Source organism: Klebsiella sp. GL120222-02 (assembly GCF_003097195.1).
In the GTDB taxonomy this organism is placed as follows: Bacteria; Pseudomonadota; Gammaproteobacteria; order Enterobacterales; family Enterobacteriaceae; genus Klebsiella; species Klebsiella variicola.
In genome coordinates this window covers 169483-398071 of sequence record NZ_QEQO01000001.1, presented here as the reverse complement: position 1 = coordinate 398071, position 228589 = coordinate 169483, and the positions used below count along the sequence as shown (strand labels likewise).

Genomic DNA, 228589 nt, shown 5'->3' with positions numbered 1-228589 from the left:
ACTCACATTGGCTTAGCTCTTGAAGGGGCATCAGAATAATCTCATATCCCCCTCGCAGAGTTTTGACAATTTTTGCCATTGTGACTATTAGCGAACTAACACAACCGTCGCGCAATCATCGCCAGCCACTAAAGGGTCAATGCTTTAGCCATGCTTAACCATGACATGGCGGACCACCGTGTAATCCTCAAGGCCATACATCGACATGTCCTTTCCGTAGCCCGACAGTTTCTGGCCGCCGTGCGGCATTTCGCTCACCAGCATAAAGTGGGTGTTGACCCAGGTGCAGCCATACTGCAGCCTGGCACTAAGCCGGTGGGCACGGCCTACATCTTTCGTCCATACTGAGGACGCCAGACCATACTGGGAATCATTCGCCCAGCTCAGGGCCTGCGCTTCATCGCTGAAAGGCGTCACACTGACCACCGGGCCAAACACTTCGCGCTGCACAATGGCGTCTTCCTGCCGGGCGCCGGCAAGCAGCGTCGGCTGGAAGTAATAGCCCGCGCCGTCAGCCCGGCGACCGCCGGTGACCACCTTAATATGCGGTAGTGCCTTTGCGGCTTCCACTGCGGCACTAACCCTTTCAAGATGCGCCAGCGAGCTCAGCGGTCCCAGCTCGGTAGAGGCATCCTCTGGCGCACCCATTTTCAGGCTGGCCACCGCCGCCCCAAGTTTCTCCACCAGTTGGTCGTAAATACCCTGCTGAGCGTAGATCCGGCAGGCAGCCGTGCAGTCCTGGCCGGCGTTATAAAAGCCGAAGGTTCGTACCCCGTCGACTACCGCATCGATATCCGCGTCGTCAAAAACAATGACCGGCGCCTTGCCGCCCAGCTCCATGTGGGTGCGTTTGATCGACGAGGCGGTATGGCTGATGATATGGGCGCCGGTGGCAATCGACCCGGTCAGCGACACCATTCGCACTTTGGCATGCGAGGTCAGCGGGTCGCCTACCGTTTTGCCGCGGCCAAACAGCACGTTGATCACCCCTTCGGGGAAGATATCTTTTGCCAGCTCCGCCAGCTTCAGCGCCGTCAGGGGGGTGATCTCCGAGGGTTTTATCACCACGCAATTGCCTGCCGCCAGCGCCGGGGCCAGCTTCCAGGCCGCCATCATCAGGGGATAATTCCAGGGGGCGATAGAGGCCACCACGCCCACCGGGTCGCGGCGGATCATTGAGGTATGCCCTTCGAGATACTCTCCGGCGGCCATTCCCGGCAGGCAGCGGGCGGCGCCGGCGAAGAAGCGGAAGACGTCCGCAATGGCCGGCATCTCATCGTTAATCACGCAGTGCAACGGCTTGCCACAGTTCAGCGACTCCAGCTGCGCCAGGGTCTCCGCCTGCGCCGCGATAGCGTCCGCCAGCTTCAGCAAGCATTCCGAGCGCGTTTTCGGCGTTGTCTGGCTCCAGGCATCGAACGCCCGATCCGCCGCCTCAACGGCGGCATCGACCTGGGCCGCTGTCGCTTCGGCAATCTCCAGGATCACATCGCCGGTCGCAGGGTTGTATACCGGCACCTTTTCGCCTTCACCTGCCACTAACTTACCGTTTATCAAAAGGTTGTGTTGCATAGCATTATCCTGTTTCATGGTTTTATTTCCCGTTTCCGGCGTCGTTATCGCCGTCGCGGGTGAGCCACCAGGCCCCTAAGATTGGTATCGTCGTTACCAGCATCACCAACAGCGCGACAACGTTGGTGACGGGCACATCGCGCGGCCGCCCCAGCTGATTCAGTAACCACAGCGGCAATGTTCGCTCATGCCCCGCGGTAAAAGTGGTGACGATAATTTCATCAAACGACAGGGCGAAGGCCAGCATTCCCCCCGCCAGCAGCGCCGATCCCAGATTGGGCAACACCACGTAGCGAAAGGTCTGCCAGCCGGTCGCGCCCAGGTCCATCGAGGCTTCCACCAGGCTCCACGAGGTCCGACGAAAGCGGGCAATGACGTTGTTAAAGACCACCACCACACAAAAGGTCGCGTGCCCCACCACAATGGTCAGTAGCCCCGGCTCGAGACCGACGGCTTTAAACGCCGTCAGCAGCGCCAGGCCGGTAATGATCCCCGGCAGGGCGATCGGTAACAGCAGCAGTAGCGATACCGCATTCTTACCAAAAAAAGTGCTGCGCCACAGGGCACCTGCAGCCAGCGTGCCAAGTACTAAGGCAATGGCCGTCGACAGGGCGGCAATTTTAAGTGACAACGTCACGGATTCGAGAATATCGTTACGCCCTGCTGCCTCGCTAAACCAGCGTAGCGTCAGCCCCTGCGGCGGAAAGCTGAAGGCCGCATCCTCCGTATTAAAAGCATAGATGGCAATGATCAGCAGCGGGAAGTGGAGGAACACCACGCCGCCCCAGGTCGCCAGTTGCAGATACCAGGGTGCGCGTTCAGAGTGCATCGAAGGCTCCCAGACGTTTCACGAACGCCAGATAAAGGGCAATCAGCACGATCGGCACGAGGGTGAACGCCGCCGCCATCGGCATATTGCCTATCGCCCCCTGCTGCGAGTAGACCATGTTGCCGATAAAGTACCCCGGCGGCCCGACCAGCTGCGGCACGATAAAGTCGCCCAGCGTCAGCGAGAAGGTGAAAATCGATCCGGCGGCAATACCAGGGATAGCCAGCGGCAGAACCACATAGCGGAAGGTCTGTCGTGGCCCGGCGCCAAGATCGGCCGACGCCTGCAGCAAGGAGCCCGGAATGCGCTCCAGCGCCGCCTGCACCGGCAGGATCATAAACGGCAGCCAGATGTAGACGAACACCAGAAAGCGTCCCAGCCCGGAGGTGGACAAGGTGTTGCCGCCGATCGCCGGGACGGTCAGAAGCGCATTCAGCGCCCCTTCCAGTCCAAGATGGCCCAGAAACCACTGCGCCACACCATCTTTGGCCAGCAGCAGTACCCACGCGTAGGCTTTGACGATATAGCTGGCCCACATCGGCAGCATCACCGCGATATAAAAGAAAGCCTTCATTTTGCCGCTGGTATAGCGAGCCATGTACCAGGCCATCGGCAGCGCCAGCATGGCGCTGGCGAGCGTCACACTCAGGGCCATTACCAGGGTACGGACAATAATGTCGTAATTGGCGGGATTGAACAGCGCCCGCAGGTTGGCCAGCGTAAAGTCGCTGGTCACCGACATGGTGAAGTCGTCAAAGGTATAAATACTCTGCCACAGCAGGGTCAGGAGCGATCCCAGATAGACGATACCAAACCACATCAGCGGCCCGAGCAGCAGTAAAAACAGGCCCAATGCTGGCCGACGCCAGAAGATCCCGGATACGCGCCCGGCCTGCGCAGGAATCATCGCCATGGTCATCTCAGCCTCCGCTTTCCAGCGGGGTCATCGCCGACCGCGACCATGACGCCAGCACCGTTTGCCCCATTCGCGGGGCGCTGGCTGCCGCCGCGCCATCGATATTCGCCTGGCTGACCAGCAGCTTGTCCCCCTCCGCCAGCCTGAGCTCAATCCGCGTCGCCGCCCCCTGATACTGTACCGCCTGCACTACGCCCTGAACCTGAACCTCGCCGCCGCCCTGCAGGCGAACATGCTCCGGACGCAGCGACCAGCTACCCGGCATGCCGCACAATCGCCGGGCCGCCTCGGCTTCAAAAACGTTGGCGGTGCCGACAAAGCCAGCGACAAACGCGGTCTTCGGATGCAGATAGAGATCCTGCGGCGCATCCACCTGTTCGATGCGCCCATTGTTAAACACCGCCACGCGGTCTGACATCGACAACGCTTCGCTCTGGTCGTGGGTCACGAAGATAAAAGTTATCCCCAGCGACTGCTGCAGCTTTTTCAGCTCCACCTGCATCTGCTCGCGCAGCTTCAAATCCAGCGCACCCAGCGGCTCATCGAGCAGCAGCACCCGCGGCTGGTTCACCAGCGCCCGGGCAATAGCGACCCGCTGCCGCTGGCCGCCGGAGAGCTGAGAAGGCTTACGATGATGAGCAAAGCCAAGGGCCACCTTTTCCAGCGCTTCCTGGGCGCGGGCATGGCGCGCTTTCTTCGCCATGCCTTTGACCATCAGGCCGTAGGCGACGTTGTCGAGGATCGACATATGGGGAAACAGCGCATAGTCCTGGAACACCGTATTCACATCCCGCTGCCAGGGCGGCAGTTCGCTGGCCGGCTGACCGAAAATACGGATGGTGCCGCCGGAGAGCTGCTCGAAACCGGCAATCAGCCGCAGGCAGGTGGTTTTACCCGAACCGGAGGGCCCCAGCATCGAGAAAAATTCCCCATCGCGAATGCCTATGCTAACCCCATCTACGGCCCGCACATCGCCGTACAGGCGCGATACATTCTGAAACTCGACCGCGTACGTCATTGTCTGCCTCCCGTCCTTAGCGGCCGCCCATTATCGCAATATAGTCCTGAGTCCATCTGCTGTAGGGTACGTATTTCCCGCCTTCGGCAACCGGCGTTTTCCAGAAATGGATCCGGGTAAACTGGTCATAGCCGTTGGTTTCACAGCCTTTGTCACCGAGCAGCGCGCTGGCTTTACACCCCTCTGGCACCACCGGGAGCGAGCCGAACCACGCCGCCACATCGCCCTGCACCTTCGGCGTGAGCGACCAGTTCATCCATTTGTAGGCGCAGACCGGATGCTTCGCTTCGCTGTGCAACATGGTGGTATCCGCCCAGCCGGTCACCCCCTCCTTCGGAAACACGGTGGCGATGGGCTGGCCTTCAGCCTTCAGGCCGTTGGCCTGATAGGGCCACGAGCTGGAGGCGGCCACCCCTTCGTTTTTGAAGTCGTTCATCTGTACGGTGGCGTCATGCCAGTAGCGATGGATCAGCGGCTGCTGGTCGCGCAGTACTTTCAGCACCGCGTTATACTGGGTTTCGGTCAGTTGATAGGGATCTTCGATCCCCAGCTGCGGCTGGGTGGCTTTGACAAACAGCGCGGCGTCAGCGATATAGATCGGGCCATCATAGGCCTGCACGCGTCCCTGATTGGTTTTGCCGTCCGGCAGGTTCTGTTTAACGAAGACCACGCTCCAGCTGTCCGGCGGCGTCGGGAATACACGGGTGTTGTACATCAGCAGGTTCGGCCCCCACTGATACGGCGTGCCGTAGGCTTTACCGCCGACGTTAAACCATGCCCCTTGCGCAATGCGTGGATCGAGGGTGCGCCAGCCGGCAATCAGCGCGGTATTAATCGGCTGAACGCGTTTGCCCATGATCAGACGCAGCGAGGCATCGCCCGACGCGGTCACCAGATCGTAGCCCCCCTTGGCCATCAGGCTGACCATCTCGTCAGAGGTAGCGGCGGTTTTGACATTAACCTGACACCCGGTCTCTTTTTCAAACTGAGTGACCCAGTCGTACTGCTTGTCTGTCTGGCCGCGTTCGATATACCCCGGCCAGGCAATAATATCGAGCCGCCCTTCCGGTTTATCCAGCGAGGTGAGTGGCTCTGCCGCCTGCACGGTCAAACAGGCCATGCTCAGCACATAAAGGCTGCAACGGGCAAATTTTTTGCTCATCAGGTGTTACTCCTGTCACAAGGTAATTAGCGGCAGCCGTGCCGTAAAAATATCTCCTGAAATAAGGGTAGTCAGCGGATTAACGCCCCCTGGGGAATTTATTCAGGTTGTGACCCGGGACGCATTACGCAAAAATCGCCAACACAAGCAGGACTTTATGGATTATAGACAACGAGTTAGAGAAAAAGGAGGGGTATGCGTATTTCCTATGATGAGCGCCGGTAAAATAATGACCGGCCTCAATAAAAACTCACCCTCGTTTATTTTTCCCGAGAGTTGATGGCGACGGAAAATAGCCTGAGTCGTCAGGTAAGCTGCTCACGAATAAGTTCACCCAACCGCCTCACCCCCTGCTCTTCGCGTTCCCCCCAGCCCCAGGCGGTATTAAAACGGAAAAATGAGGTCCAGCTGGCGGAGGTGGAGAACATTTTTCCTGGGGCAATGCTGATGTGCGAGGCCAGCGCCCGGGCGCTTAGCTCACTGGCGTCGGCCCCTTCCGGCAGCTCAATCCACAGAAAGTAGCCGCTGTCGCTGTGGTGGACGATAACCTCTGGCGGCAGATGGCGCAGCAGCGCCTGCCAGGCCAGCTGTTTACGCTCCGCCAGCTGGCGGCGCAAACGGCGCAGGTGGGCGTCATAGCGCTTGGTGGACAGATAATCCACCAGGGCTAGCTGCATCGGCGAGCTGGTGGAGAGCGTACTCATCAGCTGCAGTTGCTGGATCCGCCGCGCCTGTTTGCCGGCCGCCACCCAGCCGATACGAAACCCGGGCACCAGACATTTTGAAAATGAGCTGCAGTGCAGCGTCATATCCTGATGGTCCCAGTATTTCGCTGGTAACGGTTTCTCGCGACCAAAGTAAAGCTCGCTGTAGACATCATCTTCTATCAGCATCACGTTATAGCGCGCCAGCAGCGCCACCAGCGCCGCTTTTTTTTCGGCGCTAAGCGTAAAGCCGAGCGGGTTCTGCCCGTTGGTCATTAACCAGCAGGCCTTGACCGGGTAATTTTGCAGGGCCGCTTCCAGCGCCGTCAGGTCAATGCCCTCTTTGACGTCGGTCGCCACCGACAGCGCCTTCAGGCGCAGCCTCTCCAGCGCCTGCAGGGCGCCGTAGAAACAGGGGTTTTCCACCACCACCCAGTCGCCCGGCTCGGTCACTGCCTGCAGACTGAGGTTAAGCGCCTCCAGCGCCCCGGCGGTAATCACGATCTCGTCCGGCGAGATGTTCATCCCCTGCAGGGCATAGCGTCGGGCAATGGCGTGCCGCAACTCCGCATTGCCCGGCGGCAGGTTCTCAATGACGCTCATGGCGGTGGCGGTTTTGCTCACCTGCGCCAGCGAGCGGTTAAGCTGCTGCAGCGGGAAGAGACGCGGGTCCGGAAAGGCCGAGGCAAAGGGCAGCATCGACGCCTGGCGGCTGGCCTGTAGCACCTCAAAGATATAGGTATTGATATCGACAGCTTCATCGCGGGTCACCTGGGCAGGCGGCGCCGGCTGTCTAAGCTTCACCGGCTGAGGGGCGACATAATAACCCGACTGCGGACGGGCGACGATGCGCCCCTGGCTTTCCAGCAGCTGATAGGCATGGCTGACGGTCATAAAGCTCATGCCGCTGCTGATCACCTGCTCGCGCAGCGACGGCAGCCGATCGCCAGGCAACCAGACGCCAAGCGCGATCTGTTCGGTCAGCTGTTGCGCCAGCTGTTGATACTTTTTCATTGCGGCCGTCCCCGTACGATAACCTCCCATTATCATATATCAGTTATAAAAAAATCATAGTTTGCTGTAACTGTTATATCTGCAGCGGCAGTCGCGTCCCGTCATAGCACGGGATAGGTTTAAAATATCACCACCCAGAATAGTGAGATTAACGCAAACCAGAAGATAATCATCACGCCGAGCGTAATGCACAAACTCTGTAATCCTTTTTCAGACATGGGCATTCCTTTTTATTTATTCCCGAGCGCATACAGTACAAATTACCCACGGAGTCGACAATTTATTATTATTTAATTTACGATTAACCCGCTCAGCGTTTTTACTTATTCTCATACTAATGCGTGAGAATAAATGACGCTAAAACTCGTTGTGCATTATCGCAAGAATTAATACAGCACCGTGTGATATTCGGGATATATTATTCCGGCCAGAAACAGTGCCGTGCCGGCGGCCGAGTCCGCCGATCAACCGCTCCCGGGATAACGGCCAAATCTCCGCTGGTCTGTTGGTTAAGCGACCCACCCCATCGGTATTTATTCGTGCCGGCCGATGATCTGGACGCGAGGTGAAAAATCATAACAGCGGCCAACTGTTATGATAAAAAATGGCGCGACTGCCTCTGCCCCCCAGCCACCACCCTGCCTAAAATTGCGCTGAATCAATTTTGTAGTGGAGTCCTGCATGTTCGGTCTTGATGCATTCCATCTTGCGCGAATTCAATTCGCCTTTACGGTCTCATTTCATATTATCTTTCCCGCCATTACTATTGGGCTGGCCAGCTACCTGGCGGTACTCGAAGGTCTGTGGCTAAAAAGCAAAAATCCCACCTGGCGTTCGCTGTACCACTTCTGGTCGAAAATCTTCGCCGTCAACTTCGGCATGGGGGTGGTTTCCGGGCTGGTGATGGCCTATCAGTTCGGCACCAACTGGAGCGGTTTCTCTCAGTTCGCGGGGAGCATTACCGGCCCCCTGCTGACCTATGAAGTCCTGACAGCGTTCTTTCTGGAAGCGGGCTTTCTCGGGGTGATGCTCTTCGGCTGGAACCGCGTAGGGCCGGGGCTGCATTTTTTCGCCACCTGCATGGTGGCGCTGGGCACCATCATCTCGACCTTCTGGATCCTCGCCTCCAACAGCTGGATGCAGACCCCGCAGGGGTTTGAGATCGTTGACGGCCAGGTGGTGCCCGTCGACTGGCTGGCAGTGATCTTTAACCCGTCGTTCCCCTACCGCTTACTGCATATGACAGTGGCGGCGTTTCTCAGTAGCGCGCTGTTTGTCGGCGCCTCGGCGGCCTGGCATCTGCTGCGCGGCAATCAGTCGCCGGCGATCCGTAAGATGTTCTCGATGGCGCTCTGGATGACGCTGCTGGTCGCCCCCGTCCAGGCGCTGATCGGCGATATGCATGGTCTGAATACCCTGAAACACCAGCCGGCGAAAATAGCCGCCATTGAGGGCCACTGGGAAAACCCGCCGGGCGAGGCAACGCCGTTGCTGCTGTTTGGCTGGCCTGATATGGCGCAGGAGCGCACCCGCTACGGGCTTGAGATCCCGGCCCTGGGCAGCCTGATCCTCACCCACAGCCTTGATAAACAGGTGCCGGCGTTGAAGGAGTTCGCTCCTGAGGATCGCCCGAACGCTACCGTGGTGTTCTGGTCGTTTCGCCTGATGGCCGGTCTTGGCATGCTAATGCTCCTGCTCGGCGTACTGGCCCTGTGGCTGCGTCGCGGCGGCCGACTGTACCATTCCCGGCCATTTCTGCGCTTTGCGCTATGGATGGGCCCTTCAGGACTGATTGCTATTCTCGCTGGCTGGGTAACCACCGAAGTGGGCCGTCAGCCATGGGTGGTGTATGGCGTTCAGCGCACTGCAGACGCCGTTTCCGCCCACGGCGATCTGCATATGTCGGTCAGTTTATTGACCTTTATCGTGGTCTACAGCGCCGTCTTCGGCGTCGGCTACAGCTATATGCTGCGCCTGATCCGCAAGGGGCCGCAGGAGGTGCAGCCCGCGACAACCGGTACGCCAGCCCGCCCGCTGTCCGCCGCCACTGAAGGTTATCTGCAGAAGGAGTCCCGCTAATGGGTATCGAATTATCGGTGATCTGGTTCGTGATTATCGTCTTTGCCACGCTGATGTACATTGTCATGGATGGCTTTGATCTGGGCATCGGGATGTTGTTCGGCACAGTACGGGGCAGCACCGAGCGCGACGTAATGGTCAACAGCGTCGCCCCGGTGTGGGATGGCAATGAGACCTGGCTGGTACTGGGCGGCGCTGGTCTGTTTGGCGCTTTTCCCCTCGCCTACGCGGTGATAATCGACGCCCTGTCGATCCCCCTGACCCTGATGCTGATCGGCCTGATTTTTCGCGGCGTCGCCTTTGAGTTTCGCTTCCAGGCCACCCCGTCGCACCGGCCCTTCTGGGACCGTGCCTTTTTTGGCGGTTCCTTGCTGGCGACCTTCAGCCAGGGCGTGGTGGTCGGGGCGGTGATCAACGGTTTCACCGTCAGCGGTCGCGCCTTCAGCGGCGGCATGTTTGACTGGCTGACCCCGTTCAGCCTGTTTTGCGGACTCGGGCTGTGCGTGGCCTATGCGCTGCTCGGCGCCACCTGGCTGGTGATGAAAAGCGAAGGCGCGCTGCAGCAGCGGATGCGAAGCGCATCGCGGCAGCTGCTGGTTGCCCTGCTGGCGGTGTTTGCCGTCATCAGCCTGTGGACTCCGCTGGCGCACCCGGCAATTGCCGCCCGCTGGTTCAGCCTGCCGAATCTCTATTTCCTGCTGCCGGTGCCGCTGCTGGTGATCCTCATCAGCGGCTGGCTGTGGCGTACGCTGCATCAGCGCGACCGCCATGTTTCGCCCTTCACGCTGACGCTGGGCCTGGTCTTTCTCGGCTTTAGCGGACTGGGGATCAGCATCTGGCCGCATATTATCCCGCCGGCCATCACGCTGTGGCAGGCTGCCGCTCCCCCGCAAAGCCAGGGCTTTATGCTGGTGGGCGCACTGCTGATTATTCCGGTCATTCTTGGCTACACCTGCTGGAGCTATTACGTGTTCCGCGGCAAAGTTCAGCCCGGGGAGGGATATCACTGATGCATACTGCCTGGCCTAAACGTCTGCTGTGGCTGATCGCGCTCTGGGGAGGCAGCGTACTGACGCTGGCCGCCATCAGCCTGCTGTTTCGCCTGCTGATGACCGCCGCAGGGCTAAAAGTCTGAGTGGGATGCAGAGAAGTCCGAAAAGGGATTTCTCCATCTTATCTTCACTTTTGCCTGATGAAATACGGCGATACATCAGAAGAAAGGATATTGCTATGAAGAAGTTAGCTTTACTGTCCGCCGTGATGACGCTGGGAATATCGTCATGGGCGTTCGCTGCCGACAACCCACCACCGCCGCCAGAAAAAGGCGCGCAGCATCAGGGTAAACCGCTGGCGAAAAACGGCCAACACGATGGTAAGCAAGCGCAACACAACGGCAAGCAGCCACAACGAGATGGCAAACAGCCGCAGCGTGACGGCAAGCAGCCACAGCGTGACGGCAAGCAGCCGCAGCGTGACGGCAAGCAGCCGCAGCGTGACGGCAAGCAGCCGCAGCGTGACGGCAAGCAGCCGCCAAAAGGCGGCGAGCACAGCGGGAAACCGCTGCCGCCAAAAGCATAACCCCTCAGGCCTGGCCTTCTGCGCCAGGCTTTTTTTCACCTTCTTTCAGCTGACATTGACAAACTCTTGCCCTTCTTTGAGAAGCCGAGAAAAAAACCTGCACAACGCCTGGCATAGTAAGCCCACCCCATTGATTCGCAGAGAAAAGGTATGTTGAGGAGAAGCATGAGCGCGCTGCTGTTGCTGTGCGCGCTGTTTTCAGGACATCTGCTGGCCCACCGCCAGGGGCACGATTACTTTCCGGTGCAGAGCCTCGAACAGCAACTGCTGCACGAGGCGGACAGCGACGAGCTTCGCAGCCAGTGCGAGGAGGCCGCCGCCGATCTGAACGAGCATCACCGCTGGCAGGATGCCCGCAAACCGCGGGCGCCGCATTGCCCGTAGCGTCGCGCTGGATCAGGCTCCTTTGCGCTTCGGCAGGGTCTTCATCAGCTCATCCGGGCTGACGGAAGCGACGATGCTCCCGGGAAGCGGCATTTTGAGGATGTGGTTTTTAATCTTCCCGACGACATGCATTTCGCACGGGCGACAGTCAAACTTCAGGGTCAGCACTTCATCGCCGTGGATCAGCTGCATCGGCGTGGCTTTCCAGCTCTTGATGGAGCCTTTCGCCTGTTTCGGACAAAGATTAAACGCAAACCGCAGGCAGTGTTTGGTGATCATCACCGGCACATCGCCCTTCTCTTCGTGCGCTTCATAGGCGGCGTCAATCAGCTGCACGCCATAGCGCTGGTAAAAGGCCCGCGCCTTATGGTTATAGACGTTGGCGAGGAAGGAGAGATGGGTCTCCGGATAGACCGGCGGCGGTACGGAGACCGGCTTGCGGGTGCCGCGTTGCCAGGCGTTGAGGCGCGCTTCGTCCAGCATTTCAGCCGTTTCACGACGCAGCTGGTTGAGCAGACTGTTGGGGACAAACAGTGGCGGCAGGTTGACCTGCACGTCGCGTGGGTAGTAAATGGTCTGCCCCAGTTTTGTGACGCCGTCACGCAAATTGGCCAGCGCTTTTTCTGCCTGATTGGCTTCGGCGAACGCTCCGTCGAGAGTATGGGTCACGCTGACGCCATCTTCACAGGTCATGGTCAGAACCAGCTGTTCCTGCCAGCCGCTCAGCGTAACGTCCACGGCGATGCGGCGTTCGCTGGAGGTCTTCAGCAGCGCCTGCTGCCAGTTGTGATCGAGGTTACGGTTGAGCGCCTGGTGCGGACGCGCTTTGTGCAGATCCGCCGGCATCTCGTTCGGCCACACCCGATAGCGATTTTCGCCGGTTTTCTCCACCGTATTGGCACGGAAGCCCACCACTTCACGCTTGATCATCACGTTAAGGCCATCGCCGTTGGTTAACGGTTCGCTCACATCGACATCAAGATGGTCTTTCCCCACCTTCAAGACTTCGCCCACCGGCAGCCCGATAAATTTCGGCGAATCAAACGCGCCGATATCGCCTTTGCGGGCATTGACGAAGTAGTCGGTACTGCCGCGATGGAAGGTTTTATCGGTAGAGGGAATGAAGAAGTGCTCGGTGCGCCCTGCCGAGGCGCGCGCCAGATCGCCGCGGTCTTCGATAATGGCATCCAGCATTTGACGGTAGTGCGCAGTGATGTTTTTCACATAACTCATGTCTTTGTAACGGCCTTCAATTTTGAAGGAACGTACCCCGGCGTCGATCAGCGCCGCCAGGTTGGCGGTCTGATCGTTGTCCTTCATCGACAGGAGATGTTTTTCATAGGCCACCACCCGTCCCTGATCGTCTTTCAGGGTATACGGCAGGCGGCAAGCCTGCGAGCAGTCGCCCCGGTTGGCGCTACGTCCGGTCTGGGCGTGCGAAATGTTGCACTGCCCGGAATAGGCCACGCACAGCGCGCCATGAATAAAGAATTCAATGGTAGCGTCGGTATGGTCATAAATAGCTTTGATCTGACTGAGATTCAGTTCACGCGCCAGCACGATCTGGCTGAAGCCGGCGTCGGAGAGAAATTTCGCTTTTTCCACGCTGCGGATATCACACTGGGTGCTGGCGTGCAGCTCAATCGGCGGCAGATCCAGCTCCATGATCCCCATATCCTGCACAATCAGCGCGTCAACGCCCGCCTCATAAAGATCGGTAATCAGCCGCTGCGCCGGCTCCAGCTCATCATCATGCAGAATGGTGTTCAGCGTGACAAAGATTTTGGCGCCATAGCGATGGGCAAAAGGCACCAGACCGGCGATGTCGCTCAGGCTGTTGCTGGCATTGTGACGAGCGCCAAAGTCAGGCCCACCGATATAAACGGCGTCGGCGCCGTGGAGGATCGCTTCGCGAGCGATACCGGCGTCGCGGGCAGGACTAAGAAGTTCAAGACGATGATTGTGCAGGCGCATACGCGTGTTGTTATCCAGTATAAGGGGGTCGAAATGGCGGCTATTGTAGTCAGAACCGGGTACAGACGAAAACCTTTTCCACCGTCGCGCGACGACGAATTTTCATTTTTCAGCAAAGTATTGACGGAAAAGATAGTTCCTTCACATCCTCGCGCAGCGTACTGTCATCTCGTATTCCGGATTTTCCTCGTCACGTTGTGAGTGGTTATCATCAGTCATCTTGTCTGGCCGCGGGTTCGCCCGCGGTTTTTTCTTTTGGATAATGGATAAGAGAATGGAAATGGGCCGCCTGAACGCCGCGGTTACGATACGCATGCGCCTCATCGCCGGCGAAGCGCCGTCCCTCCCCTGGCTGCAGTAAATGCCACTCCCCCTGTAAACAGAGATCCAGGGCGCCGCTAATCACCACCACATGTTCAATCACCCCTTTCTCATGCGGCGTCGATTCGCTCAACGCGCCGGGGGCAAGGGTTATCGAAAAATGGTCAAAGCGCAGCTCCGGGTCCCACGGGAAGACCGGGGTCACCACCATCGCCTGCTGCTGCGGATCAAAAGCGGAAGGCGCTGCGCTGGCGTCCGGAACGATAAACGCCGAAAACGGCACGTTCAGCCCGGTGGCAATCTTCCACAGCGTCGCCACCGTCGGGCTCGATTCATTACGCTCAATCTGCCCCAGCATGGCTTTCGACACCCCCGTCTCTTCTGCCAGACGCGAGAGACTCCAGCCACGCTGCTGGCGCAGGGTTTTGAGCGTTGCCGCCAGATGTTGCGCAATATTCATCCTACCTCCTGACTTGTACAGGCAAGAGTATATCCCCATTTGCCTGATTCTACAGGGCGTTTCTCGGCATATCACCGTGAGAACAGGTGTCTTACGCTCTCCACATCCGCACCTTGTGCGCTATAACGCACAGTGATAGAGTATTTGTATGTTATAACGCACAAGAGAATCCTATGCGCTCGTTTACCCTTCCTCTTCCCACTCTGTTGGCGGGTTTCGTCGCTGTACTGGTGGGCTACGCCAGTTCAGCCGCCATTATCTGGCAGGCTGCTGCGTCTGCTGGCGCTACCCCCGGGCAGATCGCCGGCTGGATGACGGCCCTTGGCCTCGCCATGGGTATCAGCACCCTTGCGCTGAGCGGCTGGCGTAAAGTTCCTGTGCTCACCGCCTGGTCAACGCCGGGCGCCGCGCTGCTGGTCAGCGGTCTACAGGGAGTCACCCTCGCCGAGGCCGTGGGGGTGTTTATCTTTGCCAACGCGCTGATCGTCCTTTGCGGCGTGACGGGCCTGTTTGCCCGGCTGATGAAGATCATTCCCCATTCACTGGCCGCCGCGATGCTGGCCGGGATCCTGCTGCGTTTCGGTTTGCAGGCCTTCGCCGGCTTACAGGACCATCTGCTGCTGTGCGGCGGCATGCTCGCCGCCTGGCTTCTCTGTAAAGCGCTGTGGCCCCGCTTCGCGGTAGTCGCCGCGCTGGTGGTGGGGGCGCTGATCGCGGCGGCCTCCGGGGACGTCGCCAGGACGGCCGTACCGCTGGCCTTCGCGGCACCAGAGTGGATCGCGCCGCAGTTTACCCCGGCGCTGCTGCTCAGTGTCGGCCTGCCGTTTTTCCTCGTCACCATGGCCTCGCAGAACGCCCCCGGGTTCGCCACGCTGCAGGCATCCGGCTACACCGTACCGGTATCGGCGCTGCTCGTCGCCTGTGGAGGTCTGGCGTTGGTGCTGGCGCCGTTTGGGGTCTACTCCATCTGCATCGCGGCGATCACCGCTGCGATTTGCCAGAGTCCGGAGGCGCACCCGGATCCGCAACAGCGCTGGCTGGCGGCCATGGCCGCAGGCGGTTTTTATCTGCTGGCAGGTCTGTTCGGCGGATCGATCACCGCCCTGATGTCGGCTTTACCCGCGGCGTGGATCCAGATGCTGGCCGGCCTGGCGCTGCTCGGCACCATCGGCGGCAGCCTGTTTCAGGCGGTACATCAGGCCAGTGAGCGCGATGCGGCGGTGCTGACCTTCCTGGTCACCGCCAGCGGCGTGACGCTGGCGGGAATTGGTTCGGCCTTCTGGGGCGTGGTGCTTGGTGGGGTAAGCTATGGCGTGTTATCCGCGCTGCGCCGCCCTTAGCTGGGACGGCGTCAGGCCGGTGGCCGCTTTCACCCGATGGCTGAAATGGCTGGCGGAGCTGAAGCCGCAGGCCAGCGCAATCTCCGTTAACGGCAGCGCGCTGTGGCAGAGCAGATTTTGCGCCCTGGCCATTCGCTGCTGCATCACATATTGATGCGGGGCCATATTCAACGACTGGCGGAACATGCGGGCAAAATGGAACTCACTGAGTCCCGCCTGCTGCGCCAGGTCGGCCAGGGTCAGCGGCTGATCGAGGTGGGCATCGATCCAGGCCAGCACGTGACGCTTCACGCCCGGCGCCAGCCCTCCGGTGACCGTCGGCAAACGCCACTGCACGGTGGAGTAGTGCTGGATCAGATGGGTGAGCAGTAAGCTGCTGGCGGCGCTGAGGGTCAACTGGTTCGCCGGCTGTCGCCAGTCATTGGCCAGTAAAAACTGGCGGTACACCGCGGTGATTTTGTCATCGCTGGCGAAGGTTTTTTCCTGCAGGGTGAAGTTTGCCGGGCTACGATCCCACACCTCTTCGCCGACGCGGCGCAGGTGCTCATCGGTACAGTAGAGATGCACAAAAGACAGATCGCCGCGGATATCCCAGACGCTCTCATCGCCTTTCGGCATCAGACAAAAGCGATCCGGGCCGCCGCCATTTTTCCAGCCGTGCGGCGTCTTTTGATAGCTTTCATAGCCATCGGCGACGTACAGGCTCAACGTATGGTGATCGCTGCGCACCGTCACGGTATCGCAATTGTTGTACCAGGCGGCCAGTTGAATTCCGGAATTCAGCTCCACCGTGCCCCGCAGCACCGCGTTCTGTCGCCGTAATGTTTCAAACGTCCCGTAACCCATTGCCTTCACGCATCTGCCCGTAAAAGCTCTAGTCTAGGGAGACTCCGGCGCGGTTTCCAGTCCTCACCGCAGGCGAATGACAAATAAGCGCAAGAATTTGCAAGCCGACAACAAGCGGGTGAAAGCTGCCGGTTGCGACAGGCGGCATACTCCTCCCTTCAACAAGCAGAGGAGAGTCAGGGTGAACGCATTACTTTATGCACTCGTTGTCGTGATCTGGGGGACAACGTGGATTGCGATTTTTTTACAACAAGGGCCGGTGGCGGCGCCGGTATCCATTTTTTGGCGCTTTGCCGTGGCCAGCATCACGATGCTGACGATTCTGCTTGTCACGCGACGGCTACGGCCGCTGGGCGCGAAAGATCACTTTTGCTGCCTGCTGCAGGGCTGCTGCGTCTTCTGCTTTAATTTCTGGTGTTTTTATACCGCCGCGGCCTGGATCAACACCGGTCTGGAATCGGTGATCTTTTCCATGGCCGTACTGTTTAACGCCATTAACAGCTTTCTTTTTTTTCGCCAGCAGCCGCCGGGCCGCTTCTGGGCCGCCGCCGCGCTGGGCCTCGCCGGTATCGTCACCCTGTTCTGGGATGACCTGCTGGCCAATGGGCTTAACGCCTCGCTGCTGTGGGGGATCGGTCTGAGCGCCCTGGGCACCTACGGCTTTTCACTGGGCAATATGTTCAGCATTCGCCACCAGCGGCGAGGGCTGGAAACCCTCACCACCAACAGTTGGGCGATGCTCTACGGGACGCTGGTGATGGGCGCGATCGCCCTGCTACGTGGCGATAATTTTATGCCGGAGTGGACCGTCAGCTACCTCGGCGCCCTGCTTTACCTGGCGCTGTTCGGTTCGGTCATTGCCTTTGGGGCCTATTTCACTCTGGTGGGGCGCATTGGCGCCAGCAAAGCCGCCTACAGTACGCTGCTGTTTCCGCTGGTCGCATTATCCATTTCCACCGTCTATGAAGGGTATGTCTGGCACAGCAACGCCGTGATCGGGCTGGCGCTGATCCTGTTGGGTAACCTGGTAATGTTTGCCAAACCGGAACAGCTGCTGCTGCGCCGAAGGCTGGCCTGAGGAGACAGAAGAGAAACAGCGCCGTCGCCAGACGGCGCTGGCACGATTAACGCTGAGAGGGATCGAATTTGACGGCGTCGACCGCCATATCATCGATCACCTGCTTCAGGGTATCGACGGTCAGCGGCGTATTCTCATTCGCCAGGGTTTTGCCTTCCCCTTTACGAACAACCTTGATCACCGGCTTATTGGTGCTGGCGTCAATGACCTCCGCCTCAAAGTACAGATCGGTGTCCATGGTACGATGGCCGGTGGCGGCCTGGGTGCCGGCGACAATCATAGCGACCGGGATCACTTCATAGAACTGCAGCCCCTCTTTGCTGGAGTCCACCCCGGTGATCGCCCCGCGGAAGATGAGGCTGCGCTTGCCGGCGGTAGTGGCCAGCGGTTTACGCTCGGAAATAGCCTGTTTCAGCTCTTTGTTGGTGTAGTTAAGAATATCCTGCAGCGCCTTATCCCCTACCTGGGTGGTCGGCTTCGGTACCGGATAGTAGGTCACCGGGTGATAAACGATATTGTCATAGTTGGCTGGATTGAAGTTCGGATCGATCCAGCGCAGCTCCGGCTTGCCGGAGGCAGAGGTCGTTTCTTTCAAACTGGAATAATCTTTTAAGAAGCCCGAATACTGATTCGGTTGCGCCACTTTCGCCGCACAGCCGGTCAACGCCAATATTCCCGCCAGAGCGGCGACTTTCAGTAAAACGCGAGTACGCATAGAGAGATCCCTGTAAATGCAGTTTTTTTTCGGCAGACGTTATAGCAAATAGGACCCACTAGTTTTGTGACAAAAAAAGGGCTTCGTCAAGGAAGATTTATAAATATTGATAGGATGAACATTACGTTATTAAATAATCACTTAAAACAGGCAGAAGGCTGCTTTTTATCCCTCTTTTATACGGTGACTTCCTCACTTATTTTCCCTGCTCTTCACCTTACTACGCGGCGCGGGCAACGTCCTGATTCCCCACGCCGCCGCGTATCAGGCAGGCTTGCGCGCCAACAGGGTGGCGAAGCGCAGTTTGATGCGATTGCCGTTGGCGTCGGTGCGATGCAGCTCGCCGACGTCCTCATTGTATTTCAGCAGCTCCCAGCCCTGGTAATAATCACGAAGCTCATCGGGTTTAAAGGCAAACGGGAAGCCGACGGCGCAGGGATAATCTTCGGTATCCATTGCCGCCACAATCAGGTTATAGCCGCCGGCGGCGGTGCAGCGCTGCATATTGGCGATCAGGCCCGGGATGGTGTCAGGCTCCAGGAACATCATCACCACGGTGGAGAGGATCAGGTCATATTCCCCATCAAAGGTCAGGCTATTGAGGTCGGTTACCGCGGTGCGGAGATTTTCCAGCGCCTCGGCAGCGCGAATACTTTCCAGATTATTGATGCTCATCGGATTTTTATCCCACGCCGTCACCGTGAATCCGTTCGCCGCCAGATAAAGGCTGTTACGCCCGTTGCCACAGCCCAGATCCAGCGCCCGCCCCGGAGGCACCACTGTCGCAGCATGCAGCACCTCGGAATGGGTGCGTGTCAGGCCATATTTATCACTAAAATAATCCGCGTCACGCGTTGTCATGATCCTTCCTTCTTATTCAGGAGTGTTTCCCGGTCGACCTGTACCAGCAGTTTCCCGCTCACCAACAGCAAAATTGTGCGCAGTAACAGCAGGCCGACAACCAGATTGCTAAAAATAAACAGCGGCATTGCCAGATGGTGAAAAAAGCCGTCCGCCCTGGCCTGGCCGAGATGCAGGCCGGTAGTGGCCAGCGCGGAAATACCGAACGAGAAGCTCCAGAAGGAAGCATTGAACGGCTGGCGAAGATACCAGGGCATCAGGCGCAGCATGAACAGTAGCTGCAGCAGGCCGTAACCAAACAGCAGCTTCGCGAAGGTATCCGCTTCCCCACCGTTGACGCTGAGCCAGGCGCTGCAGGCCACCAGCGCAGGCGCCAGTTGGATCCCCAGCGAGGTGCGCAGCGGCGTCGGCAGCTCGCCCGCGCTGCGCAGACGCTGGAGGATCGCCGGCTCGAGGCTCAACCAGGAAAAGACCCCGGCGCCGAGGAACACCAGCCCGGCGTCGGTAAATCCCAGCGCGCCGCAGGCCATCGCGCTAATGAAATTATTGGCCACCGTGGGCAGATAGAGCCCCGGCGTGGTGGCCTCGTGAGGATGCGTCCCCCGCCACAAGCCGCCACTTTGCCAGGCGGCATAGGCAAGCTGCAGCGCCACCCCCGGCACAAACAATCCCAGCGCCAGCGGTCGCCACCAGGGCACCAGCCCGATCGCCACCAGCAGCGTGGTGGCCGGAAACAGGCTGACAAAGCTGCTGCTGACCGGATGACGCATCTCCCGTAGCACGCTCGCCGGAAAGCGAATTGCCCGGCTGATAAACGCCATGCTGAGCAGAGTCCACATCGCGATCGCCAGCATCACCAGACCATCGCCGATGCTGCGGCTAACCGGCCAGAGCGTGCTGGCGTAGCGCCAGGCGAAGCCCATTCCGATGGTGCCGAGCACCATACCAAAATAGCCTGCCGGCAGGTTCAGCGCCTGCCGCGGCGTTTGCTTGCTCTTCATTTTGTTGATGATATCAATTTAATTTGAAGTTGCATTTTAAAGGAACCTTATCCCGCGCGCTACGGCGATCTTTGCTATGTTTATGTTAACCATAAGTAATGAGGATCGGGAATGCGTAAATACCGTCTCAGCGAACAGACCAGGCAGTATTGTTACCAGGAAGAGGCTGGCAAACAGAGCGTCACCCTGCGCCAGATAGTGGCGCTTATCGATTTCGCTGACGTCAAAACAGGCAGCGAAGGCGGTTGGGTGGACGCGGAAAGCGCTCTCAGCCAACAGGGAGAGTGCTGGATCTATGATGCCAACAGCGTGGTTTTCGCCGGGGCAAGTATCCGCGACGACGCTCGCTTAACCGGGCCCTGCGTGGTCAGCCACGAGGCCGCCATCGGCGGACGGGCATGCATTCATGCCTCGCACATTAGCCATCACGCGCAGATAAGTGACAACGTCACGGTTAATCATAGTCTGGTGCGCGGTTACTGTCGCCTCGCCGACGAGGCGCGTCTCCTGCCCCACTGCCAGGTGATTGCCGCCCGCGGACTGACCGCCGATCGCGACAAAGTCCTGCAGATTTATCAGCGAGCCACCGTTAGCGCCTCGCGTATTCTTCATCAGGCGCAAATCTACGGCGATGCCTTTGTCGAGCACGCTTTTGTCGAACATCGGGCAGAAGTGTTCGACCAGGCAAGACTGGAGGGGAACGAAGAAAACGACGTCTGGGTGTGCGATAACGCCCGGGTTTATGGTCATGCGCGACTGATCGCCGGTCGCGGAGAGGATGCTATTCCCACCGTGCGCTACAGTTCGCAGGTGGCGGAGAATGCGGTAATTGAAGGCAACTGCCTGTTAAAGCACCGGGCGATGGTCGGGGGCGAGGCGCAGCTGCGCGGTGGTCCGATTCTGCTCGACGACGATGTGCTGATCCAGGGGCGGACAGTCATCATCGGCGATGTGATCGTTGAGCACCAGGTCTCCATCAATGACGAGGTGCAGATTGCCGCACAGGAGGGAGAGGCCATTCATCTGCGCGGCCCGAAAACGCTTGACGGCCAGCAGCACATCACCCGCACGCCGCTGTTAGGCGCCCTCTAGCGCCTCGTCGCGGTCAATAATGCGCGCGTAAATATTCTGATCGTCATAGCTGCCGTTCAGATACTCAGCCTGCCTGAGGCAACCTTCAAGAACGAACCCATTGCGCAACGCCACCTGGTTACTGCGGGTATTGGCCACCCGGCATTTGATCACAAACCGGCGCACCAGCCCGCTGCGGGCATAATGGTGGATAAAGGCCTGCAGGGAGCGGGAAAGCAGCCCCTGCCCCTGGTGATCTTCATCGATCCAGTAGCCGATATAGGCCGTTTTGTTCTGCGGCTCGATCTGGTTGAACGACAGGACGCCCACGAGTCGATGGTCGAGAAACAGCAAAAACATTTTGGCGTAATCCCGCTGATGCAGAATCACGTTACCCTGCACATGGCGGCGGGTCTCCTCTTCGCTGTTCACTTCGGCGGGCCAGTTGAGCGATTGCTGCAGCCAGTGGCGGTTTTTCACCACCAGCTGGTGCAGATCGCTGACGTAGCGCTCATCAATCGCGATAAGCGTCAGCGCGTCGGTCACCGGGATCGTCTCAGGTACTGCGGGAATGTCTGTAGTCATGGGGCTCTCTACTGGCCCGCAGGGGTTGCCTGCGGGCCGCGGCTGTCACGGGATTATTTCATGATCCGGTCGTCAACGTAGTTACGTTTATCCGGCGCCGGCGGGAAGTACTGATAGAGCCAGGTTTCGCTGATGGCTTCGCCCTGACAGCGCAGGAACAGGCGCATCTCCACCGGGTCGGTCGAGTCGGAGGTCGGATACCAGTCGAAGAGGATCCGGTAGCCATCGAACGGCTCGACGTAGAGGATCTCAATCTGCTTCGCTTCCCCGCTGGAGAGGGTGATCACCGGTTCAATACCGCGCGGCGCGGCGGCCTTCAGATCGCCGCCGACAAAATCGATGGCAAAACGACGCGCCCACTTATCCGGATAGTGCTCGCCCGGCGCCCAGCCTTCCGGGAAGCCCCCCATCCCGGTGCGGGTGGCGAGCACACGCGCCAGCGGGGTGCTCACCGGCGGCTGCGCGCTCCAGTAGAGACGGTAGCGGAAGTCCAGTTCGTCGCCCGCCTTCACCGCTTTTTCCGGCTGCCAGAAGCAGACGATATTATCCAGCGTTTCGCCGGTGGTTGGGATCTCCATCAGGCTGACCGCCCCTTTCCCCCACTGGTTACGCGGCTCAACCCACAGGCTGGGGCGCTTGTTATACCAGCCCATCACGTCCTGGTAATGGGAGAAATCGCGGTCCAGCTGCAGCAGACCGAAGCCGCGCGGGTTCTTGTCCTGGAAGGCGTTGAACTGCAGCTTCTGCGGGTTATTCAGCGGCCGGCAGACCCATTCGCCGTTCCCCAGCCACATCGACAGCCGATCGGAGTCGTGGATCTGCGGGTGGATGGTATCGCACATCCGGCGCTCGTTGTTGCCGCAGCTGAACATACTGGTCATCGGCGCGATACCCAGCTGTTTGATGTCCTTGCGGGCATAAAGGTGGTTTTCCACGTCCATGATGACCTGGGTATCCTGGCAATGGATGGTGAACTTGTAGGCCCCGGTGATGCTCGGGCTATCCAGCAGCGCATAAACGGTAAAGACCGTGGCGTCCCCTTTAACCGTTTCGAACCAGAAGGAGGTGAAATCAGGGAACTCTTCCGGGGTATCGGTAAAGGTGTCTACCGCCAGCCCACGAGCCGACAAGCCGTACTGGTAGGTGCTGTCTACCGCGCGGAAATAACTGGCGCCAAGGAACGCCACGATATCGCGGCGCGCCAGCTCCGGCGCTTTAAACACCCGGAATCCGGCGAAGCCGAGGTCGGACTGCCCTTCCAGCTGGCGGGTGTCGACCCCGGCGTCATTGTACTTAAACAGCTCAGGGCGGAAATGGATCTCGCGCGCCTGCTGAGTGGCGGCGTCAAGAGAGAACATCCGCACGCGGCGACGGAACCCCATCCCGACGTGGAAAAACTGGATGTCCAGTTTGCGTTCTTCGATGTTGTTCCACAGCGAGTGGTTGGCGTCATACTGGATGCTGTTATAAGCCTGCGGAGTCAGATTGGCCAGCGTCGGCGGCAGATCGCGCGGGGCGCCGCCCCATGGCTGGCGCGCCAGATCGTGGGCCATCGCCTGCAGCACGGTGTAATCGAAACGACGCGTTTGCCCGTCGGCAATACCCGCGTCTTCGGCAAAAGCGGCCTGACTGAATAAGGAAGCGACTCCTGACGTCCCGCATACGGCGGCAACAGCCATGGAAGATTTAAGAAAACGTCTGCGGTTCATGCCTGAGAAAGCGTCCTTCTGCACGGGTGAATTGATTCGCAACGCGTCATCACGCTGCGTGATAAATTCCGCCCACTCTAGACAAAAACGATTAATAATCCAATTGTTGCCCGCAGAAAAAAGGTAAAAAAGCCCTGTCTACCGGAACAACCCGTTTTTTTACTTTTCCTTCGACGTGCGGCCGGGGAAAGAACAGACTGCCGGCCGCTTTTTCGCCTGACCATTGAGCGGATAGCTCTTCCTCGCTTCGGTATATTCATCACACCTATGCCCCGCCGCCCTGCGTTTTTTTTAGGCACGATTGGCGCAAATTTCCGCCACATCCGGTGCTAACTTTTCACCGGTAACCGCTATATTTCTTCATGTTAGCGGCCAACACGGGAGAGCCGTTCGGGCTGTCCCGCCACGCTCTCCAGGGAATTCATTCAGGAGTCATGCCATGCAAGTGAAAGCAGCCGTCACGCTGGGCTACCAGCAACCTTTCGTCATCAAGGATGTCGACGTCTCCCCTCCGGGGAAGGATGAGATATTAGTGAAAATTGTCGCCACCGGGGTCTGTCATACCGACGCGGTGATGCGCGATAACCCGGGAGTGGTGCCTATGCCTGCCATCCTCGGCCATGAAGGCGCCGGGATCGTCGCCAGCGTCGGGGAGGCGGTCAGCGGTATCAGAGTCGGAGACCACGTGGTGCTCAGCTATGCCGCCTGCCACCATTGCGAAAATTGTTTAAGCAACCACCCTTCAGCTTGCGAAGATTTTAATACGCTTAATTTTGGCGGCCGACGCGAGGATGGCACCACCCCCTATCGGCTGGGCGATCAGGATCTGTCCCTGTTCTTTGGCCAGTCGTCCTTCAGCCAGTATGTGGTCACCCGCGCCAGCAACGCCGTGGTGGTCGACCCGGAGGTCGATCTCACCCTGCTCGGCCCGCTGGGCTGTGGCATCCAGACCGGCAGCGGGACGGTGCTCAACCGCCTGAAACCGGTGATTGGGGAATCCATTGTGGTGTTTGGCTGCGGCGCCGTGGGGCTCAGCGCCATCATGGCGGCGAAATTAACCGGCTGTTCGCAGATCATCGCTGTCGATATTCATGCCAGTCGCCTCGCCCTCGCGGGCGAACTGGGCGCCACCCATCAGATCAATGGCAAGGAACAGGATGCCGTCGCCCTGATCAAACAGATCACCGGCAAAGGCGCTCACTACGCGGTAGAAACCACTGGCGTATCGGCCATCGTGCTGCAGGCCGTGCACGCGGTGAAACCATTAGGTACGGTGGCCATCGTCGGCTTTACCGGGGATATCACTTTTAACGTGCAGAACGATCTGATGGCGGAGGGCAAGTCGCTGGTCGGGGTGATTGAGGGTGATGCCGTCCCGGCGCTGTTTATTCCACTGCTGGTGCAGCAGTATAAGCAGGGGAAATTCCCTATCGATAAGCTTATCGTTCGCTACCCGCTGGCCGATATCAACCAGGCTTTCGCCGATTCGGCGTCTGGCAAGGTGATAAAGCCCGTGGTTGTGATGTGAGTGAATGCCGCCACCAACCGGTGGCGGCAGTTGCTCAGCCGCACCTCAGCGTATTTACTCCAGCGTCACGTGATGCTTCATCACCCGGCGAAACAGCGCCAGCCGGGCGCGCATAAAGCGATTTTCCACTTTAAAGCCGGCACGCTTATGCAGGCCAATGCGCAACAGACGATCCCGTCCGCGCAGGCACGCTGGCCAGCGTACCGCGCCGGCAAGCGCCTGGTCGCCGCTGGCGACGCGGGCAAACTGGGCCCAATAGTCAGCCACCTGAGCGGCGAAGGCCAGATCCGCTTCGCTGGCATACTGACACACCGGGTCGGTCAACCGCAGGTTATCAAACACGTAGGGCACCTCGTTGCCATGCCAGGCGCCGTGCGGATAGGTGTCATGCTCCGCCTCCGCAACATAATCAAACCAGTAGCGCCAGCACGGCTGCCCCACGCGCTGCTGCGCCTGCATCACCACATAGCCGAGGGTGGTGAAGGCCATGTCGCGGCACACTTCCCGCCCCAGCGCCTCATCGCCCTTCACGCCGGGATAAAGGAGTTTGATCAGCCCCAGTCCCAGGCGGCGCTCACGGCGCAGCTTCTGGATCTGCCCGGCGATATCGACGCCAAACACGGCCATCACGCTGGCTTCATCGCTGTTGGAGCCGATCATCACCGGCATTGGATGCTGGCGCCCGGCAAAAAAGGTCTCCAGCATCGGCTGCGGCAGCACCGCGTCGCCGACGATGGGGGCCGGCCCTGTGTTCAGCGGCGCGGTGAGCGACCAGAAGGCCTCCGCCGGGATCGCCCGCAATTCCTCAGCGCTGGCTTGCGGTAAGGCAAAGTGTTCCGCCAGCAGGCGGCCTTTCTCCAGCGCCTTCTCTCGCGGCAGGTCGGGTAACGTATACCCGCTCTGAATAATCGCTTTATGGAACAACCCTTTCGCTTTCGGCGAGGCCATCAGCGACAGCACGCTGCGCGCCCCGGCGGATTCGCCAAACAGCGTGACGTTGGCGGCATCCCCGCCGAAGGCGTGGATATTCTCCTGAACCCACTGCAGGGCGGCAATCTGATCGAGCAGCGCGAAATTATAGAGACGTTCGCCCGCCTCTTCTTCCAGCGCCGGATGGGCGAAAAAGCCGAGATGGCCCAGCCGGTAGTTGACCGTCACCACCACCACATCGCGGCTGGCTAACGCTTTGCCATCGTAAGGCGGCAGGCTGCCGGCGCCGATGGTAAACCCGCCGCCGTGCAGCCAGACCATCACCGGCAGCGGCTGCGCCGCAGCAGCAGGTGCCCAGATATTGAGATATAAGCAGTCTTCGCTGAAAGCGCCGGGATCGCCGCCGCCGAGCTCACGGCAGTAGTCAATGTCCTGCCAGCTGGCGGCGGAAAAGGCGTCGGCCTGGCGGACGCCCTGCCAGCGGGCAGGAGGCTGCGGCGCGCGCCAGCGCAGCGGGCCCACAGGCGGCGCGGCATACGGAATGCCGCGCCAGATATGGATCCCCTGCTCTGCGCTCCCGGATACGGTTCCCTGGCGGGTTTTCGCCAACGGTTTCGACGGATGTTGCATAACCTGCTCCCTGTAAGGCTGATGCCAGCAGGGTACTGATTTTACAGCAGACCGCAACGTCGTTTGCTGCGCTCCTCCGCCTGTCGGTACAGGGCAAACTCATCCTCCACCGGGCAGCCCAGCGCCGTCTCAAAGGCTTCGCGGCTGGCATTCCCGTGGCTGCGCGCCTGCGTTTCGTTGCCCAGATTAGACTGAAAAATGCCCGCCGCGCTGACCGGTAAAAAATCTTCATAAATAATCGGCTGGGCGACCACCCACCCGCGCTCAATCAGCGGCTGCGGATCGTCCCCCGGGCGAAACGCCTGGCGATGCGCCTCGCCGGCGGGCGTCAGGCGGTAGCGAAACCAGGCCAACCCCTGCTGACGGAGCAGAAATTCGCTGTCGGGGAATTCGCGGAATACCTCCTGCAGATGCAGCTGATGGCTGAGATTGTCCTTTCCTGTCCCTGCCGCCTGCAGCAGTCGGTCGTACAGTGCGCGTCCTTTTGGCGTTAGCGCAATGCCGCGTTGCTCAATTTCGCCAAAGCGGGCGCTGTGGGTGCCTTTATGCTCACCGGCGAACATCACCGGCTCCTCAAGCGCCTTAAAGCTGGTCTGCCGCAGGAGGATCGGGACCTCCCGGCGCGGTGGCCCTTCAATCAGCGCTTTGGGTTCAATACCACACTCGGGCATCAGGGCCTGGGCGCGGTCAATATCCAGCGTCCGCGGCGTGAGGTGATTGATATGGCATCCCGGAAAGCAGACCACATCGGCAATCAGGCGGTGCTCGCGATGCAGAGCATGGTAGGTCTCCTCATCGACGGTGGCATGCCGGTGCCAGCGGAAGGTCTCCAGCGCCTCCTGCACAAACTCGCGCGCGTCGGCAGAGGTGAATTCGCCCTCAGCTTCATACTGCGCAATCAGCGCCAGACAGCGGGGGGTAAAGATTTTGCGCCGGGCAAGGATGGCCTCGGCCCGCTCGCGCAGGGCGCGATTTTCAATCAGCTCCAGGCGCAGCAGCGAGGTGAAAACCCGAAACGGATTGCGCGCCAGCGCGGCATCGTCGATGGGACGAAAGGCCGTGGAATGGACCGGCACGCCGGCCTGCGAGAGATCGTAATAGCTGACGGGATACATCCCCATGATGGCAAACATGCGACGCAGCGTCGCCAGTTCCTCCGCTGTGCCCACGCGGATTGCGCCGTGGCGCTCCACGTTTAAGCGCGCCAGCTCGTCGGCATTGGCCAGTTGTTCATGCAGCTGCGGATTATTTTCCAGTACCGCCAGATTGACGTCAGCCACCAGCTCCAGCAGCGTCCCGTATTGCGGAACTTCCTGCTGGTACATAGCCGACATGGCCTGCGAAAACTGCTCCCGAATCTCATCAGCCGTGATGGTGTTCGCCATGATGTGTTACCTCCAGTGAATACTTCCTGGAGTGTAGGAAAGCTGCCTCCTGGCGGGGGGAAGAATTTACAAACTGTGATGGCGATAACCTGCTTCCGCTAGCAATCATTGCACAAAACATAACCCACGGTTATGAAAAACACCCGGTAATTTCACTTTAAATTAACAATACATTTACACACACTGTTTCTGGCGACATTACAACAACATGCCCCTCTACCGTCTACACGGAGTACCCGATGAACGACAAATGGTCCCCGCGCGAGGTTATCCATCGCGATTACAGTAGCCACCCGCCCGCTTACGCGCCGGGCTATAAAACCAGCGTCCTGCGCTCACCGAAGAACGCCCTGATCTCCCTGCAGAACTCATTGTCAGAGATCACCGGGCCGGTCTTTAGCCGTGACGATCTGGGCCCTCTGGATAACGATCTTATCCTTAATTACGCCAAAGAAGGCCTGCCGATTGGCGAGCGGATCATTGTGCACGGTTACGTGCGCGATGGTTTTGGCCGACCGATGAAAAACACCCTGGTGGAAGTCTGGCAGGCCAATGCCGGCGGCCGCTACCGACATAAAAAAGATCAGTATCTGGCCCCGATTGACCCGAACTTCGGCGGCTGCGGCCGGGTGCTGACCGATGAAAACGGCTATTACTGTTTTCGCACTATCAAGCCCGGCCCCTACCCGTGGCGTAACCAGGCCAGCGACTGGCGTCCGGCGCATATTCATTTCTCGCTCTCGGGTGAAGCCTGGGCGCAGCGCCTGATCACTCAGATGTATTTCGAAGGCGATCCGCTGATCAAACAGTGTCCGATCGTCCGAACCATTAATAATGACGACGCCGTGCGCACGCTGATCGCCGAGCTGGACATGCACGCCGCCGTACCGCTGGATTGTCTGGCCTACCGCTTTGACCTTGTTCTGCGCGGCCATCGCGCCACGCTGTTTGAAAATCGCACTCAGGGGGCCGCCCGATGAAAGAGTATCTGCCTGAAACCGCCTCGCAGACGGCGGGACCCTATGTTCATATCGGTCTGGCGCCTGACGCCGCGGGCTTTCATATTTTTGAGAAAAACTTTGGCCCGGTCCTCACCACCGCGGATACCACCGGGGAGCGGATCACCATTGAAGGCCGGGTTATCGACGGCTCCGGAACACCGGTCCGTGATGTGCTGCTGGAGATCTGGCAGGCCAACGCCGCAGGACGCTATAACCATCCTGATGACCGTCAGCAACAGAAAGCCGTCGACCCGGCCTTCCGCGGCTGGGGGCGTACCTGCTCAGATTTCACCTCCGGCGTCTGGCGCTTTGACACCATTAAGCCGGGCCCGGTTGTCGGCCGCGATGGCCGCCTGATGGCGCCGCACGTCAACCTGTGGGTGGTCGCCCGGGGGATCAACATTGGCCTGAACACGCGGATGTATTTCGCCGATGAACATGAGGCCAACGCCAGCGACCCGGTGCTGAATCTGATCGAGTGGGAAGTGAGACGCAAAACCTTAATCGCCGAACGCGAGGTTCGTGGTTCGGAAGTGATCTATCGCTTCGATATTTATCTGCAGGGCGAAAACGAAACCGTCTTTTTCGATATCTAGCGGCCACGCCGATAAACGCCTTCCCCCCGTCCAGCGGGGTAAGGCGTTTTAAACCGTGGGGAAAGATCTTGTAATGTAATCAGGTCAAATGTTAATAATATTTTGCTATCTGGTTATCAAATTTAAACAAGGCCGCTTGTCTCTTTCACCGCTGTGTTTTTAACATCATCTACTATGGAAAAAAATGGTCTCTTCAGTCAGCGCATTCGCTTGCGCCATCTACACACCTTCGTGGCCGTCGCTCAACAGGGAACGCTGGGGCGCGCGGCTGAAACTTTAAATCTGAGCCAGCCTGCACTCTCGAAAACGCTTAACGAGCTTGAACAGCTAACCGGTACCCGGCTGTTCGAGCGGGGCCGCCTGGGGGCGCAACTCACCCTGGTCGGCGAACAGTTTCTGACTCATGCCGTTAAGGTCCTTGATGCCCTTAACTCAGCGGGTCAGGCGCTGAACCGTAAAGAGGGGCTGAATAACGACATTGTGCGTATCGGCGCGCTGCCTACCGCCGCGCTGGGGATCCTGCCAACGGTGATCGGCCAGTTCCATAAGCAGCAAAAAGACATCACGCTGCAGGTCGCCACCATGAACAACACCATGCTGCTGGCGGGGTTAAAATCCGGGGAGATCGATATCGGTATCGGACGCATGTCCGACCCGGATCTGATGAGTGGACTCAACTATGAACTGCTGTTCCTCGAATCCCTGAAACTGGTGGTTCGCCCGGGACACCCCCTGCTTCAGGAGACCGTGACCCTGAGCCGGGTAATGGAGTGGCCCGTCGTCGTTTCGCCGAAGGGCACCGTACCGCGGCAAAACGCCGAAACGTTGCTCCAGAGCCAGGGCTGTAAAATGCCCGCGGGCTGTATCGAGACCCTCTCGGCTTCGCTGTCACGCCAGCTGACGGTCGATTTTGACTATGTGTGGTTCGTACCTTCCGGGGCGGTGAAAGACGATCTTCGCCGGGGTGTGCTGAGCGCCCTGCCGATTGCCACCCAGGGCGCCGGAGAGCCCATCGGCATTCTGACCCGCGTCGATGCGACGCTCACGCCAGGTACGCAAACCTTGCTCAGCGCCATCCGCAAGTCAATGCCTGCCTGACCCCGCTTTCTCCCCGGTAGCCCTGCCGGGGAGCCTACGTACGTCGATGTGGTGCGACGGACGGCGCAACACATTTAGCAAAATAATCATTTAGTGCGAAATCATTCATTAACAATTGCGTAAATTTCTTTAACAGATCTATCATATCGCGATTTCACCAAATGGTTCATTTGAAATCACATCAAGCAATAAACCTGCGTTTATGAAGGTACAAACCTCTTCATTCAAAAATAAAACAGAAAACACCTGTTTCATTTGGTTCATGATGAAGTGGCGGGAGTGGTTAAGGAGATTACATGGCAACTGGCAACGCGCCGCGCGGATTCCCCCGGATCCTGCAGTGGCTTCTCGCCGGACTGATGCTCATCATCGGTCTGGCTGTGGGTATTCTTGGGGCAAAACTGGCCCTCGTCGGCGGTACACTGTACTTCGCGCTGATGGGCGTGGTCATGGTCATCGCGGCGGTGTTGATTTTCCGCAACCGCCGCGGCGGTATTCTGTTATACGCCGTGGCGTTTATCGCCTCGGTGATCTGGGCGATTAGTGACGCTGGCTGGAGCTACTGGCCGCTCTTCTCGCGCCTGTTTGCGCTCGGCGTCCTGGCCTTCCTTGCCGCCCTGGTCTGGCCTTTCCTCGCCAGCCCACCGGCAAAAAAAGGCCCGGCATATGGCGTCGCCGCCGTTCTCGCCGTGGCGCTGGCGGTGAGCTTTGGCTGGATGTTCAAATCCGAACCACTGGTTAGCGCCACTGAAGCGGTGCCAGTGAAGCCCGTCGCGCCGGGCGAACAGCAGAAAAACTGGGCGCACTGGGGTAATACCACCCACGGCGACCGTTTCGCCGCGCTGGACCAAATCAACAAACAGAACGTCAACCAGCTGCAGGTGGCCTGGGTGGCGCATACTGGCGATATCCCGCAGAGCAATGGCTCCGGGGCGGAAGATCAAAACACCCCGCTGCAGATTGGCGATACTCTCTACGTCTGCACCCCTTACAGCAAAGTGCTGGCGCTGGATGTGGACAGCGGAAAAGAGAAATGGCGCTATGACTCCAAATCCTCTTCGCCCAACTGGCAGCGCTGCCGCGGCTTAGGCTATTACGAAGATAGCCAGGCGCAAACCGCGCCAGCGTCAGGCACGCAGCCTGCCGCCTGTTCCCGTCGTCTGTTCCTGCCGACGATCGACGCCCGCCTGATCGCCATTGATGCCGATACCGGCAAACTGTGCGAAAGCTTCGGCGATGGCGGTATTGTCGACCTCAGCGTCGGCATGGGTGAAGTGAAAGCGGGCTACTATCAGCAGACCTCCACCCCGCTGGTAGCGGGCAATGTGGTAGTGGTGGGCGGCCGCGTCGCGGATAACTACTCCACCGGCGAACCGCCGGGCGTGGTCCGCGCGTTTGACGTCCACACCGGCAAACTGGCGTGGGCGTGGGATCCCGGCAATCCAGCGCTGACCGGTGTTCCGCCGGAAGGTCAGACCTATACGCGCGGTACGCCAAACGTCTGGTCGGCGATGTCCTACGACGCGAAGCTGAATCTGATCTATCTGCCAACCGGCAACGCCACGCCAGATTTCTTTGGCGGCGAACGTACCGCGCTGGACGATAAATACAGCTCCTCTATCGTGGCTGTGGATGCCACCACCGGCCAGGTGCGCTGGCACTTCCAGACCACGCACCACGATCTGTGGGACTTTGACCTGCCGTCTCAGCCGCTGCTGTACGATCTGCCTGACGGCAAGGGTGGTACCACCCCGGTGCTGGTGCAAACCAGCAAGCAGGGCATGATCTTCATGCTCAACCGCGAGACCGGCGAGCCGGTGGCCAAAGTGGAAGAGCGTCCGGTACCGGCGGGCAACGTCAAAGGGGAACGCTACTCTCCGACGCAACCTTACTCGGTAGGGATGCCGATGATCGGCAACCAGACGTTGACCGAATCCGATATGTGGGGGGCGACACCGATCGACCTGCTGCTGTGCCGTATTCAGTTCAAAGAGATGCGCCATCAGGGCGTCTTTACCCCGCCAGGTGAAGACCGTTCCCTGCAGTTCCCGGGCTCGCTCGGCGGCATGAACTGGGGCAGCGTTTCGGTGGATCCGAACAACAGCCTGATGTTCGTCAACGATATGCGTCTGGGTCTCGCAAACTATATGGTGCCGCGCGCGAAGGTGGCGAAAGACGCCAGCGGGATCGAGATGGGCATCGTGCCGATGGAAGGTACGCCGTTTGGCGCCATGCGCGAACGTTTCCTGTCGCCGCTGGGCATTCCGTGCCAGAAACCGCCGTTCGGCACCATGTCCGCGGTGGATCTGAAAACCGGGAAACTGGTGTGGCAGGTACCGGTTGGCACCGTAGAAGATACCGGGCCGCTGGGGATCCGGATGCACATGCCCATTCCGATCGGCATGCCGACCCTTGGCGCGTCGCTGTCGACGCAGTCCGGACTGCTGTTCTTCGCCGGTACCCAGGATTTCTACCTGCGCGCCTTTGATACCGCGAACGGGAAAGAGATCTGGAAATCGCGTCTGCCGGTCGGTAGCCAGTCCGGCCCGATGACCTACGTCTCACCGAAAACCGGTAAGCAGTACATTATTATCAATGCTGGCGGCGCCCGTCAGTCACCGGATCGCGGCGATTACATCATCGCCTACGCGCTCCCGGATCATCACTGATCGACCTAAGCAAAAGGGCCCATCCGGGCCCTTTTCTTATCGGTGACGATACGCCATCAGCGTTAGCGATTACTGGTCGCCAAAGTGGATCACGGTGCGAATCGATTTGCCTTCATGCATCAGATCAAAGGCCTCGTTAATCTGCTCCAGCGGCAGGCGATGGGTAATAAACGGGTCGAGGCGAATTTTACCAGCCATGGCGTCCTCTACCATTCCCGGCAGCTGACTGCGCCCTTTCACGCCGCCGAAGGCGGAACCGCGCCACACGCGGCCGGTCACCAGCTGGAACGGACGGGTCTTGATCTCCTGGCCCGCACCGGCTACACCGATGATCACGCTCTCACCCCAGCCTTTATGGCAGCACTCCAGCGCGGCGCGCATCACGTTGACATTGCCGATGCACTCGAAGCTGAAATCCACCCCGCCGTCGGTCAACTCGACAATCACATCCTGAATCGGCTTATCGTAGTCGTTCGGGTTGATAAAGTCGGTTGCGCCCATCTCTTTGGCGAGGGTGAACTTATCCGGATTGGTATCGACCGCCAGAATGCGTCCGGCCTGCGCCTGCACCGCGCCCTGGATCACCGCGAGACCAATGCCGCCTAAACCAAAGACCGCGACGCTATCCCCGGGCTTGACCTTCGCCGTGTTGTGCACCGCGCCGATACCGGTGGTGACACCGCAGCCCAGCAGGCACACTTTATCCAGCGGCGCCTGCGGATTGACTTTCGCCAGCGAGATCTCGGCGCAAACCGTATATTCGCTGAAGGTGCTGGTGCCCATATAGTGATAAATCGGTTCGCCGTTATAGGAGAAACGGGTGGTGCCGTCCGGCATCAACCCTTTGCCCTGGGTGGCGCGCACCGCCTGACAGAGATTGGTTTTACCCGACTTACAGAACTTGCACTCGCCGCATTCGGCGGTATACAGCGGGATCACGTGGTCGCCCGGCTTAAGGCTGGTAACGCCCTCGCCCACTTCCACGACAATCCCGCCGCCTTCATGGCCCAGTACCGCCGGGAAAACACCCTCTGGATCGTCGCCGGAGAGGGTAAAGGCATCGGTGTGACACACGCCGGTGTGGGTGATTTTCACCAGAACTTCGCCTTTCTTCGGCGGCGCGACGTCAATCTCAACGATTTTTAACGGCTGGCCAGGACCAAAGGCAACTGCTGCGCGTGATTTCATAACTGTCTCTTCCTCGTCGTGATGTTATTTTAAATAGGATCGTAGCAAATGACCGACCTCTGCCATTCTCGCGGCCCGCTGGTCCGGGGTGGTCTCGCCGCTAACCAGCTCGTCCTGCAGGTGGATCTCCACCATTTCGCCCATCAGGCCATTTGCCGCACCGCGAATCGAGGCAATCTGCTGCAGGATTGTCATGCAGGGTTCGCCGGACTCCAGCGCGCGCTCGAGGGCCTCGACCTGGCCGCGGATGCGGCGTACGCGACTGAGCGCCCGTTTTTTATCTTCAGGTGTATGTGGCACGATTACGCCTCCGTATCATATAGGGGGGTATACTATATTTTATTACCCATAAAGGCAAAAAAAACCCCGTCGCGGGACGGGGTCAGGCAAAAAGGGTAACGATCATTTAGCGCTTACGAGGCATCATCCGCAGCAGGGTATTATCTTTCCACCAGTAATGATGGACCAGCGCGGCAAGGGCATGCAGGCCAATGACGAAGTACCCGGCGTTGGCTAACCATTCATGGATCGCCTTCAGGGTATCCACCCGCTCAAAATCGCTCTGTGGGGCATACGGCATGGTCAGGCCAAAGGCGTACCAGGGATTTCCGCGCCAGTACATCATCACCATCCCGATCAGCGGCAAGGCAATAAATAGCAGATAGATAACCAGATGGCCGAGATGAGCAAAACCGGTCATCATCGGCGACGGTTTCGGCACGATCGGCGGCGCTGGCGACTTCAGCCGCACCAGCAAACGCGCCACCATCAGCGCGCAGATGGTGATCCCGCAGGAGACATGAATCATATTAATCAGCGGCCGGTCACTACGGGGAAAAAATCCACGTAGCTCCATTGCCGCATAAGCCACCACCACCAGCAAAAAGACCAACCAGTGAATACCGATCTGCAGGCCCGAATATTTATCGCGCATGGAATTTCCTTAATGGAAAGAGTGATATCGCCAACATAGCGGCCTTCTCTTAAATTTTCATTAACCTTTACGTTGAATTAACAATTGATTACCGCATTGCGCCGATCCGCTCCCGACCCGGGAAGGCGCAGCATGCCTCGACGTGCTGAAGCGAACAGGCAACCGGCAGTCGGTACGCTATTACAAAATTAAACAGTTTTGTCACCTTCCCCTGTCCTGTCCTTCTCTATAGTAGAGAGCATCTGTCGAGCCACGTTGCGCATGGAGATGAGAATGAAGAAAATCGGCTTACCGCTATTGTTGCTGGCGTCGCTGGCTGTCCCGGCTTTCGCTGCGGACTGCCAGCCTAACGGCATTGGCGGATCATTTTGCATAAACGATGATGGCACCACCACCGACACGGTACCGAATGAAGTGAATGGTATGGATACTTACTCAAACAATGGCGGGTATACCAGCTCCCTGCCCGATCAGTCGGGGGCCGATGAAGCGCTGGAAGGCTCGACGATGTCGACGCAACAGGATATGGTCGCCAGCAGCGGCCAGGGCGATAGCGCGCTGGCTGGCCGCGACTGGCATGCACCGTCCAATCTCAATGATGGCGCCGCCACCTCCAGCATGAGTCTGCTGGATAAACCCTGAGATCGGATGCTAAGCGAGGCTCCAGCCTGCGGCGCCGATAGCGACGGCGAACAGCAGGCAGGCCAGCGCCGTTTTGCGTAACAGCATGGTATAGAATGAAATCGCAACGCCAATAAAGACCACAATCAGAATCGGCCACATGCTTAATAGCAGCAGCAGAAAACCCTCAATATTGTTATGGATTACGCTCTCCACATCCGCATCCTTGCCTCATCGTCGATAAAGTAAGCAGAATTTAATATGTAACATGAATACATTCAAATAAAATATAAATGCAAATGATTATGCACAGCATTCTGCGGCGGACGGTGGCTCGCCTGTCGCGGCGTCCTGGGGGGGCCATCAGGAGCCGCCACGAAAAGAGACGTCAGGATGGTTCCAGGACCACTTAGTGGTACGCTCGTACTCTTGCAGGGATCGCGCTCCCCTTCAGACCTTCATTCGCCGCTGATATCCGACACTACGCGCCGGCGATGGCAGTCGCCTGGTTGCAGTTTATCCCCCTGAGCGGAACGCACATCCAGATACTGAAGCGGCTGACCGTGTTCGTTATCCAGCAGGACAGAATAGGTTTCCCCCTGATCAAACATATAACGCTCTCCCCATTGCCGCATCGCCACAACAATGGGAAACACAGAGCGCCCCTTTTCAGTCAGGACGTATTCCTTGTAGGCGCTGCCATCCGATGCCGGTAAAATCGCGAAAATACCGATATCGACCAGGTGCTTCAGCCGCGAGGCAAGGATATTTTTGGCCAGCCCTAGATTCTTTTGAAACTCGCTGAAGCGCCGCACATCGTCAAAGGCCTCGCGAATAATCATCAGGCACCAGCGTTCTCCAATTGATTCCAGCGTTCTTGCCACCGGACATTCACTGGTTCTGAGTGATTCCTGTTTCGCCATCTGCGTGATCTCCGTCTATCAGTCTGCTGTTGCCAGCTTAATCTCCCCTCGTAGCAGTTGCAAAAGAAAACCACTATGGCTAGTTTTATAGGCACACTAGTTTTAAAAAGCAACCAGAGTGCAGGCCTCTTATGAAATGCAAGGCAAGTTTGTGTACCGAGCACGAGATCCCGACCGCGTCCGCCCCTGTCACGATGCTGACCGCGGGGATAACGGCGCTGTTTTCATTGACCTGCGCGCTGGCGGTAGCCAACGTTTATTCAGCTCAGCCTTTACTCGACTCGATGGCGGTCAGCCTGAAGGTGTCGCCCGGTATGATTGGCAGCGTCGTCACGGCAACGCAGGCGGGCTATGCCATTGGTTTGCTGTTCCTGGTTCCGCTCGGGGACGGGTTGAACCGTAAATACGTGGTGTTGACTCAGCTGTTGCTGTCAGTGGCGGCGTTAGTCGTGGCAGGGTTATCCCCTAATATCGCGATCCTGCTGGGTGCCATGCTGATCGTCGGGCTGATGGCCGTGGTGGTGCAGTTGATGGTGGCGTGGGTGGCGATACTGGCGACGCCGCAGAAACGAGGCCAGGCGGTAGGTACCCTGACCAGCGGCATTGTTTCAGGCATTCTGTTATCTCGTTTTATATCAGGGGCGATCGCTGATATCGCCGGCTGGCGAGCCGTTTATCTCACGGCTGCCTGTCTGATGTTGTTGATTGCCGGCGTCGTCTGGAAAGTCATGCCTTCGCCCCCGCCGCAGCCGCAAAAGCCCACTTATCTATCCTTACTGAAGTCAGTTTTTCAGCTGTATCTCACTGAACCGCAACTGAGAAAGCGCGGGATCCTGGCGCTGCTGATCTTCGCCGCTTTCAGCATGCTGTGGACGACCATGGTCATGCCGCTCACCGCTCTTTCCCTGTCGCACACCCAGACAGGGATGTTTGGCTTAGCCGGCATCGCTGGCGTGCTGGCCGCCTCAAGGGCGGGCAGATGGGCTGACCAGGGATGGGCGCAGCGCACGACCGGCCTGGCGCTGGCGCTGCTGGCGCTCTCCTGGCTGCCTATCGCCTGTGCCGAAACCTCTCTGCTCTGGCTGATAGCGGGCGTTATCGCACTGGACTTTGCGGTGCAGGCCGTTCATGTCACCAACCAGAGTCTGATTATTGCCGCCAGGCCTGCAGCGGCAAGCCGCCTGGTTGGGGCTTACATGTGTTTTTATTCGCTGGGCAGCGCGGCAGGCGCTATCGTCGCCACCCAGCTCTATTCTCACTGGGGATGGCAGGCGGTTTGCCTTGCCGGCGCCGCGGTCAGCGCCTGTGCTTTTCTGGTCTGGTCAGGATCGCGTCAATCATGAACGTCGTGCTCGCTGTAAAATGGCGCAGCGAAAAAGAGCGGAAAAGTGACCAGAGAAGCCCCAGCTGTTTGTATCGAATGGATTTTTTCAATGCTTTTAAACAGTTATGTACATGTTGTATAATGACGTGCACTTTAACTAAAAAAAGAGTGCGACCATGATTGATTCTTCATTGCCATTAACCGACATTCACCGCCACCTTGACGGTAACATCCGGGCCCAAACCATCCTCGATCTTGGCCGCGAGTTTAATATCGCCCTTCCCGCTTCCACCCTCGACACGCTGCGTCCCCACGTCCAGGTCACCAGCCTTGAGCCCGATCTGGTCAGTTTTCTTGCCAAGCTCGACTGGGGGGTAAAAGTCCTTGCCTCACTGGAAGCCTGCCGTCGCGTGGCATACGAGAACGTCGAAGACGCCGCGCGCAATGGCCTGCACTACGTTGAGCTGCGCTTCTCTCCCCGCTATATGGCGATGACCCACCAGCTTCCTGTCGACGGCGTAGTAGAGGCAGTGATCGCGGGCGTACGTGAAGGCAGCCGCGATTTTCAGGTCGACGCCCGCCTGATCGGCATTCTGAGCCGCACCTTCGGTGAAGCGGCCTGTCAGGAAGAGCTGGCGGCGCTGCTCGCTCACCGCGAGGGCATCACCGCGCTGGATCTGGCCGGTGATGAGCTGGGCTTCCCGGGCACGCTGTTCCTCAACCATTTTAATCAGGCCCGCGACGCTGGCTGGCATATTACCGTCCACGCTGGCGAAGCGGCCGGACCGGAAAGTATCTGGCAGGCCATCCGCGAGCTGGGCGCGGAGCGCATCGGTCATGGGGTCAAAGCGGTAGAGGATCCGGCCCTGATGGACTACCTGGCCGAACATCAGATCGGCATTGAATCGTGCCTGACCTCGAATGTGCAAACCAGCACCGTGGCTTCGCTGGCCCAGCATCCACTGAAGCAGTTCCTTGAGCACGGCGTGCTGGCGAGCCTCAACACTGACGATCCAGCGGTGCAGGGCGTCGATATCATTCATGAGTACACCGTGGCGGCGCCGGCGGCGGGCCTGAGCCGGGAGCAGATCCGTCAGGCGCAGATCAACGGTCTGACCCAGGCGTTTCTGAGCGAACAGGAAAAAGCCGCTCTCATTCAGCGGGTGGCGAAAGGTTGATCACCGGCCCGGCGGCAGCGCTGCCGGGCTCCCCCTCACACCAGGCTGAGCGTGGCGCGATGTCTGGCCGACTCGATACCCAGCTCAATCAACGTCATGATCTGAATCGCCTCGCTGGCCGGGACCGGGTTTTCTCCCTCCCCGTTAAGCGCATCGCGAATGGCGGCATAGTAGGCGGGATAGTTGCCCGGCAGCGTCAGCCATGTCTCCTCGCTTCGTTCGTCGCCTTCGGCGCGGGTCAGAGTACCGTCGCGCATATCATACCCCCAGTCCTCCTGCGGCAGTCGTTCACCGTTTTTTAGCCGTTCCTCCTGAGGATCAAGGCCGAACTTAATATAGCTGGCCCGCGAGCCGTGGACGATAAAGCGCGCGCTCTCCGCCGCAGCGAGCAATGTGCCATGCAGCACCACCCGCCGCTGGGGATAGGCCAGCACGGCGTGAAAATAGTCGGTGGATTGCGCGCCGGGGCGAAGTTGAGCGAGATCGACTGTGATACTCACCGGCAGGCCAAAGAGCACCACCGCTTGATCGAGCAGATGTGGCCCCAGATCGTACCAAATGCCACTTCCGGGACCACCCTGCTCACGCCAGCGCTGACGCACCTGGGGGCGGAAGCGATCGAAATGCGACTCAAAGTAACACACTTCCCCCAGCTGACCTTCGTTAATTAACGCCCTGACGGTTAAGAAGTCACTGTCCCAGCGGCGGTTATGAAACACCGACAGCACCCGGCCGCAATGCTTCGCCAGACTCTCCAGCTCGCGTGCTTGTGACAGTGTCACGGTAAAGGGTTTATCCACCACCACATGTTTGCCCGCTTCCAGCGCCGCTTTCGCCAGCGGAAAGTGGGTATCGTTCGGGGTGGCGATGACCACCAGCTCAATATCAGGATCGTTGAGCAAGTCCTTTGCCGCACTCACCACCCTGACCCCCGGCCAGTCGGCATGGACTTTGCCGGCCTCGCTGCTGGAGACCCTCGTCAGCGCCATGCCCGGCGTGCCGCCGATCAGCGGCGCGTGAAACGTTTTGCTGGCGTAACCGTAGCCTATCAGCCCTACCCGGATCGCGTCACTCATGTTACCGCCTCACTTATTCAGCTAATGTCAATATCGCATAGATGAGAATAATCTTACAAACAATGAGCAAAATTTATCATTTGATTCACAGCTGTTTTCCCGCATGCGTGCAAAATCAGACAGATACCCCTTGTGATCTGCTGACCATGGAGTAACATTTCCCACTGTGTTCAAAGGATACTGAAGTGTTATGACGACTGTTTTTACCCGTATTGTAGAACTTATTGGCTGGATTGTTTTTGGGATTTCCGCACTGCTTTTGGTTATCGCCCACCATATTGATAACTACCAGTCGCCACCGCCAGCGGATGTGGTGCAGACAAAGTAGCGCCGCCGTGAAACAGTGACCCGCCTCGCAACTGTGCAACCGGTTTCAGAAACCGGTTGCACAGCTATCCTTGCTTTGATTACACTCCCTCTATCATCAGACTGGGAGCTTTTTCATGGCCGCTTTTCCGCACAATTTTTTATGGGGTGCCGCTACCGCAGCGTATCAGGTTGAAGGTGGGCACGACGCAGACGGTAAAGGACCGTCAATCTGGGACATCTACTCTCACCTGCCAGGTACCACCTTTGAAGGCACCACCGGCGATGTCGCGGTCGACCACTATCACCGTTTTCGCGAAGACGTTGCGTTAATGGCCGAAATGGGCCTGCAAAGTTATCGATTCTCCATCTCCTGGCCCCGGCTGCTGCCCGCCGGGCGCGGCGAAGTGAATGAAGCCGGCGTACAGTTTTACAGCGATCTGATCGACGAACTGCTGGCGCACAATATTGAGCCGATGATCACCCTCTATCACTGGGACCTGCCGCAGGCCCTGCAGGATGAGGGTGGCTGGGAAGCACGCAGTACCGCCGAGGCCTTCGCCGAGTACGCCCGCCTGTGCTATGCGCGCTTTGGTTCACGGGTGAAGCTGTGGGCGACCTTTAACGAAACCATCGTGTTCATTGGCCACGGCTACATTAATGGTCTGCATCCCCCGGCGGTGCGCGATCCGGCGCGTGCCATTCAGGCGTGTCATCACGTGTTTATCGCCCATGCGCTGGCGGTCAAGGCATTCCGCGAGATGAACGTGGCGGGCGAGATTGGCTTCGTCAATGTGCTACAGCCGCATACTCCGCTCACCGACAGTGAGGCGGACAAAAAAGCCACCGAACTGGCTGACGCCATCCACACCCACTGGCTTTACGACCCGGTACTGAAAGGCACCTATCCTGCCGCCCTGCTGGCGCAGACCCAGGCTCTGTGGGGGGTACCACGCTTTGCCCCGGACGATGACACACTACTGCGCGAGAATCGCTGTGACTTTATCGGGCTGAATTACTATCGCCGGGAAACGGTGTCCGCCCAGCCGCCCAACATCCCCACCGGTGGCGAACCTGGCGTGGAGGGGTTGTTCTATTTCGTGCGTAATCCGCAGAGCACCTATACCGAATGGGGATGGGAAATCTGGCCGCAGGGGCTGACGGACGGCATTATGATGATCAAGGAACGCTATGGCGATATCCCGATCTATATCACCGAAAATGGCCTGGGAGCGAAAGACCCGATAATTGCCGGAGAAGTGGTCGACGATCCGCGAATCGACTACCTGAGCAGCCATATTGGCGCCCTGGAAAAGGCACTGGCGCTGGGGGCGGATGTGCGCGGCTATTATCCCTGGTCGTTTATCGATCTGCTGAGCTGGCTCAACGGATATCAAAAGCAGTACGGCTTTGTCTATGTCGATCACCAGCAAAATCTGGCACGCAAACGAAAGAAGAGTTTTTATTGGTACAAATCTGTTATTGCCAGTCACGGCGAACAGCGTTAATCTTCTCTTGCGGGCGCCATTCGGCGCCCGGTCTGGTTTTAGAATATTCTTAAACTTCTCCCTGCTCTTCAAGGTCGGCTCTCGCCCCTTGTCATGGGTTTATATAACCTGAATCATTCCACCCGGCCCCATTCAGAAGGCGCCGTTGGTTGAGAGTAGGTTTAGTGAATGCTGATAATATTCAACATAATTATTCCGATTATAAAATGGATACGAAAATGACCGTTCTGGACTATTTATTAAAATTCCGCAAAATCAGTTCGCTCGAAAGTCTTGAAAAACTATTTGATCACCTTAACTACTCCCTGACCGACACCGAAGAGATCGTGAATATGTATCGTGCGGCCGACCACCGCCGGGCAGAGCTGGTCTCCGGTGGTAAATTGTTCGATGTGGGCCAGGTGCCTAAATCCGTTTGGCGATTCGTGCAGTAAGGCTGTCATCCTTCACGCCAGTTGCTTATACTTCCCGGCCTGATTTTCATTACTGGCGTTGAATAGGGGAGTAACATGACGTCTCAATCTGCAGAACGCATTGGCGGATGGCTGCTGGCACCGCTGGCCTGGTTGCTGGTGGCGCTGCTGAGCGCCTCCTTATCGCTGCTGTTTTTTGCTAATGCTCTCATGTCGACGCAGACGTATGCCCTGCTCCGCGCCATGAGCACCGGACATCTGGCGCTGTGGCTCGCTTCGCTGCTGTTTGCCGTCGCCATGTGGTATTACACGCTCTGGCTGACCATCGCGTTCTTTAAGCGGCGCTCGCTGGTCCCTAAGCACTATATTATCTGGCTGCTCATCACCCTGCTGCTGGCGATAAAGGCATTTGCCTTCTCTCCCGTCTCGGATGTCCTTGCTTTGCGCCAGCTGCTGTTTCCACTCTTGGCTGCCGCGCTCCTGGCGCCCTATTTTCGCCGTTCCCAGCGGGTAAAACGGACCTTTGTTCATCCGTAATAACCCCACACTTAACCTGTTGTCGCCGGTATCGTTTTATTCGATAATAAGCGGCTTTTTTTCGTTTCAGGTCGCATGATGGCTGATTATTTACTGCTCTTTATTGGTACAGTCCTGGTCAATAACTTCGTTCTGGTGAAGTTTCTTGGTCTGTGCCCGTTTATGGGGGTTTCCAAAAAGCTGGAAACCGCAATGGGGATGGGGCTTGCCACCACCTTCGTGATGACGCTGGCCTCTATTTGCGCCTGGCTGATTGATACCTGGATCCTTATCCCCTTAAATCTGGTCTATTTACGCACGCTGGCCTTTATTCTGGTCATCGCCGTGGTGGTTCAGTTCACTGAAATGGTCGTGCGTAAAACCAGCCCGGCGCTCTATCGCCTGCTGGGTATCTTTCTGCCGCTGATCACCACCAACTGTGCCGTACTCGGGGTGGCGCTGCTGAATATTAATCTGGGGCACAATTTCCTGCAGTCCGCGCTGTACGGCTTTGCCGCCGCCGTCGGTTTCTCGCTGGTGATGGTGCTGTTCGCGGCGATCCGCGAACGCCTGGTGGTGGCCGATGTGCCCGCGCCGTTTCGCGGTAATGCCATCGCATTGATTACCGCCGGTTTAATGTCTCTGGCTTTTATGGGCTTTAGTGGTTTGGTGAAGTTGTAATGAGCGCAGTCTGGATAGCCGTGATCGCCATCAGCCTGTTAGGGCTGATTTTCGGCTTAATACTGGGGTATGCCTCCCGCCGTTTCGCGGTGCAGGACGACCCGGTGGTGGAAAAAATTGATGAACTGTTGCCGCAGAGCCAGTGCGGGCAGTGCGGCTACCCCGGCTGTCGTCCCTATGCGGAAGCTGTTGGTGCCCAGGGTGAAAAAATTAACCGCTGTGCGCCGGGTGGCGAAGCCGTAATGTTAAAAATCGCCGCCTTACTGAACGTCGACCCGCAGCCGGTCGATGGCGATGAACAGGAGGCGGAGCCAGTTCGTATGCTCGCGGTAATCGACGAGCCGAACTGCATTGGCTGCACCAAATGCATCCAGGCGTGTCCGGTGGATGCGATTGTCGGGGCAACCCGCGCCATGCATACCGTGATGAACGACCTGTGCACCGGTTGTAATCTGTGCGTTGCCCCCTGCCCGACCCAGTGCATTTCGCTCGTTCCGGTGGCGACCACCCCGGAAACCTGGAAATGGGATCTCCATGCGATCCCGGTGCGCAATATTCCTGTGGAACAACATGTTTAAGTTATTTTCCGCTTTCCGAAAAGATAAAGTCTGGGATTTTAACGGCGGTATTCATCCGCCCGAAATGAAAACCCAGTCTAACGGTACCCCACTGCGCCAGGTGTCCCTGCCGCAGCGCCTTATCATTCCGCTCAAGCAGCATATTGGCGCCGAAGGCGAACTGTGCGTCAAGGTGGGCGATCGGGTGCTGCGCGGCCAGCCGTTGACCCGCGGATGGGGAAGAATGCTGCCCGTACACGCCCCGACCTCCGGTACCGTTACCGCCATCGCCCCGCACACCACCGCTCATCCTTCGGGGCTGGCGGAGATGAGCGTGATCATTGACGCCGACGGCGAAGACCGCTGGATTGAGCGCGATGGCTGGAGTGATTATCAGGTCCGCACGCGCGAAGCACTTATCGAACGCATTCATCAGTTTGGCGTCGCGGGCCTCGGCGGCGCCGGTTTCCCCACCGGCAGCAAACTGCGCGGCGGTAGCGATAAAATTAAGACGCTGATTATTAACGCCGCCGAATGCGAACCCTATATCACGGCGGACGACCGCCTGATGCAGGACTGCGCCGCGCAGATTGTCGACGGGATCCGCATCCTCGCGCATATTCTGCAGCCTGACGAAGTGCTGATCGGCATTGAAGACAATAAACCGCAGGCCATTTCGATGCTGCGGGCGGTGCTCTGCGACGCCCATGGCATCTCACTGCGCGTGATCCCCACTAAATACCCCTCCGGTGGGGCCAAGCAGCTTACCCAAATTCTCACCGGCAAGCAGGTACCGCACGGCGGTCGTTCGTCGGATATTGGCGTGCTGATGCAGAACGTGGGGACGGCCTATGCGATAAAACGCGCGGTGATTGACGGCGAGCCGTTAACGGAGCGCGTGGTCACCCTGACCGGCGAGGCGGTCTCGCGGCCGGGCAACGTCTGGGCGCGCCTTGGTACACCGGTTCGCCATCTGCTTAACGACGCCGGCTTCTGCGCCAGCGCCGAGCCAATGGTGATCATGGGCGGCCCGCTGATGGGCTTTACCCTGCCGGGGCTGGATGTCCCGGTGGTGAAGATCACCAACTGCCTGCTGGCGCCTTCCGCCAGCGAGATGGGCGAGCCGCAGGAAGAGAAAGGCTGCATTCGCTGCAGCGCCTGCGCCGACGCCTGTCCGGCCGATCTGCTGCCGCAGCAGCTGTACTGGTTCAGCAAAGGCCAGCAGCACGATAAAGCTACCGCGCACAATCTGGCGGACTGCATAGAATGCGGCGCCTGCGCGTGGGTTTGCCCTAGCAATATTCCGCTGGTGCAGTACTTCCGTCAGGAGAAAGCGGAGATCAGCGCGATTCGCCAGGAAGAGCAGCGCGCCGCAGAAGCTAAAGCGCGATTCGAAGCCCGACAGGCGCGCCTGGAGCGTGAAAAAGCCGCCCGCGCCGAACGGCATAAAAAAGCTGCCGTTCAGCCTGCCGCCAAAGATCAGGATGCGATTAACGCCGCCCTCGCCCGGGTACGCGACAAACAGCGTGATGCCGCGCAACCGATCGTGATTCAGTCTGGCGCCAAACCGGATAACAGCGAGGCGATCGCCGCCCGAGAAGCGCGGAAGGCCGAAGCCCGGGCACGCAAGGCACAGCAGCAGGCCGCGTCGGTGGAAACCCTGTCGACCGACGCAGCAGATCCACGCAAGGCGGCGGTGGAAGCCGCTATCGCCCGCGCCAAAGCGCGTAAAGCCGAACAGCAGGTCGCGCCGGTGGAAGCCCCGGTAGCCGAGCCGGTCGACCCGCGTAAAGCCGCGGTGGAAGCCGCCATCGCCCGTGCCAAAGCGCGTAAAGCCGAACAGCAGGCTGCGCCGGTGGAAGCCCCGGTAGCCGAGCCGGTCGACCCGCGTAAAGCCGCGGTGGAAGCCGCCATCGCCCGCGCCAAAGCGCGCAAAGCCGAACAACAGGCCGCACAACCGGATCTCGCGTCAGCCGCAGCCAATGACGACCCACGCAAAGCGGCCGTCGCCGCGGCGATCGCCCGCGTTCAGGCGCGTAAAGCAACACAGCAGGCAGTTAACGAGGAATAAATGGTTTTCAGAATCGCAAGCTCCCCCTATACCCATAACCAGCGGCAGACCTCGCGTATTATGCTGCTGGTGCTGCTCGCCGCCGTGCCTGGCATTGTGGTCCAGACCTGGTTTTTCGGCTGGGGTACCGTACTGCAGATTGTCCTCGCCGCATTGACGGCCTGGGCAACGGAAGCCGCTATTCTCAAACTGCGCAAACAGCATATTGTGGCGACCCTGAAGGACAACTCCGCCCTGCTCACTGGCCTGTTGCTGGCGGTGAGTATTCCGCCGCTGGCCCCCTGGTGGATGGTGGTGCTCGGCACTGCCTTTGCCGTGGTGATCGCCAAGCAGCTGTACGGTGGATTAGGCCATAACCCCTTCAACCCGGCGATGATCGGCTACGTCGTGCTGTTGATTTCATTCCCGGTACAGATGACCTCCTGGCTGCCTTCATATGAAATTGCCGCCCAGGTTCCGACGTTCAGCGATGTGCTGCAGATGATCTTTACCGGGCATACCGCCGCCGGGGGCGACATGGCCAGCCTGCGACTGGGTATCGACGGCGTCAGCCAGGCCACCCCGCTGGATACCTTTAAAACCTCTCTGCATGCCGGGCATAGCGTCCAGCAGGTGCTGCAATTGCCGGTTTACGGTGGCGTACTGGCGGGCCTCGGCTGGCAGTGGGTAAATATCGCCTGGCTGGCGGGCGGTCTGTTCCTGCTGTGGCAGAAAGCGATCCGCTGGCATATTCCGCTCAGCTTTCTCGTTAGCCTTGGTCTGTGTGCCACCCTCGGCTGGTTATTCTCGCCGCAAAGCCTGGCGTCGCCGCAGATGCATTTGTTCTCTGGCGCCACCATGCTCGGTGCTTTCTTTATTCTGACCGACCCGGTGACGGCTTCAACAACCAACCGCGGCCGCCTGATCTTCGGCGCCCTCGCCGGCCTGCTGGTGTGGCTTATTCGCAGCTTCGGCGGTTACCCGGATGGCGTGGCATTTGCCGTTCTGCTGGCGAATATTACCGTGCCGCTGATCGATTATTACACGCGCCCGCGCGTGTACGGCCACCGTTGAGAGAGCGATGATGTTAAAAACGATGCGAAAACACGGCGTCACGCTGGCGCTGTTTGCCGCCGGATCCACCGGGCTGACGGCGGCGATCAATGAACTGACGAAAAGCACTATCGATCAGCAGGCGGCCCTGCAGCAGAAAGCGTTATTTGATCAGGTCTTACCCGCCGACCGCTATAATAACGATCTGCTCAAGAGCTGCTATCTGGTCAGCGCCCCGGCGCTGGGCAAAGGCCAGCATAAAGTGTGGATAGCCAAAAATAACGACCAGCCGATCGGCGCGGTGATGGAAGCCACCGCGCCGGATGGCTATTCCGGGGCAATACAGCTGTTGGTTGCTGCCGATTTTAGCGGCACGGTCCTCGGCACCCGCGTGACCGAGCATCATGAAACGCCGGGCCTGGGCGATAAAATCGAGCTTCGCCTGTCGGACTGGATCACCCATTTTGCCGGGAAAGTCATCCACGGTCAGGGCGACAGCCATTGGGCGGTCAAAAAAGATGGCGGCGATTTTGACCAGTTCACCGGCGCCACCATCACCCCCCGGGCGGTGGTCAATGCCGTTAAGCGCGCAGGCCTGTATGCACAAACGCTGCCTGCGCAACTTCCTGAATTCAGCGCCTGTGGAGAATGACCATGAGCGAAGTTAAAGACGTCATCGTCCAGGGCCTGTGGAAAAATAACTCCGCCCTGGTTCAGCTGTTAGGGATGTGCCCTCTGCTGGCGGTCACCTCGACCGCCACCAACGCCCTCGGGCTGGGTCTGGCGACCACCCTGGTGCTAACCTTAACCAACCTGACCATCTCCAGCCTGCGCCGCTGGACGCCGGCGGAGATCCGGATCCCCATCTACGTGATGATCATCGCCTCGGTGGTGAGCGTCGTGCAGATGCTGATCAACGCCTATGCCTTCGGCCTCTATCAGTCGCTGGGGATTTTCATCCCGCTTATTGTGACCAACTGCATCGTGGTCGGCCGCGCCGAAGCCTTTGCCGCCAAAAAAGGGCCGGCGCTGTCGGCACTGGATGGCTTTTCTATCGGCATGGGCGCCACCTGCGCGATGTTTGTGTTGGGCTCCCTGCGCGAGATCCTTGGCAATGGCACCCTGTTTGACGGCGCCGACAGCCTGCTTGGTAGTTGGGCAAAGGTGCTGCGCATCGAGGTTTTCCATACGGATACCCCCTTCCTGCTGGCTATGCTGCCGCCAGGCGCCTTTATTGGCCTCGGCATGATGCTGGCGGTAAAATACCTCATCGATGAACGTAGCAAGCAGCGGAAGGCGCAAGCGGCCCGGGCCGTTTCTGTCGCCCCGTCTGACGTGACAGGGAAAGCGTAACATGAACAAAGCCAAACGCCTGGCGATCCTCACCAGGCTACGGGAAAACGATCCCCATCCCACTACCGAACTGCATTTCAGTTCGCCGTTCGAGTTGCTGATTGCCGTTCTGCTTTCTGCGCAGGCCACCGATGTCAGCGTCAACAAAGCGACAGCCAAACTCTATCCGGTGGCCAATACGCCCGCAGCGATGCTGGCGCTGGGGGTGGATGGGGTGAAATCGTATATCAAGACTATCGGCCTGTTTAACAGCAAAGCGGAAAACGTCATCAAAACCTGCCGCATCCTGCTGGAGCAGCACAACGGCGAGGTGCCGGAAGACAGAGCGGCGCTGGAGGCGCTGCCCGGCGTGGGCCGTAAAACCGCCAACGTGGTACTAAACACCGCCTTTGGCTGGCCGACCATCGCCGTGGACACGCACATCTTCCGTGTCTGCAATCGGACGCAATTCGCCCCTGGCAAGAATGTTGAGCAGGTGGAAGAGAAGCTTCTGAAGGTGGTCCCCGCCGAGTTTAAGGTCGACTGTCATCACTGGTTGATCCTGCATGGACGTTATACCTGCATTGCCCGCAAGCCGCGCTGCGGCTCCTGCCTGATTGAAGACCTCTGCGAATTTAAAGAGAAAGTCTACGCCTGATCCCTTCTTCTGAGCCATAACTTAACCCTGAGTTATGGCTCGAATTTGTGTATTTAACCCGCCGTTACCACCAGAAAATGTCTCTTATGATGGGTAATAATCCGGCTATATAACGAACAATCAGTGCTTTCATTTTTTCTCGATGCAAAATTTCTATACATTTGTGATCGAGATCATGCTCGCAACTTTATGTTGATTATATGTTGTGAAAATGAAAACAAATGTCAGGCAATACAACGATTGAGCAAAGATTACCAGGATAATAGACCATTAATTTTTAGGATAATGGACCATATCACTACCAATGAGGTCAATCAGTAGAATATATCGCCTTTTTAACGAAATCAGACTGATGAAAAAGATAAAAGTAGCAATCATAACGAAACGGTGAAATTTAACTCTGGATAACATTCAGATGTCCGGAGCATTATGCCATCCACATTATGTGTAACAGTTTATTACAAAGGCCTTGCCTGATGCGCCAGGATAGTGAACATTACCTGCCGTTTTCCCTCCCAAAATAACTATAAAGGCGGCGGTCCAACGAGATTGCGCCCCGAACACCCCCCAGTAAATATGGGATGTAAAAAAAGAGGTATATGTGTCTACTGCAAACAATAAACCAGCAGAAAGCGTGAGTCTGAACGCTTTCAAACAACCACGCGCGTTCTATCTCATTTTCTCGATCGAGTTATGGGAGCGTTTTGGTTATTACGGCCTGCAAGGGATCATGGCCGTTTACCTGGTAAAACAGCTGGGTATGTCGGAAGCGGATTCCATTACTCTGTTCTCCTCCTTTAGCGCGCTGGTCTATGGTCTGGTTGCTATTGGCGGCTGGCTGGGCGATAAAGTGCTGGGCACCAAACGTGTCATCATGCTGGGCGCTATCGTGCTGGCCATCGGCTATGCGCTGGTGGCCTGGTCCGGCCATGATGCTGCCATCGTCTATATGGGTATGGCGACCATCGCCGTCGGTAACGGCCTGTTCAAAGCCAACCCGTCCTCCCTGCTTTCTACCTGCTACGACAAAAACGATCCCCGTCTGGACGGTGCATTCACCATGTACTACATGTCCATCAACATCGGTTCGTTCTTCTCGATGCTGGCAACCCCGTGGCTGGCTGCTCGCTTCGGCTGGAGCGTGGCGTTTGCCCTCAGCGTGGTGGGGATGGTGATCACGATTATTAACTTTGCCTTCTGCCAGAAATGGGTAAAACAGTACGGTTCGAAACCGGACTTTGCCCCAGTGCACATGGGCAAACTGCTGGCGACCATCGCTGGCGTGGTGGTGCTGGTCGCCATCGCCACCTGGCTGCTGCACAACCAGGGCATCGCACGTATGGTGCTGGGCGTCGTCGCACTGGGTATCGTCGTGATTTTCGCCAAAGAAACCATCGGTCTGAAAGGTGCCGCGCGTCGTAAAATGATCGTCGCCTTCCTGCTGATGGTAGAAGCGATTGTCTTCTTCGTGCTGTACAGCCAGATGCCAACCTCTCTGAACTTCTTCGCGATTCGTAACGTTGAGCACTCGATCCTCGGTCTCGCCTTCGAGCCGGAACAGTATCAGGCGCTGAACCCGTTCTGGATCATGATTGGTAGCCCTATTCTGGCAGCCATTTATAACAAGATGGGCGACCGCCTGCCGATGCCGCACAAGTTCGCTATCGGCATGGTACTGTGCTCCGGCGCGTTCCTCGTCCTGCCTTTAGGGGCGAAGTTCGCCAGCGACGCCGGCATCGTCTCGGTTAACTGGCTCATTCTGAGCTACGCGCTGCAGTCTATTGGTGAGCTGATGATTTCCGGCCTCGGCCTGGCGATGGTCGCTCAGCTGGTTCCGCAGCGTCTGATGGGCTTCATTATGGGCAGCTGGTTCCTCACTACCGCCGGCGCGGCGATCATCGCCGGGAAAATCGCCAACCTGATGGCGGTGCCGGAAAACGTCACCGATCCGCTGGTGTCGCTGGAAGTGTACGGCCACGTGTTCCTGCAGATTGGTATCGTCACCGCGGTTATCGCCGCCCTGATGCTGCTCACGGCGCCGAAGCTGAACCGTATGACTCAGGACGACAGCGCGGACCTGAAAGCACGCGAAACCGCGGCAGCCTGACGCCGCAGGGAAAACCAATTATTTTTAAGCCGCTAACGTTAGGTTAGCGGCTTTTTTTTTACCCCTGGCGGGACTAACATACAGAAAACTGCAGCCACGAGGAGTTACGCATGAAACTGTTCTACAAACCCGGCGCCTGTTCCCTGGCCTCGCATATCGCCCTGCGCGAAAGCGGCCTGGATTTCACGTTGCAGAGCGTGGACCTGGCCAAAAAACGGCTGGAAAACGGGGATGATTATCTGCTGATCAACCCGAAAGGTCAGGTGCCGGCGTTGCTGCTGGATGATGACATCCTGCTCACTGAGGGCGTGGCTATTATGCAGTACATCGCCGATCAGGTGCCGGACCGCCATCTGCTGGCGCCAGTGGGCTCCATTGCCCGCTACCAGACCCTGGAGTGGCTGAATTACGTGGCCACCGAGCTGCATAAAGGCTTTACCCCGCTGTTCCGCCCGGATACCCCGGAAGACTATAAGCCTGTCGCGCGGGCGTTGCTCGAGAAGAAACTGCAGTATGTTGATACGTCGCTGGAAGATAAACAGTGGCTGACCGGCCATCGCTTTACTATCGCCGATGGCTATCTGTTCACCGTGCTGCGCTGGGGCTATGGCATAAAACTGGATATGGCTGCCTATGGTCATATCGACAGCTGGATGGCGCAGGTGGCAGCGCGTCCGGCGGTGGCGGCCGCACTGGCGGCTGAAGGCTTAAAATAAGGCCTGAACCTGCCCGGCGGACCGTCGGGCAGGCCCGGGGAGTTACAGCCGGGTGGCGCTGAAGCAGTGCTCCGGTACGGCAATGCGATCCTGCGCCGCCACCACCTGCAGTTCATACTCTTGCATGTTTTTGGTGGTGAGCATGATCTCGTACACCGCGGCGGTAACGTGCTCAAGCGCATCGCGCAGGCTGGCACCCTGCAGCAGTTTCACCAGCAGCAGTCCACTGGTCACATCGCCGACGCCAACCGGCTGACGCAGGCCAAAATCCACCAGCGGCCGACTGATATGCCAGGCTTCTTCGGCCGTCACCAGCAGCATCTCAAAACGATCCATGCTCAGACCGGCGCGGGAAAGATGTTTAACCAACACCACCTCCGGCCCCTGGGCAATCAGCTCCCGCGCAGCAGCTACCGCTTCGCTGACGCTGGCGACCGGATGACCGCACAGGATCTCCAGTTCAACCAGATTCGGCGCAATAATATCGCTGGCCGGCAGCGCATAGCGCACGTGGAATTCCGCCACGCCGGGCGCGACGATACACCCTTTCTCCGGATGGCCCATCACCGGGTCACAAAAGTACTTCGCCGCCGGATTGGCCGCTTTCACCTGACGCACGATACCGAGGATATGCTCGCCCTGTTCAGCGGAACCGAGGTAGCCGCTCAGAACCGCATCGCAGGTCTGCAGCTTGTCGATGTCGGCAATGCCCTGGACGATCTCCGTCAGGTGTGAAGGCGGCATCACGCAACCGGTCCATTTACCGTATTGCGTATGGTTGGAGAACTGAACGGTATTCAGGGGCCAGACATTGGCGCCCAGACGGCGCATCGGAAACTCGGCGGCACTGTTGCCGGCGTGGCCAAACACAACGTGAGACTGAATGGCGAGGATGTTCTTCATTTTCTTACCACAACCCTAAAAAGAAAAAGGGCGTGGTTTCCCACGCCCTGGTTTTATTTTTTATTTCCAGCAGACCAGGCAGTAATTCTTTTTACCGCGACGCAGTAAGGTGTAGCGGCCGAACAGACGGTCGCTGTCGCTGAATACATATTCCGGGTCGGCCTGTTTTTCACCGTTGATGGTCACCGCGTTCGAGGCAACGGTTTTACGCGCCTGACCGCGGGACGGCTGCAGCTCGGAATCCACCAACGCCTGCAGGAGATCGGCGCCTTTTTCCATTTCGATCATCGGCACGCCATCCTGCGCCAGCTGTTCGAAATCTGCTTCGCTCAGGTCGCTCAGGTTACCGTTGAACAGGCTTTCGGTAATGCGCTTCGCCGCTTCCAGGCCTTCTTCGCCGTGGACCAGGCGCGTCACCTGCTCTGCCAGCACGTACTGGGCGCGCGGCGCTTTACCGCTGTTTTTGTCTTCTTCTTCCAGAGCATTGATCTCCGCCATGTCCATAAAGGTGAAGAACTTGAGGAAGCGATAGACATCAGCATCCGCGGTGTTGATCCAGAACTGGTAGAATTTGTACGGACTGGTTTTCTTCGGATCCAGCCACACGGCGCCGCCTTCGGTTTTACCGAATTTGGTGCCGTCTGCTTTGGTGATCAGCGGAACCGTCAGGCCAAACACTTGGTTCTGGTGCAGGCGACGGGTCAGATCGATACCGGAGGTGATGTTGCCCCACTGGTCGGAGCCGCCGATCTGCAGCGCTACGCCGTGCAGCTTGTTCAGGCAGGCAAAGTCGTACCCTTGCAGCAGGTTGTAGGAGAACTCGGTAAAGGAGATACCCTGATCGTCACGATTCAGACGCTGCTTCACCGCTTCTTTGTTGATCATCTGGTTAACAGAGAAGTGTTTGCCGATATCGCGCAGGAAGGTCAGCACGTTCATGCTGCCAAACCAGTCATAGTTGTTCGCCGCGATCGCCGAGTTGTCGCCACAGTCAAAATCAAGGAACGGGGCCACCTGTTTGCGGATTTTATCCACCCACTCCTGCACGGTATCCTCGGTATTTAGCTTACGCTCAGCGGCTTTAAAGCTTGGGTCGCCAATCAGACCGGTTGCGCCACCCACCAGCGCTACAGGTTTATGACCTGCCTGCTGGAAGCGTTTCAGGCATAACAATGGAACAAGATGCCCCAAATGCAAGCTGTCAGCGGTAGGATCGAAGCCGCAATAGAGCGCGATCGGGCCTTGCGCCAGTCGCTCTGCTAACGCTTCCTCGTCCGTCACCTGGGCTACCAGCCCCCGCTCTTGCAATTGTTTAATCAAGTTACTGCTTGCCATCAAATTCTCCATGTATAAACGACTGCACCTCTGCCGGTACACGACTTTTCGCCAGATGCGAAAAGTACATAGAATAAAGCGCCGGCCCTTTCAGCGCCAGCGCTTCGATAACTAATTTCGGCGTTTACGGTGCCAGGCGGTCTATTTTCCAGGCGCCATTATCACGCTGGTATAAAAAGCGGTCATGCAGCCGATGTTCGCCCCCCTGCCAGAACTCCATCTGCTCGACGCTGACGCGGAATCCGCCCCAGAAACTCGGCAGCGGCACTTCCCCCTGCTGGAATTTCTGCTTCAGCTCGAGGAATTTGCTCTCCAGGATCCCGCGGGCGGAAATGCGACTGGACTGCTGGGAGACCCAGGCGCCGATTTGGCTATCGCGCGGACGGCTGTGGAAATATTTGACCACCTCCAGCGTCGACAAGCGCTCCGCTTTGCCGATCACCATCACCTGGCGCTCCAGCATATGCCACGGAAACAGCAGGCTCACCTGGGGATTTTTTTCAATCTGATGGGCTTTGCGGCTGCCAAGGTTGGTATAAAACACCAGCCCTTTTTCATCGTAATGCTTCAGCAGCACAATACGCTGGTAAGGTTGGCCGCGCTCATCAACGGTAGCAACCACCATCGCGGTCGGGTCTGCGAGTTTCGCGTCACAGGCCTGACGCAGCCAGCGTTCAAACAGCGGCAGGGGTTCAGCAGGAAGATCGTGGCGACGCAAACCGCCACGGGTATATTCACGGCGCAAGTGCGCGATTTGCTGGAGTTCGTCGTTATCAGACATGGCCATTGAGGATGTAGTCATAAGGTGGCGTTATTGTGCGCCCCCCCGACAGAAATCTCAACGTTTGGCCGTCTGCAGCTGACAGTTATCGAGGATGATGCGATCGCGTTTATAGACGGTAGCGGTATCGCCCTTCGACCAGAAGACGTAGACGCCGTCGGTGTAGCGCGCCCCCGAAGCCGACAGCCCCTCAGCCAGGTTCAGTTGCTGATTATCATAGATAAAACTCACCTGTTGGCGGGTGTTATTGCGATGGACCGTTAACGGTTTCTGGTCGCATTGATACTCCAGCGTGTCCGTCTGCATCCGCTCGACAAACTGGTTGTAGTAGCTACAGCCCGCCAGCATAAAAGGTACAACTGCGATAAGAATTTTTTTCATTCGTTTGCCTTCGACTTTCCCGGTCACGGAGGGCACTCCGCCCTCCGCTTAACTTGTCCAGTTTACCGGTCGCGCCGTGTTTAAGATTTCAGTTAACTCCGATTCTGCGGCGGGTTAGCCGGGAAAATGGCGCCCAGCACCGTGGCTTCGCTGGCGCCGGTCACTGAGGGAAGATTACCCGGCAGCCCAGCCAGCGTGCGCCAGGCCAGCCAGGCAAAGGCCAGCGCCTCCATATCATCGCCGCTGATCCCCGCCTCATCGGTGGTGGAGACTTCGGTTCCCGGCAGCAGTGCCGCCAGGCGCGCCATTAACAAGGGGTTACGCGCGCCGCCGCCGCACACTAACAAACGCTCGCAGCCGCCGCTTAACAATACCTGCTCACTGATGGTCACAGCGGTTAATTCCGCCAGCGTGGCCTGCACATCCTGCCCACGCAGTCCCGAATAACGGGCCAGATGTTTTTCCAGCCAACCGTAATTGAAATATTCACGACCGGTGCTTTTCGGCGCCGGTAAAGCAAACCACGGATCGCTCAGCATGTCCTGCAGCAGCGGCAGCAGCACTTTACCTTCGCTGGCCCACTGGGCATCCTTATCATACGGTTTACCCTGCTGACGCCAGATCCAGGCGTCCAGCAACATATTTCCCGGCCCGGTATCATAGCCGCGCACCGGCTGCCCCGGCACCAGCAGCGACACGTTGGCGATGCCACCGATATTCAGCACCATCCGCCGTTCAATGGGATGCGCCAGCAGCGCATGATGAAATGCCGGGACCAACGGCGCCCCCTGCCCGCCAAGCGCCATATCACGCCGGCGAAAATCCCCCACCACCGTGACTCCGGTATGCGCGGCGATCTGGTTGTTGTCGCCGATTTGCAGCGTGTGCGGCGCGTCGCCTTGCGGTTCATGCCATACGGTCTGTCCATGGCAGCCGATAGCGATAACGTCGGTGGGCTTGAGATTTTCCTGGCGCATCAGCGCCAGTACGGCATCGGCAAACAGCCGCCCCAGACGAGTGTCCAGACGCCCCAGTTGTGAGAGGGTCAACGACTGGCCCTGGCAAATCGCGAGGATCTCTTCTTTTATTGGGTGTGGTATGGGCCAGGTGAGACTGGCCTGCTGCGCTACGATGTTTTCGTTGATGGCGGCCAATACGACATCGATACCATCAAGGCTGGTACCGGACATAACGCCAATAAAGCGACCCGATCTCATACGTTTTTCCTTCATTCCATGACCCTCGTATACGCCTCACTCCACCATAAAGCGCCCGCTAATGCTATGTTGTTATAATACTTTTTAACAATAGAGCGACATTTCAGAGAACACCGTAAAGAACCGGCGTTTAGTTTAGGTTGAAGCATCATTAATTATTATTTTTTGTATAGTCAGGGCGGAAGCTATGCCCGCCGGCGACTAAATGCCATATAATTAACCGTATGGACGTTCAATTGAACACCTTCGGTGAACAGGAGATTCATAAATGATTTTACGTGTTTTGGCTGTATCGATGATTGGTTTTACGCTCGCAGGCTGCGTGAGCAGCAGCGGCCTGTCCGGCGACGTTTATTCCGCATCTGAAGCCAAACAGGTGCAGAGCGTAACTTACGGTACGATTGTGCATACGCGCGCCGTGCAGATCCAGAGCGGCGACGACAGCAATGCCATCGGCGCCATTGGCGGTGCAGTGCTCGGCGGGTTCCTCGGCAACACCATCGGCGGCGGTACCGGACGCTCTCTTGCCACCGCGGCTGGCGCGGTCGCGGGCGGCGTCGCAGGCCAGGGCGTTCAGGGTGCAATGAACAAAACCCAGGGCGTAGAACTGGAAATCCGTAAGGATGATGGCAACACCATTCTGGTGGTGCAGAAACAGGGCAGCACGCCGTTCTCTGTGGGTCAGCGCGTCGCCATTGCCGGCAGCGGCAGCCAGGTCACCGTTTCTCCTCGATAACACCCCTTGCGATGCGGCCCGTTGCGCCGCATCGTATTTTTCAGCCGCGGTTATTCCACCGTAATAGATTCGTATTAGCAATCAGATATATTATATTCAAGTAGTTCATCAATCATTGCGCCTGCGCAATATCTTATCTCACCGCCCCCACTACTCTCAGATTGTCATAATACTTTGTCGACTGAACGTCGCTGTTGCTTTTCTCTCTGGGATCTTGCCTATGCTCAAACATGTCAATCATGTTGCTAAACGTTTTATTATATATGTTTTTATTTGCTTACTGGCCGGGTTCGGCATTGCCGGAGTGACCGCTTTTTTTCATACCAGTTTCAGCACTACCTCATCAATATTATTTCCTCTACTGACCAGCTTTCTGATGGTCTTTCATATTACTATTGCCTGTTTTATGGGCATGAAATACTGGAGCAACAAGCGCCGCCTGTACCTTACACCTGTTGCTTTCGGCTTTGCCTGTTCAGCGCTGCTGATGCTGGGAACCCTCAGCAGCTATCCGGACTGGCTTACCTGCAGCACGACCCCGGTCATTAATCAAAATGACGCCGTTATCTATTATTTCTTCCGCAATATAATGATGGCTGTATTATTCATGTCATCTATTGTTTTGTATTACTTCCGCCAGCGCATCATGCACTCGCTGAAAGCACACATAATTACATTCGCGGCATGTATTGTTTTTACATTAACAATTATTTTTTTATCGTGGATGTACTCCAGCCACTCGCCGTGGCTGAGCCTCAATTTTATCGACGATCTTAGTCATACCTTCACGCCGCTGTGGCAAAGTATTATCGGCTGGCTGCTGATGGCTATCTGGTTTATCACGCTTATTTTATTAATTAGCCTGAGTAAATTACGCAATATTTTCTGGTTTAGCGGCGCTTTTTTTTGCAGCGCTTATCTTTACACCCTCTTCCAGCTAGTCTCCACCGCCGGGGACCTCGATCAGACCTGGTACCAGGCGCGTTTTTTCGAAACGCTTTGTACCCTGTTCCTGATTCTGGTGCTGCTGGTCGACGTCTTTATGCTCTACCGTGAGTCTAACCATAAGTATGTCAACTCGTACCAGAACTCGATTCGCGACCCGTTGACCCGGCTTTATAACCGCAGCTTCTTCTACGACACCCTGAACCAGCAGCTGGCGAAGGTAAACCCCCAGCATCCGCTGTCAGTGATTATCAGTGACCTCGATCATTTCAAACGCATCAATGATAACTATGGCCACGTCGCCGGCGACAAGGTGATCCAGTTTGCCGCCTCGGTACTGGAGAACCATTCGCGCGCGGATGACGCTGCTGCCCGCATTGGCGGTGAGGAGTTTGCCCTGCTGCTGGTCAACACCGCCGAGAAAGACGCCCTGGCGATCGCCGAGCGTATCCGCCTGGCCGTCAACGCTGAGCAACACCCTCTGCCGGAGCGAATGACCATCAGTATGGGGTTGTATACGACGCGCGATAGAAGCGTGAGCGCAGAAACGTGCGTCGAGCGCGCAGATGCGGCCATGTATGAAGCGAAAAACAGCGGGCGTAATCGGGTGGTGGTCTGGCGTCACCCTGGCGACTAAAAAAACGGCCCGGGGCAACCCGGGCCGCTAAAAAATTAATCTTTTGCCTGGAGATCGAGGATATTTTGTTCAAGTTTACGAATTAAGTGGAGCAACGTTTCCACTTCCTGCTTTGAGACCCCCGACAGGATTTCATCGCGGGTCTTGCCTATCACCTCTTCCATCTCATTGATCAACGGTTCAGCTTTTTCAGTGAGCTTGATGCGTTTGGCCCGCCGGTCGCTTGAACAGGTCTGGCGAGAAATAAGCCCTTTCTCCTCCAGCTGATCGAGCGTGCGCACCAGCGACGGCTGTTCAATGCCGATGGCTTTCGCCAGCTGGATCTGCGACTGCTCAGGCGGCAGCTGGTGGATGTTATGCAGCGTGACCCAGTGAGTCTGCGTTAACTCCAGAGGTTTCAGGCGATGGTCGATTAGCGCGCGCCAAACGCGGACTAAACGTGCCAGATCAGAACCAAGTGGCGATTCCAATTTCATCTCCTTATAATTAGCTTGCTAAGTTATTATACTGATTTTAGAATAGTGTGCAGCATTTGAATTATCAAAACAAATGAATTACTTGATTCAACAAAAACCAAAACAATGATTTACACTGTTATAGCGTAGCACGCTCTGAGGTTACCCCTGTAATGGCAAAGGATTTTTGCTTGTGAAACTGAGTCTTAACACATCCGGATTGCCGCTGCAGGACCTGGTGTTCGGCGCGTCCGTCTATTTCCCTCCGCTGTTCAAAGCCGTCTTATTAGGTTTTTTTATCTGGTTGTTTTTACATCGTCAGCTGCGTGACTGGATGTATGCCGGCGACATCTGGCATCCCCTGCTGATGGATCTCTCGCTGTTCGCGCTCTCGGTCTGTCTGGCCCTGGTGTTACTGATTGCCTGGTGATGTCCTTGCTATGAAAAAACTAAAATATCTGTCAACGCTGTTGGTTGCGGCCATCGCCCTGATCGCCGCATGGCTGTTATGGAATTTCTACACCCAGTCCCCCTGGACCCGCGACGGCAAAGTGCGTGCAGAGCAGGTCGGGATCACCCCTCAGGTCTCCGGTAGCATTCTGCAGTTGAACGTGACGGACAACCAACGGGTCAACGCCGGGGATGTTCTGTTCACTATCGACGACACCCCCTACCGTATCGCCGTGCTGAACGCCCAGGCGCAGCAGGCGAAAGCGCAAGCCGAGGTGGCGAAAGCGCAGGCTGAGCAAACGAAGGCCGCCAGCGAGGCACGTCGTCGTCGCAACCTGTCGCAGAATGCGATCTCGGCTGAAGATCTTGAGAACGTCAACACCGCGCTGAATACGGCCACCACCAACCTGGCGGCCGCCAGAGCGGGACTGGGCGTCAGCGAAGCGATGCTGAAACATGCGCAATGGCAGCTAAGCCAAACAACGGTCAAAGCGCCAGTGGACGGCTGGGTGACCAACCTCTCCACCCGCGTCGGCGATTACGCCACTACCGGCCACCCGGTCTTTGCTCTGGTAGACAGCCACTCGTTTTACGTGCTGGGCTACTTTGAAGAGACTAAACTGCGTCATATCCGCATCGGCGATCCGGCGCAGATTATTCTCTACAGTAATCAGCAGACGCTGCACGGGCATGTCGCCAGCATCGGCCGGGCGATTGTCGATCAAAGCGTGGAACAGGGAACCGGGCTGGTGGCCAACATCAAACCGAATATCCCCTGGGTACGCCTCGCGCAGCGCGTTCCGGTGCGGATTGCCTTTAATGAGCTACCGGCGGACGTCACTCTGGTCTCCGGCACCACCTGCACTGTCTCGATCGGCGGGCAGTAATGAATCTGCAGGCCCTGTCGTGGCGCACACTGCCCTGGGTTAAAGCCACCCGTCCACAGTGGCGATACGCGTTGCGTAATGGCATCGCTATGTGTCTCGCGTTAAGCATCGCCTACGCGCTGGATCTCGATGAGCCGTACTGGGCGATGACCTCCGCGGCAGTGGTCAGCTTTCCCACCGTCGGCGGCGTGATCAGTAAAAGCTTTGGCCGCATCGCCGGCAGCCTGCTCGGCGCCTGCGCCGCCCTGCTGCTGGCGGGCCATACGCTGAACGATCCCTGGCTGTTTCTGTTCAGTATTTCCGGCTGGCTGGCGCTGTGCACCTGGGCCTGCGCGCTGTTCACCAACAACGTGGCCTACGCCTTTCAGCTTGCCGGCTATACCTGCGCCATCATCGCGTTTCCGGTGATTAACATCAGCGACAGCTACGAACTTTGGGTGATCGCTCAGTCGCGCGTCTGCGAAGTCATCGTTGGGATCCTCTGCGGCGGACTCATGATGATGATCCTGCCCAGCACCTCCGACGGCAGCAACCTGCTGACGGCCCTGAAAACCATGCACGCCCGGCTGCTGGAGCACGCCAGCCTGCTGTGGGTGCCGGAGACGACGGATGCCATCCGCACCGCTCACGAAAGCGTGATTGGTCAGATCCTCACCATGAACCTGCTGCGCATCCAGGCCTTCTGGAGTCACTACCGCTTCCGTCGGCAGAATCCCCTGCTGAACTACCTGCTGCATCAGCAGCTCCGAATGACCAGCGTCATTTCCAGTCTGCGACGTATGTTGCTGAACTGGCCGGACGCGCCGGCGAACACTCGTCAGGTGCTGGAGTCGCTGCTTGCTGAACTCGCTGCTCCCCATGCTGACAGCTATCATGTCGCCCGCATTCTGGCGCCTCTGGCGCCGCCGCCGGATGCCGATTACCGTCATATCGCCTTTTGGGCGCGACTGCGCTATTTCTGTCGCATTTATCTGGAAAGCAGTCGCTGGATCCGCCGGGTAGAGAATGCGTCGGCGATCGCCGAGTTCAACGTACCTTCGGCGCCAGCCCTGGCCCGCCACACCGACCAGGCAGAGGCCTTGCTCAATGGCATCCGTACTTTTTGCGCGCTGGTGGCGATTGGCGCATGGGGGATCAGCACCCAGTGGACCAGCTGCGCGGCTGCCCTGACCCTGGCCTCCATCTGCTGCGTGCTCTATTCGGTCTCGGCTTCGCCGTTTCGATCGCTGACGCTGCTAATGCAGACCCTGGTGCTGCTGTCGCTGTTCAGTTTTGTGGTGAAGTTCGGCCTGATGGTGCAGATAACCGACCTGTGGCAGTTTCTGCTATTTCTGTTCCCGCTGCTGACCACCATGCAGTTGCTCAAGCTACAGTGGCCCAAATATGCCGGCCTGTGGGGACAGCTTATCGTGTTTATGGGCTCGTTTATCTCCGTCACCAATCCGCCGGTGTACGACTATGCGGCTTTTTTCAATGATAACTTAAGCAAGATTGTCGGCGTGGGCTTTGCCTGGCTGGCTTTTGCGGTGCTCAGTCCGGGATCGGATGCCCGCAAAGGGCGACGCCATATCAGAGCGTTACGGCGTCACTTTGTCGATCAGCTCAGCCGACATCCCCAGCACAGCGAACATGAATTTGAATCGCTGGTGTACCACCATGTCAGCCAGCTCAGTCAGAGTAAAGATGCCCTGGCACGGCGCTGGCTACTACGTTGGGGGGTGGTGCTGCTCAACTGCTCGCACGTCGTCTGGCAGCTTCGGGAATGGGAAACCCGCTCCGATCCCCTCGCCCAGGTGCGCGACCTGTGCATCAATTTGCTGCGCGATGTGATGAGCGAGCGCGGCGTGCAGCAGCGCCCGCTGGCCTCCACCCTGCAGGAGCTGCTGCGGATCTGCGACGTCCTGAACCACCATCATCAGCCAGCGGCCCGGGAGCTGGCCGCCGCAATCTGGCGACTGTATTGCGCCCTGTCACAGCTGGAACAGGCCCCGATCGCCGGCACGATTGGCGAAAAGACTACTTAATCACCCCGCAGGCAAACCGCTCGCCGCCGCCGCCCAGCGGCTGCGGGTTGTCGGCCATATTATCCCCGCCCACGTGGACCATCAGCGCTTTCCCCTTCACCTCATCCAGCGTTTTCAGACGTGGGGCAATAATTGGCTGGTCGGCCACGCCCGCGTCGTTGACCACCAGCAGAGGCAAATCGCCAAGATGCCCGGTGCCCAGCGGCCCTTCGTGTTTCCCGGTATGTTGCGGGTCATAATGTCCGCCCGCCGCCCCGGCGGCCACCGCTTTGCCCTCTTTCATCGCCGGCTGGCAGCTGCCTTCGGCATGAATATGAAAGCCGTGCTTGCCCGGCGGCAATGCCCGCAGTTCGGGGGCGAACTCGAGGCCGCGGTCGGTTTCGGTGATTTTTACACTGCCGATGGACTGCCCGACGCCCTGGGGGGTCACGAGATTAAGTTGAACATCTTCACTGACGGCCTGTGCGCCAGCGCAAAATGCGAGGGATAAGATCGCGAGAATACATCGTTGCATAACACCTCCGGATGGCTGTCTCCCTGTTAAGTGTAAACCAGGAACGCCTTTCCGGAGGCGAAATGCCCGTTACGGTACGTCGTAACCGAGCGCGGCTTTGCGGATACGGAACCACTGCTGACGGGTCATGCTAAGTTTTTCGGCCACGATCGCGGAACGCACGCGTTCGATTTTGCCCGAGCCGATAATCGGCAGCGGCTGCGAGGGCAGACGCAATATCCAGGCGTAGACCACCTGCTCGATGCTGTCGGCATTGAGCTCATGCGCTACCTGCGCCAGCTCATCGCGCAGCGGCTGGAAGCCCTCTTCATTGAACAGGCGTCCGCCGCCAAGGCAGGACCACGCCATCGGACGAATACGCAGCTGCTGCAGCTGATCGAGCGTGCCGTCGAGCAGCAGCGGCTGATGCACCGGCGAGATTTCGACCTGATTGGTGGCCAGGGTAAACGGCAGGCGCGACTGTAGAAGAGTGAACTGGGCTGGGGTAAAGTTAGATACGCCAAAGTGGCGCACTTTTCCGCTGTGATGCAGCGCGAGGAACGCCTCAGCCACTTCATCGGCATTCATTAGCGGATCCGGCCGATGGATCAGCAGCAGATCGAGATGGTCCGTCGCCAAATTACGCAGCGATTGCTCAGCGCTCAGCACGATGTGGTCGCGGTCGGTGATATAGTGGCCGATGGTGTTTTCAGCCCGCGCCCGGGTGGCGATGCCGCATTTGCTGACAATTTCCATGCGATTACGCAGATGCGGCGCCAGCTTCAGCGCTTCGCCAAAGGCAGCCTCACACTGATAATCGCCATAGATATCGGCGTGATCGACAGTGGTTACGCCTAAATCGAGATGCTGTTCAATAAAGCTGACCAGCTCGCCTGGCGACATTTTCCAGTCCATCAGACGCCAGTAGCCCATCACAAAACGCGAAAATTCCGGCCCCTGGGGAGCCATAGCAATACGCTGAACCATAACCGCTTCCTCAATAAAAAAGTGTACTGAGTATACGTACTTTTTGGTTTAAAACAGTGAGGGTTGCTGCGGTTCTTCCGCCGGTTCCGGCTTGTTCGCGCGTATTTTGCGCAGCAGCCGTTGGCGGCAGAGACGCAACACCTCCTGTTTCTGCGCATCGCTCATCGTTTGCCAGTTAAAACGTTCCTCACGGCTGCGGAAACAGCCGCGACAGTAGCCGCGCTCGTCGGTCTGACATATTCCCCGGCACGGGCTCTGCACCGGGAAAAACTCTAACTGCTCTGCCACCACACGCCTCCTGTCCCCTCGTCTCCTTTCATTGAAGACGTTTCCCCGCGCCGACGCAAATTTTGTTCACTACGTGCTGCGCCAGCTAACATTTTTCCGCCGACGCTTGCATTAGACCAATCGGTCTACTACAGTGTGCTCCATGAACAGACACAGCGAATGCGATACCCGAGAACATATCCTGGTCACCGGCGAGCAGCTCTGCATGCATCGCGGTTTTACCGGAATGGGCTTGAGCGAACTTCTGAAGACGGCGGAAGTGCCTAAGGGCTCTTTCTACCATTACTTCCGCTCTAAAGAAGCCTTCGGCGTCGCGCTGCTTGAACATCACTACACCGGATATCTGCAGCGCCTGGTCGACCACTTCGATCATGGCGACGGCAACTATCGTGACCGCCTGCTGGCTTATTATCAGCACACGCTGAATCAGTTCTGCCAGCAGGGGATTATTAGCGGCTGTCTTACCGTCAAGTTGTCGGCAGAGGTTTGCGACCTGTCGGAAGATATGCGTACCGCCATGGACCATGGTGCCAGTCAGATTATCGCTCTGCTGGGCGACGCGCTGGAGAAAGGACGTCAGGAAGGCAGTCTGGCGTTTGACGGCGAGGCCATGACCCTGTCGCAGGTGCTGTATTCCCTGTGGCTCGGGGCCAACCTGCAGGCCAAAATTACGCGTAGCGCAAGGCCGCTGGAAAGCGCCCTTGCCCACGCCAAACAGATTATTGCGGCGCCTGCGGTATAACAGGCGTTTTTATTTCATCAGTTACTAGACGACCGGTCTACTCAGGAGTCACTATGTCGGAAGCAAAATTATTCAGCCCGTTGAAAGTCGGTGCGGTCACCGTCCCTAATCGCGTATTTATGGCGCCGTTGACGCGTCTGCGTAGCATCGAGCCGGGCGATATCCCTACCCCGCTGATGGGCGAATACTACCGCCAGCGCGCCAGCTCCGGCCTGATCATCACCGAAGCGACGCAGATTTCTGCCCAGGCCAAAGGCTATGCCGGCGCGCCGGGCCTGCACAGCCCGGAGCAGATTGCCGCCTGGCAGAAAATCACCGCCGGTGTTCATGCGGAAAATGGCCGTATCGCCGTCCAGCTGTGGCACACCGGGCGTATTTCCCATAGCAGCCTGCAACCTGGCGGCGGCGCGCCGGTAGCGCCTTCCGCGCTGAGCGCCGGTACTCGCACCTCCCTGCGCGATGAAAACGGCCATGCTATTCGCGCCGACACCTCGATGCCGCGTGCCCTGGAAACCGAAGAGATCCCGGGGATCGTCGACGATTTCCGTCAGGCGGTCGGCAATGCCCGTGACGCTGGCTTCGATCTGGTTGAGTTGCACTCGGCCCACGGCTATCTGCTCCACCAGTTCCTCTCGCCGTCGGCGAACCAGCGTACCGATCAGTACGGCGGCAGCGTGGAGAACCGTGCCCGTCTGGTACTGGAAGTGGTCGACGCCGTGAGCAAAGAGTGGAGCGCTGACCGGATCGGCATCCGCGTGTCGCCGATTGGCAGCTTCCAGAATGTGGATAATGGCCCGAACGAAGAAGAAGACGCGCTGTATCTGATTAGCGAACTGGCGAAACGCGGTATCGCCTATCTGCACATGTCCGAGCCGGACTGGGCGGGCGGCAAGCCGTACAGCGAAGCCTTCCGTCAGAAAGTTCGCGACCGCTTCCCGGGCGTGATCATTGGCGCTGGCGCCTACACGGTAGAAAAAGCTAACGATCTTATCAATAAAGGGCTCATTGATGCTGTGGCCTTTGGCCGCGATTACATCGCCAACCCGGATCTGGTGGCCCGTCTGCAGAAAAAAGCGGCGCTCAACCCCCAGCGCCCGGAAACTTTCTATGGCGGCGGCGCGGAAGGCTACACCGACTACCCTACGCTGTAATCCCTCCATTGATAGCGGCGACGTATCGCCGCTATACTCAAGGTTCTGATCTATCAAATAAACTGCATAGGGGACATTATGCGCTTACTCCACACCATGCTGCGCGTTGGCGACCTGCAACGTTCTATCGACTTCTATACCAACGTGTTGGGCATGAAGCTGCTGCGCACCAGCGAAAACCCGGAGTACAAGTACTCCCTCGCCTTTGTCGGCTACGGCGAAGAGAGCGAAACCGCGGTGATCGAACTGACCTACAACTGGGGCGTGGACAGCTATGAGCTGGGCACCGCCTACGGCCATATCGCGCTGAGCGTCGACAACGCCGCCGAAGCCTGCGAACGGATCCGCCAGAACGGGGGCAACGTCACCCGTGAAGCCGGCCCGGTAAAAGGCGGCACCACCGTCATCGCCTTCGTGGAAGATCCGGACGGTTACAAAATCGAGCTCATTGAAGAGAAAGATGCCGGCAAAGGTCTGGGCAACTAACGCTTCCCGAGCCAGGCCTCTTTAATGCCATGGCTCGCCCGGGCGCTGCGGCGCCCGTTGTTTTCACCCCTGCCTGCTGCAAGCCGCGGCAAAATTTGCCATAATGCGCGCTACTTTTTTCCAGCTAAGAGAATCTGATGTCCGAGAATGCTCAACTGAATGGTCTGTGCGACCGTTTCCGCGGTTTTTATCCGGTGGTGATTGATGTTGAAACCGCAGGATTTAATGCCAAAACCGACGCCCTGCTGGAGATCGCCGCCATTACGTTGAAGATGGATGAGCAAGGCTGGCTGATGCCCGATGAAACGCTGCATTTCCATGTTGAACCTTTCGAGGGCGCCAATCTGCAGCCCGAAGCGCTGGCCTTTAACGGAATCAACCCGCACGACCCGGAGCGCGGCGCCGTCAGCGAATACGATGCCCTGCATGCCATCTTCAAAATGGTACGCAAAGGGATGAAAGAGAGCGACTGCAGCCGGGCGATCATGGTGGCGCACAATGCGACCTTTGACCACAGCTTCACCATGACCGCCGCCGAACGCGCGGGGCTTAAACGCAATCCGTTCCATCCGTTTGTTACCTTCGACACCGCCGCGCTGAGCGGGCTGGCGCTGGGCCAGACGGTGCTGTCGAAAGCCTGTATCGCCGCGGGTATGGCGTTCGATGGCGCGCAGGCCCACTCCGCCCTGTACGATACCGAGCAGACGGCGCAGCTGTTTTGTGAGATTGTGAACCGCTGGAAGCGTCTGGGTGGCTGGCCGCTGCCCGTGGCCACCCCGGAGTGATAAAAAAAGCGACTTCCAGGAAGTCGCTTTTTTACGGATGGCGGGAATTACTCCGCTTTCGGCTCGTCGGTGTGGTACTTCGCCGCCGTCTCTTTGATCAGCTGCTGCAGTTCACCGCGCTGGTACATTTCGATGACGATATCGCAGCCGCCCACCAGTTCACCGTCTACCCACAGCTGCGGGAAAGTCGGCCAGTTGGCGTATTTAGGCAGCTCGGCGCGGATATCCGGGTTCTGCAGAATATCAACGTAAGCAAAACGTTCGCCACAGGCGGACAGCGCCTGAACGGCCTGGGCAGAGAAACCGCAGCTTGGCAGCTTCGGCGACCCTTTCATGTACAACAGGATCGGGTTTTCAGCGATTTGGCGTTGGATCTTTTCTAAAGTCGAGCTCATTGTCGTGCTTCCTTAAACTTCTTTCTACGGCAGTAACTTGTCATTGTAGCGTCCTGTAGGCAGGACGGATAATAACATTTTTTTCACTATTCATATTTTATCTTCTGTTGCGCGAAGTTGCCTTAAAAATATCATTTTGCCGTCGCAGGCGGGCGCTCATTGCGCATTTTCTGTGCGAGGCGGTCAATGTCTGACGCGTTTTCTTGCAATCGTTAACCAATCGACATTTTTGATACAAAAGAATATTAACTTTCCGGGTTTTTATGCTTTAGAATCATTCCGGTTTGTCATTCATCGTCAGGCATTTGTACATGTCTGTAATTAATCAGGGGATTGCTCAGTGGCGCGGCTAAACAAAATCGCGATATCGCTCTGTGCATTACTGTTCACATCTATCTCATTCACGCCACTGGCTCAGGCGTCAGGGCATACGCACGCCTCCGCTTCGCCAAAGGCGTTGCCCGCGAAAAGTGGCTCAGAGCGCAAGAAAAAAGCTACCAGTCAAAAAAGTAAAACCACCGCTAAAACCACCAGTAAAAAGTCCTCGAGCACCCGGCTCCCTTCCCGCACTACCGCAGCAAGCCAAACCGCACTTCATCGTCAGGCCGCCGGCGCGACGAAAAAATGCGTGCTGCGTAAAGGTTATAAAAAGCAGTGCGCGAAAACGGTCGCCGCCAGCGCCGAGCCGACCCTGGCGCTGAACAGCGTCAAAAGCAAATGCGTGGTGCGTAAGGGCTATAAAAAACGCTGTAAACCTGAGGCCAGCGATGCGAATTTAACGATCGCTGACGCCCATAAAGTCCGGGTGCAGAAAGCGCAAAGTACCGCCATGAACAAATTGATGGGCCAGTTGGGTAAACCCTATCGCTGGGGCGGCACCTCGCCACGTACCGGCTTTGACTGCAGCGGACTGGTTTATTACGCCTATAAGGACCTGGTCAAAATTCACATCCCGCGTACGGCTAATGAAATGTACCACCTGCGCGATGCGCGTCCGGTGGATCGTGATGAACTGCAGAGCGGCGATTTGGTCTTCTTCCGCACCCGCGGACGCGGTACTGCCGATCACGTTGGCGTCTACGTCGGCAACGGGAAATTTATTCAGTCACCACGCACAGGTCGTGATATACAAATCACCTCCCTGAGCGAGGATTACTGGGTTCGCCATTATGTTGGCGCTCGTCGCGTCATGACGCCGAAAACCATTCGCTGATCCTGGTCTGCCGCTACGGCGGCAGACCGCCTCACCTGCGCGTCTTTCCCTTCTACCGTCAAAGGATACTGCATATTCATCTCCTTGCCCGGCGCTTCCCGACGATAGCGGGTGGGCGACATACCAAAGTGACGGTGAAAGGTCCGGCAGAAAGCGGCCTGTCCGTCGTATCCCAGGCACTGAGAAATACTCTGTATCGACGCTTGCGTCTGCGTTAAATAGATTGTCGCAATGGTCATTTTTCGCCGACTGACGTAGTTCGCCAGCGTGCAGCCGGTCACCATGGCGAACTGCCGCTGGAAATACCAGTGCGAATAACCGGACTTTTTCGCAATCGTGCTGACCGGCAGGGTGTCTAAAATATGGGCTTCGATCCAGTCAACGATCCCCTGTACAACCGGGATCATCTTCGGGCTCACCACCTCACCTGTTTTTGCCATCGTAGCCATCCTGTGGGAAATTCATGTCGGCGGTCATATTTGTCATACAAATAGCAAAATAGACAATGAATTATTGGCATAGCGGCGATTGCCTGGGCGCATATTTTAATTAAACCATTAATTTTAAAGACATATCACCCTCAACCATGATGCGCGGCTGCGATCGTCAGAGAAAAACAGAAGACGTTAAACCTTCCCTGCGAGAGTCGGAAAAGCGCAGACGGCGTCTCCTTATACATTTTTGCAACATCTGCGAGCGGTTTGACGCCTCGCCCCGTAGAAAACGGTTAAGCCTTCATCAGTTGCGCCTGCGGCAATAGCCTTTATCGTTGTAAGGCTTTTCACTGCTTGCGGCAAATGTTAACATTCTCAATACAATAACAGCCCGTGACGCGACAGCGTCGGGTGGCCAGAACACGATTCAGGCGAAAGCCTCATCTTGTCAATGTGAGCTAAAACAAAAAGTTATAAGGAGAGTAGCAATGTCGTTTGAATTACCTGCATTACCATATGCAAAAGACGCCCTGGCGCCGCACATTTCCGCAGAAACCCTGGAATATCACTACGGTAAACACCACCAGGCGTATGTCACTAACCTCAACAACCTGATCAAAGGCACTGCGTTCGAAGGCAAATCTCTTGAAGAGATCGTCCGCACTTCTGAAGGCGGCGTATTCAACAACGCAGCCCAGGTCTGGAACCACACCTTCTACTGGAACTGCCTGGCGCCGAATGCCGGCGGCGAACCGGAAGGCGAGTTAGCGGCCGCGATTGCCAAATCCTTCGGCAGCTTTGCGGATTTTAAAGCCAAATTTACCGATGCCGCAGCGAAAAACTTCGGCGCGGGCTGGACCTGGCTGGTCAAAAATGCCGACGGCAGCCTGGCTATCGTCTCCACCAGCAACGCCGGTACCCCGCTGACCACCGACGCGAAGCCGCTGCTGACCGTTGACGTCTGGGAACACGCCTACTACATCGACTACCGCAATGCCCGTCCAAGCTACCTGGACCATTTCTGGGCGCTGGTTAACTGGAAGTTTGTTGCGGCCAACCTGGCGGCATAAACGACAAACCGCAGCAGGGTCTCCCCGGCTGCGGTTTTTTTTAGCCCTTCCCTACACTCGCGTTACTGGCTGGCAAAGGCCTCTTCCGGCTGCGCTCGTCCGCTGAACCAGACCAGCAGCAGCGCCAGACCGGCGATAATCGCCCCCATCACCGGCACAAACGCATAGCCCAGTCCGCCAGAGATCACCGCCCCACCGGCGGCGGCGCCCAGCGCGTTGCCGAGGTTGAACGCGCCGATATTCACCGAAGAAGAGAGCCCCGGCGCTTCATGCGCCACGCGCATGACCCGCATCTGCAGCGGCGGAACCACCGCAAAGGTGGCTGCGCCCCAGACAATCATGCTGATGGCCGCTCCAGCCTGGGATTGCGCCAGCAGCGGGATCGCCAGCATGATCGCCATCAGCAGCAGCAGAAAGCCTTTCAGCGTGCCAGAGACCGACCGGTCGGCGAATTTGCCGCCCAGATAGTTGCCCAGCGAAAAACCAACGCCAATCAGCACCAGCATCGCGGTAATAAACAGCGATGAAGCGTGGGTCAGCGTATTGAGCACTGGCGAGATATAGGTATACAGCGTAAACATTGCCCCGGCACCGAGCACGGTAGTCAGCAAGGCGGAGAGTACCTGCGGGCGTAGCAGGACTGAAAGCTCTTTTTTGACATCCGGGCGCTCACCGGCGCTGCCCTTCGGCAGAGAGAACCACAGACTGACCATCGCCAGCAGGCCTAACCCTGCGGTGGCCAGGAAAGACATCCGCCAGCCGATGGTTTCGCCAAGCCAGGTGGCCGCCGGTACACCGCCGATGTTGGCGATGGTGAGCCCCATAAACATCGTGGCTACCGCGCTGGCCTGCTTATGCTTTGGCACGACGCTGGCTGCGACCACTGACCCCAGGCCAAAGAAAGCACCGTGGTTGAGGCTGGTAATAATGCGCGACAGCAGCAAGGTGGTGTAATCCGGCGCAATGGATGACAACAGGTTGCCGACGGTGAAGATCCCCATCAGAAAAATCAGCGCATTGCGCCGCGCGCGATGTGACAACAGCAGGGTCATCAACGGCGCGCCGACCATGACGCCGATGGCATACGCACTGATCAGCATTCCCGCCACTGGGATTGAGACGTCCACACCTTTCGCAATCACCGGCAGCAATCCCATTGGGGAGAACTCCGTGGTACCGATGCCAAAGGCGCCGATCGCCAGCGCAAGTAAAGGAAAGTTGATTTTCATTCAATGACTCCATCAGACCGTCAGAGACGACGGCGTAACATCAGAAGTCAAAAGCATGACATCAATCACAAAAAAACAAAAGTGAACGAAATGACAAAAGATTTTTGCAGAATTGATAATAATGGCGGGATACGGGGAGGAGGCCGCGCTCCTCCCTCACTGGAACATTAGTGCAGTATGGCGGTCAGGCTGAAAGCGACGATCACGCCGAGGGCAATAACCGTGGTGATCAGCGAAAACTTTAAATTGGTATCCATCATTTTTCCCTCTTGTTATCCCCACACCAAAAGTGAGCTTGCTCATTTTTGCACAAAAAATCGCAAAAATCTTCCGGGATTTAGGGCGATGCACATTTTTGCTCTTCCACTTTGCCCCAAGATCGGACAAAATCCCACGCTAATTTAAAAGCGTATCGGCCATTGACCCCTTCCTGTCGTTCTGTGTCGTTTTCCCGACGTGATGCAATGTTGAAAATTGTATTCAGGGTGTGTGTAGGCAAACGTTTACGTATCGATGATCAGGCGATCAGGTCAAGGCATGGAGTGAGATGTAATGGCAACTATTAAAGATGTAGCGAAGCGCGCAAACGTTTCCACTACAACTGTATCACATGTAATTAACAAAACCCGTTTCGTTGCCGAAGAGACGCGCAATGCGGTGTGGGCGGCGATTAAAGAGCTGCACTACTCGCCGAGCGCCGTGGCCCGCAGCCTGAAAGTCAATCATACAAAATCGATTGGTCTGCTGGCGACCAGTAGCGAAGCCGCCTATTTTGCTGAAATTATTGAGTCTGTTGAAAAGAGCTGCTTCCAGAAGGGCTACACCCTGATCCTCGGCAACGCATGGAACGATCCGGAAAAACAGCGCGCCTATTTGTCGATGATGGCACAGAAGCGTGTCGACGGCCTGCTGGTGATGTGTTCCGAATATCCGGATTCGGTATTGAGCATGCTAGAAGAGTATCGCCATATCCCGATGGTGGTGATGGACTGGGGCGAAGCAAAAGCCGACTTCACCGATGCGGTGATCGATAACGCCTTCCAGGGCGGCTATATCGCCGGACGCTACCTGATTGAACGTGGCCATCGTGAAATCGGCGTGATCCCGGGTCCGCTGGAGCGCAACACCGGCGCAGGCCGCCTGGCCGGCTTTATGCAGGCGATGAAAGAGGCGCATATCAGCGTGCCGGAAAACTGGATTGTGCAGGGCGACTTCGAGCCGGAGTCCGGCTACCGTGCTATGCAGCAGATCTTAAGCCAGCAGCACCGTCCGACGGCGGTGTTCTGCGGCGGCGATATCATGGCGATGGGCGCTATCTGCGCGGCGGATGAAATGGGGCTGCGGGTGCCGCAGGACATTTCGCTGATCGGTTATGATAATGTGCGTAACGCCCGCTATTTCAGCCCGGCTTTAACCACTATTCATCAGCCGAAAGATTCCCTGGGCGAAGCCGCATTTAACATGCTGTTGGATCGTATCGTTAATAAGCGTGAAGAGTCGCAGTCTATCGAAGTTCATCCTCGTCTGGTCGAACGCCGCTCCGTGGCGGATGGCCCGTTTGTCGATTATCGTCGGTAAGGCATCTGGCGGGCGCGGATCACTCCGGCGCCCGCAGCCATTCCCGATTCAGCGTGTCGCTGTCCCCCAGATAGTCGAGCATCCAGTTCAGCGCCGGTGAGGCATCACTCTGCTGCCAGGTCAGACAGCAGGCGGCATCCGGGAACGGATTCTCCAGCGCCAGCGCGGTCCACACGCCGCGATCTACCCATGGTCGGGCGAAATGGCTCGGCACCATGCCGACGCAGAGGCCCGCCGACAGACAGGTGGCCGACGATTCCCAGTCGGGGACCACCACCCTCTTCTGGTTATCCAGCAGCCAGGTTGTTCGTTTGGGCAGTGAACGTGACGTATCCTCCCGCACCAGCGACGGCCAGTTACGCAGGACATCATCGCTCAGGGGTCCCTCCATCTTCGCCAGCGGGTGATCGCTCGCCACCACGCAGTCCCAGCTCAGCATCCCCATATCGCGAAACGCATAGCGGCCCCCGACCGGAATAGATCGCGTTGCGCCAATCGCCAGTTCTACACGGCCGTCGGCCAGCGCATCCCATACGCCGTTGAACACTTCCTGAAAGACGATCAGCTCGACGTCGGGAAAATGGCGATAGAAATCGACGATCATCTGGCGCATCCGCGCCGGTTTCACAATATCATCCACCGCGATCGACAGCTGCCCGCGCCAGCCGTTGGCGATTTGCTGGCACTGCTGGCGGGTGATCTGCATTTTTTTGATAACAGAGCGCCCTTCCTGTAAGAACCAGATCCCTGCGGGCGTCAGCTCCACATCACGATGGCGGCGCTCAAACAAGGGAACCGCCAGCCACTCTTCAAGCTGACGCACGGTATAGCTGATGGCGGAGGGCACCCGGTGCAGCTCCTGCGCGGCTGCGCTGAAGCTGCCGTTGCGGGCCACGGCATCAACCACTTCCAGAGAGTATTCAGACCACATTTTCTGCCTGCAAAATTTTTGAATGCATGTGACAAATATTAGCGTTTCACAAGCCACAATGCACTCCCTACACTCTGCGGCATCGTACCTGTACTCCAAAAATGAGAACGTTATGTCACAACCTGGGAAAGGATTTTTAGTCTGGCTGGCCGGCCTGAGCGTGCTGGGCTTTCTGGCCACCGATATGTACCTGCCGGCGTTTGCCGCCATGCAGCAGGATCTCAATACCTCCGCTGCCTCCATCAGCGCCAGCCTGAGCCTGTTCCTCGCCGGCTTCGCGCTGGGGCAGCTGTTCTGGGGGCCGCTGTCGGACCGCTATGGGCGCAAACCGGTGCTGTTGAGCGGCCTGGCAATTTTCGCGGCCGGCTGTCTGGGGATGCTGTGGGTGCACAACGCTACCCTGATGCTGGCGCTGCGCTTTTTGCAGGCGATTGGCGTCTGTGCCGCGGCCGTTACCTGGCAGGCGATGGTCACCGATTACTATCCTGCCCAGCGCACGAACCGCATCTTCGCCACCATTATGCCGCTGGTAGGACTGTCGCCAGCGCTGGCCCCGCTGCTGGGTAGCTGGCTACTGGTGCACTTCGAGTGGCAAGCCATCTTCGCCACCCTGTTTGCCATTACTCTGCTGCTGATGCTGCCTGCCCTGCGCCTGAAGGCAGCCGCAAAGTCGGTAGCAGTGACACAGCAGAAGATCACCTTTCTCGCGCTGCTGCGCTCCCGGGAATACAGCGGCAACGTCCTGATCTACGCCGCCTGCTCCGCCAGCTTCTTCGCCTGGCTTACCGGTTCACCTTTTATCCTGCACGAAATGGGCTATGGCCCAACCGCTATCGGCCTGAGCTATATCCCACAGACCATCGCCTTTCTGGTGGGCGGCTATGGTTGTCGCGCACTGCTACAAAAATGGTCAGGACAACAGATGCTGCCGTGGCTGCTGGTGGTCTTCGCCGTCAGCGTTGCCGCCACCTGGCTGGTCGGCCTGCAAACGCATGCCTCGCTGGTGGCGTTAATGATCCCGTTCTGCATGATGGCGGTGGTCAACGGCGGGATCTATCCCATTGTGGTCGCCCAGGCGCTGAAGCCCTTCCCTCAGGCAACGGGCCGCGCGGCGGCGCTGCAGAATACGCTGCAGCTGGGATTGTGCTTCCTGACCAGTTTGCTGGTATCGGCGCTGATCGCCACGCCGCTGCTGACCACCACCAGTGTGATGCTGGTCTCGATTGGCTTAGCCGGAATCGGCTATCGCCTGCAGCAAACGCCGGAGCTGACCCCCCACTCTTCCCACGCGTAACGCCCATCGCCGTTGCCCGGACCAGTCGTTAGCATGCTAAGAAAATTTTATTGAAAGCCAGTACTTAGCGTCCTATACTGGATCCGGGTTCACATAAATAGAAAATAGTTAAATATTAACGGATGCAGGATGCCTCCGTTTCACCATGGAAGGCCTTTCGGCAAGGGTTATCTCCCTTCCTCTGTTCTACGTCGGATAGCGACTTCACGGATTATCCGTGAGATTTCTCACAAAGCCAAAAAAGCGTCTACGCTGTTTTAAGGTTCTGATCACTTGGGCGTGATGGAGAAGCTATGAGTTCATCGTGTATAGAAGAAGTAAGTGTACCAAATGATGACTGGTACCGGATTGCAGCTGAATTATTGGGCCGTGCGGGAATAGAAATCAATGGCTCCGCGCCGTCAGACCTGCGAATTAAAAACCCTCTTTTCTTTAAACGTGTCCTGCAGGAGGGGTCGCTGGGGTTAGGCGAAAGCTATATGGACGGCTGGTGGGACTGCGAGCGTCTGGATATATTCTTCCACAAAGTGCTTCGCGCCGGACTGGAAAAACAGCTCCCTCACCATTTCAAAGATACACTCCGCATCGCAGGCGCTCGCCTGTTCAATCTGCAAAGTAAAAAACGCGCCTGGATTGTTGGCAAAGAGCATTACGATCTCGGCAACGATCTCTTCAGCCGAATGCTTGACCCCTACATGCAGTATTCCTGCGGATACTGGAAAGAGGCGCAAACCCTCGAAGCGGCGCAGCAGGCTAAACTGGACCTCATCTGTCGTAAGCTGGAGCTTGAGCCGGGGATGCGGGTACTGGATATCGGCTGTGGATGGGGCGGGCTCGCCGAGTATATGGCGCGAAATTACCAGGTCAGCGTTGTCGGCGTGACCATCTCCGCCGAGCAGCAAAAGATGGCCCAGGCGCGCTGCGCTGATCTTGACGTGGAGATTCGGCTCCAGGACTATCGCGATCTGCACGACAGCTTTGACCGTATCGTCTCCGTCGGTATGTTCGAGCACGTGGGACCGAAAAATTACGCCACCTACTTTGAGGTCGCGGATCGTAATTTGAAACCCAACGGCCGTTTCTTACTGCACACCATCGGTTCCAAAGTCACCGACCATAACGTCGACCCGTGGATCGATAAATATATCTTCCCCAACGGCTGTCTGCCGTCGGTTCGGCAGATCGCCGATGCCAGCGAGAAGCACTTTGTGATGGAAGACTGGCATAACTTCGGCGCCGATTATGACACCACCCTGATGGCCTGGTATGAGCGTTTTCTCGCCAGCTGGCCGGAAATTGCCGATAACTATTCTGAACGTTTCAAACGGATGTTCAGCTATTATCTGAACGCCTGCGCCGGCGCCTTCCGCGCCCGTGACATTCAGCTCTGGCAGGTAGTGTTCTCGCGCGGCATTGAACATGGGCTACGCATCGCCCGCTAACAAAATCTCCCCCGCTCACCGGCGGGGGATTTTTTTCAGGCTTCATTCACCTTAGACGCAACGTCTTTCGCGGCCAGCACGCGTTCAACCGTATCGACAACCGCCTGAGTTTGCGGGTCAATCTCAATATTGACGCGGTCACCCAGCTTTTTCGCGCCCAGCGTGGTCCGCTGCAGCGTTTCCGGGATAAGATGCACGCAGAAGCGGGTTGCCGTCACCTCGCCCACCGTCAGGCTAATGCCATCAATACCGATGAAACCTTTATAAAGGATATATTTCATCAGCGTCGGATCCTGCACTTTAAACCAGATCTGACGGTTATTTTCGGAAGTGAGGATCTTCACGATTTCCGCGGTGGTCATAATATGGCCGGACATCAGATGCCCGCCGATTTCATCACTGAATTTCGCCGCCCGCTCGACGTTCACTTCATCCCCGATCTGAATATCGCCGAGGTTGGTAATCCGCAGCGTCTCTTTCATCAGATCGAAGCTGATGTGCGCGCCGTTTATTTCGGTCACCGTCAGGCAACAGCCGTTATTGGCTACCGAGGCGCCGGTTTCCAGCCCCTCCAGCATATGCGCCGGTAGCTCCACCACATGGGTGCGAAAATTGGGTTTATCATCAATGGAGACCACTTTCGCGGTTCCCTGAACAATACCAGTAAACATGTTAGGCTCCTGTTGAAAATCATGACGGTATCATTACCGTTTTCGCTATCGGGAACAATAACAGGAGGGCAAAGCGGTTGCCAGCGCGCTTCGTGCCTCGACTCTTTTTTCACTGGCTTAATGGCTAATCCTCGCTACAATAGACTGGAAATTCCTCATTTTTATCCCCTTGCTGCCAGTTACGGCGGCTTTTTTAGTCTCAAAATAACAACAAAATAAAGGTGTTCACGTGCAGAAGTATTTCGTTGAAGCGCGTCAGTTATTAGCTCTGGCTATACCCGTCATCCTTGCGCAGGTGGCGCAGACAGCAATGGGTTTTGTCGATACCGTGATGGCGGGTGGCTACAGCGCCACGGATATGGCCGCCGTGGCCATCGGGACCTCCATCTGGCTGCCGGCGATCCTCTTTGGCCACGGGCTGCTGCTGGCGCTGACCCCGGTGGTGGCGCAGCTTAACGGCTCCGGACGGCGGGATCGCATCGCACAGCAGGTGCGTCAGGGCTTCTGGCTGGCCGGCTTTGTCTCGGTGCTGATTATGGTCGTGCTGTGGAACGCCGGCTATATCATCAGCTCCATGCATAATATCGACCCGCTGTTGGCTGAGAAGGCGGTTGGCTATCTGCGCGCCCTGCTGTGGGGCGCGCCGGGCTATCTGTTCTTCCAGGTTGCCCGTAATCAGTGTGAAGGGCTGGCGAAAACCAAACCCGGGATGGTCATGGGCTTTATCGGCTTACTGGTCAACATTCCGGTGAACTATATCTTTATCTATGGTCATTTCGGCATGCCCGAGCTGGGCGGTGTCGGCTGTGGCGTAGCGACTGCTTCGGTTTACTGGGTGATGTTCGCCAGCATGCTGTGGTGGGTGCGTCGGGCGCGTTCGATGCGGGATATCCGCTGCGCCGAGCGCTTCAGCCGCCCCGATGTCGCCGTCCTGTTACGGCTGGTGCAGCTGGGGCTGCCCATTGCTCTGGCGCTGTTCTTTGAAGTCACGCTGTTTGCCGTCGTCGCGCTGCTGGTCTCCCCGCTGGGGATCATTGACGTCGCCGGTCACCAGATCGCGCTTAACTTCAGCTCATTGATGTTCGTTCTGCCGCTATCGCTGGCGGCGGCGGTCACCATTCGCGTCGGCTTCCGTCTCGGACAAGGTTCAACGATCGATGCCCAGGTTTCGGCCCGCACCGGCGTGGGCGTGGGCGTCTGTCTGGCGGTATTTACCGCTATCTTTACCGTGCTGATGCGTGAACAGATTGCCCTGCTGTATAACGATAATCCCGAGGTGGTGCTGCTGGCCTCACACCTGATGCTGCTGGCGGCTATCTATCAGATCTCCGACTCCATCCAGGTGATCGGCAGCGGCATTCTGCGCGGCTATAAAGATACCCGGTCTATCTTTTTTATTACCTTTACCGCGTACTGGGTGCTGGGTTTGCCGAGCGGCTATCTGCTGGCGTTGACCGATATGGTTGTGCCACGCATGGGGCCCGCCGGTTTCTGGTGTGGATTTATCATCGGCCTGACCTCCGCCGCCATCATGATGATGCTGCGGATGCGTTTTCTACAGCGCCAACCCTCCAGCATCATCTTACAGCGCGCCGCGCGCTAGTCCCTGCAAAGCCCGCCCCTCCGGCGGGCTTTTTCGTTCTCCGGCATTGCGACCACGTTGTACATTCCGTTACTCCCCGACACCAAAGACTCACTGATGGCACTCCCCGAGACGCATATAGTGTGGTCAACAGCCCCGCAGTGGGGTTACTCAAGAAACCAATTCGAGGATTTCAGAATGAAAAAAGTATTAGCTCTGGTCGTTGCCGCTGCTATGGGTCTGTCATCAGTTGCTTTCGCTGCCGATGCCGCAAGCGCCACCCCGGCCGCAGCTGCCAGCCATACCACCGTTCACCATAAGAAACATCACAAAGCGGCCGCGAAACCGGCAGCCGAGCAGAAAGCCCAGGCGGCGAAGAAACACCACAAAGCCGCTGCAAAACCGGCTGCTGAGCAAAAAGCCCAGGCGGCGAAGAAACACCATAAAGCCACTGCGAAACCGGCAGTCGCGCAGAAAGCCCAGGCGGCGAAGAAACACCATAAAGCCGCTGCGAAACCGGCAGTAGCGCAGAAAGCCCAGGCGGCGAAGAAACACCACAAAGCTGCTGCGAAACCGGCAGTCGCGCAGAAAGCGCAGGCTGCAAAGAAACATCATAAAGCGGCACACCACGCAGCTAAACCGGCGGTTAAACCTGCGGCATAATGGTCAGGGCGTTAAGGTGATAAACCGGCGCAGAACAGCGCCGGTTTTTTTTCAGGAGGACATCATGCTGCAACGCTATCGCTTCGAATTGCTGCTGTTACTGCTCATCGTCTGCGCGCTGTTTACCCTGCGCTTGATGTTTAAATAGCGGGCTGCTGAACCCATTTACGGGCCGGCGGCGTATAGTCGCGAAAACCGGCGATAATCTCGTCTGCCGAGGTAGCAAACGGCAGCATCTCCGCGTAGCGCGGGTGCATAAATCCTTCCCGTACCATGTTGTCGACCATCGCCTGAAGCGGATCGTAATAACCCTTGATATTCAGGAACGCGCACGGTTTCTCATGGATCCCCAGTTGCGCCCAGGTCCATTGTTCGAAAATCTCTTCGAGCGTCCCCGCCCCGCCCGGCAGGGCAATAAAGCCATCCGCCAGCGCCGCCATTTTGGTTTTCCGCTCGTGCATATCCTCGACCACATGCAGCTCCGTCAAGCCGCGGTGGGCAATTTCCCGCTCCACCAGGCCGCGCGGCATCACGCCGATCACCACGCCACCGGCCTCCAGCGCCGCATCGGCGACCGCCCCCATCAGACCGACTTTGCCGCCGCCATAGACAAGCGCCAGCCCCTGCTGCGCCAGCGTACGTCCGACCAGACGGGCGGTGTCGAGATACAGCGGATGTTCGCCAGCTGAAGAACCGCAAAAAATACCAATCGATTTCATCTTCGTTATGACTCCTTCTCTTCTGGTGGCCGATAATTTAACACAACGGCAACCCTACCGCGCAGAGTTAGACGGGCAGAAAAAAGCGAGTCATGACGCTCGCTGGCGAAGAAATATCCTTGTGGTTCAGTAAAATATATCCGGAATGGGTAAAAGTTCCGCAATCGCATGCAATGTGCAAGAAAAGTGACGTTTACCTCTTGCCACATCCTCTCCCTGCCGCTAATATGCGTCCCCGTTGTCACCACAACATTGCGTTCGTAGCTCAGTTGGTTAGAGCACCACCTTGACATGGTGGGGGTCGTTGGTTCGAGTCCAATCGAACGCACCATAATGCGTTTATAGCTCAGTTGGTTAGAGCACCACCTTGACATGGTGGGGGTCGTTGGTTCGAGTCCAATTAAACGCACCATAATGCGTCTGTAGCTCAGTTGGTTAGAGCACCACCTTGACATGGTGGGGGTCGATGGTTCGAGTCCATTCAGACGCACCAATCAGTTATCCTTCTGTAATTTCTGTGTTTTATCACCTGCCCCCGATGGTATTGCTGGCTTAAAATGTTGTGTATTGGCAAAGATTTTTCCTTGCATATTCCACACTCGTGCAGGGGAAGCCAACCCTTTTAAGTACATTTTTGAGCACATCGAAATGGCGCTTTAGTCCACGAACGACGGGAAAAGTATCATTGCAGCAAGGCATTTTTTCCCGGCGGAAAACATTTCAGGCTTTAAAACTCCGGGCACTGACGTTACAGAATACTGCAGACAAAACTAAGGTGACGACTATGCCATTAACCGACACGGCCATTCGTAATGGCGGCTACTCCCCCAAATGACTCGCTGACCGATATGGATGGCCACTCCCTGTCTGTCAGCAAATCAGGAAGCAAAAATGGCACTTTCACTACTATCATAACGGAAAACAATGCAGCATGAGTTTCGGCCTCTAACCTGACATTTCACTCAGTGTGGCCCGAATTTTACGTCATGCAGCCCGTTCACAAATTGCACAGGGTTTCGTTCCTCAGATTCAGACAAAATTAACGCTGGCAAAACGACACTTCAAGTATTTGAAAGGGCACCCATCACACTCATATTTTTACTCCACAGTCATGAGCATCAAAAATCGATCAACAGACCACGCCGTTTAATTTTTAATGATAATCATTCCATTCATCATAAATATATGCATATGCAAATCGATATATCAGATACCCCACCAGGAATTCCACAACTGAAAGTAAACCCCAGAGAAATTTATATTCATTCACTGAGAAAAAAAAGAACCAGCCAGCCAGCGCGATACCCGAAGTACCTAATCCCATACCTGCTCCCCTGATAACACGGGAAAGTATGATGAGTAATGTTCGTTTTATATTCATAATCCACCAAAGAAATATTCCATACTGAAAACTATTCCCTGGCGTAAACAAGCGAGCGCGGTACAGCATAGATGAAACCCTGCCACAGTAGAATAAAGAAAGTCCAGCCCCGACCGGGCCAGACTAACTTTTTAAGATTAACGCCCGAATTACATTGAGAATTTACATATAAAAGACCTGAGCCATTGATGATGTCATAATATGGCGGGCGGTTCGCACATATCCAGAATAAGCGGCGAAAACGCACCATGAAATACATTGCTTTTCTGATTTACATCAGTTAGCGCCGCCTGACCGTTATTTCGTATAACCCGCTAATATTATCCAGTCGATACTGACAGGGATAATATTCCCCTGGCCATAAAGCGCAGCGGCAGCTTGCGCACCTACCGTCTGACAGACAAAACCCGCATATTGTCTTCAGACACGGCGAAGACTGGCCTGCGCCATCGCCAGGGCATCTTCCCCTGCCGGCAGCCGCGAAGGGGCCTGAGGATCGTTCACCATCCGCCAGACGGCCTGAGCCACATCGACAGCCTGCGTCACGCTGGCGTTATCCTGCATGCTGTCGAGGATCTGCTGGCCGAGCGCCGCATAGCTCTCCGGGAGCTGGCCCATCGTTCGACGAGCGTTTTCCCCGAAGCGGGTCTGCGGGGCGCGTCCCGGCAGGATTAGCCCGACGCGAATATTAAAAGCACGGAGCTCCAGCGCCAGCGACTCCGTGAAGACATTCACCGCCGCCTTACTCGCGGTGTATACCGCCAGCAGGGGCATCGGTTGCAGGGTGACCGCCGAGGTAATGTTAACGATGGTCCCGCTTCGGCGCGCTCTGAACCGGGGGATCACCGCCTGGGTCATGGCAATCGTTCCCAGGGTATTGGTGGCAAACAGGTCTGCTATCGCCTCGCGCGACGCGCCCTCCAGGGCATTAAGCATCCCCACCCCGGCGTTGTTAACCAGCACATCAATCTCTCCGGCTTCGGCAATGGCCTCGGCGATACTCTGCGCCGAAGTGACGTCAAGACGCACCAGCCGCAGACGGTCGCTGGCGGGCAACACACCTTCCTGCGGAGCGCGCATCGTGGCAATAACCTTCCAGCCTTGCTCGAGAAAATAACGCGCCGTCTCCAGGCCAAAACCCGATGAACAGCCGGTGATCATTATCGTTTGCATATCTCTGTCTCCGAATGGCTTCTTCCTTTTGATCATAGACAGGCCGTGTCGGACGATATAGGGTCAATAATCCATCATTCTTTAGCAGGAGTCCGGAAATGAGCGATCCGTTGGCGGAGGTTATTGCCATGCTAAATCTCAGAGCGGTGCTGACCAAAACCGTTGAGGGGGCGGGAGACTGGCGAGTGATACGCTCGGACCAGGGGTTGTCATTTTATGGCGTCGTGCTGGAAGGCGGCTGTCGGCTGGAAATTGACCAGCATGAGCCGCAGATCCTGCGCGCCGGGGACTTTATTCTGATCCCGGCGGCGTACCGTTTCGCGCTAACCAGCCTGCCCCCGCCCCCTTCACCGGCGCTGGAGACCATCCCGGTGCAACTGGCGGAGGGACACTTTCGGCTGGGAGCCCTCGACAAGCCTGCGCAGATGCAGGCGCTGATTGGCCACTGCGCTTCCGGTTCAACGAACGCCAGCCTGCTGGCCTCGCTGTTGCCAGCCTTTGTGGTGGTCCGCAATCACCCGCGGCTGGCCACCTTTGTCGGGCTGCTGAAAGAGGAAGCGCAGGCGGATCGCGCGGGCAAATCTTTCGTTCTGGCGCGGATGGTTGAGCTACTTTTTATCGAGGCCATCCGTTCCTCCGGCACGCTCGCCACCCCCGGTCTGATGCGCGGGCTGAGCGACCCGCGGGTCGCCCAGGCAATCCGCCTGCTGCATCAGGCCCCCGCCAGACGCTGGACGGTCAACGCCCTGGCCGCCGACTGTGCGCTGTCTCGCTCGACGTTATTTGAACGCTTTACCGACCTGACCGGGATGACCCCGATGGGCTATCTGTTAGGCTGGCGAATGACCCTGGCCATGCAGTGGCTGAGCGAGACGGGCATCAGCATTGCGGATATCGCCGAGCGCATCGGCTATGGCTCGGCTAGCGCGTTCAGCGTAGCTTTTACCCGTTATACCGGGATATCGCCGGGGAAATATGCCCGCCAGCGGGCGACGCAGCCTCCCCCCGGGCCAGCCCTGACTTAACCGGCTGCAATCTCCGTCTGCAGCCAGCGCTCAAACACTTGCAGCGCCAGCTCCCCCTCCCCGCCACCGGGTTTGATCAGGCAGAAGCGCTTAGCCAGCGTCGGGGAGCCCGGCCACGGGGCAACCAGCGTCCCGGCGCGCAGCTCGCTTTCCACATACATCTTCGGCACCAGCGCCACCCCCTGCTGGCTCAGTACCGCGGCGATGGCCATCTCATGCAGATCGTAGCGCGGCCCCTGCGCCGGATTATCCAGCGCCAACCCGCATTCCCGGGCATAGAGCAGCCAGGCGTCAGGGTTCTGCCGCCGGTGAATGCGCGGCAATCGGTTCAGTTGCCCGGGGAGATCGTCATTCGTCAGCAACGCCGCATGACAGACCGGCAGCAGATACTCCTCGAACAAAAAGGTCACATCCATGCCAGTCCACGCCGGGTGATCAAAATGGATGGCGGCATCAAAACCGCTGCCCGGGAGGATGAAGGGATCGCTGCGGGCGGCAATATTGACCACGATATGCGGATGCTGCGCTGCAAAGCGTCCAAGCCGGGGAATTAACCAGCGGCTGGCAAAGGTAGGAAGCACGGCGATCTCCAGGCTATGTCCATCGGAGGGCATCCCGCTGACATCGTGGGTATCCCGCTCCAGACGGGCGAGGATCTCGCGGACCTGGCGGGCATAGCGGGCGCCAGCCGGATTGAGCCGCACCCGGCTCCCCGTCCTGTCGAAGAGTTTACTGTCGAGGAGCGCTTCCAGACGGGCAATCTGCCGGCTGATGGCCCCTTCCGTTAACGCGAGTTCCGCCGCCGCGCGGGCAAAGTTGCCGTGACGGGCAGCGGCCTCAAAAGCCAGTAGCGCAGCGCTGCTGGGGATTTTACGACGCATAGCCAATGCTCCTTGTGCAGGCTCACCGAAAGTCAGTGACAGAATATCACTGACCATTGAATTAACATCGTTTTTCAGCGCCATTTTTAGCCGATAGGATGATGAAAAGTCACTAAAGCGCTTTGCGCGCTCAATCATCTGTCCATCGAGGTCACTATGCTCTATGTCGTCGAATGCGCCTACACCGATCCCCAAAGCGAAACAGCGTGGAATACCTTTTACAATCAGGAAAAACTGCCGGCGCTGGTCTCTGTGCCCGGTTTTTACGCCTCTCAGCGCTTCCGCGCCCTCAGCGAGGAGTGCCCCCGCTACCTGGCGCTGCACGATATCCACGATGCTACCGTCATCGACAGCGACGCCTACCGCCGCAACGGTGGCGGCCATTTTGCCCGCTGGCAATCGGCGATCACCGACTGGCACCGCCACCTCTATGTTGCAGATAGCGGCGTGCGGGAGGTCCGGTCTGATGAGGTGCTCCTGCTGAGCGATTCGCCTCAGACGCTACCCATCTCCCCGGCAATCGTCCTGCTGCCTGGCGGCCTGGCGACACAACAAACCCGGTATGCCGCCATCGTCCCGCGTGACGACCTGCATCACCTGGCCACGGCTGCCGCCGTCTTTATCTATCAGCCCATCACCGCCCGGTTACGTAACCCGGCGCAACGCGCGTGAGGTCACCATGACACCAGTCCCCTTTTATAAGTTGACCGCAGGCGACCTGACGGTGACCGCCGTCAGTGATGGTCAGATGTCGGCGCCACTGTCCTTACTCTCGGGTATCACGCCTGAGGAGGCGGAGCGCCTGCAGCGGAACGCCGGGTTAGCCTCACCGGAGGCCATTGCGATCGGCGCCTATCTTATCCGCGGACGCGGGCACACCGTACTGGTGGATACCGGCACCGGGGGAGTCAATGGCGTCGGCGGTGCACTTATCGCCAATCTGGCGCTGCTCGGCGTACGCCCTGAGGAGATTGACACCATCCTCCTCACCCACGCGCACCCGGATCACATCGGCGGGTTGCTGACGGCAACCGGCGCCCCGGCGTATCCCAACGCCACGGTGTTCCTGCCTTCGCGGGAACGCGCTTACTGGCTGGCAGCATCCACACTGGACAACGCCAGCGATCGCGGCCGGCGCAACGTGCTGCTCGTCCACCGCGTACTGGCAATCTGCGCGGCGCAAATTCGCGAAGTTGATGGTGAGGAGACGGTCGCCGGGATCCACCCGTGCCCTCTGCCCGGCCATACGCCCGGCCATACCGGGTATCGTCTCGAGGCGGGCGATACCTCGCTGCTCATCTGGGGGGATATTGTCCATTTCCCGACCATTCAGACCACCCGGCCGTCGGTGTCGGTCGCCTTCGACGTCGATCCTGAACAGGCCCGACAAACCCGGGAATGTCTGCTGCGCCAGGCCGCCAGCGAACAATGGCTGATCGCCGGCATGCATCTTGGTCTGCCCGGCTTTGCCAGGGTGGTGGAGACGCCTTCTGGTTATCTGTTGCAGTCGGTGTAAAGGTCGCAGAGGTAAGCCCTGCTTGTCCGCAGGAACAAGCAGGGCTTTATGTCAGGGGGTTGGGCAGGCCGCTAACTGCGGCTTTTCCAGGCTTTTTTGCTTTTGCAGCTGGCTTTGGTGGCGACCCACGGGTGGCGTAGCTGAGTCAACTGAAGATCCTGGGAGGCCGGGCTGGCCGACCAGCGTTTGTTACACAGAGGCTTACGAGTTGCAATGACCATAAAAACGCTCCTGAAAAGTAATGAACAATTCCCTGGGTAGTTCCATAAGTTCAGAATCAGCTTATCATCGCGTAACGGAAGTTATTTCAATCTTTGTTTTACTATGTAAATGGTGAAAGCCTCCTGAAATGAGCAAAATTGATCTAGATCAATATAAGTGCATTTAGTTTTTCCTGACACCTATATATTCAACCGCTTACCAGCGGCTGACGTTTGTTTAAGACTTTTCCTATACCATACAATCCTGCAGAGCAATAATCATTTATCAGATTTTTATTCTACTTATGTATACAAACATGGTTATTTGTTTTGATTATTCTAACAAATAAAATTCACTTGGTCAGTCAGCAGCAGGCAGGTACTCTGCACCGGCAATAACTGGATTTGTCAGGGAGTGGTGGATGACTAAGGGCTATAAACTGCTTGGCTATAAGTTAGCAGATAATATTTTCTACTGCCTGCATCATCGGGAAATTATCGCGCTGCGAGGGACGCGAACGCAAGTTCAGCTACGCAGTACCATGGCCTGTTTACTGGAATATCTGTTGGCGCATGGCAGAGAACGGGTGGTCAGCGATGAAGAGTTGATGATTAACGTCTGGGAAAAAAATAACCTTCGCCCGTCTGCGCAGCGATTATGGCAGGTTATTCAGACGTTAAAATCCCGTCTTAGCCAGGCAGGCGTTGAAAGCGCATTAATTATTCGGGTCAAGTGCGCAGGGTATTATATTAACAATGCTGTCGTAGCCGAAATTTACTCATTCAAACCACCGGGCATGATGAATTATATTAATGCCTCGCCTGCTGATATGAATAAACTTCTGGTACGCAGCTAATCCCCTCTCCGCGCCGTTTACATCGCTTGTAACAGGGTTTATCCGTTGAATATTTTAATTCACAGCAATAATCTTTTTTTTAATATCGGCCTCGCCCAGTGTTTCAGAGATATTCAGGAGACCCTGCCCGGGCTGAACATTATTCATTCGCTGCCACTCAGCCATTTTCCCGATCCGGCTGGGCTGGATGTGATTATTTTATCGCTGGAAAACTTTCACGATTATCAGGCCGCCGCTGAATTAGCCCTGCGTTATCAGAGTCTGGTGATCGGCTTTACCTCGGCCGGCAACGTGAGGCGCGGACGCGCCTTTTTCGCGGACACCCTCCTGTGGGTTAGCCAGCGGGAAAGCGTTCCGGAGGTTGGCCGCCTTTTGCGCAGGCTGGCCGATCGTCGCTGGCCTCTGGTGCCGCGTCATCAGCGTCAGAGTACCTCTTCCCGTCAACGAGCGCCCCTCAACCTTCTGGAAAGGCGGATAATCGCCGCCACCATGAAGGGGCAGTCGGTGAATCAACTGGCGGCCACGTTGGGGATCAATCGCAAGCGAGTCTATAACGGACTGGAACGGATTAAGGTTAATTTTCACCTGGTCAGCCATGCTCATTTTCATCATTTTATGACCTCCGGGCCAACGTTTAACCCGCTCTCACCCGACCTTGCCAGTTATACGCCAGGGGCAAAGCCTGCCCGACAGCGGCAGGCTGCGTTGCACGCGGCTAAAAATCATTCATATTATTTGAACAAGATTCGCAAATTGTTTTAATTTTAGCCTGCAACATTCAAGCGTATTCTTTACCACATCAGGGCGAAAAGCCCTTTATCAGACACCAGATTAAGGAATACGACCATGAAATCCATCAAAACTTTCGTTGCAGTTTCGGCACTGTCTCTGTTCTCTTCTGTCAGCTTCGCCCAGAGCGTCAGCGCTACCGCCTCGACCCTGGACCGGGCTGAAGCAAAAATCGCCGCCCAGGCCGCGGAACAGGGTGCATCCTATAAAATCACCAGCGCCCAGTTTAATAACCGCGTCCATATGACGGCTGAACTGAGCAAATAATCCCTTTAGCCGTTAGCAATAAAAAAGCGCCGTTAAAAACGGCGCTTTTTTTTACCCCTTCCCCTTTCTTTGTTTTGCCGACAGGCATGCTGTGGCGCTCGCTCCATTCCCGACCAATACTGACTGTATCCTCCAGAAAAGAGAGCCTGATGATGAAAGCCTGGACAGTCAAAAAAACCGGTTCGCTTGAGAACCTGCAGCTTGTCGATCTTGCTGACCCCGGGGCGCCCGCCGCAGGAGAGATCCGGGTGGCGCTGCACGCCACCTCGCTGAACTACCATGATTTGCTGGTCGCAACGGGGGTAATTCCCACCGCCGATCGGCGGATCCTGATGGCGGATGGCGCCGGCGTGGTGGAAGCGGTTGGCGCCGGAGTGAACGAATTTCAGCCGGGTGACCGGGTGGTCGCTGGCTTTTTCCCGCAGTGGCTGGATGGCCGCCCCGGTCCGCTGGTGAGCGACTTCAGTCAGACCCCGGGCGATGGCGCGGAGGGGTTCGCCTGCCAGTATGTCGTCAGGCCGGCCAGCCATTTTACCCATGCGCCTGAGGGGTGGAGTTTCAGGGAGGCGGCAACCATCACCACTTCCGGTCTTACCGCCTGGCGCGCGCTGGTCGTCGAAGGACGGTTAAAAGCGGGCGATACGGTGCTGACGCTTGGCACCGGCGGCGTGTCGATAACCGCCCTGCAGCTGGCGAAAAGTATGGGCGCACAGGTGATCGTCACCTCATCGTCAGATGAAAAACTCGCCCGCGCTCGCGCCCTGGGGGCCGATCATCTCATCAATTACCGCACCACCCCGGAATGGGGCGCCGCGGTGCAGGATATCACCGGCCATCGCGGGGCCGATCTCATTCTGGAGCTGGGCGGTCCGGGCACCCTGGGGCAGTCGTTCGAGGCGGTCAGTGTTGGCGGACACATCGCCCTGATCGGCGTCCTGACCGGCTTCGAGGGCCATGTCCCCACCCATCTGCTGATGAGTAAACAGGCCCGACTGCAGGGGCTGGTGGTGGGTAATAGACGGCAACAACAGGACTACGTCAACGCCCTGAACCTGCAGACGTCGCGGCCGGTTATCGATAAAGTGTTTGATTTTACAGCCTTACCGGATGCCTTTCGCTATCTGCAAAGCGGCGCCCATTTTGGCAAAATTTGCGTGGAGTGGTGAGGGGATGAACAGGGCCTCCGTGCCCTGAGAACGGCTTTATTCGAAGAAGACGTCCGGATTTTCCGACAGCGAAACAAAGGATTTCGTGTTTTTATCCAGCGCCTGAATGTCGCCGCTTTCAATGTCGTAGAACCAGCCGTGCAGCCGCAGGGTATGGTCGCGCAGACCGACCGCCACCGACGGATGGGTTTTGATGTTGTTCAACTGAGCGATGACGTTTTCCTGCACCATGCCGTTGACCTTATCGGTTTCGCTGGCCCAGGTTTTCTTTTCCACCACTGCTTTCGCGGCATCAGCATAGCGCAGCCAGTGGGACACCGCCGGCATCGGCTCAAGGCACTGGCAGGTGGCGATCGCTTTCATCGCGCCGCAGTTGGAGTGGCCGCAGATCACGATATCCGTCACGCCCAGCGCAACGACGGCATATTCGATGGTAGCAGAAACGCCACCTGGCTCCGGCCCGAAAGACGGCACGATATTCCCGGCGTTACGAATGACAAAGAGCTGTCCCGGCTCCTGCTGGGTTACCAGTTCAGGCACCAGACGGCTGTCTGAACAGGAGATGAAAAGCGCTTTGGGATTCTGGCTGGAGGCCAGGCTACGGAAGAGCTCTTTACGCTGGGGGAAGATCTCTTTCTGGAAGTTGAGGAAGCCCTCAATGATATGTTGCATAGCAGTGTCTCTTCTCTGTAGTTATTACGGTATGACAAAGATCACAGTTATTCAGTTTACCATTGATGACAAGAATGGGAATCGTTATTCAAACAGTTGCGCAGAAAACGCGCGCCGCCACCGCCCGCGCCGCCCTGCCTTATCCACACCTTTTTGACGTGATTTCCTGAACCAGTTTGCTACTCTGTCTACCCCAACCGTTCACAGGTTACCGACCGCCTGCCGGCGGCGGACATCACAGGAGTCGCTATGTTCTTATCCAGCCTGATGGCCATTGCCGCGGTGCTGATCATGGGCGTGATCAGTCCCGGCCCAAGCTTTATCTTTGTCGCGCGCAATGCCGTCGCTCGCTCACGCGTGCACGGTCTGGTGACCGCCCTCGGTACCGGCGCCGGTGCCGCCATTTTTTCCATTATGGCGATGCTGGGCCTGCAGAAGGTGCTCACCGCGGTGCCGGAGCTGTTCATTGGCCTGAAAGTAGCGGGCGGGCTCTACCTGTTATGGCTGGGTTATAAGATTTTCCGCGGGTCGGCGCAGCCGATGGACTTTTCCGCCAGCGGCATGGCTGGCAACCATTCGCTGCTGAAGACCTTCCGCGATGGGTTGTATACCCAGCTGAGCAATCCCAAAACCGCGCTGGTGTTCGCCTCAATTTTTACCGCTCTGCTGCCAGCGCAGATCCCCACCGCGTTTTACTACATCGTGCCGCTGATGAGCTTTCTGATTGACGTCAGCTGGTATTCGCTGGTGGCGCTGGTGCTGTCTGCCGATCGACCGCGGCGCGTCTACCTGCGGCTGAAGCGGCGGATCGACATCGCCACCGCGACGGTGCTGGGGGCGCTGGGCCTGCGGCTTATCGCCACCTCCCTCAACCGCTAACGGGTTACACGGTATGGATGCGAATATCGTGCTGCTGAAAGGCAACGCGATATTCGCGACTGATGTTCTCTTCCACCACCAGCACATCGATATCGCTGCTCGCGGCCACCACAAACCGTGCCACTGCCGGAATTTTATCCGAGGTCAGGCCGACGATAATTTCGCTGCACTGCTTAATCACCGCTTTCTTGAACTCGCAGTCGGCGTAGTCAAAACCGGTCAGGCCCGACTCTGGCGCCATGGCGCAGCCGCCGATAAAACCCTGATCGAATAACATGCCCTGCACCTGAGCCACCGCCGCGGCGCCGACGCACCCGCCGCTCGCCCGCTGCACCTGGCCGCCGAGGATCACCACGTCATACAACGGTTTTTTCACCAGTACCGCGGCGATCTCCGGGGAGTTCGTTACCACCGTCAGCGCCAGCTCAGCGGGTAGCGCCTCGGCCATCGCCAGATTGGTGGTCCCGGTATCGACGAAAATCGTGCCGCCGGGCTTCACCAGCCTGGCACACTGTTGCGCGATCCTGAGTTTTGTTGCTCGATTTTTATCTTTCCGTTCACTGTAGTCCCCGGCTTCCGGCAGGCTCAGCACCGCCCCGCCATACACCTTTTTACAGAACCCTTCGCGACTGAGTTCATGCAGATCGCGGCGGATGGTGTGCTCCGACACCTGAAGCCGCGCCGCCAGCTCCGCGCACACCACTCTGCCATTTTCCTGCAGGATCTGGCAAATCAACGCTTGTCGCTGTTGGGGGAAAGCAGCATAATCGAGCACGAAAACTCCTTAAATTATCAAAAACGAGCAACAGCAAGCATGATCGTCTGCGCTGCTTTGATTGTCAATGTTCCTGCCCGGAGGTTTACCATGAAAATTGCCCATTTCGCCCTGTGGACCCAACAGCTCGACGTCCAGGCCCGCTTCTGGGTGGAGTTCTTTGCCGCCAGCATCAATGAAAAATACCTCAGCCAGACCAACCCCGGCTTTGCCTCCTATTTTGTCACTATCGACGACGAGGTGGTGATCGAGCTGATGACCAAGCCTGGCCTGCAGCCGGCCAGCGCGGATAATAACCATACCGGCTGGGCGCATCTGGCCCTCTCGGTAGGCGGGGCGGAACAGGTCGATGCCCTCGCCCAACGCGCCGAGGATGCGGGGATACTGGTTTCGCCGCCGCGTACCACCGGCGACGGCTATTATGAGGCGGTGATCGCCGATCCCGATGGCAACCTGATTGAAATCGTCGCATAGTCAGCAGACCGCCAGTATTCAGGAGGTATTCATGGCACGTTACCGAATTATCGACACCGCGACCTGGCCCCGCCGGGACCATTTCACCTTTTACCGACAATTTGCCAACCCCAGCTTTAACCTCTGTGTCCCGATAGCGGCACAGCGCCTGTACGAATGTGCGAAGGACCGTCGGGTCTCGTTTTTTCAGCTCGCGCTCTATGCGCTGCTGCGCGCGGCCAACGGAGTACCGCAGCTACGGCAGCGCGTGCGCAATGATGAGGTGATTGAATATGACAGCCTGGCGGTAATGACGCCGGTGATGACCGTCGAGGAAGGATTCCGCCAGGTATGGTGCGACAACGCCCCCGAGTTCACCGCCTTCAGCGATGCGGCAACGCCGAAGATCGTCGCGGCAAGAGAGACAACGCCGGCGCCGCTCATCGTCGATGGCGAGCATTTTATCTGCGCCAGTTGTCTGCCGTGGCTCCACTTCACCTCGATGACCCATGCGGAATATGCCGTAGGCGCGGCGGTGCCCGCGCTTACCTGGGGGAAACTACAGAACGGCGTGATCCCGGTGGCCGGGCGGTTTAACCATGCCTTCGTCGACGGTCTCCACGCCAGCCGCTTTTTTGCTCTCGTGGAAGAGGGATTTAGCGACCCCGAGCGGCTCTGGCAACCGTTAACCGAGACCGCACCCTCACTGCTCGCCCCTGCGGCAAAGAAACGCTGAGGCCCTCGCCACGCTCACCGCCTGACTTCCTTCCTTCGGTCCGGCGGTCGCTTTCCTCTCCTGTTGCCTTTGCAACAGCCGGCGCAAAACGGCGCTGCATTTGCAGCAGTCCGCTCCATCAGCTGACATAGCCAACCCGCTTCCTATCACGACTGCGCCTTCCTCTCTCACTGGCACGTGTTTTGCTTACCCACACATATAACCCACAGGCATTATGAATTATTTATTTATCTAATTTGTGCATAAGCTATTCACTGAATAAGAGAGAAGATGATGTCAGCCAGTTCACCCGCACAGCCTTACACCCAGTCCACGCCGCAGGCGCATATTATTGCCAGCGATGCGGAAGCCCTCGCCATCGCCCATGAGATCGCCGCCGTGCTCAAACCCGGCGCCGCCGAGCGCGACCGCACGGGCATTGTCCCGGCGGAGATCGTCAACACCTATTCCAACAGCGGACTGTGGGGCATCACGGTGCCGCGCCGCTTTGGCGGCGCCGAGGTCTCGGCCGCGACCCTCGCGCAGGTTATCGCCATTCTCTCTGCGGCGGATCCGTCGTTAGGCCAGATCCCCCAGAACCACTACTGCCTGCTGGAGGATATTCGTCTGCAGGGCAGCGACGACCAGCAGGCGTTCTTTTTCGCCCAGGTATTACAGGGCTATCGCTTCGCCAATGCCCTGTCGGAAACCGGGGGGAAAACGGTCCTTGATATTCGTACCCGTATCGAGGAAGGCGCAGACGGTCTGCGGATCAAAGGTCGTAAAGGCTACTGCACCGGCTCGCTGTACGCCCACTGGATTGGCATTCTGGCGCTGGACGCCGACGATCGCGCCCAGCTCGCTTTCGTCCCCCAGAACAGCCCGGGGCTGACGGTGGTCAATGACTGGGCGTGCCTCGGTCAGCGCACCACCGCCAGCGGCACCGTGCTGGCCGATAATCTTCCGGTCAATCCTTTCCACCTTTTTCCAACCTGGAAGTCCTACGCCAGCCCGACCCTTGCCGGCCCCTTCGCCCAGTTGACCACCGCGGCGATAGACGCCGGGATCGCCCGCGCAGCGCTGGACGATACCGTGGCGTTCGTGCGCCACAGCGCCCGGCCGTGGATCGACGCCGGTGTGGCGCGGGCGAGCGACGATCCGCTGACTATCTACCATATCGGTCAACTGGACAGCCGCCTTGCGGCAGCCGACGCGCTGCTGGAGCGGGCGGGACGGGTGCTCGACCGCTATAAAAATGACCTCAGCGAGGAGCATGTCGCCGAGGCGTCGCTGGCCGTCGCCCGCGCCAAAATCTGGACCACCGAAGTGGCGCTGGAGGCCGCCAGCCGCCTGTTCGAGCTGGGGGGCACTCGCGCCACCGGTGAGTCGCTCAACCTCGACCGCCACTGGCGCAATGCCCGGGTGCACACCCTGCACGACCCGGTTCGCTGGAAGTATCAGCTGCTTGGCAACTGGGTGCTGAACGGCATTCGCCCGCAACGACATGACTGGAACTGATATGACGAGTCTGCTGGCGTTTTTCGCGGAAATCGACTGGAACGATGTGGCCCAGGCCGCCCTCGATACCCTTACCATGCTGGCCTGGTCGCTGGGATGGACCGTACTGCTGGGGCTTCCGCTGGGGATTGTGCTCTATCTCACCGGCGAGCCGCGTTTGCTGTACGCCCCGCGCCTTTACCGCCTGCTGTCATTGTGCGTCAACGTACTGCGATCCCTGCCGTTCATCATTTTGCTCATCGTGATGATCCCGGTGACCACGTTGCTGACCGGCACCTCGCTGGGGGTGGAAGGAACCATTCCGCCGCTGGTCGCCGGCTGCGCCCCGTTCTTCGCCCGGCTGGTGGAAACCGCCCTGCGCGAAGTGGAGCACGGCCTGGTGGAGGCCAGCTGGTCGATGGGCGGCAGCACCTGGCAGCTTATCTGGCACACGCTGCTGCCGGAGTCGCGGGCCGGGCTGATCGCCGCCGTGACCGTGACGGCTATTTTGCTGGTCGACTACACCTCGATGGCGGGGGTGATCGGCGGCGGCGGGCTGGGCGATCTGGCCATTCGTTTTGGTTATCAGCGCTTTCAGACTGACGTGATGGTGGTCACCGTCCTGATGCTGATTGCGCTGGTACAGCTTCTGCAAATGAGCGGCGACCGCCTGGTGCGCTACGTCAGCCGCAAATAACTTACCCTTCTCTGCTCAGGAAACCCTTATCATGAAAAAATCCATTATTGCCGCCGGACTGCTGGCCCTCTTCTCCACCGCAGCGCTGGCTAACGAGACGCTGATCGTCGGCGCCACGCCGGTGCCGCATGCGGAAATCCTTGAATTTGTGAAGCCGGTGCTGGCAAAGGAAGGCGTCGATTTACAGGTCAAGGTGTTTAACGATTTTATTCAGCCTAACCAGCAACTGGCGGAGAAACACCTCGACGCCAACTACTACCAGTACCGGCCATTCCTCGATAACTACAACCAGACCCGCCACACCAACCTTGTACCGGTGGTGGGAGTGCATATCGAGCCCTTCGGCGCCTACTCCAGCAAATACACGACCCTCGCCGCGGTGCCTGACGGCGCCACGATCGCCATCCCTAACGATCCGGTGAACACCGGCCGCGCGCTGGTGATGTTAAGCAACGCCGGGCTGATTACCCTCAAGGATCCGCACAACCCGCAATCGGCAACCAAGGACATTACCAGCAACCCGCATCACTTTAAGATCCGCGAACTGGAGGGCGCCATGCTGGCGCGCGCGGTGAAGCAGGTCGACCTGGCCTTTATCTTTGCCAACTATGCGCTGGAGGCCGGTATCGACACCGATAAAGCGTTGCTGGTGGAAAAAGGCAGCGATCTGTACGTCGAATATCTGGTGGCGCGCCCGGACAATATTCAGGACCCGGGCATTCAGAAGCTGGCGCAAGCGCTGCATTCGGACGCAGTTCGTCAGTTCATTCTGACGCGTTATCAGGGCAAAATTTTACCTGGATTCTAATCACCGCGGGCAGCGGCGTCAGCCGCTGCCCGGGCTAACGGAGCGCATCATCGTGACGCATATCCCCGCCCCACCGACCCACATTGAGTTTGCTGGTATCAGCAAAGCCTATCCTAACGGCGTGCAGGCGCTACAGGACATTGACCTGACCATCCGTCAGGGCGAAATTTTCGGCATCATCGGCCGCAGCGGCGCCGGAAAATCCACCCTGCTGCGCCTGTTTAATCGTCTGGAAAATGCCGACAGCGGCGAGATGTTCATCCACGGCGAGTCAACCGTGCGCTACTCCACGCGCCAGCTGCGCGATCTGCGTCGGCGGGTGGCGATGATTTTTCAGCACTTTAACCTGATGGCCACCAAAACCGTGGCGCAGAACGTCGCCTTGCCGCTGAAGATGGCTGGCGTCCCGGCCGGCGAACGCCAGCGTCGGGTCAGCGAGATGCTTGAGCTGGTGGGCCTCAGCGCGCTGCGCGACAGCTACCCGGCCCGCCTCTCCGGTGGCCAGAAACAGCGGACCGGCATCGCCCGGGCGCTGGTCACTCAGCCGGAAATTCTGCTGTGCGATGAGGCAACCTCGGCGCTGGATCCGGAAAACACCCTGTCGGTGCTAACCCTGCTCAAGGAGATTAACCAGCGCCTGGGCCTGACAATCGTGCTGATCACCCACGAAATGGAGGTCATTCGCACCCTCTGCGATCGGGTCAGCGTGCTTGAGGGCGGGCGCATTGTCGAACAGGGCGATGTCTGGCGCGTGTTTGGCAACCCGCAGCACCCGGTGACGCGCGCCATGCTCGGCCTGCAGCACCCCGATCGCCCGGAGGCCGGGCCACCGCTGCGCGACGGCGAGCAGATCGTGACCTTACGTTTTGACGGCAGCAGCGGTCGCGAACCCAATCTGCAGCATATCGCCAGCCTGCTGGGAGGCGACGCCCGACTGCTGTACAGCAACTGCGAGCGCATTCAGGGCCGGGTGATCGGCCAGCTGCAGGTCCGGCTGAGCGGGCCGCTGGCCGCCAGCGCGCTGGCGCAGGATGGCTGGGTCGCAGACAGCATTCTGACCCACCATCATCAGACAGCGGAAACCACTGCTTCTTAGCCATCGAATGGGATTATATTCCCGATCCTTTGCTAAGGATAATTAGTTATAAATCATAGCGTTTCAGTGTTAGACAGGGCGAAGTGCGCCTCTTATCTTTCGTCATGAATTGTAAATAACCACGCAATTATTTGATGAGGTAGCACTTTTGTCCAGATTACAACAAGGATTAAAAACCCGAAAAACCCGCTTCGCCCTGGCGCTAAAAGTGGCCCTGCTCGGCGGCGTGGTAGCATTTTCTTCTGTTGCCCATGCGGAAGGGATCCTGAAAGAAGGCATCACCCCGGCCACCGACGCCAGCCAGATCCCGGCCAGCGCCAAACTGCGGAAAGACACGGTGGTGGCCGGGATCTCCGAGCCGCAGGGGATCTTTAACCCCTACTTTTTCGTCAACGGCTGGGATGAGAACGTGACTAACGTCATTTTTTCACGCCTGATTGACTGGGACAGTCAGGGTAAGCTGGTCCCGGGACTGGCGGAGAGCTGGACGGTCAGCCCGGACAGTAAAGTCTATACCATCAAATTGCGCCCTGGCCTGACCTTCAGCGACGGTTCACCGCTGACGGCGGAAGATGTCGCCTTTACCCTGACGGTCCTGCTCGACCCCAAATATGATGGCGATACCGACATCACCCTGGCCAATATCGCCGGCGGCGCGGACTACAAAGCCGGCAAGGCTGACAGCGTCAGCGGCCTGAAGGTCATCGACCCGCTCACCCTGCAGGTGACCACCACGCAGCCAGGCGCCACCACGCTGGCCAAAATTGGCGGGCCGGTGCTGTCGAAAGCCTGGTACGGCAAAGGATATCAGCGGGGAAATCTCGACTATCTGCGTTCACTGCACGGCAAGCCGCTGGGCAACGGCCCTTACGTGTACGACAAATACATTCCCGGTCAGGAAATACGCTTCCATGCCAATAGCCATTTTTACCGAGGAACGCCGGCAACACCGCGCTTTATCTACCGCGTGACCAATCCGTCGACCAACTTCCAGCTGTTCCAGACCGGAGAGACCGACTATGACGCCTTTACCTCACGCCCCGACGATATTGAGCAGCTGAAAATGCTCGGCTTCGCCAACATTAATCTTTACGGCTCCAGCGACTACAGCCAGGTGGAGTTCAACGTGCATCGCCCGGCGCTGCAGGATAAGCGCGTGCGCCAGGCGCTGATTTACGGCCTGGATCGGCAGAAGCTGATCGACGTGGTCTATCAGGGGTACGGCAAAGTCGCCATCGAGCCGATCGCCCCGATCTCCTGGGCCTTTAACGCTGAAGGCGTCAACCCTTACCCTTACGATCCGGCACAGGCCAAAAAGCTGCTGGATGAAGCCGGCTGGAAACCTGGCGCCGACGGTATCCGCGCCAAAGACGGCCAGCGCCTGGAGCTGACCCTACTGGTGAGCAAGAAGGTGCTCAACGACGCTCTGATCCCCATCGCCAAGGAGAACTGGCGGCAGATTGGCGTACTGCTGAAGCCGCAGGTGGTGGATTTCAATGCCCTGATGGCGCAGCGTAAAGCCGGAAATTACGATCTGGCCTCCTTTAGCACCAGCACCCTCAACGACCCGCACGACGGGGTATGGGATTTCTACAGCAGCGAAGCTAAAGAGTCCGGCTACCATAACGCGGAAGTCGATAAGCTGATTAACGCCGGCAACGCGGTGCTCGACATTGAACAGCGCAAGCCGATCTACCACCAGCTGTATAAAGTGCTGGCCGACGATCCGCCGGTGATCCTGCTTGGCTATCGCAACATTCTTTCCGCCAGCAGCGCCCGCGTCAGCGGCTTTAAGCCGGATATCTACAACGGCCTGACCGGCAGCCTGCCGGATGTAAAAATCGTCAAGTAAATCCCCCTGGCCGCCGGGTTAACCGGCGGCTGATGTGAGACCATCATGAAAAATTTCATCCTGAGGCGCTTGCTGCAAACGCTGCCGATGCTGCTGCTGGCCTCCTTCATTATTTTTATGCTGTTTGCCAAAACCCCCGGCGACTTTATCGATGGCAATATCACCCTGACCGCCGCCCGCGCCGCAGAGCTGAAGGCGATTTACGGCCTCGACCAGCCGCTGTTCACCCGCTACCTCCACTGGCTGGGACAGCTGCTGCGCGGTGATTTAGGCTTTTCACTGCAGTATCAGATCCCGGTCAGCCAGTTGCTCAACCAGTACATCTGGAACTCTTTTCTGCTGGCCAGCGTCGCGCTGGTCTTTTACTGGGGCATTGGCCTGGCGGTCGGCGTGGTTTCTGCCCTGCGACCCGGCTCCTGGTTTGATCATCTGGTGAGCGTCGCGGTGTTTGCCGCCATGTCGTTCCCCACCTTTTTCCTCTGCCTGCTGCTGATTAAATGGTTCGCCGTCGATCTCCACTGGCTACCGGTAGGCGGGATGACCAATACCGGCAGCGACGAGAGCGGCTGGCAGTATGTGCTGCAAGTGGCCGCCCACCTGGCTCTGCCGGTGCTGGCGCTGGTGATGCTGCAGGCGGGCAGCCTGACGCGCTATGTGCGCGCCAGTATGCTCGACGTGGTGAAAATGGATTTTATCCGTACCGCCCGCGCCAAGGGATTGCAGGAGCGCACGGTGATCCTTAAACATGCCCTGCGCAACGCCCTGCTGCCGATTATCACCCTGCTGGGCTTCGAGCTGCCGGGGCTGTTCTCCGGGGCGATCATTACCGAGAAGGTGTTCAACTGGCCGGGAGCGGGCCACATCCATATCGACTCGCTGGCCGCCCGCGACTATCCGGTGCTGATGGGGTTTACCCTGTTTCTGGCGGTGCTGACGATCGTCGGGAATTTGCTCGCCGACGTGCTGTACGCCTGGGCCGATCCGCGTATTCGGGTGAGGTCATGATGATCCTGTCTTACTTTGCTTCCCGTCGCCGCCAGCGGCAGGCGGCTATCCCGGCGCTGGCGCATATTCCCCCCTCTCCCTGGCGACAGGGGTGGCGACAGCTGCGCCGTAACCGGCTGGCCATGTTCTGCCTGATCCTGCTGGCGGTGATGGCGGTATGGTGCGTGCTGGGGCCCGTCTGGTCGCCATGGAGAGATGATGCCACCGATGCCCTGAGCATCAACCAGCCGCCCGGGGCGGAACACTGGCTCGGGACCGATTTTCTTGGTCGCGATGTCTACACCCGCCTGCTGCTGGCCGGGCGCATCTCGCTGATTATCGGCCTGCTGACCATGGTGATGTCGGTGTGCCTCGGCTACCTGCTCGGCGCCCTCTCGGGTTATGTCGGCGGGTTAACCGACAAACTGATCATGCGGGTGGCCGACCTGGTGATGACTATCCCCGGGTTACCGCTGTTGATCGTCGCCGGGGCGATGCTTTCTGAGCTCGATTTTTCCCCGGACTCGCGCATTTATATGGTGGTGGTGATGCTCAGCCTGCTGGAGTGGCCCCGACTGGCGCGGCTGGTGCGCGGACAAAGTCTCTCCCTGCGCGAACGCGATTTTATGCTGGCCACCCAGGTGCTGGGCCTGTCGGCGCGTCGCCGGCTGTTTGGCCACCTGCTGCCGAATACCATTCCGATTCTGGTGGTGATGGCGACCATGGCCGTCGCCAACGCCATTCTCAGTGAATCCGCGCTGAGCTATCTCGGCCTCGGCGTGGTACCGCCGACGCCGTCATGGGGCAATATGATGGATGCTGCCAATAGCCTGATCGATTTCCAGCGCCGCCCCTGGCTGTGGATGCCGCCGGGCATCGCCATCTTTATCACCGTGATCGCCATCAACGTGCTGGGCGACGGCCTGCGCGACGCCATGGATCCCAATATGAAACCGAGGCTGAAATGACCACGCCGTTAGTCTCCTTTAATCATCTCTCCGTCTCTTTCGCCGGCGAACGCACCCGCGTGCGCGCGGTGCAGGAGGTCTCTTTCACCATTCAGGCCGGACAAACCGTTGGCGTGGTGGGCGAATCCGGCTGCGGCAAAAGCGTCACCGCCATGGCGCTGATGGGTCTCCTGCCACCGCAGGCGGCGCGCATCGACGGCGGCGAGATCCGCTTCGCGGACCGCGATCTGCTGCGGCTGAAAGCCAGACAGATGGCCGACCTGCGCGGCCACCAACTGGCCATGATCTTTCAGGAACCGATGTCGGCCCTGAACCCGGTGTTGACCATCGGGGAGCAGCTGTGCGAACCGCTGATCCGCCACCTCGGCGCCACGCCGAAAGCCGCCTGGCAGCAGGCCATCCAGCTGTTAAGCGAGGTCGGCCTGGCGCGCGGCGACAGCCTGATGACCCGCTATCCTCACCAGCTTTCCGGCGGCATGCTGCAGCGGGTAATGATCGCCATGGCGCTAAGCTGTCAGCCCAAACTGCTGATTGCCGACGAACCGACCACCGCGCTGGACGTCACCGTGCAGGCGCAAATCCTGCGCCTGCTGCGCGACCGGGCGCGGGCCAGCCAGATGGCGATGATGCTGATTACCCACGATCTTGGAGTGATCGCGCAGATGGCCGAGCAGGTAGTGGTGATGTATGCCGGACGGATCGTGGAACAGGGCGCCACCGCAGAGGTGCTACGGCATCCGCAACATCCTTACACGCGTGGGCTGATCGCCTCCCGCCCGGTGCCGGGTGAGCGGCGTCGGCGGCTGTACTCTATTCCCGGCCAGGTGCCGGATCTGGCCGCTCTGCCGGCGGGCTGCGCCTTTGCCGGGCGCTGCGAGCGGGCGACGGCGCGCTGTCGGGAGGCGATTCCGCCGCTGCTCGGTGAGCGCCAGCGGACCGCCTGCTTTTACAGCGAATTTGCGGAGGCGACAGCATGAGCGAACGCTATGTTATTGAAGTGGATGGATTGAAAAAATATTTTCCGCTGCGCGACGGCCTGTTTGGCCAGCAGACCGGCGAGCTTCGCGCGGTGGACGGCGTCAGCTTTAACATCCGTCCGGGCACCATTTTTGGCCTGGTGGGCGAGTCCGGCAGTGGTAAAACCACCGTCGGCCGGACCCTGCTTGGCCTGTATGAGAAGAGTGCTGGCAGCGTGAAATTTCACGGTCAGGAGCTGGCCGACCTGACCGCGCCTGCCCTGCGCGCCATCCGGCCCAGAATGCAGCTGGTGTTTCAGGACCCCTATAGCTCGCTGAACCCGCGGCTGCGTATTGGCGACGCGATTGGCGAAGCCATGCTGCAGCACAAGCTGTGCACCCGCGATGAGCTGTATGACCGGGTGATCGCCGTGATGAAGATCTGTGGCCTGGCGCCGGAGCACTATGCCCGCTTCCCGCATCAGTTCTCCGGCGGCCAGCGCCAGCGGATCGGTATTGCCCGGGCGCTGATCCTCAATCCGGATTTTATCGTCGCCGATGAGCCCATCTCGGCCCTTGATGTGTCGATTCAGGCGCAGATCATCAATTTGTTTTCCGACCTGCGCGACGAGCGCGGCGTCACGTTCCTGTTTATCTCCCATGACCTCGGGGTGGTGGAACATTTATGTGATGATGTGGCGGTGATGTATCTGGGACAGCTGGTGGAAAGCGCCAGCCGCGATGCGCTGTTCAGCCGCCCCCTCCATCCCTATACCCGCGCCCTGCTGGCCGCGGTGCCAACCCTCGATCCGCACAGTGAACCGCAGGCGCTGATGCAAGGTGAGATCCCGGATCCGGCCAATCCGCCCCCCGGCTGCCGCTTTTCATCCCGCTGCCCGCAGGTCAGCGAGCGGTGCAGGAGAGAAGCTCCGGCGCTGCGCGAGGTGGCCCCGGGCCATCGGGTCGCCTGCCATGGGGTCGCGTCCTGAGCACAGTCGATGGGGTTATTTATTTCTAAACAACCGTCCGATTGTGCACGGCAGCGCCAGGATTTACTATCCGCCCCGTCTTGTGAGACGCGTTATGAATGAAGCGTAATATTTTTGTTCATTTTTGCCCGATGGCTTCGGGCATTTTTTTCTCTACGCCCGGGAGCGATCCTGTCGGCAACACATATAGCGGGGCGCGGTCGCCCGTCTGTCAAAACGCAGCAATGGAATTGCTTGTCCGCGTCCCGCTATCCCTTTCCCTTTATCTTCCCCGCCGGTGATTAAAAACCGGCAAAAAATAAGAAATGATGAGATTGCCAGGGGTATAGCTTTCTCTTATGTTTTAAGCGTGTACTCCCCATTCAGGAAACAACATCATGCTTAAGCGTCGCACTCTTAAAACAGCACTGGCGGCGGTTATTTCTCTTGCCGTCATGGCCGCGCCGGCGTATGCCAACCCGGGTAATGGCAACGGTAATGGCGGTGGTAATCACGGGAACAGTGGTAACCATGGCAATAGCGGCAATCATGGCAATAATGGCGAACATGGTAATAAAGGCCAGAATAAAGGTCAGTCTGCTGACGAGCATGGCAACCGCAAAAACTACGGTAAACCCGACCACGTCGACAGCGATATTAGCTTCTCACGGGCGCGCTCCCTTGCCGTGAACTACGGTCTGGTCGGCTATCAGGCGCTGCCTCCGGGTATCGCCAAAAATGTTGCCCGCGGCAAACCGCTCCCTCCGGGTATCGCGAAAAAGACCCTGCCGGCTTCCATGATTAACGACCTGCCCTATTATCCAGGCTATGAATGGCGAGCGGTCGGCGATGACCTGGTGCTGGTCGCCCTGAGCACTGCCATCGTGACCGCCGTGATTAACGGTGTGTTTGACTAAATCACCAGCTTATTGAAAAGCCTCGCCCCGGCGAGGCTTTTTTGTGCCTGGCGCTGGAGAATGACAACTCACTGGCATAATCGCTAAGATAATGGCTCAACCAACCCGGGACAGACTATGGACAAAGACACAGTAGTGACGCTGTTGAAATACAAGCGCTGGATTGACCTTGCCACCTTACAGGCGATCCGCGCAATTGACGGTACGGTATATGGCGAAAAACGTCACCTGACCATCAGGCTGATGAACCATATCCATGTCGTTGACATGATTTTCCGGGCGAACCTGCGCGGCAGGCCGCACGGTTACACCGCGCTGAATACCCCCGAGACGCCAACCGTTGATGCGCTGGAAACGGCCATGACCGCTTGTACGGACGAATACATTCAGTACGTCAGCGCCATGACCCCCGCCGATTTCCACGAACGTATCGCCTTCAAATTTGTCGACGGCGGTGACGGCAATATGACCGCGATGGAGATGCTGAACCACATGCTCTTTCACGGCGCCTATCACCGTGGGGCGGTGGGCTGGATGATTGGCGAATGCGGCGGTGTGCCGCCGAAAGAGGTGCTGACGGTTTTTCTGCGCGACCATCATTCCTGAGGATGCGAAACCATCAGCCGTGAATCGCGCGGAGGATCAGCAGAAGTTCTGCCTGATGACGAGTATGGGTTTTCCGGTACAGGGCGCTGAGGTGGGTTCTGATGGTGGCGATGGATACGCACAGATGTAAGGCGCATTCATCCGGGGTCATGCCCCGCACCAGCAGCTCCGCCACCGCATTCTCGGCGGGCTTGACGTTAAACAGCTCCATCAAGGCGCTGCCGGTGAGAAACGGCTCGGGAATAATCACGCAGGCGACCCCGGCAAGACGGGCTGCCGGGATCACGAGGATCGGTTTCGGCTGACGCCCGGCGGTATAGCACAGCCCTGCCTTCGGCGGCTCTGCCGTCCGGGTGGCCTGCTCGATGGCGCGTTTCAGCTTTTTACTGTCGGTATCGAGGCACAGCGTATCGCCCCCGCTATACCAGGAGAGGCGGGCGTTGGCGCGCAGGTAGCGTTCGGCATGCGCGCTGGCGTAGAGAATTTTACCGCCATGATCCACCAGCCATACCGGGTAGATCCCGTTGTCCATCACCGTGCTCTGGTATTTTATAGTGTCCCGCAGCTGTTCAAAGCGGGCGTGAAGCTGGCAGGCGGTTTTTAACGCCGGGATCAGGCGCCTGAACAGTTCAAACTGCACCGGCTGCGGATAAGCCGCCGTATTGGCCGTCATCAGTGACAGATAGGTGGCATAGCCATTGATGGTGCACAGCTTGACGCTGGTGAGATTATTCAGGTCGTTGGGGTGATGAAATTCATTGTAATAGACGCTGCCGGCAATAAACTTATCGCCTAAATATTCCCGGTCCCGATATATTTGCCCGACCGGTAACGCGGTCAATATTTTTTCGGCGGGATCGATAGCCAGAAAGACGTCGCGATAGGCGGTAAAGACCTTCTCCTCGAGCAGGAATGAATCGGTCAACAGATGGGCATTGCCTTTGTCGTAAAACAGAAATGCCGCGTACTGATGGCCGGTCAGTAACGCCAGTTTCTGCAATGCCGATTTCCACAAATCGGGATCCAGGGTGGCCGTCAGCACCGTTTCCAGGATCTCGATGTAAATCAGTTCCGGATCAATCGCCATACCGCCACCTGTGAGTCACTGTTTCCGCGGCCGGGGCGGCGCATGTGGCCGCTCTAATCAGCATAGTTCCGCCAGTGAAACAATGACAGTTCAGGTTCGCTGAGCAGCCCGGGAAGCGTGACGCCACCGTGCTATCAAGGGGTTCAGGATCCACTGTCGCGGGTTTGGATAGCGCCCGCCTTCCGGCATAGCGTCCGCCAGACCATCAGGGCGCACACCAGGGTGACGACCGCCAGCCCGCTAAACAGTAGCGTATAAGCAGAGTCATAGCTCTCGCGCAGCGCCCGGAGGGAAAAGTCAGGCAAAAGCGCAGCCGCCTGCGGCATATTGCCAGCCCCCAGCCAGCCTGCGGCGCGGTCAATCACCTCAGGCGCATACCCGTGAACGCGACTTTGCAGGGTCAGGTTATTGCTTGCCGTTAATACCGCCGAAACGACCGCCAGGGCGATCCCCTCGCCGGCAACGCGAACGGTATTGAACAGGCCTGCCGCCATACCGGCTTTCGCCATCGGCACAGCGGAAATCGCCAGGCCGTCCATCAGCCCCCAGGGAAACGCCGCCCCAGCTCCACAGAGGATCAGCGCCAGCACCAGCTGCGGGAGATGGTGGCTGTGAAAAGCGTTCCCCAGCAACAGCAACCCGACGGAGGCCATCATCAGTCCCGCCGTGGACACGTGCCCCGGTGAAAACCAGCGGGTGAGCAGGGCCGCAACGGATGGGAAAACCAGCATCGGCGTGGTCAGCGCCATCAGATACAGTGCGCTCTGCGGCTCACTCATCCCCTCTCCGCCCATAAAATGCAGGGGAACAATAATCAGCAGGACAACGTAGCAACAGCAGGTGGCGACAGGCAGCAACAGTACGCCGACAAAACGCGGATGACGCAGCAGGGAGATGTCCAGCACCGGGTTGTTCACCCTCCGGCAGCGCACGACAAACGCCACGAACAGCCCCCCCGACGCGATGAGCAAGGCCAGCGTGGTCAGGGATAAAAAACCGCGGGCCGGAATGACCATGAGCGATGAGGTAAACAGCATCAGGGCCAGCGTAAACAGGAGTAAGCCGAGGTTGTCGGGTGTCCGCGGCTCGCTTTTTTCTGCCGCGGGCAGATACGCCAGTCCGATAAGCAGCACCCCTGCCGAAAGCAGCGCAAACAGGGCGTATACGCCGCGCCAACCCACCGCGTCGGTCATGAAGCCGATCAGCAGCGGGCCAAACGCCAGGCCGGCGCCGAACACCGTGCCCAGGATGCTGAATGCCCGCGTCCGCTGAGCGCCATCATACAGCTGGGCCAGCGCCGCACTGCCGCTGGCTAAAATCATCGCCGCGGCCAGGCCCTGCAGAGCCCTCAACACGCCTGACAGGAAGAGATTGTGCGTCAGACAAAACAGCAGGCTGCTCAGGCAAAACAGCGCGGCGCCGACGATAAAAATACGTTTTCTGTCGATGGCATCCGCCGTCACCCCTGCGGCCAGCAAAAAGCTGCCGAAGGTCAACATAAAGCCATTGGTCAGCCACGACAGCGCAGCGGGAGAGCCGCCCAGCGACTGCTGTATCGCGGGGGTGGTCATGACGCCGCCGGTAAAACTTAACGGCAGCAGCAAGGCCGCCATAAAGACAGAAAGCGCGGCCAGGGCGCTGGCGTATCGGGAAGGTGTTCTGGCGGTGAGTAACATCGGGCGGCCCTCATCAGTCGGCAAGGAATGAATAAACTGTCGCCATCCTATTGCGGATGTTATTGCCGATAAATAGACTGAAAATATCTTCTTAAGAGACATAAGGTTTATAATCGATGGACAGCCTCACCTCGCTGACGTCCTTTGTCCGCACCGCCGAAACGCTAAGCTTTGTTCAGGCCGCCAGGCTGCTGGGCATATCTGCCTCGGCGGTGGGTAAGAATGTCGCCCGGCTTGAGCATAAACTGGGGGTCCGGCTGTTCAACCGCAGCACCAGAAACGTCAGCCTGACGGCGGAGGGGGCCGCATTTCTGACGCGCTGCCAGAGTATCCTGGAGCAGATCCAGGAGGCCGAGTCAGAGCTGACCAGCAGTCTCTCACAGCCCACCGGCAAACTGAGGATTTCACTGCCCGTCATTGGCTACCGCCTGCTGCTCCCCGCCCTCACCGCCTTTACCCGTCTTTATCCGCAGGTTGAACTGGATCTCGACTTTAGTGACCGGCTGGTCAATCTGATCGATGAAGGATTTGATGTTGCTATCCGTAGCGGTGAATTAGCGGACTCCCGCTTGATCGCCAGAAAGCTGGGTGGCTTTCGTTTTGTGCTCTGCGCCAGTCCGGCCTATCTGGCGGAATACGGCGTCCCCGGCTCGCCAGCGGAATTAGCGGCGCACAAGTGCATTTTTTTCCGCTTCCCCTCGACGGGGCTGATCCAGCCCTGGGAACTGCGCGATATGCGGCTGACGGGAGATTTCAGGGCCACGGCCGTGATGACGGTCAATAACATTGAGGCCGCCATTCGCTTAAGCGCGGCGGGGATGGGCATCGCTTATGTGCCTGATTTTGTCGTGCGCGAGGCCATGGATGAGGGACAACTGCAGGAGGTGTTGCCCGGCTGTTGCGTCAAGGATGGGCATTTCTCGGTCCTGTGGCCCGCCAGCCGCTACCTGTCACCGAGAATACGCTGTTTTATCGATTTTATGGCTGCGGCAGAGATACCCTTGTCACCCGCATCGGCGCCCCCTATCCCTTGTGTCTAACAATTTGTGGTGATTAGCTACCCCCACTGAAGCAGAGTGTGCCGCCCCCTTCCCCTAAGGTCAGAAAAGTCTGCACCGCTGAATCTTGATTTGCAGCACATGGCCCTCCGCTTCACCTTTCACACCAGCTCATCAGGTTGAACGGTTAGTCGGTTTGAGGTTTACTCAACAATTACGACGATTTTGCCAACCTGTCCATTTGCTTCCATATAGCGCTGTGCATCCGCAATATCTTCAAGCGGGAATATTTTATCAATGACAGGTTTCAGTTTGCCGGTACGTAAACCTTCGGTGACGAAGGATTTTGCGCGTGCCATTTTTTCAGGGTCTGTCGTAATTTCAAACAGCTCATATCCGCGCAGCGTGAGATGCTTACCGAGAATATCAAAGACAGGCACAAGCAGGTCGCGACTGTCTAGCGCGCCGTACTGGAAGAACATACCTTGCGGTGCCATCACCTGGGTCAGTTTTGCCACGTCCGGACCGCCGACAGGATCAAAAACAATATGGGCGCCCATGCTATCTGTCGCATGATTGATTTCCGCAACCATATCCTGCTCAGCGGTAGCTATAACAGTGGCGGCACCAGCTTTTAGAAGCATGTCTCTTTTTTCGGCAGTCCGGGTAAGCGCAATGGGTTTAGCACCCAGCATGTTAGCTATCTGTATGGCAGCCAGTCCTACGCTGCTTGATGCTGCGCGGATCACAACATTCTGCCCAGCCTGAAGGTTGCCATATTCAACCAGTGCGCCATATGCAGTGACATACATCATCCAGCTTGCAGCTGCCTCCTCGAAGGAAAGGTTTTCAGGATGCTTCACCACAGCATTTACCGGGGCATTGACCAGTTCGCCGTACATGCCGTATTCATTAAACATAAACGAAGGAATAACGCTGACCCGATCTCCAGTAACAATCCCTTCAACATGCTCACCAACGGCCTGCACGACGCCCGAGGCCTCGTAACCCAGGCGTGCTGGAAATTCCGGTTCAATGACATACTGACCGTTACGGTACATGATTTCTGCACGGTTAAGACCAATAGCATGTACGCGAATCTGAACTTCACCCGCTGCTGGTGCGGGCACCTCCACATCTATAACTTCCAAAACTTCCGGACCACCGGTGCGGTTAAAGGTAACAACTTTAGACATATTCAGCTCTCGTCAGTTATCAGCACATCTTTAGAATATTGTTGAAGACATGCCCGGTTCATTTACTGACAATCTACGCTGCTATAAACGTCCCAAAAATAGCTGACAGGAAACTTCAGTATTAATTATCTATTAATAATCCATTGGTTTCAGCGGTTCTGCATGGTCAAAACTTCACTGAACCAGTCGATAAAGACCCGTACTTTGGGAGATAGGTAGCGCCTGTCCGGATACATCACCGACACGGGCTTAGACACAGAAGGATATTGCGTCAGAATCTCTTCAAGAGCTCCGGAAGCAATATGTGGGGCAAGGGCGTTAAAGGTGGCCTGGATTATGCCGAGGCCCGCCAGGCCACAGGAAAGCAGAATATCTGAATTATCAACCAGCATGCTGCCCACGGGACGCAACGAAACGATCTTCCCATCCTTAGTAAATTTCCATTCCATCACATCACGACTGTGGTCGCTGAAAAAGTTTATTGCCCGATGCTGATCCAGATCCGCAAGTGTTTCCGGTCGTCCATGTTGTAGCAGGTAAGATGGGGCTGCACAGGTGACCATCCTGATGTCGCCAAGACGTCTGGAGATAAAACTCGAATCCTGAAGCTCACCCAGGCGGACAAGACAGTCCACACCTTCAGTGATTAAATCGGTTCTTTTGTCCGATGAAACCAATACGACATCAATGTCAGGATACAATGACTGGAAATGTTTGAGATTAGGGATCAGTATGGCGTGAGCCAGCGCCAGCGGGACATCAAGCCTGAGCCGCCCCCGAGGTGGAAGGGTAGGTGAAAAACTCGCCATCATGTCATTAACTTCAGACAATACAAGCCTGGCGCGATGATAAAACGCCTCCCCTTCAGCCGTAACGCTCAACTTACGGGTAGTGCGATGGATGAGTTTTACGCCGAGGTCGTCCTCTATCTGCTGTATCGCTTTGCTCACGGTGGGACGATGAATCTGCAGAATGTCAGCGGCTCTTGTAAAGCTGCCCTGCTCAACAACCTGTACGAAAATATTAAGGTATTCAATCATGTTTGAATGCACGTGATCACCTGGCTTTAGTTAGGCTGTTTGTAGCTGGCATTGTAAAGTAAACAATTCCGATGGGCACCAAGTTAAGGACTTGATGGCTTTCAAAATGTCCGCTCCTGGCTGGGAGTTCAATGTCTGCTGTGAGCGAGGAGCAGACGCTGAAGTCTCCCTCAATGAAGACAACTCATGCCGCTGCGTTAAATTATCGGAATTGAATGGCAGCTCAATGTGCCATTTCAAATGTCACATCGATATTACCCGTATGCCTGAAAATCCCAACTCCAGAGTGGATACGACCCACTTTCTGAAGGTTACCTATCCGTTCATTGTTCTGTTCGTACATGATGACGAAGCTGTGGCGGGGAGCCCAGTAAACAACATCGCCCACTTCATAACCGCTGGTCTGCGTTTCGTTTGCAGGCAGGGCATCCGGGAACCGGTAGCACATTTCGCGTCCGTAAAGATCTTCCATGGGCAGCGTCAGCGGAAAGCGAGAGACCAGCGCCCGGGTGGTGGCATTGTCATAAAACGTTGCCGTCATCACCTGGTCACCTGCGGTGATCTTGACCCGGATACCTCCGGCCTCGGCACCCAAAGATGAAAATGACACCGCCGTTAGGGAGGCCAGAGCAAGCATGACTGGTTTGAACATAAAACTCTCCGTTATTTTTATATTTTCAGGAATAACGGCACTGCAATAGTGCCGTTCAGAAACATTATTTATCTGATTTCAGATTGGTGTTAAAAAATGAGACCAGCTTGTCCCACGGGATGAGTTCAGTGCGGTCATACAGGTCGATACGGTTAGCGCCCTTAATCTCCACAAGCTCCTTCGGCTCTGCGGCCATTTTGTAAGCTGTATCGGTATAGGTGCGGGATGGTGCAGCATCACCCACGACAAAGAGTATTGGTCGCGGTGAAATGGACTCGATATCGATAAACGGATGGAAGTTCATGAATTTCGCATAGGTCGCCGGTGTTGAGCGGCGATCGTTGGATGCCACCTTACCGCGCTCCGTCTGATAAAAGTCATTGGACTCTTTACCTTCGATGAACACCGGATCGTTTTGCCCGGGACCATAAACGGGTTGCCCGGTTTCAGCAGTTTTGTAGCGTTGTTCTGCTGCAATCGCCAGGTCCTTGTTTCTCATTTCCACGGTCCGCTCATGGTTCAGACCGGTACGAAAATATTCGCCCATGTCGTACATGCTGACGGTGGCGAGCGCCCTGATGCGGGGATCCATTTTTGTCGCGGCGATGGCAAAGCCGCCGCTACCGCAGATACCTATCACGCCAATTTTTTCACGGTCCACAAATGCGCGCGTTCCGAGGAAATCAACGGCGGCGCTGAAGTTTTCTGCATAAACATCAGGCAGCACGGCACCACGCGGCGTACCCGCACTCTCACCCCAGAAAGACTGGTCGAAGGACAGCGCAACAAAACCGGCCTCCGCCATTTTGGTTGCGTAGAGGTCAGCAGCCTGCTGTCTTACTGCAGCAAAAGGATGGCCGACAATAAGGGCGTCATATTTTTTACCGGCTTCCATATTGCGGGGAGTAAATAACGTGCCGGTAACTTCCATACCGTAAATATTTTTGAATTTCACGGTTTCAGTCTTCACTTTATCGCTTTTATAGAAATTATCCGCACCGTGGGACATATCCGCCGCGACGGCAGTGTTTACCCCCATACCCAGAGCGACGCTGAGTATCGTCAGTGCGGCCAGGGTTTTTAATTTTCCTTTTGAATGCAATTTCATATTACCTCCTGAATTAAATAACGGTGTTAAGACAAACGGAGTGAACAATCCGGAGAACAATAAACCTCCGGACTGCAGGACCTATTCAGGCCGGATTTTGTTTACTCTGGCCCGCGTGTTTTAACAGCAGGAATGCCACCACAGCGGTTGACAGCACTGCCAGCGCGCCGGCCAGAAATATCGCGTTCAGCCCAAGATGTCCTCCTACCCAGCCGAGCGCAGGACTGCCGATCGCCATCGCCACGTCAAGAAATGCTGTGTAGATCCCCATCACCATGCCGCGGTTCTGGGGCGTTGAACCATTGATGGCTTCAATACCGAGGCCCGGATAAACCAGCGAGTAGCCAAAACCGGCCAACGCGGCTCCGACCGTTGCAATCAGGGACGTACCGGCAAGCCAAATAAGGAACAGACCGGCGGCCTGGACAAGCACAAATATCAGCGCAATACGAGCGCCACCAAAGCGATCTGGCAGATGGCCAGCAACGGTACGGGCAACAATCAGCGCGACGCCAAAGGCGGTGAATGCCATCCAGACGGGCTGCCAGTTCATGGTGCTGTAATACAGTGAGCTGAAGGCCAGGATGGCGCAGTAGCCCGTGCTCGCCAGTGCTGCGCCCAGGCCGGGTAACCAGACCGCGTGCATGACGGAGCCAAAGGATGCTTGTGCGGCATGGGGATGAGGCGGCACGGCGGGCATACGGGCGAGATACGCCAGTACCAGTAGCGGAAGCAGGAACGTCAGCAGTGCGATCGCCTCAAAGCCGAAAGCATCAAATAACAGCGTCCCCACCGGTCCGCCGAGAGCCATAGCGGCAAACATCGCGGTGCCCACCCAGGCGATAACCTTACCTGCGTGCTCTTTATCCACCAGAGCCAGACCCCATGCCACAGCACCGGTAATGACGAAGCTTTCCGCACCGCCCAGGATCGCGCGTCCAGCAAGCAGCACGCTCACCGACACGACAGGAATACTGACCAGCCAGAGCGACACCTGGTACAGTAGCCCTGATACGACAGCTGCGATAAGGCCGACTACTACGCCCTTTTTGGCACCGCGCCTGTCCGAATAGCTCCCGGACCACACCCGGGAAATAAGCGGTGCAGCAAACTGAGCCCCGGCGACCAGGCCCACGATAAACGTCCCGAAGCCCAGGTCATTTTTGACATGCAGCGGCAGGACAGGAAGTGCCACACCGATAATAATAAAGCCGACCAGTACCGCAGCCATTACCGGCATCAGCGCTAAGACGACACCGGCACCGGAGATTGTGTGAGAATGTTTTACAGGCATACAAATCAGCCCCTTACCTTTTAATAAACAGAATGTCGTTTACGTATTTCATTTATAGGGCACGATGTGACCCACAGAAAATTCTGATTTGAGTTTCCTGTCTACAAAGAAGCGTTAATTGATACAGCTCTTTTTATTTCCGGATGATATAAACCATCCGGAAATAAGGCAGACGTCAGCTAACCGCCTGTTGATGGTTTAATAAACCTGCACGGTCGGCCGGAAAAGTATTTCGTTCACATCCACGTCGTCAGGCTGGCTGATAGCAAATGCAACGACCCGCGCAAAAGCCTCTGCCGGGATCGCATTCTCGTAGGTTTTCGACATACCTTTCGCAATATCTTCGTCGGTGATGGTTTTAGTCAGTTCGGTATCTACCGCGCCGGGAGAAACAATAGTTGTGCGGATATTCCAGGGCTTCACTTCCTGACGCAGGCCTTCTGAAATAGCCCGGACGGCCCATTTCGTCCCTGCATATACAGCACCGCCGGGTCCCACCTTGTGTCCGGCTACGGACGATACATTGATAAACTGTCCGGACTTCTGCGCTTTCATATACGGCAATGCGGCGGCAATACCGTAAAGTACGCCCTTAATATTCACGTCGATCATCCGGTTCCATTCGTCCACTTTCAGCTTGTCGAGCATGGAACTCGGCATTAAGCCGGCGTTATTAATAATGACGTCAATACGGCCGTGCAACTCTACCGCCCGGTCAACAAGGGTCTGGACCTGTGCGCGGTCTGTCACGTCGGTGCGCAGTATGGCTCGGGCATCCAGGCCCAGTTCGCCGGCAAGTTGCTCCAGCTTCTCCATACGACGAGCACCCAGGACCACCTTTGCACCCAGCCTCGTCAGGTGTCGGGCTGTTTCTGCTCCCAGGCCGCTGCTGGCACCGGTGATGACGATAATTTTGTTTTCAATACCCTGAGACATACAATCCTCCTGTAAAGGGTGATTATTTTGATTCACGCTGCTCAAACACCGTTTTAAAAACCGGCGCAGCTGAGAAAGCATTGGGCCACCCGGTATAATACGCAAGATGACTCAGTGCGCCCGAAGCCTGCTGCCGGGTCAGGCCGTTATCCATTGCCCGGTTAAGGTGCGGCGGGATTTGCTGTACCTGCCCGTTTGCAATCAGGGCAGACAGGGTCACCAGACTTCTGTCCCGTGGTGCAAGCCCGGGACGCAGCCACAATTCCCGGAAAAGCACGTCGGTGGTGTCGCTGACAAGCCCCGGCGCCGCGCTACCGATGCTCTGTTCCACGCGTGCAGCGCGAGCTACTTCAGCTTTTTCATCGATTGGCAGCAGCGCCTCCTCCGCGCGAGGAAGCTGTTCAACGTTAATTCCTTTTTGCAGGAATATCTCTTTCGTTACCGCTGCGGCCGCAATGGCATTGCCCCAGCCGGCATAGAACGCCAGCTGCGTGATGGTTTCGGAAAGCTCATCCGGCTTAACACCGTTTTTCAGCGCTAGTTCCAGCTGCTCCGGTAAAAGTACGGTCTGATTCCGGGCAATAACCGCTGCAACGGTAACGAGGCTGCGATCGCGTGGCGACAAGTCGTTTCTTTTCCAGAGGTCTCCTGCCAGCCTGGTGCTCGCATAGCGTCCGAGTGCGGGAGATACTGCCTCTATGTCGGTGTCTGACAGCGGGCCCCGCTGTGCCCCCGTTTCTGCAATGGCGCCAGCGGATCCGAGAGAAAGCGCCAGCGCAACTGCCGTCGAAGTTTTCATCTGACCTCCGGATTACTGATACTGTTCGTCGGAGACGGGCTCCTGCCAGTCCACGTTCTTACCGTCCACCATATACGTCATGGCCAGATGGCTCATGGGGGACGTCGCCGTGGCGCCATGCCAGTGGCGAACGGTCGCAGGGATCCAGACGACATCCCCGGGGGCTATATCCTGACGAGCCTTACCTTCTTCCTGAATCCAGCCTTTGCCTGCCGTAACGATCAGCAGCTGCCCGGCGGGATGGGTATGCCAGGCCGTGCGCGCACCCGGGGCGAAATCCACCTGACCCAGATTGGCACGCGTGGACTCGTTTGGCGGCAATAACGGGCTGACAACCGCATGCCCCGAGAAGTTATCGGCCTTGCCGACGACAGAAGGGGTCTGCCCGTTACGACGGATTTCAATACTTTCGGCAAAAACCTGGGTGGCACCCAGTACAGACATAGCGGCTGCAGCAATAATTGCTTTCATCTTTTACCTCGCTGATTACTTTCGGCTAAATGGCGTAGCGGATTACATAAATTCCCTGCAAATGGAAACACCTTTTGTCGGGAGGAATGGTTATTTAGTGAACGAGGAAAGTATATCTGAGGACGTATTAAGTGATTAGATGGTAAAATGAGATTGAAATTATAAGGAGAGCCTCTAAATGGCTGATGATAATCTGAATGCCCTTGCTGCATTTATGGTGGTGGCTAAGGAACAGAATTTCACACGAGCGGCAAAACGTCTGGGTGTTTCACAGTCAGCGCTCAGTCAGACTGTTCGTGTTCTGGAAGCACAACTCGGGATCCGGTTGCTTAACCGAACGACCAGAAGAGTTGTCCCAACTGAAGCTGGGGAACGTTTACTCGCTTCAGTCGGACCTCAGATAGAGGATATTCAGCGGCAGTTAATGGTGCTGAGTGAATTACGTGATAAGCCAGCCGGTACAATACGCCTTACCGCAACAGAATATGCAGCAGAGTCAATACTCTGGCCAGCAGTGTCGCGTCTCGTAAAAAAATACCCCGATATTAAAGTCGAAATTCTTACAGATTATGGGCTGACTGACATCGTAAGAGATCGTTTTGATGCCGGTGTACGTCCCGGAGAAACTATTGCCAAAGACATGATTGCCGTTCGTATTGCGCCAGATATGCGGATGACAGTGGCGGGATCTCCAGATTATTTCAGTAACAGGCATGTGCCCATTACTCCGCAGGAATTGACAGAACACTGTTGTATAAACCTGCGCCTTTCCGGGCATGGAGGACTCTATGCGTGGGAGTTTGAAAAGGACGGGCGAGAGCTGAATGTGCGAGTTGATGGTCAACTGGTTTTCAATACGGGGAGCATGATACTGAAAGCGGCGCTTGAAGGTCGAGGGCTAGCCTATCTACCAGAAGGACAGCTTGAACCCTATATAGCATCAGGGGATCTTGTTCGCGTGCTTGAGGATTGGTGTGAACCTTACTCTGGATATCATCTTTACTATCCAGGCCACCGACAACCCACACCGGCATTTAGGCTGCTAGTTGATGAACTTCGCTATTCAACACGCGAGAATCATCAGAGTTAATCTTTCCTGATAAATGAAGGTCCGCTCTTGGCACGTCGCTGACAATCTGACCAGGATGAAAGTCTGCTTTGAGCGAAGAGCGGACAGTGGCTTTACCCTTTCGGTAAAACTTAACTGGAAGGTTTCGATACGACACCAGACCCGCTAAACAACATGCGGATACCGAGGCCTATCATGACAACGCCTGTAAATCGTTCCTGCCATTTGATAAAGCCTGGGTGTTTACTTAGCCAGTTTCCAAATGTCCCTGATGCCATCGCGACTGACCCCAGGGAAATAATTCCTGCCACCTTCTGGATACTACCCAGAACAAGCAATTGCAGCCAGACAGGACCCGCGGCAGGATCGACAAACTGAGGAAGAAAAGCGAACATGAACAGCAGGGATTTTGGGTTGGTCAGGCTGTTCAGGGCGCCTTCCTTAACGGCACTCCAGTCAGAAATTTTGGCAGTTTTTCGCAGCCGCGTATCTATGCCTGAAGTCGCAATCATTTTTATGCCCAGCCACATCAGATAAGCCGCACCAGCCCACCGTAACAGATCTAGCGCGACTGGGCAGGCATGAACAACGGTTACCAGCCCCAGGACCAGAAATGAAACTTGCACAAAACCCGCTACAAATACATTGCCCAGTACCGTAAGCAGTGCGATACGTCTTCCCTGACCGACGCCTCTGGCAATAGTCAACATCATGTCTGGCCCCGGAGAGATCTCCAGAAGCGTTAGCGCGAGGAGGAAAGTTATAAACGTTTCGATAGAAGGCATCGTGGTGGAGTCCGGAAAAATATTTCCGCTACGTTACCTCAGTCCGATTCGAGCCGAAAGCGGAATGTACTGCAGCGTCAGCTTTTGGCACAGAGCAGACGTTAACACCTACAGCATCGGGAAGCTTCTGAATGCCGCGTCAGCGGCATGGAGGTGCCAGATGAGGTTACATGTGTCTGTGGAGTCACATGGCGCCGAAAGCCCGGTGTAGCCGGTTACCGAGCTATAAATTCGGTCCCCCTGCCCTGGTTAGCCTTAACCCACTAACAGCAATAAAGAAGTTAAGGTAATCCCTTTAACCCCGGTGAGCTGGCTTTACGGCGTTTACGACGTAAAGGACGTGATTTTCAGGGCCTTAACCAAGGTAGCTTGCTGCTGACGCTTAGGGGGATGTTCTTCAGATATTTCAGTGACACCAGGCAACTTAACACGGTAGCTGAAAAGCTCAGCGCCGGATATCCTGCCGCCCGGCCAGCGAAAGCCGGCGGCAGGTATACCATTCAAGAGCGCATCTTACCCTTTGGCGAAATTGGCCTGGATCCGCTGCTGCAGATAATCCTCGGCGCTGATGGGCGGGTACTTCCTCTGCGGCCCGAGGATCTCGACATCTTTATTGGCCTGGCAGAAAAACGCCAGGCTGTAGCGCGGCCCCTGATATTCATGCGGCAGCGGGTTTCTCACCCGGTGGAAGTTAGACGGCAACTGGTCGTCACTCCAGCGCATCAGCATATCGCCGATATTGCAGGTGATCACCTCCTCCCGCGGTTCAATGCTGGTCCACTGCTGGCTTTCGCGGTCTTTACCGGGACAAACCTGCAGGCCGCCCTGACCGGGGCGCTGGAACAGCAGCGTCAGACAGTCAAAATCGGTGTGCGCGCCGGCCCGCCACATCCCCTGCTGCGACTGCTCAGTTGCATAGTAATGCAGCATGCGCAAGGTGCTCTGGTAGGTGTCTCGCTGCGGATCGTGCGCGGTGGTGAAAAACGATTCCGGAAAACCAAGCTTCAAAGCAAAGCAGGAGAGGATCTTCATCCCCAGCTGCCAGCACTGCGATTCAAACCCGAGCATCGTCTGCTTGAATGCTGGCAACTCCCGATCGCTGGGCCAGCGCCCGGCCATCAGCGGCCGGGTGATCTGATACGACTCTTTTTGATCCGGCGTGCGGGTCGATGGCCGGACCTGCGCCTTGCTTTCCCAGCCGGCGTTGCCGGCCAGCGGATACTGGCGCTTCACCTCGTCGGGCAGGTCGAAAAACGCCTCGGTCATGCTGAACGCCTGGCGGATATCCGCCAGCGGAATACCGTGATGGCTGACCTGGAAGAAGCCAATCTCCACCGCCGCCTCCCACAGTTGTTCGGCAATGTCATTTTTTCTTTCGGCAAAGTTCGACAGGTCGATACAGCGCACTTCGCGGGCGAAGGTCTCTTCGCCCTGGGCGCCCATCAGCGCCTCTTTTTCCAGTTCCTGTAAGGCGTAGCGTTGATTCTGAGTGGTTGCGTTCATCGTCATTATCCTGTTATCAGTTAAACAGCGGCGCGCTGCTGGAGGGTACGGACGGCCGCCAGCGCGTCGTGGCGCATCGCGTCAAGGTCGAGACCGGGAATGGCGTCGTCTTCCACGATGGGGCGGCCATTGAGCAGCAGCGCCTTCAGCGCGGCGCGCCCACCGCAGGCCACCGGCCCAATGGCCATATCATGCAGGCCGAAGTAGCGCGGATCGTCCAGCCGGTAAATGGCGAGGTCCGCCTGCATGCCGACCTGCAGGGTGCCGGTCTGCGCTAAGCCAAGGATCTGCGCGCCGCCGGCGCTGCCCCAGCGCACCACATCCTCCACCGTGGCCGCATCGGCTCCCCCCTCGAAGGTGCCCCCGGCGTAGCGCGGCTGCGCCAGCATCCCCTTGCGCGCGCGTTGCAGCAGCCATGCGGCATGGGCTTCGCTTTGCATATCCGCCGCTTCATTGGAGGCAGCGCCGTCCACCCCCAGCGAGACCGGGACCCCGGCCTGCTCCAGCGCCAGCAGATCGGCGATGCCGCTGCCCAGCCGGCCGTTGCTTTGCGGGCAGTGGGCGATGCCGGTTCCGGTGCGGCCCAGCAGGGCAATCTCCTCCGGCAGCAGCTTCACCAGATGGGCAAACCACACGTCATTTCCCAGCCAGTCGTGTTCCGCGCAGAACTGAACCGGCGTCATGGCGAATTTCTGCCGCGCGGCGTCGAGATAATCGACGGTTTCCGATAAATGGCTGTGCAACCGGATCCCCAGCTGGCGGGCCAGCTTCGCCATCTCCCGCAGCTGGGCGCCCGGCGCGGAGTGCAAGACGGTAGTGGGCGCCATCACCACCCGGCGCAGAGAATCGGGCCGGGGGTCGTGATAGCGGCTGACCAGCCGTTCGATATCCGCCATATAGCCGTCGAAGGTTTCCGGACGCAGCGCCACCGGCAGATCCTGCTCCACCGCCCGACCCTGGGTCGCCCCACCCCGGCACAGGACGATGCGCATCCCCAGCGCTTCCCCTTCGCTGAAGACAATCTCCGAGGTATCGAAAGGCATTTCCGGCCAGTACAGGTAGTTGTGATCCGCCACGCTGGCGCAGCCCGAGCGCAGAAGCTCCACCAGGCCGATGCGCACCGCCAGACGAAAGGTATGTTCATCGAAAGCCGCGCGAAAGCGGTACGGCGTGGCGCTCAGCCAGGCCGTCAGGCTCTGGTTCAGCCCCTGCGGCTCGCCCTTCAGCAGCGACTGAAAAAGATGGTGGTGCGTGTTCACCCATGCCGGATAGATCACACAGTCGCGGGCATCGATCTGTCGCTCTTCCGGCAGCGGCGTCAGGCTGCCGATGGCGGCAATCTTGCCGTCGCGGATGCGAATATCCGGCCCGGCCAGCCGCGCCGCCTCTCCGGGCAGACCGCTGAGGATGGCATGGGCATTTTTAATCATTAATGACATGGCGTCGCTCCTCAGGGTTTAACCTGCATGGCCTGAACAAATTCGGTGGTGTAGGCCTGTTTCCAGTCGGTGGCCGCCGCCAGCAGACCGGCGCTGACCATAAAGTCGCGGGTCTTCTGCCAGCGCGCGTCGGTCATCGTCCCCCAGCCCTGGCTGGCGGCATCCCCGCCGTCGATCAGGTGATGCTCACGGATCTGGGTCACGCCCCAGGCGAGCAGATCGTCGGTCATTTTCGGATTGTCCTGCTTAATCAGCGCATTTCCCGGCGCCGGATCCTTGAGATAGCTCACCCAACCCTCCATTGAGGCGCGGACGAACTTCGCCATCGCCGCTTTCCGCTCGGCGATGGTGTCCGGGCGGGCGATAAGGATGCCGCCGTACGGGGGATAGCCGTGCTCGGAAAAGAGGAAGAAGTTCGCCTTCACCCCGGCCTTCTGCACCTGGAACACCTCGGAGCTGACATAGGCCTGCTGGGCGACAGCGTCATCGACGACAAAGGGTTGAATATTGAAGGTATAGGGGCGAACCTGAGCGTCGCTCAGCTGATATTGCGCCTTCAGCCACGGCCACCACGTCGCCTGACCGGAGCTGGAGACCAGAAGCGTTTTGTCTTTCAGCCCCTGCAGGGAGGTGACATCGGCATGGGTCAGCAGCCCCTGGGGATCGTACTGAAAGGGCGCGGCAATGGCCTTTGCCTGGAAGCCGCGCTGAATGCCTTCCAGCAGTTGCAGATCGTAGCCGATGATCACATCGGCCCGCTTCGACAACAGCAACTGCATGCCGTTGACCTGGGGTCCGCCGGAGTGGATCTCGACGTCGAGACCATATTTTTTGTACAGCCCAGTGGCCTGGGCCTGATAATAACCCCCCTGCTCAGCCTGAGCGTACCAGGAGGTCAGCAGAACGATTTTCTCCTCGGCCTGAACGGCCAGCGAGACACCGCCGAGAGCCATCAGGCCCAGCCAGCGAAAGCCCCGGGGAAGGCGTGCACGACTTTTCATTATCCCTCTCCTCTTCATGCCGGGAGAGGGGCGAGCAAACCACGGCTCAGCCTCCCATCCCGGTCAACATTGAACCGCGACATGGTGACTGAGCAATGTCCCGTATGGATAACCCGTACTGACCGCTTCTACTCACACTCAGCTATACAAAAACAATGCCAGATTTGATTGTCCCGCGAGCAGCCGCGATAAATCGCCTGCGCCGCCGCCCACGGGCATGCAACCTTTGATTCATGCACACAAAAAACGCACCATTATGGTGCACTAATGAATGATTTTAGTGCCTGCCCGGTCGCTCACAGCTGACTGAAGAGCATCTCCAGCTGGTTCAACATCATCGAGGCGGCGAGGGAAAGCTGGCGGGCGGGCGAGACGCACAGCGCCAGCGTGAAAGGCTTAAGCTGCGGATCGGTTAGCGGTACAAACGCCAGCTGGCCTGACTCGATCTCATCGAGAATATCCAGCCGGCACAGGATGCCGATGCCCATCTGCTCTTTGATCAGGGTGCGGATCATGTGAATGTTATTCGACACCGCCACCTCCTTCACCTCGTTGCCGCTGATGTTCACCAGCGCCTCCACCGGCTCGCTGATCATCAACGGGGCGGACGGCAGGATAAACGGGTAGTCGATGCACTGACTAAAGCGCACCGCGCTGCGGCTGGCCAGCGGATGGCCGGTCGGCACCACGATACCCATATTCATCTCGGCAAACGCCCGCACCTGCAGTTCGCGGGAGGTCTGGGGATTGAGCATGATACCGAAATCCGCCTCGCCAGAGATCAGCGCCTGCTGAATGTGGATATTGTTGATGGTGGTCAATGTAAAAGAGATGTTGGGATAATGTTTATGCACCTCTTTGAGCATCGTCGAAAAAAAATGCCGGTTAATGGCATCGATGGTAGCGATACGCACATGCCCCCGCCGCAACCCGCGCAGGTCATCCAGCTGTTCGCAGACCCGGGTAAAGTCCTTTTTCCAGTTATTGGCCGCGTGCAGGAGCAGCTCCCCGGCGGCGGTCAGCCGCAGCCCGGTGGGATGGCGCTCGAAGAGCGGCATCGCCAGCTCCTGTTCCACGCGCAAAATCTGGCGGTCGATGGAAGACGCCGACACATGCAGCGCCTCTGACGCTTTACGAAACGATCCCTGACGGGCCACTTCGGTGAAATAGAGCAGAAATCGGGAGAAGGCAAACATGGTTTGGGTGCTCTCTTTTTTGCAACGGGTTGTGCGAATCAAAGCTCTGGACGCAACAGTTTTATCACAATACCGTAGCATTCATAGCGGAGAAACGATCGTTTCACCCATTTTCTTGCACGCCGGACAGTTTACCGCGAAGAGGAGTTATCTCTTCGCCGACCCTGGCCGCCCTGCAGACAGCGGAATGAGGGAGAGTAAACGGTAATGCACAGCCACGATCTTATTTCGGTCTCGGTCGGGGAAATACGCCCCAATGGAGAGGGAAATCTATCATTAATATTGCAGGCGGCGGCCGGGGAAATATTACCGGCCTACTCTGCCGGGGCGCATATCGATATTATTATTCCCGGCGTTGGCCCCCGGCAGTATTCCCTGTGCGGCACGCCTGACCGCAGTAATACTTATGAAATTTGCGTCAGACTGACTGACACCTCCACCGGCGGCTCACGCTATTTGCATCAGCAGCTCAAACCCGGCGATCGGCTCGCCATTTCGCCTCCGCGTAACCATTTTCCCCTGCCGGAGGCCGGGCGCTACCTGCTGTTTGCCGGCGGTATCGGTATCACGCCTTTGCTGGCGATGGCTGAAGCGATTGCCGCCAGAAAGGGGGCGCTGGAGCTGCATTATTATGTCGCCAGCTCGCGCCAGACAGCCTTCTCCCCACGACTGACCCAGCTGGCTGCGGGCGGCACGGTGGCGATCCACTGTAGCGAGGAAGGCGCGTCGTTTCGCCAGCGGATCCCCGCCTGCTTAACCACGCCCGATCCTGATACCGCAGTGGTCGCCTGCGGCCCGGAGGGTTTTATTCAGCGACTGCTGTCGGTCATGGAGGAATATCGCTGGTCGCCGTCGCAATTCGTCTTCGAGCGTTTTACTCCCGCGGCGGAAAATAATACTGCGGCGAAAAATGCGTTTTATATTGAACTGGCCTCCAGCGGGCAGCGCCTGCAGGTCGCCGCGGATCAAACCATTGCTCAGGTATTACAGCACGCCGGCGTGGAGGTGATGCTCTCCTGCGAACAGGGAATGTGCGGCTCCTGTATTACCGGGGTCCTCGACGGGATCCCCGAACACCGGGACAGCGTGCTGACGGCGGAAGAGAAAGCGGGCAACGACCAGATCACGCTCTGCTGTTCGCGGGCGAAATCCCCGGTTCTGGTTTTGGATCTGTGAGGAGACTGACGATGACGTTCCCCTCCTCTTCCGCACCGCTCGCCGGGATCAGCCGCGCCCGACTCCCGGCCTGGGCGCTGCCCGACGGCTGGCCAACGCAGGCCAACGGTGAACCGCTGCTGGCGGACCTGGCCTTTCGCGACGGCCGGATTGCCGCATTGACCCCGACCGACCAGCCGACTCCCGGCCTGTGGGACCTGGCGGGGGCCCTGACGCTCCCCGGCCTGGTGGAACCCCATGCCCATCTGGACAAAACCTTTACCATTGAACGCTGCCGTCCGGCGCAGGCCGGGCTGCTGGCGGCGATCCACGCCATGCACGAGGATCGCCAGCACTGGACCAGGGCGGATATTCAACGTCGGGCGTCCGCCGCGCTGGCCCGGGCGGCAGCAAATGGTGTGACCTATTTGCGTAGCCATATCGACTGGTTTACCGCCGACGCACCGGACGCCTGGCAGGAGATCGCCCGCCTCGATACCGTCGGCATCACCCTGGAGCGGGTGGCGCTGGTCCCGCTGACCCTGTTTCGCGATCCGGCGGACGCCGGGGCCATTGCCCGAACGGTCGCCACCAGCGGGGAGGGCTGCCTGCTGGGCGGCTTCATCCACTCCTCCAACTGGGACGCCGCCGCCATGGCAAACCTGCTGGATAGCGCGGCCCGCTGGGAGCTGGATCTGGATTTGCATATTGATGAGGAGCTCAGCGAAGTGTCTCAGGGGCTGACCTGGCTGGCGGACCATCTCTCCCGCCACCCTTTTCCCGGGCATATCTGCTGCAGCCACGGCTGCGCGCTGGCCGCTGGCAGCGACCAACAGGCGGCGCCGATCCTGCGCCAGCTGGCGGCGCACGGCGTCACGCTTATCGCTCTGCCGATGACCAACCTGCTGCTGCAGGATGCGACGTTCGGTCGCACGCCGCGCCAGCGGGGGATCACGCTGCTGCACGAGGCGCAGGCCGCCGGCGTGGCCACCCTGCTCGGCTGCGACAACGTACAGGATGCCTTCTGCCCGGCGGGGAGCTATGACCCGCTGGACACCCTGGCCTGCGGCCTGTTCAGCGCCCAGCTCAGCGACCTGTTCGACCGGCAGTCGCGGCTGATCTGCGATCGCGCGGCGCTAACCGGTTCGCCGGCAGACGCGGCGCCCTTTGCCATCGGCGCGGCGGCCAGCGTGGTGATTTTCCCGGGTAGCGACCGTTTTACCTGGCCTTTAAACAGCGCCGCCCGTCTGGTGGTTAACCACGGCAGGTTAACCCACCGGCGCGTGTGGCAAGAGGAGATGGCACATGAGCCTTGAAGCAGGCGCGGGGGCGCCGCTGGCGCGGTATGCCGCCTGGCGCAGAGCCGGCGATTTTATCTTTCTCTCCGGCATTATTCCGGTCAATCCCCTGACCGGCACCATCGTCAACGGCTTTCAGGATGTGCCTGAGTCGGTGCGAGAGCTGCTGGGGGCGACCGGTGAATTTTCAACCGATGCGAAACAGGGCCCGATCCTCGCCCAGAGCTGGTACGTCCTGGAAAGCATCCGCCACACCGTGGCGTCCGCAGGAGGGCAGATGAGCGACGTTATCAAGCTGGTGCAGTACTTTCGCAACCTTGACCATTTTCCCTATTACAGCCGGGTCAGAAAGCTGTTTTATCCCGACCAGCCGCCCGTTTCCACCGTGGTCCAGGTCAGCGAAATGCTGCCCGACGCCACGGTATTGATTGAAGTTGAAGCGACCGTCTGGTTACCCCAGCCAATTCACTCCGAGGCACCGCGATGATTAACGGTTACATTCCTGCAGCGCGCTTTCTCCCTTTCCTGAGCTGGACGGACGTGGCCGCCCTGCCGGATAAAAGCAATACGGTTATCGTCCTCCCCACCGGGGCGATCGAACAGCACGGCCCGCATCTGCCCTGCTCGGTGGACAGCGTGATATCTTCCGGCGTGGCGGGCCATGCCCTCGCCCGGCTGCCGGCGGCGATCCCGGCCTACGCCATCCCGCCGATCGTCTACGGTAAGTCCGAGGAGCATCTGCATTTTCCCGGCACCCTGACCCTCAGCGGCGATACGCTGCTGCATACCCTGCTGGAGATCGCCGAATCCCTCTATCGGGCCGGTTTTCGCAAGCTGCTGATGATCAACGGCCACGGCGGCCAGCCGCAGATCCTGCAAATCGCCTGCCGGGAAATGCGCCTGCGCCACGGGGATTTCATCGCCATCCCGCACGATGTGTTCAACGTACCCAACTGCGAAAAACAGTTTCTCAGCCCGCATGAACAGCGGATGGCGATGCACGCCGGACATAGCGAAACGGCGCTGATGCTGGCGCTGGCCCCGGAGTGCGTTCATATGGAGCGGGCGGTCGCCAACTTCCCGCCGGAATTCCCCTGCCCGACCCTGTCGAAAGGCCGCCCGGCGGCGGCGTGGGCGTCCTATGACTTTGGCCCCAGCGGGGTGATTGGCGACCCGACCCCGGCGACGCGGGAGCAAGGCGAAGGGCTTCTCGACTCCCTCGCCGCCAGCTGGGCGCAAGCGATCATCGAGATCCACCGCATGGCCTGGGTCGAACGTCACGAACCGACCTGGGGCAAACAGCACTGGCACGGCTTTGTGCAGTCCCTACCCCCCTCTTTCGCTGCTGAATCCAAGGAGCCCTGATGAATACCAGACCGACGCCCGTTTTTACCCTGCTGACCGTGGCCGCCCTCGCGACCTCAGCCTCCTGCTTCGCGGCGGAGAAGTTTACGTTTCTCACCAACTGGTATGCCCAGGCCGAGCACGGCGGGTTTTACCAGGCCCAGGCCACCGGGCTGTATCAGCACGCCGGTCTCGATGTCGAGATTAAAATGGGCGGCCCGCAGATCAACGTCATGCAGTTGATGGCGGCCGGTCAGGCCGATTGTACCCTTGGCGACAACGGTCAGGCGCTGGAGACCTGGCAGGCCGGGGTGCATGCGGTGACCGTCGCTACCGTGTTCCAGCACTCGCCGACGGTGTTTATCACTCATAACAAAGTGGAGAACCCGGCGGAGCTTAAAGACAAAACCTTCCTGCTCGCTACCGAGGCCTATACCTCTTTCTGGCCGTGGGCGAAGAGCGAGCTGGGTCTGGCTGGCAGCAAAGTGCGCCCCTATACCTTTAACGTTCAGCCGTTCCTCGCCGATAAAAACCTGGTGCAGCAGGGCTACGTGACCTCCGAGCCGTTCTCCGTCGCCAAAGGCGGGCAGCCGTTCTATGTCTATCCGCTCAGCGACTGGGGATATCCGCCCTACGGCAACTCGATTATCTGTATGGCCGACACCATCCGCAAACGTCCGGCGGCGGTGGCGTCCTTCGTCAAAGCCTCCATGGAGGGCTGGAAAAGCTACCTGCAGGATCCCACCCCCGGCAACAGTCTGATCGCTAAAGCAAATCCGCAAATGAGCGCCGAGCAGATCGCCTTTGGTATTGCCCAGATGAAGCAGTACCAGCTGGTGACCGGCGGCGATGCCAAGACCGGCGGCATCGGCATCATCACCGAGCCGCGGCTGAAGAAAACCTGGGACATGCTGGTGAAAAACAAACTGATCGACGCCAGCAAGGTGCCGTTTGAGCAGACTTACACCCTGGAGATGGTCAAAGACGCCGGAGTGATGCCATGAATACCGCCCCGAAACTGACCGTGATGAGCGACACCCGCTTTACGCCCGCCTCTGCCACCCCGGCCATCGAGGTGCTGTCGGCGGAGAAGATCTACAGCAATGGTACCCGGGCGCTGCTGCCCGTTAACCTGACCATCAATCAGGGGGAGTTTATTACCCTGCTCGGCCCGTCCGGCTGCGGGAAGAGTACGCTGCTGAAGATGGTCGCCGGCCTGGTGGAGCCCAGCGACGGCAAGCTGATGCTGTGGCGGCGCGATAGCCGGGAGAAAGCCCAGCATCCGCTCTCGTTCGTCTTCCAGGAAGCCACCCTGATGCCGTGGAGCAGCGTGCGCAATAACGTCAGGCTGCCGCTGGATCTGGCCGGCGTGCCGCGCGCGGAAGGTAATACCCGGGTGAGTGAAGTCCTTGAACTGGTGGGGCTGGGCAAATTCGCCGACGTCCTGCCGCGCGAACTCTCCGGCGGCATGCAAATGCGCGTCTCCATCGCCCGCGGCCTGGTCACCCGGCCAAAGCTGCTGCTGATGGATGAGCCCTTCGGCGCGCTCGATGAAATTACGCGTAACAAACTCGACAGCGACCTGTTGCGTCTCTGGCAGGAGCAGAACCTGACGGTGGTGTTCGTCACCCACTCGATCCACGAAGCGGTGTTTCTCTCACAGCGGGTGATCATGATGGCGGCCCGTCCCGGACGGGTGGTCGAAGATATCGCCATCCGGGAGCCGTTCCCGCGCAGCGAGGCGTTCCGCGTCAGTCCGGCCTTTTCCCTGTATGCCCGTCAGCTGCAGGACAGTCTGTTGCAGGCCAGCCAGTCCGGTATGGAGTCATAATATGAAAAACACAACCTCAACGCCGTGGGTCCAGCATCCGCGTTTTCTCAAAATTCTCTATCCGACCCTCGTCGCGGTGGCGGTGGTGCTCCTGTGGCAGGGCGCGGTGAGCTATTTTCGCATCCCGGCCTTTCTGGTGCCGTCGCCGCTGGTGATGCTGGAAAGCCTGTGGACGCATCTCACGCCGCTGCTGCTGGCGCTGCTGTTCACCCTCAAGATCACCCTGATCTCGTTTCTGCTGTCGATTGTCATTGGCGCCGCGGTGGCGTTTATCCTGGTGCAGAACCGCTTTGTGGAAACCGCCCTGTTTCCCTACATCGTGTTTTTGCAGGTGACGCCGATTGTCGCCATCGCCCCACTGATCATCATCTGGGTGAAGGATGCCACGCTCTCGCTGGTGGTATGCGCCACCCTGATGGCGGTGTTTCCCATCATCTCCAATACCACTCAGGGCCTGCGCAGCGTCTCCCCCGGCCTGCTGAGCTATTTTCGCCTCAATCACGCCAGCCGCTGGCAAACGCTGGTGCGGCTGCGTATCCCCTCGGCGCTGCCCTATTTCTTCGGCGCGCTGCGTATTTCCAGTGGGCTGTCGCTGATTGGCGCGGTGGTGGCGGAGTTTGTCGCCGGGACCGGCGGGACCAATACCGGTCTGGCCTATCAGATCCTGCAGGCTGGCTACCAGCTGGATATTCCGCTGATGTTTGCCGCGCTGCTGCTGATCTCTCTCGCCGGGATCGCGCTGTTTGGCGTGATGTCCTGGGTTTCGCGCCGGGCGCTCAGCGCATGGCATGAAAGCGAAGCCGTGCAATCTCATTAATGTTTTGCTGACGAACAGGAAGAAAAATGATGACTGATGAGCAGCGTCAACACGCGGTCGCGGCGATCCAGCAGGCACTCCCGACGCTGGAGTGGACCTTACAGCCGGCGAAGATCAAACGGCTTTCCCGCGATTTTCACTGGTTCAGTCCGGTACTCACTGAGCAACTGGCGGGGAAACAGGCGGACGCGGTGGTTCGCCCACGCGACGAAGAGGAGCTGCGCCAGCTGGTCGCCGCCTGCGCGCAGCACCAGCTGCCGCTGACGCTGCGCGGCAGCGCCACCGGCAACTATGGCCAACTGGTCCCCCTCGAAGGCGGGCTGCTGGTGGATATGACCGGACTCAACCAGATCGTCGCCCTCGGCAACGGCACGGTGCGCGCCCAGGCCGGCATTCGTCTGGCAGACATCGAAACCGCCGCCCGCCCAACGGGATGGGAGCTGCGCTGCATGCCGTCGACCTACCGCCTGGCGAGCCTGGGCGGCCTCTACGGCGGCGGGTTCGGCGGCATCGGCTCCATCAACTATGGGCCGCTGGCGGCGCCCGGCAATGTGCTCAGCGTCAAAGTGATGACCGTCGAGCCGGTCCCCCGCGTACTGACCATCCCGGCTCCCGAAGCGCTGCTGCTGCATCACGCCTACGGCACCAACGGCATTATCCTGGAGGTTGAGCTGGCGCTGGCGCCCGTGCACCAGTGGATTGAACGCCTGGACGTGTTTGACGATTTCGCCGATGCGCTGAACTATGCCAACGCCTGCGTCCGTTCGCCGGGGCTGGTAAAACGTCAGGTCGCGCTGCTGGCCACGCCGATCGCCGACTACTTTAGCCACCTCAACGATCGTTACCGCACCGGGCAGCATGCGGTTATCAGCCTGATCGCCGAGGAGAGCGAAGGACTCTGCGCCAGCCTGTTACAGCGCCATCGCGGGAGCAACGCCATCCGTCAGGCCAGCGACGAGGCCCGGACGCAAAACGCCTCGTTAATGGAATACTGCTGGAACCACACCACCCTGCATGCGCTCAAGGTGGACAATACGCTGACTTATCTCCAGACGGCGTTTGATCCGCTGCGCTATCCGCAGCAAATTTTACAGATGGAGCAGCACTTCGCCGGGGAGGTGATTTCCCATATTGAATTCCTGCGCGATATCGAAGGCAACCTCACCGCCAGCGGTCTGCAGCTAGTGCGCTATACCACGCCCGCGCGGCTCAACACCATCATGCAGATATTTCGCGACAACGACGTCAAGATTAACAACCCCCACGTGCTGCAGGTTGAGGACGGCAAACAGGGCGTGATTCGCCCCGACGTCGTGGCGGTGAAACAGTCTCTCGACCCGGCGGGATTGCTTAACCCCGGCAAGCTGCGCGGCTGGGCGCTGCGCGACCAGCTGGAACTGGACAGCAACCCGCTGGCGCGAGCCACCCGCGAAAGCCCCACGACCTGAGCGTCCCATTCCGGGGCGCGCTAACCGGTCGCTGGCCCGCTTCTCTTCCTCCTGCCCGCGCGGCGAGTTTTTTTACGCCACTCATTCATATGAATGAGTGGCGTCTCTGTTTCCTCCGTTATACTCATCAAAAAAGCGACGATAAATTTATTATCACGGGTTAATTCCGCGGATAGATATGCTTGTTCTGACCATTATTTTTTATCGGACTCACTAAAAATCACTGGTGAATATGATGAAGAAAATCACACACAGCGCAGTCATTTTTTATTTGCATTACCTCCACCACTATTTTTATTGGTGGAGAATTTTTTTCATCATGATTAATAAAAAACAAATAAACATGAAAAACTTATAAATTACAGCTCAGTCATGACGTATTCAAAGGCATTATGTCTTTTGCACATAATGAACTTTTATAGCCATAGATAGTGTTTATATTTGGCGATTAGAGAATACAGGAAAAATGTAGCCACCACCGTTATTTTTTACTCATATTGATCTCGCGACAACAAGCATTGGCATCCCGCCCATCAATTAATCTGGCTTGCGATAACGGAGGTGAATGATCACTAAAACCTATAGCATTGAAAAACATAATAATTATTTGCGTTAATTCAGGATGCCTCATTATGACGTCCTGCCAATATCGGCCCCACATCGATGAGGTGACTATGGCTAATCAATCAGAAATAAACTGGGCAAGGATTTGTAAACTCCCACTGCAAATTGTGATGATGGGTATATCGATATTTATCGTTGCCAAGCTTTTTACTTATCTCGGTTTACACCCCATTTCCTGGCCCTCGAAAGAGACTGGCAGCGGGTTCAAGGCCTTTATTGCCCTCATCGTTTTCTTAGTCGGCACAGGTATGGTGTCTTTTCTCTGGTGGCTATCTTCTCGGTATTTTAGGCTGCTGGGTTGCGCCGGGGAAAATATCGATAAGGTGGCGCAACTCAAAGACCTGCCCATGGGGCTGCCTGAAGGCACAGTTCGGGCTGTTTTAGCGCTGATCGTGGCCGTTGTGGGCCTGCCTCTGTTGCTATTCAGTTCTCAACTGGGCACCACCCCGGAGATTGCCGGGTATCTCAATGGCATTATTACCGGCGTTTTTGGCTATTACTTTGGCACCCGGGCGGCAGCTTCAACGGCTACGACAAATAATAATAGCGTCGCCAGTGCACAGCAAGCGGCGCAAGAGCAAACCAGGCAAGCGGAGAGAGCGCAAAATGATGCCGACCAGAAAATGCAGCTTGCCGAAAAAATACAAAGTACGGCAGATGTCGATCCCCTGCTCGATAAGGCGCAACGGCAGTTAGCCTTAGCGAAGGCATTACTGGCAATGCTCCCACAGACTAACTCATTGCCTACTGGACTGGGAGATGTTCTACCCGGAGACCTGAACAATACTATTACCCGCGCAGAGAGCATTATTAATGCCTTGCGTAATCTCAGTAAGAAAGACGTCACGCCCGATCAACTAGACGAACTCAATCAAGTCGTCAATATCCTGACCGGCGCCACTTCACCATTGAGTGTCCTTTTAAACAAAGCGGCACCCTTAGTGGCACCGGCCATGCCGGCATTAGGCCCCATCGCGGGGATCGTGATGCTGCTGGGTGTCGGCGCTAAACTGGGTTCCGATCAGTTCAAGCGCTGGCGCGCTCGCGTACTGGCAGCCCCGCTGGCCCAAGGGCTGGTTGAAAGCGGGACACTCACCCTCCCCCTGACCCGTGCCGCCCTGGAGAACGCCCCAGCAGCCATCCCCTTTTTTGCCGCACGGCCACCGGCAGAGGTGGATAGCGTCCTGGCGAATGTGCTGGCAGCCGACGATCCTGTGTCTGTGCTCAATGAGGCCTATGGGCCCAACGGAAACGTCGCTGCTGACATCGTCCATGACGGCGAGCAAGCCACATCTATCGTTACCGCACTGCAGCAATCTCTCCTCGCACTCTATGGCAAGGGTGACATTACGGAAGAGATCGCCAGCAAAGTGCGCGCAAGCCTGACATCCCCGGCGTCTCAAGCCTTGTGCGCCGCCAGCGCAGCGTTGAACAATTTGAGTGCTACGGACATCAATCAACTTATCAATCTGGTCTCTGGTGTTTCAAGCATGGTCGCCAATCCCGCAGACAGCAGGGCTGCATTCGACCTGCTGATCATGCTTGTCGATGCTGCACGCCGGGCGAACGTCGACTTTGTCCAGGCCATTGCGGATCTCAAGTTATGAAGCTGATGCAACGTTACATCAACCTGGCCAGCTTGCTATGCCTGCTGACTGCCTGTGCCACCATGCAACTGGCCCACATGAAACAGTTGCAAAACAACGAGCAGTACGACGCAATCATTGCGGAAACACCAGCGACGTCCTGCAACGATCCCTCTCAGAGTAGCGAAGTCTGTCGGCAGTTCTACGCAATTCGGGGCCATGCCTACCTCAAACTCGCGATGAATGAGTCTCAGGCGGGGGCTCGCTGTCCAATGCCGACCCCATCGGCCCGGGCCAATATGGACAATGCGGTAAACGATTATGCGCTTGCATCTTCTGCCGCCGCCAGAGGCAGCGAAGATGAGACACATCTGATAGAAAACCAGGTCCTTGCTTTGACCTGCTCAGCCCCCTTTAAGCAACCCGCTGAGGCGGTGGCAATGACACGTGAAGCCGTGGCAAAACTGGACCAGTTACCGCCGAATCCATCCCGCGCGCTTACCACCAGTAATGCATTCCTCAGTCTGGCTCAGCGTACCGACCTGCCTCAGGCCGAGCGCTGTCAGGCCGCCCGTGATGCCCGAATACGCGCCCTGGGCGGTCTGAAGGGGCAACCGCCAGCCACGGGCGAGATAGCAATACGTCTCCAGCAGACCGTCAATGCCGCTGCCATCGGTGGCCCAGGTCTTCCCTCCACCTGTGTATAAGGTTGATACCATGAGCGAACCACGTGACCTGTTTTATTGTTTTCCGCTGATGCGGGGTGAAGATGTACGTGCCGTACAAAAGGCGCTGACCACGCTCGGAGTGCAACCCCCTTGTGGAACTTCGGACGGTATTTTTGGCAATGCCACTCGGCTTTCAGTTGAAGCCTTCCAGCGTAGCGTACACGATTTAATTGTCGATGGCGTAGTGGGCAGGTTGACCCACGATGCGTTATTCGGCAAGGCAATAGCGGCGTTTCCTGAGCCGAAAACCGGGATAGCACCGGCTCAGTGGTCCCCCCCGGACGTCTCTTCGTTGATACGCTCAACGGCTTCAAAACCGCCTCTCCGTCGTGACCAGGCCCTTCAGTGCCGTGACTGGTTAATGCAACACTTTGGTTCCGAGATAGAGAAGGCCGTATCTGGCACCCCTTTCGATGCTTTGCTGATTTGTGCTATCGCCGCCAAGGAAACCGCCCCGATATGGCTCAACTGGATAAATCAGATGAGTGCCGACGAAATTGTTGCCCGCTGTGTTTTTGATGCCAGCGGTGACGCCCCAGGCACCAGCCGTAACGCGTTTCCTGCAAATACCGCCATTTTTCGTAAGAAGTATGGCGATCAAGTCACCGCTGAGTTTATCGATGAGGCAAACCGTACCAGAGCGCTCAGAAAGATGGGACCTAAGGATTGGGTCTATAAAGGTTACGGAATATTCCAGTACGACTTGCAGCACATTTTGACAGACCCCAGCTTTTTCCTGAACAAGCAATGGCGAGATTTCCCAAGTTGTCTGGCGCGGGTGATGAGTGAATTAAAACTCAAACGCCAGTCCGCCGGTGGGGATTTACGCGAGACGATCCGCCTCTATAACGGCAAGGGCGAACGGGCACAAATCTATGCAGACCATGTCCTTTTTATGTACGACTGGATGAAGAAAAACTCGTAGCAGCTATCTCTATATTCACGATTACACCAACCAATATGATGAGGATAAGACCATGCCTAATGGTAACGACTTGATAGAAACAGCAAGAAGTCAGCTTAATGTCAAAGAGCAGCCGCTTAACAGCAATTCTGGCCCGATGGTAGATACCTATCTCAAATCGGCGGGCAGCGCACCCGGCTCGCCATGGTGTATGGCTTTTGTCTACTGGTGTAGCTGGCAGGCTGGCATTCCCGGCCTGCCTAAAACCGCCAGCGTAGACACATTTTTTCAGAAGTCATTAGCACTCGGGAAAATAATAGCCATTTCTGACATTGCCGTTGGCGATATTGTTTTAAGAGTTGATTATCCCGTCCAGGCTAATGGTCAAAAGCCAGGAGATCATGCCGGCATTTACACAGGTATAGTTAATGGGGTGCCACAATATATCTCGGGGAATACGGTCTCCGGCAAGGATTCAAAAAATGATGGAACCAGCTCCTATGTCGACGAACATCAAATGAAGCATTTTAATTACGCCGCCCGATTTTGGTGATGAGGTTATTCAGTGGGAGATATTTAGCATGCTTTGAAAAATAAAGACATTGTCACCCATCCGGCCAGGGCCTGCTCAGGCACTGGCCTCCCTCCCCAATCCCCCATCTGTCCACGTTTCTCTCAACCCAACGCCGACCTTATCCTGCGCCGGACAGTCCCGCCATATGGACGATAAGCCCCACCGCAGCGGCGGCGGCCAGTACCCAGGTCAGCTTCCACTTATAACGAAACAGCAGCCCGGCGGCGCCCAGGGCAATGGCCGCAGACCACGGGTCGAAACCGGATGGTCCCCAGACGCTATGCCAGATAAAAAACAGCGCCAGATTCAGGATAACGCCCACCACCGCGGCGGTGATGGCGGTCAACGGCGCGGTAAATCCCACCTTATTATGGGTCGTTTCAATAAACGGCCCGCCGGTGAGAATAAAGATGAACGAGGGCAAAAAGGTAAACCATGTCACCAGGCACGCCGCCGCGATGCCCCCCAGCAGCACATCATCGACGCCCAACACCGCTTTGGTGTAGCCGCCGACAAACCCGACAAAGGTCACCACCATGATCAACGGTCCGGGGGTCGACTCCCCAAGAGCGAGGCCGTCCATCATCTGCCCTGCCGTCAGCCAGCCATAGTGGGTCACCGCCCCCTGGTAAACATAAGGTAGGACGGCATATGCCCCGCCAAAGGTCATCAGCGCGGCTTTGGTAAAGAACCAGCTCATCTGGGTCAGCGGATGCGCCCAGCCCAGCATTAGCGTCAGGGCGGCCATCGGCACCAGCCACAGCAGCATTCCGGCGATCAGCACCCGTGAGGTGCGCCGCCAGCTGAAAATGGCATGGGCCGGAATCGGCGTCGTGTCATCAATGATGGCGGCTCCGCCAGGGTGACTCTGCGCACGGTGGGCGTCCGCTTTGCCGAACGTCGTCGACGCCAACCGTCCGCCGATAAAACCCACCAGTGCCGCGGCGAGGACGATCAGCGGAAAAGGAACGTTCAGCGCAAAAATAGCGACAAAAGCAGCGGCCGCGATGGCCCAGTAGGCGCCATTTTTCAGCGCCCGCGAGCCGATGCGGTGCGCCGCCTGCAATACTATCGCCGCTACGGCGGGTTTGATGCCATAAAAGATCCCCGCCACCACGGCGACATCCCCCCAGACGAGATAGATCCACGCCAGGGCGATGAGTAACACCAGCGAGGGCAAAATAAACAGCACCCCGGCGATGACGCCTCCCCAGGTTTTATGCATCAGCCAGCCGATATAGGTCGCCAGCTGCTGGGCCTCCGGGCCGGGCAGGACCATACAAAAATTGAGCGCATGCAGGAATCGCCCTTCCGATATCCAGCGTCGGTTATCCACCAACTCCTGGTGCATCATGGCGATCTGCCCGGCAGGCCCGCCGAAGCTGATGAAGCCAAGCTTGAGCCAAAAGCGAAATGCCTGCCAGAAGGAGACGGAAGCGACGACGGAAGGACTGTCACTCTGCGGAAGAACGACCGTTTTGCTCATGATTGCCAGACCTCATTTCACAGGACCTCAGTAAGCCGTCGAACAGCGAGCAAGCTGCCGCCAGCAGTTGGTCATCGTCCGTAATGGTTTCCCGCAGCCCTGCAAGAATGCTTTCTACCCCCGCCGCCTCCGGGGTCGGTACCCCACCGACGTCCAGGAAGTGGATCAACCGTCCCAGACTGTCGGGGATCACCGCGTCCAGCGCAAAACGCCGGACCAGTACTTCGAAGGTCACCAGCGTGCCGACATGGCTGAATGGCGCGCCGTCAAAATCAAAACCGACTGCTGTCGCCGGACAGTCCTCAGGCGCGGCCAGCCACAGGAATAGCGCCTCGTCGTCAATAAAGCGCCGGATAAGCCAGGCGCTGGCCAGACGATCGACCCACGGGCGTCGGCGGGTGGCCCACAGCCGGCCGCGAAAGGCGCCTCTGTCCAGCAGGCTCAGTTCGCCCGCCACCGACTGCGGCTCGTTCGGCGATAGCCGCTGATTAATGACCTGCTCGATAGTGGCCAGTCGCTCAGCGGCTTGCTCCCGGGCGGCCCCCGGAAAGAAATCAATGGCCTCGATCCGCCGGTAGTCACGCTGAATTTTACGCAGTTGTTTGAGCTGAGCCGCCAGTTCGTCGTTGGATAACGTCCCCTGCAGCGCCTGCAGATCCTGCAACAGCGCGTCGTACTGTTCACGACGATCGAATAGCGGCCTGAGCGCCTCTTCTTCCGCCGCCTCAATCGTGAAAACATACCCGGTCCCCCCTTCCGCGCGGATCGCCTGGCAGGTGCTGAGGAAAGTGTCATAGCCCTGGCGCACGTCGGGCAGCAGATAGACCCCATCGCGCAGGACCGCTGCCCCGCTCTGCTTCAGGGTTCGCCAGACACGCATGCGCAGCGTGGCTTGAGACGTTGTCAGGTTAAGGATCAAGAGATGCATTGTCATGTTGTAGAGATTACTACAGCATGTAGCGTCTGTGACGTTTTTACGCGCAAGGAGTCAGATGAATTTCAGCAATGCATAGCTGAAAAAAGCAAAAGACGGCCTGCGCAGCGGCAGGCCAGGCGCTAAGCGCGGGGTGGGGATAAGGGGCGCAGCAGCAGGGTCAACAACGCCACCGCAACCGGGACCAGGGAGCCCCACAGCACGGCGTTCCAGCCGAAGGCGTTGAGCAGAACCCCGGACGAAAACGACCCCACGATCATCACGCCGAAGACCAGAAAATCGTTGAGCGACTGAACCTGGGTCTTCTCTTCCGGGCGGTGGAAATCGATGATTTTCGCCGAGGCGCCGGTGAAGCCAAAGTTCCAGCCGATGCCGAGCAAAATCAGCGACAGCCAGTAATGATACACGCCGAGACCGCTCAGGCCGACCGCCACCGACGCGGCGGTGATCAGCAATCCCGCCGCCGCCATTCGCACTGCGCCGAAGCGCTGGATCAGCCGGCCGGTGAAAAATCCCGGGCCGTACATCGCCATCACATGCCACTGGATCCCAAGGTTGGCGGCCTGCTGGGAAAGACCGTGCATATGCATGGAGAGCGGCGCGGCGGTCATCAGAAAATTCATCACCATATAGGCCACCGCGCCGCTGAATACCGTGGTGGCAAAACCCGGCTGGCGGACAATCTCGCGCAGCGGCCGCCCTCCGCGCACGCTGGCCGCGGTGGGCTCCGCCGGCGTCACCCCTCTCAACAAAAAGGCGGCCAGCACTGCAACCAGCGCCTGAGCGAGGAAGGTGACGGCGAAGGTATGTGCCGGCCAGAGGTGCATGGTGCCGGTGACCAGCATCGGGCCAATGATCCCGGCGGCCACACCGCCGCCCATCACCAGCGACAGCGCACGGGCGCGACGCGCCGGGGCGACGCCGTCGGTGGCGGCAAAACGAAAACTGAGCGCCACGGCGGCATAGGCGCCGCCAAGCATCGCGGCGAGACAAAACAGCAGAAAAGAATTCAGCACTACCGCCAGGGCGGCCGCCAGTCCGGTCACCATCCCGGCGCCGGTGCCGAGCCTGAACGCCGCTTTGCGGCCCCGCGTTCGCGCCAGCGCGCCGAAAGGCAGAATGGAGGCCGCCATCCCCAGTACAAACAGGGTGATCGGCAGCGTGGCCAGCGACGGGCTGGGGGCAATCGCGTTACCCACTATCGCGCCGGTAGCGTAGAAGACCACCGAGTTGGCGCCGGCCAGCGCCTGAGCGGCAGCCAGGCGAAAGATGTTTTTGTTCTGCACCGCCAGCGGCAGCATGTGTTCTGTAGACATCCGTTGTTTTCACCGGTTTGAGAGTGGCGCCAGGCTGGCCGTCTGGCATCGCGCCCTGTTTGTTGGGTTCCCTGACCGTTACCTTAGCCGCAAAATACGCTTTTGCACCATAGCGAATCGCAATATTACCCGGCGATCTGGCCCCTCTTCTGCGTCAGATCGCCGGGCCGGGCTTCGCCGCCCGTTTTATTCCGGGGATCCGTCGCGTCGCGCGGCGGCAAATTTCGCCGCGATCATTGCGGCCGTCGGCTGGACGCCGCCCAGACTCCACTGCTCCGGGTCATGTTCGTCAATGCGGATCCAGACGGACTGACGGAACTGCGGATCGCCCTGCCCCTCAATCTCCACCAGCAGATCGGTCATCCGTCGCAGCAGCTCACTTTTCTGTTCCGCGGTCATGATCCCTTTAATGGTTTGCACGTTAACAAATGGCACGCTATTCTCCTTAGCATCTAGGTCTAAAATTCAAACTCAGAGTAGAAGGTCAATCTCGCGATGTCAAAAAATAAATCACTGCCCTACCTCGACCCGGCGCTGTGCGGCCTGGCGGAAGGGGCGAAAATCCTCGGCGACCGCTGGGTGCTGTTGATCCTCCGCGAGGCGTTTTACGGCGTGACGCGCTTTGAAACGATGCTGTCGCACACCCATATTACCCGCCAGACGCTCACCACCCGGTTAAAAACCATGACCGAAACGGGATTGCTCAGCAAAGTGCCCTACCGGGAAGCCGGCTCCCGCGAACGGTATGAATATGTTCTGACTGATAAAAGCCGTAGCCTGGCGCTGGTGCTGTTCGCCCTGATGGAATGGGGCCATCAGCACGTGCTGCACAGTGCGCCGCATATAGCATTGGTGGACAGCGCCAGCGGCGAGGCTGTCCATCCGGGGTTTATTACTGCCAGCGGCACCGTGGCGAGCCCCGCCGCCCTGCAGATCGTCAAGGCAGACGAACGCTAATAGCGCCGCTACAGAACTTTCGTACGCCTCTGGCGAAAGCCGCCGCAAGCGGGTATGTTGCATAGCCACGGTACCCGACGAGCGCGGGACATTTTTGTTTCATCGAACTGTGCGATAAAGGATGAAGGTATCCGGTGACCATTCCGACGCGCAGATCGCGCATGCTAAAGGTAGAAAATGTCGCTTCGTTCTCTGCGGGCTTTATGTCTGACCAGCTTTTTTATTGCCGACGTGCGCGACGGCCTCGGCCCGTTTCTGGGGATCTTTCTCACCCAGCGTCACTGGCAGGCGGAGGACATTGGCCTGCTGATGTCCGTCGGCGGTATCGCCGGCCTGCTGGCGACCCTGCCCGCCGGCTTCATCACCGACAGCTCGCGGCATAAGCGCTTGCTGCTGGCCGGGGTCTGCCTGGTGATCACCCTCACCACCCTGCTGCTCTGGTTTAGTCAGAAGACCAGCGTGGTCGCCCTCTCGCAAGTCGCCAGCGGCATCTGCGCGGCCTTTGTCGGACCGCTGATCGCCGGGATTACCCTCGGTCTTGCCAGACAGCGCGGCTTTAGCGCCCAGATGGGGAAAAACGAAGCCTTCAACCACGCGGGGAATTTCTTCACCGCGCTAATGGCCGGGGCTATCGCCTGGTACTGGGGCATCGGCGGCATTTTCATTCTGATGGCCTGTACCACGCTGCTTACCCTGGTCGCCCTGCTGGCGATCCGCGGCGGCGATATCGACGATGACGCCGCCCGCGGCATCGAAGCGGCATCCACGCCCTCCCTGCCGGGGTTTGCCATCCTGTTCCGCCATACGCCGCTGCTGATCGCCGGCGTAACCCTGATGCTGTTCCATCTCGCCAATGCCGCACTGTTGCCGATGCTGAGCATGCGGATCGCCGCCGCGCCGGGACACCTCAATCCCGGACTGTTTGCCGCCGCCACGGTGATTATTTCGCAGGTGGTGATGATCCCGGTGGCCATCCGGGTCGCCGGCAGCATCGACAAATACGGTTACTGGCGATGCATCCTGCTGGCGCTGCTGATCATGCCCATCCGGGCGGCGCTGGCGGCGTCCAGCGACGCCCCGGCGATGATGGTCCCGGTGCAAATTCTTGATGGCCTGGCGGCAGGGATTTTGGGGGTGGCGGTGCCCAGCTTTATCGTCTCGCTGCTGCGCGGCAGCGGGCACGTTAACGCTGGACAGAGCGTGGTGATGCTGATGCAGGGCGCCGGGGCGGCAATGAGTCCGGCGTTAACCGGGTCTATCGCCGGGCACTACTCCTATGCCACCGCCTTCGGCGTGCTGAGCGTTATCGCGATTGTCGCCCTGATGGTATGGTGGCGCAGCGCTCCGCTGCTCACCGTCTCCGCGTCACCGCCAATCGGCGAGAGCGGGCAGTAACCTACGGCACAGCGACCGGGGGAGAGAGGAAATCGCCAGCCGGGTAGCAGCCCCCTGCAGCCCGGCTGGCGTATGAGAGGCGTTAATTCACCCGTGCTTGCAACGTAATGTGCTGCAGGGCGTTCGCCATATCTATCTGAATCAACTCCTTGACACCTTCGCGCTTAATAAACTGGCTCCGGTGCTTACTTTTCACCTCTTCAATACTTTTTTTGATCTCTTGCGCCGGCAATTTATACCAGCCGCGAGCCTGTTTCTCACCGCCCATTTCCAGCCACAGCGATGAATAACTGGCTTTCACCAAATCGCTTTTCACGTGGAAATCGGAATCGATCGCGTAGACCGTGGTGATGCTGAAATAACGCAGGAAACCATACAGCACGCTCATGATGATATTTTTCGGCCGCGCGCCATGCAGCTCTTTAGTCAGCACCTTCACTTCGTCATTGGTGATATCTTTCCCGCCCTGGATGCCGCCAATATAGGCGCGGCCATCGTCGGTACAGGAAAAACAGACGCTATAGACGCGCCGGTCGCCGAGAAACAGCTGCAGCATCAGCTCGCCCTCCTCCTGAAACGGCGACGCCAACAGTTTAACGTCAAGATTATCGCCATTTTTCAAAGGAATAGAGAACATCGCGCGACCAAAATCCGCCACATTGTACAGCTGCGGCAGGACATCAGGGTGAAACGTTTTCTCAATAAAATTCAGTGAACCGTGGGCAATATCCAGCTTGCGTCGTTTTGACAGCCGTTTATTGAGATACGCTTTAAACGGTTTATCCTCAAAAGGCACCAGCCCTTTGGTCACGGCGGTCAACCGCGCACACTGATATTTTGCACAAAGTTCTTGATATTCTCTGTATTTACCTCCTGCGAGCGAGAGCTCTCTGCATTTTCGTAAAACTTTTTTATAGTTTATTTTGACCTGACCGATCACTTTATTATGTTTACGCCATTCTTTGATGGCGCCTGCAACAGTATGTTCCATTGATTAAGATCCATAGATTCATCCATAATCGCGGCCATATTAACATAAAAGCTTTTCGTCAACGCTTAATTACTCCTTCGTTGTCCTTTCATTTAATATATACACAGGAAATCATTCTGTATGGTGATTAATAAAGCCAACTCCCGCCTGTCAACGGTTATTTATAGTAGGGAAAGCCTGCCGCCCCGCGACTTAACGCTCTGTGCGTTCGGCGCGCAGAGCGGCTACATCCGCTGGCGGTTTTGCCCTATACTTGACGCTGATTAAAAACCAGCGACGATAGGTAACTTATGGAAATTGATCTCGACAACCTGGTCTTCAACGGCCTGGATGAAGCGGAAGAACGCAACGCGGAGCGTCTGGAAGAAGCGGACAAAAAAGCGCAGGCGATCGTTGCCGATGACGATTGCGGCGACGCCTGCAAAATCTGATAGTCAAACCGGCCAGCAGGCCGGTTTTTTTTGCCCCTCCCGCCTGCTCAGGCCGGCAAGAAACCTTTCAGCGTATCCAGCAGCGCCTGCGCCGCCTTCGACAGCGGCATATGCCCGGCATGGATCGCGCCGACGCACTTCTCAATCGGCGGATCGCTGAGCGGGATGCAGACGGCCCCCAGGGACGTCATCTGCGTTTTACACAGCGCCGGTACCGCGCTGCCCCCCAGGCCGCTGGCCACCATTCTCCCCACCGTCACCAGCTGGTGACTCTCCAGCGCTACGTCCAGCTGGCGACCGCTGCGCGCCAGCGCCTCCTCCAGCATCAGGCGTACCGCCGAGGGACGCTGCAGGGTAATAAAATCGAGGGTCAACAGCTCCTGCCAGGTGAGCTGCTTTTTCTTCGCCAGCGGGGATTGCCGGGGAACGATCGCCACGAAGCGGTCCACCGCCAGCGGGGTAAACAGCAGGTTGTGGGTGGGCGATGGCTCGAAGGCAATACCCATCTCCACTCGCCCCTCGCGCACCATCTCGATCACCTGCTCATTAATCACATCATGCACCGTGACGTTCACGCCGGCATAGCGGTCGCGAAAGGCCTTCAGCGCCTCCGGCAGGACGTTGGCCGCAAACGACGGCATCGCGGCCACCGAAATTTTACCCCGTTGCAGGGTAAAGCTCTGACGCATGGCCTCCTCGACGTTATCCCAGTCGGCCAACAGCTGACGGGCCATCGGCAGAAAGAGTTCCCCCTCCTGGGTAAGGGTCACTTTGCGGGTGCTGCGCTGCAGCAGCGCGCCGCCCAGCGCCTCCTCTAACCCTTTGATGGTCAAACTGAGGGCTGGCTGCGACAAATTGAGCCTTTCGCTGGCGTGGGCGAAATTCAGAGTGTGAGCTACCGCTAAAAACGCGCGTAACTGTTTGACACTCATTCTCATTTTTCTTCCTGTTAACTAATTGAAAAAAATTAGTTAACAGGAAATTAATTAAAATTCCAAATGAGTGGGTCACAAATTCAAAATTATCAAATCAGTCTCCAGCGCCAATGATAAGGCTATCGCAAGGCAGGAGAGACAAGATGGCAGGACTGGATAAACGCGTCGCCAGCTATGAAGCGGCGCTGGAAGGGTTAACGGACGGCATGACGCTGCTCGCCGGCGGTTTCGGCCTGTGCGGCATTCCCGAGAACTTGATCGCCGAGGTGCAGCGTCGCCAGGTGCAGGGGCTGACGGTGGTCTCCAATAACTGCGGCGTCGACGGCTTCGGTCTCGGTATGCTGCTGGAGTCACGCCAGATCAGCAAGGTGGTGGCCTCTTACGTCGGGGAGAACGCGCTGTTTGAACAGCTGGTGCTGAGCGGCGAGCTGGCGGTTGAGCTCACTCCTCAGGGAACGCTGGCCGAAAAAATTCGCGCCGGCGGCGCCGGGATCCCCGGTTTTTACACCGCCACCGGGTATGGCACCCCGGTCGCCGAAGGCAAAGAGGTTCGCCAGTTCGCCGGCAGGCACTACATCCTTGAAGAGGCGATCCGCGGCGATTTCGCGCTGGTCAAAGGCTGGAAAGCCGACTGGTACGGCAATGTGGTATATCGCCATACCGCGCAGAATTTCAACCCGCTGATGGCCACCGCCGGGCGTATTACGGTGGTGGAGGTGGAAGAGATTGTACCGCCGGGCGAACTGCCGCCCTCCGCCATCCACACCCCGGGGATCTATGTCGACCGGCTGATCGTCGGGCAATTCGAAAAACGAATTGAACAGCGCACCCTGCGCGCCGGAGGGAAGTGAGATGCTGACCCGTGAACAAATGGCGATGCGCGTCGCCCAGGAGCTGCGCGACGGCGACTACGTCAACCTCGGGATCGGTATCCCGACGCTGGTGGCCAATTACATTCCCGCCGGTATTGAGGTGATGCTCCAGTCGGAGAATGGCCTGCTGGGGATGGGCGAATTTCCAGACGAAGCCACGATCGACGCCGACATGATTAACGCCGGCAAGCAGACCGTCACCGCGCAAACCGGGGCGGCCATCTTCGACTCCGCTCAGTCGTTCGCCATGATCCGCGGCGGCCACGTTGACCTGACCGTTCTTGGCGCCTTTGAGGTCGACGTCGCGGGCAACATCGCCTCATGGATGATCCCTGGAAAAATGGTCAAGGGGATGGGCGGCGCCATGGACCTGGTAGCCGGCGCGCAGAACATCATCGTGGTGATGACCCACGCCTCAAAAAACGGCGAATCCAAACTGCTGCCGCAGTGCACCCTGCCGCTCACCGGCGTGGGCTGTATTCGCCGGGTGCTCACCGATCTGGCCCTGCTGGACATTGTCGACGGCACGTTTGTCCTGCGCGAAGTGGCCCCGGGAGTGAGCCCCGACGAGGTGATGCGTAAAACGGCGGGACGACTGATCGTGGCCGACGATGTGCGCGAAATGCGCTTCAGCTAAGGAGAGACCATGACCGATATTGCCATTGTTGCTGCAGTACGCACTCCGGTCGGCAGCTTTCGCGGCGCCTTCGCCCCTCTTTCCGCCGTCGACCTCGGCGCGGCGGTGGTGCGCAGCCTGCTTGAACGCGGCCAGCTGCCCGCCGCGGCGGTCGACGAACTGATTTTCGGCCAGGTGCTCACCGCAGGCTGCGGGCAGAACCCGGCGCGCCAGACCGCGCTGCGGGCTGGCTTGCCGATCGACACCCCGGCGGTCACCGTCAATCTGGTGTGCGGCTCCGGGCTGAAAGCGGTTCAGCAGGCGGTGCAGGCGATCCGCTGCGGCGACGCCGAGATCGTCATCGCCGGCGGCCAGGAGAGCATGAGCAATGCCCCCTATCTGATGCACGGCGCCCGCGACGGCCTGCGTTTCGGCCACGCCAGCCTGCAGGACAGCATGATTCTGGACGGCCTGTGGGACGCCTTTAACGACTACCACATGGGCATTACCGCCGAGAATCTGGCTGATGCCTTCGACATCAGCCGTGAGCGCCAGGATGCCTTTGCCGCCGGGTCCCAGCGCAAAGCGGCGGCCGCCATCGCCGCCGGACGCTTTCGCGAGGAGATCGTCCCGGTCAGCGTCCCGCAGGGCAAAAAGCCGCCGCGTGTCGTGACTGACGACGAGCAACCGCGCCCGGAGACCAGCGAGCAGCAGCTGGCCCAGCTGCGCCCGGCGTTTCGTCCCGCTGACGGCAGCGTCACTGCCGGAAACGCCTCGTCGCTGAACGACGGCGCCGCGGCGGTCCTGCTGATGCGCGTCGATAAAGCGCACGAGCTCGGGCTACCGGTGCTGGCGCGCATTGTCAGCTCAGCGGTCGCCGGGGTCGACCCATCGGTGATGGGCATCGGCCCGGTGAGCGCCTGCCGTAAAGCGCTGCAGCGCGCCGGCTGGACGCTGGACGAGGTGGATCTTATCGAAGCTAACGAGGCTTTTGCCGTCCAGGCGCTGGCCGTCGGTCAGCTGCTTGAGTGGGATAGCGAGAAGGTCAACGTCAACGGCGGCGCCATCGCCCTTGGCCATCCCATCGGCGCCTCCGGCTGCCGGATCCTCGTCAGCCTGGTGCATGAGATGCAGCGCCGGGGCGCCAGCAAAGGGCTGGCAACCCTGTGCGTCGGCGGCGGCCAGGGCATCGCCATGACTCTACAACGTTAACAGGAGCCACTATGTTTACACCACGCCTGGCGGTACTCGGCGCGGGACTGATGGGCGTAGGTATCGCCTGCCATTTCGCCCGTCACGGTCACGCCGTCCGCCTGTATGACACCGATCCGCAGCGTCTCGCCGAGGTTCCGGCGGTGGCCAGCGCCATCCTGCGCGAGCTGGAGGCGAGCGGCCAGCAGGATCCCGCCGACCGCGACGCTGTGCTGGCCCGTCTGACCCCCACCCCGGCGCTGAATACCCTGGCCGACACCACGCTGCTGATAGAAGCGATCCCCGAGCGGCTGGCACTGAAGCACGCCCTGTATGCCGAACTGGAAACGCTGATCGCCGACGAGGCGATTATCGCCAGCAACACCAGCGGCCTGCCGCCGGACTCGCTGGCGCAGGGCATGCGCCACCCTGAACGGCTGCTGATCGCCCATTTCTGGCATCCGCCGCACCTGATCCCGCTGGTGGAAGTGGTGCCCGGGAGCGCCACACTGCCCCATCTGGCGCGCCAGGTGAGCGACTTTTGCGCCGCCTGCGCGCTGGAAGCGGTGGTGCTCAATCGCGCCGCGCCGGGCTTTGTCGGCAACCGGCTGCAGTTCGCCCTGCTGCGCGAAGCGCTGCATATCGTCCACAGCGGCATTGCCTCTGCCGAGGTAGTGGACCAGGTGATGCGCGCCTCGCTGGGCCGCCGCTATGCGATGGTCGGCCCGCTGGAGGCAGCGGACATGACCGGGCTGGCGACGGTCCAGGATATCTGCCAGCACCTGCTGCCGGAGCTGGCCAGCGGGAGCGAGATGATGTCGCTGGTGGCGGAAAAGGTGGCGCGAGGCGACACCGGCGCCCGCAGTGGACAAGGCTTTTACCGCTGGGATGAGGCGCGGCAACAGCGCATCCAGTCGCGCCGGGAACATCAGCTTCGCTACGCTCTGAAGCCCTAGTATCGCGTTCTGTACCCCTACAATAACAATGAGAGTGAGACGTCGTGATGAGTGTGATAATTGCCCTGGCCGCGCTGGCGTTACTGATGCTGGCGGCCTACCGTGGATACAGCGTGATCCTCTTTGCGCCGATCGCCGCCCTCGGCGCGGTGCTGGTCACCGACCCGGGCGCGGTCGGCCCGGCCTTTACCGGCCTGTTTATGGAAAAAATGGTCGGCTTTGTGAAGCTCTATTTCCCGGTGTTTCTGCTGGGCGCCGTGTTCGGCAAGCTGATTGAGCTGTCGGGATTCTCGCGGTCGATTGTCGCCGCCGCCATCCGCATCCTCGGACGCCGCCACGCGATCCCGGTGATCGTGCTGGTGTGCGCCCTGCTGACCTACGGCGGGGTGTCGCTGTTTGTGGTGGCTTTTGCCGTCTACCCCTTCGCCGCCGAACTGTTTCGCCAGAGCGGGATCCCCAAACGGCTGATCCCGGCCACCGTCGCCCTCGGGGCATTCTCGTTTACCATGGACGCCCTGCCCGGCACGCCGCAGATCCAGAATATTATCCCCACCAGTTTCTTCGGCACCAACGCCTGGGCGGCCCCCTGGCTGGGGCTTATCGGCTCGCTGTTCATTATCATCTTCGGTTTGCTGTGGCTGGAGCGTCAGCGCCGCAAAGCGCAGGCCCGCGGCGAAGGCTATGGGACCGACCTGCAAAATGAGCCGGAGACCCCGGATGACATCGATCTGCCGCATCCGCTGATCGCTATCGCCCCGTTGCTGTTAGTGGGGGTGCTGAATCTGCTGTTTACCCACTGGATCCCGCAGTGGTACGGCGCCAGCCATGAGCTCACCCTGCCGGGTCTGGCGAAGCCTGTCGTCACCGAAGTAGGGAAAATCACCGCTATCTGGGCGGTGCAGGCGGCGCTGCTCTCCGGCATTGTGCTGGTGCTGGTCTGCGGCTATCGCAATATCCGCGGCCGGCTGGCGGAGGGGAGCCGAACGGCGGTGGGCGGGGCTATTCTCGCGGCGATGAACACCGCCTCTGAGTACGGATTCGGCGCGGTTATCGCCGCCCTGCCGGGTTTCCTGGTGCTGTCGAAAGCCCTCGCGGCCATTCCCAATCCGCTGTTAAACGAGGCGATCAGCGTCACGGTGCTGGCCGGGATCACTGGCTCGGCCTCCGGGGGGATGAGCATCGCGCTGGCGGCGATGTCCGAGACCTTTGTCGCCGCCGCCCACGCCGCCAATATTCCGCTCGAGGTCCTGCACCGTGTCGCCGCCATGGCCAGCGGCGGCATGGACACCCTGCCGCATAACGGGGCGGTGATCACTCTGCTGGCGATCACCGGCCTGAGCCATCGCCAGGCCTACGGCGGTATTTTCGCCATCACGGTGATCAAAAGCCTCGCGGTACTGTTTGTCATTGCCACGTTCTATGTGACCGGCATTGTCTGATACCCGATTGAAGGAGTAATAAAATGAATTTGCACGGTAAAACAGCGCTGGTCACCGGCTCCACCAGCGGCATCGGTTTAGGGATCGCCAAAGTGCTGGCTCAGGCGGGCGCGCAGGTGATCCTCAATGGCTTCGGCGACAGCAGCCACGCCCGGGCTGAAGTCGCCGCGCTGGGTAAGATCCCCGGCTATCACGACGCCGACCTGCGCGACGTCGGGCAGATCGAGGCGATGATGCACTATGCCGAAAGCACCTTCGGCGGCGTCGATATCGTGATCAATAACGCCGGCATCCAGCACGTCGCCCCGGTGGAGCAGTTCCCGGTGGACAAATGGAACGACATCATCGCGATCAATCTCTCCAGCGTCTTCCACACCACCCGCCTGGCGCTGCCGGGCATGCGCCAGCGCAACTGGGGGCGCATCATCAACATAGCCTCAGTGCATGGCCTGGTGGCGTCGAAAGAGAAATCGGCCTACGTCGCCGCCAAGCACGCGGTGGTCGGGCTGACCAAAACCGTGGCCCTGGAAACCGCGCGCAGCGGCATCACCTGCAATGCCATCTGCCCGGGCTGGGTGCTGACCCCGCTGGTGCAGCAGCAGATCGATAAGCGCATCGCCGAGGGGGTCGACCCGGAGCAGGCCAGCGCCCAGCTGCTGGCGGAAAAACAGCCCTCCGGGGAGTTTGTCACCCCGCAGCAACTGGGCGAAATGGCGCTGTTTCTGTGCAGCGATGCCGCTGCCCAGGTGCGCGGCGCCGCATGGAATATGGATGGCGGCTGGGTGGCGCAGTAGACGAACTCGGGGAGTCAGGTAATGGCTCCCCTGTTACTGCAGCGCCAGGCTGACTAACCGCTAATTGACTTCAAGGTGGCAGCTGCAGTGATCAACACGCCAATCACCACAGGATAAAAAACAGCATAAATGATATAACACTCAATTTTCCGGTCTCTGGTATAGAAATAGATGGTGTTACCAATACTAATGAGAGACCCCAGGAAACCAACGGTGGCTAAAACAGCTATAAACGTTAATAGCCAGTAATATGCCCCACCCACACCACGGTTGCTGAGACAACCCAACATTGCCAGCGCTTGCAACAAACACAGTGCCATTGCGCCGGAGCAATTTTCGCAAATTTTGCCGTAAAGTCTGAATGTTGACCACACCTGTAAATTAATTTTATTCACTGACCACTCCTTGTTTAAGGCAGCAAATGATTTAACCCTGTGAAATTCAATTTCTATTTCCTGAAATGCTTAAAAGCATTAATTTAATCAACGAATACAATAACCTACTATTGAAAACAATAAAAAGCACAATACAGTTATATATTAATATTATCCCTCCTTTCTCTCGGAAAATTATGAGTTAGTTAACCAAAAAAGACTTTTCTCAATCTAGTCTCCCTGCATATTAAAACGTGACCGGGCAAAGGCATCATAGACTTGCTGACTGGTAAATGCCGGGAAGGTCGCCCGCGCTGCCGCTTCGCGTAGCGCGGCGCAGTATGCTTTATTTCCCTCGACGGCGTCGATTTTTTTCAGTTTACCATCGCGGGCAAACTCAAGATGCAGACGGCACTTTTTCCCGTGCCACGCATATCGATCGGCAAGCTGGGCCTCCAGCGCGTTTTTAATCGCCCTTGCCTGCTGCCCATATTCATCCTCGTCGCTAAAACGTCCGGAGCTACAGCTGCCGAGGGCCGAGGTTTTATGGCAATCGGACGGGTGCAGCGGTGCGCAGCCGCTAAGCACCGCAAGCAACATCACCGGCATCACTCTTTTTTTCATAACTCTCCCTGTTTGTACAAGCACTGAAAGACCGCCTAACTGTAACGTGAAAGCGAAAGCATGCGGCCTGCCAATTATCAGGTGCGACAATTAAAACATCGCCAGAAAGCGTTTCACCGTGCGCGAGCGCTCAAAGCGCCGCCAGGCGATAGCGATATCGGTCTTCAGCGGCGCCCCGCTGAGCGGGTGATAGCTGACGTTCGGCTGTTGAATGCAGGTCATCGACTGCGGAACCAGCGCGAAGCCGAACCCGGCATTGACCATGCTCAGCGACGACGAAATCTGCGACGACTGCCAGGCACGCTCCATGTCGATCCCGGCGCGCAGGCAGCTGTTGTACACCAGCTCATACAGCCCGGGGGCCACCTCCCGCGGGAAGAGGATCGGCGCCACGTCGCACAGCTGCTCCAGGGCCAGGGTCGGCTGCGTCGCCAGCGGGTTATCGCGCGGCAGCGCGATGACCATCGGCTCCTCATCAATAATCCGCAGATTAAAGGCTTTACTGCTCTCGCACGGCAGACGGACGAAGGCGATATCCAGCTCGGCCTCGCTCAGGGCGGTCATCAGATTGGCCATATTGTCTTCCATCTGGTGCAGGGTCACCCCGGGGTGGTCGAGCTGAAAGCGGTGCAGCAACGTGAAGATTTGCGGATGGAAAGCATCAGAACTGGTAATGCCTAGCGACAGGCTGCCGTTCATCCCGCGCGCAATGCCCTTGGCCTTCTCCAGCGCCGCATCGCTCATGGCGAGGATCTGGCGGGCATCCTCATAGAACGACTCTCCCGCTTCCGTCAGCTCCACCCCGCGGGTTAAACGCCGAAACAGCGGGGTCCCCACCTCGCGCTCAAGTCGCTGAATTTGCTGACTTAAAGGAGGTTGTGAAATACCCAGTTCCTTGGCGGCCTGGGTGAAGTGCCGCGTCCTGGCGACGGCGACAAAATAACGAAGATAACGAAGTTCCATATCGAAAACGTCTCAAACCAGCATGGTTTCTATATTGGAACTGTGAGCTGAATCGGGTCAACATTTATTTAACCTTTCTTATATTTGTTGAACGAGGAAGTGGTATATGAATCACTCTGCTGAATGCACCTGCGAAGAGAGTCTGTGCGAAACCCTACGGGCGTTTTCCGCGCAGCATCCGGAGAGCGTGCTCTATCAGACATCGCTAATGAGCGCCCTGCTGAGCGGGGTTTACGAAGGCAGCACCACCATCGCGGACCTGCTGAAACACGGCGATTTCGGCCTCGGCACCTTTAATGAGCTGGACGGGGAGCTGATCGCCTTCAGCAGTCAGGTCTATCAGCTGCGCGCCGACGGCAGCGCGCGCAAAGCCCAGCCGGAGCAAAAAACGCCGTTCGCGGTGATGACCTGGTTCCAGCCGCAGTACCGGAAAACCTTTGACCATCCGGTGAGCCGCCAGCAACTGCACGACGTTATTGACCAGCAAATTCCCTCTGACAACCTGTTCTGCGCCCTGCGCATCGACGGCCATTTCCGCCATGCCCATACCCGCACCGTGCCGCGCCAGACGCCGCCGTACCGGGCGATGACCGACGTCCTCGACGATCAGCCGGTGTTCCGCTTTAACCAGCGCGAAGGGGTGCTGGTCGGCTTCCGTACCCCGCAGCATATGCAGGGGATCAATGTCGCCGGGTATCACGAGCACTTTATTACCGATGACCGCAAAGGCGGCGGTCACCTGCTGGATTACCAGCTCGATCACGGGGTGCTGACCTTCGGCGAAATTCACAAGCTGATGATCGACCTGCCCGCCGACAGCGCGTTCCTGCAGGCCAATCTGCATCCCGATAATCTCGATGCCGCCATCCGTTCCGTAGAAAGTTAAGGGGTTCACATGGACAAACAGTATCCGGTACGCCAGTGGGCGCACGGCGCCGATCTCGTCGTCAGCCAGCTGGAAGCGCAAGGCGTACGTCAGATCTTCGGTATCCCCGGCGCCAAAATCGACAAGGTGTTCGACTCACTGCTGGATTCCTCGATTCGCATTATTCCGGTACGCCACGAAGCCAACGCCGCGTTTATGGCCGCCGCGGTCGGACGCATTACCGGCAAAGCGGGCGTGGCGCTGGTCACCTCCGGTCCGGGCTGTTCCAATCTGATCACCGGCATGGCCACCGCCAACAGCGAAGGCGACCCGGTGGTCGCCCTGGGCGGGGCGGTGAAACGCGCCGATAAGGCGAAGCAGGTCCATCAGAGTATGGATACGGTGGCGATGTTCAGCCCGGTCACCAAATACGCCGTCGAGGTGACGGCGCCGGATGCGCTGGCGGAAGTGGTCTCCAACGCCTTCCGCGCCGCCGAGCAGGGACGCCCGGGCAGCGCGTTCGTCAGCCTGCCGCAGGATGTGGTCGATGGCCCGGTCAGCGGTAAAGTACTGCCGGCCAGCCGGGCACCGCAGATGGGCGCCGCGCCGGATGACGCCATCGACCAGGTGGCGAAGCTTATCGCTCAGGCGAAGAACCCGATCTTCCTGCTCGGCCTGATGGCCAGCCAGCCGGAAAACAGCGCGGCGCTGCGCCGTTTGCTGGAGGCCAGCCATATTCCGGTCACCAGCACCTATCAGGCCGCCGGGGCGGTGAATCAGGATAACTTCTCTCGCTTCGCCGGTCGGGTCGGGCTGTTTAACAACCAGGCCGGGGACCGTCTGCTGCAGCTCGCCGACCTGGTGATCTGCATCGGCTACAGCCCGGTGGAATATGAACCGGCGATGTGGAACAGCGGCAACGCGACGCTGGTGCATATCGACGTGCTGCCCGCTTATGAAGAGCGCAACTACACCCCGGATGTCGAGCTGGTGGGCGATATCGCCGGCACCCTCAACAAGCTGGCGCAAAATATCGATCACCGGCTGGTGCTCTCCCCGCAGGCGGCGGAGATCCTCCGCGACCGCCAGCACCAGCGCGAGCTGCTGGACCGCCGCGGCGCGCAGCTGAATCAGTTTGCCCTGCATCCGCTGCGCATCGTTCGCGCCATGCAGGATATCGTCAACAGCGACGTCACGCTGACCGTGGACATGGGCAGCTTCCATATCTGGATCGCCCGCTACCTGTACAGCTTCCGCGCCCGCCAGGTGATGATCTCCAACGGCCAGCAGACCATGGGCGTCGCCCTGCCCTGGGCCATCGGCGCCTGGCTGGTCAATCCTGAGCGCAAAGTGGTCTCCGTCTCCGGCGACGGCGGCTTCCTGCAGTCGAGCATGGAGCTGGAGACCGCCGTCCGCCTGAAAGCCAACGTGCTGCATCTCATCTGGGTCGATAACGGCTACAACATGGTGGCTATTCAGGAAGAGAAAAAATATCAGCGCCTGTCCGGCGTCGAGTTCGGGCCGATGGATTTTAAAGCCTATGCCGAATCCTTCGGCGCCAAAGGGTTCGCCGTGGAAAGCGCCGAGGCGCTGGAACCGACGCTGCGCGCGGCGATGGACGTCGACGGCCCGGCGGTGGTGGCCATCCCGGTGGATTATCGCGATAACCCGCTGCTGATGGGTCAGCTGCATCTGAGTCAGATTCTGTAAGTCATCACAATAAGGAAAGGAAAATGAAAAAAGTCGCACTTGTTACCGGCGCCGGCCAGGGGATTGGTAAAGCTATCGCCCTTCGTCTGGTGAAGGATGGATTTGCCGTGGCCATTGCCGATTATAACGACGCCACCGCCAAAGCGGTCGCCTCGGAAATCAACCAGGCCGGCGGACACGCCGTGGCGGTGAAAGTGGATGTCTCCGACCGCGATCAGGTATTTGCCGCCGTTGAACAGGCGCGCAAAACGCTGGGCGGCTTCGACGTCATCGTCAATAACGCCGGTGTGGCACCGTCTACGCCGATCGAGTCCATTACCCCGGAGATTGTCGACAAAGTCTACAACATCAACGTCAAAGGGGTGATCTGGGGTATTCAGGCGGCGGTCGAGGCCTTTAAGAAAGAGGGGCACGGCGGGAAAATCATCAACGCCTGTTCCCAGGCCGGCCACGTCGGCAACCCGGAGCTGGCGGTGTATAGCTCCAGTAAATTCGCGGTACGCGGCTTAACCCAGACCGCCGCTCGCGACCTCGCGCCGCTGGGCATCACGGTCAACGGCTACTGCCCGGGGATTGTCAAAACGCCAATGTGGGCCGAAATTGACCGCCAGGTGTCCGAAGCCGCCGGTAAACCGCTGGGCTACGGTACCGCCGAGTTCGCCAAACGCATCACTCTCGGTCGTCTGTCCGAGCCGGAAGATGTCGCCGCCTGCGTCTCCTATCTTGCCAGCCCGGATTCTGATTACATGACCGGTCAGTCGTTGCTGATCGACGGCGGGATGGTATTTAACTAATAAAAAATAAGCTCTGACATGGCTTGCCCCTGCTTTCGCGCAGGGGCTTTTTTGGTTTGAGTGTAAGTGTAAGCATCCCGGGGAAACGAAGCATCAATACTTGAGGGCTTCTGGCGTTCCTACTTGCGCTTCTGGCACGACGTGGGCAATCTGACTGGGATGAAGGTCTGATTTGAGCGAGGAGCGGAAGTTCGGGAACGGGATAGCTCCATTGATGACTTTATGCTACGTGTTAAACCACAGGTAATGGAGTTGCTGCCGGAGAAAGTAGTATTCTTTAGACTGAGATCTTTTGAAAGGAACTGTAGTTGCTATAAAATTGAGGAACCAAATTTTTTAGCTTTTAAAAAATAAAATATTATCTCTTTTAGAAATTAGATAAGCAGGAGAAAAGCTATGATATCGGTAATAAAGGACCTATTTAGTAACCAAGTGGTTTCCGCAGTCATTCTTACTATCATTGGAGCGATTACAAAAAAGTATATTCAGTTTCATCGCAGAGACTTTTTTTCACGCTCACCCTCCGAGCAGATAAAAGCAGTCGAATGGCTTAGAACCTCTTCTGTACCCATCTCCGATCCGTTAGCAAAGGCGGAACAGCAGTTCCGCCTACAGTCGTTCGGACTGCATAGAGATTGGCATTTATCTTATAAAATCATATGCTTGAGTTCCGATTATGCACAGTCATTAATTCCGTCCTTGAAGGCAGTCTTGCGTTATCAGGGCATGTACACAATTACTAACGGGAATATATACCCTCATAAATTCCATAAGTGGATAATACCTTTTGTGTTAATATCGTTGCTATTATATATCGGTGCTGAGATATACAGAGGTTCTTCACAGAGTGATGGTATAGAGATTTTGAAATCTCTATACGTCGTTATTGTGGCTTTTATAGTATGGTGTTGGGTCGCTGCTTGTGCTCTGAGAGTATCAAGCATCAGTAAAAAGCTCAATGCCTATATCCCACCCGCAAACGATTTTAAATCCAAGACATACGATTTCAGTTCAATACTCAATAATAGATATCCCTAGCCTGGCTGATCTGCTTCCCGTAAATACTGATACCTGGCAGTAAGCGAGATCCGCTTCTGGCACGGCGCGAACTGTTAACTGAGCCAAAGGTCCGCCATGAGCGAGGAGCGGACATTTTTCTTCGTCCTCTACTTCGTCCATTCTTTATGCAGTAACGCATAGATGTATGTGTCGTCATACCTTGCCTTACCCTCCTCGTTTTCAAAGGAGACAAATTCTTTAAAACATCCTTCACGTCGCATAAGTAGTCGCTCGCATAGTTTTTGAGAGGAGTAATTATAATCTTCCACCCAGGCATACAAACGTCTGGCGCCTTTTACTTTAAATAAATAATCAAACAGTGCAGCAACTGACTCGCTTGCATATCCCTGATGTTCAAAACGTTGATTAAAATGCCAGCCTACTGACCAGGTATTGCTGTCTGGCTCGTTGCTATTGTCCGCAAAAAGATGTCCGATTAACGTATCGGTTTCATTTAGACAAACGGCAAACTGTGTTGGGTCAGAGGCTCGTTTAGCCACGTCGACCTCTGCCTCAGCGAGTGAATGTAACTTTTCATCCTTAAAGCAAGGAGTACGTGGTGAAGAGAGGTAATCGAAAAGAGCTGCCGCATCCTCTTCCTTAAAATGGCGAATGATTAATCTTTGAGTGGTAATGATGGTCATAATGTCCTTGATAATGTAATGCCAGCCAGTTCAGCAAGAAGTCTGCTTTAAACTGGCCGGAACACAGGGCAGAGATTAGCCGTTTCGGCTATTCCCCAGTCTGTATTTTCGCATGCCTGTAAATCGTGTGATCGTCACGAAAAATACCGGAACAAATAAAATGGCCAGTAGCGTTCCGCTAATCATCCCGCCGAATACACCGGTACCAATCGCATGCTGCGTGCTGGCGCTGGCTCCACTGGCAAGCATCAGCGGAACAACACCTAATGTGAAAGCCAGAGAAGTCATCAGAATTGGCCGTAAGCGTAGCTTTGCAGCCGTCAATGTCGCGTCAATAAGGCTCTTTCCTTCTTTCATCAATTGTCTCGCGAACTCGATAATCAGAATCGCATTCTTGGCGGAAAGTCCAATCAGGGTTATCAGACCCACTTTGAAAAAGACGTCATTCGTCATATTTGTAACGGATACGGCCAGCACAGCGCCGAGCAGCCCCAGAGGAACAACGAGCATGACCGCGAAGGGAATGGACCAGCTTTCGTAAAGAGCAGCCAGCACCATGAATACCACCAGTACCGAGAGCACAATAAGACCCGGAAGCTGTGATGCAGACTCTTTTTCCTGTAACGAACTTCCCGCCCACTCACCGGCGAACCCCGGTGGTAAGTGCTTAGCCAGATTGTCCATTGCCGCCATTGCGGTACCTGACGATTTTCCCTGTGCGGAACTCCCGGTTATGCGTATGGCAGGATATCCCTGATAGCGTATCAGTTGCTGCGGTGCTACATTCCACGAAAGCGTCACAAAAGTGGATAATGGAAGCATCTGCCCCAGACGGTTTTTGACAGACAAAGCCAAAAGTTGTTCAGGCTGCATCCGGTATGGCGCATCCGCCTGGACGATAACCTGCTGAACTCGACCATTATTGGTATAGTCATTAACATAATTGGAACCTGCTGCAACCGAGATGGTATGATTTATTTCATCAAACGAAACCCCCATGGCTTCCGCTTTTTCCCTGTCGACATGCAGGGAAAGGCTTGTTCCCTCACCAAGTCCATCAATATAGACATCGGTAAGGTGAGGATTATGATTTGCCTGTACAATAAGCTCATCGGCCGCCTTTTTGAGTGCCTGATAGCCTTTCCCCCCTCTGTCCTGTAAATAATAAGTGAACCCGGATGAGGTTCCCATATCAGAAATAGCCGGAGGCAGCAGACTCATTGTTACGGCGTCCGGCACGTTTGCCATTTGGGACTGAATATGGTCAGCTTCTTCCTGTGCCGTGGTTCCTTTGCGTTGTTTCCAGTCCTTGAGGGTGGTGAATGCCATGGCCGAATTTTGGCCTGACCCTGAAAAACCAAATCCCAGAATCATAATGTTACTTTCTACCGCCTGCCGATGGGCGATCTCCTCTTCAAATGTATCGACGACCTTAAGCGTCCGCTGCATCGTGGCATCAGAAGGAAGCTGGATTGAGGACATAAAATAACCCTGATCTTCATCGGGTATAAATGATGATGGTAAGGTGGACAGCCCGGCAAACAATGCCAAACATAATGCAGCGTAGATCATCATCATACGGCCAGTACGCTTCAGTACAAATCCCAGACCAGTGGCGTAAAACGAAGTCAGGCGATGAAAGTGAGCGTTAAACCACGCTGAAAATACGCTGCTTTTACCCTGATGAATACCATGTGGTTTGAGCAGGGTTGCACAAAGCGCAGGCGTTAACGTCAGCGCCAGGAATGCCGACAGTAAAATGGATATCGCCATCGAAATGCTGAACTGTCGATAAATAATACCCACAGAACCGCTGGCAAAGGCCATTGGTATAAACACCGCAGTGAGCACCAGCGTAATACCAATGATTGCCGGCGTAATTTCACGCATCGCTTCTCGCGTTGCATCCTGTGGAGACATTTTTTTGTCTTCCATCAGTCGTTCGACGTTCTCCACCACAACAATAGCATCGTCAACAATAATCCCGATGGCCAGTATCATTCCAAACATGGTTAAAATATTGATGGAATAACCACTTAATAGCATTACGGTAAATGTGCCGAGCAGCGCCACGGGTGCCACAATCGCAGGAATAAGCGTACAGCGTATCTTGTGAAGGAAAAGCAGCATCACGAAAAAGACCAGAACCATGGCTTCAACAAATGTCTCAACTACCTTCAATATCGATAGCTTTACAAATGGAGCCGTATCGAAAGGCACGGTGAATGTCATTCCCTCGGGAAGCACACCGGACAGTTCTGCTAACCGCGCGCGGATACCCGACGCAGTACTAATCGCATTTGCACCAGGAGACAACTGAATGGCGGCTGCCGTTGCAGGCACGCCATTTTCACGGATGCCAAATGCGTAACTTTGCAACCCGGATTCCACGCGGGCAACATCTGCCAGTGTCACCCGGGCGGCTGAGACCTGTGATTTAATCGTGATATTGCGAAATTCTTCAACCGAAGAGAGCTGCCCTTTTACCGTTATTGGATAGGTCACCTCTTGACTGCTCGTCGCGGGTTCATCTCCTGTTCTGCCCGGTGAAACAATCACGTTTTGTTGACTGATGGCGCTTAATACATCCGTAACAGAGAGCCCATAGCTGTGTAATTTCATCGGGTCCAGCCATATGCGGAGTGCCTTTTCTCCGCCAAAAAGCTGGACTTTACCTACACCAGGTACGCGACGGAGTTCATCAGTAACATTCCTTGCAAAATAATCGCTTAAGTCAGCTTCCTGATAGGCTCCGCTTGGCGATTTTAACCCCACCATCATTAAAAAACCGGAATTAGCTGCCTCAACATTTATCCCATTCTGTCTTACCGACTGCGGCAGGCGGGATTCTACAATTTTAATTTGGTTTTGCAGATCCATCTGGGCGAGTTTGATGTCGGTGCCGGGTTTGAAAGTTACCGTAATTGACGCCATCCCTGTCGTGTCACTGGAAGATTCAAAATAGAGTAAATTGTCAACACTCGCAATTTCACGCTCGATCAGAGACACGACGGATGTGTTCATCACTTCCGGGCTGGCTCCAGGGTAACTCACTGAAATGATAATACCGGGTGGCGCAACTTCAGGGTATTGCGCAACCGGTAAACGAGGTATGGACAACAGTCCCGTCAGAACAATAAACAGGGCAATAACCCATGCGAAGATGGGGCGCTCAATGAAAAAGTGCGGCATCAGGTGTACTTCCAGTCAACATACAAAGGGTAAAAGTTCAGCATGGTTTTCCTGATAAAGAGTTCTCATCGTCAGTCGAAACCCGTTTACCGATATCCCTGAGCTGGGAAAATTTCTCAAGAAGTTGTGGTGCGTCATCCAGGCTTGTTGCAAACATCCACATATAGGTCATGACGGAATAAATATGTCCGGCATTAATTCCGGATTCCATGCTCATCCTGATAATGGTCATGGAAAAGAGAGCAGAAACCAGAAGGCCTATTGATAAATATCCCCATGCCTCTCTGTCGGATAACACCACGCGCAGACGGGCAAGTGTGTCATAATGTCGCTTAAGAGCACCAAAAGACGCCTTATTAACATAATCGACCTCTTTCTCAAGGCGATTATTCAGCCGTCTGTAGAATGTCTCATTTTTGCTGGCATAGCTTGAGACAAAACACATCAGTATTGCCACGATGATCAAACAGGCTATACCTGTCCAGAATTCAATCCATAACAGCATAATTGCTGCGCCGAAAAGGGAAATGATCGAGGTGATCAATACGGGCAGGTGCAACTCGAAGAAATCTACAAATTCACGTGATAGAGTGACTCTCGCAGCAATAGTCGAGTGATTAAGTGAATATTTTCGCTGGGATAATACTACAGTCACAGCAAGACTTGCGTAGATACGTGCAAACGTTCGCGTATCGACACTACGTCTGGCGGCTCCCATGCACCACATGAACAGAACCATCAGGCCATAAAGGGCCGCATGTGACGTCTGTCCGCCCAGGATGGCATTTATCGCCATGCCTGCCAGAACGGGGTAGAGCAGGAATGCAACGTTTTCAGCAATAACCAGCATGAAAGTAATACACAATTTCTTTCTGTGCCGCCAGGCAAGTCTCTTAAGTGAGATAGCAACCCCGGGGGCCATAGGTTTGTCGTTGCCTTTATAAATCATGATAAATTATATTAAACATCTGTGTGTAAAGGGTTCTGCAGTTGTTTTATTATTTCAACTAAGTATAACGTGATGATGTCAACCGTGAATGGATGTTTTATGGAGGATATGTGTACTCACTCCTGAGGTTATGTATCATATTGACATTGCATAATATCAAACCATTCTTATACATAAACATAAAGGTAGTCCGCAAAAGAAAACCATTAAAAAAAATTCATAATAAAAAACAAAATCATAGATATCTGGAAAAGTATTCAAAAGCAGATGTAATACAATGATGGTGTGTATAAACAGTAAAACCAGACCGAATGTTATTGCAATGAAGTTTTTAAAAACTCCAGGTTTTTTCTGAATAATAAATGATAATGCTGTAATGATTATCAAAACACGAATCAGTAAAGATGAGGGTAATGTGGATTCTACTTTTTCATTAATTGAATGCACAAGGTAAAGCCAGGTAGATAGCAACCCATATGAAACGATGCAAAATAAAAGTGAGGCCATCAAATTCTCGCGCCGGAAAAAACATTTAGTCAGCACCATAAAACTCCTTAGACAAAGTACATATTGCATGCACCACTTAACCTGGTTGTAGATTATCACTTAGCGATGTTGATTAATTATTTATAAAATGTGTAGTGAATATGGAGAGTGAGTCTGGTAAAATTTTAAGAAAATTTCTTGATGAACTTTTCCAAAAAGTACCTGTCAAAAGACATCAAATTGAAAATTAATGTTTTTAATTGAGTTAAAGAGCTTTAAGCATGACGATAAAAGTGCTTTCAGGGTAAAATGCATGTTGTCATCAGCACTGTGGAAGAAAATATGAACAACAACAATCTGATTATCGTCGCAGAAGACGATGATGACATCGCTGCCATACTGACAGGCTATTTATGTAAGGCAGGTATGAAAACCTTAAGAGCCGAAGACGGTGAGCAGGCAATCAATCTTACCCGTCTGAACAAGCCTGATCTCCTGCTATTGGACATCCACCTGCCCGTGTACGATGGCTGGAATGTTCTCACCACGTTAAGAAAGGAAACGAATGTACCGGTCATCATGGTGACAGCACTGGATCAAGACGTTGATAAACTGATGGGGCTACGGCTCGGGGCTGACGACTATGTGATAAAACCCTTCAATCCATCTGAGGTTATTGCCAGGGTTGAAGCAGTGCTTCGCAGAACCAGACCGGTTGCAGAGTCTACACATTCACGGCCTTTAAGAACGCCTTTTTTAACGATTTATCCTGATGAATTTTACGTTGAAATCACTGCACAAGGTGAGGTTTCCACGCCAGTATTAACCACCACTGAGTTTAAACTTTTAACCTATCTGGCGAGAAACCCGAGAAAAGTCTGTTCACGTGAAGAGTTACTCGATGCGTGTTTACCTGAGGGAGACTCGCTGGATCGTACTGTAGACAGTCATATGAGTAAACTTCGGAAAAAGCTTGAACATGCCGGATTGAGGGGCATTCCGGAAAGCATCCGAGGATTAGGCTACCGGTTGGGTGACAAAAAATGAACAAAGAAACGATTCTGAGCCGTCAGATTTTGACATATATGTTGTTGTTAACGTTTGTTATTATTGCCATTGCAATACTCGGTTCCTACTTATTTTATAGTTTCCTGATTTATTACCTGCCGGGTGGAATGAACGAAGGCAGTGAAGATGCTATGACATTCCTTGACTGGATGTGGATTCTGATGGCGTCCGTTACCAGTCTGGTCGTTGCACTTTTCTTTACCGTAAAGCTGTCTGCAAGAATATTCAACCCACTCAATGACGTCGCATACAGCCTGAAACAAATCTCTCAGGGAAACCTTAGTGCCAGAGCATTTAACAGCAGTTCTAAGTTGGGAGAGATGAATAGGCTCGTCAATGACTTTAATGAGATGGCTGAAAAGTTACAGACGCTGGATGCGCAGCGAAATTTATGGAATGCTGCAATTGCTCATGAACTCCGGACGCCGGTGACTATCTTACGTGGGAGGCTTCAGGGACTGGTTGACGGCGTGTTCGAACCAGAACCGTCGTTATTCAGGAACCTTCTTAAACAAACTGAAGGTCTGACCAACTTAATTGAGGATCTCCGCGTCGTGAGTTCGTCAGGAGGCGCTGGGTACTCCTTGATGCTGAGTGAAGTCGATCTCAAGTCCACGATTTCAAATGCGCTTGATACCTTTTGGCCGGACTTTGATAAAAAGCATTTCAAAATTGTCACTGAGATTAACCATCAGTATTGCGTTTGCGATCCCTTACGCATTATTCAGTGCCTCACCGTTCTTTTTGACAATGCCTTAAAATATTCCACACCACAAACGCTGTTAATAAAGAATGGTATTGCAGGAAACGATAATTTTATTATCGTTCAGGACAAAGGACCTGGAATTCCTGAAGAACTCCAGAAGTCCTTATTCCAGCCTTTTCAGCGAGGAGAATACGCCAAAAATATTAATCCAGAGGGTTGTGGTTTAGGGTTGTCGGTAGTTAAAGCCATTATGTGCGCCCACGGCGGAGACGTTAGCTATAGTTTAACACCAGAAAATGGCTCACTTTTCAAACTCTCATGGCCTGTTTAAGGGCATGAATACACAGGCTCGATCGAACCTGTTTTAGCAAGAGAGATCCCACATACTGCCGAGTTTTGCGTCCCAAATTGATGGGGTGATTTTAAGTTTTCCTCTTTTGGGGCTTAATGTTATTTCGCTGAAATAGATGTCATCTCCTTTTAGCATAAGATCGACGCGGCAGTAGTCTATTTCTTTTGCTAAGTCCTGGGCGGCAATAACGGATTTATGAAATGATTCGGGTTCATCAACCGGCAATGGCGTGTTTGGGTACTCCATCTGAAAGGGTTGTAAATTCCACGCTCTGTCATAAACGTTAATGAATTCGTTTCCATCGCTGTCAGTAAAGTCGGCCTCGATAAAACATGCCACACCGTGAAAGCAATGTATTCTTATCATTTCCGGAGTTATATTTCGGTGTTTACTGGAAAATAGATCCAGATACATTTCGCATAGGATCACGGGTGGTATGTTTTTATACTGCCATTCTCGGGTCGTATAATACATATTCTTTTTAAGAGATAGTTTTAATTTGCTTTTAACCTTAGCGGGATCAATATTCGTTTTATCCGTGCATATGACCGCGCTACCACTATCATGATTGCATTTCAAAACAAATTTTGAGGGAAGTTTGTCGAAATCAATATCATCAACTCTGTTATAAACACCTACTAAAGGAATAAGCTTAATTAAATTAGTCCGTTTCTCAACATACTGCCTGACCAGAAGTTTATCAGCAAGCAATGTATAAAATGGGTTGTGGATAAATAAAATGCGATGGCAAATTTTCTCATTAAGCGTTACAGGGTTGAGTAAATCCGGATATGTGCCAGATATTTCTCTTAACCTGTCTGCATGAAATGAAATGTCATTAGTCAAAATTGTTCTGCATTTTCTCAACAAATATTCAATGTATTTGATTTGATAGTTTATTTTGTTCATAACGCCTCCGATTCAGAAAGGAAATTCTGACAGAGGTTTGTTGATTTATTTTTTGCAAATTATGGAGAGTATATGGACCGACTTGCTTCTTTATTAAAAGAAATTAATCCGGACCATTGTCCGCGCCTTGCACGAATCGGAAAAGTTAACTGCACTGAAGATCCGCTCTGAACGAAGAGCGGATCTTCAGTGCAAAAGAACAGCAAGGCCCGCCTTTGTGATTAATACTGCCTTATCTACAACTGCTGAGTTACCCAGCTACCATTTTCAGCGAAAAATACCGTCGCATCGGCTCCATTGACCAGGGATATTTGAGGAGGTATGTGGCCAATATCAACATCATAGAGTACGGGCACGGCAATATTCTCTAAAGCGGCTTTAAGGGCATCCAGATAATTATGTTTAGTCGGGTCGCTTACGTCGGGTGCAGCACTTCTGCCGATAAGAACACCATTTAAGTTATCAAACCAACCCTGTAATCGTAAGCTAAATAATGCGCGTGTTAATTCACAGGGAGCCATCTCCACATTTTCAAAATAGAGGATTATTCCTTGAGGGCTATTGCTCGCCTTGAACAAGGGCACATTCCCGAATGGTGTACCTGCTAACCTGGATATTATTTCGAGGCAGCCGCCGATCAGTTTCCCGCTAAATGTCAGAGAAGATGTAACACCATCAAGGCGTTTCCACTGTGTTTTTTGGGTCAGATTGAAACCTCCGTCTGACGCTGTTCCCCATTGATTTTCATCCGCTTGAAATGCTGTTGAAGAGTACTGTTTGATTACAGTTCCCCGATTCGATTCCAGAATTTCCCATACGGCCTGAGTGGTGGCATCTAACTTTTGAGCGCCAAGATCCATGAGGTTCGGCCCATGCAAAGTAGCCCAGCCCGATATCGTCGTCAGTGGGAAATGAAGTGTACTAAGATCTGAAAAGCCCACAAACCATTTTGGTTTAGACCGGGACAACAGATCAAAATCAATCAAATCAAGTAATTCCATCGCCAGATCACCGCCCCAAGGTGGCATAACAGCTTTTATATCTGGGTCAGTAAGATAAGACATTAATTCTTCAACGCGAGAAAATTTAGTGGCGCTTTTATTTTTGTGCTGCGAGCGTAAGCAGCGCCCTTCGCGGACTTGGTAACCTCTTTCCTTTAGGTTTTTTATGGCGAGTTCCAGTCTGGGATGCAGATGTTCAGGTACGCCAGAAGAGGGAGCGGTTACACCAATAACATCTCCTGGAACCAGCCTGGGTGGAAAGAGGACACTCATGGATAAATCCTTTTCAGAACATATAGAATTCCATAATCCATAATTAAAGCCAGGATGTAAAATTAACAGGCGAACACTCCGCTTGTTTTTTCTATGAGCCTTTAAAAGGTCTGCTCATGGCACCCAAGGGACTTTACCGGCGTAGATGATGCGTCAGGCAACTAATCCTCAAAAGTGCTTACTGCTTATTCGCGGGACCGCCGGCTGATTTGGGTTGGATCATGACGACTACTCTTTTAGCTATTCCCGGTTTCCCCTTTTCAAAGCGCCATTTACTCATCATTTTCTCGATGATTTTATGTTCAAACTCCGGAGTCGTTGTCGATTCCAGTATCTTAACATTCTGAACTCTGCCATCTGAATCAACATCATACTGAATCCGCAGAGCATTCGGCAGGAGGTTTCCGTTCTTATCATGAGTGGTAATTGCTGCATTTGCAGAGGAAATGCTGCCTGAAGGTGTGCTGGCGCTGGCCGGTATACCGGCGCAGAGTGCCAGGAACAATGGCAGAATCAGGGTGAATAGTCTGATAGCTTGCATAAATCGTCCGAATTCCAAAATTAACCATGAATCTTCACGTTACCAACGGCGCGAGTGACAGGCTACCAGATGAAATGATCAGTGAATACCGCGTCTTCAGCGGCAATCCCTTTGACCTCCTTACCAGGCGCTTCGTACCACACCCATTCCCGGGGTCGTTTCGCTATCAGGACTAGTGGGAGCTGAGCGAGTGTATCAATGATTCCTTTGCCAGCTGTCAGCTACGCTGTCCGGCTCGTCAGGGAACATGACCGAGCTAACACCCTTAAGTGATGAGAGACGACCATGGAGTTCGTCCGTAAAGGTAAAATGCGTCGTGCCCGGATTATCAGAGATACACACTGATACAGACAGGTGCCGGGTAACGGCCTCGAAGCGTGAGAAGACTTCGTCGTCACGGAGTGACTGGTAGCTGACCGCCGGGAGTAACAGGACATTCGCGCCAGCTGCCTGGGCATCATCAGCCAGATGTAGAATGGCGTCGATACGGACCGATCCCACACAGACCATAACCGGGATGTCCCCGGCATGCTGTTTTGCCAGAGTGGCTACGCGCTTGCGCTGCTCCCGGGTCAGATAGGCGTAGCGTGCGGTTGACCCCAGGATGCCCATAGAGTCAACCCGAGCATCTGTACGGCGGGAAAGCATATGGCTGAACCCCTTTTCATCCACGCCGCTGGCGGCTATTGGGGTTAATGGAAACGCCGATAACCGCTAAACATACCTGTTTCTCCTGAAGGATATTACTGCTGTTGTTCTTCGATGAGAGCAACGTCAAACCACAGGCCGGGCATCATTTTTTCCAGGCCGTCGGTCAGCATCTTCCCGGCTTCGTGCAGTTTTTCCAGCGGCATCTGCGGCAGGCTTTCCAGAATGAACCACATTTGCTGAGCGTCCACGCCCAGACGGGTTCTGATCCCCTGTCGCCAGTTCCAGCGGCGGCAGGTCACGCCGGTGTCATCACACCAGATAACCTCTCCTTGTGAAGGATATTCAACGGCCGTTTCACCCTCTTTGACGGTATCAAAAGGCTCTGTTCCGTTTGCCACAGCCAGACGTGGTGAACCCTGATAGGCAGAGATATTCTCCCCACCAACCGGTACGGCGTAGCGGAGACTCACGGCGTTATAAAGATCAACGATGGGATCGAGCGCGGGCATCGTTCCGTCACGTAATACGCGCTTACGTAACGCATCAGCTGAGCAAGGGGTGCGTTTAGGTTTAGCACCAAACTTTTGAAAAACGTCGGCCCAGGCTGCCAGATGAGATCCCGCCCATTCCGGTTCGCCGGCCAGAACGGCTTCACAGGCTTCCCGCAGCGCGATTTCTCCAGCGTCGGGATGAAGCACTGGCGCAGCTTTTACGCAGATACTGAGTGCCCGAAAACCTGGGGCAATACGATAAATTTCAGGGGCAATTGACGGAGAGACGGTTAACACGTGATAATCCTTTAATGACTAATTTATTCTATGATAATGACCGATGACCAAAAAAGTCAATTTAATGACCGATGCAAATGCTATCGTCAACACGGTGAATGAAGCCGTATCTCAGCGAATTAAACAGTATCGTAAGCAAAAGAAAATCTCCCTCGATGAACTCTCCCGTCGAGCCGGCGTCAGCAAGGGAGCGCTGGTTGAGATAGAAGGATGCCGGGCCAATCCCAGCATTGCTCTGTTATGCCGCCTGGCTACCGCGATGGGGGTTTCGGTGGCTGATTTTGTGGATGTCAGTTCCAAACCGACTGTGCATCTCATTGCTGAAGATGAGATCCCAGAATTGTGGGAAGGTGAAAAAGGCGGGAGAGCAAGACTGCTCGCAGGGTCGGGTGGGCCTGATATGACCGAGCTCTGGATGTGGGAAATGCAGCCGGGGGAAAAGTTTGCTTCACCGGGCCATACGGAAGGAACGCTTGAACTGTTTTATGTTCAGTCGGGCACGCTCACATTGGGGGTAAAGGACCATTTGTATCGGGTAAAAACCGGCTGTTCGGCAACGGCCAGAACGGACGTTCCTCATTTCTACGAAAACCAGGGGGAGAGCCCGCTGGTATTTATCATGACAGTACATGAGAAAGCATCCTGAGTGGTTGCCCGGTATGCCTGTAGGGCTTGTCTCATCAAAGCAAGTTTGCAAGGAGTCGTTTAGTGGATAATCAGCATCTGCGTTTTACCCAAGGCCAGTTTACTGTCACAACCGATCCCGCCTTTTTTCAGCTGGAAGCCATTCACGATTACCTCTCGCAATCGTCCTGGGCGCCTGGCATTGATGCTGAAACGGTCAGAATATCAATCCAGAACAGCCTTTGTTTTGCGCTTCTGGATGGAACAAGACAAATCGGCTTCGCCCGTCTGGTCACCGACTATGCCACTTTTGGTTATTTGTGCGACGTCTACGTGCTGAACGAGTATCAGAAAAGTGGTCTTGGTCGTTGGCTGATTGAATGCTGTCACGCCCATCCCGTGATGTCACGCCTGCGACGGATAATGCTGGTAACCTCTAGCGCGCCCTGGCTCTACCAGAAGCTGGGGTATAACCCATTGAACCAACCAGATTTTGTCTGGCAAATCAATCGACCCGATATTTATCGTCAACCCGGGCAAAAGTAAGACTATTTTTTGAGAGTAATGATAAATGTTAATCCGTAGGGCCCGTCCCTCTGATGCAGAAGAGCTTGCCATTTTAGCCGAACGCACCTTTAGAAAAACGTTTGAGGCGGGTAATACTCAGAAGGATATGGAGCTTCACTGCCAGGCAAGTTATTCAACAGATACTCAGTTGCAAGAAATCCTCAGAGAAGACTGGATTACATTAGTCTGCGAATACGAAAGCAAACTGATAGGGTATGCCCAACTGAGGTGGGAAGCATTTCCTCCCTGTGTAAATAGCATTCACGCCGGGGAAATCCTGTGTCTGTATATCGATGAACCTTATCATGGCAAAGGTTTTGCACAAGCGCTGATACACAAGTGCTTTGCTGAATTTGCGGCACAGGGATCGGATATTGTCTGGTTAGGTGTCTGGGAACATAACCCAAGGGCAATCTCTTTTTACCGTAAGCTTGGGTTTACCGAGGTGGGTGAACATATCTTCCAGGTTGGGACAGATCCCCAGAGAGATATCATTATGAAACGCTCAACGGGTGTTAGCTGAACAAACATTACGACGTCCGCTCTGGCACACAGCAGGCGTGATCGACACCAGGAGACGTAACGCGCTAGCGGCTAAGCGTAGCGCCGACTCGGAAAATCCCGGATGGCGGCGCGTGGCGCCTTATCCGGGCTACGCGGTTGTGCCACTCTTGTGCCGTTATTTTGCCGGGTGGCGGCTGCGCCTGACCCGGCCTACAAAAACAGGGCCGCCCGTACTCTTCTGGTGGCATGCCCCTGGCCCGCGCCTGCGCAGCGCCGCCGGGCTGTTACTGCGCCTGCTGCTGCGCTTGCGCCAGCTGGCGGACGATCGCCTCGCGCCGCGCATCCCCTTCCGGCAGCCGGGCCAGTAACGCCTGCAGGGCTGCCACGGCTTCGGGGTAATCTTCATTACGCACCGCGCTCAGGGCCAGCATCTCCAGCACCGGCAGGCTGTTCGGCTGCCGCTGATGCAGGTCACGCAGCAGCAACTCGCCCATCCGAACCTGACCGCTATCTCCCGCCCGCACCAGCGCGCTGGCGTAATCGAAAACCGCCGCCGGGTCATCCGCCGCCAGATCATGCGCCCGGCCAAAGGCGCCGATCGCCGTCTCGCCATCGTTCAACAACAGGCCAAGACGCCCAAGCAGCTGCCAGCCGGCGAGGTCGTTCGGGGTATCCTGCAGATGGCTGCGCAGCCCGAGCCGCAGCTCCGCCAGCTCATCCATACGCAGCGGCGCCGCCGTCGGGTCCTTAACCTGCTGCAACAGCGCAGGATAATGCCGTTCAGCCTGCTGCCAGAGCAGCACCTGGCCAATATCGCTGGTTTTCAGATACAGGCCCAGACTCAGAACCACCAGCAGCAGCGCGCCCGGAAGCAGCGCCCAGCGGCTTAGCGGGCGTTCGCCAGGCTGTGCCTGGGGTGGGATATCCGTCAGCAGCGTGCGCTGCAGCTCGACGACCAGCGCCGGGTTGTCCTCGCCGCGCTCCTGCGCCAGCTCCTGCAGACGCGACTGGTACAGGGCGCGGTTGAGGGTATCGCGGTCTACCGCCCCTTTGCCCGGCCACGGGAAGTACAGCAGCCCCAGCGCGCTAGCCAGCAGCAGCGCGACGATAACCACCAACAGGCTCATCGTTCTTTTCCTTCTTTCAATAATGCCGCCAGCCGCTGGCGCTCTTCGGCGCTGAGCGCCGCGTCAGGAATGTCGCGACGACGCGCGCGGGCGATAATCACCCCCGCGCCCGCCAGCACGAACAGCCCCGGCCCCAGCCACAGCAGCACCGTGCCCGCGGTCAGGGGCGGCTCGTAGCTGACAAAATGACCGTAGCGGGCCACCATATAGTCAACGATCTGCCCTTTCGTTTTCCCCTGCTGCATCAGCTCGTACACCTTCTGCCGCATATCAGCGGCAATCATCGCGTTTGAGTCGGCGATGCTGTTGTTCTGGCATTTCGGGCAGCGCAGCTGGGAGGTGATCTCGCGGAAGGCCTGCTCCTGGGCCTCATCCTTAAACTGCCAGGTGTCGATGGCGGCCCACGCCTGGCCGGTCAGCATCAGCGCCAGCAGGATGACCATTGCACATCTCATCAGCCCGCCCTCCGGTTGTATTGATCCCACAGCGGCTGGAGCTCCTCGCGCCACACCCGTTCGTTCAGGTCGCCGGCGTGCCGCCAGCGGATGATGCCCTGACCGTCGATGAGAAACGTCTCCGGCGCGCCATAGACCCCGAGATCCAGGCCAAGCATGCCGTTGCCATCGTACAGGCTCAGCATGTACGGGTTCCCCAGGCGCTGCAGCCAGCTCATCGCCTTCTGCCGATCGTCTTTGTAGTTCATCCCCACCACCCGCACGCCCTGCTGCGCCAGGCCGTTGAGAAACTGATGCTCGGCGCGACAGGTTGGACACCAGGTGGCCCAGACGTTGAGTAGCAACGGCTTGCCGTCAATCAGCGTGCGTCGGTCCAGCGTCTGACCGGGGGTATTCAGCGCTTCAAGGCGAAATTCCGGCAGCGGTTTGCCAATCAGCGCCGACTCGAGGGTCGTCGGGTCATCGCCATCGGCGTTGCGCATCAGTTGCCAGAACAGCGCGGCGGCCAGCGCCAGAAACAGCACCAGCGGGATAAACAGTAGCTTCCGGTTCATGAGGCCTCCTGCAGCTTCTTACGCATCCGGTAGCGCGGGTCGAGCATGCAGCACAGACCGCCGAGGGCCATCAGTACCCCGCCGTACCAGATCCAGCGAACGAACGGTTTATAGTACAGACGCACCGCCCAGCTGCCGTCGTTCAGCTCTTCCCCCAGCGCGGCGTACAGATCGCGGGTCAGCCCGCCGCTGATCGCCGCCTCGGTCATCATCATCCGGCTGGCGGTGTAAAAGCGCTTCTCGGCATACAGCGTCGCTTCCGGGCGGCCGTTGCGGGTCACGGCAATAATGCCTTCGCCGCCGGTCCAGTTGGGGCCGACGATATTGCGCACGCCGTTAAACACAAAGTGATAGTGATGGATATCGATGCTGTCGCCGGGGCGCATCCGTACATCGCGCTCCACGCTGTAGTTCTGGCTGAAGGTGATGCCGATAACGGTCACCGCCACGCCGACGTGGCCGAGCACCATCCCCCACTGGCTGCGGGTCAGAGTGCGCAGGCCGCGCCAGAAGCCGTGGCGATGGGTGGCCCGTTCGTGAACCTCCATCAGGGCGAAGATCAGCACCCACAGGGCCATCATCAGGCCAATGACCGCCATGGCGGTGATACGGTCCTGCAGCAGCCACGGCAGCGCCAGAGAAAGTGACAACGTCACAACCAGGGCGATAATCAGGCGCTTAATCTGCCTGGCGACGTCATCGCGCCGCCAGCGGATGAGCGGTCCCAGCCCCAGCAGCAGCGCAAACGGCGCCATCAGGGCGGTGAACATGGTATTGAAGAACGGCTCGCCAATGGAGATGCTGCCGAGGCCCAGCTCTTTATGCACCAGCGGCAACAACGTCCCGAGGAGCACCACCAGCATCGCGGCCATCAGCAAGATATTGTTGCCAAGCAGGAACGACTCGCGCGACCACAGCGTATGTTCCACCCGCGCCCGCACCCGGCCGCCCTTCAGGGCGTACAGCAGCAGCGATCCGCCGATGGCGACAATCAGCAGTACCAGAATAAACAGCCCGCGTGACGGATCCGAGGCGAAGGCATGCACCGAGACCAGCACCCCGGAGCGCACCAGGAAGGTGCCCAGCAGACACAGAGAGAAGGCGGCGATGGCCAGCAGCACCGTCCAGGCGCGGAAGCTGCCGCGCTTCTCGGTCACCGCCAGGGAGTGCAGCAGCGCGGTCCCCACCAGCCACGGCATAAACGAGGCGTTTTCCACCGGGTCCCAGAACCACCAGCCGCCCCAGCCCAGTTCGTAATAGGCCCACGCCGAGCCCAGCACGATGCCGAGGGTGAGGAACATCCATGCCGCCTGGGTCCAGGGACGCGACCAGCGCGCCCAGGCAGTATCCAGCCGCCCCGCCAACAGCGAGGCGATGGCAAAGGCGAAAGCCACCGAGAAGCCGACGTAACCCATATAGAGGATCGGCGGATGGAAAATCATGCCGATATCCTGCAGCAGCGGATTGAGGTCGCGGCCATCAATGGGGTACTGCGGCAGACCGCGGCTGAACGGATTGGAGGTGAAGAGGATAAACAGCAGGAACCCAAAGGCGATCATCCCCATCACCGCCAGCACCCGGGCGACGGCGTCGAGCGGCATCCGGCGGCTGAAGATGGCGACGGCGAAGGTCCAGACGCTGAGCAGCAGGACCCACAGCAGCAGCGAGCCCTCGTGCGCCCCCCAGGTCGCCGCCACCCGATACCACACCGGCAGCGCGCTGTTAGAGTTTTCCGCCACGTAGCGGACGGTAAAGTCATTGACCACAAAGGCGTGCACCAGCAGCAGGAAGGCACCGCCGATACAGGCGAACAGCCCGCAGGCCAGCGGCCGCGCCAGGGCCATCAGCCGCCGGTCCTGCCGCGCCGCGCCCCACAGGGGATAGACGCTCAGGAGCAGCGCCAGCCCCGCCGCCAGACACAATAAAAAGTTGCCCAGCTCCGGCATCATGGCTGCGCCCCCGTTTTCTCCGGCGTCATGGCGTTTTTCACCTCCGGCGGCGTGTAATTTTCATCATGTTTGGCCAGCACCTGCTGGGCGGTAATATGCCGCTCGCCGTCCAGTACGCCCTGGGCCACCACGCCCTGACCTTCACGGAACAGGTCCGGCAGAATGCCCTTATAGCTGACGTCCACGACCCCGCGGGCGTCATACAGCTTAAAGCGCACGTCGAGGGTTTGCGGGTCGCGCTGCAGGGAGCCCGGCTGAACGTAGCCCCCCACCCGCAGCCGCTGCCCGGTATGGGGCAGCGCCCGGGTTTCCGTTTTGCCGTAGATAATTTCCCCCGGGGTGTAGAACAGATCGATATTGCTGCTCAGGGCGTACAGCGTCAGGCTGACGGTCAGCCCGAGGCCGGCGAGCACCGCCAGCACGATATACAGCCGGGTTTTACGACGCGCTTGCATCCGCGGCCTCCTTGTCGTGTTCGCGGGCGGCAGCGATCCGCCGCTCGCGCGCCTGCTGGCGTCGTACCTCATGGAACAGCGCCCGCCGCGCCCACAGGGTATGCACCGTCAGCAGGCCAAAGGCGGCGACCGCCACGGCCACCGCCAGCCAGACGTACACGGCATAGCCGCCCATATTCAGGAAGGCGGCGAAAGACGAAAAGGCGGGGCTCATCGGGCAGCTCCTTTATTCACCAGCGCCACCACCCACGGTCGACGGCGCTCCAGCTGCAGGATCAGGTTACGCAGGCGCATCAGGGTCAGCGTGACCGACAGCATGAGGAAGGCAAAGATGCAGATCCGCAGCGGCAGACGCATGCTTGGGTCGATGGTTTGCTGCAGGTTGGTCGAGCCCTGGTGCAGGGTGTTCCACCAGTAGACCGAGTAATGAATGATGGGCAGATTGACCACCCCGACCAGGACGAGGATCCCGGCCGCGCGCCCGGCCAGCCGCCGGTCGTCAAAGGCGTGCCACAGGGCGATGACTCCGGCGTAAAGAAACAGCAGCACCAGCTCTGAGGTCAGGCGGGCGTCCCAGATCCACCAGGTTCCCCACATCGGCTTACCCCATGCCGCGCCGCTGACCAGTGCCACCAGGGTGCAGACCGCCCCCACCGGCGCCAGGGCGGCGATCGCCAGGTCGGCCATTTTGATCTGCCAGACCACCCCGACGAAGGCCGCGACGGCCATCGCCAGGTACAGCCCCATCGACCACATCGCCGCCGGGACGTGAAGGTACATGATCCGATAGCTTTCCCCCTGCTGATAGTCCGCGGGGGCGAAGCCAAAGCCCCACCCCAGGCCGATGACCAGCAACAGCGCGCTCAACGCCGCCAGCCAGGGGATCCAGCATCCGCACAGACGGTACAGCCGCTCGGGGATCGCCAGTTGATGTAACGCTTTCCACATAGACGCTTACTCACACGGTTATGATGGCCGCGCCCGCAGGCGCAGCGAATTATTGCACGGTCAGCCGCAGCGCGGCGGCGGTGGCGAACGGGCACAGGGTGGCGCTGGCGGTTAAGAACGCCGCCAGCATCGCCAGATAGCCGCTGACCGGGAGCCCAGCGGCCGCCGCCTGGCAGGCCGCGGTGGCGAAAATCAGCAGCGGCACCGCCAGCGGCAGCACCAGCAGGCTCAGCAGGACGCCGCCGCGCTTCAGGCCGACCGTCAGGCCAACCCCCACCGCGCCGAGAAAACTGAGCGTCGGGGTGCCGAGCAACAAGGTCAGCGCCAGCACGCCGGCATCGTGCAGACTCATCCCCAGCAGCAGCGCCGCCAGCGGCGAGACGATCAGCAGCGGCAGGCCGCTCATCATCCAGTGGGCAACCACCTTCACCAGCACAACCGCCACCAGCGGCGTCGGCAGGAGCATCAGTTGCTCCAGGGAACCGTCCTGCCAGTCGTCGCGAAACAACCGATCCATCACCAGCAGCGCCGCCAGCAGCGCGGCGACCCACACCACGCCCGGCGCAATCTGCGCCAGCAGCTGTGGCGCGGCGCCGACGCCGAACGGAAACAGGGTGATGACGATCAGAAAGAACCAGAGCGGATTGAGGATCTCCGCCCCGCTGCGCCACGCCAGGCGCAGTTCCCGGGCCAACAGCGCTCGCATCATTGCCCGCCTCCCGCGTCGCCGCCGAGGCGCAGGGTGCGCAACGGACAGCGCAGCGGCCGCAGCGGCTGATGAGTGGTGAGGATCGCGCTTCCCCCCTGCCGGGCGTGCTGCTCCAGGCGGCGGGTCAGGGTTTCCATCGCCGTGGCGTCGAGCGCGGTGAACGGCTCATCGAGGATCCACAGCGGCGCGTCGGTTAACCACAGGCGGGTCAGCGCCACCCGCCGCTGCTGCCCGGCGGAGAGCTGGCTCAAGGGGAGGTCTTCATAGCCCGCCAGGCCGACGGCGGCGAGGGCGCTTTCCCGCTGCTGAAGGCGGCTGGATGGAAAGAAGAAACGCAGGTTTTCATCGGCGGTCAGCGCCGCGTTGACGCCGGGTTTATGGCCCAGCCACAGCAGCTGACGATGAAATGACTCCCGGACCTTCGCCAGCGGCTGCCCCTGCCAGCTCACCACCCCGCTTTCCGGGCGCACCAGGCCGCAAAGGATCCGCAGCAGCGAGGTTTTCCCCGCGCCGTTATCACCGGCGACCTGCAGCAGCTCGCCGGCAGCGAGGGACAGCGTCAGCGCCGCAAATAGCGGTCGATCGTCAACGATGCAGGTCAGTCGCTCTGCATGCAGCATGAAGGCAAACTCCTTGATTCAGACAGTATTTTACGTCGTGGCTAAGTATGGGTTGCGCCGCGCGGGCGACGCAACCCTGACGATTACTGTCCGGCCCCCGGCAGCTTCGAGATATCGGCGTTGCCTAACGCCTTCTCATCGTGCGCTGCGGTCTCCTTACGCACCTTCGCCACATCGCTGGCGCTGACCGCCGGCGCATTGTTGCCCCAACTGGTGCGGATGAAGTTGACCACATCCGCCACCTGCTGGTCGTCCAGACGCCAGCCGAACGACGGCATGGTCAGGTTGGAGACCGCATCTTTCACCGCCGGCGTGGTGCTCCCGGTCAGAACGATATGGATAAGCGAAGTGGCATCTTCGGTCTGTACCACCGGGTTGCCCTTCAGCGACGGGAAGGCGCGTTTATAGCCCGCGCCGTCGGTGCGGTGGCAGGCGGCGCAGTTATCAACGTACAGCGCGGCGCCGGTTTTGCTGTCGTTACCCTTCCACAGATCTTTCGCCACGCTGTCTTCCACCGGGGCTGGGGTCTGTTTGCCGCCGCGCGGCGGGAGCGACTTCAGATAGCGGGCGATGGCGGTGATGTCGTCATCAGAAAGATACTGCAGACTGTGCTCCACCACATCGCTCATGCCGCCGAAGACCACCGATTTATCGTTGCGTCCGGTTTTCAGGAACTCGGCCAGCTCAGCCTCGCTCCAGGTCCCCAGACCGTCGCGGTTTTCGCCGCGCAGGCTGGAGGCGACCCAGCCGTCAATCGGCGCATTGCTGCCCGCCAGGTAATCATCGCCTTCGCTTTCGCTGAGCGCTTTTTCCTGCATCGTCAGACTGCGCGGGGTATGGCAGGCACCGCAGTGGCCCAGGCCTTCCACCAGATAGCGGCCGCGCTCCAGCACCGGGTCAACCTGCGGGTTGGCGACAAAGTCGCTCGGCGTCGGGGCGAAGATGCCGCGCCAGAACGCCAGCGGCCAGCGCATCGACAGCGGCCACGGGATGTCGGTGTCCTTGTTGGCAGCATTCACCGGTTCCACGCCATGCATGAAGTAGGCGTACATGGCGCGCATGTCCGCTTCACTGATCCGCGCGAACGAGGGATACGGCATCGCCGGATAGAGCGTGGAACCGTCTTTCCGCACGCCCTTGCGCACCGCGTCGTCGAACTCTTCGAAGGTGTACCCGCCGATGCCGTGTTCTTTATCCGGCGTGATATTGGTGGAGTAGATGGTGCCGATCGGCGTCTCCATCGGCAGACCGCCGGCGAAAGGTTTCCCCGCTTTGCCGTTGGTGTGGCAGGCGACACAATCCCCCGCCCGCGCCAGATACTCCCCCTGCTTAATCAGATTGCTGTCCGCAGGCGCCTCTTCGGCAAAAGCCGCGCAGCTCAATGCCCCAAGCACCAGGGCCGATAACCATTGCATTTTCATCATCTGCCTTCCTTTATGCCTGCACCAGGGGTCCCGGATTTTTCAGATACTGCTCGCGGATCGCCTTCGCTGACCAGTAGGCCAGCGCGGCCACCGTGCCGGTTGGGTTGTAGCCCAGCCCCTGCGGGAACGCGGAGGCGCCGATGACGAAGACATTATGCACGTCCCAGCTTTGCAGATAACGGTTAACGGCGCTGGTTTTCGGATCTTCCCCCATCACCGCCCCGCCGTTCATATGGGTGGTCTGGTAGGTGGTGGTATCAAAGTGGCTGTTGGCGTTTTTCGGGCTGCCGAGGATATATTTCGGCTTCATCGCTTTGGCGATCGGCGCCATCTTATCGAACATAAACTGCGCCATCTTGATGTCGTTTTCCTGCCAGTCGAAGGTCATGCGCAGCAGCGGCTGGCCGAAGACGTTTTTGTAGTTCGGATCAAGATCGAGGTAGTTCTGCCGATAGGACTGGTGCGCGCCGTGGGCATCCATCGACAGGTGATGGGTGTAGGTATCGGCAACCGCCGCTTTCCACTTGCTGCCCCACGCCGGGGTGCCCGGCGGTACCGGGAAACCGGAGATGGGCTTGGTCCCGGCCTGGTTGACCCAGAATGGCGAACCGCCCACAAAGCCCGCCGCGCCGTGGTCGAAGTTGTCGGCGTTGAAGTCGTCGACCCCGACGCCGTTGCCGCCCGCGCCGATAAACGGGTTGGTATAGGTGTCTTTGTCGAAAATGGCCTTGATGGTGGTCATGTTCTGGTAGGCGAAGTTACGCCCCACCACCCCTTCGCCGGTCTCCGGATTGTACGGTTTGCCGATCCCGGAGAGCAGCATCAGGTGCACGTTGTGGAACTGGAAGGCGCCGATAATCACCAGGTCCGCCGGCTGTTCCATTTCGCGCCCCTGGCCGTCGACGTAGGTCACGCCGGTGGCGCGGGATTTGTCGTCGGTCAGGTTGACCTTCAGCACGTTGGCGTTGGTCCGCAGCTCAAAGCGTTTTTCCTGGCGCAGCGCCGGCAGGATGTTCACGTTCGGCGAGGCTTTGGAGTACATGTAGCAGGCGTAGCCGCTGCAGAAACCGCAGAAGTTGCACGGGCCCATCTGCGCGCCGTAGGGGTTGGTATAGGAGTCGGAAGTGTTGGCCGACGGCAGGTTATAGGGGTGATACCCCACTTCCAGCGCCGCTTTTTCAAACAGCTGCGCCGACCAGGTGTTTTTCTGCGCCGGCAGCGGGAAGTCGTCTGAGCGGTCCGGGGCGAAGGCGTTGCCGCCGCGGCCTTTGCCGACGACCTTGCCTTTGATCGACCAGGCGGTCCCGGAGGTGCCGAACACTTTTTCCGCTTTATCGAAGAAGGGTTCCAGCTCGTCGTAGGTGACGCCAAAATCCTGGATGATCATATCCTGGGGAATGAAGTTTTTGCCGTAGCGTTCTTCATAGTGGCTGCGCATCCGCAGTTCGATGGGATCGACGCGGAAATGGACGCCGGACCAGTGCAGCCCGGCACCGCCCACGCCGGTACCCGGCAGGAAGGCCGCCAGCTGGCGATACGGCACCGCCTGCTGGCTGGTGTTATGCCGGATGGTGACAGTGCTTTTCGACAGATCCTGGAACAGCTTGCGGCGGATGTTGTAGGTCAGCTCATCAATCACCTGCGGATAGGCGCCATCCGGCCAGGTGTCGCGCATCGGGCCGCGCTCCAGCGCGACGACGTTGAGCCCGGCTTCGGTCAGCTCTTTGGCCATGATTGCCCCAACCCAGCCGAAGCCGACGATCGCGACATCGGTTTTTTTCAATACGGTGGCCATAATTACGCCCTCTCCCCATTAATTGATACCGGCGGGAAGGGGTAGCGTTCGCCCCGTTCAACCCAGTCCATAAAGTCGGCGCGCGCGCCGGGAAAATTAATCAGCGTCCAGCCGACCATGCCTTTATTACCGCCATGGATGGGGTCGCTGAAGAAGCCTTCTCGGGTGTTCTGCAGCAGATAGGTGAAGAACAGCGAGGCCGGAAGCTGTTTGAACTCGGCTTTGCCGGATTCCCACAGGCCGAGCGCCTCGTCCTGTTGCTCGTTGCTCAGTTCAGCGAAGGTCTTGTGATACTTGTCCTGACACCACGCCTCGGCATCAGCGATCCCGAGGTTATAGATCTGTTTAGGCACCAGCGGCAGCTGATAACCCATCTCTTTCGGCACGTCGGGGTTGAAGGGCCCCTGCATATACCAGATGGAGCCGGTGGCGTAAGGGGTATTAAGCTGGCGGTCGATAAACTCCGGGACGCCGGCCTCTTTGGCGCCGGGACCGAGTTCATCCGCTGGGATCAGGCGCGCGACGGCGGCGTTGATAAACGCCCACTCACGATCGTTGAAGAACTGCGGCTTCCAGTCGCTGGCCGCCGCCGTGTTCCCGGAAGCAGGCTCAGACGCGGGGGCCGCCTGCGCGGTCGCGCTGGTGGCCACGCCAATGGCCCCTGCTCCCGCGCCGCCGATCACCACCGTCGGGATCAGCGCCATCGATTTCACCAGGAAATCACGCCTGGAATTGTTGGTTTTCTCGCTCGACATCATCACATTCCTGTCATTGAAAATTACTGTTTTTGTCGCAGACAAACCCAGTGAATGTCGTGCTGGAACCGATACCATTGCGCTTTCAAACCGCTTAGCGTCTGGCCCGGCCCGGCAAGTCGGATAAAACATCGCCAGAGGCGATATCATTTATAGGGTTATCGTTTGGATAGTAGACGATTCTCAACGAAACGCGGGAAATCGGAGAGAAATTCACCGGAATGTCATCGTGAGAAGGGTGCTGCCATAACCTTGAGGCGGTAAACCAGCGGCATTCACACCGCGCTGAGCTTACCCATGCGCCATAAAAGAGTGACTTGTATCACAAATGTTATTTTTTGTTTATGGTACATGGCAGATTAAACGTCTGTAAATACTCGTATTAGGAATAATTAAACATTTTGAGCTGTTAAAAAAGTTAATAACCGTTGTTAACTATTTTGCATCTATTTCCCGGCTAACGCGTTCAGCTGGCGATCCCCATCCACAGGAGAAGAGAAGATATGTTCGATCATGTGAAATTCGGCGCTAGCGACTATGCCGCCAGCAAAGCGTTCTTTTTACAGGCCCTGGCCCCGCTTGGCGTAACGCTGGTTGGCGAAGGCGAGCCGACCTATGGTGCAGAGCTGGCCGGCAGCGGTGATGCCTCTTTATGTCTCTACCAAAGTGCGGAAAAACCAGCGCCGCTGCACATTGCCTTTCGCGCCGACAGCCGCGAGCAGGTCGATGCCTTCTGGCAGGCGGCGCTGGCCGCCGGAGGAAAGGACAACGGCGCGCCGGGGGTACGGCCAAACTACCACGCCAGTTACTACTCCGCCTTTGTGATTGCGCCAGACGGGCACAATATTGAAGCCGTGTGCCATCTGGCGGGGTAAGCTGAGCGGAAAAAAATTCCCACCTCCGTGGGAAACGCTGAAGGTATGGATGTCTCGGATTCAGCTGACCGGCTCAATGAGGGCGGACAACAGTCCGGTGAAGTGGGTATGTGACTCAATGACATACTCCGAGGAGACTTTATCGCGGATTTCGAAACGGTCATCTGTGAAGCTGTAGACAATCACGGACATGCCCTCTTCACCAATCACTACTTTGTCATTGAGGTTCGGATCGACATAGATTTCGTTAATACGCGTCTCAAAGTTTCGAACAAAGATATTCGACCATGCAGGTTCACCGTTCTCTGCCTGCACCAGGCTGTACAATGTCATGCCATTGTACTCACCCCCATCCATAATATTGAACATATCCGCGTAGTCCGGCCGACTAATCAACAGTCGTTGAATATCCTCATAGACCCTTCTTTTCTTGTCCTCCCATTCAGCAGGCGCGACTTTGTGCATTAAATCTGCCATGACATCTGGGTCTACAGGGTCGGCAACGGGATAATTACCTTCCACCATCAGCGACTTCAGGTTACCAATCGTGAAATAGCGCTTTAGCTGGGCGGGGAATAAAACTGGCATTGCGATTGTTTTTCCTTTCTCGTCGCAAAATTCGACCAGATAGCCAGTTGTTGGCGTATTAAAAACCATCACAATCGTACCAAGCGTTCCTTTTACCAGCCCTTCATTCGGTAAATCCTCACCTAAAACCACAACGTCTAATTCGGCTCTTTTCATTTTAATTTCCTTATCAAACGAAAACAGGCCCCACACGTGTGGTGAAGACCCGAACAGGGAACCGGAGAGTTTTTCTTTTTTAGACACACCCCCACACACGTGGGGAAGACAGTCCATATACTCTGACAAAACCATGCTTAACAGAAACACCCCCACGCATGTGGGGAAGACGATGTCATCACGCTAAATGATGTCCCGCTGCAGGAAACACCCCCACGCATGTGGGGAAGACACCAGCATATTGTGTTTAGCGGCGTATTAAAACACCAGATTTACGATAATTGCACTCCGCAGGGTTTCCGCATCAGCATCAACCTTTATCAAACGAAAAAGTATGTCCCCATATCACCACCGTCGACTTGCTGCTGACCAGGACCGATATACCCTACTGGCCTGCCCGCCTCGCAGCCAGGCGCAAAACGCTTTTGTCATACCCTGAACGTAGCGCGACGTACTGATGCTTGCCTTCCGTGGCTTCGCGTAGTTACCGCTGCGGAAAAATCCACACATCCTCCGCCGGGAGCGTCAGATGGCAGTGTTCGGCATCGCGCAGCGCCGTTCCGTAGGCGCGCAGCGGAAAGTCGTCGCCTTCGGTACGGAACAGGTACTCCCAGCGGTCGCCGAGGTACATGCTGGTCAGCAGCGGGAGCTGGAGGCTATTATCCTGCGCTGCGCCGTCGAGACGCAGGCGCTCGACGCGGATCACCGCCGTCGCCGGCTGGCCAACGCTGACCCCCTCGCCCGCTCGACCCCACAGCGTCCAGCTGGCGCCTTCAACCCTCGCACGACCGTTTTCCAGCGCCGTCACCTTACCGTGCAGACGGTTATTGCTGCCCATAAACTCGGCGGCGAACAGCGTCGCCGGGCTGCCGTACATCTCCTGCGGCGTCCCCTGCTGCTCAATGACGCCATTGTTCAGCAGCAGAATACGATCGGAGATGGCCATTGCTTCATTCTGATCGTGGGTGACCATCAGCGCCGACAGGCCCAGCTTGATGATCAGCTCGCGCAGAAACACCCGCGCCTCTTCGCGCAGTTTGGCGTCAAGGTTGGAGAGCGGTTCATCCAGCAGGATCACCGGCGGGTTGTAGACCAGCGCCCGGCCGATGGCCACCCGCTGCTGCTGGCCACCGGAGAGCTGGTGCGGATGGCGGTTGCCGAGGTGCCCCAGCCCCAGTTGATCCAGTACGCGCTGCACCCGCTCTTTTATCTCCCCCGCAGCCACTTTACGCAGCTTCAGCGGATAGGCCACGTTGTCGAACACCGTTTTGTGCGGCCACAGGGCATAGGACTGAAAGACCAGGCCCAGGTTACGCTCTTCGGCCGGGATCTCGCTGCGCGGCGTGCCGTCGTACACCGTGCGGTTGCCGATGGCGATCCGTCCGCTCGTCGGTTTTTCCAGCCCGGCCACCGCCCGCAGTAGCGTGGTTTTGCCGCTTCCCGACGGCCCCAGCAGCGACACCACCTCTCCCCGGCCAAGCGTCATGGAAACCCCCTTCAGCACCGGGTTGTCGCCATAGGTGAGATGCAGATTTTCTACCGATAACTCAATCATGTAATTTCACTCCAAAGCGCAGGGCGATACCAAGGCCAATCACCACCAGCAGAATATTGATAAAGGAGAGCGCCGCGACGATATCGATGGCCCCCGCCGCCCACAGCGACACCAGCATCGAGCCGATGGTTTCGGTACCCGGCGACAGCAGATAGACGCCGGTGGAATACTCACGCTCAAAGATAAGGAACATCAGCAGCCAGGAGCCAATCAGCCCATAGCGCGACAGCGGGACAGTCACGTGGCGGGTGATCTGCCCCCGGGAAGCGCCGGTGCTGCGCGCCGCCTCCTCCAGCTCCGGGCCCACCTGCAGCAGCGTCGAAGAGATGAGCCGCAGGCCGTAAGCCATCCATACCACGGTGTAGGCCAGCCAGACGCTGAAGATAGTGTTGCGCAGGGCACGCAGTTGCACGATAAGGTGTTCGCGCAGCCAGTCGGCCACCGGCAGCGCCGAGAGCCAGCCGTGCTTCAGCGACTGATCGAGCCACATCGGCACAAACAGGAACACCCACAGGAAGGCCAGCCCGGCCAGCAGCCCCGGCACCGCACGCGGGACCAGCACGCTGTAGTCGAGAAAGCGGGTGACGTTGTCCGCTTTGCGGTGCATGGCGATGCCGACAAACAGATAGCAGATCACCGCCAGCGCGCCGCCGACGATGCCGATAGCCATCGAGTTGACGATCGCCCGCAGCAGGTTGGGCTGCTGCCAGATATTGTGGAACGTCGCCAGCGACAGCTCATCCCACAGCGACACCCCGACGCCCCAGTTGGAGATAAAGGCGCGCAGCGCCACGCCGAGCAGCGGCACGCCGATGGTCACCGTCAGCCAGGCCACCACCACCGCCCCGGCCACCCAGCGCCATTTGCCCAGCGGCAGCGCCCGCGCCTGCGACGCCTTGCCCTTCATGGTGACAAAGCGGTTGGCAGTGCGCATCAGTCGCCGCTGGAGCATTACCAGCGGGATGGTGATGCAGATCAGCACCACCGCCACCGCCGCCATCAGATGGTAGGAGGGGGTGCCGAGCTTGTTGGTCAGCTTATAAAGATAGGTCGCCAGCACCATGTTGCCCTCGGGGTCGCCCAGCACCAGCATCAGACCGAAAACCTCCAGACCGAGGAAGAAGAGCAGCACGCAGGCGTAAAGGATGGATGGCCGCACCATCGGCAGACTCACCGAGGTCATCACCTGCAGCGGGGTAGCGCCGACGGTGCGCGCCGCCTCTTCCACGTCGGAACCGACGCTGCGCAGCGCCGAAGAGATATAAAGATAGGCGTGCGGAACGTGGGTTAAGCCGGCGATGACCACAATGCTGAACATCGAGTAGATATTCCACGGCACAAAGCCGATCAGCTGCTGCGCCCACTGGGAAAAGAAGCCTACCGGCCCGGCGGCCACCACGTAGCCAAAGCCCAGCACCATCGGCGAGACGAAGATCGGCACCAGGATCAGCGGCTCAATGATCCGCCGGCCGGGTAAATCGGTGCGCACCATCAGAAACGCCAAAATACCGCCCAGCGGAATGGCAATAATCACCAGGCCAAAGGCCAGAATAAAACCTGACTTTAATGCCAGATAAAAATCCGGGTCGGTAAAAATAAAGGCGAACGCTTCCAGACTCCACGATTTGGAGCGGGAAAAGAATGGCGCGGAGAGAAAACTCTGCACCACAATAAATAACAGTGGGACATAAATCACCAGCGCCGTGATGCACACCACCACGCCGCGCGGCAGCCCCTGCCACTTTCTGCGTAATACATTCATGGTTCATCCCTTTGGTCAGGAGAAAAAACCCGCCGGGTGTGAATAAGGGGCATCGGCGATGCCCCGAAGGAGGATTATTTCGCGGCGGCGCTGCGCCATTGTTTAATAAACTGCAGACGTTTTTGCGGCTGTAAATAATCGAGCAGCGTTTCGTTGACCGGGATCGGTTTTAACGCTTTGCCCAACAGCGCGGTCATACCGTCGATATCATTTTTACCTTCAATATCGCGACGAATAGAGGGAATATCCGCCTGGCTGGCGAGGATCTGCTGCCCTTTTTCCGACAAGACATAGTCGAGCCACAATTTTGCCGCATTGGGATGTTCGCTCTCCTGGCTAATAAACGAAACGCGGGAGAGCACCAGCACGTAATCTTTCGGATAGGCAATGCCTAAAGAGGGATCGTTTTTCGCCCGCGCTTCGGCATAGGAGCCAAGAATGTTATAGCCGATCAGGTTTTCGCCAGAGGAGACGCGCTCCATCATCGTGCCGGTGGAAGACTGCACCGTCAGGCCGCCTTTGGCGATATTCGCCAGGTCGGTAAAATAGTTCGCGTCGGCCTGGCTGTCCTGCACCGCCAGCATAAAGCCGAGGCCCGATTTTTCGATATCGTAGGTGGTGACTTTGCCTTTAAATTTATCGGCCTGGCTGGCGATCAGTTTTGCCAGCGCGGTATGCGAATCCGGAACCTCATTCTGCGGGATCAGCCGTTTGTTATAGATAAACACCACCGGCTCGTAGGTGGTGCCATAGGCTTTCTGCTGCCAGACCGCCCAGTCGGGTAATTGCTTCACCTCCGGCGAGGCATATTGTTCCGCGTATTCGGTAGCTAATTTCAGCGCGGTATCCATCGACGAGCTCCACACCACGTCCCCGCTGCCGCCCCCGGCGGCCTGCTCGCTGATATAACGGTTATACAGCTCGGTGCTGTTCATGTCGTTATATTCGACTTTGACGCCCGGATATTGCGCTTCAAATCCTTTAATTAACGGCCCGGCCGCTTTGGTATCGGTGGTGGAATAAATAACCACCTTGCCCTCTTTGACGGCGGCATCCACCGTTTTTTGATAATCCGCGGGATAGCCCGCAGGCACCTCCGCCCAGGCGGCACAGGCGAAAACGGCCGTCAGTGAAACCACTAAACCACTTATTTTCCTATACATGATACCAACCTTTAATCATCAATTAATAAACACAAATTTAACATATAGTGGTATCAGCTCCCCTTGCAACGCCGGGGATGGCTTTTTTCTGGCTTTTGTGACACTGGCAGAATTTAAAAATGTGGTGTTTATGGCGTTAATTAAAACGCGATCCCGGCCCCGTTTTTTATCGCCTGTCGCCTGACGCAGACACAGACGCAGTGACATTCCGCCGGGAGATGCCGCCCTTGACCTTCTGCGCCTGGCGGCGCAGCATAAAACGGCAAACATAACAAAATAACAACAGACTACAGGAGAGAATCAGTGCCTACAGGACACCGCTTTCTGGCGACGGATCTGCATCAGTTTGTCGTCTCACTGTTTACCCATCTCGGCAGTACCTCAGGGGAAGCCACCCTCGTCGCAGACCATCTGATCGCCGCCAATCTTGCCGGGCATGACTCCCACGGCGTCGGGATGATCCCAAGCTACGTGAAATCCCACGCCGGTGGTTTTCTGCAGCTCAACCGCCACGCCACGGTGACCAAAGACGCCGGCGCCGTGGTCACCCTCGACGGCAACGCCGGCTTCGGCCAGGTGGTCGCCCACGAAGCGATGCAGTTAGGCATTGAAAAGGCGAAGCAGCATGGTATGGCGGCAATCGCCCTGCGCAATGCGCATCACGTCGGGCGCATCGGCTACTGGGCCGAGCAGTGCGCCGCCGCCGGGCTGATCTCCATCCACTTCGTCAGCGTGATTGGCGACCCGATGGTCGCCCCGTTCCGCGGGAAGGACAGCCGCTTCGGCACTAACCCGCTGTGCGTGGTGTTTCCCCGCGCGGGCCATCCGCCGCTGCTGCTGGACTACGCCACCAGCGCCATCGCCTTTGGTAAAACCCGCGTCGCCTGGCATAAAGGCGAAGCCGTGGCCCCCGGCTGCCTGATCGACGCCGCGGGCCGACCCACCACCGACCCGGCGGTGATGCAGACCTCGCCGCTGGGCGCCCTGCTCACCTTCGCCCAGCACAAAGGCTATGCCCTGGCGACGCTGTGCGAAGTGCTCGGCGGCGCGCTCTCCGGGGGGCAAACCACCCATCAGGAGAGCCTGCAGACCAGCGTCGACGCCATCTTTAACTGCATGACCACGGTGATCCTGCGCCCGGACGCGTTCGATGCCCCGGACAGCCAGGCGCAGACGGAGGCCTTTATCGCATGGTGCAAGCAGTCGCCGCACGATGCCGATGCCCCGGTGCTGGCGCCCGGCGAATGGGAGGCCGCCAACCGCGAAGCGCGGCTGGCGCAGGGGATCCCGCTGGATGCCGGCAGCTGGCAGGCTATCTGCGCCGCCGCGCGCGACGTCGGCCTGAGCGAATCGCACTTCGACCGCTGCCGCCCTCTCGCCTAGCCACGTTTACCCCCGCAGAGCGTCTGACGTCGGCGCTCTGCGTCATCGTCATTAGTGACGAGGTCACGTTCCCGTCATCGCACCATTTTAATTTTCACATGTAAATCAACAAATTAAATTCTGGCACAAGACCTGCATAGCGCAGCAGGCCTGCGTCTGCATCACGACCAGGCGTTACCGCGATCGTTGCCCGTCGGGCCCGGCGCGACAGCGATCCTCTGTTCACTGTTAACAGGTCTGTTACTGATGAAAAAAATCACGAGCGTGTGCCCCTACTGCGGGGCGGGTTGCAAACTTAAACTGGTTGTCGACAACAATAAAATCATTCGCGCGGAAGCCGCCGACGGCGTCACCAACCAGAACCAGCTGTGCCTGAAAGGCTACTACGGCTGGGATTTTCTTAACGATACGCAGCTCCTGACGCCCCGTCTCAAACAACCGATGATCCGCTACCAGAAAGGCGGCGCCTTCACGCCGGTCAGCTGGCAGGAGGCGATTCGCTATACCGCCAGCAAGCTCAGGGAGATCAAAGAGAAGCATGGCCCGCGCGCCATCATGACCACCGGCTCCTCGCGCGGCACCGGCAACGAAACCAACTATGTGATGCAAAAGTTCGCCCGCGCGGTGCTCAACACCAATAACGTCGACTGCTGCGCCCGCGTCTGCCACGGCCCCTCTGTCGCCGGGCTGCAGCAGGCGCTGGGCAACGGGGCGATGAGCAACTCGATCAGCGACATCGAAAACTCGAAATGCCTGCTGGTCTTTGGCTACAACTGCGCCGACTCCCATCCAATCGTCGCCCGCCGGGTGATCAAAGCCCGGGAAAACGGCGCCAAAATCATCGTCTGCGATCCGCGGCGCATTGAAACCGCGCGCATTGCCGACCGTCATCTGCAGCTCAACAACGGCAGCAACATGGCGCTGGTGAATGCCTTCGGCTATGTACTGCTGGAGGAGGAGCTGTACAACAAAGCCTATGTCGAACGCTATACCGAAGGGCTGGATGCTTACCGCGAAGCGGTGAAGGATTATGCCCCGGAAGCGGTGGAAGCGATTGTCGGGGTCAGCGCGCAGGCGATCCGTGAGGCGATGCGCATCTTCGCCGCCGCCCCTTCCGCCACTATTATGTGGGGCATGGGCGTCACCCAGTTTGGCCAGGCGGTGGACGTGGTGCGCGGTCTGGCAAGCCTGGCGCTGCTCACCGGTAACCTGGGGCGGGCGAACGTCGGCGTGGGCCCGGTCCGCGGGCAAAACAATGTGCAGGGCGCCTGCGATATGGGCGTGCTGCCGAACCTGTTCCCGGGTTATCAGGAGGTCACCGACCCCGCCGTGCGGGAGAAATTCGCCGCCGCCTGGGGTGTCGACCCGGCGCTGATGGATGACCAGGTCGGCACCCGCATCACCGAGGTGCCGCATAAAGCGCTGACTGGCGAGATCAAAGCCTACTACATCATGGGTGAAGATCCGCTGCAGACTGAAGCCGACCTCGGCCTGGTGCGCAAAGGCATCGAGGCGCTGGACTTTGTGGTGGTGCAGGACATCTTCATGACCAAAACGGCGGAAATTGCCGATGTCCTGCTGCCGGCCACCTCCTGGGGCGAGCACGGCGGCGTATTCACCTGCGCCGACCGTGGGTTCCAGCGGTTTGAACAGGCGATCCCTCCGGCGGGGAATGTGAAGCGCGACTGGGAGATCATTAGCCTGCTGGCCAGCGAAATGGGTTATCCGATGCACTATGAGAACAACCAGCAGATCTGGGACGAGATGCGCGAACTCTGCCCGCTGTTCTACGGCGTGACCTGGGAGAAAATGGGCGATATGGGCCATGTCCAGTGGCCATGCCCGACCCTCGACCACCCCGGCACGCCGTGGCTGTATAAAGACAACCGCTTCGATACCCCATCGGGCAAAGGACAGCTGTTCGCCACCGCCTGGCGCGCGCCGGCGGAGCGCCCGGATGACGAGTGGCCGCTGGTGCTCTGCACCGTGCGGGAAGTCGGGCATTACTCCTGCCGCTCAATGACCGGCAACTGTGCCGCGCTGCAGTCGCTGGCCGACGAGCCGGGACGGGTGCAGATGAATCCGGTGGATGCGCAACGACTGGGGATCGCTGACAAACAGCTGGTGTGGGTCAGCTCCCGGCGCGGGAAGGTGATCACCCGCGCCGACCTCAGCGATCGCATCAATCCGGGGGCGGTCTATATGACCTATCAGTGGTGGGTAGGCGCCTGCAATGAGCTGACCCAGGATAACCTCGATCCGATCTCCAAAACACCGGAAACCAAATACTGTGCGGTGAAAGTGGAAGCGATAGCCGACCAGCAATGGGCGGAGCGCTACGCCTGGACGGCCTACAGCGATATGAAGGCGCGACTGAAAGCCGCCGCCGACGTCTGACCTCAGGGAGCGCGCCGCGCTCCCTCTGCCGCTGCCGGTGGGTTACGCCGCCGGCAGCTGTTTCTCCACCAGCGCCACCCACATGGCCACCCCGGGACTAATCAGCGCATCGTTAAAGTCATAGCTGGCGTTATGTAGCGGCTTCGACGGGGTTTCGCCGTCGGTGCCTATCCAGAAATAGGCTCCCGGACAGGCCTCCAGCATGCAGGCAAAATCTTCGGAGGCCATCGACGGCGCCTGGTTCCAGCGCACCGCTTCCGCGCCGAGGGTGGCGATGGCCACCTCGCGCACCTGCTGCGCCTGCAGCGCATGGTTTTTGGTCACCGGATAGCCCGGGAACCAGCTAATCTCACCCTGCACATCGGACACCTGCGGCTGGGTCGCCACATAGCTTTCGATTAGCTCGCGCACGCGGGCGCGAACGCGATTGCTCAGGCAGCGGAAGGTACCGCGCAGCACCACGGTGTCCGGCAGGACGTTGATCGCCTCGCCGCCGTTTATCTGGGTGATACTGACCACCGCGGAATCCTGCGGCGACAGGCGGCGGGAAGGAATGGTCTGCAGCGCCATAATCAGCTGCGCCGCCGCGACGATCGGATCGGCCCCGCTCTCCGGCATCGCCGCATGACAGCTCTTTCCGCGCAGGGTGATCTCGAAGGCGTCCAGCGAGGCCATCATTGCGCCATCGCTGAGCGCCACTTCGCCAAGGGGGATCCCCGGCCAGTTATGCAGCGCGTAGATGGCGTCCATCGGGAAGCGCTCGAACAACCCCTCTTCCACCATTTTGCGCGCGCCGCCGAGGTTCTCTTCCGCCGGCTGGAAGACAAAGTGGACGGTGCCGCTGAACTGGCGGGTCTGCGCCAGATGGGCGGCCGCCGCCAGCAGCATCGCGGTGTGTCCATCGTGGCCGCAGGCGTGCATCACCCCGGGACGGCGCGAGCGATAGCTGACGCTCCCCAGCTCGGTGATCGGCAGGGCGTCCATATCGGCGCGCAGGCCGATGACCGGCCCGGGACCGTTTTCCAGCGTCGCCACGACGCCGGTGCCGGCCAGCCCGCGGTGTACCTGCAGCCCAAACGAGGCCAGCAGCTCTGCAACGCGGCGCGAGGTCTCCTGCTCCTGATATCCGAGCTCGGGCGCGGCGTGAAATTCACGTCGCCAGCCAACGGCTTCGGCGATCAGTGACGGCGATACGGCCATGTATTACTCCTTTCCTGCATAGCGTAATGCTGAATAATCGGTCATGCGTCGCGTTTTTTCCCCGTCGCTCACTGGCGTCGGGTCGCTGCCGCTCCCTCCGTTATATCCTGTCGTTAACACGCTGACAACGTCACGAAATGCGGCGGCGGCGCGGCGTACAGCCCTGTCGCCGCCCGGCGGTCCTTTTTTGGTAGTGATTTCAACGGTGACAACGGTCAGGCGATTAATTATTATGCAACTCAGGACGGCAATTTGCCGAAGGATCCACTACTGACCTCTCCTTCATCGGAAATAAAATGTTTAACCCAGACCAGAATCGTCTTGCCCCCACGCTGGCGATGATCATGGCCGCGTCGCTCGTGGGATTTATCACCGGCTATACGGTGCCGTTAATCAGTCTTGAGCTGGCGCAGCAGCAGATCGCGCCGCTGTACGTCGGCCTGCTGGCCGCCCTGCCGCCCGCCGGCATGATGATCTCCTCTTTCCTCTCTCCTGCGCTGTGCCGGCGCGTTGAAATGGGCGTGCTGCTGAGCGGCAGTCTGATCCTGCTGGCGCTGGCGACCATCGCCTCATGCATGACCACCGATATGACGCTGCTTTTGCTGCCGCGCCTGCTGACCGGCCTGGCCTCCGGGGTCATTATCGTGCTGGGCGAAAGCTGGATCACCGGCGGCGCGGCGGGCAGCCAGCGCGCCACCCTCACCGGCATCTACGCCTCGGCCTTTACCGGCTGCCAGCTGGCCGGGCCGTTACTGATCTCCGTCGGCCCCGCCTGGCAGGCCTCGGCGCTGATGGCGATCGTCGCGGTCACCGCCGTCTGCCTGCTGATGCTGCGCCATCTGCCCACTGGCACCCGCGAAAGCCTTGGGGAGCGCGCCAGCTGGCGCAGCCTCGGCGCTTTCCTGCCGGTACTTGCCTCCGGGGTCTTCTGCTTCGCCTTCTTTGACGCCAGCATCCTTGCCCTGCTGCCGCTGTACGGCATGGACAAAGGGCTGAATGAAGGGATGGCGGTGCTGCTGGTCACCGTGGTGCTCACCGGGGATGCGATGTTCCAGACCCCGCTCGGCTGGCTGGCTGACCGGGTCGGCATTCGCCGCGTGCATCTGTCCTGCGCGGTAGTCTTCAGCCTGTCGCTGCTGGCCCTGCCGCTGATGCTCGGCTCGCGCATTCAGCTGATGGCCATTTGCCTGCTGCTGGGCGCCGCCGCGGGCGCGCTTTATACCCTGTCGCTGGTGCGGGCGGGGAAAACCTTCAATGGGCAGAAGCTGATTATGATTAACGCCCTGTTCGGCTTTTTCTGGTCCGCCGGCAGCGTCGCCGGGCCGGTAGTCAGCGGCATGCTGATCGGCATCACCGGTTACGATGGCCTGATCGTCACCCTGGTGGCCAGCGGCGTGCTGTTCCTGCTGATCCAGTGTCTGTGCAAAAACGAGAAAACCCTGCTTGCCAGTGAGCAGGAAGAGGAGATGGATGAGGCGACGGAGTCCGCACGGTAGTTTTGAGGGTGGGTGCGATGGAACGATGGTGTCAATCGAACATGCTGTAGAGCTGCATGCCCTCACCCTGCGCCTGGGAGAAGGTGCTCTGGTCACCGACCGCAGTATGCCGACGGGGTTGCCAGAGTCTGCGAAAGAGAGCGGAATTCGCCGTGAATACGGTAACAAGCTTGTCAGTAAAAAGATCCCCAACGAGCCTTTGAGTACAGCCGTTTTTGATACCCTCACTTACCTCTTAGACAAGAGGTAAGATTTTTCTGACCTTCTCAACGTCGTCCACGTATGGAGTAGTCAACGGTACCTTGCAAATTATGTCAGGTCGGTCACTTCCTGCTTTACCGTCGCAACTCTAGCATGGTATATCAATCGTTTACTGCTGTTGGGGCGGTGTGCAGAGCCACTGCACACTAAAATACCTCATGCATCGATAACAATATCACTCGCCGGTACAGACTGGCAGGCAAGGCACAGGCCGTCGTCGGAAACTGTTTGTTCGGTGAATGAACCAATAGCGCCTTCTATCACTCTCACAGCGCAGCATTCGCACTGTCCGGCCCGGCACCCACCGGCCATAGGGATCTGGTGTTTTTCCCCCAGCTCCAGCAATGTCCCTGCTGCCGGCGTCCACAGCACCGTCACTCCTGAACGTGCAAAAACTACCTTGTAGCTGTCTTTAAGCGAGGTAATACGTGGCACAGGAGGGGCAAACATTTCTTTAAAGATATCAAAGGCAAATACGCCCCGCTCCCGTAGCCCCCCCTCAAGCGCTGAGACCATCGGACCCGGGCCGCAGAGATAAAAACGCGCACGATTGCTAACCAATTTTTCATCAATAAGCGCAGCGGTGATCATTCCAGTATGCTGATAACTCTTCCCCTGTTCGTCACCAGGTCTCGGATTATCGTAGACATTAACGATGTTAAGCCTCGGAAGTCGTTGTGACAATATCTCAAGTTGTTTCCGGAAAGCGTGGCTCTGGCTGTTGCGGTTACCATAGTATAACCACAGCTCTGGTCCTTCGTGAGTCATGTCCAGCGAGCTTAGATAACTGATGAACGGTGTGATACCTATCCCTCCGGCGATCATTACTACCGGAGCAACGCTGTTGGTTGGGATCACAAAACTGCCATCAGGGGCTGTCAAAGCGACTTCATCACCAACCTGCAGATTTTGATGAATAAAAGACGACATCTCTCCCTGTTGCTGGTGCTTCACTGAGACGGTAAAACATGCTTTGCGCCCAGGCGCGTTACTTAGGGTGTATGCACGGCACATGCTCTCGGGTTTGCCCTTCGGAAAGACCCGCAGGATAACTGCCTGACCAGCCTGCCAGTCCGGCAATTGCGCCCCGTCCACCGGGATAAAACTGACGCTGCGTACATCCGGCGTTTCCTGAACGATATCGCTGACTATAAACCGGCGCTCCCCTTTCCAGGCCAGTGCATCAGCCACCTTACGTACCGAGCAACGCATTGCTCTGAGGGGAACGGAGCCACTTATCCTGTCCACAGCCATATAGTTAATCAGCAGATTATAATTGCTGCTTTCTTCACCTTTTATCGGAAGCTCAGGTTTATTCAAATCAGGACACCCTTGCCACCAACCATATTCAGCGATCACCACGTCGTCATGAATGGCGTTGTCAATTTTGGCTCTGAAACGACCCCGACCAGCAGGGGTAATGATTTCAATCCAGTCTCTATTATCGATATCTGCATTGTCAGCTACTGCCCTGCTGACAATGGCCGTTGGATCCGGTGATTTTCGACGCAGGCTGACCAGGCTACGATGCTGGCTGTGACAAAATAGAGCGTTCTTCATGGTAGTCAGGCGCAGCGGGAAGGCATCCTGATTTGGTGATTCCTCAATATACTGCGGTACCGGCGAATACCCGTGCCGCAGCAAGCGCTCGCTGTAAATTTCTACCTTACCGGTCTCGGTGGCAAAGCCGCGTGGTTTATTGTCCGGACCATCACGCAGGGCATATTTTTTCTCATGATTGACGATATGCGTGGTGATCCCGCCGGGATGTGCACGGAGCATTTCCAATGTGAGGCCGGAGGGCTTAAGGATATGATTAAATCCCGCATCCGTATCGCCGCAAAAGAAATCGTCCCCCATTCCCATTTTACACGCCAGACGAAACACTATCTCGTAATCGGCCAGGGAACCCCCTCGAGGCGTTACCAGTTGCGGACGTAGCTGAATATGAGCATCGGCACGTTCTGAGATTTCAAAACCGATTTTCAGCGCTTCGTGCTCCCAGAGAGTGCTGGCGGGCAACAGGATATCGGCGAAGCTTGATGTAGGGGTAATAAAATGGTCACAGTGAACATGAAACTCAAGCTGCTTCAGTGCGGCGATAGCGGTATCCACATTACCATGGGTAGACAGCATATTTGAACCAAAGCAGACCAGCCCCCTTACTTTGTAAGGTTTATGTTCCAGGATGGCACGATGTAAATCGGCTGTCGTGACATAACCACTTGCCGGCGGACCCAGTGGACGTTCGCTGAGTCCAAGCGCTTTTTGTCGCTGTGATTCAGGCAATAACGATAACGGATTAACGGCATTGAACGGAGGTTTCGCATAAATTCGGTTGCTGCCGCGGGTATCGAACGCCCCGGTCAGTGCGTACAGGATGGCAATAGCTCGCTCTGTTTGCGTGGCGTTCTGGCTCTGAGCAATCCCTACCCAGGCATGGTACGCAATGCGTGATGAACGCCGAATTAACGCCATGGCAGCCTGTTGTTTTTTTATAGAAACACCGGTCACTGTCGCCACATGTTCAAGGGTGTATCCGGCAACCGCCTGACGCAAAACCTCCAGTGCCGGGGTACATACCGCCGTTTCACCGTTAGCAAGAGGCAGCGAATAGCGCCCTACCAACGAGGCTCGCTGATAAAAAACCTCATCACCCGCCACTGCATCTGTACAACAACGCGCTATGTTATCCACGCTGTCCCAAAGTAAATAATGGTTGGTTACAGCATCTGAAGTAATGTCCCGCTCACGTAGCAGCCGTCCCGAGTCTTCATTAACCAGCAGAGGTGCATCGGTCCAGGTCCTGACAAACGCCTCGTTATACCCCTCTTCCAGCAACTGACGTATAAACCCCATGGCAAGCACTGCGTCAGTACCTGGGTTGATGTTAAGCCAGACATCAGCGTCGCGAGCAAATTCTGTGTGCCGAGGGTCAATAACCAGCATTCTGGCACCTTTCTTACGCCCTTCACCAATGGCGCTGGCCTGTGCCAGCCATGTGGCGGCCGGATTGTTACCCCACAACATAATCAGTTCCGCATTACTGTAATCGGCAGCCGGCGTTATGCAGCCAAAAGTGAAAGTGTGGGCGGTATCTTTATGCCAGTTACATACTTCAGTGCTGTAGCAGGTATTAGGGCTGCCGTAGTGGCGCACAAAACGTTCAATCCACTCCACACTGTCGATAATTGGGGTCCCACTAGGCGTGGTTACCCCAAACGCTACCGATTCTGCACCACTTTCCGTTTTAAACTGCGTTAGCTTTTCAGCAATCTCTGTCAGAGCCTTATCCCAGGAAATACGTTTCCAGCCGGGATCCGCAGCCCCTTTCTCCCGCGTCCGGCGCAATGGCCATAGAACCCGGGCTTCGCTATAAATCAGTTCCGGGGCCGCTTTACCTTTCAGACAAACCGCGCCTCCAGTAGGGTGATCTTCATCAGGGCAAACAGATACCAGCCGTCCGTCAATGATTTCATTTAAGGTTCCACAACGCGAACGACAGAGCGCACAATACCCTGGGACAAAATGTTCAGACATGCCAATTACCTTTGTATTTGAGTCAACAGCCGGGTAGCCAGGTACAGACATTTGAAATCGTTCTCTGGCAAGGTAGAGCTGTTTCTCCGGAAGTTAAAGTTAATTAATAAATGAATAAATAACGTGCCCATAATGAGCAAAAAAAAGTCGTTATCAGAAGTTACACTGAACAGATGAATTAATGCCCCCACGACCGGAGAGAAAGCGCCGTCCAGCTTCATGTATTTTCTGTAGTTCTTTCTCTTGTTATCAATCCATTTTTATTGCTTACTACGCAGTTATTCTCTTCTCCTTACCATCGCTATCTTTCCCGGGCACATAGTCCTTGTATTCTCCAACTCTGTCGGAGGAGATTTACCGACAAATAAGACATTCACTCTTAATAAGGTCCAGAATAGAAGTCATCTCTACCAATGATAGCTAATCCCGGTATCCAGCTTGTCCGCGCAATCCACCCCCGCCGCCCTGTCTCGCGCATTGTTAAATTTATAATCGACGAAAACCTGCATATTCTTATTAAAATAGTAGCTGAACCCTAGCTCTTCATAATCGAGAATTTGAGTTCGTCTGCCAGCAACTGTTTGAGTCAGTCGGGTATAACTGATATCCGGCTGGAATTTGTTGGTCAACATATATTTTGCCAGTGCTTCATAACTTATGGATGATGTATTGTTATCCCGAACCTGAGGATTGATGGCGTTGTTACTTTGAGTCATCACTGTTGCCAGATACAGTTTTCTGCTGTTGTAGTTTAGCCCTTCCGCGAAGGTGCGGATGTTCTTCTGATAACCTGCATTCTGTTGCTGGTAAAAGGTCGTTGCGGAAGAGGAAGCTGAAAATAGCGCACTTAATTCTGGTGTGAAGTACCAGATCAGAGAAGCGCCATAACCATTGCCATTTTGCTGCTTTATAGTTCGATAGTCATTATTACCCTTAAACTGATACTGCAACGCCATCTTTAATGGATGCTGGAAAAGTGTTATTTCTTTACGCCATGTCATCAGATTAAGAGCACGGCCACGCATAAAGTTGTCGATGTAGTTATAGGACATCTCCCGAAAGAAAGGTGAGCGATCAGTCAACGAAGTCACATCGTACAATACGCCCCAATTGCGGCCAATATCCAGACTTCCCCAGTCGGGATTATCAATACCTATAAATGCCAGTCGAGTGGCGTTTCTGCTGGCATCTGATGCACTCACCGTATATTCCCATTGGGCGTAAGCTTGCCAGCGTCTGGCGAGATCTTTTTTTCCGGTTAACCCAAAGTAGAGATAGCTCCGATCACCATCGTCTTTTACAGTATTGCTGGTAAAACGTCTGGCGATAATTGTGCCGTAAAAATCGAGTTTTTTTCCATCCTGGTTCATAAGGTTAACCGCCAGTACACCTGGTGAGAAAAGTAGTGACAACGCGACAAGACAGTAGCGTGAAAATTGCAATGTCATGATAAATGCCCCAAAAGATGCCTCGGCATCTGAATAGTTGTAGGGAGAAAAATTTACCGGGACATATGCTCAGTGCTTCCTTCCAGTAAAATGTGAGGATATTGTTATGCTGAAACTGTTTGTTTATGACTAAAGTAGCTAACAACGCCGTTAGTAATGGCGGAAGCAATTTTGTGGCGAAATGCAGTAGTGCCCAATAATCTCTCCTCTTCCGGGTTAGTAATAAATGATGTCTCTACCAGGACAGAAGGAATGTAAGGAGATTTAAGAACAACAAAAGCAGCTTGTTCTGTCTGGTTTGAATGCATATGGTGAACAGGTGAGATGTGACGAACAATATGTGAGCCCAGCAGCAGGCTCTCTTTAATTGTCTCTGTCTGTTCAAGATCGAAAATTATCTTGTCCAGATATCTATCTTTATGGATGACGCTCTTACCGGCAACATCATCTGCAGCGTTCTCACTTTTAGACAAGTATTTGGCCATTGCACTACTAGCGCCCCGAGTTGAAAGAGCAAATACAGAGGCGCCGTGAGCCGCTGGGCTAGTGAACCCATCGGCATGGATGGACATAAACAGCGAGGCGTTATGCGCATGAGCAATCTGTACACGCTCATAAAGCGGAATGAACGTATCGTCTGATCGGGTCAGCACCCCCTCAATACCGTATCCTTTTAACAGATTTTTGACATTATTGGCTATTTCCAGCACAACATGTTTTTCCAGTGCCCCCTGATGACCCACGGCACCAGAATCAATACCGCCGTGCCCAGGATCGATCATTACCGTATATTTGCCACGGCCATGTGTTAGGGCTCCCGAATGAGGACTAATAATTGATGAGCGAGATTGTGCATAAGTAAACGGGCTAATGAGCGTATTTGCTGCGAGGGTGGCTAAGCTCGCAAGAAGTAGTTTCCGCCGGGTAATTTCGTAATCCAATGTAATAACCTCATACTGTAAATTTAAGTTATGTTATAACGTAACATTAAGCTCTAAATCGAGGTTTTGTATGTTATATACTGTTGCAGTAGGTTACTTTGTGTTTCCTGTACTCCAGTGAGCGACAGGCAGACAAAAGCTGCAATAAAACCTCAGAAAACAATATGCTGCTTGCGGAAACATCCTGATACACACCCTTTCAAAAGATAATCATTCTCATTTAATAAAGTTATGTTATAACATAATAAATCATTATAAACCCGCTCAGCAGGTCATGATGACCCCATTATTCAATGACGCTTCCTGGGGAGGAATTATGTCTACCGAACTCATTAAAGAAGAAAAACTAAATATTGGTGCCGTGTTAGCAGTTTCACTCAGTACTGTTATAGCAATGTTGGATAGTACGATAGCTAATGTTGCATTACCGGTTATTGCTAAAGATTTTGCCGTTTCCGAATCGTCGTCCATCTTGATCATTAATGCTTATCAGTTTGCAGTGATCGCCTCTCTGCTGGTATTTGCAGCTCTGGGGAGAAAAGTGGGTAACAAGCGCATTTTCATTATGGGGACCATCCTTTTTGCTTTCTCATCGCTGGGCTGTGCTCTCTCTGAGACGCTGAATATGTTGACTGTTTTTCGTGTCGTTCAGGGTTTTGGCGCAGCTGCAATTTTGAGCGTAAACGCGGCACTGATAAAAGATATCTATCCGGCCAGGCTATTAGGCCGCGGATTGGGGATAAATGTCATGGTCGTATCCGTTTCCGCAGCTGCCGGGCCTTCAATAGCCTCTGCAATCCTGTCCATCGCGAACTGGAATTGGTTATTTACAATTAACGTACCCATTGCCTGTATTGCCCTTGTACTGTGCATAGTATCACTGAAACCCAGGCAACGAATGGAAGCTCGGTTTGATAAAGCAGGAGGTGTTCTGGTCTTCCTGACGTTTATTTCGTTCTCGACGATGATGTTAGGCTTAACCAAAAATAATCTGATTGAAGTTGTCTTGAGTGCGATAATACTTATCATTCTGGCATTCATTCTGTATAGGGATCAGCGAAAAAAACAGGATTCGGCTTTGATTCCGGTGGCTATGTTCCGCAGTAAAACCTTTTCCTTGTCATTGTTGATGTCAATGCTGTCATACAGCACGCAACTGCTGGCATTTGTCTCTTTGCCTTTCTATTTCCACAATGTGTTACACCGCAGCGTGATTGAAATAGGTATGCTCTTAACAGCATGGCCACTGGCAACGATGTTGACGTCACTGATATCGGGTGATCTTATAAAAAAACATGATCCCAACCTGGTGGCGCTCTCAGGGTTATCATTATTGCTGGCAGGAACACTACTAATGACATGGCTGCCTGCGGCACCTACAAATTTACAGATCCTTTGGCGAGTAGCAATTTGCGGTTTTGGTTTTGGTCTGTTTCAGGCTCCTAATAATTATCTCATTATGACTTCAGTTTCCCATGAGAATAGCAGTATTGCCAGTGGGCTGTTAGGCAGTTCGCGTCTGGTAGGGCAAATCATTGGTTCGGCATTGGTAGCCATATTCATCAATATTTATGCGAGCCACGGTACTTCGATTAGTTTGTTCGCTGGGGCATTATTCTCGTTACTGTCTCTGACTGTCAGTTACTTTCGTTATAAATCTGAAAATCAAACTCAAAATTTCAATAAAAAAATTGTATGAGGTTCCCTTTGAAAATCAAATCAATTATGACAGTGTTGTTACTCATGATTTTTTCGGTACTCTCTGGCTGTTCAACCTATAATCCAGTCAGTCTACAAAAGAAAAGCATTGCGCCGGAAACAAATTACTATGAAGTTCACCCTGCGATATATGTCGGCGATCAGCTTAAATATGGTTTACTGAACGGAGAGCATGGCGAACTGACCGTAGCGAAAATTGAACCAACCCGCATAACGGGCGTAAACGGAAAAGTTCTCCCTTTTTCAGAATTAGCATTTCTGGAACGGAAGGAAATTTCAACAGGTAAAACTGCTGCATTAGTCGGGGGTGGAGTGGCAGCGACAACGGTAGTTTTATTTTTAGCCGGTGTCACCATCATTGGTATAGGTACTGCGGCCGCTCTAACCTCATAAACGGAAATTTTAATCTACCGAGGCATTAAATATGGGAAACAATAGAGTTCTATTTGTATCATTTTTATCCATCATGCTTATTTTCCCTGTAGCGGGTTATGCTAAGAGTACATTGCAGGATCAAACAGGAACACGTGCAGAGAACGTCGCGAAGGCACCTGCGTTGAAATTTAACCGTATTGTCATTACCGGTAACTGTCCTTTTGGCGTCATCATGGCAAATAACCTGGCTTATAAGCATGTTGTGGGCGTAGGTCCATGGGCATTTTTGCACTCTAATATGAAAATCCTTAAAGATATGAAGCCGGATATCGCTCGTATCACAACAAACTTTATTAATAAAGACTATGTGGTTAATATGGAATCTTTACTGAATCTGAAGCCAGATATCATTTATTATTATGGTAAAAGTCAGGATGATAATCTTGAGCGAGCTGGTGTCCCTACAGTTAATCTTGATGAAGGTGGTGATACAAAATTCGAACCTGTTGAAACACAGGTCTACTGGGAGAATATGTATAATCAGACTTTGGGGCTTCCGCCAAGCCACAAATTTGCCGATGCCTGGAAGGCAACGCTCGCTATAGCGCAGCCTTATGTAAATAAGATTAAAGGACAGCATATTCGTGCACTTTATCTTGAACAAAGTGATGGCAAGCAACTTAAGGTAAGTGGGCCAAAAACCTATGGTGATACTTATCTCAAAATGGCAGGAATGGACAATGTTGCCAGTAACCTGGTTGTGAAAGGTGATGCCGGGAGATATATCGCTGTTTCGATGGAGCAAATCATTGAATGGAATCCTGATATTATCTTCGTTGTATTTGGTAGCGCTAAAGACATTCTTGACAATAAAAACCCCGGTCAGGACTGGCGTAATGTGAAGGCGTTCAAGAATAAAATGATCTTTTCCACACCGGTGGGGATACACAACTGGGGCGGGTTGACAGCCGAAACTGCTTTATTACCTTTATATATGATTAATAAATTCAACCCCAATTACATTAGTGACGAGAAAATGAAGGAATTTACACGTTTGCATTATAAAAAGATGTTTAACTATGCGATCCCTGATGCATTACTTGATGATGAGCTCAGCCAACATTAAATGTTGTGTTCAATAAAACAAATATTTCGGGATGACGATGCATGCAGAACAAAAAATACTTATTGGTAATGACAGTGTTGTTGGTATTACTCATTATTATATCAATTTCTTCACTTTTCATCGGACGCTATACGTTATCTTTTAGTGATATGCTAAGAGAATTAGTACACTATGATGGCAAGTACGGTCTGAGTACCGGACTTGCTGTTATTTCCAATCTCCGGTTGCCAAGAATAATTGCTGTCATGATGGTTGGAGCCGGGCTATCGGTAGCGGGATGTACCTATCAGGCTGTACTACGCAATGCGCTGGCGAGTCCGGATGTACTTGGCACATCTTCGGCGGCGGCGTTCGGTGCTGCTTTAGGAATTTTGCTCGGCCTCCCCTTGCAGTTAAGCGCGTTTTCTTCGTTCATGTTTGGCGTTGTTAGCCTGTTTTGCGTTATGGGCCTTTGCCATCTCAAAAAAAATCACAGCGAACTAACCACTATTCTATCAGGTATTATTGTTGCTTCTGTATTCATGTCTTTTGTTTCAATTATTAAATACGTGGCCGATCCACAGGATCAATTACCAGCCATCGTATTCTGGTTAATGGGGAGTTTTGCTTCGCTGGTTAAAGGGCAAGTATATGAATTAATACCTCTGTTTGTGATTTGCTACCTGATAATCTACAGGCTCAGATGGAAAATGAATGTTTTATCACTCGGCGATGACGATGCCAGAATTGCCGGAATGAAACCGCAATCGCTAAAGGCCACATTGTTAATCACCGCCTCAATTCTGGTCGCCGCATCCGTCACGATTGCCGGTGTGGTTGGCTGGGTCGGTCTGGTGATCCCGCATCTGGTCCGGACGCTTGTCGGCTATAACCATGGAAAGCTTATCCCTGCATCTGCATTATGTGGAGCTCTGTTTTTACTGGTCATCGACAACCTGGCCAGAACAGTGACCTACGCAGAAATCCCAATTGGCATTCTGACTGCGCTAATTGGTGCTCCTCTATTTGCCGTACTCTTCATTATGAGTAATCGCTATGATCGAAGTAAATAATCTCACGTTTGCATTCAAAGGACGTAGCCCTACATTTGAAAACATCAGTTTCTCTTTGCCGGAGGGGGAAATACTGTGCATTCTGGGCCCGAACGGTGTGGGAAAAACCACGTTGCTTAAAACGATAACGGGACTGTACCAACCCTTAAGCGGCACATGCCATATCGGAGGAATAGACGGTAGAAAGGCCCGTCTGGCACATGTACCGCAGGCAAGGCACATTCAATTTTCCTATAGTGTACTTGATTTTGTTTCATTTGGACGTCCGTTATGCGGTGGTATATTGCCCTCTCCCGGAAGCAAGGACCTTGAACAATCTGCACAGATGTTGGCCGATCTTGGTGTTTCATATCTTGAGTCTAAAAACATTAACCAGATTAGCGGCGGTGAACTGCAAATGTGCTATATCGCCAGAGCACTGGTTTCTGAACCAGACATCGTGGTACTTGATGAGCCTGAATCCAATCTGGATTTCAATAACCAGGCACGTATTATTAAGTTATTGCAACAACTATCGCGAGAGAAGAATGTCACTATCATTCTTAACACGCATTTTATAAATCATGCAAACAGTATTGCGGACAAATGTTTGTTGATGAAGAGAAAGGAGTATTTTTTTGGTAATAAAGAGGTGGTTCTCCAGGAGGAGCGTCTTGGTGAATATTTCAATGTCCCCGTAAAACGGTGCTATTTTGAGCATAGAGGTGTGCAAGAGGAGTCATTTGTGATTGCATTATAAATGACAGATAGTGAACATTAAGAATAACCGTTCTATTACCTCGTTATCATTTTCAGGAATGTTGTTTAACTATGTTTTATATTTTTACATCCACACAAATTCAAACGCAACTGAAACCATTTCAATCAAGGGTAGTTTTAAATTGGCTTCAAAAAGATCGCCTTTGTAATAAACAATAGTAACCAATAATATTATTAACTTGCGTAATTATTTCAAGGAGCCATGGAATTTAAATTTATTACACTACCTGGCGTTCTAACGACCGGCCCGATTCCTTAGCCGAGGTTATCTAATAAATTATTTAACCACCACTTTATTATCTCTTGATAATATGCCACAAACAATAACATTGAGGTTAAATTATGAAACATAAAATTCTTTTTTATCTGATGCCGGTTATGTTAATACCGGGTGCTGTAAATGCAGCGGAAATCTATAACAAAGACGGAAATAAATTAGATATTTACGGTAAAATTGCCGGCTTACACTACGTCTCTAAAGATAAAAATGCTGATGGCGATCAATCATACGTTCGTAGTGGCTTTAAGGGCGAAACGCAGATCAATAATCAAATCACGGGTTACGGCCAGTGGGAATACAACATTCAGGCAAACAACACCGAGAGTGCCAGCAATCAATCATGGACTCGTCTGGCTTTCGCCGGCCTGAACTTTGGTGACGCCGGATCGTTTGACTATGGACGGAATATTGGCGTGGTCTACGATATAACCTCCTGGACTGACGTCCTTCCCGAGTTCGGCAGTGACGGTAGTAACGGAACCTATGATTCCGATAATTTCATGCAATCCCATGCGAATGGACTAGCTACATACCGGAATAGTGATTTCTTTGGGCTGATCGATGGTCTTAATTTTGCTCTGCAATATCAGGGAAAAAATGGTAGCACTAGCGGCGAAGATGCTACCAATAATGGTCGGGGCGCACTCAGTCAGAACGGTAACGGATTCGGTACTTCCGTCACCTATGATATCGGAGATGGTTTTAGCGCAGGTGTCGCCTACTCTCATTCCAGACGTACTGATGCTCAGAACAAGCTAGCTGTTGGACGCGGCGATGACGCTGAAACTTATACGGGCGGGCTGAAGTACAATGCGAACAGAGTCTATCTTGCTACACAGTTCACGCAAACCTATAATGCCACTCAGCTGAGGGGGAATGGCGGACAGGATTCCATTAGCGGTTTTGCTAACAAAGCGCAGAACCTGGAAATGGTTGCTCAGTATCAGTTTGACTCGGGCCTGCAACCCTCCATCGCGTACTTACAATCTAAAGGGAAAGATATTGAAGGTTTCGGGGATCAGGATTTATTGAAGTATATAGATGTTGGTACGACATATAACATCAATAAAAATATCTCGACTTATGTTGACTATAAAATAAACCTTCTTAAGGACAACGACTTTACACAACGCGCCGGAATATCAACAGATAACATTGTTGCCGTCGGATTAGCATACCAGTTTTGACACTCTTATCACCCAGTTCAACCTCTTATAGGTTATTATAGGGGTTCGAAAAAGGATAAAAAATGAGAACGCAGAAAAAATGTCTTGCATATGTCTCTATTGTGGTTGATGACTACGATGAGGCTATCGAGTATTACACAGAAAAACTTGGGTTCATGCTTATAGAGGATACACCTCAACCGGGCAAGCGCTGGGTTGTCATTTCACCAAACCCAGAAAGCGATTGTCATTTGTTATTATCAAAAGCATCTAATGAAACGCAGCAGGCCTTTATTGGCAATCAGTGTGGTGGGCGTGTTTTTCTGTTTCTACAAACCGATGATTTTTGGCGGGATTACAACTCAATGAAGGCTGCTGGCGTACATTTCAGTGAAGAGCCGAGAGAAGAAGAATATGGTACCGTAGTGGTCTTTGAAGATCTATACGGTACTCGTTGGGACTTACTGCAAAAAACCTGACAGTAGTCATTCCCAGGCATGGATATTCTCCATGCCTGATCCAAACTTCTACCAGTCGTAGCCAAGGCTGACCGACTCTTCTTCTTTCTCACCGGTGTAGGGGTTGAACTTCGTGGTACCGCTAATACTTATTTTCCCACTTTTCGTCGTATAGGTTTCTTCCTGATAACCCCCGCCGAACATCGATTTCTTTTGCGTGAACTCAGGATAGTTGGCCTTTTCATCATGCCACTTAAGCTGCTTCTCTTTGTATTCAGCAGCAGATGAAGATACTGTACTCGCTGGCTCCGGGCCGCTATAACCATAGCGACCGGCAGGAAGTTCGGCCATTGCGTTAACTGCAATAGCAACCAAAATAAAGGGGATGAAAATAGTGAGTGTATATTTTGTAGTATTATGCATATCCGCTTGCCTACCAGAAGACGATAGAATAATCACACAGGATTAATATTGTTATTTACCAACCGAAGCGAGCGACGCTATCAGTACTATTGCCTGTGCGTCCTCTTTCCTGAAGTCGTTGTATACATTGCTGTCTTAAGTATTCTTTTTTCTGCTCTTTACTCATATGACAGATTTTGTTGAGACCATAGGAGGATGCCAAACTATTATATGGATAAACACCATTGCGCTTTCTCATGGTTTCGTAGCAACAGGTCCGGACATTACCAGAATTGCAAGCTGTCAACACAAACAGCGGAATAACCAAAAATCCATTTCTTAAAACTATCAACACCGAAAATCCTTGTCTATTAAGCAATTTATTACGTAAAACCCGTTCTTTCCATTCTCGTTTTTACGATAGTAACACCGTAAAGAGATGATAACAATAATCATTACCATTTTATCACCTCTGCAGATGAGAGGTCTGAACAGTTTACCCTGTTAAAAGGTCATTATTATGTTGAGTCTGACAGCCACTGCTATTCACTATCGCTTTTGATTAAAACCTGGCTTCGTCGCGGCTATTTTCACTACCTCTTCTTCACCCAAGCCCCTTTACCCTTCGATGTCTCCGTTTGTGATCGCCATTCTGATAGCTTCTGCAGTCGCCGCAAGACCTAATCGCTGCCAGGCTGATCGAAGATGGTTTTCGACCGTACGGCGGGAAATTCTCAGCATCGCTGCGATGTCAGCCTGTCTCCGACCGGTTGCAGTCCATGCAAGTACCTCATGCTCATGTCTCGAAAGCGTTCCGCCATTGTGCCCACGAACAAGTCCCATCATTCTGCGCAAACGATAGAAAACCGTAACAGCAACCAGTGGGATCCCTGGTTGCTCCTCTGAGGAGCTGTCGACCTTCTCACCGCCAAAGCTTACCGCCCCCTCCAGCCCCGTGCAGGCCAATCACCGGGGTTTGTAAACCGTGGACGCCACTTTCCTGTGGTTTACGCACAACTCGATACAACTCGCCTGTTTGTTCTGAAAACTTGCTCCAGTAAAATGCTCATCAGTTTCTAATACATGTTGGGTCATCGGGCAACGGCGCATATATGTCTGTTCATCGACGGTTCCACCGTTGTTAAACCAGTCCCCTTCGACCCAGAAAATTCTGTCAATCATGGCCACGTGATATGCAGAAGCAGAATAAAAAACATCGCGGCTCTAGCCTAATCATGTCGCAAATTGGCATACGGCAACCTGTATCTCCAGCAGGCTGTTGCTATTTTCGATAGTGATTGCCGTACGAACTGCATTATTTTCCAGCATGTCGTAGTTCTTTACTGACTTCGCTTAATAAAGCTTTCGCGGCAAGTTGACCTAACGCGTTACCGGCCAGCGGGCTATCGCCGGTCAGCATTTTCCTATCCTGACATGTAGCACCGCTGATATCCGTGTTAACTATCTCAAAACCTATGCTTTTTAGCTGCTCGCCAAATTTCCAGGTCAGGTGGCCTGGCATATACCCAATCTCAGGTGTCTGCGCATCCAGTGTATCCGGGAAAGCGCAAATCTTATACCCAGCAAACAGATCGCTACGTTCAACTGAGAGAAATGCAGCTGGGCCATGACAAAGCGAAATGATGAATTTATCGTGGGCGATGGCCCACTCGAGAAGATTTTTCACTTCGATACTAGCAGGAAGTCCGATAAGTGCGCCATGGCCACCGGGAATAAATATGCCAAGATAATCCGAATTGTCCCCCAGTTCAGTGCTGAGGACATCTGCGAGTTTCAGCGGTGATTTAAAGTGCTGATGGTATTTAGAAAACAGCCCCGTAACTTCAATATCCTCAGTTGGCATGGCCCAATACTCGAACTTTACCGGGTTACCGGATAGAGTGGCAATATCGAAACTAAAGCCTGCTTTATCGAGATGATACATGGGCAACAGCGTTTCTACCGGATGGTTTCCCGTGGAGAAGAAACTCCCGTTATCCATTTGCAAATAGCGCTCGTCGGTACATAACATCAGGATCTTCCAACGTCCCCCTGTGTAAGGTGAAGGATAATTGGCGTCGCTAAGATTTGATCGAGCTGATGTAAACTGGCTTAGTGAGTACGGTGAAGGGAAAAAAGCATCATATTCAGCCGGGTCCGCTGTCGGATGTTTGTCATTGGAGGTAGTTGCAGTCATGATATTCTCCTGAGATTAATGATATAGCCTTGTCACTATAGAATGATCAGATTACATGTAAATAAGGGATTTCCCTCAGGTATACGGCGAAATGCTATTTAAGGCAACCATTAACTCATTGTTTAACATTACACTTAGTATTGTTACCTATGGAAATAGATATCAATACTGCTTGTCGTGCTTAGCTCATCCATGAGCCGTATCCGCTCTCCCTAAATTATGCGCATGCGGCGATCCGCTCATTGAGCGTGGTGCTTATCTTCTCAACCAGCGATGAAATACTTTCCTTGGTTCTCTGATTGCGTTTGATATCAATGTCAAAAGTATCTGTGATTGTACTGGGAAGTCCCCCCAGTAGACATACCCGGTCCGAAAGCATCACGGCTTCTTCAACGCTGTGTGTCACCAGCAGCATCGAGCGTGTATTAATGACCCGCTCTTCCCATAATTCAATCAGATCCTGGCGAAGCTTATTGCCAGTGAAAATATCCAACGCAGAGAATGGTTCATCCATGAGTAAAAGATCCGGCTCAACTGCCAGTGCACGAGCAAACCCGACGCGCTGGCGCATCCCTCCTGAAAGCTCACGCGGGTAGGCTTTTTCATAGCCAGTCAGGCCAATCAAATCCAGCATATCCATTGTTCTTTTATCCACTTCATCAGACGAAAGCCCCTGCGCCTGAAGGCCAAATGCCACACTGTCAAAAACATTTAACCAAGGGAATAACGCAAATGACTGAAAGACCATGCTGGTATTTTTGCCGGGACCGTTGACAGGCAAATCGCAGCACACAATCGTGCCCAAATCAGGTTCGACCAGACCGGCAGCCATTCTCAACAACGTCGATTTACCTGAGCCGGAACGCCCGAGTAATGCAACAATCTCATTCTCTTTGACCTCAAGATTGATATGCTCCAACACCGTGATTTTTTGCTTCCGGTCTTTTTTATAAAATTTGGAGACATTCTTAACTTCCAATACCAAGTTTGAATTTTTCATATTATGTCCTGATAGCGAACTTTTAATTGTTAATCGAATTTGAAACGATTTTCTGCATAGCGATACAGGGGTTGCCAGACGAAAATAATGCACAGCAGCACCATCAAGCACATCGCCAGACATCCTAATGCTTCCTGCGGATTTTGCCCGGCATCGCTGGCGATAGAGATAAAGGCGCCCAGACCATACGTTTGTAGGGTAATTTTTCCCCAGTTTAATACCTCAGCAGCAATCGCAGTATTCCATGCCCCCCCGGCTGCCGAAATAACGCCTGTGACGATATAAGGGAAGACGGCCGGAAGCGTGAATTTAGTCCACCACAGCCATCCGCGAAGATGAAAAATTTTACTCGCCTCAACCATCTGGCTGGGGATCATTGATGTGCCAGCGATGACGTTAAACAGAACATACCATTGTGTACCGAGCATGATCATTGGGATGGTCCAGCTCCCCAAATTCTGGTGCCACGCCACAATCATAAAAGCAATCAACGGATAAAAGACGTTGGCAGGAACCGCAGCGAAAACCTGAATAATTGGCTGGAAAAAACGAACCAGACCGGGCCGTAGACCAATCCAGACACCAAGCGGCGTAAAGATAATGACGCTAAGTACCATGGCGGCAATGACCCGCCCCGCAGTTAACCCCATCCAGCCCGGAAGTGAAGTCAGATACTCCTTAGGAATAAACAACCACAGCTGATGACCGTAGTAAATGCAGCCAACTACGATTGCCAGATACCACAAGCTTGACCACAGCCAGTTCATTTGGCCCAGAATAGCAAACACGCGATGAAGCCGTAATCCATACCAGATTTTTGGTAATACAAACAACCAGATCCGGGAGAACTGTTTACAAACGTGCTCCAGCCCATGTCCAATCATTGAATGACTCAGACAGTGATAGAACCATGAACTGGGTACTTTTCTGTCACTCACATCCTCATATTTAAACTGATGAGCGTAGCGGACTAACGGGCGAAAGAGTAATTGGTCAAAGATGACGATATTAACGATAAGCGCCAATACCCCGCGAATAACACCAGGAACACTACCATCCTGAAGCGCAATACCGATATAAGAACCAACGCCAGGTAAATTTGTACTCCCATTACCTACTGTCAGCATCTCGGAAGCTATCAATGCAAACCAAGCCGCAGACTGCGATACCATCGTATTCCACAGTAACCCGGGAAATGAGTAGATAAACCCCAGCCGCCAGAATTTCTGCCATGGGTTATAGCGGAATGCATCCGCCGCTTCTACCAGTTCGTTAGGCACCACTCTTAGCGTCTGGTACAGCGTCAACATCATATTCCAGGCTTGCGCGGTAAACACGGCAAATATCGCTAAACCCTCAAGCCCCATAACACTATGTGGGTAAAGTCCCAGGAAAAAGGCGGTAGTGAAAGTCAGGAATCCTACTAACGGTACAGACTCCATAAAGTTGACAAAGGGCAAAATAACTCTTCTCATCGGTGCATATTTTGCTGCCAGAACCGCGAAGACAATTGAAAATAGCATTGAGTAAAAAAGCCCGATAACCAGGCGCATAGTGGTGCGCAGCGTATAATAAGGAAGAACATGATAATCCAGTCTAATCACAGGTAAATCACGCCCATTGAATACGCTATGCATCCCCTGCCAACCGTAGATAAATGAAGCAATACTTGCCATAAAAATGAAACAGACGACTACATCATTAAGCCATGAAGTTGTCTTACTTCTGTGTTCTGTCAATGAATACATAATAAGAGTCTCCGCTCATCAATTCACGCACAGAAAATACCATTCACTGGACGCAAATGAATAATTTAAGATGGAATTTAAAACTCCAAACAGCCACAGAGGTACCCCGTTTTATCCGATCCTCTGTGGCGTATTATGAATTAAGGCAGCAGCGTATTTATATAATCTATAACAGCACGCTGTCTTTTTTTTGCTAATTTATGCAAGATACGACTAACGAGACTTTTCCTGCCCGGGAAGGTTTTATGAATGAAGAAAGGTGATGAATTCCGCGGTGGTTGGCAGACATTCGCCAACGCTGAAAAAGGAATAGTGCTATCAACATCAATTAAAAACATATAACGTTTGGTTGTGAGCAACATGCTACACCTCATCTAAGTGCATAAAATGAAAGGTCATTCTCGACAGTTTTAAGGCAACTGTAATGACTACCTCCATTGCATCCACCTAATTTCAATGCAGATAGTCAGCCTGTAGCTAGCCCTCTCGATGGAGGCTCATCAGAAATGTTGAGTGTCATATCATGTCTCCTCATGAAGATACTGGATTAATTAAGCGGTATCTGGATATTATTGATAAGCACACCGCACTACCTCAATGCTAATGTTATAGCGCAATCTCATGTTCCAGGTAAGATTGCTTCCCATCGGGACCGGCAAGCAGCGCCAGCAATTTTTCGCTAGTTTGCCTTGTTATTGATTGTAGAGTAACTGCTCAATGTCCGACTCCTGTTTTAAAGATGTCCTATTATAACTATGCATCCTCATTCGTAAATAAAAGAATCACTTCTGGTTATGAACTGTTTAGCTATGACAAAATAATAATCCATGTATCCAAATAATACGACATGTTCATTTTGATATATATATTTCCATTGTCATTGAATAATGGTTGTCGGCTAAATTTAATTACAGGGATAAACGTAATGACACATGATTTCATCGAATATCGAGGAGATAGAAAAGTTAGGTAAAGTTGAAAATAATCGCACAATATCTTACATAATCAGGCTTTATTGCCCGCGGAAACTATCATACTTTTATCCATCAAGGTATTTTAAAGAGGAAATTAACATGACGGATAAAATAAAGATTTCACGCCGGAACTTCTTGTTAGGATCTGGAGCCATTACGGCCGCAACCTTAGTCACCGCACCAGAAACATTAGCAAAGAATTTAGCGCCCTCCCCCGTAGCTGATAATCTCACCCACCAACAAGAGGAGGTATTATCCAAAAATTATCGTTATCATTTTAGTGGAAAGCTGCCTGATCAAATCCCCGAAGGCTACAATATTCTACTTATCACATCAGATCAGGAGCGTTATTTTGATCCATATCCGTTCCCCGTACCTGGACGTGAGCGCTTAATGGCATCAGGCACCACATTCACTAACCATCATATTTGCAGTAGTGTTTGTACGCCATCGCGCTCGGTGTTATATACCGGTTTACATATGCCAGAAACCAAAATGTTCGATAATCCTGGTTTCCCGTGGATGCCGGATAGCCTTGACCCTGAATTAGGCACCATTGGTAATATCATGAGTGACATGGGCTATTATCCTGCCTATAAAGGGAAATGGCACCTAAGTACTTTAATGGAAGATCCAGTAACCAAAAACACTGATGGAAGTACTGATCTCGGCATGATACCCAGGATCAAACTACATGAAATTATGGAAGGATATGGTTTTCACGACTATACCGGAATTGGTGACATTATTGGGCATAGCCATGGCGGTTATTTATACGATGAACTCACTGCTGCAGAAGCGATAAACTGGTTGAGAGATAAAGGTAGTGAAATGCAATCTAATAATAAGCCGTGGTTTCTGGCAGTCAACCTGGTTAACCCTCACGACACGATGTACATAGATACAGACAGTGACACCGATACAAACCAATGGCACGGCGCTCTGATTCTCAACAGTAACTCTTCAACACCAAATAAAGCACCACAAAATACGATTTATCTGGACTCATGGCCCGAGGTTCCGCTCGCCCCCTCCAGACACCAGGCGTTCAGTGAGCATGGCAGACCACCAGCGCATCTTGAGTATCAACTCTGTAATGGTTTAATGGTTGGAAATATTGCCGATCAGGATCGGCGCTGGCGAATTCTCCAGGATTACTATTTTAACTGCATTCGGGATAACGATACTCATTTGGTCAGGATCCTCGATGAACTAGATGCGTTAAATTTAACGAAAAATACTATCATTGTTTATACCGCCGATCATGGTGAGTTATGTGGCGCTCACCAGATGAACGGCAAAGGTACTTGTACCTATAAAGAGCAAGTTCATGTGCCAATGATAATCAGTCACCCTGCATTTCCTGGTGGCAGAAAATGTTCATCGCTCACTTCCCATGTAGATATCGCTCCCACCCTGGTTGGCTTGACGGGCAAAGCAAACAAAGCCAAAAGCCTTACACTGAAAAACCGTAAAGGATATGACTTTAGTACACTTTTATTTAATCCAGAATCATCTCCCATTGATGCTATAAGAAAAGGCATTTTATATTGCTACGACATGCTGTTATTTTCTGATGCGACCTATATTGGCAATATGTTTAAAATCATTAGAAATGAAACGTTAAGTAAAGAAGAAAAGCAACAACGTTTTTCTGTACTGTCCCCTGACCTCAGAAAAAGAGGTGGCGTCCGGATGATCTTCGATGGACGATATAAGTTTACACGCTATTTTTCATTACAGCAGCACCATACGCCTCAGACCCCGGATGCACTTTTTAGCCTTAATGATATTGAGTTATATGACTTGAAGACGGATCCCCATGAAATGAACAATCTGGCAAATAATCACCAAAACGTATCCCTAATTTTGAGCATGAACGAAAAATTGAATGCATTGTTCTCAAACGAAATCACAGGAAAAGACGACGGAAGCTGGATCCCTCCCCTTCATGGTATCCGCTGGGATCTCGATCCTGAAAGAGTTCGTCGTTTAATAAGAGATTAATTTTAATTGAGATGAAAACATCATGTATCGTCAATGTCATGTTATGGCTAAACCCGGTGGTGCGAAATGCAACATCGATTGTAAATATTGCTTCTATCATGAAAAGCAGTCGTTATATCCACAGCGTAAGCAGCACTGGAAAATGTCAGAAGAGACTCTGGAGGAGTATGTTAAGCAGCACATCGCGGCACAACACTCCCATCCGGTGACGTTCTCCTGGCAAGGCGGTGAGCCCTTGCTCTTAGGGCTTCCCTTTTTTAAGCGGGTTGTCGAACTCTGTCAGCGCTATGGTCAAGGGGTGAAGATAACGCACACGTTGCAGACCAACGGGATACTGCTTAACGAAGAGTGGGCAACCTTTCTCGCACAGCACCGTTTTATGGTTGGGCTCTCTGTTGATGGGCCCGAAACTCTCCACGATCGTTACCGCATCAGTCATTCGGGGAAAGGTAGCCATCGATTTGTGATGAAAGCATTATCGCTGCTGCATCGCTTCCAGGTCGATTTCAATACGCTGACGGTAGTGGGACACCATAATGTCGCCCACGCCGGTGAGGTCTATGAGTTTCTTAGGCATAGTGGTTCACGCTACATGCAATTCATTCCGCTGGTTGAACGAGTGAGTACAGAAGCAAACCCACGACTCAAATTGGTAACACCCGACGAACGGAAAGCGCGTCTGGCCCCATGGTCAGTACCTTCGAAGCAGTACGGCGAGTTTCTGAGTCAGGTATTTGACATCTGGATCCGCCGGGATATTGGCCAGATTGCGGTGCAAATGTTTGATGTCGCCATTGCGGCCTGGACTCGACAACCAGCCGTACTATGCGTTCATGCGGAGACCTGTGGACATGCTTTTGCATTAGAGGCGAATGGCGATCTGTACAATTGCGATCACTATGTCTATCCGCAACATCTTCTTGGTAATATCCATCATGATAGTATTGATGCAATCAATAACAGTGAAGCCGCCATGGCGTTTGGTCTGGCCAAAAAGTTAACCCTCACCGATGACTGCAAAGTCTGTCAGTTTCGCTTTGCCTGTCAGGGGGGCTGTCCAAAACATCGCTTTAGCCGGTCGTCATCAGGCACGGCAGGACATAATTATCTGTGCGCGGGTTATCAGCATTTTTTCAAGCATATTCAGCCCGTTATGAACCTGTGGGCTGCGTTGCTGGCTCGAGGCTGTCCCCCTGCGGCTCTGATACAGTATTTGCGCAAGCAGCATCGATTCTCACTTCGTCGAGCGCGGTAAAGAATTGCTGCAATAGTCGAGAGCGAGTTTCCTTGCGGTGGAACATCACCATTGGAATGGTGAGCGTTTCTATCAACGGTATATAGGCTATCCCGGGCATTGAAATCATACGGGCTGAGGCCGGTGCCACGGTCATTCCGTAACCAGAGGCAATGAGCAGTAGCGCCGAGTCGTACTGCTCTACCTCAATGACTCGCTGAGGTTTCACATCGAGTGAAACCAGTCGTGCCAGTAACTCATCGGCAAGGCTCGGTCTTTTTTGGTTGGTATAAATGATGAATCGTCCCCCGTTAAACGTGGCCAGTGAAACAGCGCAACCGCGTTTGGCCAGGGGATGTGTTTGTGGTAATACGGCGATAAGCTGTTCCTGATACAGCGTGATTTGTTCTATATCATCAGCAACCACATTGATTCGGCCTATACCAATATCAATATGCCCAGCACGTAGCGCTTCCACCTGCTGTATACTGTTCATCTCTACTACCTGAACTTCTACTTCAGGACACAACTGTATGAAACGTCTGACAACGGACGCTAAATGGGCGTGAAAATTGGCTGAGACAAAACCAATTTTGATTACGTTGACTTCCGGATGAAACATGCGCTGCGCGTAGCCTTGCATCTGTTCTGTGCGCTGCAAAATCTCTTTTGCTTGCTGATAAATAAGCGCCCCCGCTACGGTTGTCTTTAATGGCCGGGAACGCCTGTCGATAAGTTCCCCACCCATTTCATTCTCCAGCTCCTGGATCCGCTGGCTTAATGGTGGTTGCGATATACAAAGATGAGCGGCGGCTCTGGAAAATGAGCCTAATTCCACCACGGTGACAAAATACTTTAAACGCCTTAGATCCATCGAGCCCTCCTGGTTGTAAGAAAATGATACAACTCTATATCAAGCTGATATTCTGAAGACCATAATGATATTTCAATAGCGGACTTTTTTAAAACATACTTTGAAGCTCGTTTAATATCAGTATAAATATACGGAAGAGTATTTCAATATGAAAAATAAAATTGCATTAGAGGAACATTTCGCTACTGAGGATACTTTAGAAGACTCCTATGACTCTATCTATCCAGAGAAATGGCATGAAATTAAATATCATATTCAGGCGGTCGGCGAGCAACGTCTACGTCAAATGGATAACGCGGGTATTGAGTTGGCAATAGTGTCATTAAATGCACCTGCTATTCAGCGCATCCACGATCCTGTTCGTGCTATAGAGGTCGCGCATAGAGCCAATGATGCGCTGGCGGAACAGATCGAAAAACATCGCGATCGCTTTCGTGGATTCGCCGCTTTGCCAATGCAAGACCCGGATGCTGCTACGGAAGAAATGACCCGATGTTTTGTGGATTTGGGGTTCGTAGGTGCACTGGTCAACGGTTTTTCTCAACATGAAAGTGAGGATACCGCTCTTTATCTCGACGATGGTCGTTATGATGCGTTCTGGGAGGTGTTTGCCGCCTTCCAGCGCCCTTTTTATCTCCACCCACGTAATCCGCTCCCGTCCCGAGCGCAGGTCTACCAGGGGCATCCCTGGCTACTGGGGTCTGCCTGGGCGTTTGGCGTTGAAACAGCCACTCATGCGTTGCGCCTGATGGGTTCAGGATTGTTTGACCGTCATCCCGATCTCCAGCTCGTTCTGGGTCACCTTGGCGAAGGTTTACCTGCCCTTATCTGGCGAATTGATCATCGGGTTGAGAATGAGCCACGAGGGTATCCGTGCAGCCATTCTTTCCAGCACTACTTTAGCCATAATTTTCACGTAACCACCTCTGGAAATTTCCGCAGCTCCGCTCTGCAAGTTGCTCTTCAGGAACTTGGCATTGAACGCATAATGTTCTCTACGGATTTTCCCTTTGAAGAGATGCAATGGGCATCAGACTGGTTTGATACGCTACCGCTCAGTGAAAATGATAAATTGAAAATATCTCGTCACAATGCGCTGAATTTATTTAATCTTCCTCACTAATTAAAAGCCTATGAGGTCTGCGTCAGACCTCATTTTAAGTGCGTCTGTTAAAAATTTATTGAATTAATATGTCATACCATGAGATTCACGCGACTTAGGTTTAAAGGATGAACGATGTCAATGATTCGACTGACCGGAGTATTTTTACTTCCCGGGTTATTATTGGGATGTGGCGATCTGGATCAAATTGACATTCATCCGGAACTGAGGACGACGTTGATTGAACGCCCGCGCCTGGAGGTCGAACAGTGTTTGGGTAAGGCTGCGAAAGTGCATCAGTTGCATTTAGTCCACAGCGGGATTCTTCCCGACAATACCGATAAATTGTTGCTCCAGGGAATTCAGCAAAAGAATATTGCTGAAGTTGAGATCAGTGCGAGGGGAAACGATGTAACAGCAGTTGATTTTTATTACCTGCCACACAGCGTAAACCGTTTTGATGACATTGAAGCAATACTTGCGGCATGCAAAAGGTAACGGCAATCGAATTAATTATGAAACTACTCATCCACTCTATCCTGCTCTCCGCACTTTGTCTCTACGCCACTCAGGTCATGGCCTTTCAGAGCACATCGCCAGAGCTGCCTTTTTCTACTGAACAGCCAGTACGTTCGGAGCAACAGATCCAGCAATATGTCTACTCAGAACAACATGAGCCGTTACAGACAACACCGCTGGGAAACTGTCACGCCAGCCCAGTTCCGGGTTGTAACTATCCCTCTGAAGCAGAGAAGGAATAAAGCGATCATCGTCCGGACGGCTAACCGGCGGTGCTCTTACTGTAACGTCTTCATAGTAATTGGGTGAGTCGTCGGCGGCATATCGTATTTTCCATGTGTGATACCTGTGCCGTTACGCTCAGCCAGCAGAGGGCGGAAATTGATGGCCGTTTTGCTAGTTTCTGCCTCAACCAACGTCTTCCCTTGTATCTCACTATTGGTCGTGTTTTGCGTATCTCAGCGGGCTGGCCTGGCGCCAGCCCGCTCGGTTTACAGCACCTTGCTGAGGAACGCGGCGGTGCGTGGGTTGCTCGGCGCGCTAAAGATCTGCCCCGGCTTGCCCTCTTCCTGAATCACGCCCTGGTCGATGAAGATCACCCGGTCGGCTACTTCGCGGGCAAAGCCCATTTCGTGAGTCACGATCACCATGGTCATCCCCTCGCTGGCGAGGTTTTTCATCACCTCCAGCACGTCGCCCACCAACTCCGGATCCAGCGCCGACGTGGGCTCATCGAACAGCATAATCGACGGCTTCATCGCCAGCGCACGGGCGATGGCTACCCGCTGCTGCTGGCCGCCGGACAGGCTCGAGGGCCAGGCGTCGCGCTTATCGCTTAAGCCCACCTTCGCCAGCAAGGCGTCCGCCAGGTCGACCGCCTGCTGGCGCGGCATATTGCGCAGATTCATCGGCGCCATAATCAGGTTTTCCAGCACCGTCATATGCGGGAACAGGTTAAAGCGCTGGAACACCATGCCGACGCTTTCGCGCATCTTGTTGAGGTCGGTGGTCCGGTCGTGGGCGGCAAAGCCGTTAACCACCACCTCGCCTTCGCTGACCGTTTCCAGGGCGTTCATGCAGCGCAGGAAGGTACTTTTTCCCGAGCCGGACGGGCCGATGATGCACACCACTTCCTGCGGTTTAATATCGCAGCTAATGCCGCGCAGCACGTGGCTGTCGCCGAAGCGCTTATGTAAGTTATTAATGTGAATCACTTTTGCCAAACCTCTTTTCCAGACGGTTAACCAGCTGCGCCAGCAGGAAGGTGATCACCCAGTAGACCAGAGAGATGGTCAGGTAGGGTTCCCAGTAGGTGGCGTAGGCGCCGGAGACGGTGCGCGCGGCGTAGGCCAGATCGGCCAGGCCAATCGCCGAGGCCAGCGACGAGTCTTTGACAATGGCGATGGCGTTGTTGCCCAGCGGCGGCAGAATGCGGCGAAACGCCTGCGGCAGGATCACCTTGCGCATGGTTTTCCACCACGGCATGCCCAGCGCGCGGGAGGCCTCCATCTGCCCTTTGTCGATCGACTGGATGCCGGCGCGGAAAATCTCCGACACATAGGCTCCGGCGTTAAGGGTGATCGCCACGATGCAGGAGAGGAACGCCCCGTAGCTGGCGCGCAGCTCGCGGGCAAAGTCAGCGCTCATCAGGCCGCCGGTTACCAGCAGGCCGTCGCGCGGGTTGATAAACAGCGGCACCAGCGCAAAGTGCACCACCATAATCTGCACAAACAGCGGCGTACCGCGGAAGGCGCTAACGTAAAAACGCACCGGAAACTGCACCAGGTAGCGGAGAATATATTTCCATGGCCCGTGCTCGGCCTTCGCCATCCGCCCGAGACCGAGAGTTAACCCCCACAGCGTCCCGAGGATCACGCAGATAATGGTACATTTAATCGTCATCAGGGCGCCGTCCACAAACAGCGGGCCGTACTCCTCGATGATCTCCCAACGGAATCCCGTCATAGTCCTTCCCTAAAAAATACGGCTATCGCCTGGGCGATAGCCGTGGTCACTGAAAAAGGTGGATTATTGCGCTGGCAGCGTCGGCACGTTGTCGTCGAACCAGGTTTTATAGATTTTGGCGTAAGTCCCGTCAGCAACAATCTTTTGCAGCCCGGCGTTGATCTTGCCCAGCAGTTCGTTGTTGCCTTTCGCCACCGCAATACCGAAATACTGACGCTCAAATTTGGCATCCGGCACCAGCTTGAACTGCTTCTCCGGGTGCTGTTTGATGTAGTACTTCACCACCCCGACGTCGCCCACCGCGGCGCTGACGCCGTCCTCAAACAGCTCCTGGAGCATCAGCGGGGTATTATCGAAACGCTTGATCGCGGTGCTGTTTTTGCCCAGCACCTCAGAAACCACGATATCGCCGGTGCTGGAGTTCACCACCCCGACCTTCTCGTTTTTCAGGGCCGCCAGCGAATCAACCTGCGAGTCCTGGGCGACGACGATAGACTGCTCGGCCGGGAAGTACGGCGCGGAGAAATCGACCATCTGTTTGCGTTTATCGGTGATGGTGATCCCGGAGATGATGATATCGCGGTCGCCGGTGTTCAGCGTGGCGAAGATGCCTTCCCATGGGGTATTGACCAGCTTGACGTCAAAGCCTTCGGCTTTAGCGATGGCTTTGATGATGTCGATGTCGAAACCTTCCAGCTGTTTCTGGCTGTTTTCAAATTCAAACGGCCGGTAGGTGCCGCCGGAACCGACGGTATAGGTTTCCGCAGCCGCCTGTCCGGCTGCCGTCAGCGCGGCCATCATGAAACACGCCTTGAGCAAATTCTTGACCATGAGATTTCCTTTTTATGCATTTATTTTGCATAAAAATACACACACTGACTTTTATATGCAACCGGAAACCTTCCCGCTGGTGAATTATCTCTTCAACTGCCCCGTTTACCGCCGGATTTACCGATGGCCCGGTGCAGGTCGTTGATTCGTTTCAGGGATTTCACCGTTTTTTGTGGCGTGGTGGAGGCCACCGACAGGACAATCATCTCCAGGCAGACCAGCACCGTGCCGTGCAGCGGCATCCGGCTGCTGTCCCCGCCGCGCGGGACGTCGATCACCACCTGCGCCTCCTGGCTGAAGCGCGAGTCCACCGCCTGGGTCAGCAGGATGGTCGGAATACCCAGCCGCTTCGCCTCGCGCAGGGTGGTCATCCCTTCGCGATGGGGGGATTTTTGCCCCATCATGATCAGCACATCGCCGCGCTGCAGGCCGATAAGCTGCTCGGCGAGGCTGAAGCCCGTGCGGTTCATCACATACGCCGGCAGGCCAATGCGGCTGAACAGCCGGGCGGTGTACTCGGCGAGGATCCCCGAGGCGCCGATGCCAAAGATCCCTACCTGTCGCGCGTCGCTGAGCAACGCCACCGCCTGAGCCACCGCCGCGCGGTTGTCGGCCCGCGACAGGACCTCGCACACCCGCTGATGGCCTTCAAGCACAAAATCAATACTGGAGTTGACGTCGCTGGAGAGCGCCGTGACCGTCGAGCGCATCTTTTCCGCCGAGGTGACCGAGGTGCCGAACCAGCGCTCCATGGTCTGCTTAAGCTCGCGCAGCCCGGCGAAACCCAGCGCCTGGATGGCGCGTACCACCGTGGCGTCGGAGGTCTGGGTCGCCGTGGCGATCTCCATCGCCGTATGCTCCAACACCACCTCGCGGTTGTCGTTAATATAGCTGACCACGGCCCGTAGCCGGGGGGAAAGCTGGTGCGCCCGGGCGCGATAGCGTTCGCCGAACAGATCGACTTTGCCCTTCTCTTTTTTTACCGCGCTTTTCATTTGGCCTCCGCCGGGATCGGCCTGCCGGCAATATGCGACTGCACCTGGGCCACCATCAGAGACAGCGCGGCGTAGGAGTTAGAGATCACCTCTTCCCGCGGCAGCAAAATATAGTGCCCGGTGCGGCAGGCACGCAAAAAGTCACACCAGCCGGGCATCACACCTTCCATCGCCTGCAGCTCATCCTGCGGCTTACCGCCGGTATCCGACCGCCAGGTGGCGAAGACAAAATCGGCGTCCAGCTCCGGCAACTGTTCAGCGCTGACATCAATGCGCTGACCGTCGGGGATCCGCTCAATCAGCGGCGGAAAGCGGAACCCGGCGTCGCGCAGCACCCGGCCCAGCGCATGATACGAATGATGCACCGTGACCTTGCCGTTGTTCGCCTGGATCACGGAGACGCTGTACTGCGGTGGGTTGACCATCGCTTTCAGCTGTTTGATTTGTTCCTGATAGCGGCGCTCAAGGATCGCCAGCCGCGGCTGGGTGCCGGTCAGCTGCGCCAGCTTGCGGTAAATCTCCGGGGCGCTACCCTGCAGATGGTCGATGCTCACCGTCGGGGCAATCTTCTCCAGTTGCTCCACTGACACATGGCGGCTGGGCTCGGTGATAATCAGATCCGGCTTTGCGGCGGCTACCGCTTCCAGATCGATATCGGCGGTGCCAATAAAGCGGATATCACTGTTGTCGAAATCGACACCGGTGAGCTGGGCGCTGGCGCGCAGATAGTGGCTGCCGTCCGGGCGCGTCCGGCCGTGGCTGGCGATCGGCGGCACCCCGAGCTCAATCAACGGAATGGTAATATCGAGATCGTGCATCGAAACAATGCGCTGCGGATGCAGCAGGACGGTGACCGTGCGGCCTAAATCATCGGTGAAAGTTTGAGTTTGTGGGGCGGCGGCGCTGACGGCCCCCGTCAGCAACAGCAGCAATGAGACGAACCAACGCATACTACCTTCCTGGTTAAAGGGCATCACGGCGACGCCAGAGCAAGACAACAAAGAATGGGCAGCCCACCAGGGCAATGACAATCCCCGCCGGGATCTGCAGCGGCGCAAACGCCAGCCGGCCAAGGGTATCGGTTACCAGCACCAGCAAGGCGCCAATCAGCGCGCTGCCGCACAGCAGCGATACCTGACCGCCGCGCAGCACGAAACGCGCCATATGCGGCGCCATCAGGCCCACAAAGCCCAGGCTGCCGACGCAGGAGACGCTGGCCGAGGTCAGCAGCACCGGCGCGAAAAAGCGCAGCATCGTCAGCTGCTGCAGACGTACGCCGAGGCCGATGGCGGTCCGGTCGCCCAGCAGCGCCACGTCCGCCGCCCGGGCGGTACAGAACAGGATGATGGCCCCGGGCAGCGCCCAGCAAAAGGCCACCGCCAGCAGCGGCCAGGTGGCGGCCTGCAGGCTGCCCGCCAGCCAGATCATCGCCGTCTGCACGTCGCGAACGTCGGCGGTGGTCATAAAGATGCCGACCGCTGCCGCCAGAGTCCAGGAGACGCCGATGCCAATTAAAATAAAGCGCGGCCGCGAACAGTCGCGCGCCAGCGTCAGGACCAGCAAGGCCACCGCCACGCCGCCGACCATTCCCGCCAGCGGCCGCCAGACCAGGCCTACCGCCGGGAAAAACAGCACCAGCGCCAGCACCACGATGCTGGCCCCCTCTTTGACGCCAATCAGCCCCGGGTCGGCCAGCCCGTTACGGGTGATGCTCTGCATCGCCGCGCCGGCCAGCCCCAGCATGGCCCCGCACAGCAGCGCCATCAGGATCCGCGGCAGGCGGATATCAAACAGAATAAAGCGCGGCTGCTCGCCCATATCCTGCGGCGCCAGCAGGGCCCGCGCCAGCGTCGACGCGGGCAACGGAAAGCTGCCGCGGCTGAGGCTGTACAGCCCGAGCGCCAGCAGCATCAGCATCATGATGGCGGCAATGTTGAGCGCCGCCGGGCGCAGCAGCAACTGGCGGGAGGCGATAACCAGCGGCCGAAAACCGGCCCGGTGAACGGCGCGCGTCATTTAAAAAACCTCGCGGCGATAAAGATAAACAGCGGCGCGCCCACCAGGGCGGTCATCGCCCCGGTCGCCAGCTCCTGCGGCGCGATCAGCGTCCGGGCGGCGATGTCAGCCAGCACCAGCACCAGCGCCCCCACCGGCGCCGCCAGGGGCAGCGCCAGACGGATATCTTCCGTCACCAGACGGCGCACCACGTGCGGCACCACCAGCCCGACAAAGCCGATCGGCCCGGCCACCGCCACCGCCGCGCCGCACAGCAGCGCAATCGCCAGCAGACCCAGCAGCCTCGTCTGGACGAGATTAATGCCAAGGCCCAGCGCCACCTTATCCCCCAGCGCCAGCACATTAAGCCGTGGGGCAATGAGCAGCGCGACGCCAAGGCCGATCAGCGCCGGAACCAGCGCCGTCTGCAGCGTGCTCCAGTTCAGTCCGGCCAGGTCGCCGGCCAGCCAGGTACGCATCGCCAGCAGCGTCTGTTCATCGAGGATCAATATCGCCGCCGTCACCGCCGACGCAAACGCTGACAGCGCCACTCCGCACAACGTGATGCGCAGCGGCGTCGCCCCGCCGCGCCCGGCAGAGGCCAGCGCCATCACGCCACCGAACAGCAGCCCCGCGCCGCAGGCGGCGGTCAGCGGGCGCCCGGCGGGGAAAGCGCCGAGAGACAGGCCCAGCGCAGAGGTCGCCACCACCGCCAGCGAAGCGCCGGCGTTAAGGCCAAGAATATGCGGCTCGCCAAGTGGGTTACGGATCACCGTCTGCAGCAGCAGCCCGGCGACGCCGAGCGCCGCGCCGGTCAGCAGCGCTGCCGCCAGCCGCACCAGGCGCAGATCGACGATGATTCGCTGGTCGAAGTTGCGCGGATTGTACTCCAGCAGCGCCTGCAGCACCGTCTGTGGGGCTATCCAGCGGGCGCCTAAGCCAAGATGCACCAGCGAGGCGGCGATAAGCAGCAGCGTTAGCAGCAAGAGCGCCAGTCGGGGGCGGGCATGACGCCGCGCGGCGTACATAACGGCGGCGCTCATGCTTCAACGGCCTGGCGGGCGCGAAACGGCATAAAGAACGGTTTGCCGGTTTGCGGGTTAATCGACATCTGCACGTCAACGTCAAACACGCGTTTAATCAGCTCAGGGCTACAGACATCGTTGTCGCTAATCATGCCGGCGATGCGCCCCTGTTTGAGGAATACCAGCAGATCGGCGTAGTTCACGGCAAAGTTGAGGTCATGGAGCACCGTCACCACCGTGCGGCCATGTTCGCGGGTGAGAGTCTGGAGCAGCTCGAGGATATCGACCTGATAGCGCAGATCGAGCCAGGTGGTCGGCTCATCGAGCAGAATGGTGGCCGTTTGCTGGGCCAGCGCCATGGCGATCCAGCAGCGCTGACGCTGGCCGCCGGAGAGGCTGTCCACCGGCAGATGGGCGAATTCGGCGGTACCGGTTAAGCGCAGCGCCTCCTCCACCGCCAGCTCATCGGCCTCGGACCACTGGCGCATCAGCCCTTGCCATGGGTAGCGCCCGCGCGAGACCAGCTCGAAAACCGTTAACCCTTCCGGGGTCAGCGGCGATTGCGGGAGGATGCCCAGCTGGCGCGAGACGGCTTTCGTCGGCATCTGGTGAATGGCTTGCCCGTCCAGACGCACGCAGCCGCCGAGCGGTTTCAGCATTCTGGCGATGGTCGAGAGCAGCGTGGATTTACCGGAGCCGTTCGCCCCGGCCAGCACCGTCATTTTGCCGGTGGGAATGGTCAGGTTGATATCGTCAACGATCAGGGTCTGGCCGTATCCGGCCGACAGGGCATCCAGTACGATCCCCTGCTCTGCAGGTTTCACCCGCTGTGGCATAACTCGCTCCTGCGCCGCAGCGTTCCAGCCATCGCTGAACAATCTGCAGTCAAACAAAAATAAATCTCATTCTCTTTTGATCATGACGGGGATAGATGTAGTAGTCAATACTCGCCATCGTCATCCGTCCGTCGCGAGCACTACAGCGAGGTTGCGCAACAGTAAAACCAATAAAATCATTTAATATCAATAAAATAACAACACACCACCTCATTGAAAAGACGTGATGACCCCGCCATTTCCCACCGCCAATTTTTTATCTTACATAACATTTACTACTACATCTCTTCATGATTGAATGATTCTCAATTACACATCTGAAGGCGCGTTCAGACGCTAAACAGAGTGCTTTTATTATTCAGGGCAATGATTTTATTGGCTTAATCTGACCGCAAAGGCAGATTCGTTCACGAGAAACAGATAATGACTCAACCCCATGTCGCCTGCAGAGCGTTGCAAGGGCGCGCGCTTTTTTCGCTTCTTTTTTTAGCCTCACCGGGATTAATGGCCGCCGACAATAGCGCGGCGAAAAGTAATAACGACGCGGAAGAGACCATCACCGTGGTGGCCGACGGCGCGCAGCAGAGCGCCACCAGCGGCTATCAGCCACTCAGCTCCGCCACCGCGACGCTGACCTCGATGCCGCTGCTGGATATTCCGCAGGTGGTTAATACCGTCAGCGATCGGGTTCTCGAAGATCAGCACGCCACCTCACTCGATGAGGCGCTGTATAACGTCGCTAACGTGGTGCAGACCAACACCCTCGGCGGTACCCAGGACGCCTTTACCCGCCGCGGCTTCGGCGCCAACCGCGACGGCTCGATCATGACCAACGGTCTGCGCACCGTGCTGCCACGCAGTTTTAACGCCGCCACCGAACGGGTGGAAGTCCTGAAGGGGCCAGCTTCGACGCTGTACGGTATCCTCGACCCCGGCGGGCTGATCAACGTCATCACCAAACGGCCGGAGCGGCAGTTCTCTGGTTCGGTTTCCGCGACGTCCACCAGCTTTGGCGGCGGTACCGGCAGCTTCGACGTCACCGGCCCCATCGAAGGCACGAATCTGGCGTACCGGCTGATTGGGGAATACCAGAATGAGGATTACTGGCGCAATTTTGGTAAAAACAAAAGCAGCTTTATCGCCCCTTCCCTGACCTGGTTTGGTGAACGGGCGACGGTGACCGCGTCCTATTCGCACCGCGACTACAGCGCGCCTTTTGACCGCGGCACTATTTTCGATCTGAATACCGGCCATGCGGTGAACGTCGATCGCAAAACCCGCTTCGATGAAGCGTTTAATATTACCGATGGCTATTCCGATCTCGCTCAGCTTAACGCCGAGTATCGCCTTAACGACGCCTGGACCGCGCGCTTCGACTACAGCTACAGCCAGGATAATTACAACGATAACCAGGCGCGGGTGGTGGCCTATGATTCGGCGACCGGCAACCTCACCCGCCGGGTCGACGGTACCCACGGTTCAACGCAGAAGATGCACTCCACCCGCGCCGACCTGCAGGGCAACGTGGTGGTAGGCGGTTTTTATAACGAACTGCTGACCGGCGTCGCCTATGAGAATTACGATCTGTTGCGCACCGATATGCTGCGCTGCAAGAACGTGAAAGGCTTTAACATCTATCATCCGGTCTACGGCACCCTCGACACCTGTAATACCGTCTCCGCCTCCGACAGCGATCAGCGTATCCAGCAGGAGAGCTATGCCGCATACGTGCAGGACGCGCTGTACCTGACTGACAACTGGATCGCCGTCGCTGGCGTGCGCTACCAGTACTACACCCAGTACGCCGGTAAAGGCCGACCGTTTAACGTCAATACCGACAGCCGCGATGAGAAATGGACGCCGAAAGCCGGCCTGGTCTACAAGGTGACGCCGAACGTCTCCCTGTTCGCCAACGTCGCCCAGTCGTTTATGCCACAGTCATCGATCGCCAGCTATATCGGCGAACTGCCGCCGGAAGAGTCCACCTCTTACGAAGTGGGCGCCAAATTCGACCTGTTAAACGGCATTACCGCCAATATCGCGCTGTTTGATATTCATAAGCGTAACGTGCTGTACACCGAGAGCATTGGTGATGAGACGGTGGCCAAAACGGCGGGCAAGGTGCGTTCCCAGGGCGTGGAAGTGGATCTGGCGGGGTCCATCACCGATAACCTCAGCGTGATCGCCAGCTACGGCTACACCGACGCCAAAGTGCTGGAAGATCCGGATTACGCCGGGAAACCGCTGCCAAACGTACCGAAACATACCGGTTCGCTGTTCCTGACCTATGACATTCATAACGTCTATAACAGCAACACCCTGACCGTCGGCGGCGGCGGCCATGCGGTCAGCAAGCGCTCCGGCACCAACGGCGCGGATTATTATCTGCAGGGCTATGCGGTGGCGGATGTGTTCGCCGCCTATAAGATGAAGCTGCAGTATCCGGTGACGCTGCAGGTGAATGTGAAGAACCTGTTTGATAAGACCTATTACACCTCCTCGATCGGCACCAATAATCTCGGCAACCAGATTGGCGACCCGCGCGAAGTGCAGTTCACGGTGAAGATGGATTTTTAAGCCGGACCATGGCGTCGCGCCGGATGTTCATTGCCGGGCGGCGCTGCGCTTGCGCCGGCCTACAACTGCATAGCCTGGGGTCCTTCCCCTTCCTGTCGAGTTCG

Annotated in this window: 223 protein-coding genes, 3 tRNA genes and 6 pseudogenes; 120 read left to right on the top strand and 112 right to left on the bottom strand. The window is 56.4% G+C overall.

What is annotated here, in order from left to right; all coding sequences use genetic code 11:
• Positions 1–144: 144 nt before the first annotated feature.
• From patD to N438_RS01950, 6 genes are all read right to left on the bottom strand, one after another.
• Positions 145–1572 (bottom strand): aminobutyraldehyde dehydrogenase, encoded by a 1428-nt coding sequence (gene patD / locus N438_RS01975; RefSeq protein ID WP_012541560.1) that lies wholly within the window; start codon positions 1570–1572, stop codon positions 145–147.
• Positions 1573–1594: 22 nt separating this feature from the next.
• Positions 1595–2401 (bottom strand): ABC transporter permease, encoded by an 807-nt coding sequence (locus N438_RS01970; protein WP_046620032.1) that lies wholly within the window; start codon positions 2399–2401, stop codon positions 1595–1597.
• On the bottom strand, positions 2391–3320 hold the full coding sequence (locus N438_RS01965) for an ABC transporter permease (RefSeq protein WP_012541559.1): 930 nt from the start codon (positions 3318–3320) through the stop codon (positions 2391–2393). The genes N438_RS01970 and N438_RS01965 overlap by 11 nt, the downstream gene beginning before the upstream one ends.
• A gap of 1 nt (position 3321) precedes the next feature.
• A complete protein-coding gene (locus N438_RS01960; protein WP_008804681.1) occupies positions 3322–4335 on the bottom strand; it encodes an ABC transporter ATP-binding protein in 1014 nt (337 codons plus the stop codon).
• 16 nt (positions 4336–4351) lie between these two features.
• Positions 4352–5497 (bottom strand): putative ABC transporter substrate-binding protein YdcS, encoded by a 1146-nt coding sequence (gene ydcS, locus N438_RS01955; RefSeq protein ID WP_008804680.1) that lies wholly within the window; start codon positions 5495–5497, stop codon positions 4352–4354.
• A gap of 305 nt (positions 5498–5802) precedes the next feature.
• Positions 5803–7215, bottom strand: coding sequence for a PLP-dependent aminotransferase family protein (locus N438_RS01950; RefSeq protein ID WP_008804679.1), 1413 nt, complete (start codon positions 7213–7215; stop codon positions 5803–5805).
• Positions 7216–7896: 681 nt separating this feature from the next.
• On the opposite strand from N438_RS01950, the gene N438_RS01945 reads away from it, so the two are divergent.
• The 5 genes from N438_RS01945 to N438_RS01925 all read left to right on the top strand — a co-directional run bounded on the left by N438_RS01945 (position 7897) and on the right by N438_RS01925 (position 11256).
• Positions 7897–9294 carry a cytochrome ubiquinol oxidase subunit I gene (locus tag N438_RS01945; RefSeq protein WP_008804678.1) on the top strand — a complete coding sequence of 466 codons (1398 nt, stop codon included), beginning with the start codon at positions 7897–7899 and terminating at the stop codon, positions 9292–9294.
• Positions 9294–10304: a cytochrome d ubiquinol oxidase subunit II gene (gene cydB, locus N438_RS01940; RefSeq protein WP_008804677.1), complete on the top strand. Its 1011-nt coding sequence runs from the start codon at positions 9294–9296 to the stop codon at positions 10302–10304. The genes N438_RS01945 and cydB overlap by 1 nt, the downstream gene beginning before the upstream one ends.
• Positions 10304–10429 (top strand): DUF2474 domain-containing protein, encoded by a 126-nt coding sequence (locus N438_RS01935; protein ID WP_002907461.1) that lies wholly within the window; start codon positions 10304–10306, stop codon positions 10427–10429. Before cydB ends, N438_RS01935 begins: the two co-directional genes overlap by 1 nt.
• A gap of 95 nt (positions 10430–10524) precedes the next feature.
• Positions 10525–10872 (top strand): hypothetical protein, encoded by a 348-nt coding sequence (locus N438_RS01930; protein WP_116696042.1) that lies wholly within the window; start codon positions 10525–10527, stop codon positions 10870–10872.
• Positions 10873–11022: 150 nt separating this feature from the next.
• A complete protein-coding gene (locus N438_RS01925; protein WP_012541554.1) occupies positions 11023–11256 on the top strand; it encodes a DUF2554 family protein in 234 nt (77 codons plus the stop codon).
• 12 nt (positions 11257–11268) lie between these two features.
• On the opposite strand, the gene N438_RS01920 is transcribed toward N438_RS01925, so the two are convergent.
• Positions 11269–13230 (bottom strand): U32 family peptidase, encoded by a 1962-nt coding sequence (locus tag N438_RS01920; protein WP_116696041.1) that lies wholly within the window; start codon positions 13228–13230, stop codon positions 11269–11271.
• A 33-nt stretch (positions 13231–13263) separates the two neighbouring features.
• On the opposite strand from N438_RS01920, the gene N438_RS01915 reads away from it, so the two are divergent.
• Positions 13264–13431 carry a hypothetical protein gene (locus tag N438_RS01915; RefSeq protein WP_162493250.1) on the top strand — a complete coding sequence of 56 codons (168 nt, stop codon included), beginning with the start codon at positions 13264–13266 and terminating at the stop codon, positions 13429–13431.
• 10 nt (positions 13432–13441) lie between these two features.
• On the opposite strand, the gene N438_RS01910 is transcribed toward N438_RS01915, so the two are convergent.
• Positions 13442–14011: an XRE family transcriptional regulator gene (locus N438_RS01910; protein WP_008804673.1), complete on the bottom strand. Its 570-nt coding sequence runs from the start codon at positions 14009–14011 to the stop codon at positions 13442–13444.
• A gap of 173 nt (positions 14012–14184) precedes the next feature.
• Between N438_RS01910 and N438_RS01905 the strand changes: the two genes are divergently transcribed.
• Complete coding sequence (locus tag N438_RS01905; RefSeq protein WP_064160438.1) at positions 14185–15351, top strand: benzoate/H(+) symporter BenE family transporter; 1167 nt, start codon at positions 14185–14187, stop codon at positions 15349–15351.
• On the opposite strand, the gene N438_RS01900 is transcribed toward N438_RS01905, so the two are convergent.
• Positions 15328–16197, bottom strand: a complete 870-nt coding sequence (locus tag N438_RS01900) for an AraC family transcriptional regulator (protein WP_008804671.1) — start codon at positions 16195–16197, stop codon at positions 15328–15330. The two genes, N438_RS01905 and N438_RS01900, sit on opposite strands and share 24 nt — an antisense overlap.
• A 181-nt stretch (positions 16198–16378) precedes the next feature.
• On the opposite strand from N438_RS01900, the gene N438_RS01895 reads away from it, so the two are divergent.
• Positions 16379–17275: a DMT family transporter gene (locus N438_RS01895; protein ID WP_016161183.1), complete on the top strand. Its 897-nt coding sequence runs from the start codon at positions 16379–16381 to the stop codon at positions 17273–17275.
• A gap of 46 nt (positions 17276–17321) precedes the next feature.
• Here N438_RS01895 and N438_RS01890 read toward each other — a convergent pair whose 3' ends face one another.
• From N438_RS01890 to tehA, 3 genes are all read right to left on the bottom strand, one after another.
• Positions 17322–17990, bottom strand: a complete 669-nt coding sequence (locus tag N438_RS01890) for a DUF3313 domain-containing protein (RefSeq protein ID WP_116696040.1) — start codon at positions 17988–17990, stop codon at positions 17322–17324.
• Positions 17991–18254: 264 nt separating this feature from the next.
• Positions 18255–18851 carry a tellurite resistance methyltransferase TehB gene (tehB, locus tag N438_RS01885; protein WP_116696039.1) on the bottom strand — a complete coding sequence of 199 codons (597 nt, stop codon included), beginning with the start codon at positions 18849–18851 and terminating at the stop codon, positions 18255–18257.
• Positions 18848–19852 (bottom strand): dicarboxylate transporter/tellurite-resistance protein TehA, encoded by a 1005-nt coding sequence (tehA, locus tag N438_RS01880; RefSeq protein ID WP_039103663.1) that lies wholly within the window; start codon positions 19850–19852, stop codon positions 18848–18850. The genes tehB and tehA overlap by 4 nt, the downstream gene beginning before the upstream one ends.
• Before the next feature lie 111 nt (positions 19853–19963).
• Between tehA and ydcK the strand changes: the two genes are divergently transcribed.
• Positions 19964–20944, top strand: a complete 981-nt coding sequence (gene ydcK / locus N438_RS01875) for a YdcK family protein (protein WP_043875192.1) — start codon at positions 19964–19966, stop codon at positions 20942–20944.
• On the opposite strand, the gene rimL is transcribed toward ydcK, so the two are convergent.
• The gene (gene rimL, locus N438_RS01870) at positions 20930–21508 is read right to left on the bottom strand and encodes a 50S ribosomal protein L7/L12-serine acetyltransferase (protein WP_008804665.1); all 579 of its coding nucleotides are present in this window, start codon (positions 21506–21508) and stop codon (positions 20930–20932) included. The two genes, ydcK and rimL, sit on opposite strands and share 15 nt — an antisense overlap.
• A gap of 53 nt (positions 21509–21561) precedes the next feature.
• Positions 21562–23217: a glucan biosynthesis protein gene (locus N438_RS01865; protein ID WP_012541545.1), complete on the bottom strand. Its 1656-nt coding sequence runs from the start codon at positions 23215–23217 to the stop codon at positions 21562–21564.
• Positions 23218–23656: 439 nt separating this feature from the next.
• On the opposite strand from N438_RS01865, the gene N438_RS01860 reads away from it, so the two are divergent.
• Positions 23657–24745 carry an NAD(P)-dependent alcohol dehydrogenase gene (locus tag N438_RS01860; RefSeq protein WP_012541544.1) on the top strand — a complete coding sequence of 363 codons (1089 nt, stop codon included), beginning with the start codon at positions 23657–23659 and terminating at the stop codon, positions 24743–24745.
• 54 nt (positions 24746–24799) lie between these two features.
• Here N438_RS01860 and N438_RS01855 read toward each other — a convergent pair whose 3' ends face one another.
• On the bottom strand, positions 24800–26305 hold the full coding sequence (locus N438_RS01855; RefSeq protein ID WP_032730519.1) for a carboxylesterase/lipase family protein: 1506 nt from the start codon (positions 26303–26305) through the stop codon (positions 24800–24802).
• A gap of 41 nt (positions 26306–26346) precedes the next feature.
• Positions 26347–27690, bottom strand: coding sequence for a VOC family protein (locus tag N438_RS01850; RefSeq protein WP_008804661.1), 1344 nt, complete (start codon positions 27688–27690; stop codon positions 26347–26349).
• Positions 27691–27929: 239 nt separating this feature from the next.
• Here N438_RS01850 and pcaH point away from each other — a divergent pair, with 239 nt between their 5' ends.
• From pcaH to N438_RS01830, 4 genes are all read left to right on the top strand, one after another.
• Positions 27930–28670, top strand: a complete 741-nt coding sequence (pcaH, locus tag N438_RS01845) for a protocatechuate 3,4-dioxygenase subunit beta (RefSeq protein WP_008804660.1) — start codon at positions 27930–27932, stop codon at positions 28668–28670.
• Positions 28667–29287 (top strand): protocatechuate 3,4-dioxygenase subunit alpha, encoded by a 621-nt coding sequence (gene pcaG, locus N438_RS01840; protein WP_072045454.1) that lies wholly within the window; start codon positions 28667–28669, stop codon positions 29285–29287. The genes pcaH and pcaG overlap by 4 nt, the downstream gene beginning before the upstream one ends.
• 174 nt (positions 29288–29461) lie before the next feature.
• Positions 29462–30385 (top strand): LysR substrate-binding domain-containing protein, encoded by a 924-nt coding sequence (locus tag N438_RS01835; protein WP_012541541.1) that lies wholly within the window; start codon positions 29462–29464, stop codon positions 30383–30385.
• A gap of 296 nt (positions 30386–30681) precedes the next feature.
• Positions 30682–33054, top strand: a complete 2373-nt coding sequence (locus tag N438_RS01830) for a glucose/quinate/shikimate family membrane-bound PQQ-dependent dehydrogenase (RefSeq protein ID WP_012541540.1) — start codon at positions 30682–30684, stop codon at positions 33052–33054.
• Positions 33055–33123: 69 nt separating this feature from the next.
• Here the strand turns inward: N438_RS01830 and N438_RS01825 are convergent, their stop codons facing one another.
• The 3 genes from N438_RS01825 to cybB all read right to left on the bottom strand — a co-directional run bounded on the left by N438_RS01825 (position 33124) and on the right by cybB (position 35176).
• Positions 33124–34242, bottom strand: coding sequence for an S-(hydroxymethyl)glutathione dehydrogenase/class III alcohol dehydrogenase (locus N438_RS01825; RefSeq protein ID WP_008804656.1), 1119 nt, complete (start codon positions 34240–34242; stop codon positions 33124–33126).
• Between the two features lie 24 nt (positions 34243–34266).
• Complete coding sequence (locus N438_RS01820; protein ID WP_064165811.1) at positions 34267–34542, bottom strand: metal/formaldehyde-sensitive transcriptional repressor; 276 nt, start codon at positions 34540–34542, stop codon at positions 34267–34269.
• Between the two features lie 106 nt (positions 34543–34648).
• Positions 34649–35176: a cytochrome b561 gene (gene cybB, locus N438_RS01815; protein ID WP_008804655.1), complete on the bottom strand. Its 528-nt coding sequence runs from the start codon at positions 35174–35176 to the stop codon at positions 34649–34651.
• A gap of 273 nt (positions 35177–35449) precedes the next feature.
• Here cybB and N438_RS01810 point away from each other — a divergent pair, with 273 nt between their 5' ends.
• Positions 35450–35818, top strand: coding sequence for a hypothetical protein (locus tag N438_RS01810; RefSeq protein WP_012541538.1), 369 nt, complete (start codon positions 35450–35452; stop codon positions 35816–35818).
• 9 nt (positions 35819–35827) lie between these two features.
• On the opposite strand, the gene N438_RS01805 is transcribed toward N438_RS01810, so the two are convergent.
• A complete protein-coding gene (locus N438_RS01805; protein ID WP_008804653.1) occupies positions 35828–36013 on the bottom strand; it encodes a hypothetical protein in 186 nt (61 codons plus the stop codon).
• Between the two features lie 242 nt (positions 36014–36255).
• On the bottom strand, positions 36256–36720 hold the full coding sequence (locus N438_RS01800) for a helix-turn-helix domain-containing protein (RefSeq protein WP_012968054.1): 465 nt from the start codon (positions 36718–36720) through the stop codon (positions 36256–36258).
• A gap of 194 nt (positions 36721–36914) precedes the next feature.
• Here N438_RS01800 and N438_RS01795 point away from each other — a divergent pair, with 194 nt between their 5' ends.
• Both N438_RS01795 and add read left to right on the top strand, forming a co-directional pair.
• Positions 36915–38063 (top strand): MFS transporter, encoded by a 1149-nt coding sequence (locus N438_RS01795; RefSeq protein ID WP_008804651.1) that lies wholly within the window; start codon positions 36915–36917, stop codon positions 38061–38063.
• Positions 38064–38220: 157 nt separating this feature from the next.
• Complete coding sequence (add, locus tag N438_RS01790; protein ID WP_012968052.1) at positions 38221–39222, top strand: adenosine deaminase; 1002 nt, start codon at positions 38221–38223, stop codon at positions 39220–39222.
• 35 nt (positions 39223–39257) lie between these two features.
• Here the strand turns inward: add and N438_RS01785 are convergent, their stop codons facing one another.
• Positions 39258–40298 (bottom strand): oxidoreductase, encoded by a 1041-nt coding sequence (locus N438_RS01785; RefSeq protein ID WP_032735785.1) that lies wholly within the window; start codon positions 40296–40298, stop codon positions 39258–39260.
• 190 nt (positions 40299–40488) lie between these two features.
• On the opposite strand from N438_RS01785, the gene blr reads away from it, so the two are divergent.
• The 13 genes from blr to gstA all read left to right on the top strand — a co-directional run bounded on the left by blr (position 40489) and on the right by gstA (position 52195).
• Positions 40489–40626 (top strand): division septum protein Blr, encoded by a 138-nt coding sequence (blr, locus tag N438_RS01780; protein WP_012541534.1) that lies wholly within the window; start codon positions 40489–40491, stop codon positions 40624–40626.
• Positions 40627–40741: 115 nt separating this feature from the next.
• Entirely contained in the window at positions 40742–42112 is a 1371-nt protein-coding gene (locus N438_RS01775) for a GH1 family beta-glucosidase (protein WP_012541533.1), read from the top strand.
• Positions 42113–42330: 218 nt separating this feature from the next.
• Entirely contained in the window at positions 42331–42546 is a 216-nt protein-coding gene (gene ydgT / locus N438_RS01770; protein WP_004202843.1) for a transcription modulator YdgT, read from the top strand.
• A 75-nt stretch (positions 42547–42621) separates the two neighbouring features.
• The gene (locus N438_RS01765; protein WP_008804647.1) at positions 42622–43062 is read left to right on the top strand and encodes a DUF2569 domain-containing protein; all 441 of its coding nucleotides are present in this window, start codon (positions 42622–42624) and stop codon (positions 43060–43062) included.
• A 78-nt stretch (positions 43063–43140) separates the two neighbouring features.
• Positions 43141–43722 (top strand): electron transport complex subunit RsxA, encoded by a 582-nt coding sequence (rsxA, locus tag N438_RS01760; RefSeq protein ID WP_002907658.1) that lies wholly within the window; start codon positions 43141–43143, stop codon positions 43720–43722.
• Entirely contained in the window at positions 43722–44300 is a 579-nt protein-coding gene (gene rsxB / locus N438_RS01755; RefSeq protein WP_008804646.1) for an electron transport complex subunit RsxB, read from the top strand. Before rsxA ends, rsxB begins: the two co-directional genes overlap by 1 nt.
• The gene (rsxC, locus tag N438_RS01750; RefSeq protein ID WP_116696038.1) at positions 44293–46350 is read left to right on the top strand and encodes an electron transport complex subunit RsxC; all 2058 of its coding nucleotides are present in this window, start codon (positions 44293–44295) and stop codon (positions 46348–46350) included. Before rsxB ends, rsxC begins: the two co-directional genes overlap by 8 nt.
• Positions 46351–47403, top strand: a complete 1053-nt coding sequence (rsxD, locus tag N438_RS01745) for an electron transport complex subunit RsxD (RefSeq protein WP_038422650.1) — start codon at positions 46351–46353, stop codon at positions 47401–47403. It abuts the gene before it with no gap.
• 10 nt (positions 47404–47413) lie between these two features.
• Positions 47414–48034: an electron transport complex subunit RsxG gene (gene rsxG / locus N438_RS01740; protein WP_004202852.1), complete on the top strand. Its 621-nt coding sequence runs from the start codon at positions 47414–47416 to the stop codon at positions 48032–48034.
• A 2-nt stretch (positions 48035–48036) separates the two neighbouring features.
• Positions 48037–48735, top strand: a complete 699-nt coding sequence (locus N438_RS01735; RefSeq protein ID WP_008804642.1) for an electron transport complex subunit E — start codon at positions 48037–48039, stop codon at positions 48733–48735.
• A gap of 1 nt (position 48736) precedes the next feature.
• Positions 48737–49372 (top strand): endonuclease III, encoded by a 636-nt coding sequence (nth, locus tag N438_RS01730; protein WP_008804641.1) that lies wholly within the window; start codon positions 48737–48739, stop codon positions 49370–49372.
• Between the two features lie 601 nt (positions 49373–49973).
• Positions 49974–51479 carry a dipeptide/tripeptide permease DtpA gene (gene dtpA / locus N438_RS01720; protein ID WP_012968048.1) on the top strand — a complete coding sequence of 502 codons (1506 nt, stop codon included), beginning with the start codon at positions 49974–49976 and terminating at the stop codon, positions 51477–51479.
• A 110-nt stretch (positions 51480–51589) separates the two neighbouring features.
• A complete protein-coding gene (gstA, locus tag N438_RS01715) occupies positions 51590–52195 on the top strand; it encodes a glutathione transferase GstA (protein ID WP_008804639.1) in 606 nt (201 codons plus the stop codon).
• A 42-nt stretch (positions 52196–52237) separates the two neighbouring features.
• Here gstA and pdxY read toward each other — a convergent pair whose 3' ends face one another.
• The 5 genes from pdxY to anmK all read right to left on the bottom strand — a co-directional run bounded on the left by pdxY (position 52238) and on the right by anmK (position 56812).
• Positions 52238–53098, bottom strand: a complete 861-nt coding sequence (pdxY, locus tag N438_RS01710; protein WP_008804638.1) for a pyridoxal kinase PdxY — start codon at positions 53096–53098, stop codon at positions 52238–52240.
• A 60-nt stretch (positions 53099–53158) separates the two neighbouring features.
• Positions 53159–54433 (bottom strand): tyrosine--tRNA ligase, encoded by a 1275-nt coding sequence (gene tyrS / locus N438_RS01705; protein ID WP_012968045.1) that lies wholly within the window; start codon positions 54431–54433, stop codon positions 53159–53161.
• Between the two features lie 124 nt (positions 54434–54557).
• The gene (pdxH, locus tag N438_RS01700) at positions 54558–55214 is read right to left on the bottom strand and encodes a pyridoxamine 5'-phosphate oxidase (protein ID WP_032731006.1); all 657 of its coding nucleotides are present in this window, start codon (positions 55212–55214) and stop codon (positions 54558–54560) included.
• A gap of 57 nt (positions 55215–55271) precedes the next feature.
• Positions 55272–55595, bottom strand: coding sequence for a C-type lysozyme inhibitor (gene mliC, locus N438_RS01695; RefSeq protein ID WP_032691200.1), 324 nt, complete (start codon positions 55593–55595; stop codon positions 55272–55274).
• A 92-nt stretch (positions 55596–55687) separates the two neighbouring features.
• Complete coding sequence (gene anmK / locus N438_RS01690; RefSeq protein ID WP_008804634.1) at positions 55688–56812, bottom strand: anhydro-N-acetylmuramic acid kinase; 1125 nt, start codon at positions 56810–56812, stop codon at positions 55688–55690.
• Positions 56813–57080: 268 nt separating this feature from the next.
• Between anmK and slyB the strand changes: the two genes are divergently transcribed.
• Positions 57081–57548 (top strand): outer membrane lipoprotein SlyB, encoded by a 468-nt coding sequence (gene slyB, locus N438_RS01685; RefSeq protein ID WP_008804633.1) that lies wholly within the window; start codon positions 57081–57083, stop codon positions 57546–57548.
• Positions 57549–57768: 220 nt separating this feature from the next.
• Positions 57769–59130, top strand: coding sequence for a GGDEF domain-containing protein (locus N438_RS01680; RefSeq protein ID WP_038422652.1), 1362 nt, complete (start codon positions 57769–57771; stop codon positions 59128–59130).
• Between the two features lie 35 nt (positions 59131–59165).
• Here the strand turns inward: N438_RS01680 and slyA are convergent, their stop codons facing one another.
• Positions 59166–59606, bottom strand: a complete 441-nt coding sequence (slyA, locus tag N438_RS01675) for a transcriptional regulator SlyA (RefSeq protein ID WP_008804631.1) — start codon at positions 59604–59606, stop codon at positions 59166–59168.
• Positions 59607–59778: 172 nt separating this feature from the next.
• Between slyA and N438_RS01670 the strand changes: the two genes are divergently transcribed.
• From N438_RS01670 to N438_RS01660, 3 genes are read left to right on the top strand one after another with little or no spacing between them, the layout of a single operon-like run.
• Positions 59779–60015, top strand: a complete 237-nt coding sequence (locus tag N438_RS01670) for a DUF1656 domain-containing protein (protein ID WP_004143834.1) — start codon at positions 59779–59781, stop codon at positions 60013–60015.
• Positions 60016–60025: 10 nt separating this feature from the next.
• Positions 60026–60922, top strand: a complete 897-nt coding sequence (locus N438_RS01665; RefSeq protein ID WP_012968041.1) for an HlyD family secretion protein — start codon at positions 60026–60028, stop codon at positions 60920–60922.
• Positions 60922–62946, top strand: coding sequence for an FUSC family protein (locus N438_RS01660; protein WP_023297740.1), 2025 nt, complete (start codon positions 60922–60924; stop codon positions 62944–62946). Before N438_RS01665 ends, N438_RS01660 begins: the two co-directional genes overlap by 1 nt.
• Here the strand turns inward: N438_RS01660 and sodC are convergent.
• The 3 genes from sodC to N438_RS01645 form a co-directional block, all read right to left on the bottom strand.
• Positions 62939–63460, bottom strand: a complete 522-nt coding sequence (sodC, locus tag N438_RS01655; protein ID WP_008804628.1) for a superoxide dismutase [Cu-Zn] SodC — start codon at positions 63458–63460, stop codon at positions 62939–62941. The two genes, N438_RS01660 and sodC, sit on opposite strands and share 8 nt — an antisense overlap.
• Before the next feature lie 69 nt (positions 63461–63529).
• The gene (locus tag N438_RS01650) at positions 63530–64426 is read right to left on the bottom strand and encodes an aldo/keto reductase family oxidoreductase (protein ID WP_008804627.1); all 897 of its coding nucleotides are present in this window, start codon (positions 64424–64426) and stop codon (positions 63530–63532) included.
• Between the two features lie 48 nt (positions 64427–64474).
• Positions 64475–64717 (bottom strand): DUF1289 domain-containing protein, encoded by a 243-nt coding sequence (locus tag N438_RS01645; RefSeq protein WP_008804626.1) that lies wholly within the window; start codon positions 64715–64717, stop codon positions 64475–64477.
• 139 nt (positions 64718–64856) lie between these two features.
• Between N438_RS01645 and N438_RS01640 the strand changes: the two genes are divergently transcribed.
• The 4 genes from N438_RS01640 (at position 64857) to rnt (ending at position 67878) form a co-directional block, all read left to right on the top strand.
• Positions 64857–65456: a TetR/AcrR family transcriptional regulator gene (locus N438_RS01640; RefSeq protein ID WP_008804625.1), complete on the top strand. Its 600-nt coding sequence runs from the start codon at positions 64857–64859 to the stop codon at positions 65454–65456.
• 53 nt (positions 65457–65509) lie between these two features.
• Complete coding sequence (locus tag N438_RS01635; protein WP_012968038.1) at positions 65510–66607, top strand: alkene reductase; 1098 nt, start codon at positions 65510–65512, stop codon at positions 66605–66607.
• Positions 66608–66685: 78 nt separating this feature from the next.
• A complete protein-coding gene (gloA, locus tag N438_RS01630; protein ID WP_002907764.1) occupies positions 66686–67093 on the top strand; it encodes a lactoylglutathione lyase in 408 nt (135 codons plus the stop codon).
• Between the two features lie 137 nt (positions 67094–67230).
• On the top strand, positions 67231–67878 hold the full coding sequence (gene rnt / locus N438_RS01625) for a ribonuclease T (RefSeq protein WP_008804623.1): 648 nt from the start codon (positions 67231–67233) through the stop codon (positions 67876–67878).
• Positions 67879–67925: 47 nt separating this feature from the next.
• Here the strand turns inward: rnt and N438_RS01620 are convergent, their stop codons facing one another.
• Positions 67926–68273 carry a Grx4 family monothiol glutaredoxin gene (locus N438_RS01620; protein ID WP_002907768.1) on the bottom strand — a complete coding sequence of 116 codons (348 nt, stop codon included), beginning with the start codon at positions 68271–68273 and terminating at the stop codon, positions 67926–67928.
• A 340-nt stretch (positions 68274–68613) separates the two neighbouring features.
• Here N438_RS01620 and N438_RS01615 point away from each other — a divergent pair, with 340 nt between their 5' ends.
• Positions 68614–69486: a C40 family peptidase gene (locus tag N438_RS01615; protein WP_012968037.1), complete on the top strand. Its 873-nt coding sequence runs from the start codon at positions 68614–68616 to the stop codon at positions 69484–69486.
• Here N438_RS01615 and N438_RS01610 read toward each other — a convergent pair.
• The gene (locus N438_RS01610; RefSeq protein WP_008804621.1) at positions 69441–69926 is read right to left on the bottom strand and encodes an AraC family transcriptional regulator; all 486 of its coding nucleotides are present in this window, start codon (positions 69924–69926) and stop codon (positions 69441–69443) included. The genes N438_RS01615 and N438_RS01610 overlap by 46 nt on opposite strands.
• Before the next feature lie 482 nt (positions 69927–70408).
• On the opposite strand from N438_RS01610, the gene sodB reads away from it, so the two are divergent.
• A complete protein-coding gene (gene sodB, locus N438_RS01605; RefSeq protein WP_002907771.1) occupies positions 70409–70990 on the top strand; it encodes a superoxide dismutase [Fe] in 582 nt (193 codons plus the stop codon).
• 62 nt (positions 70991–71052) lie between these two features.
• Here sodB and N438_RS01600 read toward each other — a convergent pair whose 3' ends face one another.
• Positions 71053–72219 carry an MFS transporter gene (locus N438_RS01600; protein WP_002907773.1) on the bottom strand — a complete coding sequence of 389 codons (1167 nt, stop codon included), beginning with the start codon at positions 72217–72219 and terminating at the stop codon, positions 71053–71055.
• A 167-nt stretch (positions 72220–72386) separates the two neighbouring features.
• Positions 72387–72479, bottom strand: a complete 93-nt coding sequence (locus tag N438_RS01595) for a YnhF family membrane protein (RefSeq protein WP_012968036.1) — start codon at positions 72477–72479, stop codon at positions 72387–72389.
• Positions 72480–72771: 292 nt separating this feature from the next.
• Here N438_RS01595 and purR point away from each other — a divergent pair, with 292 nt between their 5' ends.
• On the top strand, positions 72772–73797 hold the full coding sequence (gene purR / locus N438_RS01590; protein WP_004202888.1) for an HTH-type transcriptional repressor PurR: 1026 nt from the start codon (positions 72772–72774) through the stop codon (positions 73795–73797).
• A gap of 19 nt (positions 73798–73816) precedes the next feature.
• Here purR and punR read toward each other — a convergent pair whose 3' ends face one another.
• Positions 73817–74728: a DNA-binding transcriptional activator PunR gene (punR, locus tag N438_RS01585; protein ID WP_012968035.1), complete on the bottom strand. Its 912-nt coding sequence runs from the start codon at positions 74726–74728 to the stop codon at positions 73817–73819.
• Between the two features lie 112 nt (positions 74729–74840).
• Here punR and punC point away from each other — a divergent pair, with 112 nt between their 5' ends.
• Together punC and cfa are read left to right on the top strand one after the other, a co-directional pair.
• Positions 74841–76022: a purine nucleoside transporter PunC gene (gene punC, locus N438_RS01580; RefSeq protein ID WP_012541514.1), complete on the top strand. Its 1182-nt coding sequence runs from the start codon at positions 74841–74843 to the stop codon at positions 76020–76022.
• A gap of 293 nt (positions 76023–76315) precedes the next feature.
• Positions 76316–77464 carry a cyclopropane fatty acyl phospholipid synthase gene (cfa, locus tag N438_RS01575; RefSeq protein WP_008804616.1) on the top strand — a complete coding sequence of 383 codons (1149 nt, stop codon included), beginning with the start codon at positions 76316–76318 and terminating at the stop codon, positions 77462–77464.
• Between the two features lie 35 nt (positions 77465–77499).
• Here cfa and N438_RS01570 read toward each other — a convergent pair whose 3' ends face one another.
• Entirely contained in the window at positions 77500–78135 is a 636-nt protein-coding gene (locus tag N438_RS01570) for a riboflavin synthase (protein WP_012541513.1), read from the bottom strand.
• Positions 78136–78364: 229 nt separating this feature from the next.
• Here N438_RS01570 and mdtK point away from each other — a divergent pair, with 229 nt between their 5' ends.
• Both mdtK and asr read left to right on the top strand, forming a co-directional pair.
• Complete coding sequence (gene mdtK, locus N438_RS01565; RefSeq protein ID WP_012541512.1) at positions 78365–79738, top strand: MdtK family multidrug efflux MATE transporter; 1374 nt, start codon at positions 78365–78367, stop codon at positions 79736–79738.
• Positions 79739–79915: 177 nt separating this feature from the next.
• Complete coding sequence (asr, locus tag N438_RS01560) at positions 79916–80380, top strand: acid resistance repetitive basic protein Asr (protein ID WP_046620069.1); 465 nt, start codon at positions 79916–79918, stop codon at positions 80378–80380.
• Positions 80381–80520: 140 nt separating this feature from the next.
• On the opposite strand, the gene N438_RS01555 is transcribed toward asr, so the two are convergent.
• Positions 80521–81099 (bottom strand): TIGR00730 family Rossman fold protein, encoded by a 579-nt coding sequence (locus tag N438_RS01555; RefSeq protein WP_008804612.1) that lies wholly within the window; start codon positions 81097–81099, stop codon positions 80521–80523.
• Between the two features lie 254 nt (positions 81100–81353).
• On the opposite strand from N438_RS01555, the gene N438_RS01550 reads away from it, so the two are divergent.
• The 3 genes from N438_RS01550 (at position 81354) to N438_RS01540 (ending at position 81592) form a co-directional block, all read left to right on the top strand.
• Positions 81354–81430 (top strand) — tRNA-Val (locus N438_RS01550).
• 4 nt (positions 81431–81434) lie between these two features.
• Positions 81435–81511 (top strand) — tRNA-Val (locus N438_RS01545).
• A gap of 4 nt (positions 81512–81515) precedes the next feature.
• A tRNA-Val gene (locus tag N438_RS01540) sits at positions 81516–81592 on the top strand.
• A gap of 660 nt (positions 81593–82252) precedes the next feature.
• Here the strand turns inward: N438_RS01540 and N438_RS27705 are convergent.
• Both N438_RS27705 and N438_RS01525 read right to left on the bottom strand, forming a co-directional pair.
• Positions 82253–82549: a hypothetical protein gene (locus tag N438_RS27705; RefSeq protein WP_077248742.1), complete on the bottom strand. Its 297-nt coding sequence runs from the start codon at positions 82547–82549 to the stop codon at positions 82253–82255.
• Positions 82550–82900: 351 nt separating this feature from the next.
• A complete protein-coding gene (locus N438_RS01525) occupies positions 82901–83653 on the bottom strand; it encodes an SDR family oxidoreductase (RefSeq protein WP_116696036.1) in 753 nt (250 codons plus the stop codon).
• Between the two features lie 98 nt (positions 83654–83751).
• Between N438_RS01525 and N438_RS01520 the strand changes: the two genes are divergently transcribed.
• Complete coding sequence (locus N438_RS01520) at positions 83752–84678, top strand: AraC family transcriptional regulator (RefSeq protein ID WP_008804606.1); 927 nt, start codon at positions 83752–83754, stop codon at positions 84676–84678.
• Here the strand turns inward: N438_RS01520 and N438_RS01515 are convergent.
• Positions 84675–85559, bottom strand: coding sequence for a LysR substrate-binding domain-containing protein (locus N438_RS01515; protein WP_032700936.1), 885 nt, complete (start codon positions 85557–85559; stop codon positions 84675–84677). The two genes, N438_RS01520 and N438_RS01515, sit on opposite strands and share 4 nt — an antisense overlap.
• Before the next feature lie 156 nt (positions 85560–85715).
• On the opposite strand from N438_RS01515, the gene N438_RS01510 reads away from it, so the two are divergent.
• A complete protein-coding gene (locus N438_RS01510; RefSeq protein ID WP_080782823.1) occupies positions 85716–86231 on the top strand; it encodes a DUF4286 family protein in 516 nt (171 codons plus the stop codon).
• A gap of 7 nt (positions 86232–86238) precedes the next feature.
• Positions 86239–87075, top strand: a complete 837-nt coding sequence (locus N438_RS01505; RefSeq protein WP_048963995.1) for an MBL fold metallo-hydrolase — start codon at positions 86239–86241, stop codon at positions 87073–87075.
• Between the two features lie 71 nt (positions 87076–87146).
• On the opposite strand, the gene N438_RS27700 is transcribed toward N438_RS01505, so the two are convergent.
• Positions 87147–87296 carry a hypothetical protein gene (locus N438_RS27700; RefSeq protein ID WP_012541503.1) on the bottom strand — a complete coding sequence of 50 codons (150 nt, stop codon included), beginning with the start codon at positions 87294–87296 and terminating at the stop codon, positions 87147–87149.
• 401 nt (positions 87297–87697) lie between these two features.
• Between N438_RS27700 and N438_RS01500 the strand changes: the two genes are divergently transcribed.
• From N438_RS01500 to N438_RS01485, 4 genes are all read left to right on the top strand, one after another.
• Positions 87698–88132 carry a winged helix-turn-helix domain-containing protein gene (locus N438_RS01500; RefSeq protein WP_012968028.1) on the top strand — a complete coding sequence of 145 codons (435 nt, stop codon included), beginning with the start codon at positions 87698–87700 and terminating at the stop codon, positions 88130–88132.
• A gap of 45 nt (positions 88133–88177) precedes the next feature.
• On the top strand, positions 88178–88894 hold the full coding sequence (locus N438_RS01495; protein WP_039103689.1) for a hypothetical protein: 717 nt from the start codon (positions 88178–88180) through the stop codon (positions 88892–88894).
• An 84-nt stretch (positions 88895–88978) separates the two neighbouring features.
• On the top strand, positions 88979–89188 hold the full coding sequence (locus tag N438_RS01490; RefSeq protein WP_116696035.1) for a YdgH/BhsA/McbA-like domain containing protein: 210 nt from the start codon (positions 88979–88981) through the stop codon (positions 89186–89188).
• 149 nt (positions 89189–89337) lie between these two features.
• The gene (locus N438_RS01485) at positions 89338–90354 is read left to right on the top strand and encodes an NAD(P)-dependent alcohol dehydrogenase (RefSeq protein ID WP_207786593.1); all 1017 of its coding nucleotides are present in this window, start codon (positions 89338–89340) and stop codon (positions 90352–90354) included.
• A 36-nt stretch (positions 90355–90390) separates the two neighbouring features.
• Here the strand turns inward: N438_RS01485 and N438_RS01480 are convergent, their stop codons facing one another.
• Positions 90391–91026: a carbonic anhydrase gene (locus N438_RS01480; protein ID WP_008804599.1), complete on the bottom strand. Its 636-nt coding sequence runs from the start codon at positions 91024–91026 to the stop codon at positions 90391–90393.
• A gap of 249 nt (positions 91027–91275) precedes the next feature.
• Here N438_RS01480 and N438_RS01475 point away from each other — a divergent pair, with 249 nt between their 5' ends.
• A complete protein-coding gene (locus tag N438_RS01475; protein ID WP_039103691.1) occupies positions 91276–91905 on the top strand; it encodes a LysE family transporter in 630 nt (209 codons plus the stop codon).
• 4 nt (positions 91906–91909) lie between these two features.
• Here the strand turns inward: N438_RS01475 and N438_RS01470 are convergent, their stop codons facing one another.
• Positions 91910–92680, bottom strand: coding sequence for a DeoR/GlpR family DNA-binding transcription regulator (locus N438_RS01470; protein WP_039103693.1), 771 nt, complete (start codon positions 92678–92680; stop codon positions 91910–91912).
• A gap of 90 nt (positions 92681–92770) precedes the next feature.
• On the opposite strand from N438_RS01470, the gene N438_RS01465 reads away from it, so the two are divergent.
• From N438_RS01465 to N438_RS01405, 13 genes are all read left to right on the top strand, one after another.
• Complete coding sequence (locus tag N438_RS01465) at positions 92771–93154, top strand: VOC family protein (RefSeq protein ID WP_012541498.1); 384 nt, start codon at positions 92771–92773, stop codon at positions 93152–93154.
• A 31-nt stretch (positions 93155–93185) separates the two neighbouring features.
• A complete protein-coding gene (locus tag N438_RS01460; RefSeq protein WP_023297753.1) occupies positions 93186–93869 on the top strand; it encodes a CatA-like O-acetyltransferase, family 1 in 684 nt (227 codons plus the stop codon).
• A gap of 270 nt (positions 93870–94139) precedes the next feature.
• A complete protein-coding gene (locus tag N438_RS01455; protein WP_116696034.1) occupies positions 94140–95366 on the top strand; it encodes an SfnB family sulfur acquisition oxidoreductase in 1227 nt (408 codons plus the stop codon).
• Position 95367: 1 nt separating this feature from the next.
• Complete coding sequence (locus tag N438_RS01450) at positions 95368–96042, top strand: methionine ABC transporter permease (protein WP_008804593.1); 675 nt, start codon at positions 95368–95370, stop codon at positions 96040–96042.
• A gap of 31 nt (positions 96043–96073) precedes the next feature.
• Positions 96074–96850, top strand: coding sequence for a MetQ/NlpA family ABC transporter substrate-binding protein (locus tag N438_RS01445; protein ID WP_008804592.1), 777 nt, complete (start codon positions 96074–96076; stop codon positions 96848–96850).
• A gap of 52 nt (positions 96851–96902) precedes the next feature.
• Positions 96903–97946 carry a methionine ABC transporter ATP-binding protein gene (locus N438_RS01440; protein WP_039103697.1) on the top strand — a complete coding sequence of 348 codons (1044 nt, stop codon included), beginning with the start codon at positions 96903–96905 and terminating at the stop codon, positions 97944–97946.
• Between the two features lie 148 nt (positions 97947–98094).
• Complete coding sequence (locus N438_RS01435; RefSeq protein ID WP_039103698.1) at positions 98095–99798, top strand: ABC transporter substrate-binding protein; 1704 nt, start codon at positions 98095–98097, stop codon at positions 99796–99798.
• A 45-nt stretch (positions 99799–99843) separates the two neighbouring features.
• The gene (locus tag N438_RS01430; RefSeq protein ID WP_008804589.1) at positions 99844–100803 is read left to right on the top strand and encodes an ABC transporter permease; all 960 of its coding nucleotides are present in this window, start codon (positions 99844–99846) and stop codon (positions 100801–100803) included.
• Positions 100800–101750 carry an oligopeptide ABC transporter permease gene (gene opp4C, locus N438_RS01425; RefSeq protein ID WP_116696033.1) on the top strand — a complete coding sequence of 317 codons (951 nt, stop codon included), beginning with the start codon at positions 100800–100802 and terminating at the stop codon, positions 101748–101750. Before N438_RS01430 ends, opp4C begins: the two co-directional genes overlap by 4 nt.
• Entirely contained in the window at positions 101747–102727 is a 981-nt protein-coding gene (locus N438_RS01420; RefSeq protein WP_032735803.1) for an ABC transporter ATP-binding protein, read from the top strand. Before opp4C ends, N438_RS01420 begins: the two co-directional genes overlap by 4 nt.
• The gene (locus tag N438_RS01415; RefSeq protein ID WP_008804586.1) at positions 102724–103695 is read left to right on the top strand and encodes an oligopeptide/dipeptide ABC transporter ATP-binding protein; all 972 of its coding nucleotides are present in this window, start codon (positions 102724–102726) and stop codon (positions 103693–103695) included. Before N438_RS01420 ends, N438_RS01415 begins: the two co-directional genes overlap by 4 nt.
• 377 nt (positions 103696–104072) lie before the next feature.
• Positions 104073–104591 (top strand): anti-virulence regulator CigR family protein, encoded by a 519-nt coding sequence (locus N438_RS01410; RefSeq protein ID WP_086512320.1) that lies wholly within the window; start codon positions 104073–104075, stop codon positions 104589–104591.
• A gap of 117 nt (positions 104592–104708) precedes the next feature.
• Complete coding sequence (locus N438_RS01405) at positions 104709–105197, top strand: DinB family protein (RefSeq protein WP_012968019.1); 489 nt, start codon at positions 104709–104711, stop codon at positions 105195–105197.
• A 36-nt stretch (positions 105198–105233) separates the two neighbouring features.
• Here N438_RS01405 and N438_RS01400 read toward each other — a convergent pair.
• From N438_RS01400 to N438_RS01395, 3 genes and pseudogenes are all read right to left on the bottom strand, one after another.
• A pseudogene (locus N438_RS01400) lies at positions 105234–105489 on the bottom strand (transcriptional regulator).
• Between the two features lie 681 nt (positions 105490–106170).
• Positions 106171–106284 (bottom strand): annotated as a pseudogene (locus N438_RS27695) (LuxR family transcriptional regulator); the annotation flags it as partial.
• Between the two features lie 143 nt (positions 106285–106427).
• Positions 106428–107960 (bottom strand): MFS transporter, encoded by a 1533-nt coding sequence (locus tag N438_RS01395; RefSeq protein WP_023340275.1) that lies wholly within the window; start codon positions 107958–107960, stop codon positions 106428–106430.
• Positions 107961–108076: 116 nt separating this feature from the next.
• Between N438_RS01395 and N438_RS01390 the strand changes: the two are divergent.
• A pseudogene (locus N438_RS01390) lies at positions 108077–109013 on the top strand (LysR family transcriptional regulator).
• Positions 109014–109161: 148 nt separating this feature from the next.
• On the opposite strand, the gene N438_RS01385 reads toward N438_RS01390, so the two are convergent.
• The 8 genes from N438_RS01385 to N438_RS01350 all read right to left on the bottom strand — a co-directional run bounded on the left by N438_RS01385 (position 109162) and on the right by N438_RS01350 (position 116454).
• Positions 109162–110154, bottom strand: coding sequence for a zinc-dependent alcohol dehydrogenase family protein (locus tag N438_RS01385; protein ID WP_060655945.1), 993 nt, complete (start codon positions 110152–110154; stop codon positions 109162–109164).
• A 149-nt stretch (positions 110155–110303) separates the two neighbouring features.
• The gene (locus N438_RS01380) at positions 110304–111194 is read right to left on the bottom strand and encodes a LysR family transcriptional regulator (RefSeq protein WP_012968014.1); all 891 of its coding nucleotides are present in this window, start codon (positions 111192–111194) and stop codon (positions 110304–110306) included.
• A 223-nt stretch (positions 111195–111417) separates the two neighbouring features.
• Complete coding sequence (locus tag N438_RS01375) at positions 111418–111846, bottom strand: cyclophilin-like fold protein (protein ID WP_049162571.1); 429 nt, start codon at positions 111844–111846, stop codon at positions 111418–111420.
• Between the two features lie 64 nt (positions 111847–111910).
• Complete coding sequence (locus N438_RS01370) at positions 111911–112954, bottom strand: alpha/beta hydrolase (protein WP_023340278.1); 1044 nt, start codon at positions 112952–112954, stop codon at positions 111911–111913.
• Positions 112955–113039: 85 nt separating this feature from the next.
• Positions 113040–114248, bottom strand: a complete 1209-nt coding sequence (locus tag N438_RS01365; protein ID WP_116696031.1) for an MFS transporter — start codon at positions 114246–114248, stop codon at positions 113040–113042.
• Between the two features lie 198 nt (positions 114249–114446).
• Complete coding sequence (locus tag N438_RS01360; RefSeq protein WP_032733154.1) at positions 114447–115184, bottom strand: SDR family oxidoreductase; 738 nt, start codon at positions 115182–115184, stop codon at positions 114447–114449.
• 22 nt (positions 115185–115206) lie between these two features.
• The gene (locus N438_RS01355) at positions 115207–115983 is read right to left on the bottom strand and encodes a carboxymuconolactone decarboxylase family protein (protein ID WP_116696030.1); all 777 of its coding nucleotides are present in this window, start codon (positions 115981–115983) and stop codon (positions 115207–115209) included.
• 12 nt (positions 115984–115995) lie between these two features.
• A complete protein-coding gene (locus N438_RS01350) occupies positions 115996–116454 on the bottom strand; it encodes a cupin domain-containing protein (protein ID WP_023340282.1) in 459 nt (152 codons plus the stop codon).
• Between the two features lie 178 nt (positions 116455–116632).
• Between N438_RS01350 and N438_RS01345 the strand changes: the two genes are divergently transcribed.
• On the top strand, positions 116633–117544 hold the full coding sequence (locus tag N438_RS01345; RefSeq protein ID WP_032733155.1) for a LysR family transcriptional regulator: 912 nt from the start codon (positions 116633–116635) through the stop codon (positions 117542–117544).
• Positions 117545–117654: 110 nt separating this feature from the next.
• On the opposite strand, the gene N438_RS01340 is transcribed toward N438_RS01345, so the two are convergent.
• The 5 genes from N438_RS01340 to N438_RS01315 form a co-directional block, all read right to left on the bottom strand.
• A complete protein-coding gene (locus N438_RS01340; protein ID WP_116696029.1) occupies positions 117655–118308 on the bottom strand; it encodes a LysE family translocator in 654 nt (217 codons plus the stop codon).
• Between the two features lie 513 nt (positions 118309–118821).
• Positions 118822–119811, bottom strand: coding sequence for a 2OG-Fe(II) oxygenase family protein (locus N438_RS01330; RefSeq protein ID WP_023322760.1), 990 nt, complete (start codon positions 119809–119811; stop codon positions 118822–118824).
• Positions 119812–119831: 20 nt separating this feature from the next.
• Positions 119832–121250 carry an amidohydrolase family protein gene (locus N438_RS01325; RefSeq protein ID WP_023322761.1) on the bottom strand — a complete coding sequence of 473 codons (1419 nt, stop codon included), beginning with the start codon at positions 121248–121250 and terminating at the stop codon, positions 119832–119834.
• An 11-nt stretch (positions 121251–121261) separates the two neighbouring features.
• Entirely contained in the window at positions 121262–122251 is a 990-nt protein-coding gene (locus N438_RS01320) for an ABC transporter substrate-binding protein (RefSeq protein ID WP_039103717.1), read from the bottom strand.
• A gap of 296 nt (positions 122252–122547) precedes the next feature.
• Positions 122548–123447, bottom strand: a complete 900-nt coding sequence (locus tag N438_RS01315; protein ID WP_004202952.1) for a LysR family transcriptional regulator — start codon at positions 123445–123447, stop codon at positions 122548–122550.
• Positions 123448–123654: 207 nt separating this feature from the next.
• Here N438_RS01315 and N438_RS01305 point away from each other — a divergent pair, with 207 nt between their 5' ends.
• The 12 genes from N438_RS01305 (at position 123655) to N438_RS01250 (ending at position 135735) form a co-directional block, all read left to right on the top strand.
• The gene (locus N438_RS01305) at positions 123655–124623 is read left to right on the top strand and encodes a PDR/VanB family oxidoreductase (protein WP_044613184.1); all 969 of its coding nucleotides are present in this window, start codon (positions 123655–123657) and stop codon (positions 124621–124623) included.
• An 11-nt stretch (positions 124624–124634) separates the two neighbouring features.
• The gene (locus N438_RS01300) at positions 124635–125918 is read left to right on the top strand and encodes an amidohydrolase family protein (RefSeq protein ID WP_022065087.1); all 1284 of its coding nucleotides are present in this window, start codon (positions 124635–124637) and stop codon (positions 125916–125918) included.
• On the top strand, positions 125908–126387 hold the full coding sequence (locus tag N438_RS01295) for a RidA family protein (protein WP_022065088.1): 480 nt from the start codon (positions 125908–125910) through the stop codon (positions 126385–126387). Before N438_RS01300 ends, N438_RS01295 begins: the two co-directional genes overlap by 11 nt.
• Positions 126384–127265 carry a creatininase family protein gene (locus N438_RS01290; protein WP_016161231.1) on the top strand — a complete coding sequence of 294 codons (882 nt, stop codon included), beginning with the start codon at positions 126384–126386 and terminating at the stop codon, positions 127263–127265. The genes N438_RS01295 and N438_RS01290 overlap by 4 nt, the downstream gene beginning before the upstream one ends.
• Complete coding sequence (locus N438_RS01285) at positions 127265–128248, top strand: ABC transporter substrate-binding protein (RefSeq protein WP_116696028.1); 984 nt, start codon at positions 127265–127267, stop codon at positions 128246–128248. The genes N438_RS01290 and N438_RS01285 overlap by 1 nt, the downstream gene beginning before the upstream one ends.
• On the top strand, positions 128245–129075 hold the full coding sequence (locus N438_RS01280) for an ABC transporter ATP-binding protein (protein ID WP_004175785.1): 831 nt from the start codon (positions 128245–128247) through the stop codon (positions 129073–129075). The genes N438_RS01285 and N438_RS01280 overlap by 4 nt, the downstream gene beginning before the upstream one ends.
• 1 nt (position 129076) lies before the next feature.
• Positions 129077–129892: an ABC transporter permease gene (locus N438_RS01275; protein WP_004175779.1), complete on the top strand. Its 816-nt coding sequence runs from the start codon at positions 129077–129079 to the stop codon at positions 129890–129892.
• Between the two features lie 26 nt (positions 129893–129918).
• Complete coding sequence (locus tag N438_RS01270; RefSeq protein WP_165454749.1) at positions 129919–131340, top strand: FAD-binding oxidoreductase; 1422 nt, start codon at positions 129919–129921, stop codon at positions 131338–131340.
• A 674-nt stretch (positions 131341–132014) separates the two neighbouring features.
• The gene (locus N438_RS01265) at positions 132015–133571 is read left to right on the top strand and encodes a hypothetical protein (RefSeq protein ID WP_122533269.1); all 1557 of its coding nucleotides are present in this window, start codon (positions 132015–132017) and stop codon (positions 133569–133571) included.
• Positions 133568–134257 carry a hypothetical protein gene (locus tag N438_RS01260; RefSeq protein WP_022064999.1) on the top strand — a complete coding sequence of 230 codons (690 nt, stop codon included), beginning with the start codon at positions 133568–133570 and terminating at the stop codon, positions 134255–134257. Before N438_RS01265 ends, N438_RS01260 begins: the two co-directional genes overlap by 4 nt.
• Before the next feature lie 10 nt (positions 134258–134267).
• On the top strand, positions 134268–135203 hold the full coding sequence (locus N438_RS01255) for a peptidoglycan-binding protein (protein ID WP_064171604.1): 936 nt from the start codon (positions 134268–134270) through the stop codon (positions 135201–135203).
• A gap of 52 nt (positions 135204–135255) precedes the next feature.
• A complete protein-coding gene (locus N438_RS01250) occupies positions 135256–135735 on the top strand; it encodes a hypothetical protein (RefSeq protein WP_096834683.1) in 480 nt (159 codons plus the stop codon).
• A gap of 139 nt (positions 135736–135874) precedes the next feature.
• On the opposite strand, the gene chrA is transcribed toward N438_RS01250, so the two are convergent.
• The 4 genes from chrA to N438_RS01230 all read right to left on the bottom strand — a co-directional run bounded on the left by chrA (position 135875) and on the right by N438_RS01230 (position 139927).
• The gene (gene chrA / locus N438_RS01245) at positions 135875–137242 is read right to left on the bottom strand and encodes a chromate efflux transporter (protein ID WP_008804561.1); all 1368 of its coding nucleotides are present in this window, start codon (positions 137240–137242) and stop codon (positions 135875–135877) included.
• Positions 137211–138170 carry a chromate resistance protein ChrB domain-containing protein gene (locus N438_RS01240; protein WP_077265579.1) on the bottom strand — a complete coding sequence of 320 codons (960 nt, stop codon included), beginning with the start codon at positions 138168–138170 and terminating at the stop codon, positions 137211–137213. Before N438_RS01240 ends, chrA begins: the two co-directional genes overlap by 32 nt.
• 128 nt (positions 138171–138298) lie before the next feature.
• Positions 138299–139492, bottom strand: a complete 1194-nt coding sequence (locus N438_RS01235) for an MFS transporter (RefSeq protein WP_224232615.1) — start codon at positions 139490–139492, stop codon at positions 138299–138301.
• Between the two features lie 186 nt (positions 139493–139678).
• The gene (locus tag N438_RS01230) at positions 139679–139927 is read right to left on the bottom strand and encodes a tautomerase family protein (protein ID WP_004175772.1); all 249 of its coding nucleotides are present in this window, start codon (positions 139925–139927) and stop codon (positions 139679–139681) included.
• Between the two features lie 60 nt (positions 139928–139987).
• On the opposite strand from N438_RS01230, the gene N438_RS01225 reads away from it, so the two are divergent.
• Entirely contained in the window at positions 139988–140449 is a 462-nt protein-coding gene (locus tag N438_RS01225; protein ID WP_009307678.1) for a helix-turn-helix domain-containing protein, read from the top strand.
• 177 nt (positions 140450–140626) lie between these two features.
• Positions 140627–141844 carry an MFS transporter gene (locus N438_RS01220; RefSeq protein WP_008804557.1) on the top strand — a complete coding sequence of 406 codons (1218 nt, stop codon included), beginning with the start codon at positions 140627–140629 and terminating at the stop codon, positions 141842–141844.
• An 82-nt stretch (positions 141845–141926) separates the two neighbouring features.
• Here the strand turns inward: N438_RS01220 and N438_RS01215 are convergent, their stop codons facing one another.
• Positions 141927–142835 (bottom strand): DUF535 family protein, encoded by a 909-nt coding sequence (locus tag N438_RS01215; protein WP_012967984.1) that lies wholly within the window; start codon positions 142833–142835, stop codon positions 141927–141929.
• A 290-nt stretch (positions 142836–143125) separates the two neighbouring features.
• On the opposite strand from N438_RS01215, the gene N438_RS01210 reads away from it, so the two are divergent.
• Positions 143126–143266 carry a hypothetical protein gene (locus N438_RS01210; protein ID WP_012967982.1) on the top strand — a complete coding sequence of 47 codons (141 nt, stop codon included), beginning with the start codon at positions 143126–143128 and terminating at the stop codon, positions 143264–143266.
• A 47-nt stretch (positions 143267–143313) separates the two neighbouring features.
• Here the strand turns inward: N438_RS01210 and N438_RS01205 are convergent, their stop codons facing one another.
• The gene (locus N438_RS01205) at positions 143314–144204 is read right to left on the bottom strand and encodes a LysR family transcriptional regulator (protein WP_012967981.1); all 891 of its coding nucleotides are present in this window, start codon (positions 144202–144204) and stop codon (positions 143314–143316) included.
• Between the two features lie 140 nt (positions 144205–144344).
• On the opposite strand from N438_RS01205, the gene N438_RS01200 reads away from it, so the two are divergent.
• The 6 genes from N438_RS01200 to N438_RS01175 are packed head-to-tail and all read left to right on the top strand — an operon-like array spanning position 144345 to position 150069.
• Complete coding sequence (locus N438_RS01200; protein WP_023297776.1) at positions 144345–145052, top strand: CoA transferase subunit A; 708 nt, start codon at positions 144345–144347, stop codon at positions 145050–145052.
• A gap of 1 nt (position 145053) precedes the next feature.
• Entirely contained in the window at positions 145054–145710 is a 657-nt protein-coding gene (locus tag N438_RS01195) for a CoA transferase subunit B (protein WP_008804553.1), read from the top strand.
• Between the two features lie 9 nt (positions 145711–145719).
• Positions 145720–146901, top strand: coding sequence for an acetyl-CoA C-acetyltransferase (locus N438_RS01190; protein WP_023322772.1), 1182 nt, complete (start codon positions 145720–145722; stop codon positions 146899–146901).
• Between the two features lie 11 nt (positions 146902–146912).
• Positions 146913–147836, top strand: coding sequence for a 3-hydroxyacyl-CoA dehydrogenase family protein (locus tag N438_RS01185; protein WP_038422680.1), 924 nt, complete (start codon positions 146913–146915; stop codon positions 147834–147836).
• 44 nt (positions 147837–147880) lie between these two features.
• Positions 147881–149275, top strand: coding sequence for a GntP family permease (locus N438_RS01180; RefSeq protein ID WP_008804551.1), 1395 nt, complete (start codon positions 147881–147883; stop codon positions 149273–149275).
• Between the two features lie 23 nt (positions 149276–149298).
• Positions 149299–150069, top strand: coding sequence for a 3-hydroxybutyrate dehydrogenase (locus N438_RS01175; RefSeq protein ID WP_008804550.1), 771 nt, complete (start codon positions 149299–149301; stop codon positions 150067–150069).
• Between the two features lie 53 nt (positions 150070–150122).
• Here the strand turns inward: N438_RS01175 and N438_RS01170 are convergent, their stop codons facing one another.
• The 3 genes from N438_RS01170 to N438_RS01160 all read right to left on the bottom strand — a co-directional run bounded on the left by N438_RS01170 (position 150123) and on the right by N438_RS01160 (position 152030).
• On the bottom strand, positions 150123–150464 hold the full coding sequence (locus tag N438_RS01170; RefSeq protein ID WP_023322774.1) for a hypothetical protein: 342 nt from the start codon (positions 150462–150464) through the stop codon (positions 150123–150125).
• A 210-nt stretch (positions 150465–150674) separates the two neighbouring features.
• Positions 150675–151067 carry a cell envelope integrity TolA C-terminal domain-containing protein gene (locus N438_RS01165; RefSeq protein ID WP_023322775.1) on the bottom strand — a complete coding sequence of 131 codons (393 nt, stop codon included), beginning with the start codon at positions 151065–151067 and terminating at the stop codon, positions 150675–150677.
• A 90-nt stretch (positions 151068–151157) separates the two neighbouring features.
• Positions 151158–152030, bottom strand: coding sequence for a LysR family transcriptional regulator (locus N438_RS01160; protein ID WP_008804549.1), 873 nt, complete (start codon positions 152028–152030; stop codon positions 151158–151160).
• A 106-nt stretch (positions 152031–152136) separates the two neighbouring features.
• Between N438_RS01160 and budA the strand changes: the two genes are divergently transcribed.
• The 4 genes from budA (at position 152137) to N438_RS28655 (ending at position 156437) form a co-directional block, all read left to right on the top strand.
• Positions 152137–152916: an acetolactate decarboxylase gene (gene budA, locus N438_RS01155; RefSeq protein WP_008804548.1), complete on the top strand. Its 780-nt coding sequence runs from the start codon at positions 152137–152139 to the stop codon at positions 152914–152916.
• Between the two features lie 9 nt (positions 152917–152925).
• Complete coding sequence (alsS, locus tag N438_RS01150; RefSeq protein ID WP_023297780.1) at positions 152926–154605, top strand: acetolactate synthase AlsS; 1680 nt, start codon at positions 152926–152928, stop codon at positions 154603–154605.
• 23 nt (positions 154606–154628) lie between these two features.
• Entirely contained in the window at positions 154629–155399 is a 771-nt protein-coding gene (locus N438_RS01145) for a (S)-acetoin forming diacetyl reductase (protein WP_008804546.1), read from the top strand.
• Positions 155400–155795: 396 nt separating this feature from the next.
• The gene (locus N438_RS28655) at positions 155796–156437 is read left to right on the top strand and encodes a hypothetical protein (protein WP_023322776.1); all 642 of its coding nucleotides are present in this window, start codon (positions 155796–155798) and stop codon (positions 156435–156437) included.
• A gap of 128 nt (positions 156438–156565) precedes the next feature.
• On the opposite strand, the gene N438_RS01135 is transcribed toward N438_RS28655, so the two are convergent.
• The 4 genes from N438_RS01135 to N438_RS01120 form a co-directional block, all read right to left on the bottom strand.
• On the bottom strand, positions 156566–157102 hold the full coding sequence (locus N438_RS01135; protein WP_004151178.1) for a GNAT family protein: 537 nt from the start codon (positions 157100–157102) through the stop codon (positions 156566–156568).
• Positions 157103–157177: 75 nt separating this feature from the next.
• Positions 157178–160294 (bottom strand): multidrug efflux RND transporter permease subunit KexD, encoded by a 3117-nt coding sequence (gene kexD / locus N438_RS01130; RefSeq protein WP_116696026.1) that lies wholly within the window; start codon positions 160292–160294, stop codon positions 157178–157180.
• Between the two features lie 37 nt (positions 160295–160331).
• Positions 160332–161216, bottom strand: coding sequence for an ABC transporter six-transmembrane domain-containing protein (locus N438_RS01125; protein WP_116696025.1), 885 nt, complete (start codon positions 161214–161216; stop codon positions 160332–160334).
• 183 nt (positions 161217–161399) lie between these two features.
• On the bottom strand, positions 161400–161789 hold the full coding sequence (locus N438_RS01120) for a transporter (RefSeq protein WP_004184323.1): 390 nt from the start codon (positions 161787–161789) through the stop codon (positions 161400–161402).
• A gap of 282 nt (positions 161790–162071) precedes the next feature.
• On the opposite strand from N438_RS01120, the gene N438_RS01115 reads away from it, so the two are divergent.
• Together N438_RS01115 and ccrB are read left to right on the top strand one after the other, a co-directional pair.
• The gene (locus N438_RS01115) at positions 162072–162776 is read left to right on the top strand and encodes a response regulator (RefSeq protein WP_032738865.1); all 705 of its coding nucleotides are present in this window, start codon (positions 162072–162074) and stop codon (positions 162774–162776) included.
• Complete coding sequence (ccrB, locus tag N438_RS01110) at positions 162773–163834, top strand: HAMP domain-containing histidine kinase CrrB (protein WP_023322780.1); 1062 nt, start codon at positions 162773–162775, stop codon at positions 163832–163834. The genes N438_RS01115 and ccrB overlap by 4 nt, the downstream gene beginning before the upstream one ends.
• On the opposite strand, the pseudogene N438_RS01105 reads toward ccrB, so the two are convergent.
• The 5 genes and pseudogenes from N438_RS01105 to N438_RS01085 all read right to left on the bottom strand — a co-directional run bounded on the left by N438_RS01105 (position 163831) and on the right by N438_RS01085 (position 168018).
• Positions 163831–164764 (bottom strand): annotated as a pseudogene (locus N438_RS01105) (ATP-grasp fold amidoligase family protein). The gene ccrB and the pseudogene N438_RS01105 overlap by 4 nt on opposite strands.
• 236 nt (positions 164765–165000) lie before the next feature.
• Positions 165001–166038, bottom strand: a complete 1038-nt coding sequence (locus N438_RS01100) for a S66 peptidase family protein (RefSeq protein WP_060619636.1) — start codon at positions 166036–166038, stop codon at positions 165001–165003.
• A 178-nt stretch (positions 166039–166216) separates the two neighbouring features.
• A complete protein-coding gene (locus N438_RS01095) occupies positions 166217–166579 on the bottom strand; it encodes a TonB family protein (RefSeq protein WP_038422683.1) in 363 nt (120 codons plus the stop codon).
• Between the two features lie 225 nt (positions 166580–166804).
• Positions 166805–167290, bottom strand: a pseudogene (locus tag N438_RS01090) (dihydrodipicolinate synthase family protein); the annotation flags it as partial.
• A 32-nt stretch (positions 167291–167322) separates the two neighbouring features.
• Positions 167323–168018 carry a B3/4 domain-containing protein gene (locus N438_RS01085; RefSeq protein WP_012967971.1) on the bottom strand — a complete coding sequence of 232 codons (696 nt, stop codon included), beginning with the start codon at positions 168016–168018 and terminating at the stop codon, positions 167323–167325.
• Between the two features lie 43 nt (positions 168019–168061).
• Between N438_RS01085 and N438_RS01080 the strand changes: the two genes are divergently transcribed.
• From N438_RS01080 to N438_RS01070, 3 genes are all read left to right on the top strand, one after another.
• The gene (locus N438_RS01080) at positions 168062–168664 is read left to right on the top strand and encodes an XRE family transcriptional regulator (protein ID WP_038422685.1); all 603 of its coding nucleotides are present in this window, start codon (positions 168062–168064) and stop codon (positions 168662–168664) included.
• A 62-nt stretch (positions 168665–168726) separates the two neighbouring features.
• On the top strand, positions 168727–169188 hold the full coding sequence (locus N438_RS01075; protein ID WP_038422686.1) for a GNAT family N-acetyltransferase: 462 nt from the start codon (positions 168727–168729) through the stop codon (positions 169186–169188).
• 25 nt (positions 169189–169213) lie between these two features.
• A complete protein-coding gene (locus N438_RS01070) occupies positions 169214–169732 on the top strand; it encodes an N-acetyltransferase (protein ID WP_023297784.1) in 519 nt (172 codons plus the stop codon).
• A 265-nt stretch (positions 169733–169997) separates the two neighbouring features.
• Here the strand turns inward: N438_RS01070 and ccmI are convergent, their stop codons facing one another.
• From ccmI to N438_RS01010, 12 genes are all read right to left on the bottom strand, one after another.
• Positions 169998–170840: a c-type cytochrome biogenesis protein CcmI gene (ccmI, locus tag N438_RS28490; protein ID WP_116696024.1), complete on the bottom strand. Its 843-nt coding sequence runs from the start codon at positions 170838–170840 to the stop codon at positions 169998–170000.
• Positions 170837–171283 carry a cytochrome c-type biogenesis protein gene (locus N438_RS01060; protein WP_014599186.1) on the bottom strand — a complete coding sequence of 149 codons (447 nt, stop codon included), beginning with the start codon at positions 171281–171283 and terminating at the stop codon, positions 170837–170839. The genes ccmI and N438_RS01060 overlap by 4 nt, the downstream gene beginning before the upstream one ends.
• Before the next feature lie 11 nt (positions 171284–171294).
• Positions 171295–171849 (bottom strand): DsbE family thiol:disulfide interchange protein, encoded by a 555-nt coding sequence (locus N438_RS01055; RefSeq protein ID WP_008804532.1) that lies wholly within the window; start codon positions 171847–171849, stop codon positions 171295–171297.
• The gene (locus N438_RS01050) at positions 171846–173798 is read right to left on the bottom strand and encodes a heme lyase CcmF/NrfE family subunit (RefSeq protein ID WP_072125885.1); all 1953 of its coding nucleotides are present in this window, start codon (positions 173796–173798) and stop codon (positions 171846–171848) included. Before N438_RS01050 ends, N438_RS01055 begins: the two co-directional genes overlap by 4 nt.
• Complete coding sequence (gene ccmE / locus N438_RS01045; protein WP_004143391.1) at positions 173795–174253, bottom strand: cytochrome c maturation protein CcmE; 459 nt, start codon at positions 174251–174253, stop codon at positions 173795–173797. Before ccmE ends, N438_RS01050 begins: the two co-directional genes overlap by 4 nt.
• On the bottom strand, positions 174237–174467 hold the full coding sequence (gene ccmD, locus N438_RS01040) for a heme exporter protein CcmD (RefSeq protein ID WP_002908220.1): 231 nt from the start codon (positions 174465–174467) through the stop codon (positions 174237–174239). The genes ccmE and ccmD overlap by 17 nt, the downstream gene beginning before the upstream one ends.
• Positions 174464–175201, bottom strand: coding sequence for a heme ABC transporter permease (locus N438_RS01035; protein WP_008804529.1), 738 nt, complete (start codon positions 175199–175201; stop codon positions 174464–174466). The genes ccmD and N438_RS01035 overlap by 4 nt, the downstream gene beginning before the upstream one ends.
• A gap of 49 nt (positions 175202–175250) precedes the next feature.
• Positions 175251–175910, bottom strand: coding sequence for a heme exporter protein CcmB (ccmB, locus tag N438_RS01030; RefSeq protein ID WP_012967964.1), 660 nt, complete (start codon positions 175908–175910; stop codon positions 175251–175253).
• On the bottom strand, positions 175907–176530 hold the full coding sequence (gene ccmA, locus N438_RS01025) for a cytochrome c biogenesis heme-transporting ATPase CcmA (protein WP_012967963.1): 624 nt from the start codon (positions 176528–176530) through the stop codon (positions 175907–175909). The genes ccmB and ccmA overlap by 4 nt, the downstream gene beginning before the upstream one ends.
• Before the next feature lie 83 nt (positions 176531–176613).
• Entirely contained in the window at positions 176614–177954 is a 1341-nt protein-coding gene (locus N438_RS01020) for a cytochrome c (protein WP_012541447.1), read from the bottom strand.
• A gap of 10 nt (positions 177955–177964) precedes the next feature.
• Positions 177965–179749, bottom strand: coding sequence for a GMC family oxidoreductase (locus N438_RS01015; protein ID WP_002908285.1), 1785 nt, complete (start codon positions 179747–179749; stop codon positions 177965–177967).
• Positions 179750–179751: 2 nt separating this feature from the next.
• Positions 179752–180507, bottom strand: coding sequence for a gluconate 2-dehydrogenase subunit 3 family protein (locus tag N438_RS01010; protein WP_017899589.1), 756 nt, complete (start codon positions 180505–180507; stop codon positions 179752–179754).
• Positions 180508–181007: 500 nt separating this feature from the next.
• On the opposite strand from N438_RS01010, the gene N438_RS01005 reads away from it, so the two are divergent.
• On the top strand, positions 181008–181379 hold the full coding sequence (locus N438_RS01005) for a VOC family protein (RefSeq protein WP_116696023.1): 372 nt from the start codon (positions 181008–181010) through the stop codon (positions 181377–181379).
• A gap of 60 nt (positions 181380–181439) precedes the next feature.
• On the opposite strand, the gene N438_RS01000 is transcribed toward N438_RS01005, so the two are convergent.
• The 4 genes from N438_RS01000 to N438_RS00985 all read right to left on the bottom strand — a co-directional run bounded on the left by N438_RS01000 (position 181440) and on the right by N438_RS00985 (position 186603).
• The gene (locus tag N438_RS01000) at positions 181440–182123 is read right to left on the bottom strand and encodes a YrhA family protein (protein WP_023340311.1); all 684 of its coding nucleotides are present in this window, start codon (positions 182121–182123) and stop codon (positions 181440–181442) included.
• A 484-nt stretch (positions 182124–182607) separates the two neighbouring features.
• Positions 182608–183678: an ABC transporter ATP-binding protein gene (locus tag N438_RS00995; RefSeq protein ID WP_008804521.1), complete on the bottom strand. Its 1071-nt coding sequence runs from the start codon at positions 183676–183678 to the stop codon at positions 182608–182610.
• On the bottom strand, positions 183671–185440 hold the full coding sequence (locus tag N438_RS00990; protein WP_063105493.1) for an iron ABC transporter permease: 1770 nt from the start codon (positions 185438–185440) through the stop codon (positions 183671–183673). Before N438_RS00990 ends, N438_RS00995 begins: the two co-directional genes overlap by 8 nt.
• A 74-nt stretch (positions 185441–185514) precedes the next feature.
• Positions 185515–186603 carry an ABC transporter substrate-binding protein gene (locus N438_RS00985; protein ID WP_012967959.1) on the bottom strand — a complete coding sequence of 363 codons (1089 nt, stop codon included), beginning with the start codon at positions 186601–186603 and terminating at the stop codon, positions 185515–185517.
• A 303-nt stretch (positions 186604–186906) separates the two neighbouring features.
• Between N438_RS00985 and N438_RS00975 the strand changes: the two genes are divergently transcribed.
• Together N438_RS00975 and fdhF are read left to right on the top strand one after the other, a co-directional pair.
• Entirely contained in the window at positions 186907–187986 is a 1080-nt protein-coding gene (locus N438_RS00975; RefSeq protein ID WP_012967958.1) for a malate/lactate/ureidoglycolate dehydrogenase, read from the top strand.
• Between the two features lie 246 nt (positions 187987–188232).
• Complete coding sequence (fdhF, locus tag N438_RS00970; protein WP_023322793.1) at positions 188233–190383, top strand: formate dehydrogenase subunit alpha; 2151 nt, start codon at positions 188233–188235, stop codon at positions 190381–190383.
• 42 nt (positions 190384–190425) lie between these two features.
• Here the strand turns inward: fdhF and N438_RS00965 are convergent, their stop codons facing one another.
• Entirely contained in the window at positions 190426–191583 is a 1158-nt protein-coding gene (locus N438_RS00965; protein WP_048268522.1) for a M20 aminoacylase family protein, read from the bottom strand.
• A 296-nt stretch (positions 191584–191879) separates the two neighbouring features.
• On the opposite strand from N438_RS00965, the gene N438_RS00960 reads away from it, so the two are divergent.
• Together N438_RS00960 and N438_RS00955 are read left to right on the top strand one after the other, a co-directional pair.
• Entirely contained in the window at positions 191880–193079 is a 1200-nt protein-coding gene (locus N438_RS00960) for an MFS transporter (RefSeq protein WP_012541437.1), read from the top strand.
• Positions 193080–193104: 25 nt separating this feature from the next.
• On the top strand, positions 193105–193329 hold the full coding sequence (locus tag N438_RS00955; protein ID WP_128205814.1) for a hypothetical protein: 225 nt from the start codon (positions 193105–193107) through the stop codon (positions 193327–193329).
• A 167-nt stretch (positions 193330–193496) separates the two neighbouring features.
• On the opposite strand, the gene N438_RS00950 is transcribed toward N438_RS00955, so the two are convergent.
• The 3 genes from N438_RS00950 to amiA form a co-directional block, all read right to left on the bottom strand.
• On the bottom strand, positions 193497–196880 hold the full coding sequence (locus N438_RS00950) for a molybdopterin-dependent oxidoreductase (protein ID WP_116696022.1): 3384 nt from the start codon (positions 196878–196880) through the stop codon (positions 193497–193499).
• A 407-nt stretch (positions 196881–197287) separates the two neighbouring features.
• A complete protein-coding gene (locus N438_RS00940) occupies positions 197288–198328 on the bottom strand; it encodes a porin (protein WP_032735841.1) in 1041 nt (346 codons plus the stop codon).
• A 104-nt stretch (positions 198329–198432) separates the two neighbouring features.
• Positions 198433–199269, bottom strand: a complete 837-nt coding sequence (amiA, locus tag N438_RS00935; RefSeq protein WP_176600875.1) for an N-acetylmuramoyl-L-alanine amidase AmiA — start codon at positions 199267–199269, stop codon at positions 198433–198435.
• Between the two features lie 316 nt (positions 199270–199585).
• Here amiA and N438_RS00930 point away from each other — a divergent pair, with 316 nt between their 5' ends.
• From N438_RS00930 to N438_RS00900, 7 genes are all read left to right on the top strand, one after another.
• Positions 199586–200968 (top strand): MFS transporter, encoded by a 1383-nt coding sequence (locus N438_RS00930; protein ID WP_046620180.1) that lies wholly within the window; start codon positions 199586–199588, stop codon positions 200966–200968.
• Between the two features lie 8 nt (positions 200969–200976).
• Positions 200977–201381, top strand: a complete 405-nt coding sequence (locus N438_RS00925) for a hypothetical protein (protein ID WP_032736176.1) — start codon at positions 200977–200979, stop codon at positions 201379–201381.
• 31 nt (positions 201382–201412) lie between these two features.
• Complete coding sequence (locus N438_RS00920) at positions 201413–202489, top strand: ABC transporter substrate-binding protein (protein ID WP_023322801.1); 1077 nt, start codon at positions 201413–201415, stop codon at positions 202487–202489.
• A gap of 41 nt (positions 202490–202530) precedes the next feature.
• Positions 202531–203541: an iron ABC transporter permease gene (locus N438_RS00915; RefSeq protein WP_023340318.1), complete on the top strand. Its 1011-nt coding sequence runs from the start codon at positions 202531–202533 to the stop codon at positions 203539–203541.
• The gene (locus tag N438_RS00910; RefSeq protein ID WP_032735846.1) at positions 203525–204280 is read left to right on the top strand and encodes an ABC transporter ATP-binding protein; all 756 of its coding nucleotides are present in this window, start codon (positions 203525–203527) and stop codon (positions 204278–204280) included. Before N438_RS00915 ends, N438_RS00910 begins: the two co-directional genes overlap by 17 nt.
• A gap of 362 nt (positions 204281–204642) precedes the next feature.
• The gene (gene ompC, locus N438_RS00905; RefSeq protein WP_116696021.1) at positions 204643–205767 is read left to right on the top strand and encodes a porin OmpC; all 1125 of its coding nucleotides are present in this window, start codon (positions 204643–204645) and stop codon (positions 205765–205767) included.
• A gap of 62 nt (positions 205768–205829) precedes the next feature.
• A complete protein-coding gene (locus N438_RS00900) occupies positions 205830–206225 on the top strand; it encodes a VOC family protein (RefSeq protein WP_023322805.1) in 396 nt (131 codons plus the stop codon).
• A 48-nt stretch (positions 206226–206273) separates the two neighbouring features.
• Here the strand turns inward: N438_RS00900 and N438_RS00895 are convergent, their stop codons facing one another.
• The 5 genes from N438_RS00895 to N438_RS00875 form a co-directional block, all read right to left on the bottom strand.
• Complete coding sequence (locus tag N438_RS00895; protein ID WP_023322806.1) at positions 206274–206627, bottom strand: hypothetical protein; 354 nt, start codon at positions 206625–206627, stop codon at positions 206274–206276.
• A 597-nt stretch (positions 206628–207224) separates the two neighbouring features.
• Complete coding sequence (locus N438_RS28650; RefSeq protein ID WP_224252400.1) at positions 207225–207449, bottom strand: LuxR C-terminal-related transcriptional regulator; 225 nt, start codon at positions 207447–207449, stop codon at positions 207225–207227.
• A 472-nt stretch (positions 207450–207921) separates the two neighbouring features.
• Positions 207922–208803: a glyoxalase III HchA gene (gene hchA, locus N438_RS00885; protein ID WP_023322807.1), complete on the bottom strand. Its 882-nt coding sequence runs from the start codon at positions 208801–208803 to the stop codon at positions 207922–207924.
• 217 nt (positions 208804–209020) lie between these two features.
• Positions 209021–209803, bottom strand: coding sequence for an ABC transporter ATP-binding protein (locus tag N438_RS00880; RefSeq protein ID WP_023340323.1), 783 nt, complete (start codon positions 209801–209803; stop codon positions 209021–209023).
• A 29-nt stretch (positions 209804–209832) separates the two neighbouring features.
• Positions 209833–211551 carry an ABC transporter permease subunit gene (locus N438_RS00875; protein ID WP_032735847.1) on the bottom strand — a complete coding sequence of 573 codons (1719 nt, stop codon included), beginning with the start codon at positions 211549–211551 and terminating at the stop codon, positions 209833–209835.
• A gap of 1067 nt (positions 211552–212618) precedes the next feature.
• Between N438_RS00875 and N438_RS00870 the strand changes: the two genes are divergently transcribed.
• Positions 212619–214532: a sulfatase-like hydrolase/transferase gene (locus N438_RS00870; protein WP_089503841.1), complete on the top strand. Its 1914-nt coding sequence runs from the start codon at positions 212619–212621 to the stop codon at positions 214530–214532.
• A gap of 22 nt (positions 214533–214554) precedes the next feature.
• The gene (locus tag N438_RS00865; protein ID WP_023322811.1) at positions 214555–215787 is read left to right on the top strand and encodes an anaerobic sulfatase maturase; all 1233 of its coding nucleotides are present in this window, start codon (positions 214555–214557) and stop codon (positions 215785–215787) included.
• Here the strand turns inward: N438_RS00865 and N438_RS00860 are convergent.
• The gene (locus tag N438_RS00860) at positions 215684–216640 is read right to left on the bottom strand and encodes a LysR family transcriptional regulator (RefSeq protein ID WP_049010292.1); all 957 of its coding nucleotides are present in this window, start codon (positions 216638–216640) and stop codon (positions 215684–215686) included. The genes N438_RS00865 and N438_RS00860 overlap by 104 nt on opposite strands.
• Before the next feature lie 148 nt (positions 216641–216788).
• Here N438_RS00860 and N438_RS00855 point away from each other — a divergent pair, with 148 nt between their 5' ends.
• From N438_RS00855 to N438_RS27440, 3 genes are all read left to right on the top strand, one after another.
• Positions 216789–217763, top strand: coding sequence for an amidohydrolase family protein (locus N438_RS00855; protein ID WP_023322813.1), 975 nt, complete (start codon positions 216789–216791; stop codon positions 217761–217763).
• A 114-nt stretch (positions 217764–217877) separates the two neighbouring features.
• Positions 217878–218240: a hypothetical protein gene (locus N438_RS00850; RefSeq protein WP_032735853.1), complete on the top strand. Its 363-nt coding sequence runs from the start codon at positions 217878–217880 to the stop codon at positions 218238–218240.
• Positions 218228–218503: a hypothetical protein gene (locus N438_RS27440; RefSeq protein WP_131028782.1), complete on the top strand. Its 276-nt coding sequence runs from the start codon at positions 218228–218230 to the stop codon at positions 218501–218503. Before N438_RS00850 ends, N438_RS27440 begins: the two co-directional genes overlap by 13 nt.
• 249 nt (positions 218504–218752) lie before the next feature.
• Here N438_RS27440 and N438_RS00845 read toward each other — a convergent pair whose 3' ends face one another.
• The 8 genes and pseudogenes from N438_RS00845 to N438_RS00810 all read right to left on the bottom strand — a co-directional run bounded on the left by N438_RS00845 (position 218753) and on the right by N438_RS00810 (position 225908).
• Positions 218753–219475, bottom strand: coding sequence for an amino acid ABC transporter ATP-binding protein (locus N438_RS00845; RefSeq protein WP_012967953.1), 723 nt, complete (start codon positions 219473–219475; stop codon positions 218753–218755).
• Entirely contained in the window at positions 219462–220226 is a 765-nt protein-coding gene (locus tag N438_RS00840) for an amino acid ABC transporter permease (protein ID WP_008804505.1), read from the bottom strand. The genes N438_RS00845 and N438_RS00840 overlap by 14 nt, the downstream gene beginning before the upstream one ends.
• Before the next feature lie 63 nt (positions 220227–220289).
• A complete protein-coding gene (locus N438_RS00835; RefSeq protein WP_114500145.1) occupies positions 220290–221057 on the bottom strand; it encodes a basic amino acid ABC transporter substrate-binding protein in 768 nt (255 codons plus the stop codon).
• A 92-nt stretch (positions 221058–221149) separates the two neighbouring features.
• A pseudogene (locus N438_RS00830) lies at positions 221150–222083 on the bottom strand (MurR/RpiR family transcriptional regulator).
• Positions 222049–223026 carry an iron-siderophore ABC transporter substrate-binding protein gene (locus N438_RS00825; RefSeq protein WP_165818787.1) on the bottom strand — a complete coding sequence of 326 codons (978 nt, stop codon included), beginning with the start codon at positions 223024–223026 and terminating at the stop codon, positions 222049–222051. Before N438_RS00825 ends, N438_RS00830 begins: the two are co-directional and overlap by 35 nt.
• Positions 223016–224068, bottom strand: coding sequence for an iron ABC transporter permease (locus tag N438_RS00820; RefSeq protein ID WP_008804502.1), 1053 nt, complete (start codon positions 224066–224068; stop codon positions 223016–223018). Before N438_RS00820 ends, N438_RS00825 begins: the two co-directional genes overlap by 11 nt.
• Positions 224065–225090: an iron ABC transporter permease gene (locus N438_RS00815; RefSeq protein WP_032741108.1), complete on the bottom strand. Its 1026-nt coding sequence runs from the start codon at positions 225088–225090 to the stop codon at positions 224065–224067. The genes N438_RS00820 and N438_RS00815 overlap by 4 nt, the downstream gene beginning before the upstream one ends.
• Positions 225087–225908 carry an ABC transporter ATP-binding protein gene (locus N438_RS00810; protein ID WP_032741109.1) on the bottom strand — a complete coding sequence of 274 codons (822 nt, stop codon included), beginning with the start codon at positions 225906–225908 and terminating at the stop codon, positions 225087–225089. The genes N438_RS00815 and N438_RS00810 overlap by 4 nt, the downstream gene beginning before the upstream one ends.
• 504 nt (positions 225909–226412) lie before the next feature.
• Between N438_RS00810 and N438_RS00805 the strand changes: the two genes are divergently transcribed.
• The gene (locus N438_RS00805; protein ID WP_072123058.1) at positions 226413–228485 is read left to right on the top strand and encodes a TonB-dependent siderophore receptor; all 2073 of its coding nucleotides are present in this window, start codon (positions 226413–226415) and stop codon (positions 228483–228485) included.
• Positions 228486–228589 lie beyond the last annotated feature (104 nt).

Excerpts from the sequence above, each read along its gene's own strand:
- patD (WP_012541560.1), bottom strand. The coding sequence starts at position 1,572 with ATGCAACACAACCTTTTGATAAACGGTAAGTTAGTGGCAGGTGAAGGC.
- N438_RS01970 (WP_046620032.1), bottom strand. The coding sequence starts at position 2,401 with ATGCACTCTGAACGCGCACCCTGGTATCTGCAACTGGCGACCTGGGGC.
- N438_RS01965 (WP_012541559.1), bottom strand. The coding sequence starts at position 3,320 with ATGACCATGGCGATGATTCCTGCGCAGGCCGGGCGCGTATCCGGGATC.
- N438_RS01960 (WP_008804681.1), bottom strand. The coding sequence starts at position 4,335 with ATGACGTACGCGGTCGAGTTTCAGAATGTATCGCGCCTGTACGGCGAT.
- ydcS (WP_008804680.1), bottom strand. The coding sequence starts at position 5,497 with ATGAGCAAAAAATTTGCCCGTTGCAGCCTTTATGTGCTGAGCATGGCC.
- N438_RS01950 (WP_008804679.1), bottom strand. The coding sequence starts at position 7,215 with ATGAAAAAGTATCAACAGCTGGCGCAACAGCTGACCGAACAGATCGCG.
- N438_RS01945 (WP_008804678.1), top strand. The coding sequence starts at position 7,897 with ATGTTCGGTCTTGATGCATTCCATCTTGCGCGAATTCAATTCGCCTTT.
- cydB (WP_008804677.1), top strand. The coding sequence starts at position 9,294 with ATGGGTATCGAATTATCGGTGATCTGGTTCGTGATTATCGTCTTTGCC.
- N438_RS01935 (WP_002907461.1), top strand. The coding sequence starts at position 10,304 with ATGCATACTGCCTGGCCTAAACGTCTGCTGTGGCTGATCGCGCTCTGG.
- N438_RS01930 (WP_116696042.1), top strand. The coding sequence starts at position 10,525 with ATGAAGAAGTTAGCTTTACTGTCCGCCGTGATGACGCTGGGAATATCG.
- N438_RS01925 (WP_012541554.1), top strand. The coding sequence starts at position 11,023 with ATGTTGAGGAGAAGCATGAGCGCGCTGCTGTTGCTGTGCGCGCTGTTT.
- N438_RS01920 (WP_116696041.1), bottom strand. The coding sequence starts at position 13,230 with ATGCGCCTGCACAATCATCGTCTTGAACTTCTTAGTCCTGCCCGCGAC.
- N438_RS01915 (WP_162493250.1), top strand. The coding sequence starts at position 13,264 with ATGGCGGCTATTGTAGTCAGAACCGGGTACAGACGAAAACCTTTTCCA.
- N438_RS01910 (WP_008804673.1), bottom strand. The coding sequence starts at position 14,011 with ATGAATATTGCGCAACATCTGGCGGCAACGCTCAAAACCCTGCGCCAG.
- N438_RS01905 (WP_064160438.1), top strand. The coding sequence starts at position 14,185 with ATGCGCTCGTTTACCCTTCCTCTTCCCACTCTGTTGGCGGGTTTCGTC.
- N438_RS01900 (WP_008804671.1), bottom strand. The coding sequence starts at position 16,197 with ATGGGTTACGGGACGTTTGAAACATTACGGCGACAGAACGCGGTGCTG.
- N438_RS01890 (WP_116696040.1), bottom strand. The coding sequence starts at position 17,990 with ATGCGTACTCGCGTTTTACTGAAAGTCGCCGCTCTGGCGGGAATATTG.
- tehB (WP_116696039.1), bottom strand. The coding sequence starts at position 18,851 with ATGACAACGCGTGACGCGGATTATTTTAGTGATAAATATGGCCTGACA.
- tehA (WP_039103663.1), bottom strand. The coding sequence starts at position 19,852 with ATGAAGAGCAAGCAAACGCCGCGGCAGGCGCTGAACCTGCCGGCAGGC.
- ydcK (WP_043875192.1), top strand. The coding sequence starts at position 19,964 with ATGCGTAAATACCGTCTCAGCGAACAGACCAGGCAGTATTGTTACCAG.
- rimL (WP_008804665.1), bottom strand. The coding sequence starts at position 21,508 with ATGACTACAGACATTCCCGCAGTACCTGAGACGATCCCGGTGACCGAC.
- N438_RS01865 (WP_012541545.1), bottom strand. The coding sequence starts at position 23,217 with ATGAACCGCAGACGTTTTCTTAAATCTTCCATGGCTGTTGCCGCCGTA.
- N438_RS01860 (WP_012541544.1), top strand. The coding sequence starts at position 23,657 with ATGCAAGTGAAAGCAGCCGTCACGCTGGGCTACCAGCAACCTTTCGTC.
- N438_RS01855 (WP_032730519.1), bottom strand. The coding sequence starts at position 26,305 with ATGCAACATCCGTCGAAACCGTTGGCGAAAACCCGCCAGGGAACCGTA.
- N438_RS01850 (WP_008804661.1), bottom strand. The coding sequence starts at position 27,690 with ATGGCGAACACCATCACGGCTGATGAGATTCGGGAGCAGTTTTCGCAG.
- pcaH (WP_008804660.1), top strand. The coding sequence starts at position 27,930 with ATGAACGACAAATGGTCCCCGCGCGAGGTTATCCATCGCGATTACAGT.
- pcaG (WP_072045454.1), top strand. The coding sequence starts at position 28,667 with ATGAAAGAGTATCTGCCTGAAACCGCCTCGCAGACGGCGGGACCCTAT.
- N438_RS01835 (WP_012541541.1), top strand. The coding sequence starts at position 29,462 with ATGGAAAAAAATGGTCTCTTCAGTCAGCGCATTCGCTTGCGCCATCTA.
- N438_RS01830 (WP_012541540.1), top strand. The coding sequence starts at position 30,682 with ATGGCAACTGGCAACGCGCCGCGCGGATTCCCCCGGATCCTGCAGTGG.
- N438_RS01825 (WP_008804656.1), bottom strand. The coding sequence starts at position 34,242 with ATGAAATCACGCGCAGCAGTTGCCTTTGGTCCTGGCCAGCCGTTAAAA.
- cybB (WP_008804655.1), bottom strand. The coding sequence starts at position 35,176 with ATGCGCGATAAATATTCGGGCCTGCAGATCGGTATTCACTGGTTGGTC.
- N438_RS01810 (WP_012541538.1), top strand. The coding sequence starts at position 35,450 with ATGAAGAAAATCGGCTTACCGCTATTGTTGCTGGCGTCGCTGGCTGTC.
- N438_RS01800 (WP_012968054.1), bottom strand. The coding sequence starts at position 36,720 with ATGGCGAAACAGGAATCACTCAGAACCAGTGAATGTCCGGTGGCAAGA.
- N438_RS01795 (WP_008804651.1), top strand. The coding sequence starts at position 36,915 with ATGCTGACCGCGGGGATAACGGCGCTGTTTTCATTGACCTGCGCGCTG.
- add (WP_012968052.1), top strand. The coding sequence starts at position 38,221 with ATGATTGATTCTTCATTGCCATTAACCGACATTCACCGCCACCTTGAC.
- N438_RS01785 (WP_032735785.1), bottom strand. The coding sequence starts at position 40,298 with ATGAGTGACGCGATCCGGGTAGGGCTGATAGGCTACGGTTACGCCAGC.
- blr (WP_012541534.1), top strand. The coding sequence starts at position 40,489 with ATGACGACTGTTTTTACCCGTATTGTAGAACTTATTGGCTGGATTGTT.
- N438_RS01775 (WP_012541533.1), top strand. The coding sequence starts at position 40,742 with ATGGCCGCTTTTCCGCACAATTTTTTATGGGGTGCCGCTACCGCAGCG.
- ydgT (WP_004202843.1), top strand. The coding sequence starts at position 42,331 with ATGACCGTTCTGGACTATTTATTAAAATTCCGCAAAATCAGTTCGCTC.
- N438_RS01765 (WP_008804647.1), top strand. The coding sequence starts at position 42,622 with ATGACGTCTCAATCTGCAGAACGCATTGGCGGATGGCTGCTGGCACCG.
- rsxA (WP_002907658.1), top strand. The coding sequence starts at position 43,141 with ATGGCTGATTATTTACTGCTCTTTATTGGTACAGTCCTGGTCAATAAC.
- rsxB (WP_008804646.1), top strand. The coding sequence starts at position 43,722 with ATGAGCGCAGTCTGGATAGCCGTGATCGCCATCAGCCTGTTAGGGCTG.
- rsxC (WP_116696038.1), top strand. The coding sequence starts at position 44,293 with ATGTTTAAGTTATTTTCCGCTTTCCGAAAAGATAAAGTCTGGGATTTT.
- rsxD (WP_038422650.1), top strand. The coding sequence starts at position 46,351 with ATGGTTTTCAGAATCGCAAGCTCCCCCTATACCCATAACCAGCGGCAG.
- rsxG (WP_004202852.1), top strand. The coding sequence starts at position 47,414 with ATGTTAAAAACGATGCGAAAACACGGCGTCACGCTGGCGCTGTTTGCC.
- N438_RS01735 (WP_008804642.1), top strand. The coding sequence starts at position 48,037 with ATGAGCGAAGTTAAAGACGTCATCGTCCAGGGCCTGTGGAAAAATAAC.
- nth (WP_008804641.1), top strand. The coding sequence starts at position 48,737 with ATGAACAAAGCCAAACGCCTGGCGATCCTCACCAGGCTACGGGAAAAC.
- gstA (WP_008804639.1), top strand. The coding sequence starts at position 51,590 with ATGAAACTGTTCTACAAACCCGGCGCCTGTTCCCTGGCCTCGCATATC.
- pdxY (WP_008804638.1), bottom strand. The coding sequence starts at position 53,098 with ATGAAGAACATCCTCGCCATTCAGTCTCACGTTGTGTTTGGCCACGCC.
- tyrS (WP_012968045.1), bottom strand. The coding sequence starts at position 54,433 with ATGGCAAGCAGTAACTTGATTAAACAATTGCAAGAGCGGGGGCTGGTA.
- pdxH (WP_032731006.1), bottom strand. The coding sequence starts at position 55,214 with ATGTCTGATAACGACGAACTCCAGCAAATCGCGCACTTGCGCCGTGAA.
- mliC (WP_032691200.1), bottom strand. The coding sequence starts at position 55,595 with ATGAAAAAAATTCTTATCGCAGTTGTACCTTTTATGCTGGCGGGCTGT.
- anmK (WP_008804634.1), bottom strand. The coding sequence starts at position 56,812 with ATGAGATCGGGTCGCTTTATTGGCGTTATGTCCGGTACCAGCCTTGAT.
- slyB (WP_008804633.1), top strand. The coding sequence starts at position 57,081 with ATGATTTTACGTGTTTTGGCTGTATCGATGATTGGTTTTACGCTCGCA.
- N438_RS01680 (WP_038422652.1), top strand. The coding sequence starts at position 57,769 with ATGCTCAAACATGTCAATCATGTTGCTAAACGTTTTATTATATATGTT.
- slyA (WP_008804631.1), bottom strand. The coding sequence starts at position 59,606 with ATGAAATTGGAATCGCCACTTGGTTCTGATCTGGCACGTTTAGTCCGC.
- N438_RS01665 (WP_012968041.1), top strand. The coding sequence starts at position 60,026 with ATGAAAAAACTAAAATATCTGTCAACGCTGTTGGTTGCGGCCATCGCC.
- N438_RS01660 (WP_023297740.1), top strand. The coding sequence starts at position 60,922 with ATGAATCTGCAGGCCCTGTCGTGGCGCACACTGCCCTGGGTTAAAGCC.
- sodC (WP_008804628.1), bottom strand. The coding sequence starts at position 63,460 with ATGCAACGATGTATTCTCGCGATCTTATCCCTCGCATTTTGCGCTGGC.
- N438_RS01650 (WP_008804627.1), bottom strand. The coding sequence starts at position 64,426 with ATGGTTCAGCGTATTGCTATGGCTCCCCAGGGGCCGGAATTTTCGCGT.
- N438_RS01640 (WP_008804625.1), top strand. The coding sequence starts at position 64,857 with ATGAACAGACACAGCGAATGCGATACCCGAGAACATATCCTGGTCACC.
- N438_RS01635 (WP_012968038.1), top strand. The coding sequence starts at position 65,510 with ATGTCGGAAGCAAAATTATTCAGCCCGTTGAAAGTCGGTGCGGTCACC.
- gloA (WP_002907764.1), top strand. The coding sequence starts at position 66,686 with ATGCGCTTACTCCACACCATGCTGCGCGTTGGCGACCTGCAACGTTCT.
- rnt (WP_008804623.1), top strand. The coding sequence starts at position 67,231 with ATGTCCGAGAATGCTCAACTGAATGGTCTGTGCGACCGTTTCCGCGGT.
- N438_RS01620 (WP_002907768.1), bottom strand. The coding sequence starts at position 68,273 with ATGAGCTCGACTTTAGAAAAGATCCAACGCCAAATCGCTGAAAACCCG.
- N438_RS01610 (WP_008804621.1), bottom strand. The coding sequence starts at position 69,926 with ATGGCAAAAACAGGTGAGGTGGTGAGCCCGAAGATGATCCCGGTTGTA.
- sodB (WP_002907771.1), top strand. The coding sequence starts at position 70,409 with ATGTCGTTTGAATTACCTGCATTACCATATGCAAAAGACGCCCTGGCG.
- N438_RS01600 (WP_002907773.1), bottom strand. The coding sequence starts at position 72,219 with ATGAAAATCAACTTTCCTTTACTTGCGCTGGCGATCGGCGCCTTTGGC.
- N438_RS01595 (WP_012968036.1), bottom strand. The coding sequence starts at position 72,479 with ATGATGGATACCAATTTAAAGTTTTCGCTGATCACCACGGTTATTGCC.
- purR (WP_004202888.1), top strand. The coding sequence starts at position 72,772 with ATGGCAACTATTAAAGATGTAGCGAAGCGCGCAAACGTTTCCACTACA.
- punR (WP_012968035.1), bottom strand. The coding sequence starts at position 74,728 with ATGTGGTCTGAATACTCTCTGGAAGTGGTTGATGCCGTGGCCCGCAAC.
- punC (WP_012541514.1), top strand. The coding sequence starts at position 74,841 with ATGTCACAACCTGGGAAAGGATTTTTAGTCTGGCTGGCCGGCCTGAGC.
- cfa (WP_008804616.1), top strand. The coding sequence starts at position 76,316 with ATGAGTTCATCGTGTATAGAAGAAGTAAGTGTACCAAATGATGACTGG.
- N438_RS01570 (WP_012541513.1), bottom strand. The coding sequence starts at position 78,135 with ATGTTTACTGGTATTGTTCAGGGAACCGCGAAAGTGGTCTCCATTGAT.
- asr (WP_046620069.1), top strand. The coding sequence starts at position 79,916 with ATGAAAAAAGTATTAGCTCTGGTCGTTGCCGCTGCTATGGGTCTGTCA.
- N438_RS01555 (WP_008804612.1), bottom strand. The coding sequence starts at position 81,099 with ATGAAATCGATTGGTATTTTTTGCGGTTCTTCAGCTGGCGAACATCCG.
- N438_RS27705 (WP_077248742.1), bottom strand. The coding sequence starts at position 82,549 with ATGCTGTACCGCGCTCGCTTGTTTACGCCAGGGAATAGTTTTCAGTAT.
- N438_RS01525 (WP_116696036.1), bottom strand. The coding sequence starts at position 83,653 with ATGCAAACGATAATGATCACCGGCTGTTCATCGGGTTTTGGCCTGGAG.
- N438_RS01520 (WP_008804606.1), top strand. The coding sequence starts at position 83,752 with ATGAGCGATCCGTTGGCGGAGGTTATTGCCATGCTAAATCTCAGAGCG.
- N438_RS01515 (WP_032700936.1), bottom strand. The coding sequence starts at position 85,559 with ATGCGTCGTAAAATCCCCAGCAGCGCTGCGCTACTGGCTTTTGAGGCC.
- N438_RS01510 (WP_080782823.1), top strand. The coding sequence starts at position 85,716 with ATGCTCTATGTCGTCGAATGCGCCTACACCGATCCCCAAAGCGAAACA.
- N438_RS01505 (WP_048963995.1), top strand. The coding sequence starts at position 86,239 with ATGACACCAGTCCCCTTTTATAAGTTGACCGCAGGCGACCTGACGGTG.
- N438_RS27700 (WP_012541503.1), bottom strand. The coding sequence starts at position 87,296 with ATGGTCATTGCAACTCGTAAGCCTCTGTGTAACAAACGCTGGTCGGCC.
- N438_RS01500 (WP_012968028.1), top strand. The coding sequence starts at position 87,698 with ATGACTAAGGGCTATAAACTGCTTGGCTATAAGTTAGCAGATAATATT.
- N438_RS01490 (WP_116696035.1), top strand. The coding sequence starts at position 88,979 with ATGAAATCCATCAAAACTTTCGTTGCAGTTTCGGCACTGTCTCTGTTC.
- N438_RS01485 (WP_207786593.1), top strand. The coding sequence starts at position 89,338 with ATGATGAAAGCCTGGACAGTCAAAAAAACCGGTTCGCTTGAGAACCTG.
- N438_RS01480 (WP_008804599.1), bottom strand. The coding sequence starts at position 91,026 with ATGCAACATATCATTGAGGGCTTCCTCAACTTCCAGAAAGAGATCTTC.
- N438_RS01475 (WP_039103691.1), top strand. The coding sequence starts at position 91,276 with ATGTTCTTATCCAGCCTGATGGCCATTGCCGCGGTGCTGATCATGGGC.
- N438_RS01465 (WP_012541498.1), top strand. The coding sequence starts at position 92,771 with ATGAAAATTGCCCATTTCGCCCTGTGGACCCAACAGCTCGACGTCCAG.
- N438_RS01460 (WP_023297753.1), top strand. The coding sequence starts at position 93,186 with ATGGCACGTTACCGAATTATCGACACCGCGACCTGGCCCCGCCGGGAC.
- N438_RS01455 (WP_116696034.1), top strand. The coding sequence starts at position 94,140 with ATGATGTCAGCCAGTTCACCCGCACAGCCTTACACCCAGTCCACGCCG.
- N438_RS01450 (WP_008804593.1), top strand. The coding sequence starts at position 95,368 with ATGACGAGTCTGCTGGCGTTTTTCGCGGAAATCGACTGGAACGATGTG.
- N438_RS01445 (WP_008804592.1), top strand. The coding sequence starts at position 96,074 with ATGAAAAAATCCATTATTGCCGCCGGACTGCTGGCCCTCTTCTCCACC.
- N438_RS01430 (WP_008804589.1), top strand. The coding sequence starts at position 99,844 with ATGAAAAATTTCATCCTGAGGCGCTTGCTGCAAACGCTGCCGATGCTG.
- opp4C (WP_116696033.1), top strand. The coding sequence starts at position 100,800 with ATGATGATCCTGTCTTACTTTGCTTCCCGTCGCCGCCAGCGGCAGGCG.
- N438_RS01420 (WP_032735803.1), top strand. The coding sequence starts at position 101,747 with ATGACCACGCCGTTAGTCTCCTTTAATCATCTCTCCGTCTCTTTCGCC.
- N438_RS01415 (WP_008804586.1), top strand. The coding sequence starts at position 102,724 with ATGAGCGAACGCTATGTTATTGAAGTGGATGGATTGAAAAAATATTTT.
- N438_RS01410 (WP_086512320.1), top strand. The coding sequence starts at position 104,073 with ATGCTTAAGCGTCGCACTCTTAAAACAGCACTGGCGGCGGTTATTTCT.
- N438_RS01405 (WP_012968019.1), top strand. The coding sequence starts at position 104,709 with ATGGACAAAGACACAGTAGTGACGCTGTTGAAATACAAGCGCTGGATT.
- N438_RS01395 (WP_023340275.1), bottom strand. The coding sequence starts at position 107,960 with ATGTTACTCACCGCCAGAACACCTTCCCGATACGCCAGCGCCCTGGCC.
- N438_RS01385 (WP_060655945.1), bottom strand. The coding sequence starts at position 110,154 with ATGTCTAAAGTTGTTACCTTTAACCGCACCGGTGGTCCGGAAGTTTTG.
- N438_RS01380 (WP_012968014.1), bottom strand. The coding sequence starts at position 111,194 with ATGATTGAATACCTTAATATTTTCGTACAGGTTGTTGAGCAGGGCAGC.
- N438_RS01375 (WP_049162571.1), bottom strand. The coding sequence starts at position 111,846 with ATGTTCAAACCAGTCATGCTTGCTCTGGCCTCCCTAACGGCGGTGTCA.
- N438_RS01370 (WP_023340278.1), bottom strand. The coding sequence starts at position 112,954 with ATGAAATTGCATTCAAAAGGAAAATTAAAAACCCTGGCCGCACTGACG.
- N438_RS01365 (WP_116696031.1), bottom strand. The coding sequence starts at position 114,248 with ATGCCTGTAAAACATTCTCACACAATCTCCGGTGCCGGTGTCGTCTTA.
- N438_RS01360 (WP_032733154.1), bottom strand. The coding sequence starts at position 115,184 with ATGTCTCAGGGTATTGAAAACAAAATTATCGTCATCACCGGTGCCAGC.
- N438_RS01355 (WP_116696030.1), bottom strand. The coding sequence starts at position 115,983 with ATGAAAACTTCGACGGCAGTTGCGCTGGCGCTTTCTCTCGGATCCGCT.
- N438_RS01350 (WP_023340282.1), bottom strand. The coding sequence starts at position 116,454 with ATGAAAGCAATTATTGCTGCAGCCGCTATGTCTGTACTGGGTGCCACC.
- N438_RS01345 (WP_032733155.1), top strand. The coding sequence starts at position 116,633 with ATGGCTGATGATAATCTGAATGCCCTTGCTGCATTTATGGTGGTGGCT.
- N438_RS01340 (WP_116696029.1), bottom strand. The coding sequence starts at position 118,308 with ATGCCTTCTATCGAAACGTTTATAACTTTCCTCCTCGCGCTAACGCTT.
- N438_RS01330 (WP_023322760.1), bottom strand. The coding sequence starts at position 119,811 with ATGAACGCAACCACTCAGAATCAACGCTACGCCTTACAGGAACTGGAA.
- N438_RS01325 (WP_023322761.1), bottom strand. The coding sequence starts at position 121,250 with ATGTCATTAATGATTAAAAATGCCCATGCCATCCTCAGCGGTCTGCCC.
- N438_RS01320 (WP_039103717.1), bottom strand. The coding sequence starts at position 122,251 with ATGAAAAGTCGTGCACGCCTTCCCCGGGGCTTTCGCTGGCTGGGCCTG.
- N438_RS01315 (WP_004202952.1), bottom strand. The coding sequence starts at position 123,447 with ATGTTTGCCTTCTCCCGATTTCTGCTCTATTTCACCGAAGTGGCCCGT.
- N438_RS01305 (WP_044613184.1), top strand. The coding sequence starts at position 123,655 with ATGCACAGCCACGATCTTATTTCGGTCTCGGTCGGGGAAATACGCCCC.
- N438_RS01300 (WP_022065087.1), top strand. The coding sequence starts at position 124,635 with ATGACGTTCCCCTCCTCTTCCGCACCGCTCGCCGGGATCAGCCGCGCC.
- N438_RS01295 (WP_022065088.1), top strand. The coding sequence starts at position 125,908 with ATGAGCCTTGAAGCAGGCGCGGGGGCGCCGCTGGCGCGGTATGCCGCC.
- N438_RS01290 (WP_016161231.1), top strand. The coding sequence starts at position 126,384 with ATGATTAACGGTTACATTCCTGCAGCGCGCTTTCTCCCTTTCCTGAGC.
- N438_RS01285 (WP_116696028.1), top strand. The coding sequence starts at position 127,265 with ATGAATACCAGACCGACGCCCGTTTTTACCCTGCTGACCGTGGCCGCC.
- N438_RS01280 (WP_004175785.1), top strand. The coding sequence starts at position 128,245 with ATGAATACCGCCCCGAAACTGACCGTGATGAGCGACACCCGCTTTACG.
- N438_RS01275 (WP_004175779.1), top strand. The coding sequence starts at position 129,077 with ATGAAAAACACAACCTCAACGCCGTGGGTCCAGCATCCGCGTTTTCTC.
- N438_RS01270 (WP_165454749.1), top strand. The coding sequence starts at position 129,919 with ATGATGACTGATGAGCAGCGTCAACACGCGGTCGCGGCGATCCAGCAG.
- N438_RS01265 (WP_122533269.1), top strand. The coding sequence starts at position 132,015 with ATGGCTAATCAATCAGAAATAAACTGGGCAAGGATTTGTAAACTCCCA.
- N438_RS01260 (WP_022064999.1), top strand. The coding sequence starts at position 133,568 with ATGAAGCTGATGCAACGTTACATCAACCTGGCCAGCTTGCTATGCCTG.
- N438_RS01255 (WP_064171604.1), top strand. The coding sequence starts at position 134,268 with ATGAGCGAACCACGTGACCTGTTTTATTGTTTTCCGCTGATGCGGGGT.
- N438_RS01250 (WP_096834683.1), top strand. The coding sequence starts at position 135,256 with ATGCCTAATGGTAACGACTTGATAGAAACAGCAAGAAGTCAGCTTAAT.
- chrA (WP_008804561.1), bottom strand. The coding sequence starts at position 137,242 with ATGAGCAAAACGGTCGTTCTTCCGCAGAGTGACAGTCCTTCCGTCGTC.
- N438_RS01240 (WP_077265579.1), bottom strand. The coding sequence starts at position 138,170 with ATGCATCTCTTGATCCTTAACCTGACAACGTCTCAAGCCACGCTGCGC.
- N438_RS01235 (WP_224232615.1), bottom strand. The coding sequence starts at position 139,492 with ATGTCTACAGAACACATGCTGCCGCTGGCGGTGCAGAACAAAAACATC.
- N438_RS01225 (WP_009307678.1), top strand. The coding sequence starts at position 139,988 with ATGTCAAAAAATAAATCACTGCCCTACCTCGACCCGGCGCTGTGCGGC.
- N438_RS01220 (WP_008804557.1), top strand. The coding sequence starts at position 140,627 with ATGTCGCTTCGTTCTCTGCGGGCTTTATGTCTGACCAGCTTTTTTATT.
- N438_RS01215 (WP_012967984.1), bottom strand. The coding sequence starts at position 142,835 with ATGGAACATACTGTTGCAGGCGCCATCAAAGAATGGCGTAAACATAAT.
- N438_RS01210 (WP_012967982.1), top strand. The coding sequence starts at position 143,126 with ATGGAAATTGATCTCGACAACCTGGTCTTCAACGGCCTGGATGAAGCG.
- N438_RS01205 (WP_012967981.1), bottom strand. The coding sequence starts at position 144,204 with ATGAGAATGAGTGTCAAACAGTTACGCGCGTTTTTAGCGGTAGCTCAC.
- N438_RS01200 (WP_023297776.1), top strand. The coding sequence starts at position 144,345 with ATGGCAGGACTGGATAAACGCGTCGCCAGCTATGAAGCGGCGCTGGAA.
- N438_RS01195 (WP_008804553.1), top strand. The coding sequence starts at position 145,054 with ATGCTGACCCGTGAACAAATGGCGATGCGCGTCGCCCAGGAGCTGCGC.
- N438_RS01190 (WP_023322772.1), top strand. The coding sequence starts at position 145,720 with ATGACCGATATTGCCATTGTTGCTGCAGTACGCACTCCGGTCGGCAGC.
- N438_RS01185 (WP_038422680.1), top strand. The coding sequence starts at position 146,913 with ATGTTTACACCACGCCTGGCGGTACTCGGCGCGGGACTGATGGGCGTA.
- N438_RS01175 (WP_008804550.1), top strand. The coding sequence starts at position 149,299 with ATGAATTTGCACGGTAAAACAGCGCTGGTCACCGGCTCCACCAGCGGC.
- N438_RS01165 (WP_023322775.1), bottom strand. The coding sequence starts at position 151,067 with ATGAAAAAAAGAGTGATGCCGGTGATGTTGCTTGCGGTGCTTAGCGGC.
- N438_RS01160 (WP_008804549.1), bottom strand. The coding sequence starts at position 152,030 with ATGGAACTTCGTTATCTTCGTTATTTTGTCGCCGTCGCCAGGACGCGG.
- budA (WP_008804548.1), top strand. The coding sequence starts at position 152,137 with ATGAATCACTCTGCTGAATGCACCTGCGAAGAGAGTCTGTGCGAAACC.
- alsS (WP_023297780.1), top strand. The coding sequence starts at position 152,926 with ATGGACAAACAGTATCCGGTACGCCAGTGGGCGCACGGCGCCGATCTC.
- N438_RS01145 (WP_008804546.1), top strand. The coding sequence starts at position 154,629 with ATGAAAAAAGTCGCACTTGTTACCGGCGCCGGCCAGGGGATTGGTAAA.
- N438_RS28655 (WP_023322776.1), top strand. The coding sequence starts at position 155,796 with ATGATATCGGTAATAAAGGACCTATTTAGTAACCAAGTGGTTTCCGCA.
- N438_RS01135 (WP_004151178.1), bottom strand. The coding sequence starts at position 157,102 with ATGACCATCATTACCACTCAAAGATTAATCATTCGCCATTTTAAGGAA.
- kexD (WP_116696026.1), bottom strand. The coding sequence starts at position 160,294 with ATGCCGCACTTTTTCATTGAGCGCCCCATCTTCGCATGGGTTATTGCC.
- N438_RS01125 (WP_116696025.1), bottom strand. The coding sequence starts at position 161,216 with ATGGCCCCCGGGGTTGCTATCTCACTTAAGAGACTTGCCTGGCGGCAC.
- N438_RS01120 (WP_004184323.1), bottom strand. The coding sequence starts at position 161,789 with ATGGTGCTGACTAAATGTTTTTTCCGGCGCGAGAATTTGATGGCCTCA.
- N438_RS01115 (WP_032738865.1), top strand. The coding sequence starts at position 162,072 with ATGAACAACAACAATCTGATTATCGTCGCAGAAGACGATGATGACATC.
- ccrB (WP_023322780.1), top strand. The coding sequence starts at position 162,773 with ATGAACAAAGAAACGATTCTGAGCCGTCAGATTTTGACATATATGTTG.
- N438_RS01100 (WP_060619636.1), bottom strand. The coding sequence starts at position 166,038 with ATGAGTGTCCTCTTTCCACCCAGGCTGGTTCCAGGAGATGTTATTGGT.
- N438_RS01095 (WP_038422683.1), bottom strand. The coding sequence starts at position 166,579 with ATGCAAGCTATCAGACTATTCACCCTGATTCTGCCATTGTTCCTGGCA.
- N438_RS01080 (WP_038422685.1), top strand. The coding sequence starts at position 168,062 with ATGACCAAAAAAGTCAATTTAATGACCGATGCAAATGCTATCGTCAAC.
- N438_RS01070 (WP_023297784.1), top strand. The coding sequence starts at position 169,214 with ATGTTAATCCGTAGGGCCCGTCCCTCTGATGCAGAAGAGCTTGCCATT.
- ccmI (WP_116696024.1), bottom strand. The coding sequence starts at position 170,840 with ATGAGCCTGTTGGTGGTTATCGTCGCGCTGCTGCTGGCTAGCGCGCTG.
- N438_RS01060 (WP_014599186.1), bottom strand. The coding sequence starts at position 171,283 with ATGGTCATCCTGCTGGCGCTGATGCTGACCGGCCAGGCGTGGGCCGCC.
- N438_RS01055 (WP_008804532.1), bottom strand. The coding sequence starts at position 171,849 with ATGAACCGGAAGCTACTGTTTATCCCGCTGGTGCTGTTTCTGGCGCTG.
- N438_RS01050 (WP_072125885.1), bottom strand. The coding sequence starts at position 173,798 with ATGATGCCGGAGCTGGGCAACTTTTTATTGTGTCTGGCGGCGGGGCTG.
- ccmE (WP_004143391.1), bottom strand. The coding sequence starts at position 174,253 with ATGCAAGCGCGTCGTAAAACCCGGCTGTATATCGTGCTGGCGGTGCTC.
- ccmD (WP_002908220.1), bottom strand. The coding sequence starts at position 174,467 with ATGAGCCCCGCCTTTTCGTCTTTCGCCGCCTTCCTGAATATGGGCGGC.
- N438_RS01035 (WP_008804529.1), bottom strand. The coding sequence starts at position 175,201 with ATGTGGAAAGCGTTACATCAACTGGCGATCCCCGAGCGGCTGTACCGT.
- ccmB (WP_012967964.1), bottom strand. The coding sequence starts at position 175,910 with ATGATGCGAGCGCTGTTGGCCCGGGAACTGCGCCTGGCGTGGCGCAGC.
- ccmA (WP_012967963.1), bottom strand. The coding sequence starts at position 176,530 with ATGCTGCATGCAGAGCGACTGACCTGCATCGTTGACGATCGACCGCTA.
- N438_RS01020 (WP_012541447.1), bottom strand. The coding sequence starts at position 177,954 with ATGATGAAAATGCAATGGTTATCGGCCCTGGTGCTTGGGGCATTGAGC.
- N438_RS01015 (WP_002908285.1), bottom strand. The coding sequence starts at position 179,749 with ATGGCCACCGTATTGAAAAAAACCGATGTCGCGATCGTCGGCTTCGGC.
- N438_RS01010 (WP_017899589.1), bottom strand. The coding sequence starts at position 180,507 with ATGATGTCGAGCGAGAAAACCAACAATTCCAGGCGTGATTTCCTGGTG.
- N438_RS01005 (WP_116696023.1), top strand. The coding sequence starts at position 181,008 with ATGTTCGATCATGTGAAATTCGGCGCTAGCGACTATGCCGCCAGCAAA.
- N438_RS01000 (WP_023340311.1), bottom strand. The coding sequence starts at position 182,123 with ATGAAAAGAGCCGAATTAGACGTTGTGGTTTTAGGTGAGGATTTACCG.
- N438_RS00995 (WP_008804521.1), bottom strand. The coding sequence starts at position 183,678 with ATGATTGAGTTATCGGTAGAAAATCTGCATCTCACCTATGGCGACAAC.
- N438_RS00990 (WP_063105493.1), bottom strand. The coding sequence starts at position 185,440 with ATGAATGTATTACGCAGAAAGTGGCAGGGGCTGCCGCGCGGCGTGGTG.
- N438_RS00985 (WP_012967959.1), bottom strand. The coding sequence starts at position 186,603 with ATGTATAGGAAAATAAGTGGTTTAGTGGTTTCACTGACGGCCGTTTTC.
- fdhF (WP_023322793.1), top strand. The coding sequence starts at position 188,233 with ATGAAAAAAATCACGAGCGTGTGCCCCTACTGCGGGGCGGGTTGCAAA.
- N438_RS00965 (WP_048268522.1), bottom strand. The coding sequence starts at position 191,583 with ATGGCCGTATCGCCGTCACTGATCGCCGAAGCCGTTGGCTGGCGACGT.
- N438_RS00960 (WP_012541437.1), top strand. The coding sequence starts at position 191,880 with ATGTTTAACCCAGACCAGAATCGTCTTGCCCCCACGCTGGCGATGATC.
- N438_RS00955 (WP_128205814.1), top strand. The coding sequence starts at position 193,105 with ATGGTGTCAATCGAACATGCTGTAGAGCTGCATGCCCTCACCCTGCGC.
- N438_RS00950 (WP_116696022.1), bottom strand. The coding sequence starts at position 196,880 with ATGTCTGAACATTTTGTCCCAGGGTATTGTGCGCTCTGTCGTTCGCGT.
- N438_RS00940 (WP_032735841.1), bottom strand. The coding sequence starts at position 198,328 with ATGACATTGCAATTTTCACGCTACTGTCTTGTCGCGTTGTCACTACTT.
- N438_RS00930 (WP_046620180.1), top strand. The coding sequence starts at position 199,586 with ATGTCTACCGAACTCATTAAAGAAGAAAAACTAAATATTGGTGCCGTG.
- N438_RS00920 (WP_023322801.1), top strand. The coding sequence starts at position 201,413 with ATGGGAAACAATAGAGTTCTATTTGTATCATTTTTATCCATCATGCTT.
- N438_RS00915 (WP_023340318.1), top strand. The coding sequence starts at position 202,531 with ATGCAGAACAAAAAATACTTATTGGTAATGACAGTGTTGTTGGTATTA.
- N438_RS00910 (WP_032735846.1), top strand. The coding sequence starts at position 203,525 with ATGATCGAAGTAAATAATCTCACGTTTGCATTCAAAGGACGTAGCCCT.
- ompC (WP_116696021.1), top strand. The coding sequence starts at position 204,643 with ATGAAACATAAAATTCTTTTTTATCTGATGCCGGTTATGTTAATACCG.
- N438_RS00900 (WP_023322805.1), top strand. The coding sequence starts at position 205,830 with ATGAGAACGCAGAAAAAATGTCTTGCATATGTCTCTATTGTGGTTGAT.
- N438_RS00895 (WP_023322806.1), bottom strand. The coding sequence starts at position 206,627 with ATGCATAATACTACAAAATATACACTCACTATTTTCATCCCCTTTATT.
- N438_RS28650 (WP_224252400.1), bottom strand. The coding sequence starts at position 207,449 with ATGGGACTTGTTCGTGGGCACAATGGCGGAACGCTTTCGAGACATGAG.
- hchA (WP_023322807.1), bottom strand. The coding sequence starts at position 208,803 with ATGACTGCAACTACCTCCAATGACAAACATCCGACAGCGGACCCGGCT.
- N438_RS00880 (WP_023340323.1), bottom strand. The coding sequence starts at position 209,803 with ATGAAAAATTCAAACTTGGTATTGGAAGTTAAGAATGTCTCCAAATTT.
- N438_RS00875 (WP_032735847.1), bottom strand. The coding sequence starts at position 211,551 with ATGTATTCATTGACAGAACACAGAAGTAAGACAACTTCATGGCTTAAT.
- N438_RS00865 (WP_023322811.1), top strand. The coding sequence starts at position 214,555 with ATGTATCGTCAATGTCATGTTATGGCTAAACCCGGTGGTGCGAAATGC.
- N438_RS00860 (WP_049010292.1), bottom strand. The coding sequence starts at position 216,640 with ATGGATCTAAGGCGTTTAAAGTATTTTGTCACCGTGGTGGAATTAGGC.
- N438_RS00855 (WP_023322813.1), top strand. The coding sequence starts at position 216,789 with ATGAAAAATAAAATTGCATTAGAGGAACATTTCGCTACTGAGGATACT.
- N438_RS00850 (WP_032735853.1), top strand. The coding sequence starts at position 217,878 with ATGTCAATGATTCGACTGACCGGAGTATTTTTACTTCCCGGGTTATTA.
- N438_RS27440 (WP_131028782.1), top strand. The coding sequence starts at position 218,228 with ATGCAAAAGGTAACGGCAATCGAATTAATTATGAAACTACTCATCCAC.
- N438_RS00840 (WP_008804505.1), bottom strand. The coding sequence starts at position 220,226 with ATGACGGGATTCCGTTGGGAGATCATCGAGGAGTACGGCCCGCTGTTT.
- N438_RS00835 (WP_114500145.1), bottom strand. The coding sequence starts at position 221,057 with ATGGTCAAGAATTTGCTCAAGGCGTGTTTCATGATGGCCGCGCTGACG.
- N438_RS00825 (WP_165818787.1), bottom strand. The coding sequence starts at position 223,026 with ATGCCCTTTAACCAGGAAGGTAGTATGCGTTGGTTCGTCTCATTGCTG.
- N438_RS00820 (WP_008804502.1), bottom strand. The coding sequence starts at position 224,068 with ATGACGCGCGCCGTTCACCGGGCCGGTTTTCGGCCGCTGGTTATCGCC.
- N438_RS00815 (WP_032741108.1), bottom strand. The coding sequence starts at position 225,090 with ATGAGCGCCGCCGTTATGTACGCCGCGCGGCGTCATGCCCGCCCCCGA.
- N438_RS00810 (WP_032741109.1), bottom strand. The coding sequence starts at position 225,908 with ATGCCACAGCGGGTGAAACCTGCAGAGCAGGGGATCGTACTGGATGCC.
- N438_RS00805 (WP_072123058.1), top strand. The coding sequence starts at position 226,413 with ATGGCCGCCGACAATAGCGCGGCGAAAAGTAATAACGACGCGGAAGAG.